The following is a 230,686-nucleotide window of genomic DNA, read 5'->3' as shown; positions in this document are numbered from 1 at the left end:
CCTTGCCCATGAGAACCTTGTCCTTGGCTTCTTCAAAATCCTCCATACTGACCTGTTCCTTGTCCAGTTTAGCTGCATGCAGGGCAGCCTCATTGACCAGGTTCTCCAGGTCAGCCCCGGAAAATCCCGGTGTTCCCTTGGCTATGACCTCCATATCCACACCCGGGGCCAGCGGAGTCCTTCGGCTGTGGACATCCAGAATCCTCTTTCTGCCCGCCACGTCCGGATTGGGCACCACCACCTGGCGGTCGAACCGGCCCGGTCTGAGCAAAGCTGGATCAAGAACATCCGGCCTGTTGGTGGCAGCAATCAGGATGACGCCTTCGTTGGATTCAAACCCGTCCATCTCCACCAGGAGCTGGTTCAGGGTCTGCTCCCTTTCATCATGTCCGCCTCCCAGGCCTGCCCCTCTCTGCCGTCCCACTGCATCGATCTCATCAATAAATATGAGACAAGGAGCGTTTTTCTTGCCCTGGACAAAAAGATCCCGGACCCTGGAGGCACCAACACCCACAAACATTTCCACAAAGTCCGAACCTGAGATGGAAAAGAAAGGCACCCCGGCCTCCCCGGCCACGGCCCTGGCCAGCAGGGTCTTTCCTGTTCCTGGAGACCCGACCAGCAGAACCCCCTTGGGTATCCGTCCTCCCAGCCGGGTGAACTTCTTGGGATTGCTCAGAAAGTCAACCACCTCGCTCAATTCGTCTTTGGCCTCATCCACTCCGGCCACATCAGCAAAAGTGACCTTGCTGTCCTCCTGGGAAATCATTTTGGCCTTTGACCTGCCAAAAGACATGGCCTTGCCTCCCCCCCCCTGCATCTGGCGCATGAAAAAAATCCAGACACCTATAAGCAGGAGCATGGGGAACCAGGAAATAAAGATCGTGGCCAGCCATGATCCCTGCTCCTCAGGTTCGGCCTCCACCTGGACATTGTTCTTGACCAGCAGATCCACAAAGCCCGGATCATCAGGGATGAAAGAAGTGAACCTGCGATCATCAATGAGCACTCCAGTGACCTTCTGGCCCTGAATCTTGACCGCCATTACTTCGCCCTGGTTGACCTTGGTAAGCAGCTCAGTGTATGTCAACTTGTACTGGGGTACCTGCGGCTGATTGAACAGGTTGAACAGGATGATCATCACCAGGGATATGGTTGCCCAGAGCAACAGGTTTCTAGAAAAATTATTCAAATCCTTACCTCCAGCCGAAACCGACCTTGATTTCAGAAAAAATCAGTTTCCTTTATTATGTTTGATTAAGCAAGACCCCTTATCCGTCGGGACAATATGTCTTGCCTTGTCTTATTGTTACTGCTAATAGACGTTCTCTGCGGAAGCGTTTCGTCACCGGTGTGGCGCCTGGACTTCAAATCCAGTGGAACGGTTAACCCCGTTCGGTAGGTTCGACTCCTATACGCTTCCGCCACTTCTGCCTGGTGCTGGTTTCCAGAATCCAACTGACAATCAGTGTTTCCAGGGCCTTCTTAACCCCCTGTTCAGGCACTTTCATTCAGCCAGGAGCTGATCCCGGCCATCTGGACGGAGACCGATTCCGGACCGGTTCCGCCAGGGGTGTTTCTTCGCTTTACAGCCTGCCCATAATCCAGAACATCATAAATATCTTTGTCCACCAGATCAGAAAAACTCTTCAGGTCTTCCAGAGCCAGATCCTCCAGACCAACTCCTTTTTTCTCGGCAAAGGCCACAGCTTCTCCGGTCACGTGGTGGGCCTGTCTGAAGGGCATCCCCCTGGAAGTCAGATAGTCAGCCATCTCAGTGGCATTCAAAAAACCTTTTTTCAAGGCCTTAACCATGGCCTTTTTATCAAACTCCATAGCTTCCACCATGCCCGACATCACCCGGAGACTCGAAACCACTGTATCATGGGCCTCAAAATACGGCCCCTTGTCCTCCTGCATATCCCTGTTATAGGTCAGGGGCAGGGCCTTCATGGTGGTCAGAAGAGATACAAGCCTTCCAAAGACCGATCCGGTCTTGCCCCTGACCAGCTCGGCAACGTCGGGATTCTTCTTCTGGGGCATGATGGATGATCCTGTGGAGTATGCATCAGGAAGCAATATAAAACCGAAACCCGGGTTTGACCAGATAATAATTTCTTCACTCAGCCGACTTAAATGGGTCATGATCAAAGAGGATACAAACAGTCCTTCCAGGGCAAAATCTCTGTCGCTAACAGCGTCCATGCTGTTGGCAAAGACTTTTTCCAGCCCCAGTTCCCCGGCTACTGTCCCTGGATCCAAAGGGTAGGTTGTTCCAGCCAGGGCCGCTGCCCCCAGTGGCGAAACAGAAACTCTTTTCAAGGCGTCTTCAGCCCGTTCATGATCTCTTTTGAGCATCTGGGCATAGGCCAGGAGATGCTGGGCCAGACTTACTGGCTGGGCCGGCTGGAGATGGGTGTACCCCGGGAGGATGGCCTCTCTGTTCTTTTGAGCCTGTCCCAGTATGGCCTGCACAAGTACTTTAATTTCTTTCTGCCACAATAAAAGACTTTCCCGGACAAAAAGACGAAAATCCAGAGCCACCTGATCATTACGGCTTCGCCCTGTGTGCAGCTTCTGACCCACCGGCCCCACTATCTCGGTCAGACGCTTTTCAATATTCATATGCACGTCTTCAAGTTCAGGACTCCAAACAAAAATCCCGGACTCGATCTCCATACGGATCTGCTCTAAACCACTGATGATGACCCCGGCCTCCTCAGCGGTCAGCACCCCCTGTCGACCCAGCATGGCAGCATGGGCCTTGGAGCCTGCAATATCCTGGGCATAAAGTCTGCGGTCATGATCCAGGGACTGGGTGAACTGTTCAACAAGGGAAGATGTTTTCTCCTTGAACCGGCCTCCCCAGAGCTTGGAACTTTCCTGCTCTCTTTGTTTCATTGATCTTGTACTGTCCTGCAGGATGATCCTGAAAAAGGGTTATTTTCGTCCTGACCCCAAATTTAGAGACATGAGCCTTAATCCGTTCAGCCTGATGAATCCGGCTGCATCCTGCTGATCATAGACCTCGTCCTTTTCAAAGGTGGCCAGGTCCGGATTATACAGGGAATAGGGTGACCTTCTGGCCAGAGGATATACTCCCCCCTTATACAGCTTCAGCCTGACTTCACCGGTGACCCTTTCCTGAGTCTTATCCACCAAGGCCTGCAGAGCCTCCCTTTCAGGAGAATACCAGAAGCCGTTGTAAACCATGGCCGAGTACTTTGGAACCAGCTCGTCTTTGAGGAGCATGCTTTCCCTGTCCAGGCAGAGCCCCTCCAGATCCCTGTGAGCTGCATAAAGAATGGTCCCGCCGGGTGTCTCATATACACCCCTGGACTTCATGCCCACGAACCTGTTTTCCACCATGTCCAGACGGCCAACACCATGTCGTCCGCCCAGGGAGTTGAGCTTCTTGATCAGCCGGGCCGGACTCATGCTTTCCCCGTTAATTCTGACCGGATCGCCTTGTTCAAATTCAATGCTGATGATTTCCGGATCATCCGGGGCCAGCTCCGGGGGCACAGACAGCTGATAACTGCCTGGTCCGGGTTCAGCCCAGGGATCTTCCAGTTCTCCGCCCTCAAAAGACAGGTGCAGAAGATTTCGGTCCGAACTGTAAGGCTTTTCTTTGGTCACCGGAACCGGGATATTGTTGGCCTTGGCAAAGGCCACCAGCTCAGTTCTGGAATGCAGATCCCACTCTCTCCAGGGAGCAATGGTCTTCAGGCCCGGGTTCAGGGCCATTACTGTCAGCTCGAACCTGACCTGGTCATTACCCTTGCCGGTTGCACCATGGGCTACTGCCTGGGCTCCTTCTTGGGCTGCTATCTCCACCATTCTCTTGGCAATCAGAGGTCTGGCTATGGACGTTCCCAACAGGTAGCGGCCCTCGTAAATAGCTCCAGCCCTGAACATGGGGAAGACAAAATCTCTGGCAAACTCTTCCTGAAGATCCTCTATGTATGCCTTGGCAGCCCCGGTGGACAGAGCTTTTTCCTCAAGACCGGCCAGTTCTTCTTCCTGGCCCAGATCAGCCGTAAAAGCAATCACCTCACAGGAATAGGTCTGTTGAATCCACTTGAGGATGACAGACGTGTCCAGACCACCTGAATAAGCCAGCACAACCTTCTTGATATCCGCCATCATTGCTCTCCGTATTAGCCACAGCACATCAAGGTGCCGGGATTATTTTTAATCAGGGGCAACAACCCATTCCAGAATGGCCTTCTGCATGTGCAGTCTGTTCTCAGCCTGATCCCAGATGATGGACCTGGACCCTTCCATGATCTCTTGGGAAATCTCCTCACCTCTGTGGGCAGGCAGGCAATGAAGAACCTTGACCTCTTTGTCCGCTGAGCTGAGAAGATCCTCATTCACAGAAAACCCCTTGAATGCTACAGCCCTCTTATCCTGTTCCTGTTCCTGTCCCATGGAAGCCCAGACATCGGTATTGACATAATGAGCCCCGCTGACGGCCAGGGCCGGATCATGGGTAACAAATATCCTTGCTCCCATATGCAGAGCCCGCTCCAGTATGTCTCCCCCGGGCTCATAACCCTTGGGTACGGCCAAATTCAGCTGAAAAGGAAAGTAAACCGCCGCATTTATCCATGAATGGGCCATGTTGTTCCCATCCCCCACCCAGGCAATGGTCAGGTCCTCAAAATTTGGAGTACGTTCGTAAATGGTCAGCAGATCGCTCATGACCTGGCAGGGATGATAATCATCGGATAATGCGTTGATTATGGGAATCGAGCTGTACCGGGCCAATTCCTCAAGCTTTTCCTGGCCATAGGTCCTGACGATGAGCCCGTCAGCATAGCGGGAAAGAACCCTGGCCGTGTCTTTCAGGGGTTCACTCCTTCCAAGCTGGGATTCCCTGGAGGTCATAAACACGTAGTGTCCACCCAGATGGGAGATCCCCACCTCAAAGGATACCTTGGTTCTGGTGGAAGCCTTTTCAAAGATCAGGATAAAGGTCCTGCCTCTGAGCACCTCTGACCTGTGGCTGGTGCGCTTCATTTCCCCGGCCCTGCGGACCATTTCATGGGCTTGATTATGGGACAGATCCAAAATGGTTAAAAAATCTTTTTTCATATGCACTCCAAGGTGGGCCAGTTGCAAAAGCAATTATATTGCCCCATGATGCAGGAGTTGTAAAGATTCAAAACCCTGACCCGGCAGAGGAAGTGTTTATTATTGCAAAAAAACACAATGCTTGCTATATTTAGTTGAGTATCAAGCCCGTGTCTGAACGGGCTGTCCAGGCATGATCCTGATTCCGTCCCAGCTTGTTCAAGTAACCAAATGGAGTAATATTTTATGGTCAATAACCTGTATAACCTCATCATAAGCGACACAACCAGACTCTGTTATCATAACTGCCTCAGGCTTTATCCTGAAAACTCCTCCATCCTTGATGTGGGCATTGGAAATGGAATCATGATCAAGAAAAACCATAGTCTCATCAAAGGAAAAAATCTCAGTATCACCGGGCTGGACATCAATAAACACTACCTTGAACACTGCAAGAAGATGATTCGGGTCTTTGATCTGGAAAGCCAGGTCAAGGTTCACCATCAATCGGTACTGACCTTTAACCCTCCTGAAAAATTCTGCTTTGACTATATTTTTTTCGGAATGAGCTTCATGCTCATGAAGGATCAGAAAAAAGTTCTGGACAGGACCAAAGAATGGCTGAAGCCTGCGGGCAAAGTCATCTTTTTTCAGACAATGTTCAAAAACAAGTCCAAACTCATGGAATTTGTCAAACCAAGGTTGAAATTCCTGACAACAGTTGATTTCGGCCAGGTTACTTATGAAAAGGATTTCTACGAACTTCTGGACCAGGAAAATTTCTGCCCCTGCGAAGACAAGCTTCTCAAGAAAAATGTATTCAACGGAGAATACCGGCTCATCATCACCAGACCTGAGAGCGCAGCCTGAGTACTGGAAATCCGGCCTCGGTCTGCTGTGATTATTGCCAGGGTCTTGATGAATATTTCTGCAAAAGCAGCCAGGAGGTCAGCCCCAGACCGGCGCAAAGAACCGCCAGCAGACCCAGCACCTCTATTTTGTCCTGCCACTCAAGGGAAATGAACCCCATGGCAGCGGCTCCGGATGTCATCAAAGAAAACATCAGAAAAGAGGACGCAGCTCCTGCTCCCCTGCCTGCCTGTTTCAAGACCAGGTTATGACTGGGCGGCCGGCTCAGGCCCAGGGAAAAGGACATGACAAACATTGGCAGGGCAAGATCCCAGGGACTCTGACCCTGTCCCAGAAGAAGCCAGATACCGCCTCCTGCCACTCCAGCAAAACCCAGGCTCAGAATATTCCGGGACAGGATATGCCTGGTCAGCCTGATGCAGGTAAAAGCTCCAGCCATCACAGCCAGGGCGTTGAATCCGAAAAAGTACCCGTAAACCTGTTCACTCAGACCGAATCCGGAAATGTATATGTCCGAAGACGCAGCAATAAAGGCAAAAAGGGGCATGGAACCAATGGAAACCACCAGCGCCAGGCTGATATAGCGCCGGTTTTTCAAAAGCAAGGCATACCCGGTCAAAAGACCTGCATCTCGGGTCCGCTCTTGAGGACAGAGGGTTTCTTCCATCCTGACCACCCCTGCCAGGGCGATCAGGCCCAGTCCGGCAAGTACAGCAAATATCCAGTTCCAGGGCAAAAAAGCCAGTATCCAACCTCCAATAATAGGAGCCAGCATGGGTGCCAGGGCCACCACCATTGAAATATAGGCCAGAGCCCGCTCCCGGCTTGTTTCTTCAAAAACATCCCGGACAACGGCCAGAGCCAGGGAAGCAGCCGAAGCAGCCCCTGCCGCCTGCAGCATGCGGGACATGATCAGCCCGGTGGAACTGGAGGAAAGAGCGCACATCATGCTGGCCAGGACATAGATCAAAATGCCTGCCTTCAGGACCGGTTTGCGGCCAAACCTGTCAGACAATGGACCATAGATCAGCAAAAAAATGCTGTAGGTCACAAAAAATCCTACCAGAGTCAGGTTGATGACCCACAGGGGTTCCTGCCACATCTCTGCCAGGGACGGGATGGCCGGCAGATACATATCCGTGGAAAGGGGAGGAAAGGCTGCAAGAAGGGCCAGCAGCGCTATCCACTTTTTCACCGGCAGCCCCTGTTAATCCTTGACAGCTGAGGAAACCTCATACCTTTCAATGGAGTCCGGGTCCCATCCGCCGCCCAGGGCCTTGGACAGGGTGGCCACTGCAACCAGTCGGTCCCTGACTGCATTATTCAGGTCCTGTCTGGCAGCAAAAAGGTCCTGCTCTGCTTCCAGGAATTCCAGGAAACTGATCATCCCTTCCTGGTAACGCACTTTGGCCAGGTTTCTAGTCCGTTCCACTGATCCAACCAGCCTCAGAACTGCCTCCTCCCGGTTTTGGGCAGACTGATAAATGGCCAGGGCGTCGCGGACCTCGTTAAAGGCCGTGCTCACTACTGCTTCATACTGGATCTCAGCCTGGACATACTGGGCCTGGGCCGCTTCTACCCCGGCCCGGGTCCGCCCGAAATCAAGCAGAGGACCGGCTGCCTGGGCACCCATGCTCCAGTTCCTGGCCGAAGAGGTGAACAGGTCCCTGGTTTCCGGAGCCAGGGTTCCCAACAGGCCGGACAGATTCAGCCTGGGCAGCCGCTCGGCCCTGGCAATGCCAATGGCTGTTCCTGTGGCCCTGGCCCTGGCCTCGGCTGAACGGATGTCCGACCTGCGGTTCAAAAGCTCAGAAGGCAGGACCAAGGGAACTGCACCCGGATTAAAGACTGACCTGGCCAGCCCGTATCTGACCCGATCATCATCAAAAAGCTCCAGAGGACTCAGCCCGGTCAGGACACCCAGAGCTCCTTCCAGGATCCTGACCTGTCTTTTCAGATCCGGAACCAGAGCCCTGACCTTTTCCAGGGCTGACTCAGCCTGACCAAGGACAAGCTCATCCACCTGGCCTGCTTCAAACCTGATCCTCTCAAGTTCATAAGTCTGCTTCCTGAGTTCCAGGGTCTGCCTGGTTATTTCCAGTTCCTCTCTGGCTGCCACCAGATTGAAATAAGTGACCACCACGTCCGAAATCACGCCCTGGCGGACAGCTTCCTGGGTATACTGACTTTCCAGGAGAACAGCCTGGGCTGCCTCCCGCTCCATGGCCAGTCTGCCCCAGATGTCCAGCTCAAATTCCAGAAGCCCGGCCAGGGAAAACAGGTTGCCCCTGGATCCACCAGGAATGCCTGTAACAGCTTCAGGCTGTCTCTGCCTTACTGCTTCAGCCTGGACTCCCACCGTGGGGAGCTGCTCCGCCCTGGCAAAGCCGAGTCTGGCCCTGGCCTCCCAGACCCTGGCCGCCTGAACGCGGATGTCCGGATTGTCCTGAACAGCCTTGGCCACCAGCTGGTTCAACATTGGATCCTCAAATCTGGTCCACCACTCCAGCAGATAATCCTGTCCATCCCTGGTCAGGGCCTCGGTTTCCGGCCAGGTCCCGGGAAGATCCGGTTTCCTGAGTTTGTGATCAGAACCCATGGCACATCCGCCCAGAAAAAGGACCACTAAAAACAGCAGTCCAGGGCAAAAATGTCCTTTCCAGCCCGCGCTGTTATTCATCATTCTTTCCTTTGCAAGGCTTGAGCATCTTGCGGTTGTGAAACCAGAAGGTGGAGTCATCCATCAGTTTGAAAAACAGCGGCACAAAGAGCAGGGCCAGAGAACTGGCCAGAACCATTCCTCCCACCACCACTGTACCGATTTCCTGGCGGCTGGCTGCGCCTGCCCCAGAAGCAAACACCAGGGGTAAAGTACCTATGATAAAGGTCATGGCAGTCATGGTGATGGCCCGAAAACGCTGTCTGGCAGCTTCCATGGCCGCTTCAGATGAGCACAGCCCCTGTTCCCGGTTCTGGGCTGCAAATTCCACTATCAGGATGGCGTTTTTGGCTGCCAGCCCAATCAGGACCAGCAACCCTACCTGAAAATAGATGTCATTGGGAAAACCCCGGAGCATGGCAGCCAGGGAAGCCCCAAGTACAGCAAAAGGCACTGCCGAGGCCACGGCCAGGGGCATGGCCCACCGCTCGTACTGGGCTGCCAGAATCAGAAGAACCATGACCATGCCCATGGCAAAAGCCAGGCCGCCTGTGCCGGCAGCTGCGTCAAGCTGAAAAGCCTCTCCGATCCAGCCTATGGACGCATTGGAACCCTGCAGGACCTGGGCCGCCACCTGCTCCAGGGCTTCCTTGGCCTGCCCGGTGGTGTATCCAGGGCCAGCATCAGCCATCAGCCTGGCTGCACTGTTCATATTGTACCGGTTTATTACATCCGGACCGGAAATCCGTTCCAGAGTGACCAGCGAACTCAGCGGCAGCATCTGTCCGGATTGGGAGCGGACAAAGACTTTATTCAGATCTTCAGGCCGGCTTCTGAAGTCTTTTTCTGACTGCAGGTTGACCTGCCAGTTACGGTCAAGCATGGTAAAATCATTGACGTAAAGTGATCCAAAGGTACTCTGCATGGTCTCAAAGACCTGGTTGACAGGAACTCCCATCTCCCTGGCCTTTTCCCGGTCCACCACAGCCTGATATTTGGGGATATTCATATCCATGGTGGCCCTGGCATTGGTCAGCTCCGGACGTTCATTGGCTGCAGCAGTCAGTCTTGAGGCTATATCCTGGACCTGCTGCAGGGTCGGACCGCCCCGGACCTCCAGATAGCCTTCAACTCCGCCGGTTATGGAAAGCCCCACTATGGGCGGAGGAACAAAAGCCAGGACATTGGCCTCAGGAATCCCCAGACCCATGCCCATTATCCGGCCGGCCAGGGACTGGGCATCCTGACCAGGGCCCTGGCGGGCATCCCAGTCAGTCAGATTGATGAACCCGACCCCCATGTTGGTCCGCAGGGCCATGTCAAAAATATCTACCCCGGCTACTGTGGTGAATCCCTGGACCTGGTCCATTTCCACCAGCATGCCTGAGAGAGTGTTTCTGACCTCTTCGGTTCTGGACAAAGCTGAAGCCGGGGGAAGCTGGTAGACCGCCAGGGCCAGCCCCTGGTCCTCCTGAGGAACCAGCCCCGGGGCCATCCGGCTCACCATCAGGACCGTCCCTCCGATTATTCCGATAAAAATCAGGGTACTGACGATGGAATGCCGCAAAATCTTCTCAACCAGCCAGACAAAAGAACTGGTCAGTTTATCAAAAAACCGGTTAAAAAGGACAAAGGGCTTGGGCACGGTCTTCTTCTGCCTGTCCAGGAGCAGGGAACACATGGCCGGGGTCAGGGTCAGAGCAACCACCCCTGACACCACAACCGCAACAGCAATGGTCACAGCAAATTGACGATACAGCTCACCGGTCATTCCGCCCAGAAACGTCACTGGTGCAAACACCGCCACCAGGACAAGGGTGGAAGCCACAACCGCTCCAGCCACCTGCTTCATGGTTGCAATGGAAGCCTCCCTGGCCTTGAGGTTTTCCTCCCGCATCAGCCGGTCAACGTTTTCCATGACAATGATGGCGTTATCCACAACAATGCCGATGGCCAGGACCAGCCCGAACAGGGTCAAAAGGTTTACTGAAAACCCGAAAGCCAGCATTCCGGCAAAGGTCCCGATCAGGGAGACCGGAATGGCAGCCACTGGAATCAAAGTGGCCCGAAAGCGCTGCAGGAACAAAAAAGTCACCAGGATCACCAGGATCACGGCCACTATCAAGGTCTTGACCACTTCTCGAATGGAGATATCTATGAATTCAGTAATATCATACCCGATGGTGTATGCTGTTCCAGCTGGGAAATTTTCAGACATCCGGTCCAGGGCTGAATGAACGATTTCAGCTGTATCCAGGGCATTGGCCCCGGGCTGAAGATAGATGGCAAAGGCAACTGCGGGCTGACCATTATAGGTGGCTGATGTGCCGTATGCCTCCGAGCCCAGCTCCACTCTGGCCACATCGCCAAGACGCAGGGCGCCAGAGTCCCTTCCTGACCTGAGAATTATCCGCTCATACTCCTCTGGTTCAACCAGCATCTCAGCCGTAGTCACGGTATATGTAAAGATCTGCCCATCCGGGGCCGGCTCAGCCCCGAGTCGGCCTGCGGCAAAGTGATCACTCTGCTCCCGCAGGGCAGCGGCCAGATCAGACGGAGTCAGCTCATGCTTGGCCAGCTTGTCCGGGTCCATCCAGACCCGCATTGCATAGTCTTCTGATCCGAACAATGAGGCATTTCCCACCCCTGGCAACCGGTTCAGCTCCTCCAGGACATTCAGGATCAGATAATTGGCCAGAAACAGAGTATCCCTGGTTCCGTCCGGGGAATACATCACCGGAACCATGAGCATGTTGGTGGACCTGGATTCAGCCCGCACTCCCATGTCCCTCACTGTCTGAGGAAGCTTGGGCAGGGCCGCCTCAATCCGGTTGTTGACATTAACCGCAGCCATGTCCGGATCAGTGCCCATTTCAAAGGATATGGTGATCTGGAGAGTTCCAGCGTCAGTGGAAACCGATTCCATGTACAGCATATTGTCTACGCCGTTGATCTCCTGTTCCAGAGGAGCGGCCACAGCCTCGGCCACCACCCTGGCGCTGGCCCCTGGATAAACAGCACTGACCACCACTTCCGGAGGAACCACATCAGGATATTGTTCCACAGGCAGGATCCTCAAGGCTGCTGCACCAGCCAGAACGATCAATATTGAAATAACCGAGGCAAAAATAGGCCGGTCAATAAAAAACCTGAACATTATTCAGCCTCCCTGGACCCAGTCTGCTCAACTCTGACTGCCATCCCCTCCCTCAGGGCCACCTGGCCATTCACCACCACCAGGTCACCCTGATCCAGGCCTTCCCAGATCACCTGTCCAGCCTTGACAACCGGGCCAAGGCTGACCCGGCGGGTCCGGGCCGAAGAATCCTCATCAATGATAAAAACTTCCGGTCCTTCAGGTCCCTGGTTCACAGCCTGTTCCGGAATCAGGGCAACGCCTTGAAGATTCTGCACCAGCACCCTGACCCGCACAAACTGGCCAGGCATGAGTTCATGCCCGGGATTTGGAAAGACCGCCCTGGCACTGACCATGCCGGTGGCAGTATCAATGGTGCTGGCCATGAAATCTATCTGCCCCTTGTGGGCGTATTCTTGACCATCGGAAAAATGGATTTCCACCCAGGCCCTGCTTTCTTTAGCAGAAGCCGGTTCTGCCCGGTCAGATCCTCTTTTAGCCAGGGCGTCTTTTTCCGGCAGAGAAAAGCGAACATGGACCGGGTCATTCTGAGTCATGGTGGTCAGGAGTCCACCCCAGCTGATGAGATTTCCTTCTGAAACATCTTCCATCCCGGTCACTCCGGCCACAGGGGAACGTACCTCTGTATAGCCCAGACTGCGACGGGCATCGTCCAGAGCAGCCTGGGCAATACCCAGCCTGGCTCTGGCCAGTTCAAATTCGGTCAGGGCCTGGTCCTTTTCCCGCTCACTCACAGCGCTTTGTTCATAAAGCCTGGAATGGCGCAGCCACTCTCTTTGGGCATGATCATGAGCCGCCCTGGCATCAGCCAGCTCGGCCCTGGCCCGGCGATGGGCAATCTCGTAAGGTTCGGGATCAATGATGAACAGGACCTGATTTTTTTCTACAGCTTCACCCTCGTGGTAAAGCTTTTTCTTGAGGATGCCCTCCACCCTTGATCTGACCTCAACCTGTCTTGAACCATGAACCCTGGCCGGATAGTTTGCAAAAACTTCCACGTCAGTCATTTCCACTTCCTGTACGGCAACAACAGGCAGCGGCCTTTGCCCGGTGTCTTCCTGAACCGGGTCCTGCCCGCACCCGGCCAGGCCCGGAACAAGGATTAAAACCGGCAAAATGACCTTAAGCATTTTCAGACGCCATATTTCAAACAGTCCCATGGAAACCTCCGTGTTCAGTAAATTTTATTGTCCATACCGGTTCCAGCCTGGTTTCAAGCCGGTTTCAGGCAGCAGAGAATACCTTCAAGTATAAACAAATCTGCCCCGGACAACAACAGGAAAGCCCGGGGCAGATCTTTCATTTCTTTTTGGAAAAGGGGAGTAGACCCGCACGCAACAACGGAGATGGCAGGGCCATGCCGGAGCAGGAGCTATAGAAGATGCAGCTTGTCAAGTGCTCCAGTCGCTCAGAATCAGTTCAAGATTGCTGTTCAGCTTTTTATTCACCTTGTCCAGTCGCCAGCTGGAATGGGTCAGCCAGCCGAACCTGGAAAAGGATTCTGCAATACCCAGTCCCTCCTCAGAGAAAGACTGGGTTCCTGACTCTTCCTGCCGGCTGAGTATGACCACGATATCGGTCTCCCAGTCGTTGCGGATCAGGACGTTGATGGAGTCCAATCCCTCGTGATCACCAAGGCTGAGCATCCTGGCCTCGGCCAGGGCTTCCTGCCTGGATGATTCATTAAAAGCCCGCACCTGGATCATTTCAAAAACGCCGTACATGGCAACCTCGCTGGTTTTTCTGACCAAATCCATCATAATCTCTTCTCTGGATACCTGCCGGAACTTCATGATTGCGCCCTTTAACCGGTCCGGACCGGACCGGCCAGCCACCTGGCAGGCCGATTCACCTCCAGCCAGGCAATCACGGCTGGGCTCAAATTCCTTAAGCATTAATGGTGCCACAGATTTAAACATAAACAAAACAGCATTTTACCAAAGAAGGCTAGCTCTTTAGTCATATCTGACAAGCTCTTGTGGTCATATTTGACCTGGAGAGCCCGGGTAGTCATATTTGACAAACTGCCGGATCTCAAAATAAACTCCAGCTCAGACCAAAACCGTAACCAAGGAAGGACCATGGATCTGAATATTTTTTTCCGCGAAGCCACCATGCGGATATGCAGCAGCCTGAACCTGGAAAAGGCCATGCAGAGCACCCTGGAATACTTTGGCCGGTACATGCCTGCTGACTCCCTGCTCATAGGAATCATTAACCCCCATCTGGGAGTATCAAGAATCATTGCCCACATAGGGCCTGACGACTGGCCCAAAAGACTTGGGACTGTCCCTCTGCCCCAGATCATCATGGCCAGGCTGGTTCAGGAATGGAAATCCGAGCCCAAGTTCGGCATCTTGAATGACCCGTTGCAGGACGAGCCCGACTTTGCAGAGCTGCATCATCTATTCTGGCCTGACCAGGTCTCTCTGCTGCACACCGACCTTGCCCTTGAATCCAAACGGATCGGCATTCTCATGCTGGCAGCCAGAGGGACACACAGATACCGGGAAGAGCACGCCAGGATGATGAACAGCCTGAATGAACCCTTTTCCATAGCCATGGCCAATGCCCTGCAATATGAAGAGGCTGTCAGACTCAAAGAAATGCTGGAAGACGACAATAAATACCTGCACAGTGAGCTGCGCAGCATGTCCGGGGACAGGATCATCGGGGCGGATTTCGGACTCATGCAGGTCATGCGCATGGTCCGGCAGGTGGCTCCTCTGGAAAGCCCGGTCCTGCTCCTGGGTGAAACCGGGACCGGCAAAGAACTTCTGGCCAATGCCCTGCACTCGGCTTCTTCCAGAAGCTCAGGCCCGTTCATTAAAGTCAATTGTGGAGGACTGCCCGAATCCCTGGTGGACAGCGAACTTTTCGGACATGAAAAAGGAGCATTTACAGGGGCCATTTCCCAGAACAGGGGGAGATTTGAAAGGGCTCACAACGGAACCATCTTTCTTGACGAAATTGGAGAGCTTCCCCTCAATGTCCAGACCAAGCTCTTAAGGGTCCTGCAGCACAGGGAGATCGAACGGGTGGGCGGCAACAAAACCGTTCCTGTGGACGTCCGGATCATCAGCGCCACTCATCAGAACCTTGAACTGATGGTCGGCCAGGGCAAATTCAGGGAAGACCTGTGGTACAGGCTCAATGTCTTTCCCATAATGATCCCGCCCCTGCGCCAGCGGCCCCAGGACATCCCTGCCCTGCTGGATCATCTCATCTCCAGAAAATGCCGGGACCTGAAGATCACCAGCAGGGTCCGGCTGGTGCCTGGAACGGTTCAAAAACTTCGAAGCCATCATTGGCCCGGAAATGTCCGGGAGCTGGAAAACCTGGTGGAGAGGACCTTGATCCAGGCCCGGGCTGCCAGTCCTGGATCGGAAGTCCTGACCATAAACCTTGATCCAGGAGCAAAACAGGACCTGAGGATAAACCCGGTCCATGCAGCTGATAAATCTCTTGTTTCCTTTGATGAGGCAGCATCCCTGCACATCAGAAAAGCCCTGGACCTGGCTGATGGCAAGATCACAGGGCAAGGCGGTGCAGCGGAGCTGCTCAGGCTGAACCCCAGCACCCTCAGGGGAAAGATGCGTAAACTTGGCATCTCTCCCCTGGGCAGGTCAAACCAGGGTCATGTCTGAACCTCCTGCATACAGCCTGCGTCTATAAGCCAAACATCACCCGGTCCTGGTATTCGGCCTGCTTGCCCTTATTCCACATCTTTACCGGACGATAGTATCCCACAACCCTGGTGTAGACCTCGGCCTCCTGTCCGCAGCTGGGGCAGGCCGGATGTTCGCCCACCAGGTATCCGTGCTCCTTGCACACTGAAAAGGTCGGGGTAATGGAAATATAGGGCAGCTTGGTCATGGACATGGCCTTGACCATGAAACTCCTTAACGAATCGCAATCAGTGACAGATTCCCCTAAAAAGGTGTGAAAGACTGTACCCCCGGTATACAGAGGCTGGAGCTTGTTCTGGTGCTCCAGGGCCTGGAACACGTCAGTGGTGGCTCCCACAGGCATGGCCGTGGAATTGGTATAATACGGGACTCCATTTCCTGAGGCGTATATCGAACTGTAAAGGGCCTTGTCGATCTTGGCCAGGCGATAACTGGTCCCCTCAGCCGGGGTGGCTTCCAGATTGTACAGGCTTCCGGTGCTCTCCTGAAATCCAATGGTCAGCTCCCGCAGGTGGTTGAGAACCCTTTGCATGAGCCTGGTTCCGGCCTCGGTTTCAATTCCTTTGCCCAGCAGATTCATGCAGGCCTCGTGACCGCCGATGAGTCCGATGGTGCTGAAGTGATTTTTGAGCCCGTTTTTCAGATACCTTTTGGAAAAGGGAAAAAGGCCGCGCTCCATATTATCAGTGATGAATTTACGCTTGAATTCCAGGGAATCCCTGGCCAGAGCAGCGTATTCAGTAATGATGTCCAGAAAATCCTGCTCTCCCTGGGCCAGAAAGGCCAGCTTGGGCAGGTTCAGGGTGACCACCCCGATGGAACCGGTCAGGTCACCAGCCCCGAAAAGCCCGCCAGTCCTTTTCCTGAGTTCGCGCAGATCCATCTGCAGACGGCAGCACATGGACCGGACATCCTCTGGGCTTAAATCCGAGTTGATGAAATTCTGAAAATACGGAACCCCGTACTTGGCTGTCAGTTCCAGCAGCAGCCTGCCCACTTCTCCTTCCCAGGGGAAGTCCTTGGTCACGTTATAGGTGGGGATGGGAAAGGAAAATATCCTGCCATGATAGTCACCTTCCAGCATCACCTCCAAAAAAGCCCTGTTAATCATCTCCATTTCAGGGACAAACTCCCCGTATGTCTGATCCTGGAGTTTGCCACCCAGGATGATCCCCTCCTGGGCAATATGCTTGGGCGGAACCAGGTCAAAGGTCAGGTTGGTGAATGGACTCTGGCCTCCCCACCTGGAAGTGGTGTTCAAATTGAATACAAACTTCTGAATAGCCTGTTTGACCTCGGAATAGTCCAGCCCGTCATGACGGATAAAAGGGGCCAGGTAGGTGTCCACGTTATTGAAGGCCTGGGCCCCGGCCCATTCATTCTGAAGAGTGCCCAGAAAATTAACCATCTGACCCATGGCCGAATCAAAATGCTTGGCCGGCCCTGAAGAGCATTTTCCTTCCAGATTGAATCCTTCCAGCAGGAGGTCGCGCAGACTCCATCCTGCGCAGTAACCTGCCAGACCAAAAGAAAGATCATGAATGTGAAAGTAACCGTGCTCATGGGCCAGACGGACTTCCTCAGGATATTTTTCCAGGGAATACCTGGCCTGGACCGAGCCGGACAGGTGCAGCATCAGACCCTGGAATGAATGTCCCATGTTGGCATTTTCATTGACCCGCCAGTCTGATTTGTTCACGTAACTGTCAATGGTCTCCCTTATATTCAGAAAGGCCTCATGCTGGGACCGGAGTTCCCTTCTTTTCTCCCGGTAGATGATGTATTTCTTGGCCACATCAAACAGTCTGGATTCCATCAGGACCATCTCCACCATGTCCTGGACCAGCTCCTGATCCGGAACTTCCAGTTCCTCCAGCTTGACCTCCACCCTTTTGGCCAGGCGGTTCCCCAGAAGGGGGTCCTTGATCCCGCTGGCTTTCAAAGCCTTAAGAATGGCCAGCCCGATACGCTCGGTGGACCAGGATTCCAGCCTTCCATCTCTTTTTCTTATCTGTTTGGGCATTTTTTCTCCTCATTACATACTGTTAAGGTCACAACTACAACAACCCGGGCAAAAGGCCCTGTCCGGACCTGCCTGGCAGAAGGCCCGCCCGGGAAAAAAACATCCAGGTCAAAATCAAAGAAAAAGCCGGGGCCTGGATCGCAGGCAAACCAGCTGTTTAAACATGATCCAGGCCAGTGCCTCCCAAAAACAGGCTAAGGACGAATATATTTCTGCACGTTCAACTCAAACCCGCCAGGCAGGTATGAACTGACGGTTCGAATATCGTCTTCAGTCAGGCCCGGAACCCTGGTGCAGCGGAACATAAACCTTTCCGGGCAAGCCTGGGCCATGCGGAACACCCGACTGGCACATCCCCTGGCCCTGCCAGAGCTGATAGCTCCGCCGCACAGATTGGGATACTTGTCCCAGGGTCCTTTGACATCTACGGCTATCTTATGGATGCAGTCATATTTAAGGGCCAGACTTATGGCCTCGGGTTTTAGTCCATTGGTATCGATTTTGACAGGCAGGCCCAGCAGGGAGATAGTCTGGAGCAGATCCTCAAATCCGGGAAGAATGGTCACTTCTCCGCCGCTCAATACCAGACCGTCCAGCCATTTCCTGTTTTTCCCGATACGCTTCAAAAGGCTCTGGTGATCCAGAATCGGAGTGTTTGAAGGATTCCAGGCAATGGAAGAATTATGGCAGGTGGGGCAGCGCAGGTTGCATCCGCCAAAAAAAAGGACTGCGCTGACCTTGCCCGGCCAGTCGCAAAGGCTGGCCGGCTCAAAACCGCGCAAAAAATCCCAGGCCTTCCCTGTGCTGTCTGATTCAAACATGCGTATCCACCCCCCAGAAAAATGGGGCAACCGGAGCTCTTTCCGGATGTCCTCGCACCGGAAACAGGTTAATGACAAGACTCTGGGCAGGTCTTCTGACTCGTCCTTCTTTTCCGGCCTTCCCATGTGGCACTCACTTTAAATTCGTTAATGCTTGGGCTGATCACTGCCATTTAGCTTACATGTATGGAGTTGATCATCATCTTACGAACTTAAAGCGAGTGTCACACAGTGACCCTCTGCAGAAAAGAAACAATTCGGACTCACAGCGGCGGGACCGCCCCGGACTTGCACCGGAGTTCCCTATTAAGGCCTGGCAGCCACCCTGAGCAAAAAATCAACAAGAACAACCGGTTATCCTGAATTGATAACCAGAGTTTTTATACTTTTTTTTAAAAATAATATCAACCAAGATTTCTTTTTCACATGGACTAATCAACCCTGAAAAAGGCTTTCTGGGCTGCATTACAGACCGGACACTTGCCCGGAGCTTCCCCGGCCACAGTATAACCGCAAACCGAACACACATGGTAGTCCACATCCGGAAGATCATCGAGGTTGTCCAGAACATCCTGATAAAGCCCGGCATGAATCTCTTCCACAGCATTGGCAAACTCAAAGGACCTCTTGACCGCATTTTTGCCTTCCTGGGCTGCTTCCTCAATCATCCCCGGATACATTTTCTTGAATTCATGGGTTTCACCGGCAATGGCTTCCAGAAGATTTTCCCTGGTGGACTTTATGCCATCCATGTGCTTCAGGTGGGTCAGGGCATGGACGGTTTCAGCCTCGGCCACGGCCCGGAAAAGCTTGGCCACCCTTGGATAGCCCTCTTTTTCCGCCTGCCGGGCATAGCCCAGATATTTCCTGTTGGCCTGGGATTCACCGGCAAAGGCCTCTTCCAGGTTCTTGAATGTCTTGGACATGTTTTCTCCTTTTTATCTTGCTTGGATAGTAAGTATTAAGAATAATCCGAAACCTTGAGCCCCCAGGACTCCCGGAACTATTCAGGCTTCAGGAGGCACTGGTCTAAAAAAGTACCGTACTGGCTGGGTTATCAGCCTGCTATGGGAATCACGTAAAAAAGCACGGCAAAAAAGTGGAACATGCTGCCCAGAAGGACCATGACATGCCACAGGGCGTGATGATACCTGAGCCTTTTCCAGCCGTAGAAAGCCAGACCCGATGTATAGAAGATCCCACCGGTCAGAAGCAGGACCAGTCCGCCCGGCTGTACCGAACTGAGCAAAGGTTTGAAGGCCACCACCACTACCCAGCCCATGCCCACATAGAGAATTATGGACAGGGTCCTGCACCTGCACCTTGATACTGCACTAAGGATTATTCCCAGCACGGCCAGGCCCCAGATCAGACCGAAAAGGGTCCATCCCCAGGGTCCTCGAAGATTGACCAGGGTAAAGGGAGTATAGGTCCCGGCAATCAGGATAAAGATGGCTGAATGGTCAAATATCCTGCAGATCTGTTTTTTGCGGGGCTCCTGCACACTGTGGTAAAGGGTGGAAGCAGTGTAGAGGATGATCAGGGTGGATCCGTAAATACTGCAGCTGACCACATGCCATGCAGTTCCGAATATTCCTGAAAAGGCAGTCAGCACGGCCAGGCCGACCACGGAAAAGACAATACCCAGGCCGTGGGTGATACTATTGGCTATTTCTTCATTTCTGGAATAACGGGGCAGTAGGCTGTCGGTCATGGCATTTAGCTTCCTGGGAAAAATTTTCAGAAAGGACAAATAAACAGGGTTTCAGGACCCATGTCAAGACAGACTTCCCTTGGACCTGATGCTGGAAAAATCCCTGCCAAACATGCCTGGACATCCATTTAGCCCTGGATTATTAGTTATTCTTTAAGAAATTCTATCCATAAAAGGAGAAGTCATGTCATTGTACCGGCTAGCCATTATCTTATTATTTTCTCTGACAGCATTTGCCTGCGGTGGTTCGGACCAGGGAAACCAGGCTGCTGACCAGCCTGTAAGTCTGGAAACCTCCAAGGACAGATCCAGCTATGCCCTGGGCCTGGATATCGGCAACAACATTGCCATGGGAGAGATGGACATCAATGTGGAAAATCTGATTCAGGGACTGCGCCACGGCCTGGAAGGAGTCCAGCCCCTCATGACCGAAGACGAACAGTTTGAGGCCCTCATGGCCCTGCAGCAGGAATTCATGCAGGCCCAGATGGACAAGGTCCAGAAGCAGGCCCAGACAAACCTGGACCAGGGCTTGACCTTTATGGAGGAATTCGCCGAACTGGAAGGAGTCATGGAAACGGAAAACGGCGTCCTTTACCGTGAATTAGTCCAGGGCACTGGTGAACGTCCAGGACCCAGGGATGTGGTTACTGTCCATTACCATGGGACTCTGGTGGATGGCACGGTTTTCGACAGCTCAATAGAGCGCGGCGAGCCTGCCACCTTTCCTCTGGACCAGGTCATTTCCGGCTGGACCGAGGTGCTTCAGCTCATGCCTCAGGGAGCAAAGTGGGAAGTAGTCATTCCGCCGGATCAGGCTTATGGCGACCAGCAGGCCGGACCGGTCATCGGACCCAACTCAACCCTGGTCTTTGAAATCGAACTCCTTGAAACCATGAAACCGGAATAGTTGGCCAGCTCTTACATCTCTGGGAAAACCCCCAGACTGCAAAGGACTGAACCTTTATACCAGCCGGGAAGGATGCTTTCCAGAGCCCCGAGGTCCTTCCCGGCTCAAAATTCGCTGGGCATTTCAGTCAGCTTTTTTTCGAAGCTCGGTTACAGCTTCGCCCCCAATTCCCCAATTGTCAGTATCCACCTCGTCGATTATCACAAAGGTTGATCCAGGATTCTTACCCAGGACGTCCTGCAGAAGTTTGGTCACTCCCCTGATGAGTTCCTTTTTCTGCTCAGCCGTAGCCCCTTCCCTGGTTATTCTGATGTTGACATAAGGCATCCACTCCCTCCTTTTTCTTCAGACTGTCAAATTTTATTACCTCTCCCTGCTGACCAGGAAAACTTTTCCGGAACAATGCTTGCTTGCCATGAAAAAAACTAAAGGAGGCAACCCATGCATTGCTCTCAGATCAAGGAAGCCTGTCCAGATCAAAGTATCATAAACACCAGCCAGGTTGATAACCGGAAAAATAATTCCCATCAAGCTGGGAGCCATCAGGGGGGATTGTCCTCTGACAGGGTCAGTTTTTCTGAGGAAGCAATGGCCCTGGCCAGGGAATCCTCCCCGACCCCAGAGCCCGGAAAAACCGATGCACAAACTGCAGCCAGACAGGACCTGCCCCTGGATTACTATTCTGTACCCGGCTGGCTGGCTGACCTTTCTCCGGTAGTCCTTCAGCACGTTGATCTGTCCAATGGTCCGGTCCCATATGAAAATTTGTTCAAAAGAGGATACGGCATAAGAGAAAAACACCCGGATGAACTCAAGGAGTACAACCAGCTGATCAGGGAATACTATCAGGAAGTTCTCCAGGAAGAAGGCATCAGTGGTACACAGGACCACTATCAATCCCTGATTGTAAACCAGGAGAGCAGTGAGATGCTTCGGCAGAAAATGCACCAAAAGATTCTGGACGACCCCAGGGCAGTGGAACTGGCCCAGCTGTTTCAAATAAACCTGGGTTAACGGCTGAAGTTCAATTCTGCCATACTCGGTCCATAATGCATCTATCTGGCTGGATCAGGCTCCAGCCAGAGCTCCTAAGCCTGTCCTATCCGCCCATGGAACCGGGCTGGACAATACATCTTCTTATCTCCAGTTTCCAGTTCGATATCTTGACTTTACATCCCCAGAAAAATGTATAAAAGTTAATCTGCTACAGCATGATTGGATTTGAGACCATTCTTTGGATGCCTTGTACCGGCTTCTAAGCCGCCAGCCCGATGGATTCCTCGACCCCATAGCCGACAATTTCCACTGCCCTTCTTAATAGGGTACGCAGCTTGCGATCATGCCCTGCTGCAGATCTGTACATATTTTTCAGGAGTTATTTTATGAATTTTGAATCCTTTGATCTGGACAGGCGCATCCTGGACGGCATACGTCTGGCTGGATATGTGTCTCCAACCCCTATCCAAACCCGGGCCATTCCACCACTGCTGGCTGGCCGGGACGTCCTCGGTCTGGCCCAGACCGGCACCGGCAAAACTGCAGCCTTTGTGCTTCCCATTCTCCAGAAACTGCTTGCCCACGAGACCTCATTAAACAGAGGGGCTCAGGTACTGGTTCTGGCCCCGACCAGGGAACTGGCCCTGCAGATCCATGAAAATTTTACCGAGCTGGGTGCAAAGACCAGGATCAAAAGCGTTGCCGTGTTTGGCGGAGTGAGCCAGACCCCGCAGGTCAGGGGGCTGGACCGGGCCCAGGTCATAGTTGCCTGCCCGGGACGGCTTTTGGATCTCATGAACCAGGGCCTGGCCGACCTTTCCCAAGTCAACACCCTGGTCCTGGACGAGGCCGACCGGATGCTGGACATGGGCTTTGCCCCTGACATCCGAAGAATTATCAGCCGCCTGCCATCCCAGCGCCAGACCATGCTCTTTTCAGCCACCATGCCCCAGGCCATCCGCAGCCTGACCAGAGAATATCTGCACAACCCCGAGGAGATAAAGGCTGGAGCGTCAGCACCGGTTGCAGCCATCTCTCATGCCTTTTATCCGGTTCCGGCCCATCTCAAGGCAGGGCTACTGGAAGAACTGCTTCGAGTCACCGACCACCAAAGCCTGCTCATCTTTACCCGGACCAAGCACCGGGCCAAATCCCTGGCCAGGAAACTGGAAAGCAGGGGATGGGCGTCAACCTTCCTCCAGGGCAATATGTCCCAGAACCGGCGTCAGGAATCCATGACTGGCTTTCGCACTGGAAAATACAAAATCATGGTGGCTACAGATATTGCTTCCAGGGGAATTGACTGTGACCTGATCTCCCATGTAATCAACTTTGACCTCCCTGATACAGCGGAAAGCTATACCCATCGCATCGGCCGCACCGGCCGGGCAGAGCGTTCCGGCAAGGCCCTTTCTCTTGTCACCAGTGAGGATGCTGATCAGGTCCGGGTCATTGAAAGGGCTTTGGGCCAGGCTGTTGAGCGCATCCAGCTGGATGGATTTGATTACAGCAAAGCAGGGAATCCCGGACCCAGGCAGAAGAAACCGGCCCGAACAGCACCCCGCAGATCCGGACGGACTGGCAAGGGTATTTTCATGGACAGGCCTTAAACCTGGTCCAATCCAAGACACTTCAGACCTTTTAATCGAGTAGCCGGGGCAACAGACAGCCCCGGCTTTTTAAATCATTCCCCTACGCCCTTTATTAATCCATTATTATCTGCCAGCAGCGCCCACACCCTCTTTCCAGCCGCAAACACCAATTGGCAGCAATGCTGCCTCGAGTTTCCATTATTTTAATATTCTTAGCACTACCACACCACCTCTCTACATTAATGCCCTAATATAATTAATAATATTTTTCAATAAAACTCGATTAACTCCTTTGCGAATATGGCACATTGATTGCTTAATAATTACTCAATAAATAGTATTTAATATTGTAAAGGCTCCAGCTTACTCTTCATTAACCAAAACCAAAGTCGGACTGACGAGGAGATCAAAATGACTGTAATCAGCAGAAGAAGTTTGATGAGTGCCCTGGGAGGGGCTGTAATCGGCGGCGCATTGGGAGTGACAGGAAGGACTGCCCAGGCATTCGAACTGGAAAGATTTGAACAGCAGGGGGGACTATTCTCCTGGAAGCCATGTATTCTTGATCCTGATCAGTGTGCTCCGGTGGCCTATGATGGGTACTGGCATGACGGCCTGGGCTGCGGATATGGTGCCTTCTATGCCATTGTTGGCACTATGGGAGAAAAATTCGGAGCACCCTACAATACATTTCCGTTCAGCATGCTCGAAGTTGGCAAAGGAGGGACTTCCGATTTTGGAACTTTGTGTGGTGCATTACTGGGAGCGGCAAGTGCCATGGCGCTATTCTGGGGGCGAAGGGAACGGGACCCTATGGTAACAGAACTGTTTCGATGGTATGAACAGACCCCGCATCCGGAGTATGATCCAGGAGCTGGAGCAAAAGGCGTGGCCGGGAAAATCCCCACCAGTATAAGCGATTCGGTCCTATGCCACGTTTCAGTCAGCAGATGGTGTTATCAAACTGGATTTGCAGAGAAAAGCAAGGAACGAGGCGAACGTTGCGCCCGGATTACTGCTGATGTCGCAATCAAGGCAATAGAAATAATGAACGCCAAGCAGAGACAAGATTTTCTCCCAGCATACAGCCAGCCTGAATCAGTGGCCTACTGCAACAGCTGCCATGGTCCAGGAAAAGAATCACCGATTTACAAAGGGGTGATGGAATGCACTCCATGCCATTCAGGAAGTGAGCACACAGCCAATAAGTTTGTTAAGCATCCATAAATTCATGCCCCTCTCTTCAACAGAACCGTGCAACCTGAGACTGCGCTGCCCCTGGCTGACACTTTGCTGTTAAGCCGGGCAGCGCACCGTGTAAAAGTAAAAGGCCCAGAGTGGTCCTAGAAAATGATCATAAATTCCAACCAACTGCTAACCTTCAGTTTGACGCATCCATAAGGAAAGGCTTTCAATGGACGGAAACAAAAAAAGAGTAAGACCCTTTCGTAAAATCAACACTTCCTCAAGGAGGCTGCCTGTTTACCTCCGAACTCTGGAGTATCTCAAAGAAAACAATGTTAAATTCACTTCTTCGCTGGAAATCGGAAATATCCAGGGATTGACCCCGGCTCTGGTAAGAAAGGATCTAAGTCAGTTTGGCTTATTCGGAGTGAAAGGAAAAGGATATCCGGTTGATTATCTGAAAAAACAACTCGCAACTACTCTGGGATTCAATCGATCTTGGAAAATAATACTGGTAGGAGCTGCCAGCTTAAGCAGAGTCTTTATGCATTCCACGACCTTCAACAAAAGAAAAATGGAGATAGTCAGCATATTTGACAATACACCTGCTTTGGCAGGACACAATGTTGACGGAATACCTATTTATTCCGTGTCTAATCTTGAACAGGAGTTGACTTCTTCGGACATTGACCTGGCAATTATTGCAGTCCCACCACCAGAGGTACAGCAGATTATTAATCGACTGAGTAGAATCGGGATCAAAGGAGCCCTTTACTTTGCGTCCCGCTCAGTGGTTGTACCAGAAAACATGGTTATTTTGAATAAGGACATCAGCGTGGAGCTGGCGATTTTAACGTACCACCTTTCTCCTCACCGATTGGTGAGAAATCAAACTTAAAATGACACATCAAAAAATACTGGTTACCAAAAGAAGCCGGGGGAAGATCGCTACCGCCACAACACATTAAAAAACAATCAACAACAGCCACTTCAAAAGCCTGTACCGACTGCCAGGCTGATCAAAATCCCTTGTCCAGGCCAGGGCTGACCAGGGCAGTCTCCTGTCCACCTCCTGCAAGCAGCGGCTGAGGTGCGCCTTCAATCTCCACCCTGCGCCCGCTTACCTTCAGCCGGTCCTGGGCCAGCCACTGGATGGCCTGGGGCAGAATGCGGTGTTCAAGGGCCAGTATCCTGGAGCCCAGGGATTTGGCATCATCGTCTGCCAAGCCGGGTACTGCAGCCTGAATAATAATGGGTCCGTGATCCATTTTTTCATCCACAAAGTGCACTGTACACCCGGATATCTTAACTCCATGCTCGGCAGCCTGTTTCTGGCCGTCCACCCCTGGAAATGCGGGCAGGATGGCTGGATGAATGTTCAGAATCCGGTTGGGAAAGCTGTTTATGAAAAAAGGACTCAGGATACGCATGAATCCGGCCAGGACCACTGCCTGGGCCTGGGAGGCTCTGATCTCTTGGACCACGGCCCGGTCAAATTCTTCCCTTGATGCGTAAGAACCGTGTTCAACCACCCTGGTGGCCAGTCCGTGCTGGCTGGCCCTCTTTAATCCGTAAGCGTCCGGCTTGTTGCTCAGGACCAGGGTGATCCTGGCATCCAGAATTCCCTGCTCAATACGGTCGATAATGGATTGCAAATTTGACCCGCTGCCTGAAATCAAAACCGCTATCTTAAGGGGCATGGGGTTTCCTCCCGGCGCTATAGTACACTTCTCTTGCCCTGCAAAAAAACTCACCACAATCAAGACTCCGATTTTTAAGGTTAACGAGGCTCTGGCTGGCCCGTTGCTGTCATGTCCGACCGTGACGATCAGCTGTCAGCCACCAACATAAGCCTGAGCTAAGCAACTCTTGCTGTCATTGCCAGCAAAAGAATCTCATCAAAGTCTGGCAAATATTTCTGTATGCACTGTATTCTTTATGAGCTGCCGCTACTATCTTCCAGCAGAACTCTGACCACTCCGGGAATAGTGTAATCCCGGGGCATCAGGTCAGCCTTGAACCCGGATCTTTCCAGAGTTTTTGCGGTAACCGGACCAATACAGACCAGTTTCAGTCCTTTGTCTACATACGGCTTTAGTTTTTCAGCTGAAATCAGGGAAAAGAAATTCTCCACTGTAGATGAACTGGTAAAGGTTACATAGTGGATAGTCCTGTTTTCCAGACCAGCCAGGATCTCCTGTCCATCCTCCTGGGCCAGGCCGGTTTCATAGACCGGCAGAATCTCCACGTGAGCCCCGGCCTTTTCCAGCTCCATTGGCAGTACTTCCCTAGCAACCCTGGCCCTGGGAATCAGAACCTTTTTGCCCTGGACACCCAGTTTGAGCAGTCCGTCCACTACCGACTCAGCCACATACTTGTCCGGAACAAAATCAGGAAAAACTCCTCTTTGCTCTAAGGCTGCAGCAGTTGCAGGACCTATGGCCGCAACCCTGTTCCGGCCCAGAGCGCGGGCGTCCAGGCCCATTTTTCTCAGCTCCTGCCAGAAATAGATTACCCCGTTGACCGAGGTAAAGATCAGCCAGTCATAACTGCTCAAGCTGTTGATGGCCCGGTGCAGGGGCTGGTAATCAGACAAAGGCTTGATCTCAATGGTTGGAAATTCAAAACAGCACGCCCCCAGATCGGACAAATCCTTTAAAAGTCCACTGGCCTGCTCCCTGGCCCTGGTCACTACCACGCCTTTACCCAGCAGAGGCAGCCTTTCAAACCAGTTCAGTTCATCACGAAGCTGGACCACCTCCCCCACCACCAGAAGTGATGGCGGTTTGAATCCCTCCTGCACTGCCTTCTGAGGTATATCTTTGATGGTTGAAACCATGGACCTGTGTCTGCAGGTGGTGCCCCAGCGGACCAGGGCTGCAGGCATGTCCGGACGCATGCCGTTTTCCATGAGCATCCTGCTGATATGGGGAAGATTTTTAACCCCCATGAAAAAGACCAGAGTGCTGGTGCCTGAAGCCAGGGACTTCCAGTTGTGGGCGCTTTCAGGTTTATTGGGGTCTTCATGCCCGGTGATAAAGGACACTGATGAAGCATATTTTCTGTGGGTCAGGGGAATACCGGCATAAGCCGGGGCAGCCACAGCCGAAGTTACCCCGGGAACAACTTCAAAATCAGCACCAGCCTCCAGGAGCTCCTGGGCCTCCTCAGCCCCGCGCCCGAAAATATAGGGATCACCGCCTTTAAGCCGGGCCACCATCTTGCCCTGCAGGGCCTTTTCCACCAGCAGATCATTGATCTTGTCCTGGGGCAGAGTATGGTCGCCGCCTTTTTTGCCCACATAGATGATCTGGGCGTCTTTTCGGCAGTATTTCAGAAACACTTCATTGGCCAGGTAGTCATAGACCACCACATCGGCTCTTTCCAGGATCTCTCTGGCCTTGATGGTCAGAAGCCCTGGATCACCCGGTCCGGCCCCGATAAGATATACTTTGGACATTTATTCCCCTTAGCAGCCTTTATTATGGCTGTCATTTCGGTCACAAGATATGGCCCAGGACAGCTGACAACGACTTGCCCTGTCTGAGCTTTAAAAAACCTTATCCAGCAGTCTGTTCAAAAACCCCAAGTGCAAGAAGCAAAAAAAGTTCAAGGTCGAAGCGTATTCATTCATACGTGAGAGTTTGAACTTTTTGCAGCGACGCAGCAATTGGGAGTTTTTCAACGGACTGTTAAACCCGGTCCAGACAGGACATAACAAATGCTCAGATCAAATCAGCCCATATCAGCCAGTTTCTGGCGCAGTCCAGCCAGTTTTTCCTTTTTCTCTCCCATTTCCGCGGCCTTGGCCTGTTCCTTGGCCACCACTTCTTCCGGGGCATTGTTCAAAAAGCCTGGATTGTCCAGCTTCTTGGAGACTATGCCCAGCTCTTTGTCCAGCTTGGCCAGTTCCTTATCCAGTCGCTTGAGTTCGCCTTCAATATCCACCACTCCCATCAAAGGCACAAAAAGCTCGTACCCCTTGACCACTGAAGAACCGCAGCCCTTGGGGGGCTTAATGTCCGGTCCGGCTTCAAGACTGTCCAGTCCGGCCAGATTCCTGATCAGTCCGGCATGGTCCTGAAGAAATTCCTGATCCCGGCCTGTGGCCCGAACCAGCAGGCTGAGTTTTCTGGATGGTGCAATATTCAGCTCTGAACGGATATTCCTGGCTGCTGTGACCACCTGCTGGAGAAAATCCATATCCTGTGCAGCCTCTGGAAATCTGCACTGATCCTGGAAGTCCGGAAACAAAACCCTGCTCAGGTCCTCCTCCTGCCTGCCCGGCAGGACCGACCATATTTCCTGGGTAACAAAGGGTGTAATGGGGTGGAGCAGAATCAGGGTCTCTGAGAGCACCTGAAGAAGATTTTTTTGAGCTGCCTTCCTGAGTTCCTGATCGTCCCCGTACAGTTCGGGCTTGATCAGCTCCAGATACCAGTCGCAAAAGGAGTGCCAGACAAACTGGTACAAAGTCTGGGCAGCATCATTGAATCTGTACTCCTCAACCGCCCTGGCTGTTTCAGCCTTGACCTCTTCCAGCCGGTGCAGAATCCATTGATGAGCCAGTCCCTGGACATTGTCCGGCTTGAAATCCTGGACCTCATCATCCAGGTTCATCAGACTGAATCTGGCTGCGTTCCAGATCTTGTTGATAAAATGCCGATAGCCTTCAACCCGGTCTTCACTCATCTTGATGTCCCGGCCCATGGCAGCAAAGGCAGTCAGGGTGAAGCGGAAGGCATCAGTGCCATATTTATCCATAACCACCAGAGGGTCAATGACATTGCCCTTGGACTTGCTCATCTTCTGTCCCTGGGCATCCCGGACCAGGGCATGGATATAAACATGATGAAAAGGAACATCCTGCATAAAGTGAATACCCATCATCATCATCCTGGCCACCCAGAAAAAAAGGATGTCAAATCCCGTCACCAGGACCGAGGTGGGATAGAACTTTTCCAGTTCCGGGGTCCTGTCCGGCCAGCCCAGGGTGGAAAAGGGCCACAGGGCCGAAGAAAACCAGGTGTCCAGGACATCCTCATCCTGGATCAGCTGTGCACCCGAACACTTGGGGCAGTCTGCAGGATCCTGTCTGGCTACAATGAGTTCGCCGCAATCCTGACAGATCCAGGCTGGAATGCGGTGGCCCCACCAGATCTGGCGGGAAATGCACCAGTCCCGGATGTTGTCCATCCATTCAAAATAGGTTTTTTCCCAATGGGATGGAAAGATCTCTGTTTTTTTCCTGGCCACTGCATCCCTGGCCTTTGCAGCCAAAGGTTTGACCTTGACGAACCACTGCCTGGACACATACGGCTCAACAACGGAATTACACCTGTAGCAATGGCCAACGCTGTGCTTATGCCCGGTAATACTTTCCAGGGCACCCTCTTGCTCCAGGACCTGTAAAATCTTTTTCCGGCATTCCATCCGGTCCAGGCCCTTGAACAGGTCCCCGGCCTCTGATGTCATCCTGCCCAGGTCATCAATGACCTGGACCGCGTCCAGGCCATGTTTGCGGCCAAGGTCAAAGTCATTGGGATCATGGGCTGGAGTCACTTTGAGACATCCGGTGCCGAATTCAAGGTCCACGTATTCATCCCCGATAACCGGAATCTTCCGGCCTAAAATGGGCAGAATCACCTTTTTGCCTATCAGGTGGCTGAAGCGCTCATCCTTGGGATTCACGGCAACAGCAGTATCTCCGAGCATGGTTTCCGGCCTGGTGGTGGCCACAACCACCCGGCCTGATCCGTCTTCCAGGGGATAGGCCAGATGATGGAGATGCCCGTCCACTTCAGCGTGCTCCACCTCCAGGTCAGACAGGGCAGTATGACAGCGCACGCACCAGTTGATGATATAATCACCCTGGTAGATCAGGCCCTGTTCATAGAGGCGGACAAACACTTCGCGCACTGCCCTGGACAGGCCTTCATCCATGGTGAATCTGAGCCTGGTCCAGTCCACTGAAGCGCCAATGCGTTTGACCTGGTTCAGGATCTTGTCCCCGTATTCCTGCTTCCATTCCCAGACCCGTTCCACAAATTTTTCCCGGCCCAGATCCTCTCTGGATTTACCTTCTGCTGCCAATGCCTTTTCCACCACGTTCTGGGTGGCAATGCCGGCATGGTCTGTCCCCGGAACCCAGAGCACGTCATGCCCCTGCTGACGATGAAAACGGCACAGGATGTCCTGCAGGGTCAGATTCAAAGCATGCCCCATATGCAGGGTCCCGGTTACATTGGGCGGGGGAATGACAATGGAGTAGGTTTTACCATGCTTTTCCAGACCCGGGGTAAAGCTCTTGTTCTGGTCCCAGAAATCTATCCATTTCTTTTCAACATCCTGTGGTTCATATCCCTTGGCAAGTTCTTGAACAGCCATCTATAAGACTCCATTGGTTCATGAGTATTTGATATCTCTGCTGCGTATTCCGGAACAGTGCAGAACCTGAATTCTTGAAGCCTGCAAGCATATTGATCAAAAAAACAATTATTCGGATTCAGAGCAGAGTATGGAAAAAGCAGCAAATCAGACTAAATATCCGCAATGGCCCTGTCAGTCAAATGCCCGGGCCTGCAAAAAATAAATCCCCGCCTTAAACAGCGGGGATTCTTCTTTTGCTCCGGCCAGAAACCAAGGAAGTCTATTTTTTATCCAAGGAAGGGACGAACGATCCCGGATCCTTGCCAAACCGAATGTTAATTTCACTTAATCCATCCTTCAGTTCAGCAATGCTTGAAGCCGAAGGGATAATAAACCCGCCACCTTGCTCACTGTCTGCTGCAAAGCCGACTTTGAGCTTGACCTCACCTTCCCTGATCTCCACTCCCTTCATCCCAGCCTGCAGACTTTCCTGAAGTTCATTGAGCATTATACTGACCCTTTGCGGACTCAGTACTGGTACCAACTTTTTCTGCTGCATCTGGTCAATGAGCGAACCGTTTTCTCTGTTCAAAGCCGCAATGGTCTGCTGCAGCTTCTTGACCTGGCTATTGGCCGCCTCCAGTTCCTGTCTGGCCTTGGAAACTGCTTCAGACTGGACATCCTTGATCCGGACCTGGAGCAAACCCTGACTCTGGAGAACATTGTCCAGCTCGTCCTGAAGAGAACGATTCAGCTCAATGAGCCCACTGATCCGGCTGTCAAGCCCTTCTGCCTCAGCCAGCTTTATCTGGTCATCTTCCAGTTCAGCCTCAAGCTGGGCAATACGCTGCATCTGTCGCTGAAACATGGCTGCATGGTCCTGGACAGCCTTGACAAACCCCTGGCTTCCCGGTGGATGGTCTGTCAGTTCAGGAATAGCTTTTCCCAGAACCTTAAGGGTTGAAGTCAGGCCCTCTGCCTTTTGCAGTTCTTCCTGATGCCTTTTAACCAGTTCCTGATTTTCCTTTTTCTGGACACTCAGGGCTTTGGCAAGCTTTTCCTGTTCTTTAAGCCATTGCTTTTTCTCACTGGCAAGCCTTTGATGCAGCTCCTCTGCTTTGCTCTGGGCTGCTGCCAGATTTTCTTCAAGTTCGGTTTTCTGAGCTAAAAACTGAAGTTGCTCTGCCTGATGACGCTGGCCTGTCTTTTGGAGTTCTTTTTGAACTTCACCAAGTTCCTTTTTGGCACTGGCCAGTTCCTGGTCCGTCTTGACCATTTGCTGTTCCATCTTTTGCAGACCCTGCTCTAATTCTCCAGCCCTCTGGCGGTTTTTTTGGAGCTCCTCCTGGGCAAGGGCAAGTTCTTTATTGACGGAATCAAGCTCCTTTTGCCACTTGGCCAGATCCTGGCCGGCAGCATCCAGTTCCTTACGGTTTCTGGCCAGCTCCTGCTTTATGGTTTTATTTTCCGTTTGCAGAGTTTCAAGCCTGCGAAGCTGTGCAGCAGTCAAGTTTTGCGGATTTCTTCTTTCAGGCATGACTTTACCACGTTAACCTTGTTGTTTCTCGTCGTTGATTACAAGCAGCCGCAAGGTGCGGTCTTTGTCATCTGCCACTCTGGCTGTCCAGGCCCTGATCTCAGGCTGGTATTTTGCCTGAAATGACAAATCTCCAAGAATGCTCCCAAGAAGCTGTACGTCTTTGCGTTTTGCAACCTCATCTAGCACTTCTTCCTGGCTTTTCTCTGGTGACTTCATTTTGGAAGAATCAGGGCGGGTTGCCACATAGTGGACCTTTATAGTTGACACTGCCTCTGCAGGCGCTCCGATGCCGGCCAAACTGCTGAGGCTTACCGGAGAAAAAACCAGCCGCTTGTTTGCATCCATGCCCAGACCTTGAACCTTGATTTCGAATTCTGCATCCTCAAACATGAACCTGGCCTGCATCTCCTCATCCAGCCCAAGTCCCTCCTGGGCTGACTCAAGAGATTTTCCTGTTGCTCCGAGCAAATCTTCCAAACTGACATGTTGCCTGCTCATAGTTTAATCTTCCTTGCTATAGGGGCTGGCTGCATAGGTGCTGATCATTAATACAGGCTTTACTGATCTTGCTCAGTATCTTCTGTGTTTCCAGCATCAGCAACCTTTGTACTCCTGACCGGTTCCATGCGCAAAGGCATGGGCACTGGAACCAGGGTAGTCTTCACCCTGGAACAGACGCTGACATCCCTGTTCAATTTGCGTTCAAACCGAATTCCAGCCGTATCAGCCTGAAGAAACATTTTTCTGGATGATTTTTCAGGTGGTTTAGTACCGCTTTCATCTACACTTTCAACAACCTTCAGGTCCATCTGGATCTCGATGACTGTCTGAGCGAACTGGTAGAAGGTGGGCAAAATCCCCAGCTCCAGAAGAGAGACAGAACGAGGTTTATCCTGGGTGTAACTGATATTGCCGTCGCTGTTGATAGACTCCTTGATGGAGGAAACCACTTCAACCTTTGCATCTGCCAGCTCCTGGACCATTTCAGCTGAGGAGGCATCAAGGGCCTTCTGAGCATCTGCGATGCTTAATGCCACCTCCCGAATAAGATCCCCCAGATAAACCCTGTCGGTTTCAGTGACCGGCTGTTCAAGAGGTATCAGCGGTGAATGCATTTTCCTTGTCAGTGGCACTGGGAACCTCCTTGAAAGTCATAGATTATTCAGTCGGTTGAGGCCTGTTGTCTACCACGCTCAGAACCGGCTCAATACGGGGAGGGGGCGGAACAGGAACCATGCGGGTTACCAGACGGCTGGTACCATGAACCTCCTTGCCGAACTTGCGATTATGGGAAACATCTGTTTTGACCGAAGCACTCCACATGGAAAAACCAACTTTGGCTTTGGCGCTAACCTTGACATTGGTCTCCCTGGAGGTAGTGGTCTTGATGTCCATGGTCACCTCTATAGTAGCTTCGGCAAACTGATAAAAGGTAGGCATCAGACCGATCTGCAGCAATGAAACATCTACTGGGTCCTGGTTATTATAACTCACTGAACCATCTTCAGCTATGTTCTGGGTTATGGACAGGACCAGCGGAACCTTGGCATCTGCCAGCATCTTGGCCGTTTCTACCGAATTTTCATCCAGAGCCCGCTGGGCTTCGGCTACACCCAGCCCCAGTTTCATCACCATTTCCGGCAATGGAACATCCAGCAATTCTTGACCTACACTTGCCATGACTGTTCTCCTTTCTGGTTAAGGTTTAATCAATGCAATAAATCCCTGATGGCCAGGGATATTAGCCCTGAAAGGTTACTGGCTGTTCATTCACTTTTATTCAGTCTTGCTTGTGCAGCAACAAATCTATTGTAGCGCTCCAAATCTAAATGCACTCCTCCAACCTTGCTGATTTCCGGCTTCTTGATCAAATCCAGAGCCCTGGCCAGGGCCATGCGAGCCAGAAGCTTGGCCCCACTCAGACGCATCACCACCTGACCTCCATGGGCTCTCACCAGTGACTCTGGGTCACCGGATTTTGAAACCACCAGAAAAAGGCCTTCCCCTCCCTGGGCCAGACTGACCCTGGCTCCAAATCTCTCATGGAATCCGGCAGGCAAAATACACTCCTTATTTTAGTACCACTATACCCCGCTGCATGGAATGTGTCAACAGGGAATACGCATTTTAGTATCTACAACTCAATTTAATTTTCATATGAACCCTGGACAGCCCAGACCAGGGCAAGCCAGGAACAAATCAAGACGTTGTCTGTTCAGACAGCTTTCTCTGCATCCATTCTGGATACAGACTGATCAGTGGTTTGGTGGTCTGCGGGATTATAGGATGTGAAAGCAGAATGGAACCGGTTCAGAACAAACCGCCAGCAGCAGGCCCAGACATAGGCCCAGCTTAAGCGGAGCAGGAAGGGATCAGCGGATCTGTTTCACCTCTGCTGGATAGTTTTGACCACAAACTGCATCCAGCAGAGGTAGTATTATCTACAGCTTATTTATTGGCTGAGGCATTATTCAACCCAGTCATCATCCTCAGCAATGGGTGCGAAGCCTCTGCGCATGGTGTTTTCAGTGACGCACCTGGGATCCAGGAACTGCATCAGGTAATCAGGTCCGCCGGCCTTGGAGCCCACTCCGGACATCTTGAACCCGCCAAAGGGCTGACGTTCCACCAAAGCCCCGGTGCTGCCCCGGTTCAGGTACAGGTTGCCCACCCGGAACTCTGTCCTGGCCTTGTCCAGGTTTTTTGGGCTGCGGCTGAACACCGCCCCGGTCAGGGCAAACCGGGTTGAATTGGCCCATTCAATGGCCTGATCAAAATCCCTGGCCTTCATAACAGCCAGGACCGGACCAAAGATCTCTTCCTGGGCAATCCTGTGCTCTGGAGTAATGGAATCCACAATAGTCAGGGGGACATAACAGCCCTTTTCCGGAACATCGGACCTATACAGGATATTGCCCTCCTGACCGGCCAGGTCCACATACTCGTTAATCTTTTCCTGGGCTGACCTGTCCACCACCGGCCCCATATAGTTGCCCGGATCTTCAGCCGGGCCAATCTTCAGGGATCTGGCCGCTTCCACCAGCCTGGTAATGAACTTGTCATAGATATTCTCCAGAACAATCACCCTGGAGCAGGCCGAGCACTTCTGACCCTGGAAGCCATAGGCCGAATAGACCACTTCCAGGACCGCCTCATCCAGGTCAGCGTCATCGTCAATGATGATGGCATTTTTTCCGCCCATCTCAGCAATAACCCTTTTGACCTGCTGCTGGCCGGTCTGCACCACTGAAGCCTTGTTCACAATCCTCAGACCCACTTCCATGGACCCGGTAAAGGCGATCAGGCTGATGTCCGGATGCTCGACAATATAGTCCCCGATGATCCGGCCCCGGCCGGGAATAAAATGGAACACTCCGTCCGGAATGCCGGCCTTGCGGTAAATATCAGCCAGGCCGTACCCAATAACCGAGGCTACACCGGCTGGTTTGTACAAAACGCAGTTTCCTGTGACTAAGGCGGCCGAGGTCATGCCGCAGCTGATGGCCAGGGGGAAATTCCAGGGTGAAATGACTGCAGCAATCCCTTTGGACTGGTAAAACAGATGGTTGACCTCGCCTGGAGCCCGGCCCATGCGCCTTGGCTGACCAAGCCTGAGCATATCCCTGGCATAGTATTCCATGAAATCAATGGCCTCACCCACGTCAGCATGAGCCTGACTCCACTGCTTGCCCACCTCCAGGACCTGCCAGGCCGAGAGCTTGAAGATGTCTTTACGGGCGATGTCTGCTGCCTTGAACAGATAATTGGCCCGGTCCTGGGGGCCAAGGTCACGCCACATGGGCAGGGCCTGTCTGGCTCCTTCCAGGGCCAGATCCACTTCCTGCCTGGAAGCCTGGCAGACCTGACCGATGATTTCATCCGGGTCAGCCGGATTGTAGGATGGGATTTTATCTTCTGTGACTACTTCCCTGTTGTTGATAATCAAGGGGTAGATGCCGCCCATTTCCTGGCGGACCTGGTCAATGGCCTGGGGAAAGGCCTTTCTTTCTGATTCAAGGGTGAAATCGGCAAAACTCTCATTAACAAAAGGAGGTATTGCCTTGCTGGGCTGGTCCTGCTTCTGCCTGGCCTCCCTTTCCTCTTCAGCCAGAACAGCCGGGTCTTCCAGCAGACGATCCATTTCAGCCCCTTCCACAAAACTCTGACGCAGGAAGGATTCATTGGCTGTATTTTCCAGCAGCCTGCGGACCAGATAGGCCATGCCAGGCAGAATCTCCCCGTACGGGGAGTAAAGCCTGACCCTTTTGGCTACATTAAGCAGCCCTTTGCGCACTGGCTCAGCCATACCGTAAAGGACCTGGAATTCGTACCTTTCCTCAGGAACTCCCAGCTCCAGAGCCGTTTCCATAACCGCAGCAATAGACCGGATATTGTGGGATCCGCAGGCAAAATAACAGATATCACTGTTTTCCAGAATCTTTCTGGACTGGCGTTCAAAGGCTGCATCAGTGTCGGCCTTGATGGTATAGACCGGGACCCTCCACCCGCTCTGTTTGGCAATAACTGTCTCATAATCCCAGTACGCTCCCTTGACCAGCCTGATGGCAATGGGCAAATCCTCTTCCCTGGACCAGGCCAAAAGATGGGCCAGATCATGGTCGGTATCCACCAGATAGGACTGCAGGACAATGGCCAGCTGGTCAAAATCCACCAGGTCGGAATCAGACCGGAGCTTTTTATAGACTTCAATGGTGATATCCTTGAACTTGTACTGTTCCATGTCAATGCACAGATGGGCTCCCATTTCTTTGGCCTTGAGGGCCACCGGTTTGAGCCGCTGGCAGATGGCAGCCACAGAACCGGCAAAATCAGAAGGTCTGGCCTGGGAGTAAAGGGCTGAAGGCTTGATGGAAATATTGATCTTGGGCGCGTAACCCCAGTCCTGGCCTTCTCCTCCACCCAGGGCCTTCCAGGATGAAGCGCCTTTGGCCAGGCCGTCCAGGAGTTCCAGATAGCTCTGCTGGTACTGAATGCCTTCCTCTTCACTGACTGTAGCCTCTCCCAGGATGTCCACGGTAAATGCGAAATCATCCTTGCGCAGCCTGTTCAAGGTCTTCAGTCCCTGTTTGATGTTCTCACCGATAATGAACTGTTTGGCCATACTTTCGATATTGGAGCGGATGGATTTGGCCATGATCTTTCCAGCCAGGCCTCCTCCCCAGCCGGTTCCCTTGGCCCCCCACTTGAGCACTGACGGAATTTCCTGGTCATCACCCCCGAAATATTCCTGGATGTGCCTGGTCAGGGAATCAGAGGTGTTCAGATAGGGCAGGACATCCACAAACCGGAACAGCTGGACCTTGAAATCTTCGTTGCGCATGGCCCAGTCCATGACCTTGCCCGTCCACCAGCCTTTGTTAAAGATGGACGGGGCTTCGCCTTTTATGCTTTCAAAAAACTCCCGGCCCCTGGCTCTGATTCTGGTATTCAAAACATCATTGCTGTTGGACATGCTCTCCTCCTGCTGATTATTCATTAATTCATTCTGCGGGCTGCAGCCCTGATCCCTCAAGGTCCGGGCCTGCCTCTTCCTTGATCGTGTCCAGGACAAATGTGGTTCTGGTATCCCTGATTCCCGGAACCTCCCCCATCTGCTGCAGAAGCCCGGTCAGGGCGTCAGTGTCCGCCACCCTGGCCTTGACCATGTACGAATATTCTCCAGCAATAAAGTATACTTCCTGGATGTCAGAAATCATGGCCAGCTCCTGCCCGATCCTGGTTGATCCCACGTCCTCCTGGGTCCTGACCATGGTGATGACCGTCAGGGACAGACCCAAGGCTTTGGGGTCGATGCGCAGTTCATAACCCTTGATGATCCCCTTTTTCTCAAGTTTTCGAATCCGCTCCAGAATGGCTGAAGGCGCCATATTCATCCTCCTGGCGATTTCAGCATTGGAAATCCGACTGTTTTTCTGGAGCAACTTCAGTATTCTTTTATCTTTTTCGTCGATCATTCTTTGTTCAGCCTTTTTTATATACTTTTATTCTAAAATATGGCCTCCGTCAAGAATGATCCAGATAAAGCACAACTCCTTGTCCTTTAAGCCGGAGCCCGATTGGAATTGCTTGATTGGCTGATGGCCAGAAAAAAAGGGGTGAGGAGAAGATCCAGGCTGGTGGAATACGATGCAGAAAAACTAGAACCCGGCCATCAGAGCGGCCAGGGCTACAAAGGCTGATCCATACAGGAAAGAGGCGGTCAGGATTAGGCTCACCAGTTGATCTATCTTTGCTGAAGAATAATTTTCCAGACCCGGGCCAAGCAGGGGCTTTTCTCTGGCAAGGCCGAAATATGACGCCCGGCCTCCCATCCTGGTCCCGAGCAGGTGGGCTGTCCCGGCCATGGTCCAGCCGGCATTGGGACTCTCGGTTCGGCGGGCATCCCGGACCATGGCTGAAAAAGCGGTTTTTTTCCCCAGGCCCAGGATGAATCCGGCCCCCACCAGGGAGAGAAAACCCAGCCGGGCAGGCAGATAAGCCAGGATATCGTCGGCCCTGGCCCCGGCCAGACCGAGATCCTTCCATTTCTCATTCTTGTAGCCCCACATGGAGTCCATGGTGCTCACCAGCTTGTATACCCAGACAAAAGGAACGCCCAGCAGGCTCAAGTAGAAAAATGGGGCACAAAAAGCGTCATTATAGTTTTCTGCAGCTGTTTCAGCCAGGGCCTGATACAGCCCCTGCTCATCCAGTTCCTGAGTGTCCCTGCTCACCAGCAGACCCAGAGACTTTCTGGCCCGGGGCAGGTCCCCGGAAATAATGATCTTCTGGACCTTCCTGGTTTCTCTGATCAGACAGCCCAGGGCCAGGGAGGCATAACCAAGATAAAGGGCCGCCACTAAGCCCAGAATGGGAATGGATATGATCAGGCTGGTCAGCCAGTAGACCAGAAAAGATCCCAGAATCAGGACCACAAAACCGCAAACCTTGAGGTTCTGACCTGAATTTCTGGCTCCTGACTCGGCCTGCCCCAGGAAAGTTCCCAAAAGCCTGACCGGGTGAGGCCACCGGTCCGGGTCGCCCAGGAAGAGGTCAGCCAGGTAGCAGACCAGTAGAAGCAGGGCTAGATTTTCCGGCACACCAGATCAGACCCGGACAAACTTGACCAGTTTCCGGGCCGGGGTTCCAGAAACATCAAGGAGATGGGTGGAGCAGGAAATACAGGGATCATATCCCCGGACCAGCATGCTCAGCTTGAGTTCGATAGCCTCAGGCTCAAGCCCGGACAGCATGGGTTTTAAAGCGTCCATGTCCATCTGAATATTGCCGTGATTCTGGTTGGTGGGAATAACGCAGTCCGCAGAGATGATCCGGCCTTCATCACTGTATTCGTAGCTGTGGATGAGAATTCCCCTTGGAACCTCCACTGCCCCCACTCCTTTTCCTGCCTTGACCCTGATGGTGGGAGGGGTTTCATGTTTCAGCCCCCTGGCCAGAAGTCCGGCAATGATTTCCAGGGAGTCCTCGGTCGAATGCACGCATTCCACTAACTGAGCTACGGTATTCAGATAGGGATTATGTTCAGGGGCCTTGAGCCCCAGCTTCTGGGCAGCCTGCCGGGCACCCGGTTTGAGCAGTCTGTGGTTGAGGTTGAATCTGGCCAGGGCTCCCACCATATAGGACTCACCGGTATTCTTGGCCCATTTGGCTGTGGACTGGGGTACGCAGTACTCATTGGTCACCTGCCGGTACAGGGAGGCCGGCCTGTTGATATCACTGGAACTGCCTATTTCTCCGGAATACAGGGCGTATTCCGAAGGTGAAACCAGGGCCACATATTCTGTGGGACGTTTAAAATCCGGCCATTTGTCTGCCAGGGCCGCAAACAAGTCAACAATCCTGTCCATCCGGCTCAGGCTGCCCTCCAGTTTGGACTGCAGTTCCTGCAGTTCAGCCCTGGTGGGAATTTTTTCCATGCCGCCGGGTATGAGTCTTTGAGGATGAGTGGTCCGGCCACAGATGAGCCTGCTGAATTCATTGGCCACCCTTCTGCAGGCCACCAGGTTCAGCAGTTCTTCCCTGTGGGTCTGGGCCAGGGGCAGGACAGAGTCCACGCCCAGAAGATCAGGCAGGACCAGGTAGCCGATATGCAGCAGATGACTCTGCAGATTTTCTGCATGCAGGGCAAGTTTTCTGAGTTCCAGGGTCTGTTCCGAAGCATTGAACCCGAAAGCGTCTTCTGTGGCCTGGATGGAGCAGAGCTGATGACCTATGGAACAGATTCCGCATATTCTGGAAACAATATGATGAATATCTTCATAAGGCCTGCCCTGGACCATGGCTTCAAAAAACCTGGGGGCTTCCACAATTTCCCATCTGCAATCCTGGACGTGGTTCTTTGCATCCAGCTTGACAATGATGTTTCCGTGACCTTCCACCCTGGTCAGATGCTTGACCTCAAGCTTCCTGGGTCCGGCTGCAGCCGGGCTGCCAGATTTTTTTTCCTTTTTTTCCTTTGCTGCTGCTTTGGTCATATCTTCTCCGCCAGGCTCAAGTACTTACAGCCTGCTGTTAAAGCCAAAATAAAGCCTCAAGTGGTCCTGGGCATCCAGCCAGGAAAAGCCATGGCTGTCCATGATCTGACCGGCTGCGTCCATATTGGCGTCAGGAGCCGGCCCCCGGCATCCCCAGCAAACACTGCCTTCGCTGACGCAACAGGCCTTGCACCCAGCCCTGGTCACGATACCCAGACAGAGTTTGCCCTGTTCGTATCTGCAGATGTTACCGGCCATCTTGCATTCAACACAGACCGGATAGTCAGGAGGTGAGTAAATCTTGCCCAGCAGCAGCTCTTTAACAGCCCGGGCAAACTCGTCCCTGTCCACCGGGCAGCCGTGAATGTCCATGTCCACCCTGACCACTGCGGACAAAGGCCTGGCTGCATAAGTTGAGTACCACCTGCTGAACTGACCGTATACAGTAGCCCTGTATTCGGATTCACTGAGAAAATTCTTCAGACAGTTGATCCCGCCGATGGTGGCGCAAGCCCCCAGGGCAACCAGGATCGTGGCCCTGTCCCTGATCTCCCTGATCCTGGGCTCATCTTCAGGCCTGGTAATGGAACCCTCCACAAAGGCTATATCATAGTTGTCCTGCTTAATGCTCTTTATTTCCCGGAACCTGACAATATCAATATGGGATGCCAGATCAAGGAGCCTTTCCTCCAGGTTGGCCACCTGGAGCTGGTCCCCTTCACATCCTGCAAAATCAAAAAATGCTACTTTGGGCTTTGCCGGCATAAACGCCTCCTTGTAAAATCCCTGAGGAACTGATCCAAAACAGGTTTTCTGCCCGTTTTTTCCGGTCGTTGCTACAATGCTTCACCCAGCCCGGCGATCTCGGTGTAACAGAACACCGGGCCGTCCAGACAGCAGTTCAGCCCGTTTATCTGGCAATGCCCGCATTTGCCCAGGCCGCACTTCATTCTTCTTTCCAGGGATACATAGATCCGGTCCTGAGGGATCCCCAGTTTGCTGCACTCCTGGATGACGAACCGGTACATGACCGGCGGGCCTATGGTGGCCACGTAGGTTGTCTCGGGATTGATCCTGATCTTGGGAAAAAGGGTGGTAATGACTCCGACATTTCCCTGCCATTCTTCATCCGGTGCATCCACGGTCTCCAGAACATCCAGATCGCTTCTTTTGCTGATCTCAGCCAGCTGATCCGTAAATATCCTCTCCCCGGGATTTCTGGTCCCTACCAGGAGGGTCAGCTTTCCAAACTCATCCCGGTGTCTTAACATGTAATGCAGTACGCTGCGCAGGGGTATGTAGCCAAGACCTCCGGCCACAAAAAGAAAATCCTGGCCCACGAACTTCTGCATGGGAAAATACGAACCATAGGGACCCCTGATCCCTATTTTTGCTCCAACTTCCAGACCGTGCAGGGCATTGGTGACCGAACCCACTCTGCGCACAGCTATCTCAAAATGGTGGTGGTCGGTGCGGGGGGGAGAACTTACTGAAAACGGGGCTTCGCCAACTCCGTAGACTGAGACCTGGATAAACTGACCCGGCCTGTGGGCCAGGGGCTTTCCACTGTCCTGGGCGAATTCAAACAGGGTGACGTACTCATTGAGTTCTTTTTTGGCCACCAGGGTGGCCGGCCTGGGCACATAGGGGGAAAAATCAGATTTCATTCTTTATGGCCTCCCAGATATCATTGTAAACTTCCCTGGGATTGGCTATCCGGGCAGTACAGGCCCTGACGCACCGTCCACAGCCCACGCATCCGAGCTCACCAAGCTTGTCAAAAATATACTTTCCCTTACGCATATATCTATGCCGATATCTTTCCCAGGCAGAAGCCCGGAAATTATGTCCCCCGGCTATCTCGGCAAACCCGGTCAGCATGCATCCGTCCCACTGGCGGTATCTTTTGCCCTGCTTGAGCAGGTCATCGGCTTCCTCCTGGATATCAAAGCAGTAACAGGTGGGACAGACCAGGTTGCATGACCCGCACGAAAGGCAGGTCTTGGCCCTTTCCATCCAGAAGGTCCGGTTGCTGAAAAACTTATTGACCTGATCCGGAACCCGGTTCCAGTCATATTTCAAAGTTCTTTTTTCGGCCTGGGCAAGGATCTTCAGATGGGCCCTCCTGGCCGCCTCCTTCTGGGCCACGCTGGATTTTTCAATGGGTCCGTCCAGCTTGATCATTTCCTCGCCCTTGGCTGAACCAACCTGGACAAAAAAGGCCCCGGGACTGATCCGGGTCCAGTAGAGGTCAAACCCGAAATCCACCCTGGCTGCTCCCATGCTGGACCAGAAAGCCGTGTCTGCAACATTGGCCGGTTCAAGTCCGAAGATCAGAGTGTTGTCCCTTCTGGCCCTGTAATTGACATCAGGGCTGTCCATATCCATAAGCTGATCCAGCTGATTCACAGCCTTGATATCGTAAGGATGGACCCCCAGCAGGAGCTGCCTGGGAGCGTTGATCACCGGGTTGGCCGAATAGTCCTTCATGTTGAAACAAAGGATATCTTCCTTTGGCGGCAGAAAAAACTTCTTCAAGGTCGTATAAGCCAGATCATAATCCCAGGCTATTTCCACCTCTTGGGTCCAGGGTCTGAATTCAAAAAAATCCCCTTCCGCCCTGGTGGGCACATGGATCTCAAACTCCTGGCTCCACTTCCTCAGCAAGCCTTTGATCTGGGGCAAATAAATGGTATAGGCAATCATACCTGCTCCGGTGGGTTATCTGGACAACTGAACCGATCCAGGCCGGTTAAAGGCCCGGAATGGACATCCGGGTCCGGCAGCACTAACCGGGCCCAGCCGCGGCTGGATTTTAACATGCAGCATCTCAGAACCTTCAGACCGGGTCTGAAGTACAGCTTATTTAACTCCTAAAACAACTTTTTGTAAAGGCCGGGCCTTGTCCGAACGCTCCCTGTATCTGGCAGTGTCCGGCCAGGCCCGGCTTCTTTTTTCAGGAAGCTGCAAAAGGTGCGATTTTCTGCAGATCCCTCTTGTTTTTCCTGTACTGGTTCAGAATGACCAGGCTGACCAGGGAAATACCCACTATGTCTTTGACCAGATCCGGGCTGAAGCACAGATAGGTGCCCACCCCGAAAATTATCCATTCCATGATGGTTGTCTTGCGCAACAGATAGAACATGGACCAGGCTGAAAAAGCTATGGTCCCGATGGTGGCGGCGAAATAGACCATGGCGATCTCCTGGAAGGAGCCGTCCAGAACCATGGCCGGTTCATAGGCAAACAAAAAGGGAACTACGTAGATCAGCTTAGAGAATTTGAGGGCTGTCCACCCGGTCTTCCACGGATCAGATCCGGCAATGGCCGCTCCAGCATAGGCTGCAACACATACCGGCGGAGTGACGTTGGAATTCTGGCTGAACCAGTAAACGATCATATGGGCGGCAATGAGACTTACCCCCAGCTCATGCAGGGCTGGAACAGCCAGAACTGCTACAATAAGATAAGATGCTGTGACCGGCACTCCCATGCCCAGGACCAGGGAGGCAAAGGCAATGAGGATGATGGCTATGAGCAGGTTTCCACCGGACAGGGAGATGATCAGGTCGGAAAACTTAAGCCCGATTCCGCTCAGGGATATGGTGCCCACGATTATCCCGATAACCCCCACGGTGGCCCCGATGACCATGGTGTTTCTTGAACCCACCACCATGGCCCTCCAGATCTCCTTGGGCCCCATGCGGTATTCCTTGTCCACCCAGCTGATCACAATACAGGACAGGGTTGCCCAGAAAGCGGCCATTCCAGGAGAATATCCGAAAAGCATTAAAATAACGATGATCACCAGGGGCATGGCCTTGAACCAGTGCTGCTTGAATACCTCCATGGCCCTGGGCTGGTCTTCCAGGTCCATTCCCCGGATATTCAGCTTCTTGGCCTCAAAGTGGATCATGACGAAAACAGACAGAAAATACAGCAGAGCCGGAAAAATGGCTATGGCCATGATGGTCACATACGGGGTATTGGTCATTTCTGCCATCAAGAATCCGCCGGCCCCCATGATGGGGGGCATGAACATGCCGCCGATGGAGGCAGCGGGTTCAATGGCCCCGGCCACATGAGGCCGGAACCCGGCCCTTTTCATAAGCGGAATGGTGAATGACCCCGTGGATACGGTATTGGCAATGGCTGAGCCGGAAACCGACCCAAAAAAGCCTGAGGCCACAACAGAAACCTTGGCCGGACCGCCGATGCTCTTCCCGGCCAGGGCCAGGGGCCAGTCAATAAAGAACCTGCCCACACCGGACTGCTGAAGAAAGGCCCCGAAAAAAATAAAGATAATAACGTAGGTGACCAGAACATTACACATGATTCCGAACACGCCGTCCTGAGTCAGGTAGAGAAAGGTGGCCAGCCTTTCAATGTCAAATCCCCTGTGGGCAATGATGCCGGGCATGTAAGGACCAAAATATCCGTAGACAAGAAAGAGCAGCCCACCAATGGTAATGGACCAGCCCAGCACTCTGCGGCTCACCTCCAGCGAGATGGCAATGCCCACCATACTCACCCAGATGTCCATCTGGTTTTCAGCCCCCATGCGGTAAGCCAGGTTTTCAAACTCCAGTATCCAGTAGCCCACAACAAAGACCGAGGTCAAAGCCAGACCAACATCGACCACAGTGGGTCGGCTATGATTGGACCTGGACCAGAAGGGAAAAGAGATGAAGATCATCACATAGGTCAGCAGCACGTAGACGCCGCGGTGATATTGATCACTGAAGGGCTGAACCCCGGCCGAATACATGTAAAAAAGGACCATGGCCACGCCCAGGATGGAGACAAAAGTAAACCAGAAAGGCGAAAGCCTCCGGCCGAATTTGGAGTCCTTGGCCTGGATTTTTTTCAGCTCTTCATTTTTTTCAATATCAACTTCTTTCACAACGGACATCTGTGCCACCGCCTTTTTTTATTAAAAAAATTTCCAGATAATTTTAAATTTCAGAGTCAGCGACCAAAAAAAAGTAATTTTTCCTCGTAAAATTTTCGATTTTTCTCATGCCCTAAGCATAAAAAATGGCCTGAAGACAAAGCAATAATGTCCTGGCCAACCCAAAAAATTACGGGAAAAAATTAAATTCAGGTTCCAAAAATTGAGTTACATTATAAAAAAAGGAGAACCGGATCAAGAATTCCGGTTCTCCTTTTTTAGAATTTACGGTTTAAGATCATCAGGGATTTCCAGCCCCTGCTCCTTCCAGAAACGGTAGGCCCCGGGATGGAGGGGAACTGATGCCCCCATGATTCCGTTTTCAATGCTCATCTCCCTGGCAGCGCCGTGCGCAGTGCGCATGTGCTGTAGGCCGGCCTCAGAATAGATGGTCTTGACCGACTGGTATACGATTTCCTCGTCAACACCGGCTGAAGCACACCAGAAAGTTGAATCCTGGAAAGTATCCACCTCCTGCTCCATGCCCCGATAGGTCCCGCCTGGGATGGTCACCTTGGTGTAAAAGGGATATTCATCGTAAAATCCGGTCTCAAGAGCATCCTTATGCAGGTTGACCAGATTGATATTTGTCTGGGTGGCTGCCTCGATTACCGATGCATTGGGGTAGCCCACCAGGACCCAGAACGCATCAATGTTGCCATCTCTAAAAGCTGATGCCGCTGGAGAATAACCAAGAAACTGGGGACGGATGTCATCCCAGATCCCAATGTGCCGGAAAAATCTTTCAGCCGAAAGGGCAGCCCCTGACCCGACATTGCCCACCGCAATTCTCTTGCCTACCAGATCCTTGGCTGAACCGATCTCATCCCTGGCCCGGACCACCAGCTGGGCCGGTGCTCCGTAAAGATAGCCCACACTCCTGACATTCTCATACTTCCGGTCATCATTGGGAAGCAGGCCCAGCCTTCCGAGAAAGGCATCCCCGGAATAGACAATACCGTAATCAATCTGACCGGCATTGAGCCTTCTCAGGTTCTCACCTGAACCGCCGGAACCTTCAGAGGACATCTCAAGGTTGGGAATATGCCTGCCCAGATAGATGGCCATGCCATTGGCAAAATAATTAAACGTGCCGCCTGTGGGGCCTCCTCCAAAGGCCAGAAATGCCCGGCGCTGGGCATCGGCCTCATCATCAAAACTCAGGCAGAAAAACACGGCCAGAAATCCGGCCAGCAAAAAAATTACACTCCCTCTCTTCATGTTGACCTCCTCAAGTCAGATTGAATTAAGTGTCCAAGCCTTATATTGTCCGAATATTTAAACCCTGAAAAACAGGTTTAAGTCAAGATATTTTTCATATTTATATAAGGCTAGAGAGATAGGGATAAAAGTCCAACTTCTTCTGGTGAGCGGAATAATAACTCAGGTAAATGCAAACCTGCAGCCATAATCCAGAATGGTTCCGGCAAAAATTCCTGACATATGACCCGGTAAAGGCTTGTTCAGCCAGAGCCTGAAATTGATAAAAGGCCCTTCCCTGGCTTTATAAAAAATACCCGGGAAGGGCCTTGAAGTTTCAGACCGTCATCCAGTACCGGACCGAGGGCCGCCAGGAACAAAGCCGAGACTAAAGGTCTGTCCTGACCTTGTCCAGAAGTCTGAGAAGCTGGTTGCAGAATCCAGCCTCGTTGTCATACCAGACTATGAGCTTGACCATTGTCCCGCCCATGACCGAAGTGGACAGAGCGTCCACCACGCCTCCGTGTATACTGCCGTTAAAATCCACAGAAACCAGAGGCCTTTCGGTATACCCCAAGGGGCCTTTCATGACCCCTTCAGCCGCAGCCTTCAGGGATGCATTGACTTCTTCCGGACTGGTGGCCTTTTCCACTTCCACCACCAGATCCACCAGGGACACATTGGGGGTGGGGACCCGGACGGCCATGCCATCCAGCTTTCCTTCAAGCTCCGGAATGACCTGAGTCACTGCCTTGGCTGCTCCGGTGGTGGTGGGAATCATGGACATGGCTGCAGCCCTGGCCCTGCGGATGTCTTTGTGGGTCCCGTCCAGAATCCTCTGGCTCATGGTGTAGGCATGAATGGTGGTCATGAGACCGTGCTTGAAGCCGAAATTATCAAAAATCACCCTGGCCACCGGGGCCAGGCAGTTGGTGGTGCAGGAAGCATTGGAGACTATTTTGTGCTCCGGCTTAAGGCTTGAGTCATTGACGCCCATGACAATGGTGGCATCCGGATTCTTGCCCGGAGCACTGATAAGCACCTTTTTAGCTCCGCACTGGAGGTGCTTTTCACAGCTCTGGCGATCAGTGAACTTGCCTGTAGTCTCCAGGACCAGATCCACGCCATGATCAGCCCATGTCCACTCGCCCGGAGCCTTTCTAGTGACAGTAACCTGCTGGCCGTTGACCCTGAAACCCTGGTCATGGGGCTCCACCTCACCGGGAAAGACCCCGTGCACTGAATCGTATTGCAGAAGATGGGCCAGCTGCTCATTGTCAGCCCGGGCATTGACCACAACCAGATCAATGTCCTGGCGCCCGGCCAGGAGCCTGGCCATATATCTGCCGATCCTGCCAAAACCATTCATTCCAACCTTAACGGCCATTTATATCTCCTTATCTTGCAGGTCTAAATTAGATTCTGTTTGAAGAGCCCAGGACATTCTTGATCTTGTGCTGAACCATGTCTTTGACCGCCTGCCGGGCCGGGCCAAGGTACTTGCGCGGGTCAAACTCCTGGGGATTTTCCTGGAAAAACTTGCGGATGACTGCAGTCATGGCCAGCCGGATGTCCGTGTCAATATTGATCTTGCAGACTCCGGACTTGGCAGCCTTACGCAGAAAGTCCTCGGGAACTCCCTTGGCATCGGCCACCTTTCCTCCGTACTGATTGGCCATGTCCACGAACTCGGGCAAAACCGACGAAGCTCCGTGCAGTACCAGGGGAAAATTGGGGAGCATGGCAGTAATCTTGTCCAGGCGTTCAAAGTCCAGCTTTGGTTCGCCCTTGAATTTGTAAGCGCCATGGCTGGTTCCAATGGCAATGGCCAGGGAATCGCACCCGGTCCGCTCCACAAACTCCACAGCCTCGTCCGGTTCAGTGTAGACGTTCTCTTCAGAACTTACCTCGTCCTCCACTCCGGCCAGCCGGCCCAGTTCAGCCTCCACCCAGACTCCCCGGTCATGGGCGTACTCCACCACCTGTTTGGTCAGGGCGATGTTCTCTTCAAAGGGAAGATGGGAGCCGTCGATCATAACCGAGGTGAACCCTCCCTCAATCACGTCCCGGCATATCTCAAAGGTCTGACCGTGATCCAGGTGCAGGACCATGGGCAAATCCGCCTCTTCCAGGGCAGCCTCCATCAGCTTGTAGATATAGTTCTGGCCTGCGTATTTCCGGGCTCCGGCCGACACCTGCAGGATAAGGGGGGATTTTTCCGCCTCGCCGGCCTGGATTATACCCTGGATGATTTCCATGTTGTTGACGTTGAAGGCGCCTATGGCGTATCCGCCATGATACGCCGCATTAAACATCTCTTTGGGTGAAGTTAAAGGCATATGTCCTCCTTGCAGGTCTTTCAGAAAACTGTTTATTACTTATCTTGCATCTTAGCTGATTGCACAATCTCTTGCAACTCATTCAGAACATTAAAGTTGGTCAATTCAAACTTCAAAGGGGTCAGGGTTACATAGTTCCTGCTCAAAAGAGCTCTGTCCGCCTCAGGATCAACCAGCTGCATGGGGATTTCCCCCCCCAGCCAGTAGTAGTCTCCGCCCCTGGGGTCTTTCCGGCAGTGATACCTGTCCTGATACACCACATTGGTCTGGGAGCAGACCCTGACTCCCTGGATCCGGTCCATGGAACAGGCCGGAAAATTCAGGTTAAGGACATTCTGCTCCGGAAGCCTGTCCCAGGGAAATCTCTCAATAAGCCCGGCTGTCCATTGGGCCTGGCCCCTCAGGTCCTGGGGGTTGAAGTCATCAATGGACACGGCCAGGGCCGGCACTCCGGCCAGGGCTCCCTCGGTGGCAGCTGAGACCGTGCCGGAATAAAGCACATCAATCCCCACATTGGCCCCGTTGTTAATCCCTGAAACCACCAGATCCGGCCTGGTGCCCAGAAGAAAATTCATGGCCCATTTGACGCAGTCCACTGGCGTGCCTGAAAGGGCGTGGCCGGTCAGCCCCTGCTCCTGGATCTCCCTGACCCGGATGGGGGAGAAGATGGTCACTGAATGGCCCACTGCACTCTGCTCGGTCAGCGGAGCCACGACCCGGACCCTGTGACCGGCCGTGATCAGGGCCTGGTAGAGGCTCTTGATGCCCGGCGCATGAATGCCGTCGTCATTGGTCAGGAGGATTTCCATTTTTCCGGAGCAGTGGGGTAGTCTTTTTTGGCCCTGTTGAATCCAGCGTTAAAGGCCTTGATATTGATGTCGATTATCTTGGACGGCAGGACGCTTTTCAGGCTCTTGCGCACGGCAGTGGCCCGCATAAAAGGCAGAAAATGGGTCAATGCCCCCAGGGTAACGATGTTGGTGGTCTGGACCAGTCCCACTTTCCGGGCCATATCTGTAAAGGGAAGGCCCCAGAAGATATTGGTCGGGGTCTGAGGCACCAGGGAGGTATCCACCACCAGAACTCCGCCAGGCTTGAGATTGGAAAAGAACTTATTGCAGGCCTCCTGACTCAGGGCCACCAGCAGATCCAGGCTGATGGTCTTAGGGTAGCTGATGGGTTTGGAACTGATGACCAGATCCGACCTGCTGGCTCCGCCCCTGGCCTCCGGGCCGTAGCTCTGGGTCTGGGTGACAAAATATCCATGATCCAGGGCCAGGGCCTGGCCCATGATCTTGCCCAGGGTCAGGATTCCCTGGCCTCCCAGGCCTGAAAGCCTGATTTCAAACCGGTCCAGCTTGGTGTCCTTGTTCATTTGGCCTCCCCTATGATCTTTTGCCGGATTTCAGAATATCTCTGTTCAAGGCCCATGCAATCCTTTTGCACAAAAATGCCGGTGGCGATCTTTTCCTTTTGTTTTTCCGGGCTCAGGTCCTGATACTTTTCAACAGGCACAGCGTTTTTCTTCAGCCACTTGTACATGTCCACAGTGCTTTTGTACTTGTTCTTGCGGCCGAACTGGGTATGGCAGGGGGTGATGAGTTCCACCAGGTTGAAGCCGGGATGCTCCAGGGCAGTGGAGATCATCCTGTCCATGAGGTTGGCCTGCATGACCGTGGCCCTGGCCACAAAATTGGCTCCGCAGGCCTTGGTCACCTCAGCAATGTCAAATTCCTTTTCCATCTGGCCAAAAGGAGTGGTGGTGGAATAGCAGCCAAAAGGAGTGGTGGACGAACTCTGACCTCCGGTCATGCCGTAGATATGGTTGTTCAGGACCAGAGTGGTCAGTCCGATATTGCGTCTGGCCGCATGGATGAGGTGATTTCCGCCGATGGACAGGGCATCTCCGTCCCCCATGACCACGATGACCTTGAGCCGGGGATTGGCCAGCTTTATGCCTGTGGCAAAGGTCAGGGCCCGGCCGTGGGTGGTGTGGACCGTATTAAAGTCCACATAGACCGGAATCCGGCCGGAGCAGCCGATGCCGGCCACCAGAACGATGTCGTCCTTGGGTATGCCCAGGGAATGGACGCTCCGGATCAGGGAGCCGAGCACTATTCCGTGCCCGCATCCCGGACAGAAGACATGGGGAAACTTCTTGGAATGCCTCAAATAATCATGGATGAGCTGGGTTACTTGTGCCATAACTTAACCTTTCTGGATTTTTTTGAGTATTTCGCCCGGAGTGATGATCTGGCCGTCGATGCGGTTCAGGGTGTTGACCTTGGTCAAGCCGTTATTGACCCTTTTCACTTCCCGGGAGATCTGCCCCATGTTCATTTCCGGAACCAGGACCGAAGAACACTGTCTGAGCATCTTTTCAACTATGGGCCTGGGAAACGGAAAAAGGGTCTTGAGCTTTAACAGGCCCACCTTTTCCCCCTGCTCCCTGGCCATGTCCACGGCCAGTTCAGCAGACCTGGCCACGCAGCCGTAGGCAATGATACACACCTCAGCATCATCGCACCTGATTTCATCCACTATCTGGATATCATAAAAAAACTGGTCTATCTTCCGGAACAGCCGGTTCATGAAGTGTTCAACTTCCTTGGGTTTGGAAGTGGGATAACCGTGATCATCGTGGGTCAGCCCGGTTACATGATACCGGTAGCCCGAACCCAGGGGAGGCATGGCCGAAACCCCTCGCATGTTGTCCTCAAAGGGCATGTACCATTCAGGAGGCATGCTGGGCAGCATCCTGGAATAGACATAAAGCTCTTCAGGATCAGGCAGAGTGATCTTTTCCCGGGTGTGAGCAGTAACTTCATCCAAAAGCAGGATCACCGGGGTCCGGTACTTTTCTGAAAAGTTAAAGGCCGTAACCGTCATCTCCAGGCACTCCTGAACGTCTCCGGCCGAGAGCACGATAATGGGGTGGTCGCCGTGGGTCCCCCATCTGGCCTGCTGGACATCTCCCTGGGCCGGGCTGGTGGGCATGCCCGTACTTGGACCGGCCCGCATCACATTGACCAGCACCAGAGGCACCTCAGTGATGCAGGCATAGCCGATATGCTCCTGCATCAGGGAAAACCCGGGGCCGGATGTGGCGGTCATGGCCTTGCGACCGGCCAGGGAAGCCCCGATGACCGCTCCCAGGCCTGCAATTTCATCCTCCATCTGGATAAATACCCCGTCTTCCATGGGTGGAAGCCTTCGGGCCATTTCTTCTGCGATCTCTGTGGACGGGGTAATGGGATATCCGGCATAAAAATTACATCCGGCCAGCAAAGCCCCTTCAACCACGGCTTCGTTACCCAGAGCGAATTTTTCCGTCTGTTTCTTCTTTTTTGATTTAGTTGCCATATCTCATCCTGGTGGTTGTTGATTTCAACGGATAACTGCCAGTGAACTGCAGGTTATTTTTCCGGACCGGCTGGTTCCTGGACTGCATCTGCCCCGGAAACTCCGGCGTCAGGCTTTTGATCAGCCCTGGACCGGCTGTTCCTGGGATAGACCATGATGGCGAAATCCGGACAGTGGACCTCACAAAAGCCGCAGTTGATACACTCGTCTTCATTGACCACCTCTGCCTTGCCCCGGCTGCTCAACCGCAGCACCTTGGCCGGACAGAAAGCCACGCAGATTCCGCATCCCTTGCACCAGTCCTGATAGATTTTTACGCTGCTCTCTCCCTTTTTTTTAGCCATAGCCCTTCCTTTGACATATGAGTATTGTTCAGTATCTGGAAAAAACTGCCCGGCAAGGCAAGTCCCTGGCAGGAGCCTTGTCTTGCCCGATATGATGAAAATTCAACTTGCACAGACCCATGAGCTTTATTATTGCAGGGGTCAATCCTCGGTGACTGTCCTGCCCGGCTGAACCCTGTGAAAATCACGGACAGCATCACCAGATCATATTTTGAGCTGTCCAGGCAAGAGCGGGAAAAAATTCCCAAGGCCCGCCGGAAAAAACTATGGATTCCCTGGAACTTAACCCGAAACAGAACACCTCGCTGCATGAAGGCAATACTTTATGACGGCGCAATTGACAACATCATGAAGCACAAAAAAACTTATATTCAGGACATCAGCCAGGGCATGCAGGTCAATGACATGTTCATTGTCACCCAGAGCCGCCTGGATCAGGCCAAGAACGGACCCTACTGGCAGCTGACCCTCCAGGACAGGACCGGGACCATCCCGGCCAGGATCTGGAGTCCGGCAAGCCAGGGATTTGAAAAAATCAGTCCTGAGCAGATCGTTAATGTCCGGGCCACGGCCCAGAGCTTCCGCGATCAGCTCCAGTTAAACATCGATGACCTGGAGTTTGTCCCGGCTGACGAGACCAGCCTGGCCTTTTTCCTGCCAGTGTCTGCCACTCCTCCGGAAGAACTTCACCGGCAGCTCCTGGACCTGCTTCACCGCAACATTGCCTTTCCGCCCTGGGCCAAGCTGGCCAAAAACATCCTGGGCCAGGACGAGATCAGGACCAGTCTGATCAATGCTCCGGGCGGCAAGTCCATCCATCACGCCTATATCGGCGGCCTGCTGGAACATACTCTGGACGTCTGCAGGATATGTCTGGCCATAAGCGAACTTTATCCGGATCTGGACCAGGATGTCCTTCTGGTAGGGGCAGCCCTGCATGATCTGGGCAAATCCAGGGAGATCTCGTCCTCCATCAGCCGGGACTACTCGGATCAGGGCAAGCTCCTGGGACATATCTTCCTGGGTCTGGAAATGATCCAGCCCTTTGTGGACAAGGCCAGAAACCTTTCCCCGGAGCTGATCCTGCATCTGAAGCATATCATCCTCAGCCATCACGGGGAACTGGAATTCGGCTCTCCCAAACGGCCCAAGACCAAAGAGGCCTTTGTCCTGCATTTTGCCGACAATCTGGACGCCAAGATGAACACCCTGGACCAGGCCCTGAAAGGACAGGATGCCAAGGATGACCAAGGCCCCTACTGGTCTGAATACCAGAGGTCCCTGGCCAGGTTCCTGTACAGTCCTGCCAGGACCCCCCGGCCTGAGATGAAAAAGAAAGGACCAGCCACAAAGGAGGCCCGGTGTTTATTACCTTTGAAGGGATAGAAGGATGCGGCAAGTCAACCCAGTGCCGGCGGCTCAAGTCCTGGCTGGAAGAAAAAGGCAGTCAGGTGGTACTGACCCTGGAGCCGGGCGGGAGCAGGCTTGGTCTGGATCTTCGGCGGATACTTCTATCCATGGACAACACTGACTTGTCCATGGAGGCTGAGCTTTTTCTGTACCTGGCTGACCGGTCCCAGCACGTGCATACTGTCATCAGACCGGCCCTGGAAGCCGGCAGCACCGTCATCTCTGACCGGTTTGCCGATTCAACCATTGTTTACCAGGGCTATGCCCGGGGAATGGACCCCGGAACCCTGGACCACCTCAACCAGATCGCCACAACCGGGATCTGGCCCGACTTGACCGTTCTTCTGGATCTGCCCGCTGAAATCGGTCTTAAACGGGCCCTGGACCGGAACATCCAGCAAAACCTGACCAGGTCCGAGGGCCGGTTTGAAGCTGAAAGCCTTGATTTTCACAACAGGGTCAGGCAGGGCTACCTGGCCTGGGCCGGCCGGAACCCGGACAGATTTCTCATTGTGGATGCCACCGGCAGTGTGGAAGATATCTTTGAAACCATCAGGTCCAGGCTGGAGTCTGATTTTTTGAAAAAATCATAAAAACATATTGACAACCCCAGGGACAATCTTTAAATGTCTATCTCTCACACAGTGGGGCGGGTAGCTCAGCTGGGAGAGCATCGGCCTTACAAGCCGAGGGTCACAGGTTCGAGCCCTGTTCCGCCCACCATGTGATTATATAATGCGGGGCCGTAGTTAAGTCGGTTATAACGCCGGCCTGTCACGCCGGAGGCCGCGAGTTCGAGTCTCGTCGGCCCCGCCACAGCAAAATCAAAGCCCGGATGCATATGCATCCGGGCTTTTTTGTGGCAAACAATCCAGGCCGATGCATCAGGGAAAAATGCCGGCCCCCATGGGACATTCCTCAGGCCTGTCCAGGCCCTGGCTTTCAGCTTCCAGTACCTTGAGCAGGCATTGGAATTGGGGTGATGCCTGCAAAAGCCTGGGACCGATGTTGACCAGCTTTTCCACCTGCTGGGTACTGAGCTTGAATGAAGTGGGCAGATCAAGATAGTAGCGCGGATCTTCGTCCGGAAGCAGGTCTGCAGCCTCAAAATTGATCTCAATAACATACGGGTCCACCTCTGCAGCCAGGGCAAAGGGTCTGGGCGCGTCCGGACAGTGCTCAGCCAGCAGGTCAATACAGGCCTGCTCATCCTTCTGGGTCTGGACCCGGGCATACAGTTCCTCCCGCAGACTGGCCACACTTTCATGGCTGTAATTGTCCATGGCCACTGTGGCGGTCTTGGCTGCTACCGTAAAAAGACCAGGCGGCTTGGGTCTGGTGCTCAAAGTGTCCTCTCCCTTGGTCCGGGCATTGACCACGATCAGGACCAGCTGATCAATCCGGCCCTGGTTGATCCGGGTCCGGATAAAACCCCGGTCATATGCGTCCAGGACCGCCCTGGCCCCGACATTGTCGGACAGGCCGCCGTCCATGAGATGGACGTATTTGTTGTCTTCATCCAGATATACCCCCAGATTCCGGGCGGCATTATACCGGCTGGAAGTCCAGTTTTCCGGGTCCAGAGCTCCCTGGTACCACCAGGGTTCAGTATAGTTTGCAGCCACCGGGTAGTTCTTCAGACTGATGGGGGTCAGAAGATAAGGAAAGGCTGAAGAAGCAGCCACAGCCCTGGATACAGGATAGGAGTCCAGGCGCGAGCCCATGGCATCAAAGTATTCCTGGGTGAATTCAAAGCGGCGTTCACTGCCAAGATTGGTGGCATTGAGAATAATCAAAGGCCGGCCATTGTCCTTTAGGCTGCTGAACCGGGCATCTTTGAATATCTCCCGGTTATAGAGTTCTGCAGCCATGTCAATCCGGCTGAAATAGGGTGAAGCCAGTCTGAACCAGTTGACCGGATTAAACAGCCCGGCAGCCAGATTGGCCTGGATGTTCCGCTCCAGAAACTGAGGCCGGAAGTCCTGAAACAGATCCTCCCTGAACAGGCCGTAATAAGCAGCTGTAAAAGACCCCCCAGACACCGAGGAAATACAGTCCACCTCATCCAGAAGACTCTTTTCCCGGCCGTCAACAACGATCCGGGTCTCATGCAAGGCCTGCATCACTCCGTAGGACAGGGCTGCAGCCCTGGTCCCGCCTCCAGAGAACATCAAGCAGACAAACAAAGAATCAGTATTGTCCGGACCGGACTCTAAGGCATCAAACCTGTAGCCTGATTCCTGGTCAAACTCCCTGCTCTGCTCATTTACCTGGTAATGGGCGCACCCGCTGGACAGGACCAGGACCAGCAGGCAGGCAAAGCTCAGCAAAATGGATCTGTTCATTGCTCCACCTTTTTAAATTCTATGGTCATGGGTTGCAGGGAAGCGGTCTGTTTCAGGTCGATGGCCTGGGCCTCAGGACTGAAGTTGGCAGGCGGACCAAGGGTGACCTCATATCTGCCCCCTTCCAGTTCAAGTTTGGTATTGGTATACCCCATGAACTGACCATTGATCTTGACCCGCCGTTTACTGGAAAACAAAACCACCAGATACTCCCTGGCCATGACAACCTCCTTTGGTGTTCGGTTCAACCCTGGGAATTATATTACCGGCCTGACAAAACTATGCCCGGCTGCCTGGCAGGGATCTGGCTTTCATCCACTTCGATCCTGCGCCGGATGCGGTGGACGGGTTGGAGACCCCGCCGGACCAGCACTTGTTCCAGAGCTGGTCGATCTTGCCTTTGAGTTCGGGGTTGTTCTGCAGCATTGCTATTTTCCTTCCAACTGCTCGATCTTTCTGTCAGCAAGCAGAAGCTTCATTTGATGAATGGCGGTCTGATTCAAAATCTTCAGCCGCTCGGCCTGGGGCAGACCCTGATGAATGAAGTGGGCGTTCAGGGTTTCGAGATTGGCCAGGCAGACAAGCTGAGAGACATTGGCTTGGTCGCGAATATTGCCTTTGTGGTCAGGATACTCGTCCCGCCACTGTTTAGCGGTTTTTCCAAACAAGGCCATGTTCAGCAGGTCTGCTTCGCTGGCGTAGATGAAATTGATTTGTTGGGGCGACAGCTCGGGCGGGATCAGGTTCGTCTTGATGGCGTCGGTGTGGATGCGGTAATTGATTTTGGCCAGGTTGCGGCGGATATCCCAGCCGAGCTGCTGGAATTCCTGCTCTTTGAGGCGCTGGAACTCCTTGATCAGGTAGAGCTTGAACTCTACCGACACCCAGGAGGCGAACTCAAAGGCGATGTCTTTGTGGGCGTAGGTTCCCCCATAGCGCCCTGATTTGGAGATAACGCCTATGGCTCCGGTGAGGCTGACCCACTTGGTTGGTGTCATGACAAAGGCGTTGCTGCCGGACTCATTTTTAACCGCCTCGAATTCGACACGGTTAAAATCAGGGTTGTTCAGCTGCTCCCAAATTCCCAAAAATTCCAGGGTAAAACGGGTACGCATCCAGTTCTGAATGACAAACCGGGGATCGTCGGCATTTCGGTATCTGGCGATATCCGTCAATGAGATGTAATCATCCTGCTGGACGCGCACAGTCTCAGTGAGGACGACAATTTCCTTGCCGGTTGTCATGATTGGACCATCCTGCTTATTGTGGCACTTTCGCCATAATTGGAACCTGAGGGTTCATTCTGGCGTTCGTTTTCAAAAGGGTCGATCTCGACCCCTTTCGCCAACCTAAACCCATCGAATTCGATGGGTTTAAACTTCAGAATCATTTTCGTGACGCCACAAAAATGATCATCTTTCCTTTGTCATGTCTTTCGCGGTTCATATCATCAAACCGCCAACCGTTCAATGAGCTGTAAGATTTCGTTGATCTCCGCCGGGCTGAACACACCGCAAATCCCTTGTGGGTGGCTGAAATTGAAAAATCTTTCCAGCAGCAGGATGCTTGTTGTTCATACCTGCCGGCTGGGTGGGTATTATGCCTCTCTTTTAAATTTGGGCCATTGGTTATAACCGGTTTCAGGATTATTAGCTCCGAATTGCAGAATGAACTCAATTTCTTTCTGGGTTACCTCGGAACGGTTGCTGATTCAGCTTCCCAAAGAATTTCCTTTCGAATTGAAAAATCTCGCTTCTGCTCACGGGTGAAATCTTTTTCAATGAGTTCATTGTTTGCACTGCCAAAATAATTAATGCTGTCTGTCCTGTCCTGGCCGATATAAATTTTCCCATTCGGATATGTAATCTTGTAGATAACGTTCATCTTTCTTACTGCATGAGGCCTGATTTAAGCTGCGCAGCACAGCGGGAAATCACTGCCCAGATTCCTGAAGGCATGCCAGAGGAACCCAGCCTGACTCTGAACGGCCGGATCTGTTACACCAGACCCAGCCGTTTAGAATTTTTGAGCCAACAAGCAAGTCCCCCTGGCGGACATTCAGTTCTTTTGCTGTATAGCTTTGACTAGCCCGGGCAGTCTTGTCCTTAAGGGTCTCAATAATCTGGGCTGGAACCCAGCCCCCTTTTTGTCCGGGTGTTTCACAGAAAAACCAGTTATCCCAGTCTTCCGGACCTTCATATTTCTCCCCCACAGTCAAAGGAGCGCCTTTTTCAAAGGTGATGGGTTCAGGATACTCACTGGTGTGGTCTTGAATTACAAGGTACTGCCTGGGTTCTATGTTTGCATCCATATAAAATTCCTTTGAAAATATTGATTGTTCTTACGCCTGCAGGGCTTGCCTGACACCCAGGCTCTGCAGCGCACAGCAGCACGAACAAAGCAGGCTGTTGTTCGCCCCCTATTTCAATTTTCTTGCAAGATACATTCCATAGCTGATGTGGTTTTTGTATCTTTCGTAGAGGTCAATTTCCTGCTGCTCTGCGTCCACAATCTCACGTGCTTCTTCGCTGTTTTTGTTTCGGTTCAGGAAGTCATCAAATCTCGCCTGCATAGGCCGGTAGTATTCGTCCAGCCAGCAATGCTCCGGCAAAACAAAGTACCCGATGGGCGAATAGCCTTGTTTCTCCAAAACCCTGATCTTGGCCGAAGCCAGATTGATCTCGGGATACTCACTATCCCAGTGTTCCTGGAGTTCCGCTGGTCGAGAATCCGTCAGCCATGTGACCTCAGAGACAACCAGCAGACCACCCGGTTTAAGGAAGCGCCGCCACTCGGCCAGGCCTTTTTCAAACCCGATGTTGTAGATAGCCCCCTCGGACCAGATGACGTCCAATTCCTCATCAGCGAATGGCAGGTCGTCCATGGAGCATGCAAGGGTAGATATCCGGTCTGCAACCCCTGCGTTTTCGGCTTTTTGATTCAGAAGGTCCAAGAAATCCTGAAGGAAGTCCACCGCCGTGATCTGGGCATTCAAGAGCCTGGCAAGCACGAGGGTGGATGCACCAGTACCGCATCCGATATCAGCAATCTTCAGAGGTGCGGTCTGGTCAATCATGGCAAGTTTTATGGCAAATTCGGTCTGGGCATCTCCACCGGGTGCCTGCCGATAACCTTGTTTGTGCAGGTCGATCAAAAGTTTGTAGTCATCCATTGGGTCATTTCCTTTCTTGGCGCCGCGCCAACATTACGGCTGACCGGCGAACTTCTGCGAGTCCGCCAGCAGGCGCCTGCTCACTCAGCGATATACATTTTTGCGATGGCCGACCTTAACCACCCATACCGTAAGCTCGTTATCCTGAATCGAATACACGATCCGATAATTCCCTTGACGAATTCTGTACAGTTCATGGCCTGTGAGTTTTTCGCACCCCATAGGCCGAGGATCATTTCCAAGTTGCTCAATTCGGGAAAGGATTTTTTTCAGATCGGATTTGGGTATCTTTTTGAGTTCTTTCCAAACCGATTCCCTGAAAAATAGTTCATATGCTCCCATCTTTTTTCAGCCTTTTAAGCATTTCGGAAAAACTGATCAACGGCTCATTCGCCCTTTCCTCGAATGCAGCTACATCCTCAGCATCCTCTGCAAGTGCCGCCTTGACTGCCTCATTGACAAGTTCTGAAATTGATTTCGATGTTTCTATTGATTTTAATTTCAGGGCTTTGTGTATGGAAGGATCGAAATACACGGTCGCTCTTTTTGCTGGTGTTGCCATGATGTCACCTCCAATGGTTGTGACGTTATAGATCCAAAACGTTATGACGTCAATAGTGATTTCAGCAAGCGCACAATGTTATTATCCGGAATTCAAAAAAACACTTCTCATATTTCCCAAAAAATTGAGTAGCAATTCCTTGAATTTACTGTCAACTCAGCACCTTAATGAAATCATATGTTTCCAACATATTAGAATGGCTGAGCCATTTATCCTTCAGCCGGGTCAGCTTTTTGCTTAGTATCGAAGTCAGTTCTACACAGCAGTCCCAGGACAGATCCATGCTTCCGACCCAGCCAAGGTCAGAGCGGATCTGGTCCGGCAACTTCAGGAAAAGTGCCTGACCTTAAACAGCAAAAAAGCATATCTGCCCCGGTGCAGGCTGTTCCCCGGACCACCTCTCCTGCTGTCAGGACTTCTAATCCGGACAAAGCCTGACTTGTTTTCAGCACTGATCTCAATTATATTGTCCTGAAATTATCTGGCTTGGGGCCTTCCAGGCTGCAGCCAGGGCCTGTTCAGCCAAATATTCTTTCCAACCCAGAACCCCTTTGAATCCATGAAAAATCTGATGAACCTCAGGCAGCACAACAAAATAGCTGTAACCGGCATTGCTGGAGGCGGAAAGACCGTGTTTCTGACTTCCCTTCTTTCCCATCTGGCTGAATTCGGCCAGGGCGGATTTCATATTGGCAAAGGGGCTGACATAACCGGCTTTAGAAGACTGCCGGACCGGGGCTCATGGCCTGCTCCCTTTTTATTTTCCAATCACCGCCAGGACCTGGCCAGGGGGAGATGGCCGGAAAAGACCACTGATTGTTCACAGTATGTCTGCCAGTTCCAGCGGTCCGACTGGAAACTCTTTTCCCAGAAAATGACCTTTTTTGATTTTCCAGGAGAACGAGTGGCAGACGCAGCCATTGCCGCCTTCAGCAGTTTTGCAGACTGGTCCGAGCACATCCTGGCTCACTTTGCCCGGCACCATGACTATGCCCGGGCTGCACGGTCCTATCTGGAACAGGTCCAGCAGGACAGCATCTCCCGGGACACCCTTCTGACCAGCTACCGGGAGACCCTGGCCCGGCTGATCCTGGCCTACAAACCCCTGATTTCACCGTCCACCTTTCTCCTGGACAGAAAGGGCCGGGCTGCTTCTCCGGGCTCTGCCAGGGAAATTGCCCAGGCCCGGGTATCAGGGCTGTCCAGGGCCAGCCAGTTTGCTCCCCTGCCTGCCAGGCTCCGCCGGAAGAACCCCGGGCTGGTTCAGGAAATGGCCTCTGCCTATACCAGGTACAGAAAGGAAGTAGCCCTGCCTGTCTTTGAAAGGATATCCCGGACCGGGACCCTGGTGGTGCTGGTGGACATCCCGTCTCTTTTGGCCGGAGGCGTGGGCCGGTATAATGACAACCGCCAGATCCTCATTGACCTTTTTGAAATGCTCAGGCCCGGTTCAAGCATTGGTTCCCAGCTTTTGAAACACTTGAGATTCTGGGAAAAAAGCCTTGACCGGGTGGCCTTTGTGGCAGCCAAGGCAGACCTGGTTCACCCCATGGACATTGAAAACAAGAGACTGGTGTCCCTGCTTAAACTGCTGGCTGACCGGGCCAGAAGGATGCTGCCCGGAATTGAACATGAATGGTTTGTGTGCAGTGCATGCCGGTCCACCTTTCCGGTCCAGGGGGTCCGTCGGCTCAAAGGCAGGCTGGTTTACAACAATCCGGAAAAGGAATTCAGGGAGTTTGACGTGCCTGAGCTGCCCCCGGCCTGGCCGGAAACCTGGAAACCCGGTGAATTCCCTTTTTACAGGGTCTACCCGGATGCTCCGGAAAACCATCTCATCCCGCCCAGACACCTTGGTCTTGACCGGATCTTTGAATTCATCTCCAGATAACCCATTGTTGAGCGAGGTTTCAGGTGAGCGAAAAAAAAGAATACCCCCCTGCCCTGGGAGACCCTTTTGACCATCCAGGTCCGGACTCCGGGCTGGAACATGCCCGGGATCATCCGGAAGAAGCTTTGGACAGCAACCAGGCCTCAGACAAACCTTTGCAAGATAAGGAAAGAAGAAATGATTCCGGCCTGGGCAGTCCGGACTTTGAGCCGGATTCTGAACAGGTCAAAAGGATTGACCCGGTTTCCAGGGAGGAAATAAACCAGCTCCGCCAGGAGCAGGAAGAATTTCAGAGACAGTTTGAAGAAAAGATCCTGGAACTGGAAAAGACCGGCATCAGGATTCCCAGGTTCTTTTACAGCTTTATGCTCTGGAGCCTGATTTTTGCTGGCTCCCTTATCGGCCTCTTGCTGCTCAGTCAGGGCATCAGGCTGGCCTCCCAGATCTCAGTCCTTGCCTTTCCCTGGAACTTGCTGACAGCTCTGGGGGCTCTTTTTTTCTTATCCCTGATAATCATGGCTGGGGCCAAGGCCTTGAAAGGCTTTCTGGTTCTGAAAAAACACTCGAAAATAGACCTGAAGACCCTGAATGCCCTGGCCAGAAGAAGGAGATTCAGGTATCTGGCTGAAAAGAAAAAGGAAGAGGCCAGGGAGGTATTAAAAGAATATCTCAGGGAATACCCGGCAGACGATGTTCAGAAGACCATTCCCGGCCTGGACCGGGAAGCAGTAGACAGGCTCAGGGCCCATAAAAAACAGCTCCTGGAGGACCAGGGCTGGATGGAGGCCGACCAATGGCTGAAAAAAATGGATGAAACCTTTGCCCGAATCCTGGATAACGCAGCCCGGAAAAGGACCAGGACCTATATCCGGACCGTTGGGCTGGGCACTGCTGCCTCTCCGGTCAAGTTCATTGACCAGTTCATTGTCCTTTACGCCTCTTTAAGACTTATAAGTGAACTCATGGTCATCTACAATCTCAAACCAGCCCCTGGTCAGTCAGCCACCATCCTGGCCCGGGCCATCATCCAGGCCTACCTGGGCGGGGTCATTGGAGAACAGGCTGAAGCCGGATTTGAAGCCTTTTCTGATTATTACGAAGAGATTTACGGAGAAGTGACCACTGTATCCGGAATCTCAGCTGCATCCGAAGCAGCCCGCAAGATCATGCCCAAGATGGGGGAAGGGGCCCTGAACAGTTTTCTGATCTGGCGACTGGCCCGGCAGGCCCGAAAAATGCTGCGCCCCCTTTAGCTGTCCCGGATTTCAGCACTCTCCTGCCCGGGCTTTTATCCATCCCCGAGCCAGGTAAGTTCAACCGGCTGGAGGATGCTTTTGGACAGTAAATCAGCCCTTGGACCTGAAAACCCGGGAATATTTCCAGCCGGATCCGTCCAGACAAAAGCCCCGGCCTGATTGATCTCAGGCCGGGGCTTTTTGGTTCGGCTAGGTGGACCGGATCTGTCAGGCAGAAGATGCATCAGCCTTGGCTGATGCGGCTAAATCGTGCTTCTGCTCGGTGGAGTCCACAAATGCTGCAGCTGCAGCGTCACCGGTAATGTTCAGGGTGGTCCTGGCCATGTCCAGAATCCGGTCAATACCTGCAATCAGGGCTATGCCCTCCATGGGCAGGCCTACTGAGGTCAGGACCATGGTCAGGATGATCAGACCGGCTCCAGGTACTCCGGCCGCACCAATGGAGGCCAGGGTTCCGGTCAGGACAACGGTCAGCTGCTGTCCCAGGGTCAGATCCAGGGCATAGACCTGGGCCACGAACAGGGCTGCAACGCCCTGGTAGATGGCTGAGCCGTCCATATTGATGGTGGCGCCCAGGGGAAGGACAAAGCTGGCCGTGCCTCTGGAAACGCCCAGGTTTTCCTGGGTACACTTGATGGTTGCCGGCAGGGTGGCTCCGCTGCTGCAGGTGGAAAAGGCAATGAGCTGGGCCGGCAGTATGCCCTTGTAGAACTCAGGCAGGGTGATCTTGGTAAACCCTTTTATGACCAGGGTGTAAACGATCAGGGCATGGATGATGACCGCCAGATACATGACTCCGATGACCTTGCCCAGGGGCAGAAGTACGGCCGGGCCATTGGTGGCCACCACAGGCACGATAAGGGCAAAGACACCGTAGGGAGCGACCTGCATCACTATTCCGGTGATCTTATACATGACCTCGGCAAAGCCGTCAAAAAAGTTCTTGACCGGCTCGGCCTTTTTGCCCACCAGGGAGATGGCCACTCCCAAAAACAGGGCAAAGACAATTATCTGGAGCATGGCTCCGTCGGACATGGCCTGGATCGGGTTTCTGGGAATAACATTGATGATCACATCAATAAGGGGCGGTGCTTCCCGGCCTGCGTACTGGGCGTCCACCGGAAGGTCCAGACCCCGGCCCGGCCTGAAAATATTGGCCAGAAGAATGCCTATGGACACGGCAAAGGCTGTAGTGGCCAGGTAAAAAGCCACTGTCTTGCCGCCCATTCTGCCCAGCTTGCGCACATCACCGGTGGTGGCCGCACCCACCACCAGGGTGGACAGAACCAAAGGAACAATGATCATCATAATCAAACGGATGAACATGTCCCCAAAGGGCCGGATGTAATTGACTGCAAAGTCCTGCATGCCCTGCATGAGCAGGCCGACAATAATACCTGCAACCAGACCGATCAAAATTTTTGTAGCTAACCGCACACTCCCTACCTCCTGTTGTTTAAGCGGGAACAGCAATGACTGCCGGAATCAGCAGTCTTCTGGTCCCAATTAGTGATAATCCCTTATTATGCAGGGCGTTGAAAAAACCCGGTACACCCATCAGCCGGGGGATTTCAATGTCCTGTTAACGGGCCTCCTTGACTATGGTTTCAGCCAGGATCTGGGCTGCGTCAAAGACCGGGATCCGGGCCCGGATATCCCTGCTGATGATGGAAAGTTCAGTGCAGGCTATGAGCAGGGCCTGGGCTCCGTTTTTTTCCAGATTCTCCCCGGCCCTCTGGGTGGCCTGGATAACCTCAGAACCGTGCTTGCCGGTCTTGATGGTCCGGATGGCCGCCATGAGTCCGTTCTGAAACTCAGCCTCAGGCACGACCTGGGCAACCCCTTTCCGGGCAAAGGCATTCTCGTAAATTTTCAGATTGACCACTGCTGTGGATGCAACAAGGCCGAACCTGTCTATTCCCGGTACAGCCCTGGTCACGGCTTCAACACTCAGGCTGATCATGTCCAGGACCGGGATGGAAACTGCCTCCTGGACTTCCCTGTGGTAAAAATGAGCGGTATTGCAGGGCATGGCCAGAAAGTCCACTCCCCACTGCTCGAGCTTGCGGGCCATCTCCTGCAGGCAGGGACCAGGACTGGGACCGGTGCCTTCAATCAGGGCCTTGATCCGGGAGGGGACCTTGGGATTATTGTCCACCACCATCCGGATGTGATCCAGATCATCTTTGGCCGGGGTGGCCCGGATGACCCTGTTCATCAGATCCACGGTGGCCTCAGGACCCATTCCGCCCAGGATTCCAACCACTTTTTCAATCATCATAAGTCCTTGTGTGCAAAAAATCCAAAAAAAACCGTTGCCCTGGATCCTGGTCCAGGGCAACGGCCCTAATCAGCAACTTCCTCCCGGCCCAGCACCGGCCCCATATAGGCATAAAGGGCTGGAGAACCTCCGGTGTGCACGTAGAGGATCTTTTCCCCTTTTTTAAAGTACCCCTTGCGGCACAGGTCAATGAGCCCGGCCACAGCCTTGCCGGTATAAACCGGGTCCAAAAGGATTCCTTCTGTTTTGGCCAGGAGATTCACCGCTTCCACCATCTTTTTGTTGGGGACTGAATACTTGGGCCGCCAGTAATCCCCAAAGGTCACCACTGCCTCCCCGGGAATGTCCTGACTGATCCCCACCCTGGCAGCGGTCTTGACCGCCAGCTCATGGACCAGGGGGTCCTGATCTTCCGGATCCCTGCTCACCCCGATGCCCACCACCGGGATATTCATATTGCATCCAATAAAACCGGTAACCAGACCGGCATGGGTACCGGCCGAGCCCGAGGCCACGCAAAGCCTGTCTATGACCAATGCCCTTTCAAACAGCTGGTCCTGAATCTCCTGGGCGCAGGCCACATAACCGGTAGCGCCGATGGGATTGGAACCTCCGCCTGGAATGACATAGCCCTGCCTGCCTTCTGCAGCCAGTTCATCAGCCACTTTGGCCATTTCTCCGGCCATGTCCGAACCAGCCGGAACAACGGTAATTTTTTCCACGCCCAACAGGTTGAACAGAAAGTTGTTACCTGAAGCATCCTGCTTGTAGCTCCCTGGGACCCTCTCTTCCAGGACCAGCCTGCACTTGAGTCCTTCCTTGACCGCAGCAGCCAGGGTCAGACGGCAATGGTTGGACTGGACCGCTCCGCAGGTAATCAGGGTGTCCGCACCCTGCTCCAGGGCATCGGCCACGAGAAACTCCAGCTTCCTGGTCTTGTTCCCTCCTGCTGTAAGACCCAGCAGATCGTCCCTTTTGATATAGATGTCCGGTCCGCCGACAGCTGAAGTAAACCTGGGCAGAAACTCAATGGGGGTCCGGCCCTCAGTGTACCTGCGCCGGGGAAACCTGGCTAAATTCATCACTACCTCCTCAAGAAAATTATTATTGGCAGAAAAATTAAAGGGCCAGCACAGCTTCCATTTCTATGGCTGCATTTTTGGGCAGGGCCGAGACCTGGAATGCGGATCTGGCAGGAAATATGTCCTGGAAATAACTGGCGTAAACTTCATTGACTGCTGCAAAGTCAGCCATGTCCGTTAAAAAGATGGAAAATTTCACAGCCCGGTTCAGATCAGTTCCAGCTTCAGCAGCAATGGCTGAGACATTATCCAGACATTGTGCGGCCTGGGCTGCGATGTCTCCCTTTACAAGGTCGCCTGTTGCCGGGTCAATAGGCAGCTGGCCGGACACAAAAAGCAGATCTCCAGCCACCACACCCTGGGAATAAGGGCCTATGGCTGATGGGGCCTGATCTGTTGCCACAGGAATCAGGGACTTGACACTCTTCATTTTCTTTTCTCCTCAGCCGGACAGGACTGTTAAATCCGACCAGCCATTTGATCAGTTTCTATTTTTTTCAAATAATTATATATGGTACACTTGGAAACGCCCAGGCGCAGGGCCACCAGATCAATACCCCCCTTGATCTTGAACACCCCGCTGTTGCCCAGTTCAGCCACGGTCCTGATCCGCTCGTCCATGGACATGGTGGATGGTTCCCGGCCTGTCTTGGCCACAGCCTGGTCTATCAGGGATTCTATGGTTTCAGAGATGGAACTGGAAAAGGTCTCCACCCGGCCCTGGCCATTGAAGTCAGAGGTCACGGCAGTAAACATTTCCAGGGCCCTGGAGGCATTAAGATAGTCGGTCAGGTCCAGGTTGATGCAGAATACCGCAAAAACCTCTCCCTCCCTGTCCCGGATAAAGACCGTGCTGGACTTAAGGGCCCGGCCGTCACTGCTGGTGGTCCTGTAATTGTGACTATCCCTGCATTTGTTTCCTTCCACATGCAGAGACCTGACCACCAGATCAGTCACCGGCCCCCCTTTGCTGCGGCCGGTGACATTGCCTGAAATATGCCGGATGGAACTGTTGGGCCGGGATACGTCGTGCACCACCACTTCCATATTTTTGGGAAACATGGCTGACAAGGCCTGAGCCACCTGCTCCAGCAGCCTGAAGATATGCTCTTTCTCATCCATCATATTCATACCCTGCTTAATTAACTGACAGTTTTTTATTATAAGAAAATTTGTATAACCTGTCGATATTTTTTTTAATGGCAGCCTGTCCCGGCCTGCAAAATGACCAGGAATGGTGCAGGCTTTTTTGGTCCGGGCAATAACTGAATTTGAACTCTGAAAGCAGGACAGACCGGGCCTGAGGAGAAAAAACGGTTTTTTTAAATAGATGGGCAGTGCCTGGGGATGATGCCTGTCAAAGGACCGGACCAGGGCAGGAACTGATGATCAGAAACTGCCCAGGGTCTTTAATGATAGTAAAGTGGGGTCTAGTTTGCTGATCAATCCCGGCGGTCCCGGGTCAGGATGGTCAGCTTTTCATCCAGGCTGTCCAGGCGCTTTTCCAGTCGGCCAAGGACCACAGCCGGGTCCTGCTTTGTGCCGTCTTCAATGGATCTCTCTTCCATGGCGCTGACAATAATACCTACAACCAGGTTGATGACCGTGTAGGTGGTGACCAGGATAAAGGGGACAAAAAAGAGCCAGGCCTGGGGATGGGTCTCCATGACCGGACGGACTATGCCCATGGACCAGCTCTCCAGGGTCATGATCTGAAACAGGGTGTAAAGAGAGGCCCCCACAGAGCCGAACCATTCCGGATGGGCCTGGCCAAAGAGCTTGGTGCAGATCACCGAACCCACGTAAAACAGGATTCCCACAATCCCGGCTACAGAACCGACTCCGGGCAGGGCGTGCAGCATGGCTGCCACCACCCTGCGCATGGTGGGGAGGATTGAAATCATGCGCATCACCCGCAGCACCCTGAGGGAACGCAAGACTGAAAGACCGGCCTGATGGGGAACCAGGGAGATGCCCACCACCAGGAAATCAAATATGTTCCACCCATCCCGGAAAAAACGGCTGCGCAGGGCATATATCTTCAGCAAAATCTCAATGATGAAAAAACTCAGGCACAGGGAATCAATCTTCAGCAAAGCAGGCCCGGCCAGCTCCATGGCCGCTTCAGACGTTTCAAGACCCAGCACCACGCCATTGATTATGATTACAGCCATAACCAGATTCTGAAACCGGCGTCCCTCCACCAGACTCCTGACCCTGGCCCTGACCGGCGACACCGTGCCCATAGATTCTTCCATAATGATCACCCTGCTGCTGGTTGCGCGTTGTTCCCGGTTCTTGTCCTGCTCACTGATCCACAAGAATGCCCGGAGTCCGCCTGACTGCAGTCAGACAGGTCGTAAAAAGCAGCATCTCTGGTGGTTGTGGTCCTGGATAACGGGAATCCCCATCAGGACAATAATGGGCAGGAAATAAAGGAAAAGATGGTCCGGCCGCATGGGAGCAGGTGGCGGAGGGAGAGAGATTCGAACTCCCGGACCCGCGAGGGTCAACGGTTTTCAAGACCGCCGCCTTAAACCACTCGGCCATCCCTCCACACAATACCTGGTGTCGCAAGGCTGTCCTCAAAAGGACTGGCCCGTTGCGGCCCAAACTTTACTTTTTACAGCATGCCAAATATATCTGTCAAGAAACGATGCAGTTAATTCTGCATGGAAAAATCAGGATTTTAAACAATGAAAAAGAACTCTACCAGCAGCTATGACGGGCTGGCCCTGTTTTCAGGCGGGCTGGACTCCATCCTGGCGGCCAGAATAATCCAGGAGCAGGGGCTGCGGGTCCTGGGGCTCCACTTTGTCTCCCCCTTTTTCGGTCATCCCGGAAAAATCAGGGAATGGGAGGATCTTTATCAAATCCCGCTGAAGATGGTGGATGTCTCCAGTGAGTTTGTGAACATGCTCTGCCAGGGTCCGGCCCATGGCCTGGGCAAAACCCTGAATCCCTGCATTGACTGCAAGATCCTCATGCTCACCAGGGCCAGACAGCTGCTCAAGGATTTCGGGGCTGACTTCATTATTTCCGGCGAGGTCATTGGTCAGCGGCCCATGTCCCAGCGCAGGGACGCCCTGGATATAATCAAGCGGGATGCTGATGTTAAGGATGTCCTTGTCCGGGCCCTTTCAGCCAGACTCCTTCCTCCGACAGGACCAGAGCAGTCCGGGCTCATTGACCGGGAAAAACTCGGAGCCGTCTCTGGCCGGGGAAGAAAGGAACAGCTCCGTATGGCCCGGAAATTCGGGATATCTCCCATCCCAACACCGGCCGGGGGCTGTCTGCTGACTGAAAAAGAGTCAGCCAAGCGCTACCTTCCTGTTCTCATATCCAAAAAAATGCCCGGACCAGCTGATCTGCACCTGGCTAATACTGGAAGACAGCTCTGGCATAAAAACCACTGGCTCTGCATCGGCCGCAACCAGGATGACAACGCCCGCCTTGCCAGCCTGGCAGACCAGAGCGACTACCTGATAAAGCTTAAATCTTTTCCCGGCCCCCTTGGCCTGGCCAGGCCCCTGGACAGCACTCCCTGGCCGGAACAGGTCCTGGAAAGTGCCTGCCGGTTAATGAGCGGTTTTTCCCCCAAGGCCAGGCAGTCAGGCCTGCCGGTTCAGGTCCTGATCAGGCAGGGTGACCAGACCCGGGAAATCCAGGTTGGGCCGGACCAGCCAGATCCTGATCTGGTGTGGACTGAACCGATCTGGGACCAGGACCTGGTCCAAACCTTCAAAACAATCCAGGAGAAATCGCCCCCAGCGGACACCCAAGATGGAACTGATCATTAACCTGGCATACATCCTGGCCAGTGCCGGACTGCTCTGGTTCGGGGCGGTCTGGATAGTGGACAGCGCCTCAGCCATAGCCAGAAGGTTCAGGCTCTCAGAGCTGACCATCGGGCTGACCATTGTGGCCCTGGGAACCTCCCTGCCCGAATTCCTGGTCACAGTCACAGCCGCCTTCAGGGGTTTGGGCGACATCTCCCTTTCCAACATCATCGGCTCCAACATCTTCAACCTGGGCATCATCCTGGGAATCGCCGCCCTTATCGGTCCCATAACTGCCAGTAAAACCCTGATCCGCCGGGATGCACTGTTTTTGCTCTTTCTGACTATTTCTGTTTTGATCATGATGCTCGACCTTCGCCTGGGCAGGTGGGCCGGATTCTTTCTGATTTTTGTCTTTGTCTCCTACAACGCCCTGATCTTTTTCCGGGGAGCCAGACTGGGCATGGATCTGGAAGTCCCGGGACAGAGAAAGGCTGCGGCCCGGGATTACTGGAAAATATGTCTTGGGTTCGCCATGATTGCGGCTGGAGGGCATTTCATGGTTGAAGGGGCCTCCAGCCTGGCCGGTCTCATGGGAATAAGCCAGTGGGCCATCGGAGCGACCATTGTGGCTGCCGGCACTTCCCTGCCTGAGCTTGTCACCTGCCTGGTTGCGGCCATCCGGGGCAAAAACGACATGCTTCTAGGCAACCTGATCGGCAGCGATATTTTCAATTTTGCCGGGGTCCTGGGCTTGACCTGTCTTTTGAATCCCATCACCATGTCCGCTTCAGCCATTCCCAGCATGCTGACCCTCCTGGGAATGGTGGTCCTGGTGATGTTTTTCATGCGGACCGGGTTCAGGATAACCCGCATGGAAGGAGCAGTGCTGGTTCTCATCAGCCTGGCCCGCTGGACCCTGGATTTCCGGATCTTCTGAGCCAGGACTTGAAAAGGACCGTGCAATAAAACAAAAAAAGCCGGTCCGGGCTGCCCGGGACCGGCTGAACAGCAGAGATCAAACAGCTGATGGAGCTGTCAGCATTAGCGGCATACTTTTCAGGCAGCGGTTCCTGCCTGGAAACAGGAATCAGCCGACCCTTTTATCAGGGGCATTTTTTATTAACCCGTGAACCAGGATTGGAGAACCCGTATGAAAGTACCCCAGGGGCCATATTATTACCCCAACCCCAAGAACAAGAAAGAGCGGATGTATGTCCGGGAAAACGATGGATCCATCGAGTTCAGGCTCTGGCATCAGGATCATCCCCAGATCTGGGATAAGCACGGCTGGCTGGATATGGATATTGTTAAAAGGGCGGCTGGAATGTACGAAAAAAAGGGTCAGAACCCCTTGGAGCTCTATGACCAGGATATTGCCAGGGCTTTGTTGAAACAAAAATGAGCCACAGCCCGGCTGACTTACTGCCAGGTCAGATCCTGGAGTACATAAAGACCTTGTTTCTGCCCAGCTCCTTGGCCCGGTACATGGCCTTGTCCGCCGCACTGATCAGACCGCCCGGGTCCTGCCCGGGCATCAGCCTGGCCACCCCGATGCTTATGGTGAAATGGATGGCCTCACCCAGACTTCCGGACTTATCCCTGGGCACAAAATTGTATCGGGCTACGTCTTTTCTCAATTCCTCAGCCCTGACTCCGGCCAGCTCTTCATCACTGCCTTCAAAGATCACGCACAATTCCTCTCCACCGTAACGGCAGGGAATTCCACCTCCTGCATCAGAATGAATCCGGACCAGCTTGGCCAGGGCCTTGAGCACATCATCGCCAATGACATGTCCCCATACATCATTGATCTTTTTAAAATGGTCAACATCAATCATGAGCAGGGACAGGGGCTGTTCCTTGGCGTGGCACCTTTGAACAGCCGAGGTCAGATAATCGTCCAGGAACCCTCTGTTATGCAGATTCTTCAATAAATTGTCATACTGGGCCATTTTTTCCAGGGACCTGGCTCTGGCTTCCCAGTTCAGGGCCTCTTTTCTGGACTGGACCACAATCCTTTCTATGGTGTTTTTGATATAACCGGTTATCTGGGCGGGGTCCTTTTTCAATTCAATGGCCGAGATGGTCTTTTCCCCGAACTCATTCAGCTCTGAACTCTGCCGGGAGACCGAATCCTTAAACTCTCCGGCCAGGGACTGGATCTGAGTTATCAAATTGGTGGTAAAGTCCTTTTCCGTACTCAGTTCGTGCTTCATCTTCTCCAGATCGGCCCGGCTCCGGTCCACGAGGCTATCCTGGATCATCCTGATAATCCTGTCCAGGCTCTCCCCGGAAAAATCCTTTTTCTCCAGAGCCCTGATCACAGCCTGCTGCAGGCTGAATTTCTGATCTTCGCCCACCTGGTCCATCCTGGCCAGAAGATTCCGCACAAACAGAATCACTCCCAGCCATTCCGGGTGCTCCCCGATCCCCAGGCGCTTCAGGGTTTCATTCAACTGTTCATAGGTCAAAGGAGAGATGTTATTCTTCATCAGACCTGTTACCTTGGATTTGGCAGTTTCTGGCATTCAGGACAAAAGCATGTTGTCCTGCCCGCAACCTTGCGGGTTTCAATTCCGGTCTTGCATCTGGGGCATGAACATCCTTTTTTACCGTAAACAAGGAATTTTTCCTGAAACATCCCTGCATAGCCAAGGGCGTTTTTGTAATCCCGGAAAGAACTCCCTCCAGCATCTATGGCCTGGCAAAGAACCTCCTGCAGACAGCTGTGCAGCCGGGCCAGTTCCTGTCTGCCCAGGCTCCAGCCCGGGGTTTCCGGGTGGATCCCGGCCATGAACAGTGATTCATCAGCATAGATATTGCCGATTCCGGCAATATTCTTCTGATCCAGAAGAAGGGCCTTGATCCTGCCTTTTTTCTGCTGAAAGATCTCAATGAAGTCGGCTGTCGGCATCTCCAGGGGCTCCGGCCCGAGATCGGCAAAAAAACTCCAGTTCTTCAAACCTGGTTCATCAAAAAGGGCACAGTACCCGAACTTGCGCTGATCCTGAAAAAAAATCCTGAATCCGTCATTCAGGTCAAAGATGAGGTGGGTGTGCTTGTCCGGCTGGATCCCCTGCCCCGGGACCCAGACCTTACCGGTCATTTTCAGGTGGAAAACCAGATGAAAGTCAACTCCCAGATCCAGGATAAGCAGCTTGGCTCTTCTCCAGACCCTGGTGATGACATGGCCAGGGACCTTCCTGGCAAACCTGTCCGGATCATCCTTGACAATGGGGGTATAGCGCAGGTCAAGGCTGGCAATGGTCCGGTGGACCACCAGAGGAGCCAGGCCCCTGGCAATGGTTTCCACTTCAGGCAGTTCGGGCACGCCTGATCTCCTTTTCAAGTCACAAGGGTCCAAAGCGGACTGACTCGGATGGACATTCCCACCCGGCAGCCCTCTAAAATGAAATAAGAAAAATCTCGGTTTCCTGGTCCCTGAGTATCTCCAGCTCCAGCTCCCCATTGCTGCTTACCGCCTCCACAGCTGCAGCATGGAGGTCAGCCAGGGAAGTCACTGTCTGTGCTCCGGCCCTGACTATCCTGTCTCCGGACTGGATTCCGGCCTCATCAGCCAGGCTTTCCCTGATCACCGCCCTGACCATAACCATTTCATCCTCAACCCTGGCAACAATTCCCAGCCGCATCCGCTCCTGGACAGGAGGGCAGAAGTAATAAAACGGGTTGTCCTTGGTCATCCCCTCCAAGGACCTGGCCGGGACAAAGCTGGTAATTCTGGCTCCCGGGCTGAGCAGTTCCAGCCGGTGCTCAATCCCGTACCCGCGATTAACATGACCGGTCCCGGCCAGGATCAGCACAGGCCTGCCCAGCTCTTCTCTTATCCTGACGGCTTCCTCAGCCATCTTGGTGTCCCAGACCGACTGGGCCGTGACAAAACGCTGCAAAACAGCCTCATCAGCCTGAATCATGTCCTGGTGCAGGCTGAACTGTTTCTTGAGCATTTCCATCTGACCCTCTGGAGGCTCAATGATGCTGGAGGGCAGAAAACTTTTTTCGTCCAGGGACAGGGCATCCAGGCCTTCCCGGCTTATGGTCCTGGTGATGGATCCAGGCAGGTTTAGGGCAAAAACAGGAATGGAGTAGCGGAAGGTCTGGTCAAATATGGGCCTGTACAGCTCAAAATCATAGCCCCAGGTACCGGCCCAGTCCAGCTTCTCAGGAAGCTGGTCCACCCCGGTCCGGCGGGCATTGAACTCGTCCAGGACATGCTGACGTTCCACGCTGATCATTTCCAGGCCTACTGCAAATTCGTGACCTGCAGCAGCCAGGGTTTTGATCAGCCCGGACTGGGCCAGGTGGTCGCAGGCATTGTTGTGGGACTCCCCCACCAGGATAAAATCCTTGGCCCTGAGGACAGCTGCCAAATCTTCATCCTCAAGGATCTTTTTTTTATCCGTAAAAAATGAACCCGGCAAGGGTTCTTCCAAAGGAACCATTACCGGGTGTTTGGGTGCGCAGCCGGTTAAAACAAGGACAGTAAGAATCAGGAGCAGTCCCTTGATCATTCCCAGGTCCGCTTGTCTTCAATGGGCCTGATCTGGGGAGGCAGAGTGCCTGGAGCCAGGACCTTGAGTACAGGCCTGATTTTGATCTTCTCCCTGAAGGAGTGCAGAAGCTCTGACTCCCGCTTGAAGCTGGAGGCCTCAACATAAAGAATCATCTCATCAATGCCTCCGGGGTTGGTCACCTCTATCTGCCACCTCTTGACCTCCTCAAAACCGCTCATGACCTGCTCCACCTGGTGGGGATAGACAAACATGCCCTTGATCCTGGCTGTGGTGTCCACTCTGCCGACTATGTTTCCAAGCCTAGGAGAGGTCCGTCCGCAGGAGCAGGGGGAATAATCAATATAGGAAAGATCACCGGTGGCCAGCCTGATCAAAGGATAGGTCTTGTTAAAGGTGGTGACCACGATTTCACCAACTTCCCCCTCTTTGAGGGATATCCCGGTATCTGGATGGCAGATCTCCACAAAGGCCCTGTTGGCCACGTGCAGTCCGTTTTTATGGAAGCATTCGTATCCGATACAACCCACATCAGCCGTTCCATAACCCTGGCGCATGATCAAATCGAACTTCTTTTCCAGGGTGGAGCGCATTTTTTCGGAAAATTTCTCGCCGGTTACAAAGGCCACTTCCAGAAAAAGATCCTTGCGCAGATTCAGACCCTTTTCCTCACCCTTCTGGGCCAGATGCATCAGATAGCTGGGAGTGCCCACAAAACCGGTCACCCTGAGCTTCTGCATGATCTCCAGCTGGGTGTTGGTATTGCCCGGACCAGCCGGAACAACCGAACACCCTATGTTCCTGAGGGGTTCTTCAAACATCAGCCCGGCCGGAGTCAGGTGATAGTTAAAGGTGACCTGGACAATGTCCCCGGTCCTGTAGCCTGCTGCGTAAAAACCTTCGGTCCAGCCCCAGTAGTCATCGCTCTTGTCCTCTGGGTCAAATATGGGACCCGGAGACAAAAAGATGCGCCGCAGCTCGCCCAGGTCCTTGGTCAGTAGACCTCCCAGCCTGGGGCCCATGGACTGAAGAAAAATCAACTCTTTCTTTTTTAAGATGGGGATGTGTTTCAGATCATTCAGGGTCTTGAACTTGTCCACATTGAACTGGGCCCGGTCAAAACGTTTTTTCACGTCCTCGGAATATCTGTAGGCATATGTCAAAAGATCTTTAAGCTGTATCTGATAAAACTTCTGTCTTTCTGACTGGTCCAGAACTTCCTTGCGGGTCAGAATGCCCTCGGTGCGGTCCTTTCTGGTCATTATGTAAATCCTCCTTTCAGGATACTTTCACCATATATAAAAATTATATTTTTAAACAGCTTTCACATGAAAATCAAGCATAAATAAACACCTCCCCAGCCCTGACATGTATTGACTTTAGGCCCTGATACCAGATAACCACAGAAGCACCGGCCGAGCAGGCTGCTGTTTGATCAAATCCGTGGCCAGTGCGGAACCAGGACTGTCCGCATTAAACCTGCCTGAGTAAATGCCTTTTTCAAAACCTTAATCTGAAAAAAGGCTTTTTCAACCTGAAACAGTAAAGCCCCCTGGAAGACCAGCTCATGGAAACATTCTTCAGCCTTTTTTATCTGGCTGCCCTGATCCTGGGCCTCTGTCTGGGAAGCTTCTATAATGTCTGCATCCACCGTTACCTGACTGGAGAATCCATTGTCTGGCCCGGCTCCCATTGTCCCGGATGCAGGACCCCCCTGTCCTGGCGGGAAAACATCCCCCTTATCAGCTACATTATCCTAAGGGGCAAATGCAGATCATGTTCCAGCCCCATCAGCTTCAGATATCCCCTGGTGGAGGCCATCTCCGGAATCCTGGCCCTGCTTCTGGCCATCCGTTTCGGCCCTGGGCCGGACTTTTTCATTTTCCTGTTTTTTTTCGGCCTGCTGACCATTGCCTCATTCATTGACCTGGAGAGCTTCATCCTTCCGGACATCATCACCATCCCAGGTGCCCTGCTGGCTTTTGGAGCATCATTTATCCTGCCCATCCCCTGGCAGGACGCCCTGGCCGGGGGACTGCTGGGTGCCGGGCTTTTCCTTTTGATCCAGTGGTCCTACCGGGTCATCAAAAAACAGGAGGGACTGGGAACCGGCGATATCAAGCTCATGCTCATGCTGGGTGCCCTGACCGGCTGGCAGGGCCTGCCCATAGTGGTCTTTTCCTCGGCCGTCCTGGGACTTGGAGCCTCCCTGTTCTTCATGGGCAGGGCCAAAGACTCCAAAGCCCTGCAGACACCAATCCCTTTTGGACCATTTCTGGCAATGGGCGGAATCATCTATATCCTGTGGGGAGAGACCATCTGGATGTGGTATCTTGGTTAACAGCCCTGTTTCCCCGGCGGATTTAATGTTGCCTTTCCCGGGCTTTATATTTATCACTCACCAAAAAGAAACCCTGCAAAAAGCCAAAGGAAAGAGACATGTATCAAAACCCTGACAAATCACTGGTCCTGATGGAAAAAAGAAAAAAAGTCCTCCAGGGACAAAACATTCTCCCCCTGGAACTCATTGAACTGATCAGCACGGTTTTTCAGGAACAGCTCAGGACTTATGAGGGCCTGGAATCATCACTGAAACCGGGCACATCCCTGACCCCGGTCAGTCAGGTGGCTTCAGGAAAACCCCTTTTGGCCAGGGAATCTTTTGAATATGACTTTGAGGCTTCCAAAAGTCTGTTCAACTTTCTGCTGGATCACCTCATAAACTCTTCCAGCCACCTTAGTCAGGCTGCCAGGATCATCGCTGACCAGGTGTCATCCGATCCAGATCTCATTAAAACGGCTTTCCTGAACCACCTTAAAGGTGATGACCTTTTTTTCAGAACCTTTGGAGAAAAAACCCCCTCCGGACCCAGGGCCCTGAACTTTCTGGTCCAGACATCCATGACTCCGTCCATAGCCAGAACCGCCCGGGATGTCTCGCTGGCCCTCCCCAAAGACCAGACCTGGACCTCTGGCCACTGTCCGGTCTGCGGCAGCCTGCCCTTTATCTCGGTACTCAGGGGCAAACAGGGATCCCGGCACATGCACTGCAGTTTCTGTCACACTGACTACCGCTTCAAACGAATGATCTGCCCTTTCTGCCACGAAAACAAGAGCGAAAACTTTGAGTACTTCACAGTCAAAGAGCATCCCGGATTCAGGGTGGATGTCTGCAAAAGCTGCAAGATGTACATCAAGACCTGCGACTTCAGGGACATGGACCGGAAGGAACTGCCGGTCCTGGACGACCTTGAATCCCTTCCCCTGGACATCATGGCCCGGAACCAGGGCTATATGCGCCCGACCCTGTCAGCCTGGGGCTTTTAGCAGATTTTTTAAGACATGCCCCAAGATCAAGATAGAGACCGTAACCATCTCTGCGGAGTAGTCCTGGCCGGAGGCAGGAGCACCAGGCTGGGCCGGGACAAGGCCAGGGTCCTGGTCCAGGGCAGGACTCTTCTCCAGAAAATGCTGGACCTGGCCGGGGAATTCTGCTCCAGGACCTTTGTGGTGGGCCGGAATCCTGGACTACACGGCCTGAAAGCGGAATGGATGCTTGATAAAACCCCTGGCATCGGCCCCATGGGAGGTATCATCACTGCCCTTGAAAACCTTGACAAACCCTGTCTGGTCCTGGCCTGTGATCTGCCTTTGATGAAAAGGGACATCATTGCCAGACTGGTGCTGGAGAGGAGCTCAAGGGGGCCTGGCAAGTGCATGACAACATATCTTCAGAAAGAAACCGGATATATCGAATCCCTGGTGTCCATATATGAGCCCTCATGCCGGGACTTGCTCCTTGCCTCTTTAAAACAGGGGTGCTACAAGCTGAGTCAGGCAATCCCGCCGGAGCTGCGTCGGCACATCCCTTACGGAGCCGACCAAAGAGAGTTCTTTTTCAATGTCAACTATCCCCATGACCTTGAAAAACTGAACATAACAGACGATTAACCTGCTGATTGCCAGTGGACATGTCTAACCCGTTTTAAGGGCCCTGCTTTGAGGATTTCAGGCAATGAAACCTTTATTGATTCAGGTTCTGGCATGGTTGTTCATGCTCTTTGGAATGACTGGTGGTCCAGCTCAGGTCCAGGCAGGATCAGGGACCATATATTTTTATCAGGACGACAGGGGAACCTTTCATTTTACGGATCTGCCCACATCTGATATGTACCGTCCGTTTGAAACATTCAGGTCCAGAGAGATCCATTCTGAGAACCTGAGCCAGCTCATTCACCATTACGGAGAAAGGTATTCGGTTGACCCGGGACTCATTCTGGCTATGATTCAGGTTGAGTCCGGCTTTGACCCCAATGCCGTATCCCCGGTCGGAGCCCAGGGACTGATGCAGATCATGCCCCAGACCCAGAAGGAACTGGGGTTGACCGAACCCTTTGTGCCGGGTTCAAACATCGAGGCCGGAACCAGGTATTTCAGATACCTGCTGGACAGGTTTGACGACCTGCCCCTGGCCCTGGCCGCATACAATGCCGGTCCTTCCAGGGTGGAACGCTATCAGGGCGTGCCTCCTTTTCCCGAGACCCGGGAGTATGTTCGGAAGGTTCTGGAATTATTTGAAAACAATCAACAAATCCAATAAGACATGTTTAATCTGCCCAACAGTCTGACCTTTGCCCGCATTGCCAGCATCCCTCTTATCGTTGTGCTGCTCTATTTTCCGGGTAAGCTCACTTCAGCCCTGGCCATGCTCGTGTTTATTGCTGCCTCCCTGACCGACCTGGTGGACGGAATGGTGGCCAGAAAGTACAATATGGTCACCAATATGGGAAAGTTCCTTGATCCTCTGGCCGACAAACTGCTCATCACTTCGGTCATGATCATGCTGGTGGCCAATGGATGGCTCCAGGCCTGGATAGCCATAGTCATCATCGGCCGGGAAATTACGGTTACCGGCCTGCGGGCCATAGCCGCCGACCAGAATATCGTCATTGCTGCTGACAGTTACGGCAAGCTCAAGACCATTTTTCAGGTGGTGGCCCTGTGCCCTCTGATACTTCACTATCCATGGTGGGGGTTTGATCCCAACCTCATGGGGCAGATACTCATCCACATCGCCCTGGTCCTGGCTGTTTTTTCAGGAGTAAACTACTTGCGGAGATTTTACTCCCAGGCCAGAGAAAACTAAGCCGATCCCCAGCCAAAGAAACCAAGGAGGTTTGAGTGGCCCAAATCGACGCCTTTTTCAAAATGATGCACGAACTGGGTGCGTCGGACCTCCACCTTTCCACTGGATCACAGCCGATTATCAGGCTTCACGGCGACCTGCAGAGGATCAAGTTCAAGTCTCTGGAACACGAAGAACTGAAAAAAATGCTCTACGAGATCACCCCGGAAAGCAAGGTCAAGGTCTTTGAAGAATCCGGGGATGTGGATTTTTCCTATGAAGTTCCCAACCTGGCCAGGTACCGGGTAAATTTTTTCCTGCAAAGACGTGGTGTAGCCGCAGTTTTCAGGGAAATCCCCCAGAAAATCATGAGCATTGACGACCTGGGGCTTCCGTCCATAATGAAACGCCTGGCCATGCTCCCCAAAGGCCTGGTCCTGGTCACCGGACCCACTGGAAGCGGAAAATCCACCACCCTGGCCGCCATCATCGACTATGCCAACAGGACCCGCAAAGACCACATTCTGACCATTGAAGACCCTATAGAATTCGTGCACGAGCCTGTGCACTGCCTCATCAACCAGCGTGAAGTGGGCCGGGATACAGCAAGCTTTAAAGCCGCCCTGCGGGGAGCCCTGCGCGAAGATCCCGACATAATCCTAGTGGGTGAGCTAAGGGATCTGGAAACAATAGAGCTGGCCCTGGAGGCTGCTGAAACCGGACATCTGGTATTTGGCACTCTGCATACCATATCCGCATCCAAGACCATAGACAGGATCATCGAGGTTTTTCCCGGGGAGACCCAGGGTCAGATCAGATCCAGCCTGTCTGAATCCCTGCGGGCCATCATCGCCCAGACCCTGTTCAAACGGACGGACAAACCAGGCCGGGTAGCAGCCCTGGAAGTGCTCATAGCCACCCCGGCCGTGCGCAACCTGATCCGGGAGAACAAAAACTTCCAGATCAATTCAGTAATTGAAACCGGCAAGAAGTACGGTATGCAGCCTCTGGACGACGCCATTCTCCAGTTCCTCAAGCAGAGGATCATCGATCCTGAGGATGCTTATAACAAGGCGGTTAACAAGGCCAAATTCCGGGACTTCCTGTCCGAACCTCCCCAGGATTTCACCGAGGTTTAGGAGTTTTGATGATGTTGCGCTCTCAACTGGATGACCTGATCAGACAGATAATCGCGGCCAAACCGGATCTGTCCGATATAATCCTGACTGTGGGCAAGCCCATCCAGGCCGAAGTCCACGGGACCCTGGTGGATGTACAGACCGATCCGGCCCTGGGATCTCTTCTGCCCTTCCAGGTGGAGGCTGCGGCCATGTCCATGATGGGATCAAACATGAGGCTTTACCGGGACCAGGTCCTGACCGGATCCTGCGACCTGTCCTTTGAGCTGCCCGGTCAGGCCAGATTCCGGGTGAACATATTCGGCCAAAAAGGCTCTCTGGCCATTGTCATGCGCAAGCTATCCATGGAAGTACCCACCCTGGACCAGTTAAAGCTGCCTGAGGTTTTTCATGAAATGGCCAGGGAAAAATACGGGCTCATTCTGGTCACCGGAGGAACGGGCACAGGAAAATCCACCTCCCTGGCCGCCCTTATCAATGAAATAAACGAACTTGAATCCAAACACATCGTCACCCTTGAAGATCCAGTTGAATTCAGGCACAGCCACAAGAAATCCGTCATCAACCAGAGGGAGATGGGGATTGATTTCAACACCTTCGCCTCCGGGCTCAGGGCTGCCCTGCGCCAGGCCCCCAAGGTCATCCTGGTAGGCGAAATCCGGGACAGGGAAACCATCACCATTGCTCTGGAAGCCGCTGAAACCGGCCACCTGGTCCTGGGCACCCTGCATACCAGCGATGCCGGCCAGACTGTAAACAGGATCATTGGCATGTTTGAACTGAGCGAAGAGAGGCTGATCCGGGCCAGACTCTCGGAAAGCCTGAAATACGTTGTTTCCCAGAGGCTGATGCCCAGGATCGGCCAGGGCATGGTGGCTGCCTTTGAAATCATGCGCAACAACCTCCGGATCAAGGACCTGATCATCAATGGAGAAACCGGGGACAAAACTTTTTACAACATCATATCTCAGGGCCAGGCCTTCCAAATGACCACATTTGACCAGAGCCTGCTAAAGCTTTATCAGGATGAAGTCATCACCGAAGAAATGGCCATGCTCAACGCCTCTGACAAATCCAGTCTCAAGCAGATGGTTGACCGGATAAAAACCCTGCGCGGGGAAAAGGTCACCGATATCAGCGGGCTTGAACTGGATGCTGACTACGGACGTAAGGTCTGAGCCCGGGTCAGACCGATCTTGGTGCCACAGAAAAGGTTAGCCATGAAACATGACCACGACCAGCCCGTAAGCCCTGAGGTTGAACCGGATTATTACCCGCCGGGTTCAAAGGTCTCTTTTTTATGCCTGGAGGACCAGGTCCTTTTCCAGTCCTTCCAGGACCTGTTTGAGCAGGCCGGCTACCTGGTCACAGGCAGCAGCAATGTCCAGGTGGCTGTTCAGAGACTCAGGCTCAATCGGTACCAGGTAGTGGTCATTGAAGATCAGGCCCGGTTCAGACCGGTCTTTCAGGAGACAGGCCGATGGTCCGGCCGGGACAGGAGGGATGTCAATCTCATAGCCCTGGGAGACCGGTCTGCCAGCCTGCATCAGCAAATGGCCTTTGTCCTGGGCGTGAATTACTATCTGAACAAAAAAGACATGCCCAGAATGCAGGACTTGATCAAACAGGTCATTGCGGGGTATGATGAATATTATCAGCCATGGAAACTGGCCAGGGAGGCCACAAATGGAAACTGAATCCAACATCCTCCAGGCAAGACTCAAAAACTGCCTGTTGACCATTGTCGAGCTGGAACCTCTTTTGAGCAAGCTGACCATTCACTCAGAGCTTCTCAGCGAATTCAAACACCTCAAAGAAATAATTTCCAAGGTATCCCAGCTTGAATTGTCCACTGACGAAGTTGACCGGATTGAGAACGCAACAACCCTGTTTCTCAAAGAACTGGAGCTCCCCCTGTCCTCTCTCCGGGGCAAAGATGACCGGAGCCTCCAGTAGTCCGGACTGTTAAGCAGCCGGACCAGGATCTTAAATCATGCTCAGATTTGCCATTGTTCTTCTGCTCCTGCTCAACGCCTTCATGGTCCATAGTCTGTTCTGGACTGACAGCGGACTGTTTCACCTTCAGGAAATAAGAGCTGTCCATGAAGAACTGGAAAGGGAAAATCAGAAGCTGGTGGAAGAGAACAAAAGACTGAGCCGGGAGATCATGGCCCTTAGAAATGATGAGGAATATATCCTGGAAGCGATCCGCAGGGAAATGCGCTATGTTAAAGAAAACGAAGTGATCTACTTTTTTTCCCAGGACCAGACCCCCTGATCCGGGTGGACCGTGGGCAAAGCATACCGGAGCTGAACATGAGTGAAGACAAGATAGCCTTTTACCGGCAGGTACTGGAACTGGAGCCCGGGTCAAAACTTTTTTTCCCCCTGGCCCGCCTGTACCATGACAATAATGACCTGGAAAATGCCCGGAGAGTTCTGGAGAGCGGCCTGGAAAGACATCCGGAACATTTTGAAGCCAGGCTGCTGCTGGCCACCATCCTGAAAAGAAAGGGCAAGGAAGAGCAGGCCTGGGATATCTGCAGGGATATTTTTGACCTGCTTAAGGAAAACAAGGACTTCTGGCAGTGTGTGTCCAGGTCCCTGTCCCGGAATGGACAAAAGGATCTGGCCCTGGCTGCGGATTTTTTTGTCTTTGCAGGTTCCGGCAAGCCCCTTGCCTGGGTTGATGTTCTGCAATCCGGGATGGACCAGCTTCAATCCGGACCGGCCCGCGACCAGGATGAATCGCGGTCAGCAACTGATGAACTCCCGATAAAAACCCTGGATAATGACCCGGGCCCCCAAAACCAGTCAGATCCATCAGAGTCCCGGGAATTTCAGGCCGGGGCTGAACAGCCCTGGGACAGCCCTCACCAGGGTCCAGGATCAGTTCAGACAGAACAGGGAAAAAAGGTCCAAGCCCCGGGCAGGGATCAGGCAGACAAGGGATCAGACCTGGTCCTGGAAGAATCTGCTCCAGAGGATCAAGGCCCGGAGGAATTCGAAGAACCTGAAGAACTCAATGATTTTGACATTGACGGTGAGGCCAGGACCAGATCCATGGCCGATATTCTGTTCAGCCAGGAAGAATATGCCAAGGCCCTGGAAATCTATGAGGAGCTGTGGAGAAAATCACTGCCTGGTGCGGAAAGAAAAGAACTTGAGGAAGTCATGGCCAAGACCAGGTCCGCCCTGGAAGAAAAAAGCCCGGATGAACCTGAAACCATCTCTGACTCGAACACCCAGCAGGATCAGGATAATATCGACCGTAAACAAGATTCCATCAGTTTCCTGAACACGCTGGCTGACAGGCTGGAAGCCAGATCCGGCTGAAGATAGAGTCAACCGCAGCAAGTGTCCAGAAACCAACAACGTCTTGGGCCCGCTGTTCAGCAGGGGGCCGGATCCTGGCGAATTCAGAAATATCCCTGATCCTCAGGCTGTGTCCTCCAGCTTGTTCCGTGTTTCATCCATTTCCTGGATGAGTTCCTGAATCTTCTCGTCAAGCTTGGCTTTCTCCCGTTCCAGACCTGCAATCTGGTGCTTAAGCTTGGTCCTGGTCATGGAGACCTTGTGTTCCTTGGCCGCAATGTCCCCGCAAAGCTTCACATACACGTATCCGAGAACCCAGAAAGACAAAATGATCAGCAGGGCTGCCCACAAAAGAAGATTCATCTCTGTCCTCCGGATTCCTGCCTGGCTTTTTTTAGTTGCTCACAGCTGACAAGCCCCAGCAGAACCAGGGCGTCCTCAAGAGTCAGTCCGGGATTATCGCTCCTTTCAACATAATTACGAGCCTTGGCCACTTTTTCCCGGGTCAGTACCCCTTTTTCTTCCAGAAGCTGGACAGGGTTTTTAAAGTCTGTCTGTTTGGATGAAGAGCTTTCTTTTTTCCTGGACTCACTTCTGGCCACGGTTTTTTTCAGCTCAGCCAGTTCGCCCCTGAGCCTGGCTTCGCCTGCCCGGGCTTCCTTGACCTGGACCATAAGTTCCTTATACTTTTCTTCGGTGTCTGCCAGTTTCTGATCCAGCTCCTTATCCCTGCGGGCCTTCCACTCCTTAAGACGGGTATATGCCAGGGCGTTTCCCACGGATATGAGCAGAAAGATCAGCAGGTACCCCAGCAGACTCATAGAATCCATGCAAAAATCCTTTCCGGTCCTTTTTCCGGGTGTTTTTGGAGGCATCCCTGTCCAGGAAAAACAAGGCCAGGACTCCGGTTCCAGCATCCAGATTCAACCCCCATAAATCCAGCAGGTCGAACAAGGCAAGTCCGGAAAAGTCATGAGTCCACAAGGACTGCTGTCTGCTCCGGGCTGATGTGCAGGAAGATGAACTTTAACATTGCTTCCTTGGACACATTTATTTATAGAAAAAAAGAAATAATATCAAACACTGAGACATGCCCTCTGTAAAAAACTATTGTTTTGCCAGACCCGGCAAGGTCGCAGAATCATCCCGCACATCAGCTTCAGACCGGACCATGGAGGAAAAATGCCCTTGAACAATCTTGTTTTTCTTATTCTCATCACCATACTTATCACTGGATGTCAGAACATCACCGCCTTTAAGGACAGGGTGGTGGACGGCAGGAACACTGAATATGAAATCAGGATGGACAGATCAGACATCAATTCTCTGGAACGCAGTCTGGCCGCCAATATCTATCCCATGGACACCAGACTGAGCAGGATTCTGCGCTCACTGTCCGTCCGGGACTCATACCCTCCAGTGGAGTGGTCCCAGAGGATCATGACTGAATTTCCCTGGCTCAACGGGATTACCGTCATGGATAAAGACGGGCAGATTCTGTCCATGTACCCTGAAACCGGAATCAAACAACTCAGTTATGAACCAATCTTTCCCCAGGCCACATCCCTGGGCCAGGGCAGAGTCATGCTGGCCATTGAACACTCGCCCCTGGGCAGTGAAATCCTGCTGGTCAGCTCGGTTTATGAAGATTTCAATCTTACCGGCATGATAGTGGTTAATTTTGATCCCAGGACATTCATTTCCCACAGTACAGATCCTGATGAAATCATCCTGATCAGTGATCAGGAAGTGGTCTGGACAGGAAAGTATCAGGATGTGACCCCGTATCTGGAAGAAATAGACTGGGACCAAATGGTTTCCAGGAGGGTCAGTGGCAAGGTCAAGCTTGGCCCGGACAGCTTTTTCTGGTTTGCCCGGGCAGTGGGTGAAGACTGGCTGATTTATCTTACCCAAGACAGATAAGGAGGTTTCAATGCCCCAGGTTACAGTCACGGAACAACTGCTGATCCATCAAAAGGCCAGCCCCATGGCTACAGGCCGCTTTACCAGGCTGTTGAACGAACTTATCCTGGCGGCCAAAATAATCTCCAGAGAGGTGAACAAGGCCGGGCTGGTCAATGTTCTGGGCTTCACCGGCGAAACCAATATCCAGGGGGAAAAGGTCAAAAAACTGGACGAATTCGCCAACAGCGTCCTGATCCACAGACTCCAGAGGTCCGGACTGCTCTGCGCCATGTCTTCAGAAGAAAATGCCGACCTCATTGAAATTCCGGACAACCTCAAACAAGGGGACTATATCCTTATTTTTGATCCCCTGGACGGATCATCCAACATTGATGTCAACGTCAGTATCGGGACCATCTTTTCCATTCTGCGCCGAACCGGAGAAAACGGCCCGGTCACTCTGGACGAAGTACTCCAGAAAGGCTCGGAGCAGGTGGCTGCGGGATACTTTTTGTACGGAACATCCACCATGATGGTCTACTCGACAGGTGACGGGGTCCACGGATTCACCCTTGATCCCAGCGTGGGTGAATTCCTGCTGTCCCATCCGGACATAAAAATTCCGGAACAGGGCAAAATATATTCAGTTAATGAAGGTTACTGGGACTACTGGGACAAGCCCACCAGGGAGATTGTATCCTATTTCAAGTCCCCGGCCAATCAGAGAAAAAAACCCTATTCCATGCGCTATATCGGATCCCTGGTTTCTGATTTTCACCGCAATCTTTTTTACGGTGGTATATTTCTCTATCCCAGAGACACCAGAGATCCCAGGCTTGCTTCCGGCAAGTTGAGGCTTTTATGCGAGGCCAATCCTCTGGCCTTTATTGTGGAGCAGGCCGGAGGTCTGGCCATAGACGGGAAAAACCGGATCCTGGACATCGAGCCCCATGAGCTGCACCAGAGGGTACCCCTGTTTATCGGCTCCAAAAATGATGTCCAGAAGGTCAGGGAAATTTACGGTGGCGACTGATGCTTTGTCTTGGAATTGAAACATCCTGCGATGAAACTTCCCTGGCCCTGGTCCGGGACAACATCCTTGTGGATCAGGTCACCTTTTCCCAGGTGGATATCCATTCAGTTTTCGGCGGAGTTGTGCCGGAAATGGCTTCCAGAGAACATCTGAACAGAGTGGGCGTGCTTTATAATGAGCTTCTGGACCGGACCAGGACCGACCCTCAAGAGATCCAGGCCATTGCCGTAACCAGGGGGCCTGGACTGCTGGGGTGCCTTCTGGTGGGACTGGGTTTTGCCAAAGGTCTCTGTCTGGCCCTGGACATCCCCCTGGTGGGAGTGAATCATCTTCATGCCCACCTCATGGCCCCGGGCCTGGAAGGGAAGATAAAGTTTCCAGCCCTGGGCCTTCTGGTGTCCGGAGGACATACCAGTATCTACCTCATCAATTCTCCCCTGGATTTCCAGCTGTTGGGCAAAACACTGGACGATGCAGCTGGTGAGGCCTTTGACAAGGCAGCCAAGACCCTGAATATCCCCTATCCCGGAGGAGCCCATATTGACCGGTTCGCCGGATTTGCCGAGCCTGATCAGAAGATGTTTCCCCGCCCCTATCTGGACAATACCAACCTGGACTTCAGCTTCAGCGGCATCAAGACAGCCGTGGTCTACCATGTACGGGACAATCCCCGCCTGGTGCTGGCCGACCCGGAAATGGTGGACCAGGACTTTATCCCGCCTCCTGAACTGGCCACGGTCTGTGCATCCTTTAACTGGGCAGTGGCCGGGGCTCTAAAGGTCAAGCTGGCCAGGGCCCTGGCCAGGTACAAGGTCCAGAGCGTTGTTCTGGCCGGGGGGGTGGCGGCCAATACCATGATCAGAAAGACCCTGACTGACCTGGTCCGGGAACAGGGCCTTGAAATGGTCATGCCCAGCCTGTCCCTCTGCACTGACAATGCAGCCATGGTGGCCTGGCATGGAAGTTTACTGATCAGAAACGGATATTTTCATCCCCTGGACCTTGAGGCCATCCCCAGGGGCAGGAAGATTCCCATGGACTACCACCGGGTGAACTGAAAAGCCTGCTTTGCCCGGGCCGATCCATGCCAGCTGTCCATTGTCCGGGTCAAAACCCGGGCCTGTGAAAAATAATTGGATTCATAATACAATAAAAAAAGAGGTTCACATGCGAAGCCACAAAATGACCAAGGGACTGGAAAAATCTCCCCACCGATCTCTTATGCACGCTCTGGGCTTGACCCGCGAAGAAATTAACAGGCCCCTGATCGGGGTGGTCAATTCAGCCAATGAAATTGTGCCCGGGCACATAAATCTTGATAAGATATCAGCTGCAGTCAAGGCCGGAGTAAGAATGGCCGGTGGAACACCTCTGGAGTTTTCAACCATTGGAGTCTGTGACGGTCTGGCCATGAATCACCAGGGGATGCGCTTCAGCCTGCCCAGCCGGGAACTCATTGCTGACTCCATTGAAATCATGGCTACAGCTCACCCCTTTGACGGCCTGGTATTAATACCCAACTGCGACAAGGTAGTCCCGGGAATGCTCATGGCCATGCTCAGGATCAACGTGCCGGCCCTGGTCATCAGCGGCGGGCCCATGCTTGCCGGTGAATTCAGAGGGGAAAAGGTGGACCTGATATCGGTTTTCGAAGCCGTGGGAAAGGTCAGAAGCGGACAGATGGACCCTGAAGACCTGGCTGAGCTGGAAGAAAACGCCTGTCCGGGATGCGGATCATGTTCAGGCATGTTCACTGCAAATTCCATGAACTGCCTTTCTGAAGCCATTGGCCTGGCTCTGCCTGGAAACGGAACCATCCCGGCTGTAACCAGTGCCAGGATCCGTCTGGCCAAAACTGCAGGTATGCGGGTCATGGATCTGGTAAAAAAAGACATCAAACCCAGGGACATCATTAATCCCAAAAGTGTTGCCAATGCTGTGGCCGTGGATATGGCCCTGGGCTGTTCCACCAATACTGTCCTCCATCTTCCGGCCATTTTTGCCGAGGCTGGTCTGGACCTGAACCTGGACATATTCGACGTCATGAGCAAGAAAACCCCGAACCTGTGCAGACTCTCTCCTGCCGGGACCCACCACCTCCAGGACCTGCACAGGGCCGGCGGCATTCCAGCCATAGTGTCCGAACTGGCCAAAGAAGAAATCTTTGACCTAAACGCTGTAACAGTCACTGGCCGGTCCTGGGGTGAAAACCTGGAGCAGCTCAAGGCCGGGGTCAAAGACTATCAGGTCATCAGGCCTATTAATGACCCTTACAGCAGGGAGGGTGGCATAGCCATCCTCAAGGGCAACCTTGCTCCCCAGGGTGCTGTGGTCAAACAATCGGCCGTGGCCCCGGAAATGATGGTCCGGTCCGGTCCGGCCAGGGTGTTTGAAAACGAGGAAGACGCTGTGCAGGCCATCCTGTCCGGTCAGATCAACAAGGGAGACGTAATTGTCATCCGCAATGAAGGCCCAAAAGGGGGACCTGGCATGAGGGAGATGCTCACTCCCACCTCGGCCATTGCCGGCATGGGCCTGGACAGGCATGTTGCTCTCATCACTGACGGCCGGTTCAGCGGAGGGACCAGGGGCGCGGCCATCGGGCATGTTTCCCCTGAGGCTGCTGAAGGAGGAATGATCGCCCTGGTCAGGGAGGGTGATGAGATCAATATCGACATCTTTAAGGGCGACCTGAACCTTAATGTTCCTGACGATGAAATAGAAAAGAGAAAAAAAGAGTTCAAGCCCCGTGATCAGAAGATCGACTCACCCTTTTTGCGGCGGTACAGCCGGCAGGCCGGATCTGCCGCCAACGGGGCAGCCTACAGATCATAGCCATGTTTCACTGGGAAAAACACGCTCAGGAGTACGATGCCTGGTTTTCCACCCATCCAGGAAAATTCGCCCTGGAACAGGAAAAAAGACTTGTTCAGCATCTGGTTTCATCCTGGCCCAGGCGCAAGCAGAGTCTTCTGGACATAGGCTGCGGTACCGGAGCCTTTCTGGAGCTGTTCTGGGAGTCAGGTTTTGATGTCTATGGTATTGATGCCTCCCCTGGAATGCTGGCCAGGGCCAGGGAGAAGATGGGCAACCGGGCGGACCTCCACCTGGGTAAGGCCCAGCACCTGCCTTTTGATGACAATGAGTTTGATTTTTCCGCCATCATCACCTTGCTGGAGTTTTGTCATGAACCGGAAAAGGTCATCAGAGAAGCGGCCAGGGTGACCAAAAAGGGCATCCTGCTCTGCTTTCTCAACAAAAAATCCCTGTATTGTCTGGGCAAAAAAATGACCACCCGCAACAATACAGGGTTTTTTAAACAGGCCAGGCTGTTTTCAGTCAAGGAAGTAAAAAAACTGCTCTTTGATGTGCTGGGACCCAGGGTGATATCCGCAAGATCGGTCCTTCCCGGGCCTGAGTCCACCTGGACCTGCCCCTGGCCTCTGAAGATGGTCAACAGGCTCTTCCTCCCTGCCGGGATAGGGGCTTTTTCCGGCATGCGCGTGGACCTGATTGAAAGGACCCCTTTGAAGACCCCACTGATGGCCGTGAAGAAAGAGGCCGGAGCCAGTTAAAACTGGTGAGGACTCGACTCTGCGGCCCTATCCCCTCCAGACACCCCTGGAAGTACTGCTGAAACGCAAGATCATATCAGCCTGACCATGACCTGGTCGCCCTGGGACAGTCCTTCGCAGTTTTCAGGTATCCTGATCAACCCGTCAGCCCCAAGCATGGTCTTCAGAAGACCTGACTTGCCGGTTACAGGGACTGCTATCACCCCCTGCTCTCTGCTTTCCAGCTTGACCCGGACATAATCAGCCCGTCCGTATTTAGAGGCCAGATTCCTGGACAGGGCTGCCCGGATCATGAATTTTTCATCCCAAGTAAATGGATCCGGATCTCCCTGAAGATGCCTGAGAAAAGGAAGCACCAGGACCAGCATGACCACCTGGGCAGAGGTGACCTGGCCGGGCAATCCCCAGATACATTTGCTGTTCAACCGGCCGAATATGGTGGGTTTTCCCGGACTCAGGGCCAGGCCGTGGGCCAGGATCTCAATTCCGTCCAAGTCGGACATGGCCTTGATGGTGAAGTCCCTGTTGCCGACCGAACTTCCTCCGGAAACAAGGACAATATCATTATCCTCCATGGCCCTGGCCAGAACTTTAGCCAGGGAGTCCCTGGCATCAGGCACTATGCCGTATGTCCGGGCCGGACAACCAGCCTCCCTGACCATCTGGACCAGGGCATGGGTGTTTACATCCCTTATCCGGCCAGGGCCAGGATCCTGGTTTATCTCCACCAGCTCATCGCCAGTGGAAATTATTCCCACCTCAGGTCTTTTATAAACCTGAACCCTTCCAATCCCCAAAGCAGCCAGCAGCCCGGTCCTTGGCCCGGTTATGACCTGCCCCTGTCTGAGGATCAGTTCCCCTTTACCAACGTCCTCCCCCTTGAGCATGACATTTTCCCAGGGTGCCACAGGTCTCCTGATTTCAACTGTACCCTGGCCCATTTCATGGACATGCTCCACCATGACTACGCTGTCAGCCCCTGGGGGAAGGGTCCCGCCAGTGACGATCCCAACACATTGCCCGGACTCCAGCTCGATTTCAGGGACATCCTCAATGGCCAGGTCAACAATTTTTTCCAGGTAGACCGGATTGGACTCGCCAGCCCCGAAGGTGTCCCTGGCCAGAACAGCGTATCCGTCCATGGCCGATCTGTGGCTTCCGGGCAGATCTTCAGGTGAATAAACATCCTCAGCCGCCAGCCTTGATCCGGCCAGTTCAAGATCCACCCTTTGGGACTCAAGAAGAGGAGTCTGGCGGATGATGGAAAAAAATTCACCCAGCTTTAAGGCATCAAAAAAATCCTGCATACTGATCACCCGGTCCCAGCTTCATTACATCCCTGTCCTGAAATGGTATTCCAGAGTTGATCCAGGGCTTCCATGGGCCTGGGATGCTGAAATATATTTCTGCCAATACTAATTCCTGCAGCTCCGCAGTCCATGGCAGACCTGATCATGGCCAGAAATCCCTGGAAGTCATCCTGTTTTGGACCTCCAGCCACTACTACCGGAACAGGGCAGGACTTCAGGGCCCTGGAAAAGATCTTCTGCTCAGGACTGAAGGGAACCTTGACCAGGTCTGCCCCTACCTCGGCTCCCAGGCGCAGACAATGGGCTATGAGATGCGGATCAAGCTCATTGATTATCTGACCGCCCCTGGCATAAATCATGGCCATAACCGGCAATCCAAGCTGGTGGGCCTCATCCACTACCATACCCAGATCTGAAAGCATCCGGTCCTCAAGATCATTGCCTATATTGATATGCACTGACACAGCATCCGCTCCCAGACGCAGGGCCTCCTGGATGGAACAGACCAGGGTCTTGCCGTAGGAAGGAAGACCGTGTTTGGTTCCGGCTGACAGATGGACCACCAGGTTCTGGTCCGGCCTCAACAGTCCGCCAAGCTCCAAGGCCATGCCCTTGTGCAGAACAACACCCCGGACCCTGGTCTCTGCAAGCTGTCTTATCAGCCCGGGCATATCGTCAAGTCCAGCAACCAGGCCGTCACTGACCCCGTGATCCATGGGCAGAATCATGGTCCTGTTGCACTGGTGGTCAAAAAAACGGCCCAGCCTGCGTTTAAATCCCATCATATCATACCTGCCTGTTGGTTATAATGATTTGCCCACTGCCTTGTGTCCGGCTGACAGGCCAGGTCATCTGTCCGACCACAGCAGCCGGCGTCCTTTAATCTTCAGCCATCCAAGCCCCAGCCCGTTCCAGTAAAATCCCTGAAGGCCACCCTGAACAGAGCCGGACACAGCCTGGCTCTGCCCGTTGATCAGCCTTCTTACCAGACCGGGGTCAGAAGTACAGAAACCGGTTTTTATCCCATCTGAGGGGAGAAATATCCTCATTCTGGGAGACAGGGCATAACCCTTGCCCTTTTTCCTGCCCACGTGGGTGCCCTGCACCTTCAAGCCGGCCTTGATAAAAGACCAGGCCCGGTCCGGGACAAAATAGACATTGCCTGAAAAATCGTAAAAATTTCCAGAGCCAGGGTGCCGCATATCCAGATCAAAAGCAACCGGCTGCCGGGACAGGGCCTGCTGGGGGACCTGGTCTGAACAGGATCCGGAACTTCTGTCCGAAGTAAGAAGGGCCATAAAAAAATCCTGTCCCCCGGTCCGGCTTCCCCTGACCCTGATCATGCCCGGACCGGTCCTCTGGACCTCCAGTCCCAGGGCTGAACCTGAAAACGGGACCTCCTGGTCCACCGCCTTCAGGGGCAGGTCATCCAGCGCCAGGAGAACCTGTTCTTCATTTTCCTGCTCATTGGTGGTGCAGGTTGAGTAGACCAGTCTTCCGCCCGGAGCCAGAAGCCGGGAGGCAGACGTTATAAGGGACTTCTGAAGAGCCTTTAATGCCCCCAGCCTGTCCTGGGTCCAGATGTCCAGCACCCTTGGATTCTTCAGAACCGTGCCCCACCCGCTGCACGGGGCATCCAGAAGAATATAGTCAAAACTTGCTTTGCTGCAAGGAAAGTCCTGACCCTGATAGCCTGAAGTAATCACATTCACCAGGTTGAGCCGCCTGAGATTGGACCGTAAAGTGGCCAGCCTGGACGGATTGGGTTCATTGGCCACAATCAGGCCTCCAGGGCCGACAAGGTTTGCCAGCTGGCTGGTTTTGCTCCCGGGGCTGGCACAGAGATCCAGCACAGTGGAACCAGCATCCGGAGCCAGGAGCATCACCGGCAGCATGGATGAAATATCCTGGATATAAATATATCCGAAATAGTTGGCCAGGCTGTTGCCCATGGAAAAAGGGCTGGTCTTGAGAGTCTTTATGTCCTGGCGCCCTGGAATCCCTTGAAACTCGAACCCTTCCTCCTGAACCAGGGACAGGACCAGTTCCTGGTCCTGCTGGGAACAGTTCAGCCTGAAAAAACGGGTTACACTGCTTGGAATGGTTTGTTCCATCATCTTTATAAGGTCCCGGTGTAATTTCCGGTTATCGCTGGAAGTCGGGCCGCCTGCAGTTCCAGACATCTTGATCCGCCATCAGATGGCTGCCCAGTGGTTTTGTTTGCCCAAAATGTTTTGCCTAGTAAAGAAATAATTGATACCATGGATAATTATGTTGACAAACATGGTCTTGACCTTGAAAATTATCAATAAAAGCAATGCGGCTGGAGGAAATATAATGCGCTTTAAACCACTTTTGTTTTTCATTACTTTTCTGCTTTTCCTGTGCCCCCAGGCCAAGGCCCAATCCACCAAGACCTTTGCGGTCCTCCCTTTTGAGGTCCATGGCCCCCAGGAATATCAGTATCTGTCCCAGGGGATCCAGTCCATGCTCAGCTCCAGGCTGACCAGGGCCGGTCAGACTTCTTCCATTCCTCCCGGAGAGGTGAACCGCAGGGTCACCCAGTTGCCCGAGTCCACTGATCAGGCCCGGGACATCCGCTCCGAACTGGGAGCGGACTTTCTGGTCTACGGCACTGTCACGGTCATGGACCGGGAGACCAGCCTGGATGTATATACTATTGCAGCGGACAGGTCCTTTGACCCGGTTCTCAAACAGCCTTCCCTTGCAGCCCTGATTCCTTCCCTGGAACAGGTGGCTGCCGATCTCCTGACCCAGGCTGTTCCCGGGAGTGCGCCAGCCCCTGAAACTGAGCAGGTGATTCAACAGGAAGTGACTGCTGCCCAGGCCCCAACAGGGGCAGATGTTTTTGTCAGTCCCCACTTCAGGTTTGAGGACGATCCTTACGCAGCCGGCAGGTGGCGCAGTCAGACCCTTTCCTTTGCCAGCGTAGGCATAGCCCTGGGCAAGTCAGCTCAGGACAACGGACAGACCATTTTCATCCTGGGCGACCGAGCGGTTCACGCCTATCGGCTGGACCAGGGCCGGATGCTGCCGGTGGCAACCTATGAAGCCCCCCTCACTTACCAGTGCCTGAACATCAATACCTATGACCTCAACCGGGACGGCAACGATGAGATAATCGTCTCTGCGGTGCAGGATGAACGGGCCAGGACCTTTATCCTCAGCTTTGAAGACAATCAGTTCAAGACCCTTTATGAACGGATTCCTTTTTTCATGAATGTGGTCAACCTTCCCCCTAACTACAGACCAGCCCTGGTCGGTCAGAGGCTGGCCACAGGAACCAGGCTGTTCAATCCCGGTTCAGTCCAGGAAGTGATGATGACCAGCCAGGGTCCTGAGCTGGGTCCGGGTCTGTCCCTGCCGCCCAATGCCAACATCTTCAACTTCGCCTATCTGCCCGAAGGTGACAGCCACCTGGTGGTGATAGCTGAAAACGACGTCCTCAAGGTCTACTCTGCCGGCCATAATCTGCGTTACACAACCTCTGACGAGTACGCAGGCTCAGGTCTTGGCCTGGAAGTTTACGGAACCATGCCCGGCCTGGCCAGGGGCAGCGATCACGACCCGGACTATTACTATATCCCCACCAGACTTTTGCCCTACCGGTTCGCTGGAGGCACCAGATACCATCTTCTGGCTCACAAACATCATGCCGGCCTGTCCAGAATATTCGCCCGATACCGGAACTTTCCCGAAGGCGAGATCAGGGCTCTGTTCTGGGATGATATTGGACTCAACGTCCACTGGAACACCAGAAAAATCAGGGCCAGCATCGTTGACTTTGGAATATACGACTTTGACGGAGACGGGCAAAAAGAACTGGTGGTTCTGCTGAACACCCACCCCGGTATAACCGGGCTTCAGGACAAAAGCACCATTGTCCTGGCCTATAAAATGGACCAGGCAGGAATGGGAGGGACCAACTGACCTGGTTTTTTGTAAAACATGGCATTAAGAGTAGAGCATTGCCGGGTAACCCCCCAGGAGTCCGGACAGAAGCTCCTCTCCTACCTCAAAAGAAAAATGGGCCGGGACTTTCCAGATCCCGGCCTGATGCGTTTGATCCGGACCGGCCAGGTCCGGATCAATAAACGCCGCTGCAAACCCTTTGACCGGGTCCTGGCCGGCGATATCATCCGTATTCCTCCCCACACCAATTCTGAACCGGCTTTGCCCGCCCCTGGCGGTCCAGTGGATATCCACTTTTCCCACCCGGATTTTCTGGTCTTAAACAAACCCGGTAATCTTCCTGTCCATTCAGGCACAGGTCACTCAGACAGCCTGGTGGCCAGGGTCCGCCAGGCCTTTTCTGACCAAAGCTTTCCGCCAACCCCGGCCCACCGCCTGGACAAGGCCACCACTGGCCTGGTTCTTTTTGCCAGGTCATTTCAGTGGCTTGAGTACATCCACTCCATCTGGACCACTGCTGACATGCACAAGACTTATCTGGCCTGGGTCAGAGGGGTGGTGGATGGAGGATGGACCAGAATGGAGGACAACCTGACCCGGACAGCCCACCGGGTAAAACCGGACACTCATGGAAAAGAGGCCAGGTCAAAGTTCAGACCCATTGTCCAGCGCAGAAAAATGACCCTTCTGGCCATCTCTCTGCAAACAGGACGGACTCATCAGATCAGAGTGCAGCTTGCCCAGAGGGGCATGCCGGTCATGGGCGATGTCCGCTACGGCGGACCCAGGAACCAGGAAGGGGTGATGTATCTGCACTGCTTTCACCTGGCCTGGCCCGGGCATGAATTCAGGCTTCCTCCGGGGTGGACAGGCAGGTTCGGTACCAGCGGGATAAAAGAAATCAGCCCAAACCGGGCATCCCTTTAAGATTCTCAAAATCTTTTTTCTTCAGTCCCAGCAGGGTGAACCAGTATTGATGGCTGATCATAAAATCCAGCGACTGGAAAAAATCCTGGGTGGTGTGGGGCTCCAGGGTAAAGGTGGGGGATATATCCATAAACTCCAGACCGGCAAAGAGCTCCACAAAAGGGATCTCCCCGGCACCCATGCCCAGGTGCTGATCAAAGGAACCGTCATTGTCGTGAAGGTGGAGGTGTTTCAGATAAGGGGCCAGGGTCTGAAGCCAGATGTTGAGGTCCTGATCCTTCTTGCCCCTGCCAAAGCTGAACCAATGTCCCAAATCAAGGCAAAAACCCATTCTGCCGCCCAGCTCAGTCAGGACATCCTTGATATGGGTGGGGTCCTGTTCATGAACATTTTCCAGATAAACCGGGACATCACCAGCCGCATCCAGGACTTTTTCCCAGGTGGATACTGAATTGTCCAGCCATCTGGAATAATCATCATCATACACTCCCGGCTGGTAGCCTGAATGGACTATCATATGGTCAGGGCTGTACCGGGCTGCCTGCTCAGCAGCCATGACCAGCCTTCTGGCGCTTGCCCCGCAGATGAAACTGTCCAGGCTTCCCGGCTTCAGATCCAGAAAAGGCAAGTGAAAAGCGACCCTCAGGTCCTTGGACTTAAAAAAATCAAGCCTTTTAGAGTTATCCTGTTTCTCCCAGGAATCAATGCAGTCCGCATCCAGACCCAGCTCCGGACAGATCCGGCTCTCCAGGAAATACTCCGAGTATTCAGGAAACTTGTCAAAATAGGTCAGCGGGAGATTAACAAAAAAACCTGTCATTTATCATCCAGTGGCTACAAAAGGATATGGGACATGGGAAATGTTTCACTGTAAAGGGTGTTTCCCTGGTCATCATTGGCCTTGACCCGCAGGGCAAAGATGGAATCCTGATCCAGGATGTCGGGCAGGTCAAAGGTGGTGTCCACCCTTTTGAACCTGGCAATGGCAAAATCCAGATCACTGTCCTGGAGATTGAGATCAACCATAAGACCGTCCCGTCTGACCAGAAAAAGATACACCCTGCCGGAAACAGTCTGATCGCTGACCAGGTTGTTGACCTCCAGCTGGACCCGCATCCTTCCCCGGACGAACCTGGCCTGGACATTTGAAACTCCGACGATGTTCCTGTCCTGAAATTCAAAGACATCGGTCAGATCCACCGTGGGCGAAGGACTCTGCCGCTGCTGCTGGTTGCCGGTCAAAAACGAGCGCAGCTCCTCTTCATTGTAACCATCCAGGATTTCCTTGACATTCCGCAGCCTTTTCAGCTCCCTCTGGGCGTCATCAAGCAGCTGGACCTGATGCTGGTAAAGACCTGCTGTCTCCTTTTTTTCCTGAAAAAAGACAAAACTCAGATACCCTCCGGCTCCTGATCCAATAAACAGAAGAACAAACAACAATATCATAAACTTAAGCCAGAATGGTCTGAGCCGGTATCGCCGGACCGAGGTATCATCCCGCATCAGAATGATATTGTACTTGTTGTCCTTCACCTGATTTCGCTCCAGGTTTCAGATGTAATGAGCCATTCATCCTTGAATGGGGCCATGACCAGGGTTTTGCGGCCAAAGTCGGAGTATCCTTCCACGCTTGCATAACTCTGGATGAATTGAACCTGGAATCCATGGTCAAGAAGGGAAACTTCAATGTCCTTGAACTGAATTGTTTCCGGGACATTGCCCCTGCCCCACAGGTCCTGCTTGTGATTAATGATGCTTCTGATTCCCCGAAGGTTGTTCTGAACTGCCCGGGCATGGTAAAATGATCCGTACCTGTCCAGGTCGGCATCCAGCCAGGCTTTGCGCCACTCTTCCAGGACCAGGACCAGCTCCCCTTCCCGGCTGAGCAGATACTGCTGCTCAAGATAAGGCTCAGGATAGGGCCGCCACTCTTCGCCCACTATTCTGAAGTCTCTGGCCTCGTCTTGTTTCCAGTAAAGCCTTTTTATGCCGGTTGAATAAAATCCCGGGGCCTTGAAGACCTGGCCAAAATAACTGACCCAATATCCCGGCCCTTTGACCACTTTAGGGTCTTCAATATACACATCCATCCATGGATACTGTCTGAAAAGCCTTTGCTTGTGATTTCTGAACCGGCTGAAGCTCTGGCCGGTGCTCCTGGGGAAGAGCCTGGAATCGTAGTGTTCAAAATAATTGTCAGACTTCATCTGCCAGTTTCTGGCCCATTCCCGGCTCAGATCAGCAATCTTCCTGGAGGATTCAGGAATTGTCTCTGCAGGTTCCCAGGAAACTGCCTCAGTGATTATCACCGGGGTCCTGCGCAGCTGGACCAGATCTTCCAGGGCCAGCATGTACACCATGTCCATGGCCACACAACCCTCAGTATCATAGGGAACCACTTCTTTTCCCCGGCCATGGATCCAGATGCTGTGGCCCGTCTTATTCTTGATCCGGTCTATGGGATTGGGATAATTAAGGGTAAAGGCCAGTTCGCCGTAGAGCTCATACGGGAGGTTGTTGGCCAGTCTCCGCTCAAGAAAATATATACCTTCCGGGGTCTTGAGATCGCCTTCAACCATTTTGTCCCCATGGGCCTGACCAGTGGTACACTGCCAGGCCTCTTCCTTGCGCAGGGGACTCTTGTTGGAAAACACCAGAAAGCTCTGATTAGTCTTGTCCACCACCAGCAGGGTTTCCGGGGCAAAGGCGTCTGCTGTCAGATGCGGGCTCCAGGCCAGGGCAGGAGGTGCTGCCATCAGGGAAAATATCAGGACAAGAAATATGCGCAACTTACTTAACCTCACCATTCAAGTTCAATCCTGCCCAGGGGGCCGGCCATGATCATCTGCAGAGAATCCGATGCAGGAGCAGGGAATCTGAGGACATAGCTCTGGTGCCACTGATGGACATAGGGATAAAAGGTTCTGAGTCTGGCCAGGGGTTTTCGCACCGGTCTGATTTCCAGGGGATAAATTTTCTGATCATTACTCAGTATAAAGACCGACCACAGGGGGTCGTTGAATCTGAGTCTGCTCTGCTCCATTCTGGGGCTGTAAATGGACAGAAATATCGCCAGCTCCGTGTCCAGAGAACGGACCATGTTTTCCAGCAATTCTTCCTGCTCTGCCTGGTTCAGGGCAAAAACTTCGCCCCTTTTCAGGACATAGGCATCCATCCACTCCCTGCTCTTAAGGGTGGCGTGGACAATAATTTCAGTTTCAATCCCCGAATAGATGGACCCGGTTCTGGTCCACTGATGGGTGGCGGCAATATAGGGATCATCCAGGTCAGGCCATAAAAAACGGACTGCCTGGTGCTCCCGGCATCCCATCAGGAAGACCGTTGCCAGAGTGATAACCAGAATAGTCAAAAAACTAATTTTTTGCCGCATGAACCAGTTCTTTCCTGGTGAAAATTGAGATCAGATCATACCCGGCCCGGGCCAGGTTTTCCCTGCCCCCTTCCTCCCTGTCCAGAACGCAGATCACCCCCCGGATGTCAAGGCCTGCATCCCTGACCCTCTCACAGGCCGTAATCAGGGTTCCTCCGGTAGTTACCACATCCTCCAGCAGACAGACCCTGAATCCCGGCTCAAAGTTGGCCATGCCCTCCAGATAGGCGTTGGTGCCATGGCCCTTGGCCTTCTTGCGGATAATGAAGCCCGGCAGGGGCGTCTGATCCAGATGAGAAAGCACAGTAACAGCGGACACCAGGGGGTCCGCACCCAGGGTCATGCCCCCCACACCCTGGATGTCCAGGGAGGAATCCTTGATCATATCCAGGAAGATCCTGCCTATGAGGTAGCCGCCTTCAGGGTGCAGTGCAGTCTGCTTGCAGTCAAAATAATAATCGCTTTTCTTGCCTGAGGTCAGGGTGAAGTCACCTTCCCGGTAGGATTTGGCATACAGGAGGCTGGCCAGCTTTTTCTTGAGTCGGTTCAGATCGGTCATCCAAGCACCCTGGTCATGATAAGTTCCTCGTGTTTTAAATAATAACCTGAATCAAAAAGTTTTTCCAGTTCTTCCGGACTGAAAAATTCGCTGATTTGGGCATTCTGCCTGATTCTCTCGGGAAACTGGGTCCTGTTTTCCCAGCAGTACATGGCCTCTTTCTGGACCAGTTCATAAGCCTTCTGCCGCTGCATGCCCTTTTCTATGAGCCCCAGCAGAACCCTCTGGGAAAAAAACAGCCCCATGGACAGATTCAGGTTCCGGTCCATGTTCTGGTCATTCACCCTTAAATTGGCCAGAACACTATTCAGTCTGGAAAGCATATAATGGATAAGAATGGTGGAATCAGGCATAATGACCCGTTCCACTGAAGAGTGGCTGATGTCCCGTTCATGCCAGAGGGCCATGTTTTCCATGGCAGCCAAGGAATTGGTACGGACCAGCCTGGACAGGCCGGTCAAGTTCTCGGCTGAAATGGGATTCTTCTTGTGGGGCATGGCAGACGAACCCTTCTGCCCCTTGGAGAACCCCTCTTCCACCTCCAGAACCTCTGTGCGCTGCAGGTGTCTAAGTTCCACGCAGATCCTTTCAATGCCCCCGGCCATAATGGCCAGGCTGGTAAAGTACTCGGCATAACGGTCCCGCTGGATGATCTGGGTGGAGACCGGGTCCGGCTCAAGCCCCAGGATCTGGCAGGTAATCCGTTCCACTTCAGGCTCCAGATGGGCATAGGTGCCCACTGCCCCGGAAATTTTTCCGATCCTTATATTTTCCAGGGCCCTTTGCCACCTCTGGCGATGCCTCTGGAATTCAGCGTAAAAACCGGTCATTTTCAGGCCAAAGCTGGTGGGTTCTGCATGGATGCCGTGGGTCCGGCCCATCATGAGCCGGCCTTTGAATTTTGCGGCCAGTCCGGCCAGGGTCTGGAGAAGATCGTCCAGGCCCCTGGAGATCATGGTCCCGGCCCGGAACAAAAGAAGGGCATTGGATGTGTCCACAATATCCGACGAGGTACATCCCAGGTGGATATATCTGGATGACGGGCCAACCTTTTCCTCCACTGCAGTAAGGAAAGCTATGACATCGTGCTTGGTCTGCTCCTCGATCTCCAGGATTCGCTCCAGATCAAAGTCAGCCCTGGATCTGATGTTCTCCATGTCTTTCCCGGGGATTATCCCCAGGCGATGCCAGGCCTCGCAAACGGCCAGCTCAACTTCCAGCCAGGCCCTGAACCTGTTTTCCAGGCTCCACATCTCACCCATTTCTTTTCTAGTGTATCTTTCAATCATTGAAGAATTCTCGGTGTGTTTGGGAAAAGGTGAAGGTATAAGACTGATACGAAAAAGGCAGCTTTTAGAGCTGCCTTTCCGGGATTAATCCGCGCTTGAATCTGTTGTGGCTCCAGAACCGCCGGACCCGGAACCCGAAGCAGTGTCCGGACCGGATGAGGCCTCCTGGGCCTTGGGCTGGCCATTGCCATTGCCGGCTGAGGACTGGCGGTTACAGTAGTCTGTCACATACCAGCCACTGCCCTTGAGGACAAAGGCTGAGTTGGAAATAAGCCTGGATGAGGCCCCTCCACATACTGGACAGACCATATCCCTGTCCTCAAAGCCTTTCTGCCATTCCTCAAATACCTGCTGGCAATCGCTGCACCTGTACTCGTAGATGGGCATGTTGGTTTCCTCCTTACAGGCTCCATTGAGAAACTGGAAAAATTCTATCTAATACCGCATCCGGCTGTGTCAACAACCCTTTCCGGCCCCAAAAGGCCTTGAGGACCCGGCCTGTTCCGGCCAAAACCAGTCCCAGACCGGCCAGCTGCAGCCAACAATCGGCTATTCCTTGCCTGCAGCCTTTTTGGCTTCCTTGATCCTCTGCTTCATTCTCTTTTTGCGGCGCCTTCTGCGACGGTCAATCTCCTTGTGGCGCTCAATCTTTTTATGGCTTCCCATATATCCTCCTTGATATGTCTTAACTCAAAATAAAAATATTAGTCCCAAAGATTATTCTTTGTCCAGAAATTTATTGGCCTGAATCAGCCGGCCCGGTTCAGATCATGACCAGTTCATAATGCCTTGTGCCAAGGCCCAGTTCTTCTGCATATTCCAGGGCATACCCGCCATCGGTCCGGGGATGAATGAGTCCGAACTTGTCATCTCCAGGTCTGGTCTCTTGAGGAAGCTTGCTGGGAAAAAGGGGCTGGGCCTCATTGACCAGATCCAGACAGGCCTGGTCCAGGGCAACTGGATCCTGGGAGGCCAGAACCCCGATGTCTGCGCAGACCGGTGCATCACTGAAGCCCGGACAGTCGCAGTCCGGAGTGACATTGAATATAAAATTGATATGGACAGCCAGACCTCTTTTCAGGCTGAGTACGGCTGCTGCATACTCCATCATCCGCTCCAGAAAATCCCGGACATCGGTCTGCCAGTTGATCTGCAGGGCTCCGGTTTTGCAGACCAGAAAACAGGAGGCACAGCCAACGCATTTTTCCAGATCCAGCCCAAGGACATTATTCTCCAGGGTCAGGGCCTTAGGAGCACAGACCTCCACACAGGCTCCGCAGGCCTGGCAGTGCTTTTCCTCCACCTTGGGTCCCAGACCGCAGTGCTGGTGCATCTTGCCCTGCCTGGTGGCACAGCCCATGGCCAGATTCTTCAGGGCCCCGCCAAACCCGGCCAGTTCATGTCCCTTAAAGTGGCTGACATTGACCAGAAAATCGCTGTCCACAATGTCCCCGGCCAGGTAAAACTCCTTAAGCTTTTTGCCATTATAGTCAGTCCTGCGCTCATTACTGCTTTTAAGACCGTCAGCTATGATCACCGGGGCTCCCAGCACAGCCGGGTCAAATCCATGGGCAACAGCCTGCATGTGGTGGGATACGGCCTCTCCCCGGTTGCCGATATACAGGGTATTGGTATCGGTCAGAAAGGGCCTGGCCCCTGCCTTTTTGATGAATTCAACCACCGGCTTGATCCACAAGGGGGAAACAAAGCCTGTGGTCCCTCCCTCGCCAAAGTGGACCTTGATGGCTGTGAGCATGCCCGGTTCAAGCATGGCTCCCAGTTCCAGCTTTTTAAGAAGCTTTTTCAGCCGCAGATCATAGGGCATTTTGCGTGACGCCCTCAGATTCCAGAAATACACCTTGCTCATACCGGCTCCTTAAAAGGTTTTGCAAAATAAAAAGGGAACAGCCCCCTGGGCCTGTTCCCTTTTTATATAGGCAAATATGCCGGAAAAGACTAGAACCTGTAACTGAAGCTAATACCCATGAGATGGGTCCGACCGTCTTTGAATTTACTGTCCAGGACATCATCATCAGCCCTGCCATCTATCTTTCTGTTTGCAAACCACAGGTATGAATATGAAAGATCCAGGCTGGCCTTGTCCCAATTGAATCCAACACCAGTGGTGATGATATGCCGGTCATTGGTTGGAGTCATGTAATCAGCATACTTGTCCCGGTCCGGGATCTGGTCGTAAACATAACCCAGCCGAAGATCTATCAGCTCGTTCAGGTTGTACTCAGCACCCAGCTGAAACCGCCACACATCCTTCCACTTCTTGTCTGTTGATACTGTTTTTCTTTCATTCGACTGTCCAGGGGTCAAGGGCTTTCCATAATCAATTTTCAATTTATCGTATGTGCTCCAGAGAGTATAAATGGCATTCCCTTCCAGACTCAATCTTTCATGAGGCCTGAACAATATGCCAAGTCCAAATGAATCAGGTAACGTAATATCTCCTTTGGCGGATGTGTTTTCGAACTGGCCAAGCATATTGGCAAAAGGAGTCTGATTAAACTTTGCATCTCCCTTAATTGTCTGCTTGACCCTGCTTTTGTAAGTCAAACCAAAGGCCCACATATCATTGGGTTTATAATGAATTGCAATGTTTCCGCCAACCCCGTAACTGTCTCCATCCAACCTTGCCCTTATATCTCCATCAATAAAAGGCACATCTTTTTTCTGATAAAAATCAAACCACATCACCTCAGCGCCCAATGCAATGGACAGGGTATCAGTCACTTTATAGGCAATATTGGGATTAAAGGAAAAGGACCTGACCCGGGTGAATATATTGTTGTACCGGCCTTCCCAGTCATCTGGAAACTCAGTTCCCAGGCCGAACCGGGTGTACAGACCCAGGCCCAGCCAGGCCTGATCTGTCAGCTGGTGGGTCAGAAAGGCGTGGGGCGGAATCCAGTAGTTACTTTTGATTTTGGTTGTCTCACCAGGAGTATCAATCTTGCCCTGGGGTGCCACCACTGAAAACCCGACCATGGTCTGGGTCCCTTCCAGCTGAGTTATGCCGGCTGGGTTATAAGCCACAGCCGAGGGATCGTCAGCCCGGCCGATCATGGTTCCGCCCATGGCCGTGCCCCTGGCCCCCCATTCATAAAGGGCAAAGCCTGCTGCATTTACACTCTCCACCTGAACAAAGACAACCAGTACCAATGCCAGCGCTAAGGTCTTGAAATTCATGCCGCCTCCTGAATAATTAGAAATCCAATAATTTCAGCCCAGATGAACTGCATATTTTAATATCACACAAAATTCTGCAGTCCATAGTATCTTTCCAGAATTTTGGCAATAAATTTTAAAAAATTAAATAGTAACTATAACTTAATCATTAAATCAGGCTGCCAGGAGAAAATCAATCCCTTCAACATATCCCCTGGCTTGTAAAAAGGCCCTGATCTCCTGCCTGGCATTTCTCTTGCGCACATAGGCCAGCATAAAGCACTCACCCTTTGCAGGCAGATCCAGGTAGTGCCTGATGGGCCGGCCTTGGATGAAATTTCCAGCCAGACTCTCCCTGATATCTATGTACCCGGCAATGCAGCAGCCGTGCCCGCTCAAATGCTCAGCCCGCTGTCTGGCCTGCCGGCCTGCGCCCCAGATCCAGATCCGGGGATGAAACGGGTTGTACTTGGCCAGCCATCTGGCCAGATATCCGGCCTTGAGCCGGAAAAATGCCTCAATGGAGTAATTCGGATGGGTCCTGGAAAGCCGGGTCTCGTGATCCTGCCAGTCAAGGACCCGGCAGGGTATCTTGGCCATTTTAACTCCCTGATCCAGCCATCTGAGCCAGAGTTCATAGTCTTCAGGAAAGGGGCCGTCAGCATACCCGCCCAGGTCTGTGGCCAGGGATGTTCTGAACATAACTGAAGGGTGAGCCAGGGGGGATTCTACAAAACGGTTCAGGCTGATGTCCTGATGGGTGCTTAGAGTGTTGAGCCACCGGACATAAAGATAGTAGCCGTAGCTCTTTTTTTTATCCCCCAGAAAACCCACCTGTCCTGAAACCAGGCCGTATTCAGGATTATCCCGGAGAAAGGAGAACTGTTTTTCCAGCCGGTCCGGCCTGGACAGGTCATCCCCATCCATCCTGGCCACAAAAGGGGCCCGGCAGAGCCTGAGACCAGTGTTCAGGGCTTTTACCAGTCCCCTGTCCAAAGTGGTGATCAGTCTGATCCTGGGGTCAAGTCCGGCAGCCCTGGCCAGAATGGCAGGAGTGTCATCGGTTGATCCGTCATCCACAACAACCAGTTCAAAATCGGCCAGGGTCTGGTCAAGGATGCTCTGCACAGCCCGGCTGACCGTGGAGCCGGCATTTCGAACCGGCATAAGCACAGAAACCGCAGGCCTGCTGGATATGACCGACAAGGTTATTCCCAGCGATCCCGGCGTTTTTTCAGTTCAATGTACTCGATCCGCCCCCGGTCGCTGATAAAGGCCAGGGTAAGCCAGCTTATCAGGCCGATGATCAGGGCTCCGCCCAGGGCTGACCAGAATCCCCGGATCTCCAGGCCGGTAACCACCCCGGACACCATGAGCAGCAGAACTGCATTGATGACAAAGGTGAAAAGACCCAGGGTCAGGATATTGATGGGCAGGGTCAAAAGGATGAGGACCGGGCGTAGAAGCGCATTCAGGATGCCCAGAAAGGCTGCCGCCACAAAGGCTGAAAAAAAGCCGCTGACATGGATCCCGTCGATGACATAGGCACAGATAAGGATGGCCGCGGTCAGGATCAGCCAGCGAATCAACAGTCCATGCATGTTGCACCTCTCTTACATATTATGTTTCCTGGATGTCCGGCCCGGGTTATGCCACTGGCTGATTTTCTCAGGGCCAAAACCTCCCGGTCCTATTTTTTCCAGGTTAAGGCTCAATTCCCAGAAAGCCCTGAATCCCGGTCATTATCATCTGTGCGGCCAGGGCGGCCAGGACCAGACCGGTCAGTTTGCTCAAGATTGATATGCCCCTGGTCCCCAGTCGTTCCTGAATGGCCGAACCCATGAGCAGTACCCCTGCAATGGATGCCACAGCAAAAAGCAGGGCCAGACAGCCCAGAAGCCTTGAGCCCAGATCAACCAGCTCAGCCCCAAGGACCAGGAGGGTGCCCATGGTGGCCGGTCCCACAATGATGGGTATGGCCAGGGGAACCACACTCACATCTCCGCTGGCAGCTGATGCTGAACCTCCGGCATTTCCCTGGACCAGGGCTATGCCGGAAAGAAAAAGCAGGACCCCTGCACCAATGCGAAAGGAGTCCAACGTAATGCCAAACAGAGAAAAAATCTGATTTCCTGCAAAAAAGAGCACCAGACAGATCAACAGCACAGCCACTGAAGTGGTCAGGGCAATATTTCTCCGCCGGGGCTCTTCAAACCCATCGGTCATGGTCAGAAACATGGTCAATCCGAAAAAAGGGGTGAACACAAAAAAGAGCTTGAGCCAGAGACTGAAAAATAAACCCATTCAAAAAACCTTTTCCCTTTTCCTAGGGCCTTAGACCAAAGGACCAGTAAAAAACGCTGCTGTTCCAGGGCCCTTAGCTGCTCAGGATTATTTACCTGAATCAAGCAGGGCCGTGTACAGGGCATGGGTCCCGCTGCACCCGTGCCCTGCAGCTGAAGCCTTTTTGTAAAGCTCTTCAACCAGGCTCAGACCCGGCAGACAGATGCCCAGGCGCCTGGATTCCTCCAGGGCGATGCCCATGTCCTTGATAAAGTGGTCGATCATAAAACCCGGGGCATAGTCACTTTTAAGGATCCGCGGGGCAAGGTTGTTCAATGTCCAGCAGCCTGCAGCCCCTTTGCTCACTGAACCCAGGACCCTGTCCGGATCAAGCCCGGCTGCTGCGGCATACACCAGACTCTCGCACACCCCGATCATGGTCCCGGCAATAATGATCTGGTTGCACATCTTGGCGTTCTGCCCTGACCCGGCAGGCCCATGGTGCAGGATATTCTCCCCCATCAGTCTGAACAGGGGAAATATGGCTTCAAAGACAGGCCAATCTCCCCCCACCATGATGGACAATTTGCCATTTCTGGCACCCACGTCTCCCCCGGAAACCGGTGCGTCCAGAGCAAAGGCCTTTTTCTCCGCCGCCCTCTGACTTATCTCTCTGGACAGATCAGGGCTGGTGGTGGTCATGTCCACACAGATGCCTCCAGGCCTGATACCTTCCAGCAGCCCGTCTTCCCCAAAATAAACCTGGCGGACATCCCTGGGAAACCCAACCATGGTCAAGACCACGTCTGCCTCCTGGGCAGCCTGCCCGGGCGATTCAACCCATACAGCCCCCTTGTCCAGCAAAGGACGGGCCTTTTCCCTGGTCCGGTTGAACACCCGGACATCATAACCGGCATCCAGCAGATGGCTGCACATGGACACCCCCATGACCCCGGTGCCGACCCAGCCGATGCAGGTGTTCTCCGGAGAAGGCTTCTGACAAACCCTGGTCAATGTCATGCAGGATCACCTCTTAACTTAAGGAAATTTTAAACCATTTTTTCATTGCTCAAAGGAACAAAAGCTTCACCTTTGCCAGCCAAATGTCAAGCCTGGACCTGGCTGAACCGGACAAATGGCACTGCTCTGCAAATGCATCCTGGCCGGATGAGGTCCGGGCTGCCAACAAAAATAGTGTCCAACAGCTACACAAAAAACAGGCCGGTTCAGGTTCAAAATGTTTTTTCCTGGCGCTAATTTCTTGCCATCCCGTGTCCACAGAGCTAAGCTGCAATCATGGAAACCCTGCGCATCGTAAAACCCAATTGACCCAGGCTCTTCCAGGAGAACCCATGCCCCAGAAAAAAAAGGAAAAAATCAATTTTGACGTGATCATCATCGGATGCGGCCCAGCCGGCCTTTTTGCCGCCTATCACCTGGGAGAGTACACCGGCCTTGATGTTCTGGTTATTGAGAAAGGCAGACAGTCCCGGAAACGGGCCTGCCCCATCAGCGGTACCCAGGAGTGTATCCGCTGCAAGCCCTGCAATATCCTGTCCGGCGTGGGCGGAGCCGGTCTCTTTTCCGATGGCAAGCTGAACTTCATTCACAAACTGGGCAAAACCGACTTGACCCAGTTCATGCCCCTCTCCGAGGCCAAACAGCTCATTGAGGAGACTGAAAAGATATTTAACCGGTTCAACATGGACGGCAAGGTATTTCCCACTGACATGGCCAAGGCCAGAGACATCCGCAAAAACGCCCTCAAGCATGGCCTGGACCTGCTCTTGATCAAACAGAAACACCTGGGCAGTGACAACCTTCCCGGACATATCGCGTCCATGGCCGAATACGTCAAGGACCAGGGAGTGACCTTTCATACCTCTGAAGAGGTTAAAGACATCACCGTGGATAACAGGGAAGTAACCGGGGTGACCACCAGCCGGGGTACCTACCACGCTCCCTGCGTCATCATGGCTCCGGGCCGGGTCGGAGCTGAATGGGTGGGTTCCCTGGCTCAGCGGCATGGCTTGAACGTCTCCCAGCGGGGAATAGAAGTGGGGGTCAGGGTTGAGGTCCATGCCGATATAATGCGCGACCTGTGCCAGGTTATATATGATCCCACTTTTTTCATCCGCACCAACAAGTACGATGATCAGACCCGGACCTTCTGCACCAACCAGGGAGGATTCGTGGCTTTGGAGAACTACCAGAATTTTGTCTGCGTCAACGGCCATGCCTATATGGACAGAAAATCAGAAAATACCAATTTCGCCTTTCTGTCCAAAGTGGTCCTGGAAGAGCCTGTCACCGACAACCATGCTTACGGCGAATCCATTGGACGCCTGGCCACCATCATTGGTGGAGGCAGGCCCATCCTTCAACGCTTCGGGGACCTCAAACGCGGCCGACGCTCCACCTGGAACCGGATCCGGAACAGCTTTGTGGAGCCCACCATGAAAAACGTGACATGCGGAGATGTTGCCATGGCCCTGCCGGGCCGCATTGTCTGCAATATCATTGAAGGCCTTGAAAAGCTGAATAATGTTGTACCCGGCGTCTCCAACGAGGAGACCCTGATCTATGCCCCGGAAATCAAATTCTTCGCCACCCAGATCGAAACCAGCAATGTCCTGGAAACCGCCATCAAAGGACTTTTTGTAGCTGGAGACGGTCCGGGTGTGGCCGGAAACATTGTTTCAGCCTCGGCCACCGGCCTTATCCCGGCCATGGAAATCGCCAGAAGGCATGCACAGGTCCGGACCGGCACTTCCAGCCGGAAAAAATCAAATCACCTGCCTGGTCCGGTCCAGGGCTGACAGTTTGTGCATGGGCAACAGTCCAGCCCCCAGAATCATGAACCATGTCTGTTATTCAGGCTTTCTGGCCAGGCCGTTGAATCCGGCGATATGAGTCCAGGCTTCCTGAGCGGTCTCCACATATGAAAAAAGATCCAGATCCTCAGGAGAGATGGTCCCCTCCTCTACCAGACTTTCAAAATTAACCACTCTCTGCCAGAACTCCCGGCCAAAAAGAAGCACTGGCATGGACTTGATGCGCATGGTCTGGATCAGGGTCAGGGCTTCAAAAAGCTCATCCAGGGTGCCGAACCCTCCGGGAAAGGCCACCAGAGCCCTGGCCCTGATCAAAAAGTGCATCTTGCGGATGGCAAAATAATGGAACTGAAAGCAGAGTTCCGGGGTTATATACTCATTGGGAGCCTGCTCATGGGGCAGGACTATGTTCAGGCCGATACTTTTGGCCCCGGCCTCGTGGGCTCCCCGGTTGGCTGCCTCCATGATTCCGGGTCCGCCGCCGGTGATGACCACATGGGTATTTCTGCCCTCACACTGGCAGTTTTCTGAAATAATGGCTGCCAGCTGCCGGGCTTCCTCATAATACCGACTGTTGACCACAGCCCTCTCTGCTGCTGCCAGTCTTTTCTGCAAAGCTGAAGAAGGATCTTCCCTGACCTGTTTTTTGATCCTGTTCAGCTCGTTCTGAGCTGATTCCCGGTCTTTGAGGCGGGCACTGCCAAAAATAACCACTGTGGACTCTATGGCGTTTTCCTGCATCAACAGTTCCGGCTTGAGCAGCTCCAATTGAAGCCTGATCGGACGGAGCTCATCCTGAAGAATGAATTCATCATCCAGAAATGCCAGGCGATAGGCCGGGGACTCAGTCTGTCTGGTGGGTACGATTCTCCTGGAGGCAGCTGCATCTTCATGGGCTGAAGGGAACAACTTTTTATCACCGCTTTTTGACATGCAATACTCCTTGCTCTGTTCCATTAATAGCGTCTGAACATTGCACCATCATTGACCTTTTCAGCCTGAAATTCAAGCAGATTATCCATGTATTGCCCGGGATGTCCTTTGTCCGGGACAGAATCAAAAAGTCTGCTGTTCTTTGCTGTCCAGAACATCCCGGAGCATTACAGCCAGCTCAGTGAGCCGGTAAGGTTTGGCTATGAAGCCCTTGGCCCCGGAGGCCAAAGCCTGGCTTCCATGGCCCCTGGCTGAATAGCCGCTGGCAATAACCACCCTGACCCCAGGATCATGTCTGATCAATTCAAGCAGGCAATTATGCCCGCCCATGCCGGGCATATTCAGATCCAGAAGAACCAGGTCAATAGCCTGACCATGTTCCCTGTAGATTTTCAGGGCCTGTTCCCCGTTAACTGCGCTGATCACAGTGTAACCCAAAGATTCTAGAGCTTCCCCGGTCAGTTCGAGAATCTCCGGCTCATCATCCACCATCAGGATTGTTTCATTTCCACCCTGGACAATATCCTGCTTGTGCAGATCCACTTCCAGAATTTCCGGCTGTCCGCCAGCAGGCAAGTAAACCTTGACCCTGGTCCCCCTGTCCGGCTCGCTGTCAATCTGAATAAACCCGCCGTGATTCCGGACAATGCCGTAGGCTGAGGCCAATCCCAGGCCGGTACCCTTGCCCACCTCTTTAGTGGTGAAAAAGGGATCAAAAACATGTTCAAGAACCTCCTGGCTCATGCCGGACCCGGTGTCTGATACTGTTAAAAGGACATAGGGACCCGAAGCTGCGTCAGGATAAAGACTGGCCACACCTTGGTCCAGGACCGTGTTCTTTGTTTCAATCCTGACCGTGCCACCGTTTGGCATGGCATCAGCTGCATTACTCACCAGGTTGAGCAGAATCTGCTCCATCTGGACCGGATCAGCCATCAGGGGCTGAACAGCTTGATCCAGGTCCAACTCCATGGAAACCATCTTGGGGATGGTCCGCTCCAGGATTCTGACGGTTTTTTTCACTTCCAGGTTCAGGTCTACCCGTGTCTTGTTTGATTCGGCCCTGCGTCCAAAGACCAGGAGCTGTTTAACCAGCATGGAGGCCCTGTCCATGGAGTCAGCCACGGCTTTCAGCCTGACCAGGTCTGGATGCCCTTTATCTTTGCCTCCCATTAAAAGCTCGACATTGACACTCATGGCATGGAGCAGGTTGTTGAAGTCATGGGCTACCCCTGCTGCCAGGATACCCACTGACTCCATTTTCTGGGCCTGAAGCAGTTGAGCATGCAGCCTTTCCCGCTCCTGCTCCAGGTGTTTACGTCGAGTTACATCCCGGCAGATGCAAAGCACTGAATCAATGTTTCCCTGCCGGGCCTGCACCGGCAGAAAACGGCAATTGTGAATGGACGGCCCTTGCCTGCTGACAAAGGTAAACTCCGTTTCCAGAGAAGTGCCGGCATTGAAGACCTGGCTTATGGAATCCTCCCAGAAATGAATCTCCTCTGCGGAAAAACCAAGTTCACTGTGTTTTTTGCCCAGCAGTCCGGCTACCTCAATATCGAGCACAGCACCGATGTTTTCCGAAACAAACAAATGCCGGCCATGGCGGTCAAAAAGCATTATAATGTCCGGCAGACCGTTCACCAGAGTTCTGTAGTTTTCCTCACTCACCCGCAGCTCTGCCTGGGCCTTTTCCCGCTTGTCCATGTCCCGGGTCAGCTGCTCAGCCATGGAATCAAAAGACCGGGCCAGCCGTCCCATCTCCCCGTCTCCGTAAGCCAGACCGGTTCTCACCCCCAGATTTCCCCGGGCCAGCTCATCCGATGCCTCCTGAAGCCGCATGAATTTCTTGACTATAGTCAGGTCCCCCACCAGCCAGGCCAGGACAAAAGCCATGACTGAAGCCCCCAGCAGCAAAGTCAAATCCCTGAACAGCTTGGAACTGGTCAAGGCCAGCACCTCGGATCTGGGCATGCCCACCACCATGTACATGTATGGAGGAAGGTCCTGACGCAGTTGAAGATTTTGATAGGCTATGATCTGCAGACTCCTGTCAGATATCTGTTCAACAAAAGTCTGCTGAACCATCTGGCCGGAGAGAGTCATCCAGACCTGTAAATTGATGGGCTGGCCCAGAGGAAAAACATCTTCATCTGCAGGCTCCCGAAAAAGACGGACCCCCTGATGGTCAGTGATTCCGATAAATGAACCAGAGGGGAGAGAAACACTTTGGAAAAAATCTTGATATCCACTCAGGCTGATGACTGCAGTCAGCACTCCCCTGAAATAGCCATTCTCATCCAGCACTGGATAGGCATACGGAAAAGCCGGGATTGGGGCGATCCTGGTTTCAATGAATTCACCGGCTGCAAAATCAAAGAAAGCCCTAGCCTCTTTAAAATGCTTCCGGTCCGAAAGATTAGCCTGCTCAAAGGGCAGGGCTGCCGCCAGAACATCTCCAGAGGCATCAGTGATGGCAATATTGTATATGCTGGGATTCAGGCTGAGCATATCCTGGAAAAGCCGGGAGCAGGCTTCCAGATCCTGGCTCAGCACTTCCTGGGTGTGGGCCAGAGCAATCAACAGCTGCCTGACTGAAAGGGCGGTTCGATTCTGGATCTCGGCAGCACTCTCAGCGATCCTTCTGACCTCAAGCCCGGCCTGCTCAATCTGGAGGCTGCGCCGTTCCAGCCCGGAATAAACGATTATTCCCAGTGCCGGAAGTATGGCAATGAAGACAAGAAGGATCAGCTTCCTGCGAATGGTCGCGTGGAACACGGAAAACATTAATTCTCCATCTTTGTTTGATCCTTAAATCCATGCCGTTAAGCCCTGACTCAGCCAGTCCACAAAAATAGAAGAAAATGATGATTAGAACCTACCACCTGGATTTATCTACTGCAATAAAAAAGACAAATATCGGTCAGAAAGGTGCCGCATAAAGAAATAAAAAAAGCCCGAACCAGATTGGTCCAGGCTTTTGATTATTTTGTGGTGCCGAAGGGGGGACTCGAACCCCCACGGGCGTGGCCCACTACCCCCTCAAGATAGCGTGTCTACCAGTTCCACCACTTCGGCATTACAGCTTCGTTAACAGGAATGAGTCTGATATGCTTTATTGGTCCTTTTGTCCAGAGTTTTATTCTGCGGAATCCCTGGCATTGTCTTCAGCCTGCCTAGGACCCTGGATGGGCAGGCCAGCCGCAGGATCATCTCTTCTGGTCTCATCCAGAATGATGGAACTGGGCTGAGTGGAATGCTTTTTGGCGCTCATATAGGTAAAAGTGATTGAGGTGCAGAAAAAAACTGCAGCCACACCCACAGTCAGCTTGGCTAAGATCCCTCCGGCACCGCTGCTGCCGAAAAGGCTGCCGCCGCCACCGCCGAAGATGACGCCCATGCCCTGCTGGCCGGACTGAAGCAGGACCAGGACCACCAGGGAAATGCATGAAATTATGTGGATGGTTACGATCAGGGTTTGCAAAAGACTACCTCCAAAATTACGTTATCAGGCCAGGACTATCTGAGAAAAAGAATCCGCCTTTAAACTTGCTCCACCTACCAGCACCCCGTCAACATTGTCAAGTCCAATAATGGATTGACAGTTATCCGGTTTGACGCTGCCCCCATACAGGATTCGGACCTGATCCCCCTGACTGAGCATTTCCTTGAGCCTGGACCGGATAAAACCGTGGGCATGGGAAATGTCCTCCAGCTCTGCGGTTTCGCCAGTTCCAATGGCCCAGACCGGTTCGTAAGCAACAACCAGATCCATGGCCGGGACATCTTTATCTGTTTTTTCCAGGCCCATTTCAAGTTGACGGGTAAGAACCTCCTGGATCCGTCCCTCCTTGCGTTCCTCGATTTTCTCTCCGATGCACAGGATGATCTTGAGTCCCTTTTCCAGTCCAAAAACAACCTTGCGGGCCAGGAAATCGTCCTTTTCGCCCAGGACATGTCTTCTTTCCGAGTGCCCGACCAGGGCATAGGTGCAACCAGCGTCCAAAAGCTGATCCGGGCTGATTTCTCCGGTAAAGGCCCCCTGGACTTCAGGATAAAAATTCTGCCCTCCCAGAAAATAACCATCTTCTCCGGCCAGCATCTCAACCACGCCCCGCAAAGCAGTAAATGGCGGAATGAGCAGCACCTCCCTGTCCCCGGGCAGACTGCTCCCTACAGCCACCACCAGTTCCCTGGCGGTTTGTCTGGCTTCTTCCCAAGTTTTAAACATTTTCCAGTTGGCAGCCATCAATTTCTTGATCATTATCTTCTCCCGGCTATAGATGCCTTTTCCAGAAATCCCGCGTGCACCCTTGATTTCATCGTCCTTATCCGTCACTTTTTTCCAGAGCTTTGAATCCCGGCAGGACCTTGCCTTCCAGGAACTCCATGAACGATCCTCCACCTGTGGATATAAAGCTGAACTTGTCCTGAATGCCCAGTTTGTGAATAAGGGCGTCGGTATCTCCCCCGCCCACTATGGTTTCAGCTTCAAGGCCACCCACCAGGTCGGCAATATTGTATGAACCCTGGGCAAAAACCCGATTTTCAAAAGCACCCATGGGCCCGTTCCAGACAATGGTCCCGGACTTGTGCAGGACTTCGGCGAACATGGTGCATGTGGCCGGGCCGATGTCCAGGGCCATCTTGTCATCAGGAATATCCTGGAAAGGGACCACCTCTACCCCGTCCTGGCTGTCGGGTCCCTGGCCTACTATAAAATCCACAGGCAGATAAAAACCGACTTTTCTGTCCCTTGCCTTGTGCATGATGTCCCTGGCTTCTTCCACCAGGTCTTCTTCCACCAGGGAACGGCCCGTGGAATGCCCCATGGCCAGGATAAAGGTATTGGCCATGGCTCCTCCGATGACCATGGCATCCACCTTGTCCAGAAGGTTGTTGAGTACTCCCAGTTTGGAAGAGACCTTTGCCCCTCCGGAAATGAGCACAAAAGGACGCTGGGGATCAACAATCCTGGAAAGGTATTTCCACTCCTTTTCCAGGAGCAGGCCACCCATGCAGAAATCAAAATATTCAGTCACCCCCACCACAGAGGCATGGGCCCTGTGGGCCACTCCAAAGGCATCATTGACATAGGCTTCACCCATGGCTGCCAGCTCCCGGCTGAAGGCCGGATCATTCTTTTCTTCTCCCTTATGAAATCTCAGGTTCTCAAGCATGACAACCTGACCGGGCTTCAATGCTCCGGACGCCTCCAGGGCCTTCTGCCCCACGCAGTCATCAATAAATTCAACCCTGGTTTCCAGGAGCTGTTCAAGCCTTTCTGCCACTGGCCTAAGAGAAAGTTCAGGCTTGATCTGCCCCTTGGGCTTGCCCAGGTGGGAGCAAATCACCAGGCTGGCTCCTTTTTCCAGGGCCAGCCTCAAGGTCGGCAGACTGGCTTTTATCCTGTTATCGTCCTGAATCTCTCCGTTTTTAAGGGGAACATTGTAATCCACCCTGATAAGCAGTCTTTTTCCGGTTATATCCTGACTATCAATAAACTTCATTCAACAGCTCCTTGCTGATTGTTTGAAAAAAGCACTCTTGCCTGTTATTCTTGCAAGGCTCAATGCCAAGCTCAACGATTCTTAAATCAATACAAATGAAATTTCAATGGATTGCAGAAAAAGAAGTCTGGTGGGGTTTATGTTTTATCGGATGATACAGCAGGCTGGCCTGATCAGGGCTGGTTCAGGCCAGCTTTCAGGAAGCCATGAGTAGAAACTCCGGCTGAACAGGCTGGAAGTCATGACTGAAAAGTCACCAGGTCCTCAGATCCTCGATGCCTGAGCCTGCATCAGAAAAATCAGCTTTGTTGTCAGATATCACGATTTCCGCCCGGAGCTTGATTTTGTCCTGGAAAGCCCTGGAAACCGGGATGGTGTCCATTTCCCTGGAGGCCAGAATGTTCAGGCTCAACCGGTCCCTACCCCCAGGATTGGTGGCCACCAGTTTCCAGGCCCTGATTCCGGGGAAACCGGCCATTGCCTCGGCCACCTGGGCTGGATATACAAATTGTCCCTTGATCTTGATGATATCGTCCACCCTGCCCAGGATTCCCTGGAGCAAGGGGGCAGTGCGGCCACAGGGACATTGCTGGGTGGAAAAAGCGGATAAATCACCAGTGGCCAGACGAATGAGGGGATAATCCGGATTAAAAGGCGTGACCACCACTTCTCCGGTTTGTCCTGCAGGAAGAGGCTTCTTGGTTTCCGGATCACAGATCTCCACATAACACCTGCTGGACAAATGCATCCCCTTCTTTTCAGGACATTCATAGGCAATACAGCCCAGATCCGCTGTTCCATAGCCCTGACGGATCTGCATTGAAAAGCGGTCTTCCAGCTCAGTCCTTAACGATTCGGCAAGCCTCTCAGCAGCCACAAAAGCCACATCAAGCCTGAAGTCCTTCCTGAGATCCAGCCCCTTTTTCTCAGCCCTGTCCGCTATAATTTTCAAAAAGCTGGCCATGCCCACGTAACCGGTAACCCCCAGCCTGGTCATGGCTTCAATCTGGCCTTCAGTATTTCCAGGGCCTGCAGGGAACACTGCACATCCGATCTCATGCAGGGGCTCCTCCATCATCAATCCGGCCGGAGTGAAGTGATAACTGAAGGTCATCTGGACAATATCGCTTTTCCGGAATCCAGCTGCATAAAAGGCCTCGGCAAACCCCCAGTAGTCCCTTTGCCTGGCCTCGGGATCAACTATGGGCCCTGGAGACATGTAGATATGACGCAGCCTGCCCGTGGGGCAGGTCAAGAGTCCGCCCAGGTCAGGACCGGCAGTCTGGAGATGGACCAGATCCTTCTTGGGCAGGGCCGGAATCAGATGCCAGTCATCAAGACTCTTTATCTGTCCGGGCTCAAGACCTGCCTTCTCCATCCTCTGCCTGAAGGCCCCGGACTTATCACCAGCCACATTAAGGATGTGTCTGGCCTTGTCCCACAGATAGGCCCTCCTCTGATCAGGGTCCATGGTCTCAACTTCATGAAAGAAACCCTTTTTCCTGTTTCCTGACTCACTCATGAAAAACCCCTTCAGCCTATTATCGATTCTGGAAAAAACTTGGTTCTATCCACCAGATGTCAGTTATCCCAGCCACCTTTTCCGTCTGCGGTAGTGTTTAACATCCCTGTAACTCCGCTTTTCCCCGGTCTTGCCGATGCCCAGGTAAAATTCCTGCACATCAGGATTATTCAGAAGGCTTTCAGCCCGGCCGTCAAGCACAATACGGCCGTTTTCCAGGATATAGCCGTGACTGGAAATGCTCAGGGCTGCCCTGGCGTTCTGCTCTACAAGCAGGATGGTCACTCCTTCTTCCCTGTTGACTCTTTTGATGATTTCAAAAATCTCTTCCACCAGCAAAGGAGCCAGACCCAGAGAAGGCTCATCCAGCAGAAGCAGCTTGGGTTTGGCCATAAGTGCCCGGCCAATGGCCAGCATCTGCTGCTCTCCGCCGGAAAGATAACCGGCCAGCTGTTTCCTCCGCTCCCTGAGCCTTGGAAAATATTCATAAACCAGCTCTCTGGAAGGGATATATTCGGACCTGGGCCTGATAAACCCGCCACACTTGAGGTTTTCCTCTACGCTCAGGTCCTCGAATATCCTTCTGCCTTCCATGACCTGGAAAATGCCCAGTCGAACTATCTTCTCCGGCCAGAGCCTGTGAATGGGCTGGCCATTGAAAAAAACCGAACCTTCAGTGACCTCGCCGTCCTCAGTGGACAAAAGACCGGAAATAGACTTTAGGGTGGTGGACTTGCCAGCTCCGTTGGAGCCCAGCAGAGCGGTTATGGAGCCCTGCTCCACCTTGATGGATAGACCCTTGAGGACCAAAACCACGTCATTATAGACCACTTCGAGGTTCTCAACGCTGAGAATATTCAAGCCTTACTCCCAAGTTAGTGAGTTTCATCAACAGATCTGTCACAAACGCATCCTCATAGTCATTCAGGAGGCAGGCCCCTGAACCGGATGCGCCGGCTCCCGGCTTACTTGCCAAGCCAGTCCATTCTTCTCTCCAGGGTCTCAGTGGCCAGAAACTCCATGCCATCCTGACTCAGACGATAGATGTTCACCGACATGTTGGGCCGGTGGTCGTCCGGGAAAAAGCTTATGGGCGGAGTCAGACCCATGGGATCAAAATCGCGCAGGGTCCGGGCTGCATCCCTTATCCCTGGACCATTGAGTTCCCCTTTTTCCGAAGCGATCCTGATGGCTTCGGCCATTACGTACATTGAGGCAAATCCCCGGATATAGTGGGTCATCTGATGCCTTCCGCCGGTCAGATCTCTGATCACTTCCATGCCCGGAACATCCTCGCCGTAAACCACGGCGGACTGGAGGCCCAGGTGGCCGTTGACCGCAGAACCGGCCAAAGACAGGAGCTGTTCGTCACTTCCCCAGATGTTGGTGATGAATGTGGCGCCCATATTCAGCCTTTGAGCGTCTTTCAGGATAACGGCTGTGGAGGAAATGGTTCCCCCGACCCAGACAAAATCAGGCTGCTGACGGTTCAGACGGATAAGCTGGGAGGTTGAATCCATATCTCCCAGGCCGACATTCTCTTCGCCCACGATTTCAAAGCCCAGCTCCCTGGCATATTCCCTCCCGGCAGGAACAGGAGCCAGGCCATAAGGCACGTTGGGATATACCAGGCCCAGCCTCGGAGCCCTGTCTTTTTCCCAGCTGTTGTAAAGGTAGCTCAGGGCTGCCCGGAACTGGGTGGAATAATCCGCTGCAATGAAAAAATTGTACGGGGCAATGTTGGGATCGGTCAGGTGGGCTGAATAAGAAGCGGAAAAAGTTGGAATACGATCCCTGGCCACCTGCCGGACAAGGGCCTCGGTATCAGCCGTGCCCCAGCCCTGAAGGGCCACTATGCCCTGGCTCTTGAACCTGTTATAGGCGGCCAGGGCCTGTTGAACATTGTAGGCGTAATCTACCTGCAGCAGCTCAATTTTTTGTCCGTTTACCCCGCCCTGGTCATTGATATACTTGACGCAGTCCTTGACCCCTTCGGCATAAGGCCTGCCCACATCAGATGTTGCCCCGCTCAAGTCTGAAATGAGTCCGATTCTGATCTGGGCCTGGGCTGTACTGACCAGGAACAAAGTCACCAATGTCAGTAAAGTTACCTGCAGTATTCTTTTCATGTCCATACCCCCCTCTGAAGCCTGTGTCAGGCTGTTGTTAAGCCCTTAATGGGCAAAAGGATGCAGTTTGAAATAGGATTTGGCCAGTTGCCAGCGCCGGGCCAGGCCGTCAGGCTCGAATATAAGAAATAAAACCAGGATCAAGCCGAAAATGCCGTCGCGCATGGCCAGGAAATATGTACTGATATTAGGGAAAAATCCGCTCAGGTGATCGGCCACAATTCCCAGCCCCTCAGGAAGCAGGGTCAGAAAAACCGCCCCGAACACGCTGCCCAGAACGCTGCCCAGGCCTCCAATGATGATCATGGCCAGATAATGGATGGAAAGTCCGATCTCAAACTGCTCCGGAGTAATGTACATGGTGTAGTGCGCCCAGAGCCCCCCGGCTATCCCGGCCAAAAAGGAACTCACCCCAAAGGCCTGCAGCTTGTATCGGAACAGATTGATCCCCACTGATTCAGCAGAAAGATGGAAATCCCTGATAGCCACAAAGGCCCGGCCGGACTTTGTCCGCAGGATGTTCTTGACCATAAGCACCGCCAGAACTGCAAAGAACAGGGTCAGATAGAACATCTTCAGATCCGTATCAAAACTGAAGCCGAAAATCACAGGTGAATCCAGACCCATCCCGATGGCCCCGCCAGTCACACTGGACCAGTGCAAAAAGATATAGACCAGAATGAGCTGGGCCGCCAGGGTGGCTATGGCCAGATAGATCCCTTTGAGCCGCAGGGAAGGAATCCCGAAGATCATGCCCACCAGGGCTGTTACTGATCCCCCAAAAAGCAGGGCTGGTAGAAATGGCCACCCATTAAGGGTACATACCCCTGTGGCATATGCTCCAACGCCGATAAAAGCCCCGTGTCCCAGGGAGATCTGACCGCATGAGCCTGTGAGCAGGTTCAGGGAGACCGCTCCGATCACCGCTATATTGATCAGATTGAGCAGGGAAACCTGGTAAGAATTCAGAAAAAACGGAACCACCAGCAGAATCAGGAAAAAAAGGGCCACGCTGGTTTTTTGAAAGCCGGTGTGAAAAACCTGACTTTCCTTGGCATAGGTGGTGAAAAAAAGACCGCATTTTCCCTGCATGGCTTATACTCTCTCTATCTCGTGGGTTCCGAAAAGACCATAGGGCCTGATCATGAGGATGATGACCAGAATGACATAAGCGGCAACCTCCCTGAATCCGGCCAGACCGAAAAACTGCTGGGCCACTCCGTCAGATACATTCTCCAGAATGCCGATGATCAGCCCGCCGATGGCTGCTCCCAAAAGGCTGTCCAGTCCTCCCAGGATGACCGCTGGAAAGACCTTAAGGCCCAGGTGTCCCAGCTGGGGGTTTATCCCGTTGATATTGCCCAGGATGATACCTCCTATGCTGGAAACCACCGCTGCAATGCACCAGGACATGGCAAATATATTCTTGACCCCGATACCCATGGACTGGGCTGCCTGCTGATCAAAAGCAGTGGCCCGCATGGCAATGCCCATGGTGGAGTATTTGAAAAACAGGGAAAAAATGACAAAAAGAATCACTGACAGACCAAAGGCGGCTATGTACACCGGAGCCACTGGCAAACCCAGGATCCAGACCGGCTCAGTGGGCAGGACCTGGGGATAGACCCGGATCTGGGTCCCCCAGAAAAGCTGGATCACAGCCTTGAGTACCGTGGAAAGCCCTACCGTGACCATGATCACGCTGATTATCGGTTCCCCGATCATGGGCCGAAGCACTACCCTTTCCAGACACAGGCCCAGGATTACGGAAAAAATCAGGGTCATGAAAAATGAGACCAGAAAGGGAAGCCCAAGCTGAACCGTCAGGGCGAAACATACATAGGCTCCGAACATGACCAGTTCGCCCTGGGCAAAGTTCACCACCTTGGTAGCTTTGTAGATTATAACGAATCCCAGGGCCACCAGACTGTAGATGCTGCCGATGACCAGTCCGTTCAGGACCAGGTGCAGATAATATTCCATTGGTTACTCTTTTGGGGTCTTTTGGGTTGTCTTCAGATAAACAGCATCAAACTTCATCAGATACGTCCATTATCCTGATCCGGCCCTTCATTTCCCGGATGCTTCCGTCCTGGTACTGGATCCTGGCAACCAGGTCCACTTCCGGGACCTGGGAATAAAGGGCACCGATCAGGGCCTCGTATCTCTCCCCGACCACCTTGCGCCGGATCTTCCTGGTCCTGGTCAGTTCTCCGTCGTCAGCATCCAATTCCTTGAACAGCAGGGCAAAACGCCTGATCCTGGTTTCGTCGGGCAGGGTCTGGTTGATCTTCTGGATTTCTTCTGCCACCAGATCGTAAACTTCCTTTTTAGAGGCCAGATCCTGGTAGGTGGTGTAGGTCAGCAGTTTGCTTTCACTCCACCTGCCCACTATCTCCTCGTCTATGCAGACAATGGCCGCAATATGATCCCTGGCCTGGCCCAAAACAACGGCCTCCCGGATATAGGGCGAGAACTTGAGCTTGTTTTCCATGAACTGGGGAGAAAACCTGGTCTTGTCAGCCAGTTCCATGACATCCTTGAGCCGGTCAATGACCACCAGCTGCCCGTTATCCTTGAAATAACCGGCATCCCCGGAAAGCAGCCAGCCATCCTGGGTAAGGGTTTCCCTGGTGGCCTTGTCGTCCCTGAAATATCCCTTGAAAACTGCTGCCGACCTGGAAAGGATCTCCCCCTCAGGAGAGATGGAGATCTCGGTCTCGGGAATGGGCTCACCCACGGTATCAAAATCAATCTGACCATCCCTGTGGATACAGGATATACCGGCTATTTCGGTTTGACCGTAAATCTGCTTGAGATTGACTCCCATGGCATGAAAAAATTTAAAGGTGTCCGGCCCCAAGGCTGCTCCGCCAGTAGTGGCCGACCTGATCCTGGAAAAGCCGAGCCTGTCCCTTAAGGATCTGAACAGGAAAAACTGAGACAGGAAAAACATCAGCCTGAGCACTCCTCCCACCGGCTTTTTATTCAGCCTGAGGTCGGCCACTCTGATCCCTATGGTCATGCACCTGTTGTAAATGAAGCGTTTGAGCCTGGTGGTCTCCATAATTCTGACCCTTATCCTGGCTGCCAGATTTTCCCAGACCCTGGGCGGAGAAAACATGATATGCGGCCCGATTTCCCGGATATCAGACTGCACAGTCTCCTGCTCCTCAGGAAAATTGACGCAGAAGCCGTATAAAAGAGCCGAGGCAACAGCCATCATCTGTTCACCTACCCAGGCCAGGGGCAGGAAGGATACAAATTCGTCAGACTGGTTTTTGGGATCCACCTTGCCCAGATTTCTGGCCATGGACAGAAGATTCTTGTGGGAAAGCATGGCCAGCTTGGGCCTGCCAGTGGTCCCCGAAGTAGTGGCTATGAGACATGTATCATCCTCTGAAAGCTCCTGAACCCAGCTTTCAAAGAGATGCTTTCCAGTTGTCCCTTTTTCCCTGACCTGGTCAAAGTGCAGGAGTCCCTGGTCCTGATACTGGGAAAGACCTTTGGAATCGTGGTAGATAATGTACTCCAGGTGGGAAACCTTGTCCCGCAGGGAGAGCATTTTGTCCACCTGTTCCTGGTCCTCGGCAATGACCAGTCTGCACCGGGTCAGCTCAAAAATGTATTCGATCTCGCTGGCCTGGACATCCTGATACACCCCAAGAGCTACACCTCCCAGAGCCTGGATGGCTATTTCAGCCCACAACCATTCCGGACGGTTGTCTCCGATAAGGACAATAACATCTCCCCTGCCCAGGCCCAGCTCCCTGAGCCCGGCTGCGAATTCAGCCGTAACATCTAAATAATCCTGCCAGGAGTAGGTCTGCCAGATGCCCCATTCTTTTTCCCGCAAAGCAGTTGCAGAGCCGAATTTCCGGGCGTTATTCATCAGCAGGCCGGGCAGGGTGGTACTATTATCTGTCATAATACTCACAGGTAAAAGTTGAAGGTGAGGTGGGATATCCGGCTGCAGAAACCAGCCGGCTGAACATCAGAAACATGCCCATTCTAGCGTCCCAGAAAGGAGGCGTTGTCACCCCCCAGATAGGCTGCCACTACGTCCGGATTGGACTGGACTTCCAGGGGCGAGCCTTGAGCCAGGACCTGGCCGAAATCCAGAACTACAACTTTCTCAGAAATGTCCATAACCACTCCCATGTCGTGCTCAACCAGAAGAACGGTTATTTTCCATTCCTCGTTAATATCCAGGATATACCTGGCCATCTCCTCGGTTTCCTCCAGGTTCATCCCGGCCATGGGTTCATCCAGGAGCAGGAGCCTGGGATCAGCGGCAAGAGCCCGGCCCAGTTCCACCCTCTTCTGAACTCCGTAAGGCAGGCTTCCCGCCACTTTGTGCCTGTGGGACGACAGACCCAGAAAATCAATGACCTCTTCCACCTTTTTCCTGTGCCGGTCTTCCTCTTTCCTGGCCCGGCCAAAATAAAAGATTGAAGACAGCAGTCCGTAATTCATCCGGCTGTGCCTGCCCACCATCAGATTGTCCAGCACACTCATTCCCTTGAACAAAGCTATGTTCTGAAAGGTCCGGGACAGGCCGGCCTCCATCCTGGAGTGAGCGGGCCTGGCCAAAATATCCTTGCCGTCCATAGCTATACTTCCGCTGTCCGGATGATAGCGCCCGCTGATGCAGTTCAGCATACTGGTCTTTCCGGCCCCATTGGGGCCGATGAGGGACACGATCTGCCCCTTTTCAACTGTAAAGCTTACATCCATTAGAGCGGCAATGCCCTTGAAAGTCAGGGTAACTTCTTTAGCTTCAAGCAGGGGCATGCTCACGAACTCCATTCCAGCCTGAAGTCTTCAGGCCCCACCACTTTATAGCCCAGGCTGACCAGTTCCTTGACAATGGGCCCCTGGTCATCGGTCTGAACCCTGAACACCACCATCCGGCTCTGCTTGTGAAAAAAGGTGGCCGTGGAAATGATGCTGATTCCCATATTGAAGATAAGTCCGGACACTTCAGCAATTACTCCTTTTCTGTCTTCGATTTCAAAGGCTATGCGGACCCCTCCCTGTTCAAGGCCCATCTCCTCCACCAGGACATCAAGCATGATGTTCCGATTGATGTAACCCACCAGCCTGTCCCTGGCGTCAAGAACGGGAAGACCAGCCAGGTTGTGATCGTGCATGATCTTGGCCGCAACCTCAATTTCGGCTTCCGGCAGAACTGTCGGGATATCCTTTTTGATGATTTTCTGCACGGTCATCTTGTTCAAAAGATAGTTGAGTTCATGTCTGCTGAGGGTCGTAGCCGGAGAAGGCAGAGTGCTGCGCACGTCCTCCTTGAGGACTGCCCCCACAAACCTGTTTTCATCGACCACCATCAGCATCCACAAGTTGTTCTCACTCATGAGCCGGTCAGCCTCCAGCATGAGGGTGTCCGGGGTGATTGTGGCAAACTTCTTGAGCATCTTCAGGCCAACAAACATCTTCCTATCCTCCTGAACAGTCTGATAAAATTAAACAAAAAAACTACCATGCTCACTGTTTCTTCTGTTAACGGCAAATAATGAAGGTAAGTGGAGCAATATGCCCTGCAAACTCATGTGTCACTAAAAACTGATTTTCAGAATCATGCCCTGAACCAGGCCTGAACTCAAGCTCAAAGTATGATCCAGGATGGTCCGGCCAGCAGGAGAGTTGCCTGCAGGCGGATTCTTGAAAACGCCGAGAATATGGTCTAAAATATAGAAATAGTGGTTGTCACAGACCTGACCACACTGGAGAGCTTAATGAAGCCCGGATATCTTGTGGCATACGAAAACAATGTCCTCAGCCAGAGGATAGCCATGGCCCGGAAACTGGCCGGACCATGCCTGCTCTGCCCCAGGAAGTGCATGGTCAACAGGCTTGGACAGGAAACCGGTTTCTGCAATACAGGCAGGCAGGCCCAGGTGGCTGCCTGGAACCTGCATTTTGGCGAGGAAGCGCCTCTGGTGGGCCGGGGAGGCTCAGGTACGGTCTTTTTTGCCCATTGCAACCTGGGCTGCGTGTTCTGCCAAAACCACGACATCAGCGACAACCTGTCCAACCATGAGGAGTTAAACAGCCGGGAGCTGGCTGAAGTATACTTGTCTCTCCAGGCCGGAGGAGCCGAAAACATCAACCTGGTTACTCCATCCCATGTTGTCCTGCAGATCCTGGAAAGCCTGAACCATGCAGCAGGTAAAGGACTCCGGATCCCACTGGTTTACAATACCAGCTCCTATGACCGGCTGGCGACCCTGGAACTGCTGGACGGGATAGTTGACATCTACCTGGCTGACACAAAATTTTTCCAGGCCCAGCCTGCCCGGAAATATGCTGAGGCACCGGATTATCCGGAACGGGCCAAAAAAGCATTGTTGGAGATGAATAGACAGGTGGGCTCTCTGGTTATTGAGGAGGGGGTGGCCCGGAAAGGACTCATGATCAGACACCTGGTAATGCCGGAGGATATCGCCGGAAGTGATCAGTGGCTTCAGTTCTTTGCAGACCATTTGCCCGCAGATACCTATATAAACATAATGGGGCAGTATCACCCCTGTGGCCGGGCTGCCAGCCATCCCGAGCTCCTGACCGGAGTGCCGGGATCAAGGATTGCCCAGCTGAGGAAAAAGGCCCGGGATCTCGGCCTTGAACGCCTGGATCAGCCAGGCGGTGGAATTTTCAGGCTTCTGGGCTAACCAGGCAGCTGGGTTATCTCAAGGCCAAGGATCAGGGCATCCTCATGGTTGTCCGGATAGTAGGCTTTCCTCCTGCCCACCACCCTGAATCCCAGGCCGGTATAAAGTCCCAGGGCAGGGCCATTGGAGGGTCTGACTTCCAGGAATATCTGTCCTATGCCCTGGAGACTGCAGGCCTGGATGGCCTCGGAAACAAGCTTTTTACCCAGACCTTTTCTTCTGGACTGAGGACTTACGGCCAGGTTGAGGATTTCAGCCTCGTCTCCAACCATGACCAATGAAAGGTAGGCCGTGAGGTTTTGTCCACGGAATATGCCCAGCACCTTAAAACCCTGATGATCAAGAAACTTTTCATATTGTTCCCTAGTCCAGGGCTGGGCAAAGCATGAACGCTCCAGAAGGAGCAGGTCCAGAAGGTGGGTTTTGTTTACATCCAGTACTGGACTGTACTGATCATTCATATTTAATCCCGGATCAATAACACCGGATCTGGCCCTGGAAATTCCGGCCGGTCCGGATGCTGGCAGCAAGGAAAAAGCACTGCAACCATGGCTGGAAGTATCAAAAAAAACTCCAAGGTTCACCAGGAATACATTGAAGCTGTGGACTCCAGCAACAGGCCCTTGGCTGTCCTGCCCCGGGCCGAAGTTCATCGCCAGGGACTTTTTCACCGGACAGTCATTGTCCTGGTCTATGACCGGGATCATCGTCTTCTCATTCAGAAGAGACACCGGAGCAAATCACTGTACCCCGGACGGTGGGACCTGTCAGCCACCGGCCACCTGAAAGCCGGAGAATCAGCTACAGACGGAGCCATGCGCGAACTGAGGGAAGAAGTGGGGGTCGCTCCCAAAGCCCTAAGACTGGCCACCATAATCAACGGCAGCAGTGAAACAAACTTTGAGTTCATCTATCTCTTCAATGCCGGCAGGGTAAAATTCAGTCCATCGCCCAATCCGGAAGAGGTTGAAGAAACCATGTTTATAGATCGGGATGATATGGAATCCCTGGTCAGTGAGTTCCCGGACATTCTTACGCCCGGCCTGGTTTACTTCTGGAGAAGACAGCTTCTCTTCCCCAGACTGTGAACCAGTTGTAACGGCTAGTTTATATAAACATAGCTGTATTTCTTTTCATTGGACAGGGTCAGCCCGGCGCCCCTGACCACGGTAGTCAGAGGGTCGTCATCGATGTGGACGTCCACCTGGACCTCCCTGCTGATGAGCTTGTCCAGTCCCTTGAGCAAGGCCCCTCCGCCGGCTAAAAGCAGGCCATTGTCCGCAATATCCGCCACCAGCTCAGGCGGAGTTTTTTCCAGCGCCCTCCTGACAGCCTGGACTATGGAATCCACAGGCTCGCGGATCGCTTCCCTGATCTGTCCGTCACTGACCTGGACAGCCTTGGGGTTGCCGTTGACAATGTTTTTACCCATGACGTTGAAGGTCAGGGGTTCAGTCATGGGGCAGGCCGTTCCAATGGCCATCTTGACCTTCTCAGCCATGTTCTCGCCAACCAGAAGCTGAAACTGGTCCTGCATGTAGCGCTGGATGGCCTCATTCATCTCATCGCCGGCAATGCGGACCGATTCTGAATAGGCCACTGCAGACAAAGATATCACGGCAACTTCAGTGGTTCCGCCTCCGATATCAACCACCAGGTTGCCCATGGGTTCTTCAATGGGCATTCCAGCTCCAATGGCCGCACTCATGGGCTCCTCCACCAGCCTGACCTCCCTGGCTCCAGACTGGATTCCAGACTCAATTACCGCCCTTTTCTCCACCTGGGTGATCCCGGTGGGCACACAGATCACGATTTTTGGTTTGACCAGGCTCATGCCCTTGATGACCTTTTTAATAAAGAAGGTTATCATGGCGTTGGTGACCTCGAAATCGGCAATAACCCCGTCCTTCATGGGCCTGATGGCCACGATCTTCTGAGGAGTCCTGCCCAGAAATTCCTTGGCCTCCCGGCCCACGGCCAGAACCTTGCCATCCCTTGAATCCAGGGCCACCACCGATGGCTCGTTAAGCACTATGCCGTTTTTTGGGGTGTAAAGCAGGGTATTGGCAGTACCCAGATCCATGGCCAGGCTTTTGCCCATGAAGCCGAACAATTTTTTCAAAAACATGTTTTGCCCCGTTGATGTAGGCCGAAAGCAGGCTGGCTGCCAGCGGCGGTTCAGAGTTGGCAATCAGAATATTGAGAACATTAGAATCTAGTTGACCCGACTTTTCAAGTACAGATTTTCCAGGAAAAGAGCCAGATAGTCGCCAACCATTTGAACAAATGCCCGCATTTCACTGTTTATGTATATGGAATCTGGATCAGCCAGAACAAGGACCCCCCTGGTTTTTTTATGGACCACCAAGGGCAGACAAATAACTGATCTGAAATTCTGAGACGAAAACTCCTTGCCGAACAAGGACAGTCCTGCCGGACCTTCTTCCTGGCCGGAGAAAATCGGGCTTCCGTGCTTGAACACCCATCCCAGCAGCCCTGCATCCATATTGAACTTATGGACTGAAAGATCCACCCCGGACACCAGTTCTCTGCTCAGTCCCTCAACAAAATATCCCTGACCCACCTCATCCCTGGCAGCCATGAAACAATACCTGAAACCAGTGGAACCGGTCAGGACTTCCAGCAGTTTTTCGAGAAAGATCCGCCACTTGGGATATTTGACCCTCAGCCCGTGAACCACGGTGAGATAACGGTAGTAATCAATGCTCTGGGCAGTCTGGTCGGCCTGGCACAGCCCGGAGCGGACATCTTCGATAAGCTGGGCGAACTGGTAGAGGATCTTCTGGTCTTTGTCACTGAAAGAATAGGTCTTTTTGCTGTCAATACACAACACTCCGCCCTCTCCGGGCAGATGAGTACCCATAAAGGCCTTGATCTTGGACTCGCCCTCGGCCGGGTAGTATCCCAGACAACCTACATTGCGGTCAAATCTGTTGATGAGCAGCGGTTTCTTGTTTTTGATGATCCAGCCCACAAGACCTGCACCCGGCCGGATCAGAGTATGGGGATCGATGCTGTCTCCAAGGCTGAAGCTGGAAGCCAGATGATATTCCTCTCTGCCGTCCCTCAGAAAAAGGACCGCTGAATACCCGTCAAACACGCTGCAGACAAGGCCAAGTATTCTGTCCAGCCAGTTAGTTACATGCATTTTTTTCCAAGGCCAATCCAAGGCCGGGCAGGTGATTTTGGCAGAGCCCGGCTAACTTGAAATTATGCCTACTTGTTTCTGCGTTGACAATAAAATTCTATGGATCTGTTGTAAGTCCTTTCTTCATCAGGGGTAAAATAACAGGCAGGGATCTCTCCACGCTGGCGATGGTAGTGAAGACATTCACAGCACAGGGCGTGTCTGGGGCAGGAGGAGTAAGTACATGTACAGTGCTGGGCGTTGATTTTGGCTTTGGGACATTTGTCGATTTTTTGCATGGCAGGAGTCCTTTTTTCAGGTAGATTGGAATTGTCTTTGGAGCAGGACTTACGGCCTGATTCACTAATCCGGTCCAGAATTGTCTCTATTTTAGGAATTGACTTTCCTGGTGTCAATTGGGCCTTTTTATTGATGTTTTTATAAAATGGTGTTATAAGGTTAATAATTGGAAATGAGACAAAAAACTGAACATGACTAAAAGGGATATTTAATGTGAAAAAATGGGATGAATTTTTTACAGAATCCCAATCCTACGACTGGATTGATAAAAGGTTACCTATTCCAAAATTCAAAATCAACAATATATTCGGACTAAAAAAATATCTGGACACCATCCACATCAGACAGTGTCTGCTCAGGCCTTTTTTCCAGACCAAAAACTACCCCCTGGTGGAAGCCAGGGAGCTTCTGCCCTCCTTTGAGTCAGACCTGTTTGAATATGAGAATCTTCCAGGATTCAGCCTGGTGGCCTTTGCCAGGCCAATTGAGTATTTCAACGAAATATTTCAGTTTGATATCATCCATAACTGCTGGGAGGAAATCATCAGGCACGAAGGAGAATCCTGCCCTCTTTTTGATGCCACCCATCAGAACAACCTGGCCGTCTTTCAGAGCCGGCTTCCCAAAATCCTTCAGGATGACTTTAAAGAAAATTTTTCTCAAAAGGACCTTTCTGAGCTGACCAATTATCCCCTGATCCTTGATTACATCCTGAACATGGACCGGGGACATGTTCTGGGGATGAACGCCAGAAGCGATTTTTATCTGGCTGGAGTCTATGCTTCATTTCCTTCTGACCTGGACCCTGAACTCAAGAGGTTCGGCCTGAGGATCAAAAAATTCAAGCCCAACGATAATCTGACTTATGAATTAAACAGAACTTTTGTATACCAGTTTCTCATGGAGCTTTACGGATATCCAGTAGTCTCTGAAAGAAGGACTTCAGCCGCCCTCTTTGCCAGACGCCTGTTCAAGATAGGTGAACATTTCCTCATCCGGGCCCTGGGTCAGACCGATCGAACCATCACCACACTCTATTCCACAGGAGAGCAGAAATTCTATCCTGCTCTGGAAAAGCTGGCGCTGGTCAGGGTGGAAACCAAAAAAAAGGATACCCTAAAATTCCTCAGGGAAAACAACTTCTATGTGGATGAGAGAAAAAAGGCCGTGATTTTAAGGGTCAAGTACCGGCAGCACAGATACGATCCCAATAATGTCCGGGAGGAAAGAGCCCTTTCCATTCACCGTCAGGAGGTGATCCACCCCCTCACCGGTGAGGTGTGCACCGCCCTGAACATTATCAGCGATACCTCCTACATGACCCTGAAACTCAACGATATTGTCAAGGGTGAATACAGCGGGAGAATTAAGTACAAGCGGGAGATCATCGAAAACACCGACACCCACGAAAAAAGACTCAAATTCCTGTTTGCCTGGCTGGGAAAGCACCAGAGACGGATCATCGGATATTCCGACGAATTTTATGCCGGCGTGACCAGGGTCCTGGACAACTATCTCCTGGAGCCGAATAATTACGACCACTTCAATGACCTGTACAGGCTTTACCAGGAAGTCTGGAATAAATACAGCTATATCAGACAGGCCCGGAAAATACGCATTCTTCAGGACCTGATGGATAAAAGATATGCCGGGAAAAAGATCAACTATCTTTCCATGCTGGAACACACCAATGAAATCCTGACCGACCTCAAGTTTGAACTTGTCAACTATTTTGACGAAATAGTTGCCAGGACCATCTATCTTGCTGAAAAAATTTCCAACGACAGATACCTGATCAAGAATTACATTAAGGAAAAACAGGAAGAAGACTTGACTGACTATGGTCTTGAAGTAAGAAAGCATTACGGACGGATGGTTTCCCTGCTGGACGAACTGAAATCAATTAGAAAAGTCAAGCTGGAAAGACACTTCTCCAGTTAAGCGGGCTGAAAGACCCAATTTTTGAATCAGCCGGCTGAAGGAAAAATTCATGGCCCATATCCACCACACTCCTATTTTTGAAATCCATCAGCAGCTTGGCGCCAGAACCGCCCCCTTTGCAGGGTGGGAAATGCCCATTCAGTATCAGGGAATAATTGCTGAACATCAGCATACAAGGACCCTGGCCGGGCTGTTCGACACCTGCCACATGGGCGAATTCATGGTCTCCGGCCCGGGTGCCAGGGAGGAACTGGGCAGGCTGGTCACCCATGACCTGGAAAACACTCCTCCTGGAAGATGCGTTTACGGCTTCATCTTGTCAGGCCAGGGGACCATCCAGGACGATCTGATCATCTATCCCCTTGAACAGGACAAGTTCATGCTGGTGGTCAATGCCTCCCGCAAACAGAACGACTTTGTCCACCTCAAAAGCAATTTGTCTTCAGCAGTCAGAATAACCGACCTGACCATGCAGACCGGCAAGCTTGACCTGCAGGGACCTGCCTCTTTGAATGTCCTTGAAAAGGCAACCGGACAGAACTGGAAAGACCTCAGGTTCTTTTGCTTTCGAAAGACCATGATGGCTGGAATGGAAATCCTGGTAAGCCGGACCGGTTATACCGGAGAGCTGGGATATGAACTCTACATACCCTGGGAGGGCACTGCCGGGATATGGGATCTGCTTTTAAAAATTGAATCAGTCAAGCCAGCCGGGCTGGGAGCCAGGGACACCCTGCGCCTTGAAGCCGGACTGCCTCTTTACGGACAAGATCTGGACCAGCAGCACACCCCTGCTGAAGCCGGATACGAGTCCGTCCTCAAGTCCCAGTCCAGATATCTGGGCAGGGAAAAGGCTCATCATGTCCAGGAAAGACTGACCGGGCTGGTCATCCAGGGACGCAGAACCCCCAGAAAAGGGGATCTGGTTCTGGCGGACGGTCAGCAGGCCGGCATCATCACCAGCGGCTCTTTTGCCCCTTCCCTTGGCCACTGCATCGCCCTGGCCTACATCAGCAAAGAATATGTCTCCAGGGACAGGTTCTTCATCCAAAAGGACAGGATCTGCCTGGAGGCTGAAAAATCAGCCCTGCCTTTTTACAAGGGTACAGCCAGGATAAAGACGGACCAGTAACCCATGTTCAACCCGCCTACCTTTTTTCTGGGTCCTGAAAAATGGCAGGAGCCATACAGACTTGAGCAAGGCGAAGCCCACCACCTGTCCAGGGTCCTGAGGATCGAGGCCGGCCGGAAAATCAGACTTATTGATGGCCAGGGACGGGAAGGGATGTTTCGGGTCAGGAAAGTCGCTAAAAACCATGTCCTCCTGGATTTGGAACATACCAGAACCTGGGCCGAGCCCCAAAGCAAGATTCACCTTGCCCTGGCCTGGAACAAGGGCTTCAGGCGCTCCTGGCTTCTGGAAAAGGCAGTGGAACTGGGGGTGTGGAGGATAATCCTCTGGCAGGCCAGACGCAGCCAGGGCAGGACCAGAGAGGCGAGTCAGGACAACTGGCAAGGAAAAATCATTGCTGCAGCCAAGCAGAGTCAGAACCCCTGGATTCCGGAAACAACGTTTTTTCACCACGGGGTTGACGAACTGATCAATCATTCCCGTAAGATAGAGTCCAAACTTCTGTTATGGGAAGAAGAAAAACAAAAATCCCTGATGAATTACTATCTTGAACAAAAGCCTGAAGAGAAAATAGTAGTGGTCGGTCCAGAAGGAGGACTGGACAATGCAGAGGTGGAAGCCCTGGTTGATGCCGGCTTTACATGTCTGACTCTGGGGCCCAAGGTCCTGCGCTGGGAAACAGCAGCCCTGGCCCCCCTTTACCTGGATATGCTCTTCAGATCCGGCATCGGCCTTGACTGATCTTCAATCAGCCATGGCGGTCTGGTTTTCAAAACAAATCACCATTTATCATAATGAACCCTGGCAGGGTCAAAACGGTCAGCCCGTCCCCAGGGCTGGTCAGGATAGCCAATGGATACCAGAGATAAAGGCATGATCGTGTCCGGCAGATTAAGAAGACGGCGCATTCCGTTTATTCTGATCTTTTCCGGATAAATACCCAGCCAGACCGCGCCCAGTTCCAGATCATGGGCTGCCAGAAGGATATTCTGAGTGGCAGCTGAACAGTCCTGCACCCAATAGCCCTTGAATTTCTCCCGTTCCAGGTCTCCGCATACCAGGATGGCCAAAGGGGCCTGCAAAAGCATCCGTGAGTATTGATGAAAGGATGGAATGGCATCCAGGGTATCCCGGCTGGTGATGACCACAAACTGCCAGGGCTGGGCGTTCCCAGCTGACGGGGCGCTCATGGCTGCCTCCAGAAGGACCTGGACATCCTGGGGAGAAACCGGCTGGTCTTTGTATTTGCGGATGCTCCTGCGGGTCAGGATGGCTTCAATGGTTTCCATGCACAACTCCTTTCTTTTTGGGCAAACATCACTATGTTTGCCTGAATCTAACTGACCTTGTTTCCAGGCAAAGTTTCAGGATCAGCCTTGAGCAGGGCCATCTCCCGGCCGTGCCGCACAGCCAGGACCATACCCCTGGACTTGACCCCGCGGATCTTTTTAGGGGCCAGGTTGGCCAGGACAACCACCTGTCTGTTTTCCAGATCCTGGGGTGAATAAAAATCCGCCAGCCCGGCCACTATCTGCCTGGGCCTGTCCTCCCCGATATCCACTAGGAGGAGATAAAGCTTGTCAGCCCCCTTGACTTTGTCAGCCTTGACAACCCTGCCGGTAACCAGCTTCAGTCTTTGAAAGTCTTCAAAACTTACTTCCGGCTCTCTGGCCTGTTCTCCTTGCTGGCTATCTTTCAGGTCCTTTTCAGCCCCCTGGTCCAGGTCCACCCGGGGAAACAGATTGGATTTCCTGGCCACCAGGGTTCCAGGGACCAGACCCTGCCAATGGCTTGTTTCTGCGCCCAGATCGGCAACCTGCAGATCAAAGGGCTGGCCAAGCTGCTCCATAATTTGCTCTGATGCTCCAGGCATGACAGGCCATAAATGCAATGCTATCTTGCGAAGGCCTTCCAGAAGTACGTACATTACTGTCTGCAACCGGACCGTTTCCTTTTCTTTGAACAGAGCCCAGGGAGCACTCTGGTCCACGTACTTGTTCAGATGACTCACAAAGACCCACAGCCTGGACAGGGCCTTGGCAAACTCAAAGTTCTCAAAGAGCCGGACATAGTCACCAAAGCACTCGACTCCCAGATCCATGGTCTCCCGGTCCCTGGAGTCTGGCTCCACTGCTTCAGGAACCTGACCCTTAAAATACTTGTGGGTCATGGCCAGGACCCGGTTGGTCAGATTGCCCAGGTCATTGGCCAGGTCGGCATTAAGCCTGCCAACCAGGGCCTCTTCGGAAAATGAGGCATCCAGTCCGAACTGCATCTCCCTCAGGAGAAAATACCTGAATGCTGACAGGCCGTATTTCTCCTTCATGGCCATGGGTTCCACAACATTGCCCAGACTCTTGGACATCTTGGTCTCTCTGATGGTCCAGTAGCCGTGGACCCTGAGGCTCTTGTACAGAGGAATTCCGGCAGACATGAGCATGGTGGGCCAGAAAACAGCGTGAGGCTTTAAGATATCCTTGGCCACCAGATGGTGGGCTCCGCTCCAGTAATTTTTAAAGTCATCACCGTCAGGCCAGTCAAGGGCCGAAACATAGTTAATCAAGGCGTCAAACCAGACATAGGTGACATAATCCTGATCAAAGGGCAGTTCAATGCCCCAAGTCAGCCTGGTCTTGGGCCTTGATATGCAAAGGTCGCTGAGCTCTTCGCCCAGCATGCCCAGGACTTCATTGCGATATCTTTCCGGACGGATAAAGTCCGGGTTGTTCTGGATGTGCTCCCTTAAAGGCTCCAGATACTTTTTCATCCGGAAGAAATAATTTTTTTCCTGGATAAACTTGGGTTTTTCCAGGTGATCCGGACACAGCCCGTCCTTGAGTTCCTTGTCTGTGTAGAAGCGTTCGCATCCAAAGCAGTAATGGCCGCCGTATTCACCAAAGTAGATATCTCCATTGTCATAGACCTTCTGCAGAATATCCTGGACGCACTTCTTATGTTTTGGATCAGTGGTCCTGATGAACCTGTCCGGCTGGATTTCAAGTCCTGGCCAGGTCTCCCTGAAAAGGGCGCTTATCCTGTCCACATATTCTTCTGGAGTCTGGTTGTTCTTGGCTGCAGCCTCAACGATCTTATCCCCGTGCTCGTCTGTGCCTGTAAGGAAAAAGGTCGGTTTGTTCTGGAGCTTATGGATCCTATTTACGCTGTCAGCCACAATGGTGGTATAGGCGTGACCCAGATGAGGCTTGGCATTGACGTAGTAAATTGGCGTTGAAATAAAAAACGGATTCAATTAGATAAGCCTCCTGCTTCTAGTCATCCCTGTTTCTGTGCTGTCTCTTGATCAATTCATGCCACTCGGTCAGGGGAATCTCCTTTTCTGCCCCGTCTTCATTGAGAACAGTAAGGGAGTCTCGGAAAAGATTGGCCCGGATTACCCTTAAATAGCCCTGGTCTGTTTTGTACCGTTTGCCCAGTTTGGGAATCTTTTTCTGAAACCGGGCATAGTTTTCCTGTTCAAAATTCAGGCAGCACAAAAGGCGCCCGCAGACCCCGGAGATTTTAGCCGGATTGAGGAACAGGTTCTGATCCTTGGCCATCTTGATGGTCACCGGCTCAAAATGACGCATGAACCTCCGGCAGCAGCATACCTGACCGCAATTGCCCAGGCCACCCACCATCTGAGTTTCATGGCGCACCCCTATCTGGCGGAGTTCGATCCTGGTCTTGTAAACCCTGACCAGATCCTTTACCAACTCCCTGAAATCCACCCGGCCAGGGGCAGTAAAATAAAAAAGGATCTTGCTCCGGTCAAAATAGACCTCCACATCCACCAGCTTCATATCCAGCTTCCTGGACCTTATGCACTCCCTGCAGTAGCTGAATGCCTCTCTGGCCAGTTTCTGATTGTCCTGCTGGCTTTTGACATCATCTTCATTGGCCAGCCTGAAGATGGGCTTGAGCTGGTCCGGTGTAAAACCTTCAGGAAGGGTGTCCCTGACCAGCACCACTTTAGCCAGACCCAGTCCCTCTTCGGTCTTGACAATGACCGAATCACCCCTGGCCACAACAAAGGGACTGGCCTGAAAATAATATACCTGACCCTGATCCCTGAATTTTACGCCGATAACCTGTGTCATATAAATGTCGATACCAAGAATTTAAGGGTTGAAAAACAGTGGATAAGCAGTTGTCCAGCTCTTTGCCCGCATTGACCAAGCCCCCTTGCCTGGACTTCAGTCAATCTGGCTGCACTGATTTGCTGCCTGTTGAATTAACAGACAGAAAAGAACTTGGTTTTCAAGAAACAGCCTATCCGTCAGGACTATTTAAGCCTTTTCAGGATTTCCCTGGCTGCAGTCCTGCCTGCTCCCATGGCCTCCACCACTGTGGCCGCTCCAGTAACAATGTCCCCCCCGGCAAAGACCATGGGCATATTGGTTTCGCCTGTGGAAGGGTTGACTTCAATGTTGCCCCATTTGTTAAGCTTCAGACCTGGAGTGGTCTGGGTCAGAACCCTGTTGGCCCCGGTACCCACAGCTATAATCGCCAGATCGGTTTCCAGCTCCAACTCCTGCCCTTTCAAGGGCACAGGCCGTCGGCGTCCACTCTGGTCTGCTTCTCCCAGTTCCATCTTCTGAAGGAGAACTTTTTGCAGGCTGCCCGCTTCATCTCCATGAAAAGACAGGGGTGAAGCCAGGATTTCCAGCTCAATCCCTTCATCCAGAGCATGCTCCAGCTCTTCCCGGCGGACCGGCATTTCTCCTTTGGTCCGGCGGTAAACCACCTTTACACTGGAAGCTCCTAGTCGATAAGCGGTCCTGGCTGCATCCATGGCCACATTGCCTCCTCCGAACACTGTGACCCTCTTGCCCTTGGGAACTGGAGTATCGTATTCAGGAAATTTATACCCGTGCATAAGGTTGACCCTGGTCAGATACTCATTGGCCGAATAGACCCCCACCAGGTTTTCTCCGGGCAGGCTCAAAAATCTGGGCAGACCTGCTCCCACCCCAATAAAAACCGCCTTGCAACCCTGGGAAAACAGCTCCTCCATGGTTATACTCATGCCACCCACAAAATTGCATTTAAATTCGACCCCCAGGTGCTCCAGGGATTCCACTTCCCGCTGGACCACTGATTTCGGCAGCCTGAACTCAGGGATTCCATAGGTCAGGACACCACCAGGCTGGTGCAGGGCCTCAAAAATGGTCACTTTGACTCCCCTGGCCGCCAGAAAACCGGCCAGGGTCAGGCTGCTGGGACCGGATCCGAAAGCCGCTACTTTGAGATTGTCATCAGGCATGACGCATTCCAGAAAACCTGTTTCCTGTTCACATGAATTCCGGGCGTAAAAGTTATCCGCCACAAACCGCTCCAGCCGCCCGATGGCAATAGGATGACCAGTTGGTCGCAGCTTGCAGGTCCCTTCACACTGGTTTTCCTGGGGACAAACCCGGCCGCAGATAGCAGGAAGACTGTTGGTGTCTTTGATCACCCTGAAAGCCTGGTCAAAATTCTCTTCAGCCACCAAGCGGATGAAAGATTTGCAGTCAACCTCCACCGGACAGCCGTTGCGGCAGGTGTCCTTTTTACACTGCAGGCACCTTCTGGCCTCGTTCACAGCCATTTCACGCTCATAACCCAGGGCCACCTCGGTGAAATTCCTGCCCCTTTTGGCCGGATCCTGCATCGGCATCTTCACCCTTGGACTGATCTTGGCTTTTTTCTTCTTGGTCATTTGACGTTGCTCTTCTTAAACAGTTTCATGGACAACTCTTCCTGAGATCTAAAGGCGTTGAGCCGGTTCATCAGTTCATCGAAATCAACCTGGGAAGCATCAAACTCCGGTCCATCCACACATGCAAACCTGGTTTCTCCGGCCACGCTCACCCTGCAGGCCCCGCACATCCCAACGCCATCCACCATGATGGAATTAAGGCTGACCACTGTTTTGACCTCAAAGGCACTGGTCACCTTGGCCACGGCCTTCATCATGGGCACCGGTCCCACTGCCACCACTTCCCTAGTCCCGGGGTTTTCCTTGAGGAACATCTCCAGGACCTGGGTCACAAAGCCCTTATGTCCAAGGCTGCCGTCATCCGTTGAAATCAGCACTTTTGATGAAATCTTTTCCAGCTCCGGCTTGAAAAGCAGTAAGTCCCTGCTTCTGGCCCCTATCACCGAAACCACGCTGTTACCGGCTTCATAATTGCCCTTGGCAATATGGTGCATGGCTGCTATGCCAGTTCCTCCCCCCACGCAGACCACCTGGCCCTGCCTGCTTATCTCGGTGGGCCTTCCCAAAGGTCCGCACAGATCCAGGATGATATCCCCTTCCTGAAAGGTGTCCAGAAGAGCTGTTGACTTGCCAAGGACCAGATAAACAATGACTATTGTCCCGTTATCAGGATCTCTGTCCGCTATGGTCAGAGGAATACGCTCACCAGTGGGGGTAAGCCGAAGGACCACGAAATTACCCGGCCGGGCATTTCTGGCAATATGCGGGGCATGAATAGTCAGTTCACTGACCCGGTCCGGAATCAGAATTCTTTTCTTAAGTATCTTGTTAATCATCGTTTCAAGCTATTTCCGGTCCGCTCCAGGAAAAAGAACTTGCCTGAAGCAGCCAAAGAGTTATATGTTAAATAAAGTATTGCACAGAAAAATAACCTTGAGCTTATGAGCCTGATAACCAGCACTACCTCTCAAAACCCGGTTGGACAGTACGCCTTGGTGGACCGGAAGACCTCGGGCCGAAGAACCAGCTTAGTCCAGCAGGCCGGTTCCGTCCAAAAGAGCCTGGGATTTCAGTGGAAAAACCTGAAAATAGAATATCAGTCTCAGGACGTTACGGTTTCTCCAGCTCCGAAACTGACCAGACAGTTCAGCCAGGTGCTCCAACAGGCCAGGGAAGTTGCCTCCTTTCAGGAGGTTGCCGCCAACTCCCCCTCAGGAACAGCCCTGCCCAGATGGGCTGCAGAGGCCTACGAGAAACAGCTTCATGCCCTGTTGGCCCACTCCAGCCCCATGATCAGCTTTTCTGTCTGATCTCCAGCCGCCTCTGATTATACTGACAGCCTGAAAGGCGGGAACCCATGGCATCCCCCTGCCCGTTTCCGTATTTTCCGAAAATTAATCCTTGAGCAGAACTTCCTCCAGCCTGGCAAGCGCTCTGTCCAGTCCGTCCGGGTCGGCCCCTCCGGCCTGAGCCAGGTCTGGCCGGCCTCCACCACTGCCCTTGATTTCTGCAGCCACCTCTTTGATGAGTTGTGGGGCAGTGAATCTCTGATGCAGGTCTTTACTCACAAAAAGCAGCAGGCTGGGTTTGCTGTTATTGACCGAACCCAGGAGAACAACCCCAGACTCCATTTTGGAGCGGGTGTCATCCATGATCTTTCTAAGCCCGTTCATGTCCGTGTCTTCAATTTTCCGGGCAATAAACCTGATCCCGGCCACTTCTCTGGCTGAAGAGGCCAGCTCGCTGCTTGCTCCGGAAGAAAGCTTTTCCTTCAAGGCCTTGTTTTCCTTTGAAACCTGCCGTAACTGTTCCTGCAATGAACTCACCTTGTCAGTCACCTGGTCAGGTCCGGCCTTGAGCAGTTCCTGAAGCGACTCCAGTCTGGACCGCCTGCTCTGCCAGTATTTCAGGGCATCCCAGCCGGTTATGGCCTCGATCCTGCGCACCCCGGCCGCAACCGCTCCCTCGCTGATGATGCAGAAACTTCCAGCCTGGGCGGTTGACCTCAGATGAGTTCCCCCGCACAGTTCCATGGACACGTCGCCCAGGGAAACCACTCTGACCCTGCTGGAGTATTTTTCACCAAAAAGGGCCAGAGCCCCCTTTTCAACAGCCTGTTCATGCTCCATTTCCACGGTCTCCACCGGGATGTCGGCCAGGATGGATCGGTTTACGTCCTCCTCGATCCGGGCCAGTTCATCTTTTTCCAGGGCCTTGATATGGGTGAAGTCAAACCTGAGCCTTTTATCTTCAACCAGGGATCCGGCCTGCTTGACATGATCCCCCAGGACCCGGCGCAGGGCAGAATGCAAAAGGTGGGTGGCAGTGTGATTCCTGGCCGTGGAGATTCTTTGCCCGTCATCCACCACCAGATCAATTTCCTGATCCCGGCTCAAGGTTCCGGATGTAACCACGATCTTATGAACTGTTATCCCTGGATAAGGCTTTCTGGCGTCCTCCACCCTGGCCTGGCCGGTTCCCGAGGAAATTCTCCCTCTGTCTCCGGCCTGTCCTCCGGACTCCCCATAAAACGGGGTAATGGTGGAAACCAGCCAGCCTTGCAGACCCTCAGGAAGTTCATCCTTGAGCTCGCCGTTGCTGTCCAGCAAAAAGGCGACCCTTCCCAAGGACCGTAGCCGGTCGTATCCGACAAACTCCACTTCAAATCCATCTCCAGCCTCCCTGCCCAGAGCAGCAAAGAGTTCACCTCCCTCAGCTCCTTTCCAGGCCGCCTTGGCCCGGCTCTTCTGCTGGTCCATGTACGAGTTGAATCCCTGTTCATCGACTTTAAGGCCTTTTTTTTCAGCAATGTCATTAACGATATCCAGGGGAAACCCGTAAGTATCGTAAAGCTTGAACGCAACTTCTCCGGGGATTGTGCCCTGACCTTTGACCTCAAGATCTGCGATTTCATCTTCCAGGATAATCAGACCCTTTTCCAGGGTACCGGCGAATCTTTCCTCTTCCTGTCTGATAACCCGGCCCATGAAGTCCAGAGACCGGCCAAGCTCAGGGTAGGCCTTGTCCATGGCCTTGACAACCCTGGCAGAAACCTTGTGCAGGAATGGCTCCTCCATGCCCAGGCTTCGGCCAAACCGGTAGGCCCTTCGGATCAGCCTTCGCAGAATATAGCCCCTTCCTTCGTTGGACGGAAGCATGCCGTCAGCAATCATGAAGGCAGCAGCTCTGGAGTGGTCAGAAATGACCCTCAGGGCCACATCATGTTCCTCATTTCTGCCGTAGGTCACTTTGGCCAGATTAGCCATGAAATCAATAAGCTGCCTGAACAGATCAGTATCGTAGTTGGAAAATACACCCTGGCTTACTGCGCTTATTCTCTCCAGCCCCATGCCAGTGTCTATGCTGGGCCTGGGCAGAGGATTCAGATTACCCTGCTCATCCCGGTCATACTGCATGAATACCAGGTTCCAGATCTCCAGATAGCGGTCGCAGTCACATACCCCTATACCGCAATCAGGGCCGCAGGACACCTTTTCTCCCTGATCGTAAAGGATTTCTGAGCAGGGGCCGCAGGGTCCGGTATCCCCCATGGACCAGAAGTTGTCCTTTTCATCCAGCCGAAAGATCCTGTCCCCACTTACCCCGGCTATTTTTTTCCAAAGATCCATGGCCTCATCGTCATCCCTGAAAATGGTGATATAGAGGCGGTCCGGGTCCAGGCCCATCTCCCGGGTCAAAAACTTCCAGGCCAGATCAATGGCCTGATCCTTGAAGTAGTCTCCAAAAGAGAAATTTCCCAGCATTTCAAAAAAAGTATGGTGCCTGGCTGTCCTGCCCACGTTCTCCAAATCATTGTGCTTGCCCCCAACCCGGAGACACTTCTGGGCAGTAACAGCTCTGGAGTATTCTCTTTTTTCCTGGCCCAGAAAGACCTTTTTGAACTGGACCATGCCAGCATTGGTGAACAAAAGGGTGGGATCATTTCCAGGGACCAGGGAGGAGCTGGAAACCAGGGTATGCCCGTTGTTCTGGAAGAAATTCAAGAATCTGTCTCTGATATCGGATGAGGTAAACACCTGATTCTCCTAAAATTATTTTGAGCCCTGGTCACTTTCGGACTTGGCTGGCTGGTCCGGCTCCATGACTCCCATATGGACCAGCAGTTCTTTTTCAATGGTCTTAGCCAATTCCTGATTATCAAGAAGAAAGGCCCTGACGTTTTCCTTGCCCTGGCCCAGCCTCTCCGAGCCATAAGCATACCAGGCCCCGCTCTTGTCCAGGATACCGTGTTCAACCCCCAGATCCAGCAATTCACCAATCCTGGATATGCCCAGACCGTAGAGGATATCGAACTGAGTCTCCCGGAAAGGTGGAGCAACCTTGTTCTTGACGACCCTGACCTTGACCCTGTTGCCCACCATTTCCTCTTTATCCTTAAGGGACTGGATCTTTCTGATGTCCATGCGGATGGAGGAGTAGAACTTAAGAGCATTGCCACCGGAAGTGGTCTCAGGGTTACCGTAACCCATGGTCCCGATCTTCATCCGGATCTGATTGATAAAAACCAGGGCAGTCTTGGACTTATGAATGGTCCCGGTAAGCTTGCGCATGGCGTGGGACATGAGCCTGGCCTGTCCTCCCACCTGAGTCTCGCCCATGCTTCCTTCCAGCTCAGCCTGGGGGATCAGGGCCGCCACCGAGTCGACAACGATTACGTCCACACCGCCTGAACGGACCAGGAGATCGGCAATCTCCAGAGCCTGCTCTCCGTAATCAGGCTGGGAAATCAAAAGCTCTTCGGTGTTGACCCCGAGCCTTCGAGCATAGGTCACGTCCAAAGCGTGCTCAGCATCGATAAATGCGGCCACACCGCCCTTTTTCTGGGCTTCAGCTATGATATGCAGGGCCAGGGTGGTTTTGCCCGAAGACTCAGGCCCGTAAATTTCAGTGACCCTGCCCCTGGGTATCCCCCCAAGTCCCAGAGCCAGGTCCAGCCCAATGGATCCAGTGGGGATAAAAGGGATGCTCTGGTGGGCATCGTCAGACAGACGCATGACAGATCCCTGACCATATTTTCTCTCAATGGTGGTAATCGCTGTTTCCAGGGCTTCTCTTCGAAGTTCCTCCGGGGACAAACCTTTCTTGGCCATAAAAATACTCCCGTGTTCAGCCTTGGCAGGCATCAGATTTGGAAAAAAAGGCGTGACTTCTAAAATCCAAAGTCAGACAGAATAACTGCAAAGGCAAAGAAAATCAAATCCGCCAACTCTGCTCAGTGTCTGGAAATAATGGCGTAAGCACTGTGGTTGTGAATGGATTCAAAACTCTCCACCTCCACCTCGTACCAGTTGATCATCCGGTGCTGATCCAGACTCTGGGCTGCCCTGCGCACCACGTCCTCCACAAAGGATGGTCTGGAAAAGGCCTGGTCAGTGACGAACTTTTCATCTTCTCTTTTCAAAAGAGGGTAAACAGGGGATGAACCCGATTCTGAAGCAGTGTCAATAAGCTCCTCCAGCCAGAGAAGGCCTTTAAAACCGCATTTGATCCGTACCAGAGCCCTCTGACTGTGGGCCCCTTTTTCGCTTATGGCCAGAGAACAGGGGCAGACCGTCATCACCGGGACCTCCACCCCCAGAGTCATTTTTATTTCCTGTCCAACCAGCTCACCGCTCAAAAACGAACTGAAGTCCATAACAAACTCATGCCCGCTTTCCGGTGCCTTGCGTCTGTAAAAATAAGGAAAATCAAAACGGAGCCTTGCCCTTTGAGCTTCGAGCCTTGATCTGACATTGGTCAGCAGCTCCCTGAAACTCTCATAATTAAGGACCTGGGACCAATGGCTTAAAGCCTCCAGAAATCGGCTCATATGGGTTCCCTTGAACTTGGCCGGAAGATCAACGCAAAGGTCAACTGCTGCTGTTGTATGCTGGCTTCCCATGGAACGGTCCTGAACCAGGAGAGGGATCTTCAGGTTTTTCACCCCGACCCTGTCTATGGGCATGGGCACTTCGGACGGACCGTTCTGAATATCCTGCATCAAATGATTTCCTTTCCAGTGGTGGTCAAACTCAGTCTGCCATGCTTGACCCCCTTGGTGGAGGTCAGTTTCTGGGAAGTATCTTTGATGTCTTTTCCAGGACCGCGCAGAATGAGTACCTCCAGGCAGTTGTGGTGATCCAGGTGGATGTGCATTGAGGTGACAATGGCGTCCAGGGCCTGGTGCTGAATCTCGGTCAGCTTCTGAGAAAGATCGCTCTGGTGGTGGTCATAAACCAGAGACAGGACCCCGATGGTTTCCAGGCCTTCGTCTTCCCATTCTTTCTGGACCAGAGCGTTTCGGATCAGGTCCCTGATGGCCTCGGACCTGGTCTGATAGCTTCTTTCCTCGCATAAATCATCGAATTTGGTTAATAAATCCAGATCCAGTGACACGCCGAAACGAATTGTTTTGCCCATGCCGTTCCTCCAGGTTTTAATAATTTCAATAGTTATTGGTCAAAATTGGTCAAAGACAAGTTCCATCAGCCTGACTTCGGCCCGGTGCGGACCGATGCCGACCCGGTCTTTTCTGATCTCTTTAAGCTTAAACCCGCTGTTAATAAAAATGGACCAGACAGCTTTGGAAATGTTTCGTTGGGGATCCGCTATCCATATCCTGCCATCTTTTTTCAGACAAAGGGTCAGAAGGCGGACCAGGGGCTGGGCAAATCTTGACTCGTAAAGAACATCAGCAGCCCAGATATAATCGAATCCACCGGCTTTGAATGGAGGCTGCCTCCAGTCCGCCTGGATCAGATCCAGTTCCTGGACACCGTTAATCCGACCGTTCTGCCGGGCAAAACCCAGAGCCTCGTACTCCAGGTCCATGGCCATGACCCGGGCGCCAGCCCTCTTTCCCACCAGGGCGGTCAAACCCAGACCACATCCCACATCAAGACACCAGGTTCCGGCCAGGGCCTTTTTCTGGGAAGAAATATGCTCCATTAAAAGCATGGACGCAGGCCAGACCTCTGTCCAATATGGGATGTGGTCTTCATCATCAGGATTATTTCCGGTCATCCCATTCCAAAGCTCTTCAAGATCTCCGGCCCTTTTGATCTGCCACTTCTCGCCAGCCGCTTCAATTACCAAGCTCTGGGGACCGGCGGACAGGCTGTTCATTTTTGGCCACCTTTTCGATTCTGCCCGGCCAGAAAGCTGCTCATGATCCCCACTCCAGTCAATACAGCCAGAAAGGATATCACATAAACCGGGGGAAAGAATTCAATCCTGATCCATACCGGCGGAAAGTAGAGCAGGTCCTTGGCCATCAGGTGAATGGCCTTGAGCAGAACAACAGCCAGGGTGCCCCCGCCCAGACCCTGCAAAGCCCCGGTGATGAGCAGCGGAAACTGGATATAGCCTGTACTGGCACCCACAAGGGAAAGAATTTCTATCTCCTCCTTGCGGTTGATCTGGTTGAGTTTGAGGGTGTTGGCCACAACCAGTCCAGTGATAAGCAGCATAAGACCTATCAGCGGCCAGAAAACTCCCGAGGTCACCCTGAGCCAGGTTTTAGCCAGATCCATCTGCATGGGATTGTAGCTGACCCTCTCAACACCGGGAAACTGTTCAATCCTTTTAAGGATTTCGCCGGCCCGGTCATCCGCCTGCTCCCCTGTCAGAGAGAACTCAACCAGGGCCGTGAACGGCAGAGGGTTCACCCCGGCCATGCCAGCTGGGTCAAAACCTCCTGGCATGGAATCCATCAGGGCCTCCAGGGCCTGCTCCGGGGTAAAGGTCTTAACAGAAATAACATCCCATGAATTGATTTCAGACCACTGCTCCCGGACCTGCTCTGGATCAGTTCCCTTGCTCCAGTAAACCTGGTATTGAAGAGAATCCTGAGTGGCCTGTACAGTCAGGTTGAAATTAAACAGAATAAGCAGAAAAAGACCAGCCAGAAAAGAAACAAAGGTCACGGCACTCATGGTAAATACCTGGGCCCACTTATTTCTCCCCAGGTTAAGCAGACCTTCAACAGCAAGCTGCCGGAACACCCTCATATCTCAACTCCCTCCAGGGGCCAGTTGGAATCAACAATTCCCCCGTCTTTCAAACAAAGGATCTTGGCCTGGGGCTGACTCTTAATGAGTTCCTCGTTATGAGTTGCAAAAATAATCGTAGTTCCATGGATGTGAAACTGCCTGAATACCTCCAGGAGCTGCAGGGCGAGCTTCCGGTCCAGATTGCCGGTGGGCTCGTCTGCCAGAAGTACTTTTGGATTGACCACAACAGCCCTGGCAACTGCCACCCTTTGCTGCTCACCTCCGGATATTTCCCGGCACAGACACCATGATTTCTTGTCCAGCCGCAGGCTCCTCAGCACAGCCCTGACTCTTTTCTGTATCTGGCTTTTGACCATACCCCTGACCAGAAGCGGGAGGGCCACATTGTCCCAGACCGTCCGATCAGGCAGAATCCGAAAATCCTGGAATACTATGGACACCTGCCGTCTGAGCAGATGCAGCTTTCTTAAGGGCATGGACTTGAGATCAAAGCCTGCAATGCTGACCATCCCCCTTTGCAGGGGCAGACTTCCGTGCAAAAGCCGCATCAATGTAGTCTTGCCGGCCCCTGACGGTCCTGTGAGAAACAGAAAGTCCCCCTTGTCCAGGGAGAAGCTGATGTTTTTCAAGGCCCAGTAACGGCCAAAGGAGTGGGAAAGATATTTAATATTGATCATTTACCTTCTGATCCGCCGTATTCACTGTTAATCGTGCTCATCAACTCCCTGGCCTCGGTAAAGTCAGGCCTGACCTCCAGGGCCTTTTGCAGATATCTTTCAGCAACATCTGAACTTCCTGCCTTAAGCTGGGCAACTGCAGCGTTGTAAAGTATCTTGGGATTGTTCTTTTCCTTTCTAAGGGCCTGCTTGTAAACCAAAATGGCCTCTTTGTTCAGCCCCCCCTTTCTTAGAGCCACGGCCAGGTTATTCAGGGTATCTGCAGTCAGAGATTCATACAGGACCGCGCCCAGGTCCTTCTGGACCTGATCTACGTAACCATGACTCAGATAGGTATTCCAGATGGTCTGCTTGAGTTCATCATCCTTGGGCGCATTGTTCAGGGCCGTAATATAGCTTGCCTTGGCTTTGGCAAAATCCTTGAGCTTGAGAAATGCTTCCCCCCTGAACAGAAGATATTCGTTGTTATGAGGACTGATGCGGACCGCCTTTTCAATCCAGCCCAGGGCCTCCTTCCAGTTATTGCGTCTGCCCAGTATTCTGGCCTTTAAGAACCAGGCCCTGGACATGTCCGGGTTAAGGGATATGGCCCTGTCAGCATATTCTTCAGCTTCTTTGTCCTTGCCCTGCATTTCATTAACCTGGCCCAGCTCATACAACACCCTGGACTCCAGTACAGGCTGCTTTTTCAGAAGGTCGGTCAGAAGCTCTTCTGCCTGGTCAAAATGTCCCTGATAGTACTTTTCCCGACACTGACTCAAAACCTGATTCAAAATCCGGCCCGGGGTATCTTCGGCCAGGCTTTCCAGCTTTTCTCTGAGGACAGCCAGGCTCAAAGGCTTGACCATGTAGCCGTTCACCCCCCAGTCCGATGCCAGAGCAACATCTTCGGACTCATTCTTGGAAGTTACCAGGAAAAAGGGAAGATTCTTGGTCTGCTGGTTCTCCCGCACTCTGATCAGCAAATCTATCCCGTTCATCCTGGGCATTTTCCAGTCCGATATCACCAGACCGATATCATTTCTCTGGCTCAGGATTTCCCAAGCCTCATGACCGTTTCCAGCTTCCACTGTATTTTTACAGCCCAGGACACGGAGGATATTGACCACGGTCTGTCTAGCCGGCCCGATGTCGTCCACCACCAGGACATGAAGATCACCATTAAGCACAGCCGTCCTCCGGTGCAAACATGGTCACACAAAATCTGCTGCCTCCGGACAGGACATCCTCGACCCATATTTTCCCGCCCATGATGGTGGCTATACGGTTGCAGATGAACAGACCCACGCCTGACCCCTGAATATGCCGGTCCCTTTTCACCCTGGTGAACCGGTCAAATATGCTTTTTTTCATCTCTTCAGGCACTCCAGGACCGCTGTCTTCTACACACAAGGTAACCAGCCTGGTGCACCTGTCCGTCAACCTCCTGGCCTTTTTCACCGTCCAGTAGATGCGGACTGCTCCATTGTCCGGAGTATACTTGACAGCATTGGACAGAAGATTCTTCACCAGATGCTGCAACAGGTTTTCATGAGCGTGGACAACAACGTCTTCAACTTCAGCCACCTCCAGAAAAATTTTCTTTTTCCTGGCCACTGGAAAGACTTCTTCCAACTCTTCCTTGACCACTCCCATCAGAGATATATCCTTGAGTTCACCGGTTTCCTGCCAGTGATCAAGCCTGGCCACGTCAAGAAACTCGTTGATCATCTCCAGAAGTTTTTTAGAGCCGTCCACAGCTGTTTTGACCACTGGCTGCTGTTCCTGGCTTAACCCCATATAGGACAGGAGATCCAGGTTGGATATTACCGCTGACAAGGGACTCTTGAAATCATGGACCACCATCTGAATGAGTTCCGACCGTTCTGAAGTGGAGATCATGAGTTCCTTCTGTTTGATTTCCAGTTCGTAACTCAGGCGTTTGTACCTTTCCTTTTCCCTGGCCAGATCCTCAACCAGGAAGGTATTCTCCAGAAGAGGAGAAATCCAGGCCGCATAGTCCATGAGCAGGGCAAAATCCTGACTGCTGAACCAGGTACTGTCGTTACGGTCTGAAACATTGATCACCCCGAACGGCTTATCTTCACCTGTTGTTGCAAGGGGTACGCAGATGAGAGAACTGGTCCGGTAGTTGTCGGGCCTTGCTTTGGGAGCAAAGTCAGGATGTTTGTTTATGTCTCTAATAAAGATCGGTTCATTTCTCAAAAAAACGCAGCCTGAAATGGACTCCTCGCTGACCGGCTGTTTCTTGCAAATAATGTCCTTGTTTGTGGCAGCCCAGACCTTCAGCTTGGCCTCAGTCTGGTCAATGATCATAATGGACCCGTTCAAAGCCCCGATTCCCTCAAGAATCATCTTGAGGCTCATGTCGAGCTTCTGCTGCAAGGTCATGCCCCTGTCAGCCAGCAAGTTGATAACCCTGACCACCAGCTGCATGTCCCGGGATGCCCAAGAATCGTTATTGTGTATCATCCGCATCTTGCCAGGCACTATCCGCATTTGGTGTAGCCGCAGGAAGAACAGACAAAACATCCTTCCTGAAAGACCAGCTCGCTGCCGCAGTCAGGGCAGGAAGGACGGCTCAGCCCTGCATGGCTGCCGACGGTTTTGGTTCCCTGCATATACCTGTTTTCCAAAACCCAGCCCACTGCATCGGGTATGGACAGCAGCAGTCCTTTTTTCTGGAAGACCGGATGCTCTCCTCCTATTCCCTTGATCTGCTTGACAACATCCTCTACTGCTATGCCCGACCTGAGGGCCAAGGAGACCAGCCTGCCAATGGCTTCAGCCTTGGCAGTAATGGATCGGCCTGACCTGCCTATGGTAGCGAACACCTCAAAAGGCCTGCCATCAACCTCGTTGACAGTCAGGTAAAGCTCTCCAAGACCAGTCCTGACCTTCTGGGTAAAGCCGTAAACCACCTCCGGCCGCTCCTGAACACTCAGCCGGCCTTCCTTTTTCTCCTGGCTGGCCTTTTCACCGTCGCCGGTACACAGGACCTGGGAGCTTTTGCACCCGTCACGATAGACCGTTACTCCCTTGCATCCCAGCTCATAGGCCATCCAGTAGATATCCCAGATGTCCTCCTTGGTTGCCTCATGGGGCAGATTGACTGTCTTGGATACAGCGTTGTCCGTGTACCTCTGAAATGCAGCCTGCATTTTAAGGTGATATTCCGGCTCAATATCCATGGCAGTAACATACACTTCCCGCAGATTCTCATTCAGAAAGTCCATCCTGCTGATGCTGCCTTTCTGACTGATCTCCTCCATAAGCTTGGGGCTGTGACTCCGGCTCTTTTTCAGGGCCTCCTCCAGGTGGGGATTAACTTCTGCAAGCCTTTCCCCGTCCATGACCTGGCGAACAAAGCTCAGGGCAAAGAGTGGTTCAACTCCGGAAGAACACCCGGCTATAATGGACAGGGTCCCGGTGGGAGCAATAGTGGTGGTGGTGGCATTCCGGAAAGGCCCGAGATTCTGCCTGGCATAGACCGACTCGTTGTAGGCCGGAAAGGGCCCTCTTTCCTCGGCCAGGAGCTTGGAAGCCGACTTGGACTCATTCTGGATAAAGCCCATGACTTTTTCCGCCAGCTTCAAAGCCTTGTGACTGTTGTATGGTATCTCCAGCTGAAACAATAGGTCAGCCCAGCCCATGACTCCCAGGCCAATCTTCCGGTTCTTGTTCACCATCTGGGTGATCTTGTCCAAGGGATACCTTGATGCATCAATGACATTGTCCAGGAATCGGACACTCAGATGTACCGTATCCCTGAGTGCTTCCCAGTCGATGCCGTCATCAGAGTCAGGGGCGTAAAACCTGTCCAGATTGATGGAGCCCAGGTTACAGGCCTCATAAGGCAGCAAGGGCTGTTCTCCGCACGGATTTGTGCTTTCAATCTCGCCCTGGGCTGGGGTGGGATTGTCGCGGTTGATCCGGTCCAGAAATATTATCCCTGGATCACCGCTCTCCCAGGCCTTCTGGACCAGCAGAGAAAATACTTCAACTGCTTTGAGCCTTCCCTTCTCTTTTTTGGTATGCGGAGCGATCAGTACATATTCCTCATTATTCTCCACTGCCTGCATAAACTCTTCAGTCAGGGCGATGGACAGGTTGAAGTTGTTCAGCTCTCCATCCCTTTCCTTGGCCCGGATAAAATCGATGATATCCGGATGATCCACCCTCATTATTCCCATGTTGGCTCCGCGACGGGTGCCTCCCTGCTTGACCTGCTCAGTGGCGGTGTTGAAGATCCTTAAAAAAGAGATGGGACCTGAGGCAATTCCCCCGGTGGAGCCCACCCGGCTGTCCTTGGGCCGCAGCCTGGAAAAGGAAAAGCCTGTCCCGCCTCCAGATTTATGAATAAGGGCTGCATGCTTTATGGCATCGAAAATTTCCTCCATGGAGTCCCCCACCGGAAGGACAAAACAAGCGGCCAGCTGGCCCAGGTCTGTTCCGGCGTTCATCAGGGTCGGGGAATTGGGCAGAAAGCGGTACTCGGTCATGAGGGTATAAAAAATTCCAGCCAGCTCATCTGCCTTATATCTTGATTTTTTATATTTTTTTTCCTCATTGGCAATGCTGGAAGCAACTCTCCAGAACATGGCCCTGAAATCCTCGACAGGCTGTCCGTCCTCTCCTTTCCGCAGATATCGTTTGGTCAAGACAGTTCTGGCATTGTCGCTTATAACAGGTTCAACCGTATCCTGGGGCATCTTGCTGGGTTTCATGTACATCCTCTTAAAAGGGCTATGGCTGATTGTCCCTTATCCAGACTGGACCAGCCGATGACTGTTATTAATTCCATCTACCGTAACAGTGCTCGAAAAAAACCTGAAATCAAAAAAACAGATTGATTTGATTTTTGGCAGGAATGTTTTAGTTATATAAAAATGTCTGATAATTCCAGGGAAAAAATCAGGGTAACTTCTAAAAGAAATTCAACTACTCCGAAAAAATCACCTTTGAGCCAGGCTGTGATCCAGGCCTTAATGTTGATTTTTTAAGTGGCGACCCGTTCCCAAGTCAAGACAATACCCCTGAACCATGGACAGCACAAGGCACGGCCATGTAGCTGCAGTGATTATGAATAGCAAGAACTATACAGGCCACAAGTGGCTGAACCTGTTTCACTCCGTCCTGATCATATCCGTTATGGCCGGTCTGCTTATTCTCCTGGGCTGGCTCATGGCCGGAAGGACTGGGATCTTATGGGCCCTGGCAGCAGGAGGCGTTCTGTCCGCCGGCTCATGGATGTTCTCTCCATGGCCGGCATTGGTGCTGCACGCATACAAGGCCGGCCGGCTGAAGCCGGAACAAATCCCGGCCCTTTATGAAATCCTTGGAAAAATCAGTCATAAAGCCGGCCTGATCCGGACCCCGGATCTCTATTATGTGCCGAGCCCGGCCATAAACGCCTTTTCCCTGGGCAACAGAAAAAGGCCTGTCATTGCTGTGACCGGCGGTTTACTTGAAGCCCTGGACTTGAGGGAACTCCAGGCAGTTCTGGCCCATGAAATCAGCCACATCAGAAACAACGACACCCGGATTATGAACATGGCCGATGCAGTCAGCCGTCTGACAGGATTCATGGCTCTGGGTGGCCAGATCCTTTTGTTGATCAACCTTCCCCTGATCCTGATGGAGGGTTACCGGATTTCCTGGTGGGCAATAGCAGTGCTCATCCTGGCCCCTACTGTCAGCGCCATCATGCAGCTGGCCCTGTCCAGGACCAGGGAGTGGGATGCGGACCTGGATGCGGCACTGCTCACCAATGATCCACTGGGGCTGGCCAGGGCCCTGGCCAGGCTAGAATATAAGGTCCCGGTCTGGTGGAGCGGCTTTCTGTTCCCGGGCAGAAAATCCGACCTGCCATCCATTCTCAGAACTCATCCCAGAACAGAGGACAGAATTAAACGGTTGATTAGTCTGGCCCAAGATAATAAAAAACAGACCAGAAACCCTGGCTATGGATACCTGGCTCTACCGGATGATTTGCTTCCAGATCAACAAAGACTTTGGAGGAGTCCTGGACGAAACAGGTGGTTTTAAGTCTTTCAACCGGCAGAAAACATTATGTTTAAAGTAATTGCTTCCCTTTCTGGCATTTTTTTCTTTTTTTACCTGGTTTTTCTGGGATATGCCTATTTTTTTCAGCATCGTCTGGTTTATGTGCCCTATTCCAGCCTGCAGGGAGATCCGGCCCAGATCGGACTGGGTTTCCAGGAGGTATACATTGACTCCAGAAACGGAAACAGGGTTCATGCCTGGTTCATCCCTGCAGCCCAGGAACGGGCAGTGGTCCTGTTCTGCCATGGAAATGCCGGCAACATATCCCACCGCTTGCAGACCATCAGCTACCTGCATTCCCTGGACGTGTCTGTTCTGATCTTTGATTATCAGGGTTATGGACGGAGTTCCGGAAAACCCAGCGAGATTAATACCTACGCTGATGCCCGGGCTGCCTGGGACTATCTGGTGGGAACCAGGAGAATTGATCCGGACAGAATTTTCATCTTCGGCAGATCCCTGGGTGGAGCTGTGGCTGCCGACCTTGCCGCAAAGACCGATCCGGCCGGAGTCATTCTGGAATCAACCTTCACCAGTGTCATTGACCTTGGCTCGGAGCTGTTCAGGTTTCTGCCGGTGCGGCTTCTGTCCCGTTTTGAATATAATACCCTGGATAAACTGAGAAATATATCCGCACCCACCCTCATCATTCACAGTCCGGACGACGAGATAATTCCCCACTCCCACGGGCAGCGCCTCTACGAATCTGCAACCGAGCCCAAACATTTTCAGGAAATAAGGGGCGGGCACAACACCGGGTTTATGGAGAGCGAGGTCAGCTACCTGGAATCCCTTGATGATTTTTTTTCCAGATACTCACCAGATGGAGGGCCTTAAAGGCCCTGTCAAAAGGGCAGATTGTCTGGACCAGGAGCTAGCCAGGCACTTCAATCTGCTGCTTCCGGAGTTTCCTGGGATCCGATCCTGCATGACTGGGCTTCGGGCTCCTGAGCCGAGGCCAGGGGCTGCTCAGTAAAACCATTAATGGGACCCAGATATCTGCGATCCCTCTCTGTCACCGGAGGGCTCTGCATATAAACGGTCAACAGGTGGGTCAGGGATTCCAGGGAACCCAGATGAGTCCGTTCATGGCCGTGGGAGGCATCCACTCCAAAGCAGGCCAGGGCGGTACGGAGGTCATTGCCGGCTTCAATGGCTGAAGCGGCATCACACCGATAGTACCGGAACACATCCCGCTGGTGCAGAATCTTATGTCTTTGACAAAGCTCAATCAAAAGATGGGTCAGGTGATAATCAAAAGGACCGCTGGAGTCCTTGATGCAAAGGGTGACCCCTTTTTCAAAACGGTTGCGGCCCTCAATGATAGGAGCGTTGTCAATACTGACCATTTCAGCCACGTCCCCGTGCAGCACAGCTGATGCACCAGATCCCACCTCTTCGGAAATGGTGAACAGGAGATGACAGTCAATGGGCAGCTTGGTTCCGGTCTCAACCACTGCCTTTGCAGCAGCCAGAAGAACAGCCACCCCTGCCTTGTTGTCCAGGTGCCGGGCATTGACGTATCCCCCTGGACTTATTTCCAGAGGAGAATCAACAGCCACCCAGTCACCCACATTAATCCCCAAATTTTCCAGATCTTCCCGGCACAGAGCGTCTTCATCCACCCGGACCTCTACATTATCCCAGGAAACAGGCTGGGAGTCTATTTCCGTGTCATAGGCATGACCTGAAGCCTTAAGGGGCAGGATGGTACCCCTTCTGGCTCCAAAATCAGTGAAAATGCTCACCCTGGCCCCTTCAGCAAACCGGCTGGACCAGGTCCCTATTGAGGTCAGGCTCAGCCTGCCATTGGGCTTTAGCTTGGTGACCATGGCCCCCAAGGTGTCCAGGTGGGCCACAACAGCCCGGTCTGGAGAAGATCTGGCCCCCTTGATGTCCGCCCTGATGGCCCCCCTCCTGGTCAGCTCATGGGACAGGCCCAGTTTATCCAGCTCATTACAGGTAAAGTGAACCACTTTGTCGGTATACCCGGTGGGACTGGGAATGTTCAGCAGATCACTCATGATCCTTTTCAGATAGTGCATATCAATGGATAGTTTTTTTTCCATAAGCTTTTTTTTGCCAAATTTAGTTAAACAACTGTCTGGGGGAAGAGGAAGTCCACATATCTCTGGGCCGTGGGCTGGGGCTCATGATTGGCCAGTCCCGGACGTTCATTGGCTTCAATGATCACATATTCCGGCCCGGTCACATCACTGACCAGGAAATCAAGACCCACCACAGGTATATTAATGGCCCGGGCCGCATGCTCAGCTGCCCGGACAAGCTCGGGATGAAGCTTTTCTGTAACATCGTGGATGGTTCCTCCGGTATGGAGGTTGGCTGTCTTGCGGACCTCAAGGCGTTCTTCAGCCGGAAGGATACTCTCCAGGTCATATCCGGACTGGGCCACACAACGTTTGGTTTCACCATCCAGAGGTATTTTACTTTCCCCTCCAGTAGCTGCCCTTCTTCGCCTGCTCTGCTTCTGGATAAGCTCTTTGATGGTGTGTCTGCCTGTTCCCACGATCTCTGCAGGCTTGCGAACAGCTCCGGCAACCACTTTGAAATCAATGACAATTATCCGGAGATCCTGCCCCTGAACATAATTTTCAAGCAAAACAGTAGAGCAGACTCTGGAAGCGGCCCTGCAGGCCTTGTCCAGACCATCAGGACCACGGACATCAACACTGATGCCCGCACCCTGCTCCCCCCTGGCCGGTTTGACAACCAGGGAACCATGTTTCTGCAGAAAAACATGATTCTCTTCCCTGTTTCCAGCCTTGATCTGTTCAGGCACATTCAGTCCGGCCCTGCGCAGAATCCTTCTGGTGAGGGACTTGTCATCGCACCGGCACAGGGCAATGGCACTGGTCATCTCACTTAAGGATTCCCAGCAGACAACTGTTCTTCCGCCCAGGGTCAGGGCGAAATGACCCGACTCCTGGTCCAGGACCTCCACGCTGATCCCCCTTCTTCTGGCCTCTTTGATGATAATGGTGGAGTAGGGGTTTAGTTGACTGGTTTCAGGGGTGGATGTGAACAAGGGCTCGTTTATGGGATTTTTTCTCTTTATACAAAAGACCGGAACCCTCTGAAAACCGAGTTTCTCATACAGGGCAATGGCCTGTTTATTGTCGTGCATAACTGAAAGATCAAGATATGACCGGCCCTTGGCCATGAAGTTTTCAGCCAGATGCCGGACCATTGCCTCTCCAACCCCAGGGTGAGGGGCCTGGGCATCCACAGCCAGACACCACAAACTTGAACCATTTTCCGGATCACTGTAGGCGGCCTTGTGGTCCACACCGGTCACAGTACCGATGATCTGCCTGCGGTCCACATCTTCAGCTACAAGAATCACGATCTTCCTTGATTTGCGGTTTTTCCACATAAAATCTTCACTGGAATTGACCATGCCCCAGGTGGAATAGATCCGGTTCACTGCCCGGCAATCCTCCAGGGAACTTATCCTGCGGATCACAAACCGCTTGGGCAGGGCCTTGCCCGGCAGGTAATTATCAAGCCACAGCCGGTAGGTGTGTGAAGGATCCATGAACAGGTCCTGAGGGGCCAGAGACAGGACAACGTGGGGATCCCGGAGATAGATGGCGATATCTCTTTTGCCGGGCGTCTCCTTAAGAATAGCCTGCACCAGTTTTTCCTGATCCTTGAAGGTGTGTCCAAAAATCAGTCTTCCCCAACCGCAATCCAAAACCACGTCATCTTCGGCCTTGATCCCGGGTGCTAGGTTTTTGCTTTCCCAGCTGCGCAGGGAAGGAACATTGCTGCGGTCAAACCGATGGTCTTTCTTGTACTTGTGCGCCATGTCCAGCCTTCCTTTCCTCAGATGTCATGGGTTTGAAACCACAGTTCCAGGAGTGCAGCCTGCCAGAGCCTGGATGATCCAAGGGGGGTTATCTCTTCCTGGGGATTATCCAAAAGCCTGTCCAGATGCTTCTGCTGGAAAATCCTTCTGTTTCTGGCTCCGGGATCAGCCAGGACATCCCGGACAAAATCCAGAAAATCACCCTTGAGATATTTGAGGGCCGGAACCGGGAAATATCCCTTGGGCCGGTCAATGACCTCAGCAGGAATCACTTTTCTGGAGGCCTCCTTAAGGACAAACTTTCCTCCCTGGCCCACCTTGTATTCAGGTGGAATCCGGGCTGCCAGCTCCACCAGCTCGTGGTCAAGAAAAGGTACCCTGGCCTCCAGGCCCCAGGCCATGGTCATGTTATCCACCCGTTTTACCGGGTCATCCACCAGCATGATCAGAGAATCCAGCCGCATGGCCATATCTATGGTCCGATCCGCCCCCTCCTTTTCAAAATGGTCCCGGACAAACCGGCTGCTGAAATCTTCCAGCACCAGCTCCGGGTTAACTGTCTGGGCATAGGTTTTATGATCAAGATCAAAGAACACCTTGGAGTAGTCCTGGACTGGGTCAAGGCTGTCCATAAGAGGCGGATACCAGTGATAGCCACCGAAAATCTCGTCTGCCCCCTGTCCGCTCTGGACCACCTTGACCTTTTTGGAGACCTCTCTAGAAAGGAGATAGAAACCGATATTGTCATGGCTGACCATGGGTTCAGACATGGCCCGGACACAATTCTGGATATTGGCCAGGGCCTCTCCTGATCTGACCCTGATCTTATGATGGTCAGTGCTGAAATGTCTGGCTATAACGTCCGAATACCTGAACTCGTCTCCCTGTTCCCCGCCCACTGACTCAAAACCAATGGAAAATGTCTTGAGGTCCCTGACTCCGGCCTCAGCCAGAAGGCCCACCACCAGGCTGGAATCCAGCCCGCCGGACAAAAGAACTCCAACCGGCACGTCAGCCACCATTCTCCTTTGAACAGCCTTGCGCAGGGAGTCCATAACCAGATCCTGCCACTCTTCAAAAGACCTCTGCTGGTCCTGGGAACTTCTTCTGTAATCCGGCCTCCAATAGACCGTCTCTTTTTTTTCCCCATCCGGTTCAATGGTCATCAGGGTTGCCGGACCCAGCTTGCGCACATCCAGAAGCATGGTATGCGGGGCTGGCACCACCGCATGAAAGCTCATATAGTAATGCAGAGCAACCGGATCTATTTCCGGACCTGCCGCTCCAGTGGCCAGAATGGCCGGAAGAGAAGAAGCAAACAAAAGACTGCTGTTTTTTTCGGCATAATAAAGGGGCTTGATGCCCAGGCGGTCCCGGCCAAGAACAACCCGGCCTGAATCGCGCTCGACTATTGCAAAGGCAAACATGCCCATGAACCGGTCCACGCACTCCATGCCCCAGTGATGGTAGGCCTTGATAACTACCTCTGTATCCCCATCGGAAAAAAACCTGTAACCCTGGGCAGCAAGCTCTTCCCGGATCTCCTTGAAATTATAGATCATCCCGTTGAACACACATGACAGCCCCAGCTCAGAATCGATCATGGGCTGTCTGGACTTTTCGCTCAGATCCACAATCTTGAGTCTTCGATGACCCAGGCACTGTCTGCCCAGCTGAACCAGGCCCGACCCGTCCGGCCCCCTGGGAACCATGGCCCTGGACATCCTGTAAACTGCATCAGGCGTAATTTCCTTGTTATCAAACCGGATTTCTCCACAAATACCACACATGCTAATACCCCTTGCTCATAACCCGGGCAAAAGCTGCATGCCGGATGTACAAAAAGAGGACCAGAGGGTCGTGACCGGTTGCCTGTCCCCTGGATCCTTTATTGCAGACAGTCAGAAATGCAGCATGCCTGGATCAACAATGATTAAACCTGTACTGGACTAATCAAATATATTTATTTGAATATCCAGATCACTTTTATACGCAAAAAAAACGCTTTATCCTGATTATAAACCGTAATTAATATGTCCTGAATTGTCAAACAAACTAAAAAACCGGCTCGCAAAAGCTGCAAGCCGGTTTTTTAGTTACTGACCAGGAGATACACCGGTCTTTTCAATTCATCCCTGGGAACGGGTCAGCAGGTCAGGGACAGGACCACCCTGTCCCTGACAAAAAATATTAATCACACTTTTATTACCAGGGGTATTACAATAGGATCCCTTTCCAGGATTTTCCGAAAAAATCTGCGCAGGGTGGAACGGGTCTTTTCCTCAAGTTTTTTTGTTGCACCGGGCGGAATATCTTCAAATATATCCAGCACAAGACATTTGGCATCTTCAAGAACATGGGCATACTGCTGTTCAAAAATAAACCCTCTGGACAAAATTCTGGGCCCCATGAGCATTTCCCCGGTTTCCTGGCTGACCACCATTATTGCTATAACCAGTCCTTCTCCGCCCAGGATATGCCTCTCCTTAAGCACAGTATGGCCTACGTCTCCTACACCCTTTCCGTCCACCAGGATGGATTCGGAAAAAATCTCCTCCTCAAACCGGACCCCTTTGGCAGTAAAGGTCAAAGGCTGCCCGTCCTCCAGAACGATGCTTCTTTCCGGAGCAACCCCGCATTCCTTGGCCAGCTGGACATGCTTGAACAGGTGCCTGTATTCTCCATGGACCGGAATGAAAAACCTGGGGGATACCGTTTCCAGCATCACCTTCAGTTCTTCCCTATGGGCATGGCCTGAGGCGTGAATGGCCCGGACCTTTTCATAAACCACTTCCGCACCCAGCCGGTAAAGGTTATTGATGACCCTGGTTATGGCCTTGGTATTGCCCGGAATTATCCTGGAAGACATGAGCACCAGATCGCCCTTATTGATCTGCAGCTGCTTGTGTTCGCCCAGGGCGAGCCTGGTCAGGGCGGAGAGAGGTTCGCCCTGAGATCCGGTCAATAAAAGGACCATTTCTGAATCATCGTAACCAGGCAAATCCTCCAGCGGACAATAAACATCATGATCCACCCTCAGAAAGCCCTCTTCCATGGCCATGTCAATATTCTTGGCAAGACTCCGGCCACTGATGGCTACCTTGCGTCCAAATTCCCGGGCCAGATCGAATATCTCCTGCATCCGCTGGATATGGCTGGAAAACAGGGTCACCAGTATCCGACCCTTGGCCTTGGCAAAATACCCCCTGAGAGATGACATGATCTCCCTTTCAGTCAGGGCATAACCCTCCCTTTCAACATTGGTGGAGTCGGACAGAAGAAGCATCACCCCTGGTTCAGCAAAGGCCCTGAAGGCATCAAGGTCAGTCAGGTGGCCCCCCATTGGTTCACGGTCCAGCTTAAAATCTCCGGTATGGACCATCCTGCCCATGGGAGTTTCAATGCCCAGGCCAAACCCCTCTATAATGGAATGGCAAACCCGGAAAAAATTAAAGGTGAAATCACCCAGTTCAAGAACGCTGTTCTGATCCACCACCTCGGTCTGCACATAGTCCATGAGGTTGAATTCAGAAAGCTTGTTGGAAACAAGCTGCAACGTGAACCTGGAACCGTAAATGGGAACATCCACATAAGGCATGAGCCAGGGCAGGGCCCCGATATGGTCTTCATGTCCATGGGTCAGGACAATTCCCTTAAGCTTGTCCTTGTTTTTTATGACATAGTCAAACCTGGGTATGACCACGTCCACCCCCAGAAGAAAGTCCTCAGGAAACATGAGACCGCAATCAATGACCACCATGGAATCCCTGCTCTCCAGGACCATGCAGTTCTGACCGATTTCACCCAGTCCTCCCAACGGGATCAATTTAACATAATTTTCACCTGAATCCATGACTGACACTCCCAAAAGCTTGGCCAGGGCATTGCCCTGCAATGAAAAAACTTATATCCGCCCCGATCTATCCCTGCTGGTAGATCATGTACTCCAATCAATCCAGGACCATTAGATTCTGAATCAATGGTCCTTTGGCCCAGGGTCAGAGCATTCCTGCCCGACAGTCATCCTGGTCTGTCAACTCATCGTTACCTAATGGGGAACTATCTCATAACCCTGCAAAATACAACTCAAACAATCCAGGGAAAACATCCCTGGCCCTCAAGTTTTTATTCAAACAAGGTCAGTTCCAGCTCAAGGCCATAAAAACATGAAAGCCCGGCCCGCTCATGTTTTTTTGAGCGGACCGGGCTTTGATATTTCAGGATACTGTCCGGGTTACCCGATGCCGGGAATCAGCCCTCTCTGGCTTCCTTGCTTTCAGCAATTATCTTTTCTGCAATAGGTGCCGGGCACTCCTCATAGTGATCGAACTCCATGGTAAAGGTGCCCTGACCGCCGGTCATGGAACGCAGATCCTGGGCATACTGAAGGATTTCAGACATGGGCACATGAGCTCTGACTTCAGTGATCCCCTTGTCTGAATCAGAACCCAGAACTTTGCCCCGCTTGCTGGACAAATCTCCGATGACGTCCCCCATATACTCGTCAGGCACATAGACCTGGACCAGGACTATGGGCTCCAGCAGAATCGGCTTGCACTGTTCCACGGCCTTTTTAAAGGCCATGGAACCAGCCACCTTGAAGGCCATTTCTGATGAGTCCACGCTGTGATAAGAACCATCATACAGGGTGACTTTGAAATCTACCACCGGATAGCCGGCCACCACTCCCTTGGCTGCTGTTTCCTGAATTCCTTTGTCAACTGCCGGAATATACTGCCTGGGGATGGCCCCGCCCACAATAGCATCTTCAAATTCGTAGCCTTCTCCCCGCTGCCTTGGTTCAAGCCTGATCCAGCAGTCACCGAACTGTCCTCTGCCTCCGGTCTGTTTTTTGTACCTTCCCTGGACTTCAGCCCGGCCCTTGATGGTTTCCCGGTAGGGAATCTTGGGGGTCTTGAGGACGATATTGGCTTTATACCTTCTTCTGGCCTTTTCCACTGCAGTTTCAATGTGCAGCTGGCCCATTCCGGAAAGCAGCATATCCCCTGTCTCCTCGTTTCTGGCCAGCCTGAGATTGATATCCTCATCCAGGAGTCTCTGGACAGCTGAGAAGACCTTGTCTTCTTCACCCTTTTCTTCGGCCGCCAGGGCGTAGGACAGGATGCAAGGAGGCAGGTCTTCGACTTGAAGCACAAAAAGCCTTCCTTCAGCGCACAAGGTGTCTCCAGTGGTGGTTTTCTTGAGCTTGGGCGCGGCAACAATGGCCCCGGGGCCCAACTCCTCCTTGGCCGGAGTCTGTTTTTTGCCTTCCAGATACAAAAGCTGGCCCAGTTTTTCCTTTTCATCCTTCAAGGGGTTGAAAAGAGTCATATCAGCGGACAGTTTTCCGGACATGACCCTCATGACACTTAAATGGCCGGCAAAGGGATCAGTAATGGTCTTAAAGACAAAGGCCGAAAAATGCTCATCCGGACTGGCCTCCCTGACTTCTCCATCTTTGCCCTGCCATGCGGGATGTTCAAGGGGAGATGGCAGGAGCTGCTGGACCGCATCAAGAAGATTTGCCCCGCCTTTGTTTTCAAGGGCAGAGCCAACGCAGATGGGCACTATTTCACCGGAAAGCACACCTGCCCTTAGACCCTGCTGCATCTCTTCAGGAGTAAGGCTTCCTTCTTCCAGATACTTTTCCATGAGCACTTCATCACTTTCAGCGATATTCTCAATGGCCGCCTCCCTGGCTTCCTCCACAATGTCGGCCATCTCAGCCGGCACTTCTCCGGGAGTCAGGACCCCGTCCCCGGAAAACAGGTAAGCCTTATTCTCAAGGACATCCACCATCCCTCTGAAATCTGATTCAGCCCCTATGGGCAGGTAAAGAGGGACTGGTTTAATACCCAGGGTATTGACCAGACTCTGGTAGGCCATGTCAAAGTCAGCCCTTTCCCTGTCCATCTTGTTGATAAAAAAGATTGCAGGAAGGCCCTGTTTTTTGGCTTCGGACCAGATCTTCTTGGTCAGGGGCTTGGCCCCGTCAATGGCGTCAACCACAAACACCACCCCGTCAACGCCATGCAAAAGATAGCTGATGTCGCCGATAAAATTATTGTCTCCGGGGATATCAATGAGATAATGCCGGTTCTTGTTCCAGCTGAAGGCTGAAAACCCGGGCTGGACACTGCCTCTTCTCTTTATCTCTTCAGGTTCAAAATCAAGGCAAGTGGTCCCTTCTTCAATCTTGCCCAGTCGCTGTATGGCCTTGCTGTTATAAAGAATCATCTCAGCCACAGAGGTCTTTCCAGCTCCTCCGTGTCCGATCAAGGCATAGGTCCTCTGCTTTTCCAACTTATCCAGCATTGATTTTGCCCCCTTTAATAATTTGTATTTGCATGTTCAGCCCTGCCTTGCCTTGGGGGTTGATCTTTTTTGATCGGCCAGGGACCGCAGTATCCTGGAGAACCGATGCCCCACACTACCCAAAGAAAGGCATGGATTTTCAAAGAATCCCATCCAGTCCGCCAAGGTATCTGAACAGGAAAACCAGCGATCCAGTTCAGCAACTCTGGACATCGCCAAGGCCTACAGGTAAACCCACTGCATGTTTTGTTCATATCACTGCAAGCCGTTTGATTATGTCCTATTGAAAGATGAATTAAAAGTTGTCAAGTTGCTCCTGACCCCATAATCAACATAACATGCTGAGATTAAAATATAAAAAATATTATGAATAATCTTCCTTCATTACTTCATTTAAGCCCCGCAGAAATCGATCCAACAGATCCCTGCCTTTTCTGGGCCAGAGAACCGGACCGGATTTTTATCCAGAACATAAAAGACCTTGGCCAGTTGAATCCTGTCCTTGTCATGCCGGCTGGGCAGAGATGGATCCTGATTTCAGGATACAGGCGATATATGGCCCAGAAAGCCCTGAACCAGGCCGTGCTGGCCCTGGAGATCCCTGAAGCAGGGCCTGAGCACCGGGGGCTTTTATATCTCAGCTCCAACTTCACCCGGAACCTGACGGTCGGCAGGGTCATCTCTGCCCTGCGTTTCTTTGCCGACCATCACGGACCAGGACCTGAATCCTGGCTGCTCCTTGGCATTGATCCAGGCACCAGACTCCACTCATTGTGGACAGCCTGGCTCAGCCTCCCAAGGTCCTGGGACCAGCCATTGAGCCGTGGCAATATCTGTCTGGAATGCGCTGAACTCCTCTTGGCCCTGGAGGAGAAAAACGATCTGGAACCACTTTTTCCATTTTTCCAGGACCTGGGCTGGTCCAAAAACAACAGCCTGAACTTCATCACCTGGATCTCTGAACAGGCATCCAATAATGGCCAAAGCCTCAGGACAACCATTGATCGCCTGAGTCTTGACCAAATCCTCCAGTCAAATCAGTCTCCGGCTGACAAGACCAAAAAGATCCTCAAGAAGGTCTTTGAGGCCAGATACCCGGTCTTTTCCCGCCTGAAAAACCGGACCAGGCAAAGTCTCAGACAGCTGGAGCAGCGGAGTCTCTGGCAGGTTCGGCACAGGGATGACTTTGAATCCACTGACTTGATCTTTTCCGCCAGAATCAGAAACCAGCAGGACCTGCACAGGGCTCTGGGGGAGCTTCAGGAAATCAGCTCTTCCAGCATCCTGGATCAGTGGCCGGTCAGCATCCATGAATAATTCTTCTTTGCCAGCCACCCCATTTGGCTTTGCACCCTTTGAAAAGATCATCGTGGACAGGGAAGTCCACGACTCTCCCCTGACCAGAAAAATACTCCAAAAGCTGCCCCGCATTCCTGTGGTCTTACTTGATCCGGATCAGACAGAAAAAGAGAGTGCAGAGCCTGGAAATTCTCTGGTCATTTACCTGAAGCATTATAAGGGCAGGTTTCTCCGCCCCTGTCCAGGCACTAAACATTACAGGTGCTGCGCATACCAGATTATCCATACCGGAGAAAACTGCCCCCTTGGCTGCAGCTATTGTATCCTGCAGGCCTACTTTCAGGACAGGGTCATCAAGGTCTGGGCCAACCAGAATGACTTGTGGAAGGAACTGGACCAGACCTTTGGCAGGGACAGAGGCCGGCTTTTCCGGGTGGGAACCGGAGAATTCAATGACTCCCTGGCCCTGGAATACTTGACTGGATACGCTGCCGACCTGGTGACATTCCTGAATGATCACCCCAATGTCTGCCTGGAATTAAAATCCAAGATCATTGACCTGACCTGGATGAAGCAGGTCAAAAGGCCGGACAGGGTGTTGCCGGCCTGGTCAGTGAACAGTCCGGAAATCATTGCCAGGGAGGAGCACGGAGCCTCCTGTCTGGAAGATCGACTCCAGGCCGCCCGCAAATGTGCTCAGGCCGGCTTTCGGGCTTGCCTGCACTTTGACCCGGTCATTCACTACCCGGGATGGGAAAAGGGCTATGCCCGGGCCGTTGAAATGATCTTCAGCTACCTGAACCCCAAAGACATAGCTTATATCAGTATGGGATCATTCAGGTTCATGCCGGCACTGAAAAAAATCATCAAGGACAATCATCCGGAATCCAAATATATTTTCAATGAATTCATAACCGGGCTGGACAATAAATCAAGGCTTGTGCTTCCCCTCAGGCTCGAGCAGTTCCGGTTCATCACAGGCCTGCTCAGGCAGGGTGGAATATCCCGGCAGCTTTATTTCTGCATGGAGTCGGACATGGTCTGGAAACAGGTCCTGGGATACACTCCCTCTGACCTGGGCGGTTTGGGCAGCCACCTGTTAAAACTTGGTTTTAATGATCTGAAACAGGCAATTTGATCTCCAGCCAGGGTCTGTTGCCAGCCAGGACATTATAACCACATGCAGCCTGGAAAGATGATCTGATTTTATTTGACTATCCTTTCTGGGTAAGATAATTTTTAATATTTAGCTTTTGGCGAGAGTGGCGGAATTGGCAGACGCACTGGACTTAGGATCCAGCGGTTTTACCGTGGGGGTTCAACTCCCCCCTCTCGCACCATAGAAGGTCCATGTCTGCAGGGCAAAGGGCTTTCACTTGCAGTTCCGGTCAGGGCAGAACCGGATGCATTCAAATACACCAAGGGAGGATGGATTTTTATGGATTATAATGTACAAGATGTTTCCCCGGTAAAAAAAGAGATCAAGATCGAGGTTCCGGCTGAAGAAGTTCATGCAGCCCTGGCCGCCACCACGGCCCTGTACCGCAGGGATGTTGACATAAAAGGATTCCGCAAGGGCAAGGTCCCTTCTTCTGTTATTGAGGGTAAGTTCAAAAAGCAGATTTATGGAGAGGCAACCACTGAGCTGATCAACCTGCATATCAATCAGATCTTAAGCGAACTCAAAATCAATCCGGTCTCCCGCATTGATGTGGACGCCGGTGAACTGGTCCGGGGTGAAGACTTCAAGTACTCCATCAGTTTTGAAGTCGCCCCTGAGTTTGAACTTCCCGAATACACCGGAATAACCATTGAAGAAGAGGAAGTGGTCGTCAACCCTCAGGAAGTAGAGCAGGTCATTGAGCGTATCCGGAACAACCTGGCCGAACTGGTTGTTATTGAAGAAGAAAGATCTCCTCAGGACGGCGAAGCCGTGGTCATCGATTTTGAAGCCTTTAAAGACGGCCAGCCAGTGGAGGGAGTAAAGGCCCAGAATTTTCAGATGACCCTTGGCGAAGGGAATGCCCTGGAAGCATTTGAAGATCTGGTAAAAAAACTTGTTCCTGGAAGCACTGACCAGGCTGAGATCACCCTTCCGGATGACTTTCTCAACAAGGACCTGGCTGGGCAGAAAGTGCTGATGAAGGTCACCCTGCACTCCATCAAGGAGAAAAAGCTGCCTGATGTTGACGATGAACTGGCTCAAAAGGCGGGCGGGTTTGAAAGTGTGGACAAGCTCAAGGAAGTCATTGAAAAATCATACATTGGCTCCAGAAAGCAGCTCAACAAAAGCACAGCCCAGAAAAAGGCCCTGGATGAACTCAAGGCCAGAGTGGAGTTTGAACTTCCCCAGTCTCTGGTCCAGGGAAGGATCGAGCAGAAGATTGCTGAACTGAAAAGCAGTCTTGAGAAAAAAGGCAAAAACTTCGAGTCCCTGGGCCAGACCCATGCACAGCTCCAGGAACAGTTCAAGCCTGACGCTGAAGACATGGTCAAATCCCAGCTCTTCTTGCTGGCTGTAGCTGCCAAAGAAGAACTCACTGTTGAACAGCAGGAGATGGACTCATACATTCAGAACATGGCCAGTTCCAGTGGGCAGGACTATGAGAAACTGAAAAGCTTCTACGAGCAGAACAACCTCATGTTCGCCCTCAAAGACAGTCTCCTGGCTGACAAGGCCATGGAGCTGATCTACAAGAACGCGGAAGTCAAAATAATTCCACCGGCCGAAACTGAAACTCAGGTCCAGGATGAACCGACACAGGAAAAGGCCTGATCATGCATTTGTTCAAAGCCGGTGATCAGGCCTTTTGCCGAATCACCGGCTTTACTGGAAAAAGCCCGGACCCGCCATTGACTTTCCTGCTGAATTCTTATTCATTATAATCCAAGTTCCGTTGCTTTCTTTGAACTTCACGGAACCACTCAAAATTAATCAAGGAGCAAATATGAGCTATAATGTTCCCATTGTCATAGAAAGTACAGGCCGTGGCGAGCGGGCTTATGACATTTATTCAAGGCTGCTCAAGGACAGGATCATCCTTCTGGGGACCCCCATTGATGATCACATCGCCAACCTCATCTGCGCCCAGCTCTTATTTCTGGAGTCGGAGAATCCGGAAAAGGAGATCAATTTCTACATTAATTCACCTGGTGGCTCAGTTACTGCAGGCATGGCCATTTATGACACCATGCAGTATATCTCTGCACCAGTGGCTACTCTCTGCCTGGGCCAGGCCGCCAGCATGGGAGCCCTGCTTCTGGCAGCCGGCCAGAAGGGAATGCGCTATTCTCTGCCCCACAGCAGGATATTGATACATCAACCAATGGGAGGATTCCAGGGTCAGGCCACTGACATCGACATCCAGGCCAAGGAAATCATCCGGCTCAAGGCCAAGCTCAATGAAATCCTGGCTAAACATACCGGAGCCAAGCTCTCTAAAATCGAGCACGATACTGACCGGGACTATTACATGAGTGCAGATGAAGCCAGAAAGTACGGCCTCATTGACAATGTACTCACTTCCAGGGCTGAAATTGATAAAATGAGCTGATGATTCAGCCGGAACCGTAAAAATAAACAGCAATCCGAGGTGCAAAATGGCTGACAAGAAAAAGCCTTACGTCTATGACCTGTGCTGCTCATTCTGCGGGAAGACTCAGGATGAAGTGGACAGGCTCATAGCTGGTCCTGATGTTTATATCTGCAATGAATGCGTAGCCCTTTGCGACGAAATCATTGCCCAGGACCATGTTGAAGAAGGCTTTGAAGGGGAGGTCCTGCTTCCCCCTGCAGAAATCAAAAAAGCCCTTGACGACTATGTCATAGGTCAGGATGAAACCAAGAAGATCCTGGCTGTAGCAGTATATAATCACTACAAAAGGATCCGCTACACCAGGAAAAAAGACGAGGTGGAGCTGGACAAGAGCAATATCTTGCTCATAGGCCCCACTGGATCGGGCAAGACCCTCATGGCCCAGACCCTGGCCAGGATACTCAAGGTCCCTTTTGCCATAGCCGATGCAACCACCCTGACTGAAGCCGGTTATGTTGGCGAAGACGTGGAAAACATCCTTGTTCAGCTGGTGCAGAATGCAGATTACAATCTGGAAGCAGCAGCCAGGGGGATAATCTACATTGACGAGATCGACAAGATAGCCCGCAAGAGCGACAGCCCTTCCATCACCAGGGATGTCTCAGGAGAAGGGGTCCAGCAGGCTCTGCTCAAGATAATTGAAGGTACTGAAGCCAATATTCCCCCCAAAGGAGGCCGCAAGCATCCCCAGCAGGAATTCATCCGTCTGGACACCTCCAACATCCTGTTCATTGCAGGTGGAGCCTTTATCGGTCTGGATAATATCGTCAGACAGAGGATAAGTAAAAGCAGTATGGGATTTGGCGCCGATCTGAACAAGCAGCAAAAGGATACTACTGACTCCCTGGTTCGGCAGGCTCATCCGGCAGACTTGATCAAATTCGGGCTGATTCCCGAGTTCGTTGGTCGCATCCCGATTGTTTCCTCTTTAAATGAGCTGACAGAAGGCGATCTGATCAAGATCCTGAGCGAGCCCAAAAATGCTTTGGTCAAACAGTACCAGAAGATGCTCGACCTGGATCACATCAAGCTCAAATTCACTCAGAACGCCCTCAAGGCCATTGCCCGCAAGGCTTTGGAGAGAAAAACCGGTGCCAGGGGACTCAGGAATGTCATGGAATCCATCATGCTGGAAGTGATGTACAAACTCCCTTCACTGACCGGAGTCAGAGAGTGCCTCATAAACAAGGCAGTGGTGGAAAACGGTATTGAGCCTCTGCTCATTTACGAACAGGAAGCCAAATCAGCCTGATCCGGTACTCTGACCAGATTCCATCAATGATTTCCAGCAGTTTTTAAGGCCGGACCTTAGGAGGTCCGGCCTTTTTTCATGGCTTTTGGGCCAGATAGTCATGCACAGCCTCTTCCAGGGCTCTGGCAGCTAGAAAGGCGCAATGTTTCTTGTCTTCAGGCAAACCCTTGAGCACTTCCAGAATATCCTGCCCAGTTACCGATGCTGCATCCTCCAGGTCTTTGCCCAGGGCCAGCTCGCAGGCTACAGAGCCGCAAACAACGCTCGGGCCGCACCCATCACTGAAAAACATGGCTTTGGAGATACGCTGATCTTCCACTTTTAAATAGATCTCCACAGTATCCCCACATGATCCGGTCAAACGCGAGCTTCCGTGGGGACCTTCCATCCGGCCCATGTAGGCAGGATTCCTCCAGCGCTCATAAACCTCCGACCCGTAGGCCTCAAGAGTTTGATCAAAAATCTTCTGCTGCAGCTCATCAAGATGGCTGTTCAAGTCCTTGGTCAAGGCTATTACCTCCGGTGAAATGTGAATATAATTCAGTCCCTGGTCAAAGCCAGGCTCATGTCTGCCTCAGTCTCGATTCCAGGTCAGGGTCTAGCTTGACCTGAACAGTCCTGAGCATCCTGTCCACATGGACCATCCCCTGCTCAAGTCCTTTGACCTTGCGCACGTCCCTGACTCTGGCGCAATAAACCCCGGCTTTGGCATCGTCTTTTTTATAGCTGGCCAGGGCAGCCAGTCCGGCAGCCTCTTCAATGGCGCGTTCGGACACCTGAACAAGGTCGTGATCCCGTTTCAAAATAACGTGTGCACCTGGCCCGCCCTGGACATGAAACCACAGGTCGTGCCGGGCTGCGCCGGTACTCAAAAGCCTGTGCCCTGCCTTTCTGTTTCTGGCCCGTAAAATGAGAAAACCGTCGCTGGACCGGTAATAATGAACTTCTGATCCTGATTTTGCCTTTTTTCCTGCGGTCCCGGCCTTCCTGGAACTGACCCCGTCCTTCTTGACTGTGGATTCATGTTCATAGGGGCTGCTCAGACTTTTCTGAAGTTCTTTTTCCCTTTTCCTGACAAAGTCAAGCCCCCGCCTGCCCTTGGCAGCCCTCTTAAAAAACCGCTCCATGTTCTCCCGGACGGTCAGCTCAGGTCGAAGGGACAAGGTCCGAGCCGTTCCATCAGGCTCAACCAAAGATATCTCCTTTTGCCTGGAATCCGGGTTCAGTCGATACAGGTTGGACTTGATGAATTCGCCGTCCCGGGAAAGTTCGATCATCCGGGCCAGCCTCTCTTTGTCCTGTTCAATTTTTTCCAGATTCTTCCGGATTCTCCTGACCCGGACCTGGTCGGCCCGGTTTTTATCCGCTGTCCGGTCAACCATGGCCTGAACCCTGGGAAGACCGAACTCCAAAGCTGCACTCAGGGCGCTGTCAAAGGTCCGGCGAACCAGCCACGGGCTGGCCTGAAAACAGCTCAGACTCTCTTTTTTCCCGGGTTTGGTCAGGATGTAAAACCCCCTGGGCTTGGCTTGCGACAGGTCCTCCAGAAGCTTTCGGGCATCTTCAGAGTCAAGCTGCCCAAGGGCGGACCTCAGTGGGGGAGTGATATGGGGGTACATTTTCCAAATATCCTGATCTGCCACAATCTGTCTGAGATCAGGCCAGTCCACTGGGGTGGGGGGAGATGGAGCAGTATGCTCAAGACTAAGGCCCTGTTTCAGATCCAGGGCCAGGAAAACCCGGCTAGGTGAAAGCTCAAAAACCATCCTGCGCTGAGGCCAGAAGTTCATCAGCCCGGTAATCCGGAGATTCTTTATTCTCTTTCGCAGCCACATGACCCGGGCTGAAGGACTCGGAGGATTAATCGGTTTTTCCGGGGAGAGAAAAAAAAAGCCGTTTCTGGGTGATGGGTGAAAAATCAGATTTCCGGCCCGGCCAAATGAAAAGACCCACAGGTCAGAACCGGGCATGTAGACATTTTCCATCCGCAGCCCCTTGATTAGCAAAAAAAGCTCCTGGGCTGCAAACCGAAAAAAATTGGCTTCCATAGTCCTTGCAGATTCAGATCAAAACAGTGTTGCTTTTTGACTGTGGCCAGACATAAAGAGACAAAAAAAGGCTGGGGGCTGACAAGCCCTGGTCATTGGACGGCTGAGATGTCTTCCGTCAGGGGACCGGCTGCAGAGCCGTGATCCTGCTTAATCGCCCTGCATTGCTTCCTGCTGTTCCTGCCTGCTTTTGCACTTGATGCAAAGGGTGGTCACCGGCCTGGCCTTGAGCCTGGGGATGGATATGTCTTCCCCGCACTCATCGCAGATCCCGAAACTGCCTTCATCAATGCGATCCAGAGCCTGATCAATCTTATAAATGAGCTTGCGGTCCCTGTCCCTCAAGCGGAGGATAAAGGCCCGGTCAGACTCAGCCGAGGCCCGGTCTGCCGGATCAGCATACATTTCCCGGTCCTCGGTCATGTCTTCAATGGTATTCTCACCTTTTTGCTGAATTTCCTCACGCATGTTCCTGAGCAGGTTCCGGAAATATTCAAAGTCGGAATTCTTCATGGGCAATTTCCTCCTCTTTATTAAAATTAATTATACTAAACCAAATCCAGACAAATGTAAAGATATCCCCAAACTTTTATATTGTATAACACCAGGATTGAGCATACCATGTCTAGTGTTGAGAGCCGGTATAACAGTTTCGTGTTACTTTATGATCACAACCCAGCGTCATATTCTTGATTGCCTGATCCAGGAAGCCGGATCAAAAGCTGATCTACCCAGCATTGGATCCTTTGCCGGTGCCCATATGGTGGCTGTTCAGAATCAAAAGGGAACCGGACTCTGCTCAAGACTTCCGGGCGGCTGTCCGGAAGTGATGGCCAAAGAGTCCTTTAACTTGTCCTGCCACGGCTTGGCTGGCCTGCTCAGACAGCAAAACACGGGCCATGCCTGCTGGGGCCTGGCTGCAGTCAATTCTCTGCTCAATCCCGGAGTCAGAGGACAGGCGGTTAAAATCCAGGACCTCCTGCAGAGCCTGGGTGCCGGAAAAAACGTAGCTGTTGTCGGGCACTTCCCTTTTGTGGACAGGATCAGGGGTGTTTTCAAGAACCTCTGGGTTCTTGAAAAAAAGCCTCAGAGCTCCGACTTCCCGGAAAGCATGAAATCTTACTTCCTGCCCAGGGCCGACCTGGTTGCCATCACTGCCACCACCCTCCTCAATAGCTCCCTGGCCGAGATTCTGGCCTTGGCCGATAAAAAGGCCATCAAATTCATGCTGGGCCCCAGCACCCCCATGGGAGACAGCCTGCTGGACCTTGGTCTGGACTACCTGGGCGGCATTGTAGTCCAGGATGTTGACAGGGTTGTCCAGGGAATCCGGCATGGAACTGCCTTCAGAAACCTTGAAGGGATAAGTTTCATGGTCAGGACCAGGTCAAGGATCATGACCTGAAGTATTTGTACTTTCATCCAGCCGGCCAGACAGCTCAGGTCCAGCAGGTTTATTCCGCCTGAGTTACAGGTAAATTATCCTTGACACTTTTTCAGCTCTGCCTTATCAAACTTTTTCTCCTAAGCGGGAGTAACTCAGTGGTAGAGTGCAACCTTGCCAAGGTTGAAGTCGCGGGTTCAAATCCCGTCTCCCGCTCCAGAGCAAAGGCGGCATAGCCAAGTGGTAAGGCAGCGGTCTGCAAAACCGCCATTCTCCGGTTCAAATCCGGATGCCGCCTCCATTTTCCTGCGGGAGTAACTCAGTGGTAGAGTGCAACCTTGCCAAGGTTGAAGTCGCGGGTTCAAATCCCGTCTCCCGCTCCAAACATTACGTTATGTACGGAGCAATCCGACTGACACCCATTTTCCAGCAGCCAAGCATCATATCATACAGGATCTTGCAATCCAGGGCCCTGGGACACATCGTGCCCGGCCTACAGGGGAGGACACCTTGCAATCTTCTAGATTATATCTTGAAAACGACCTGGACGCTCTTATGGAAGCGGCTTCTCAGAAATTCGACCTTGTTTTTGAGGATGTAACTGTAGGAGACTACAGCCTCAAAATCCTGCAAATAGCCGATCTTGAAAAATATGTAGACCTGCTGGCCGAAGGCCCGGCCGACAAAATCGAACTTCCTTTCTGGGCCAAGATCTGGCCGGCATCAATCCTTTTAAGCTACTATCTTGTTTCCCTTTCTCCTGATCCACACCCCCAAAAAATGCTGGAGCTAGGCAGCGGTATAGGCCTGGCAGGGCTATTTGCTGCAGCAAGGGGTTTTGAGGTTGTCCTGTCCGACAACAGTCCCGAAGCTCTCCTGTTCGCCAAAATCAATATCCTCAAAAACAACCTCCAGCACAGGGCCAGGGTGGCCCTGGTTGATTTCACTGCCGACCGTCTGGATGAACGTTTCCAGTACATTATTGGATCTGAAATATTTTACAAAGAAAGCGGGTACAGAGGGCTGGTCAAATTTCTTTTGGCCCACCTGGAATCAGATCCCCAAGCCCAGGTGGTCCTGGCTGCAGATTACCGCAGGCAAGCCAAGAAGTTCTTTCAACCGGCTGCCAGGGAATTTCATATTGACCAGAAAAACATCGGATATAAAAGCGGACAGTCTGATTCCGGCCCAGCGGAAAAATTCCTGTGCGCCATTTACCGGATGAAGGCCAAAAAGTCATGATCACCATTCAGAACTCCTTGAAAAAATACACGGCTGACGCGGACAAGGCTGTGACTCCCCAGGTAACCGTGGATAGAGCCACCGCCGCCTTTGCCGAACAGGGCCGGGAAATCCTCTCTCAGCTGCGCAGGATTGACACTGGAAGGCTGGACATCCCGGTGTATTTAAGTATCTGCGGCGAAAAGGCCAGAGAGGTCATGCCCACCCGAAAACAGATGGGCAAAGGTTCATCTCCTGTCCAGGCCAAAGCTTCAGCCCTGATGGAACTGGCTGAGAGGTTTTCCTACTTCAGCTTCATCAGCAATCCAGCCAACTTCCATTCCATGACCTGGAATGAGGCCAGTTCAGCCTGGCCCCATGAACTCATTCCCATTACCGAGATCATCAAATCAGTAAACGAGGATATTAGCCCTTCCCAGGCAGAACAGGTCCTTTCTCTGGTAACCTGGCAATTCACCAGAGCCACCTGTATGGGCCGCGACCAGGAATTCTACATTCCTTACACCTGGTTCAAAAAACTTAATGAATTCAATGGGTGCAGTGCTGGAAATACCTTTGAAGAATCCATCCTGCAGGGTGGATGCGAGCTGATTGAAAGGCATTGCTGTGCCTTGATCGACTCAAGGCAGGACCCTGTCCCCACCATTGACCTTCAATCAGCAGCAGACCCGGTTCTCAAGGAACTGCTGGACAAGTTCGCCAAAAACAACATCAAGGTCTGGCTCAAGGATTTCACTCTGGACATGCCAGCCCCCACTGTAGGGGCCCTGGCCTATGATCCAGCCAATTTTCCAGGGCTGAGTGAAATTGTATATACTGCAGGAACCGCCACTTCGCCGACCAAGGCTGCTGTCCGGGCCTTGACCGAAATCGCCCAGCTGGCCGGCGACTTTCACAGCGGCAGCAATTACGAAGCCTCAGGGCTGCCCAAGTACACATCCCTGGACCAGATCAAATGGCTGACCCGGGGGCCGGCGGTATCCCTGGACTCCCTGCCGGATATCTCCCATCCGGATATGGGGGTGGAGCTGAAGAAACTGTGCAGTGGCCTCAATTCACTGGGCTTTGAACTGTTTTCCCTTTCCACCATGCATGCTGACCTGAAAATTCCTGCCAACTATAATTTTGTGCCCGGATTCCAATTCCGGGAGCGCACCCGTCATGCAAGTCTAGGTATGATTACCGGCAGAATTCTGGCTGAAGAGACTGATCCTGACCAGGCTGTCACCAGCCTGGGAATGCTGGAAAAAATTTATCCGGATTCTTTTTTCATCCCTTTTTACAAAGGGATAGCATTCATGCGCAGGCATGAATCCCAAAAAGCCCTGGATCTTTTCAGGCAGGCCCAGGATATTCAGCCCGACAACGAATCCCGGGCTCTTTGCTCCTTTTACAGTGCATACACTCTTTCCCATAGCCAAAAATGGGAGAAATCTGTTCCATTCCTGAATACAGCCATCGAGCTTGATCCCCTGGTCAAGGAATATTTCAATCTCAGGGGGGTGGCTCTTTTCAAGCTGGACAAGTTTGAAACTGCAGCCTCTGACTTTCAAAAAGCCCTGGAACTGGACAGTGGTTCAGCAACGGATATGGCCAACCTGGGAATATGCTATCACCGGACAGGACGAAGCAGAGCTGCCGCGGACATGCTCACCAGGGCCCTGGAACTAGATCCTGATCTTTCCTACGCAAGAAAAACCCTTGATGAAATAAGATTGTGAGGATATAGTAATTTTTTAGAGATAAAGGCATTGACAAAAAAGTGTTCTGGATTTTACATTAAGTATGTTTTGTTAAACAGGTTTTTTAATATTGCTTTTTTTACGATTCAAGTGCGGCATGCGTTTGACACTGGCTTGGTCAGTGCTCTTATTGTAAAAATTAATTAAGGAGGTATTAGCATGGCAGTTGTTGAATTTAAGGGAAATCAGTTTGAGGTTGATGAAGATGGTTTCCTGCAAAGGTTTGAGGACTGGAACCCTGAATGGGTTGAATATGTAAAGGAAAGCGAAGGCATCAAGGAACTCACTGACGAGCACAAAAAGGTCATCGAGTTCCTGCAGGACTACTACAAGAAAAACGGTATCGCACCCATGGTTCGCATCCTGTCCAAGGTTACCGGATTCAAACTCAAACACATCTACGAACTCTTCCCCTCCGGACCTGGAAAGGGAGCTTGTAAGATGGCCGGGCTGCCCAAGCCTACAGGATGTGTATAAACACAGCCTGCTTTTCAATGTTTCAAAGGCGGACTCTTTAGAGTCCGCCTTTTTTATTCGCGATAGCTCAAATATCTGGCCTTCTTTTTTTCAAAGCCAAGCACCGTCAGAATGGCAGCCAGGCCAAGAGAAAATATGCCCACAATGACCATTCCCAGCTGAAAGACTATCCCGACTTGGTCCACCATGGAATAGGCCCATCCCATTCCATGGCGCATCCCAAGGTATGCTGCTCCAGGCACAGCAAGCAGAGAAAGCCCCAGTACGATCACAATGGTCCACAAAAAAGTCTTGAACATGATCAGGATAAAGAGCAGTCCATCCCTCACAGTTTTCAGGTAAGACAGTTTTTTCGCCAGAATCCCGATCTTCTCCCTGGCCGAACGGATGAGTTCATGTCCTTTCCTGAATCCTGAGGCCGTACCCAGGTCTGTTTCGCTGACTTTCTTCAAATCTGCAAATGCTTGACCAGCTACCCGGTTGAACCTGGCCAGGAGCAGGCCGGCCAGAGGGAACCAGGACACCTCGCTTTTTATCTCCCTAAGCCTTTTGACTAGGCTGTGCTGGTCTTTTTTAAGCAGGATAACCTCTTCTTCAATCTTTTTGGCAATGTCATCAAAAAGTTTTCTGGATCCTTCAACAATCCTGGCCCTGGCAACGTAATTATCAATGCCTGAATACTGGCGCAAAAAATCCAGACGCTGGTTGAACTGGTTCTGGGAAGGATGATCAGCATCAAACCAGTCCGATATCTTTTTTTCGAGCTTGGGAAAAAGATCCTCAGCTGAACCAGCCTCCCTGACCGCGGATTTCCAAATGGGGTAAAGGCTGGACATGAAATGGACATGGCCATCCTTAAGCTCCGGATCAATCAGGATATAATTGAAGAATACAGGGTCATTTTTGATCAGGTTCCAGAAAAGACCCAGGGCCTGATCGATATGCCCTGACTTGACCATACAGACTCCCTGCCTGTAACGGGCTTCATACATCCTGGGGGCAATCCTTTCTGCATCCTGGTAATGACTCTGGGCCTGGACATAATCTCTGGCTGTTTCCTTCATCCGGCCTTTAAGATAGTGATGATAAGCCTTTTGCAGGGAAGTATAGCCTAAGTCTATGGCCTCATCAAAGTACTTCTGGGCTTCCCTGGGGTTACCTTTTTCCAGGGCTATGAACCCCAGCAGGGTTTTAGGCTGATAATCCTTGGGGTGCCTCAGACATAATTTCTTGGCACTGGATTCGGCAAAACCCGACTGGCGCATCCGGAAGTTTTCCAGGGCACTCCAGACCTGGACCTCTTCAAAGGATGACAGTTGACGCAAACCATCCGGCCAGTCATTCCCCCTGCTTCTCCAGACCAGCCTGATGGTCCGGTGCTGGGCCGGATGATTGATTGAAAATACGGCCCGCAATATGGTTCCGGACAAGGTACTTTGCTGCAGTATGTCTTCCACACCGGTTCCAGATGAAAGCTCCTGGTCAAGCTTTTCCAGTCCCTGGGATATCTCCTCCAGACCTGTTTTTTCCAGCTGTCCCCAGACAGGGTCAAGGCTGAACATGTTCCGGGACGGACACCCCTCAATCCGGTGCGATTTAAGACCGCAGTAAAAGCAGGGATCGTACTTACCTTGGGTAAGACTTTTGGGCAGAAAAACATTCAGCCTCTGGTCCATTTCACCAAACATCTTGGTATTGACCCTGATCCCCACCAGATCGGAAATACTTTTTTCCCTGGACTGAGGGTCTGGATCAGCCGGTTCAAAACCCGGTCCCAATTGAAATACATTCTTCAGCGGAAGATAGAGGACATCCGGCTTGAACTGGCTCCAATCCGGATCAGGCAAATCCAGGTCCAGGGACCCTGGTCTGCTTTCATTTCGCTCCAGGCAGACCATGAGGCAGGACAATTTCTTTCCTTCCTTCAGTCCCTGAAAAACCGTAAGCATCTCCAGAGCCCAGCTCCTGAGCTGCCTGATCCCGTCTATCTGGATCCTCAGGCTTTCATCTGATTCTTTAAATGTGAATCCCAGCCGGGTGGAAATATCCTTGACAAGCCTTTTTTGCTGTTCCCATTTTTGGCTGATCTTGGAATCTTTAGACGCTTGGGCCGGTCCCATGATGAACAACCAGGAAAACTTGCTGAAAAAAGAAGCCTTTTCTCCAGCCCTGAAAACATACCATTGATCTGAATAGGGCAGGTAGGAAGAAGCCGGAAGCTCAAATTTGAGGGTGTGCACCCCTGCCACAGCCTCCCTGAGTCTGAGGTGCATCCATACTTCAAAGTCACTTGGCCGGTCCGCAGCCATTTCCAGGATCCGATCTTCAATGCCCAGGGAATGCTCAAGGCCTTTTCCGATATTGATCCTGACCGGAAAGACCCTGATGGTCAGTCTTGTATCACTGCTCTTCAACCATTTAAAGACCTGGGCACAGGCAAAAACCACCTCTTTTGATGGAAAAACCCAGAGGCTCTGCTGGTCAGTGGAGGCCACCTCCCATCCTCCAAAACTGAAAAAGGTTTCAGGAACTGACTCTGGCAGCTGGTCCCCCCAGACCATCCAGACACAATAACCCTGGCTCACCATTTCCGGAAATTCTACCTTGGGCAGTTGATCAACTAGAGATGATAGATTATGCATGGGGCACCGGATATCAGTTAAACATTTTGATTTGGGAAGGATTCACAATGGACATATCCAAGACCATAGCAGACCTGAAAAAAGAACCGGGGTTTTCCCAGAATGTTGGTATGCTCCTGGTTCACAACGGAGTGGTCAGGGCCTGGTCCAGAAAGGACCGGTCCAGGGTTTCAGCAATTGAAGTCACTCCTGATTATCAGGCCCTGGAAGAAATCAGAAAGCGCTTTGAAAAACGGCCCGGCATCTTCAGGATAGTTGTCAAGGCCGCCCGGGGTTTACTTAAACCCGGCGATGATCTGCTCTTCATAATAGTGGCCGGAGACATCCGGGAGAACGTCAAGCCTGTCCTGGCAGATATACTGGACACCATAAAAAGAGATGCCGTGGTCAAAAGAGAGATCCCCTGAAAAGCCAAAAAAACCCATTTATATATAACGGCTGGTTCAGGCAAAACCTTAGTCCGCCTTGCCCGCCCTGCCAAAAACCGGCTCAGCCCTTCCCGGGTCTTGATTTCAACAGCTCTTTTATGCGCAAAGCTTCCTGAAACCTGGCCCGTTTCAGACATCCCTTCAGATAGATTTGAGCCTTTTTCAAAAGCACCCTGTCCAGGGCGGACGCCTGCTCAGAATTTAACCCACCGCCCTTCTCAATACCAAGCATGGAGTAAATCCGATACAGATCCAGGCCGATTATCCTGCCTGAAAGCTGGCCAGCATGACCTCCCAGCCTGACAGTAAGGGCCTCGGGCAGTAAACCCACTCTGCAAACACTGCTGATTTTCAGCCACAAATCAAAGTCCTCGCATGCCGGAAGAGACTCATCAAAACGATATCCCTGGCGGACAAGCCCCATATCCATGACCACGCAGGAAGGGCTTATCAGACAAAGCTCCAGGGATTTTTCAAAAATCCATCCGCAAGGCTGCCGATGCCTGGCCATGGGATTGACCCTTGTACCGTTTCTGATCCAGATCTCCTGGGTCTGGGAAATCCTGAATCCGGACTGGGCCATGAACCTGGTCTGGAGTTCAAGTTTTTTGGGAAGCCAGTAGTCATCAGAGTCCAAAAAAGCGGCATACTTTCCCCTGGCCTTGTCCAGGCCCAGGTTTCTGGCTGCAGAGACCCCTCGGTTTTCTTGATAATAGTACCTTAATCTCTTATCATTGAATGAGTTCAGAACCTGGCGGGTGGCATCTTCAGATCCGTCATCCACCACGATCAGCTCAAGATCGGCCAGAGTCTGCCCAAGCACCGAATCCACGGCTTTTTTCAAAAAACCGGCCCGGTTGAATGTTGGTATAATAACCGATACCTTCAAAGCAAACAACCTGTTAACCCTTAAAAAAAAACGGAATGATCAGCCTTGCACAAAACACCCGGTTCTGACCAGCCCCTCCTGGAAAGTTCCCTTGATTCATCCGAACAGCTGTTCAGATTGAATCCTTTAAGTCCCCTGATGTCAACATGGTCTGCCCATGCTGGCAAACCCAAAACTGCCCTGGTACAGTTTGAATCAGGAGCCAGGCAATGACCCGCCAGGATCATATCCGGTCCTACCGCAAGCGGTGCAGGCCGGGCTCAGGAGAAACCAGTTGCCAGGTGGTCATTGAACAGAGCGATCTGTTCATCATCAGCACAACCGATGTCAGGTCAAGGGCTCTGGAACGGCTGAACATGATCCGCAGCCAAATCAAAAACTATATTTTTCTTCACCCTGAGTTTGGCGCATCTCTGAGCCCTGTCCAGGTCAGGGCCACTGCCCCGGATATAATCCGGAATATGGCCCAGGCAGCAGAGCTGTTCAATGTTGGGCCCATGGCTGCAGTGGCCGGGGCAGTGGCCCAGGATATTGCTGATTATCTGGCCCGGGAAAACCAGGAGGTCCTGGTGGAAAACGGTGGTGATATCTTCATCCGCTCCCAAAAAGACCGGGTGGTAGGCCTTCTCCCTCATCCCCATGAGCCCCTGAACCTGGGGCTTGCAGTCAGAAAAGACCAGACCCCTTGCTCAGTATGTTCTTCATCAGCCAGCATAGGACACTCCCTGAGCCTGGGCAAAGGAGACCTGGTGGCGGTCATGGCAAACTCTGGAGCTGTGGCTGACGCAGCTGCAACTGCCATCTGCAACCTGCTCCAGACCAGAAAATCCATGGCTGAAATCAGCAGGGATAAAAACAGCCTGTTTAAAAAAGGGATAACCGGAATCCTGGCTCAGATGGGAGAAGACCTGCTGGTGGTAGGAGACATGGAACTGACTTTTATCTGATTTGAGTCTAAAAGGATGCCATCATCCTTTTAGGAAGGGTTAAAATATTTTTTCGTGGGGACTTTGACTGTCCGGGACAGCTGGCCCAGGACCCTGCCTACAAAAAAATCAGACAACCACCTGGTTGATGGTCTGCTGAAGCTGTCTGCCCTGGGGAGAATTGCGGGAGATTTCCTTTTCCACGTTGGTAATCCCCTTGATTACCGTTGAGTGGCGTCGATTAAGGTGACCGCCGATCTCTTTGAGGGAGAAATCAGTGTATCTCCGGGCAACATAAAAGGCCACATTCCTGGCCAGGACATACTGCTTTTTCCTGCTCTTGGAACAGATTGCATCCAGGGATACGTCAAACAGGCCGCAGACCTGCTTAAGGATCTGCTCCATATCCAGTTTGTGATCCTGGATATCATAATTTTTGATCACCTCCATGGCCAGCTCCAGGCTGATGCTTTCTTTGAGCATTCTGGCCTTGAAAACCAGGTTGTGCAGGCAGCTTTCCAGCTGGCGAATGTCTTTCTGAATCCTGCCGGCCAGAAAATCAGCAACATCTTCAGGCAGATCTGCCTTGAGGGAGTCAGCCTTGTTCTGGATTATCTTGCGCCTGGTTCCCATATCCGGCTTGTCAATGACCGCCAGAAAACCCCGGCATAGTCTGGAAACAAGGTTGGAATCCACGTCATTGAGTTCCTTGGGCAGAAAGGTGCTGGTCAGTACAACCTTTTTTCCCTGGCACTGCAGGGAATTAATGGTGGACAGAAACTCATTCTGGATCTTTTCCTTACCCTGAAAAAAATGGATATCCTCCAGCATGAGCACGTCAATTTCCTGTCTGAACCTGGCCTTGAACTCTTCCATGCGTTTTGATTTTATGGCCATGACCAGCTGGCTGGCAAATTCCTCGGCAGTCAGGTAAGCCAGACGGATACTTTTCTTGTTGGATAATCCGGCCAGGTGACTGCCCATGGACTGGGCCAGGTGAGTTTTGCCAAGACCTGTGGAAGAACATAAAAAAAGCTGATCCGATGAAACATTCTGCCTGCAGAAACTCTTTGAGGCCACATAGGCCAGCTCATTACAAGGACCGACCACAAAATCTTCAAAATTAAAGCGAAAACCAGTGGTGGTCTTCAGGGCGGCCTTGACCGGAAGTGCCAGCTGATCTTCCCTGGCAATGGACTTCCCGGCCCCGATGGGCAGACCTCTGGGTGCGGCCTTGGCGCAGGTGACTGTCAGCTCCGGCGTGGTTCCCAGGACATCCCGACAGGATTCAAGAATCAGATCCTTGAGCTTCTCCCTGACCCAGGAGGCAATAAACTCATTGGGAGCCTCAAGCTTCAGAGCCGAAGACTCTGAGTCAAAGTCCCCCTTAAGGGGCTTTATCCATAGCTGAAAAAGGCCTGGTTTCAAGGATTTTTCGAGGATTAGACGGATTCTTTCCCATGCGTTCATCATGGGTGCAATCATTACCCAAAATCTTCCCTGCCATGCAACCTGGAAAAAGCTGCTATTTTCGCCCTAGCCTCCCTTTAATTCTTTACAAGATAACACCTTGCCATGACTACCTTTTTTAGAGACAACCCCTCTAGCTGGCCAATTTACCGGTATTTCCGGCCCACCCCAATAACCCTAGATGAAATGGGGAAAAATCACTTTGTTTTAACAGCAATAGTTTTTTATTCAACAGTATATAACTCGATTTTCTTTAAATTTCTTCTATTTTCTCTCAAAAATACAATTTGTTACTTTTTCAAATAACCAAAAAGTTATTCCGGTACAGTCCGGCCCGATCCGGGATCTGCGCTGTCATACTTCTGCCGGCCAAAAAATGACTCTCTTTTCAAGCATCATCCGTGGACTTTGATAAAGGTTTCAGGCATAATCTCAATTATCCTGCGTTAAAGGGGGAATTTGTGATCAATAAAGACAAGATTATCAATAAAAAAAGATGGCATGCCGTACCAGCCAAGGAAGCCATGCACATTCTCGGCTCATCCCCGGACGGACTGAGCAGAGATGAAGCCCGGGAACGGATGAACATTTTCGGGCCAAACATGCTGGATCAGGCTGTCCGGCGGGGTCCCCTGACCCGCTTCCTGCTTCAGTTTCACAATGTACTGATCTATGTCCTGCTGGCTGCTGCTGTAATCACGGCCCTGCTTCAGGAATGGGTGGACTCCATGGTCATCTTTGGGGTGACCATAGTCAACGCCCTTATCGGGTTCATCCAGGAGGGAAAAGCTGAAAAATCACTGGACAGTATAAAAAACATGCTGGCCCCCAAGGCCGTGGTCTTAAGGGACAAAGAGAGACAGAACATCCCGGCCCAGGACCTGATCCCGGGCGATGTGGTCCTGCTCAAGGCAGGAGACAAGGTCCCAGCCGACCTCAGACTGTTTGAATCCAAAGATCTTCAGATCGATGAATCAGCCCTTACCGGTGAATCGGTCCCTGTAAGCAAGAACATCTATGAGGTGGATGATGAGACTTCCCTGGGCGACCGGGCGGGGATGGCCTTTTCTGGCACCCTGGTCACCTATGGTCAGGCCAGGGGAGTAGTGGTGGCAACTGGCCAGCTGACCCAGATCGGCAGGATCAGTTCCCTCTTGAGCCAGGTTGATACCCTGACAACCCCGCTTCTGAGGCAGGTGGCCAAATTCGGACATTTTCTGACCATTGCCATCCTGGCCTTAGCCGGGCTGACCTTTTTCTTCGGCATAGTAATCAGGGATTACGGTGCCGGCGAAATGTTCCTGGCTGCGGTCGGACTGGCCGTGGCGGCCATACCAGAGGGACTTCCAGCCATCATGACCATTACCCTGGCCATAGGAGTACAGCGAATGGCCAGACGCAACGCCATCATCCGCCGACTGCCTGCTGTAGAAACCCTGGGCTCGGTGACCATAATCTGCTCGGACAAGACCGGGACCCTGACTAAAAACGAGATGACGGTTCAAAACATTCAGACCGCTGACCGTCTTTACGGAGTTACTGGAGCCGGCTATTCTCCCCAGGGAGAATTCACCCTTGATGAAAACAGCATTGATCCCCAGGACCACCCCATTTTAATGGATGTCCTGACCTCAGCCCTTCTCTGCAACGATGCCCTGGTCAGACAGGAGCAAGAGCTCTGGAAGCTGGACGGAGCCCCCACCGAAGGAGCCCTGGTCACGGCTGCCATGAAGGCTGGGCTCAACCATGACCGGACCAGTAAGGAAAGACCCAGACTGGATATTGTTCCTTTCAGCTCGGAAAAAAAATTCATGGCCACCCTTAATCAGTGGGATGATGGCCAGAACCTGATCATCCTAAAAGGAGCCCCGGAAAGGGTTATGGAAAAGTGCTCCCAGCAGCGCCATCAGGACAAGGACCAGGATCTGGACCGGGATTTCTGGCATCAGCAGGGGGAGAGGATCGCATCCAGAGGTCAAAGGCTCCTGGCCCTGGCAGTCAAGGAGGTACAGGCGGATCAGAAAGAACTGGGAGATAAAGATCTTGAACAGGACTTTGTTTTTCTGGGCATCTTCGGGATCATTGACCCGCCCAGACAAGAGGCCATTGAGGCTGCTGCCAGGCTCATCGGCGAATGCGTGTCCGTAGATGAATGTCATTCTGCCGGCATAAGGGTCAAGATGATCACTGGTGACCATGTGCTGACCGCCCTGTCCATTGCGGAGAAGCTGGGCATCGGCGACGGAAAAACAGCCCTGACCGGACAGGAACTGGAAAAAAAGACCGACGAGGAACTCAGGCAGGTTGTCCCGGATGTGGACGTATTTGCCCGGACCAGTCCTGAACATAAACTCAGGCTGGTCAAGGCCCTCCAGGCCGAGAACCATATCGTGGCCATGACCGGTGACGGTGTAAATGATGCACCTGCCCTGAAAAGGGCCGACGTTGGAGTGGCCATGGGCAAGAATGGTACAGAAGCTGCCAAAGAGGCATCGGACATGGTCCTGGCCGACGATAACTTTGCCTCCATAGCCAATGCAGTGGAAGAAGGAAGGACTGTTTACGACAACCTGAAAAAAGCCATCCTGTTCATCCTGCCCACCAACGGCGGACAGGCTCTGGTGGTGATAGCCTCCATCATCCTGGGAATCGGGCTCATGGACGGCACCGGACATTTCAGCCTGCCCATAACTCCCCCTCAGATCCTGTGGATAAATATGGTCACTGCAGTCAGTCTGGCCCTTGCCCTGGCCTTTGAGCCTTCCGAGGCCAATGTCATGAAAAGACCGCCAAGGTCCCCGGATGAAAACCTTGTATCCGGCTTTTTACTCTGGCGGGTAGGATTCGTCTCGGTCCTGCTGGTCATCGGGGCTTTGGGGCATTACAAACTCATGCTCCTGGACGGGGCCTCCCAGAACCTGGCAGGCACAGCTGCCATCAACACCCTGGTCATGGGACAGGTCTTCTACCTTTTTAACAGCCGGTTTATTTTTGAACCGTCATGGACCATCAGGGGAATCATGGGCAGCCGTCCGGTCCTCATATCCATAGCTGTGCTGGCAGTGCTTCAATTGAGCTTCACCTACCTGCCGCCCATGCAGTATCTCTTCCAGACTGAAGGCCTTGATCCGGCGGCCTGGGTCAGGATACTGATCTTTGGAATCCTGGTGTTCATCCTGGTGGAAATGGAAAAGGCCGTATTCCGTAAAAGGAGATAATCAGCCAGAGTTGACCTGCTGCATCAGTTTCAGCCGGGAACTCTGTTAGGCCCGGCACAGCCCAAAACCGGGAGTCTTTCAGGAGAGGGCGATGAGAAACACCCCGGCCAGCATGACTGTGGCCGCCCATATCCTGGTCTTGAGGTCCTGCTCCAGGAAATAAAGACCTCCGATAAGCACTCCCAGTATGATGCTCGTCCGCTTGATGGCAATGACATAAGGCACCAGGCCGATTTTTATGGCCCACATCTGAAATACAAAACCAGCTCCAGTAACCAGTCCAATGAGCAGCAGCACAGGCATGTTGCTCCGGATCCTGCCTTTAAGAGACGACCTGTTCATAAGCAGGATCAGGGTCAGACCCAGGGAGATAAATCCCTGAACGCACACTGCCCAGAAAAACGGACTGGTGGCCGTGACCCCGATCTTGTCCATATTGGCTGCTACACTCCAGATCAAGGCTACTCCCAGCATCAGTCTGGCCCCGGGCTCTTTGACTATGGCCAGCAATGGACTGAACAGGCTTGACCTGTCTTTGATCCCCAGAAGATATGAACCGCAAAAGATGAAAAAGACCCCTGCATATCCCTGGGCCGAAGGCACATCCCCCACCATCAATGGGGAAGTGAAGAGCAGAAAAACCGGCGTGAAGCTGAGCAGAGGCAGAGTGATGGACAGATCCGACAGATTAATGGCCCTGATGTATAAAAGAGTGGCCAGGATATTCAACCCCCCTCCCACCACTAAGGCTACCCAGAACTCTTTTGGAAGGTGCTCCGGAACAGGGGCCAGGATAATCAGGGGCACAATAAATGGAAGGCTGAAGACCTTCCAGACCCAGGAAATAGTAAATACATCCAAGTCTCTGAGGGATTTTTTGCAAAGACCGTCTTTGGCCGCTTCACAAACGGCTGTAAGAAAGGAAAGAATTATCCACATGAGACTGGCTACCGGCCCGGGTAGGTCCTTTGGTTTTTACCCAGCACACACAAGACTTCGTAGGAAACAGTATTCCACCATCCAGCCAGCTGATAAATGCTTATGCCTGACCCCGTCTCCCGGCCCAGGATCAGCACTTCATTCCCGGGCCTTATTTCCGGGGCCTGAGAGGCATCCACTGCTGTGAGCTGCATGCAGACCCGGCCCAGGACCGGAAGTCTGCTGCCCTTGAAACTCATCCAGGCCCTGTTGGACAGGGATCTTGAATAACCATCTGCATAGCCGCACCCGATTATGGCCACCAGCATGTCTCTTGGCGCAGTAAAACTCAAACCGTAACTGACTCCCTGATTTTTTTTCAAGGCCTTGACAGCCAGGACTGGTGCAGACACCTCCATGGCCGGCTTCAGCCCGGCCCCTTTAGACTGAAATGCAGTTCCCTGAAACGGGTTAACCCCGTACAGAGCTATGCCGGGCCGGACCAGGTCGGCAGGGGTCATGGACTCTTCTAGGGTTGCGGCTGAATTACCCATGGATTTCATGCAATCCAGACCCTGCTTCTGAAATATCTCCTGAACCCTGTGCAACCTCTCATGCTGACTGCTGGTTACAGCCCTCATTGCCGGATCATCAGCACAGGCCAGGTGAGATGAAACCGCTTCCAGCATCAAATCCGGCCTTTTCTTGAGAAAAAGACACAGCTGTTCAGCGTCCTGAGGTTTGAAACCCAGTCTGGTCATGCCAGTGTCGAACTTCAGAACAATGCTTTGCCTCTGGCCGGTTGAAGTCAAGGACACCAGGCTTTTAAGCTGGCTCCAGGAATGGATGAAAGGAACTATTTTAAAAAGGGCCAGCTTTTGGGCATCGTTATGGTCTGCCGGACCTAGAAGAGAATAGACCTTTTTCCCGGGAACCTCCTTTTTGAGCAGACAGGCCTCATCCACTGTACCCACCGCAAACATGTCCGCACCCTCTGAACCAAGGGCAGCAGCCACGGGCAAAAGTCCGTGGCCATAGGCATCAGCCTTGATTACAGGCAGGATTCTGGCCCGGGTCATGCCGGCCAGGCATCGGTAGTTATGCCTGATGGCTGTTAAATCGATCTCAACTTTCAACATTTTTTGTCCTGAAAAATCAACCACCTATGGAGGACATGACCCGCTGACAAAGGCTTTTCTCCGGACCCCTGTCCCGGGCCGCAAGCTCATTACCCATAGGCTTGTTCAGTCCGGCCCTCTCCAGGACGGTCTTCAGTCTTTCCGGGCTGATCTTTGATGAGCGAATCAGGGGAAGGAGCCTGTAGTCCCTGTCAGAAAACAGACAGGTGCGCAGCCTGCCGTCAGCCGTAATCCTCAGCCTGTTACAGGTCTCGCAGAAATGGTTGCTCAACGGGGAAATAATTCCCAGCCTTCCTGCACCTTCTGGCAGGGCATAGATCCTGGCCGGTCCATGGTTTTTTCCTTCATGGCTCAAGGGCTCCAGCCTGGTTACCTTTTCAGCTGCACTGACTATTGCATCTCCAGGCCAGAAGTGCTGCTTGCGCCACAGGGTTTTCTGTCCAATGGGCATGAATTCAATGAACCTGACATCAACGGGCTTGCTCAGGGCCAGCCCGACAAAATTTTCCAGCTCATCGTCATTGACCCCTTTCAAGGCCACCACATTGATCTTGACCCGGATCCCATGTTCCAGGCACCTCTCAATGCTGGTCAGGACATTCTTCAAAAAATCCCGGCCAGTGATCTTTTGGTATTTATCCCTGTCCAGGGTGTCCAGGGAGATGTTCAGGGCTTCAATCCCCACATCCTTCAAGGCCTTGATCTTTCCTGCAATCAGGGTTGCGTTGGTGGTCAGCCTGAGGTCCATCCCGGGGATACCCGACTTGATCCGGCTCAAGAAATAAAGAATATCCCGCCTGGCAAAAGGTTCTCCTCCGGTCAGCCTGACCTTTTGCACGTCCATCTTGGCCGCGGTTTCAAGAAGATGGTACATGTCCTCATAAGTCAGGATATTGTTGTGGGGAATGAAACTGGTGACCTTGCACGGACGACAGTAGAAACAGTTCAGATTGCACCTGTCTGTTATGCTGAGCCTTAAATAGCTGATGGTTCTGCCGTAATTATCCCTGATCATCTCTTGATCCCTGTCTGACCGGGTCCGGCTCTATCCTGGAAAAAGACCAGATTGACCCGGGACCCGACATTGCTGGCCTGAGTTGCATCAATAACTAAGCATCAGTCACCCGGCCGGAAACCCCGGTCAGCTGATGAATCAATCCCTTTCAGGGAAAGACCGCTGTGCTCCAGCATCCATTGTGATTCATGAAAAAAGGCCCCGGCCACCTCTTGAGGAACTTCCAGAGCCTGACCTGAAAGTCCCAAATGTCTTCGGAGCAGTTCCCTCAAAGCCTTTCTGTGGTCTGCATGTTCATCTACCCCCTGGACAAGGCAGTAGTCCACCCCCAGTTCATCAACCAGGGCACTGAACATCCCGGTTTCCTCCAGATTTTCCCGGCCCTTGCCCATCATGGCCCTGAAAATGCCTCGCTGCTTCAAAAGATGGTGGCAGACCAGATCAAAGCTGCATTTTCTGGATTCCATACATGGTGCACAGGCAGGCATGGCCTGGAAAACAGTGTGTCCCTGACCATAAGGGCCTGTTTCAAAGCAGTGGGCCGAGGAGATGAAAAAGGCCAGGACCCTGGTTCCCAGGTGGGCGGCCAGGTGCATGGTCCCGGTATCCGGTGTGACTACCAGTTCCAGGGAAGATACTGTATCAGTCAGTTCTTTCCATCCGGTCTTGCCGGTCAGATCAATGATGTCCCTGGTCAGGCCGGGCCCGGCCAGGTCCTTGAACTTCCTGGCCAGGCCCTGTTCTGCTCGGCTGCCCAGCAGAAACAACCTGGAAGACCTGGCCCCTGACCTGGCCGCCCTGGCCAGGGAGACAAGAAGCTCCAGGTCAAGGGATCGTCTGGAATTCCTGCCGGCCAGGACAATGCCGACCCCCTGGCCAGAGGATGATGCCGGGGGATTGACCTGGGCCGGGGAGATCGGGGCAGGAGCAAAAAAACCCCAGAAATCCACAAGGTTCAAGGGGCTGAGCTTTCGGTGCCCGGCCAGCCTGAAGAACAGCTTGGTCCAGGGGTGCCTTTGTTCCTGTCCGTTCATACAGGAATAACCTTTGACCACTCCAGGATCAAACAGTCTGGACAGGGCAAAATTAAGGCCGGAAAAATTCAGATTAACCACCAGATCAGGGCTGATCCCGGACAGTTCCTGCATGGACCTGGTGTTGGCAGAAAAGATATTCATTGGATCTCCAGGTCCTGAAAAATGGGCCTTGATCCCATGCACAACAGAACCCGGATAGACCAGTTCAGCCAGATCCACCAGGGAATGGTCAACCACCAGGTGGACCCTGGAATGGGACTGCAAAGACTTTACAAGCCTCTTGGTCTGCAATAAATCTCCAAAACGGGCCAGCTGGATTATTAGGGTTTCTGAACTCAAGTTTTCCTCCTGGTCGGACCTCAGCTTATACCAAGACCCGACCGCGGGCAACCTCCGGTGCTGTCCGGTCAGGGTCTGGAAAGGATTGGTTCCATTTATGCGTTATTACCCCCTGTTTCTTGACCTGACCTGTAAAACCTGCCTGGTGGTGGGGGCTGGGAAAGTGGGGCTCAGAAAGATCAGGACCCTGATGGAGGCTGAACCCAAAAGAATAGTGGTCGTGGACCCATATTCTCGGGCTCCGGAAATTGATGATCCCAATGGGATCATTTACTTTATTGACCAATGCTTTTCCAGGGAACACCTTGCCGGCTGCCACCTGGCCTTTGCCTGCACCTCTGACCCGGCAACCAATGACCAGGTCCTTGAGGCCTGCAGACAGGAAAACATCTGGTGCAATGTGTCTGAAAGACCGGACAAGGGCGATTTTATCCTGCCCGGGGTCTTTTCCAGACAGGATCTGATCATGGCTGTATCCACCTGTGGTTCCAGTCCGGCCCTTACTGCCAGGATCAAAAAAGAACTCATGAACCTTTATGGACCTGAATACGCAACCTTGACCGAGCTCTTGGCAGGAGTTAGAAAAATACTTCTTTCCCTGGGCCTGGATCAGGAAGAAAACAGGGATTACTTCAGGGCTGTTGTGGACTCTGAAGCATTAATGCTCATCAGGTCCGGACAACGGAAGGAACTCCTTGACCTATTGTGTGAAATTCTGCCGGCAAAGGCCCACAACCGGTTACAAGGGATAATCGATGCTCTCCTTTAGGATTCTGGATTTTTTCATTGCCGTCCTTTACTTATCCGGGGCTTTGTCTTTTTTGCTGGGTCTCATCTATTCCAGCAAAAAAACCCAGGACAAATCAGTGCTTCTGACCATCATCGGCTTTGGCCTGCACAGCCTGGATCTCATTCTCAAATATGCCCTGGGTATCGGTGAGATCCTGACCCAGAGTCAGTTTTACATCAGCCTGCTGGCCTGGTCTTTTCTGCTTATCTACTTCTTCTTGTGGTGGAGGCTTAAGTTAAAATTTCTGTCCATTACAGCAGCCCCCCTGGCCCTGCTGATCTTCAGCGGTTCCCTGGCCATTTCCCCCACCACTCTGCCGGTGCCTGGCTTTTTGCAGGGACTCTGGTTCGGGCTGCACATCGGAACTCTGTTCATCACCATGGCCCTGCTGGCCATGGGCTTCGGGGCCGGTCTTGCCTATCTGCACCTTGACCGGAAAATCAAGTTCAAGGCCAAGCTGAGCAACGTGTCCAGAGACCTGCCCTCCCTGCATACCTTTGACCGGGCCAACCACCTGGCCGTAATCATCGGCTTTCCTCTTTATACCGTGGGGGTTTTGTCCGGTTTTATCTGGGCTGCATTTACCTGGAAAACCATCTTCACCTGGGATCCCAAGGAAGTAGCAACTGTTTTCATCTGGTTCATCTTTGCCTGGCTGTTTCACAGGCGGGTGTCCGGGGCCTGGAAAGGGAAAAAACCGGCCAAGATGGTCATTCTGCTTTTCATACTGTCCCTTGCTTCCTTCATCGGCATCAACTTTTTCATTGAAACCCACCACAGCTTAAGGCCGTAATGGAACAGCAAATATATCTTTTCGGACTCAGCCACAAAACCGCCGCCATAGAAATCAGAGAAAAATTCGCCCTGAACGGATTTGAGCCCCTGAGTCACGGCCTTATGGAGGACCAGGGCCCTGTACAGGAAGCCCTGGTCCTTTCCACCTGCAACCGGGTGGAGATCCTTTGTGTCAGCAGCGAGGTCAAGGAGGCCGTCCAGGACAAGGCCCTGACCGCCTGGGCTGAATTCTGCGGCCAGGACAGGGATACCCTTGAAAAACACGTCTATTTCTATTCCGGCCTGGAAGCAGTGAAACACCTCTTTTCAGTAGCTGCCAGCCTGGATTCCATGGTCCTGGGAGAACCTCAGATCCTGGGTCAGCTCAAGGACGCCTACCGCAAGGCTGTGCAGGAGAAAACCGCCGGGGTCATCATCAATCGGCTGCTCCACAAATCTTTCTCAGCTGCCAAGAGGATCCGGACAGAAACCGCTGTTTCATCCAGCGCTGTTTCCATCAGCTATGCAGCTGTCGAACTGGCCAAAAAAATATTTGGCGAGCTGAGCGACCAGAAAGCCATGCTCATTGGAGCCGGAGAAATGGCTGAGCTGGCTGCCCTGCACCTCTTGAACAGCGGTCTCAAGGATATCATGGTGGCCAACAGGACTCCGGCCCGGGCCCAGGAGTTGGCCCAGAGGTTCAACGGCCAGGCCATGTGTATGGAAAAGATGCTGGAAAACCTCCCCCAAGCCGACATAGTCATAAGCTCCACAGGCGCATCAGGCATTATCATCAGCGCAGCCCAGGTCCGGGAAATCCTGAAGAAAAGAAAACACCGGCCCATTTTTTTCATTGATATTGCCGTTCCCAGGGATATTGATGCCAGGGTCAACATGCTGGACAATGTCTATCTGTACGATATTGACGATCTCAAGGAGGTTGTGGAGGAAAACCTGGCCGGGCGCAGAGAGGAGGCAGCCAGGGCAGCGGAGATCGTGGATATTGAAGTTGAAAAGTTTTCCGACTGGCTCAGGGCCCTGGATCTCAGCCCGACCATTGTGGACCTTTTGAACAGGGGCGAAATTCTGGCCCGCAGGGAATTAAGGAAGTCGCTGCGGAGCCTGGGCCCTGATGTCAGCGCGGACACCACCAGGGTGGTGGAACAGATGGCCCTGTCCCTGGTCCGCAAGCTCTATCATGAACCCATTGTCTTTTTAAAGCGCAGAGCCAGGGAAGAAGGGTCAGCCCAGAAATTTATTGATCTAGCCCGGAGGATCTTCAACCTGGACGACGAACAGGTTCCTCCAGATGCCCACCAGAACAGAAAAAGGAATAACCCATGAGATCTTACCTTATCCAGGAAATAAACAACCAGGACATGCCCAGAATCCTGGAGAAAATCAAACAGGAAGCCTTTGAAAGCCCAGTGGAAGGACTTTTTTGGCTGGCTCTGCCCGGTCATCTGCTTTCCTCGGAGCAGTCCTCCCATTCGGCAGACTGCGGTCCGCACTACATGGCCCTGGAAACAGGCCCTGACTGGATCAAACTGGAGCTTTTGATCCGCTGCAAACAGAAAATCCGCTGTGACTGCATCTGCTACGCCCTGCCTGAGCAGCGGGAACACATGATCAATTTTCTGGATCAGCTGATCCGCAACCAGGACGTCAGAGTCTGATCAGCCCTTTTCTGTCCTTTGGCAGGCAAAAAGGCCCGGCTGTCCAGCAGGAAAAACCGGGCCTGTAACTGTCCCTGGATCCAGTAATCAAAGTCAATCCAGGGATTCAAATCTCGATTTTTTACTGTTTTTTCATGGGCTCACCACAGCAAACCAGTTCTCCATCACCGGCTTCCTTGACTTCAACCACATTTCCGCAGAGTTCACATTTGTAGACTTCTCCTACCTTGGGCATGACTATCCTCCATTTTTCCTAGGGGTTAAGGGTTGATGCACGGACCCGGGGCATTCTTGTGAAGCCGCACCCGGATCTTGTCCTCTGAAAACTTTTTCATAACAATTATAACCATATTTTTCCATGAATACAAACATTGATTTAATAATCCGGATAAACAAGGATACTACTGGGATGGCATCCTGGACCTGATTCTTGATCTCCTGTTCACTAAACCCAGTCAAAATCAGCAGATCAGGTATTTACCCACGACCTTTTGCATGGTAACCACCTGAAAAAAGACGAATGAACATCTTTTATTGATATCTCGGTGATCTGCTTTGCCGATCCTTTCCAATGAGTTCTATAGTTTTCCATAAGGGGAAATCGACATGTCAGAAAACAAACCGGCCCTGCCAAGAAATGACATCGCCGGTCAGGCCATGTCCCTTGATTACCGCAAGCTTTTCACCAATGCGCCGGTAGGCATCTTCATCACTACCCCCGGGGGTGAGTATGTATCGGTCAATCCTGCTCTGGCCAGAATGTACGGTTACCAGACCCCTCAGGAACTCATGGAGGCGGTGACTGATATTGCCAGTCAGGCCTACGCCAACCCAGCAGACAGGGAAGTATACAAGAAGCTCCTGGAACATGACGGCCAGGTTATCAACTACGAAAGTCCCAGGCTGCGCCGGGACGGTACCCTGTTCTGGGTCTCCCTGAACACTTGGGCTGTCCGCAATGACCAGGGAGAAATAACCCATTACCAGGGTTTTACTACGGATATTACTGAACGCAAGAAAGCCGAGGATGCTCTGCGCAGGAGTGAAAAACGGCTGACCAAGATTAACCAATGTCTGCTCAGTCTGGGTCCGGACTACAATGCCAATGTCCAGCGCCTGACCGAACTCTGCGGCCAGCTCCTGGGGGCGACCTGTGCCCTGTACAGCCGGCTGGACAACGGACTGCTCTGTTCGGTCGGCCAATGGCGCACCCCCGGGGACTACAACCCCCAGGACCAGCCCCAGGGGCACATCTGCTATGATCTAATCAGGCAGGATGCCTTTGAAACAGTGGTGATCAGAAACCTCCAGCAGACAGTTTACGCCAAAACCGACCCCAATGTATCCAGGTTTTCCCTGAACACATACATTGGTCATCCGGTCAAAGCCGACGGCCAAAACGTCGGGGCCATCTGCGCCGTATTCCAGACGGATTTCGAACCCTGTGAAGACGATAAAAAGATCATGGGCATCATCAGCTCAGCCCTGGGCTCTGAGGAAGAACGGCACCAGTCCCGGTTAGCCCTGCACGAAAAAAACCAGGAAAGTCTGCTTAATTATCAGAGGACTCAGGCCCTGCTCCAGCTGGGCCAGATGTCTTCAGACAGGGACTTGAAAAAACTCACTGACTTTGTCCTGGAAAAGGCAGTGGAGCTGACCAGGAGCAAAATCGGTTATCTGGCTTTTTTGAATGAGGATGAAACCAGACTTAGAATGCATTCCTGGTCTAGATCCGCCCTTGAGGAGTGTGCTGTCCACCAGCAGACCCTTGATTATGCAGTGGAAGAGACCGGACTCTGGGGCGAGGCCGTCCGGCAGCGAAAGCCCATAATCACCAATGACTACTCCTTGTCATCGAAGCTGAAAAAGGGACTCCCTCCCGGGCATGTCAGGGTGATCAGACATATGAATGTCCCGGTCTTTGACAGCAGCAGGATCGTGATCCTGGCCGGGGTGGGCAACAAACAGACTGATTATGATGAGAACGACGTGCATCAGCTGACCTTGTTGATGCAGGGGCTGTGGCGCCAGATGGAACGCAGGCGGGCAAAAGAAAACCAGAAAAAGCTGCAGGACCGGCTGCACCAGGCCCAGAAAATGGAATCCATCGGCGTGCTGGCCGGTGGCATAGCCCACGACTTCAACAATCTGCTTCAGGTCATCAGCGGCAATGTCCAGCTCCTTGCCCTGGATATGCCCCAGGACCATCCGGACAAAAAACGGCTCCAGGCCATTGAACGTTCTGTCAACCGGTCAGCCCAGTTGATCCAGCAGATCCTTCTGTTCAGCCGGAAAGCGGAAATCAAGCGGCAGCCCCTGGACCTGAACAGAGAGATCATGGATGGAGCAGACATCCTGGAAAGGACCATTCCCAAAATGATCAGTATCGAGCTCAGCCTGGATCAGGACCTCTGGTCTGTTCACGCAGATCCGATCCAGGTGGAACAGGTGATCATGAATCTTGGCTCAAATGCTGCCGATGCCATGCCGGACGGAGGAACTCTGTCCTTTGAAACCAGAAACATGGTTGTGGCCGAGAACACCTTTTCTGAACTGGAACCTGGCAGTTACGTGCTGATGGCCGTATCTGACACCGGGCTTGGAATGGATAAAGACAGTCTCAACCATGTCTTTGAACCCTTCTTCACCACCAAGGATACCGGTAGAGGCACTGGGCTGGGGCTGTCTTCAGTCTATGGGATAGTCAAGGCCCACCATGGTCATATTTCCTGCTACAGCATCCCGGACCAGGGCACCACCTTTAAAATCTACTGGCCTGCCCTGCCTGGAAAAGAACCGGAAAAAAACGGTTCCCCTGCCAGTAAAACCCTGCAGCAGGGTACGGGAACCATCCTGGTTGTTGACGATGAAGCTGATATCAGGGAACTGAGCAAAGAAATCCTTGAATCCAGAGGATATCAGGTCTTAAGTGCTGAAAACGGTGAACAGGCTATTGAACTGCTCAGCCAAAGCAAGGAAACGGTTGACCTGGTGGTCCTGGATCTGAACATGCCTGGCATGGGAGGATACAAATGCCTCCAGAAACTTGTCCAGTTAAAGCCTGGATTGCCCGTTATAATCGCCAGTGGCTATTCCCCCAACGGCCAGACCCAGAAGACTCTTACATCTAAGGCAGCCGGATTTGTCGGCAAGCCGTATCAGACATCTGAACTGCTGGAGGCCATCAACAAGGCCCTGTCGGCTAAAAAGAAATAAGCCCCTATACAGGCCCAGGATCTGATTCCGGCGAATCTGAAAAACGAATCAGAATACCCAGGGGATAAAGGAGCAGCAATGACCAGAAACCAGCCCGTTGTGACCAGTTTTGACCAGTGCCATGAAGTCCGCAGAAATCAGACCTGGGGACATGTCCGCTGGCAGACCCTTTTCAGCCGAAAAAAGACTTCCACCTTGGGCCTTACAGCAGGAGTAGCTGAAATCCCTCCTGGCAGGAAATTTAATATTCACTCCCATCCTCCTGCTGAAATATATTACATCCTGGAGGGCACCGGCATCCTGAGACTCGGCCGGAAGCAGCATGCTGTTTCGCCGGGCACTGCAGTATTTATTCCAGGAAACACCCTTCACGGTCTGCAGAACACCGGCTGCTCGGTCTTGAGATTTTTTTATGTATTTCCCGAGGACTCCATAGAGGATTCAGCCTACTGCTTTCCGGACAGGACAGCTGATCAGCCAGGCTCGGACAGAGAACTGCCATCTATTTAATGAACCATACCTCATTCGCCTCCGGGGTCGAGCTTTCAGGCTGAGGGATTTTGCTTGACCCGAGCTGAAACCCGTACTAAAGGCCTGCCATACCTTTCATTATGCAGACGGGGAACAGATGCAGAAAAACACCCATTCCAAAAAAAGAAAAAAGCCTCCCCATGTGTTTTGCGCTTCCATCTCCTTTACCCTGATTTACTTTGTCCAACACTATTTTTGAGGTGATGAAAAATGCAAGAATGGATCAGACAGCTCCAGGACATGGTCAACACCCTGGAACGGCTTGAAAAATATATTAACGTTACACCAGAAGAAAAAGAGGCTGTGACCTCCATGCGGACCAGATGGGGGACCACTCCTTATTTTGCCTCCCTGATGGATCCAGATGACCCGGACTGTCCCATCAGAAAACAGATCATTCCATCCAGACTGGAGCAGGAAAACTGTTATGGACTTCAGGACTACCTGATTTTCAAGGAAAACCGGGCAGTGGGAGAAAAAAGACCGGACTGCATTGCCAGGCAGTATCAGGACAGGATCGCCTTCACTGTAACCGACATCTGTGCCAACTACTGCAGACACTGCTTTCGCAAGGAACTGGTGGTGGACCAGGATCTGAGCCTCAGGTTCGACCTCAACGAAGGGCTGGACTGGATCAGAGAGCATTCCGAAGTCCGGGATGTCCTCATAACCGGGGGTGATCCCTTTATCCTGTCAGATGACAAACTGGACCGGATCATCACTGAACTGCGCCGCATTCCCCATATCCAGATGATCCGCTTCGGTACCAGAACCCCCATTGTCCTTCCCCAGCGGATAACTCCGGAGCTGATGGAAATCCTGGGCGACTTTCACCGGGTTCCCATCTGGATCAACACCCAGTGCAACCACCCCAGAGAATTGACCGATCAGACAGCCGAAGCAGTCTTTAATCTGCTCAAATGCGGAATCAATGTCGGCAACCAGGCAGTGCTCATGAAGGGCATAAATGATGATGTTGACACCTTCAGGGAGTTGCACCAGAAACTGCTTTCCGTTAGGATCCGGCCATACTATGTGTTCTATTGTGAACCAGCCCCGGGGATTGATCACTTCAGGACTCCGGTAGAAAAAGGTGCCCAGCTCATCAGGGACGCCCTGCGCGGCCATACCACAGGCCTGGCACAACCCATGTACGTCATCGCCACCAATATCGGGAAAATCCCTCTGATGCCGGACTATTACATCCAGGAAAAAACCGACAAGGAATATATCCTTAAAAACTATAAAGGGCAGACCACCACTCTGCCTGTTATTGCTGAATGAATACTGCTGGTCCGGATCATTTCATGATCCGGACCAGCTTCAACCACGACCAGAATCCAAATCTTTCATGAACAATTGGGACAAGATAGACAGCCATCCAGCCCACCTGGCAACTGCCTTTACCCGGTCTGTCCCAGGACCGGTTCCCTATCCTGACCTTACCCTCTCCGCAATGGACATTCAGAGCTTTTATGGTGCTTTCCAGGCAAATGTCCCGGACAGACCATTTATTACTATACTTCCCAACCTTTGAATTTAAAGGAGAAGATCAAGTGCAACTGGATGAAATCAAGGAGCTTATCAAAAAGTCAGATTCCACGGAAATCGTCTTTACCGATCTCAACGGCCGAGTCAGGCGGCTGCCTGTGAATCCCAAAAACATCCAGGCCATTGTCAGGGACGGGATCGGATTTGACGGCAGTTCGGTGGCTGGAATTGCCACTGTGGACAAAAGCGACCGGATGCTCGTCCCTGTGCTGGACAGCCTGAAAAAAATCAGCTTCAGGGATAAAAGAACCTCTCTGTTTGTGGGGACAATCCATAATGAGCAGGGGCAAAGGGCCAGAACCGACCCCCGCTATGTCCTGGAAAAAGCCGTCAGTGAAGCCTATGACGAGTTTGGATTCCAGTTCCTGGCCAGCCCAGAATATGAGTTTTTTTTATTTAAAAACGACAGCTACACCAAAGATCTGAACACGGACAACGCCGGTTACTGTGATGCTGATCCCAGAGACCGGGGGGAAAACGTCCGCAACCATATCATTGACATCCTGACCGACTGCGACATCCCCTTTGAAAAGGCCCACCACGAGGTCAGTCCTTCTCAGCACGAAATCAATTTTGAATGCTCCTCGCCCATTGTGGCTTCAGACAGAACCCTGCTGTTCAACTATGTGTCCCATATGGTGGCTTCAGAGCACGGATTCCACGCCAGCTTCATGCCCAAGCCCTTTGACGGTCAGAACAGGAACGCCCTGCATATCCATCTTTCCATGCAGGACAAAAACGGTAAGAATATTTTCTATGACAAAGAAAACGAGTTCGGCATAAGCCTCCTGGCCCGGAGATTCATTGCTGGAATACTCAAATATGCCAGACAGACTTCCATTATCATGGCCTCTACCTTCAATTCCTACAAGGCCTATGTCATTGAAAAGGAGGCCCCGGTGGTGGTGGGGTGGGGTCCCAGAAATAGGACCTCCATGGTCCGCATTCCTTACGCCACCAGCCCTGACGGAACCAGACTGGAGCTTAGAAGTCCGGATCCGGCCGGTAACATATACCTGCAGATGGCCGCCCTGATCAAGATGGGCCTGCAGGGAGTCAGGGAAAACTTAGAGTGCAACAGCCCGGACGCGGGCAAGGCATATTTCCAGTCTTTGCAGAAAAAAATCTGGGATGACCGCTTTCTGCCCAAGTCCATGTTTGAGGCCTTGGTGGAGGCCGAACGCAGCACTTTTTTAAAGGAAATGCTTGGCCAGCGTCTTTACGACAATCTCATGAACCTCAAGACCAATGAATGGGAGGAGCATAGAACCCATGTCACCCAGAGGGAATTTGAAAGGTATCTGCCCATCTAGCACAACCCGTGACCTTTCATGATCCATACTGACAGCTCCAGGAGGCATCCAAAAATCAAACTTGCATTTTGTGGCCTTATGGCCGAGTATATGGTTCATGACGCTTGTTCCAATTGAAAACATCCGGCCAGGCATGATCTTGGACCAGGACATCAGAGACCATAACGGCCGTTTTCTTCTGGGAAAAGGCCTGACCATCCAGGACAAGCACCTCAGAATCTTCAAAATCTGGGGTATAAGCCAGGTGGATGTTCAGGGGCTGGGTCAGGACCACCAAGATGGTTCACCAGGATACGATTCCAAGGTATGGCAGAAGACCATGGAGTCGGTCCTGGAGAGGTTCCCGGGCCATGACCCTGAAAACCAGGCCAGTGACACCCTTCTGAATATATTCACCCAGCATGCCTGTCATGCCCAGCAGCCGGGCTGCCCTGCCCAGGACTTGACCCAGCCAGATGCTGACCCTGGCCCACCAGCGACCCCTGCAGACCCTGAAGCTGATATTTCCAGGGACTTAAAGCTTGCTTCACTGCCCAGGATCTTCATGCTCATCCAGGAGGCCATCCAGGACCCCAGGACTTCTTCCAGACACCTGGCCGATATCATCAGCAAGGATCAGGGACTGGCTGCCAAGCTGCTCAAACTGGTCAACAGTGCCTTTTATGGATTTCCATCCAGAATCGACACCATCAGCAGAGCTGTGACCATCATCGGCACCAGACAGTTGAGTGTCCTGGCCCTGGGTGTTTGCGCAGTCTCCAGATTCAGGAACATTTCTCCTGATATCCTGAGCATGGAGGAATTTTGGAAACACAGCATTGCCTGTGCCATAGGTGCCAAGACCCTGGCCGGCTTCAGAAACCTTCCCAATACAGAAAGCTTTTTTGTCTGCGGTCTGCTCCACGACATAGGCAAACTGATAATGCTTGACTATTACCCGGACCACTATCTGCGGACCATGATCAGGGCCAGAAAAACGAACACCAGTCTGATCATGGAGGAAAAGACCTTTTTCAGGCGGGACCATGCTGCCCTGGGAGCCAGAATGGTCAGGAGATGGAAGCTGCCCCTGAAAATTGAACAGGCCATCAGACACCACGAAAATCCTTCAGCCTCTCGCTTTCACATGGAAACCACGATGGTCCATATGGCCAACATCCTGGCCATTGGCTGCTGCATCGGTTCAGGCGGAGAAACTAGTGTTCATTCTCCGGATCTCGCTTCCTGGGCCAATGTCAACCTTGAGCACTCAGTGCTCATCCAGACCGCCAAGCTGATGCAGTCCCAGGTGGATAACATCTATCGATTACTGTTCGACGGGACGTAAACAGGATATGTTCAAGACAGCCGACTCAAACAACAGGGACAGGCAGAGCTTAAAAGACCTCAAACAGAGGATCCGGCACCTGGAGGAGATCAACAGATTCACTCTGGACGCCCTTGAGCTGGCTGCATCCCTCATGGATTTTCAGCCCAACATCAGCAAGCTGGAAAGCCCGTCCCTGATCCTGGAGGAAACCTGCGCCAGGATCTGCAGGCTGATCCGGTTTCACAACATGGCCATCTACCTGGTGGATGAAAACGACAGTGACTTTTTCCCGGCCCACTGGGAACCCTCCAACTCCAAAAACAGGATCGCCCAAGAGATCTCCAGGCTGATTGAACAGGGTTTTTTCAGCTGGGTAATGAAGGAAAAAAGGCCCCTGATACTTGCTTCTTCGGTTCCCGGCCAGAGCGTGGTCCTCCATGTCATGTCCACCAGCTCCAGAATCAGGGGGATGTTTGTGGGTCTCATCAAGGGTGAGTCTTCCACAATCCCCGATGTCTCATGGTCTCTTCTGAGCATCGTCCTGTCCGGAAGCGCCAATGCCCTGGAAAGCTTTGAACTTTACAGGATCTTCAGGGAAGCCAATGTCAAGCTCAAAAGGTCTGTTCTAAACAGGACCAGACAGCTGGAGATCCAGGCCAGCTACGACCAGCTGACCCACCTTCCTAACCGGGACATGATTTTCAAAAAACTGGAAAAGGAAATCAGGACCTGCGAGGGAGAAGACCAGGATCACCAGGTGGCCTTCATCCTCATTGATCTGGACATGTTCAAGGAGGTCAATGAAAGTCTGGGGCATGACATGGGTGACAAGCTCCTGGTTCAGGTGGGCTTCAGGCTTCAGGAGATCATGGACGACCAGGAATGTCTGGCCAGGCTGGGAGGAGATGAATTTGCAGTCATATTATCCGGGCCTGACGCTGAATCCAGGGCCAGACAGACCGCATCCGAAATCATCAGGATCATGGCTGAACCATTTGAAATGGATAGGCAGAGCCTGGTCCTTGATGTGAGCATCGGCATTGCCGTCTACCCCAGGGACGGAAAAAATCTGGGCCAGATTTTAAGCAAGGCTGATGTGGCAATGTACGCATCCAAACGCAAAAAAACCGGATACACCATTTACGAATCCCACCTTGACTCTTCCGGTCTCAACCGTCTGAGCCTCATGGGTGAACTCAAACAGGGTCTGGACAGAAATGAACTGGTCCTTTTTTATCAGCCCAAGATCAGCCTGTCCAATCAGGAACCCTGCGGTGCCGAAGCCCTGGTCCGATGGCTCCATCCCACCAGGGGACTCATCCTGCCTGATGAATTCATACCTCTGGCCGAACAGGGGGGCATCATCAAGGAACTGACCCACAGGGTTATGCTCATGGCTGCCAAACAGATAAGCCATTGGAGAAATTTGGGAGTCAATCTGCCCCTCAGCATCAACCTGTCTGCCAGGGACATCCAGGACTCCGGACTTCCTGAACAGGTCTTCCAGATCCTGGATCTGGAAAAAATACCACCAGCCATGCTTGAAATGGAAATTACAGAAAGTGCCTTCATGACCTCCCCGGGCAAGGGGCTGAGGGTGTTGAACGCCCTGAACCGGATGGGGGTGGGACTTAGTATTGACGATTTTGGGACCGGCTACTCTTCCATTGCCTATCTTAAGGAGCTGCCGGTCAAAGTGCTCAAGATCGACCGGAGTTTTGTCAAATCCATGGACAAGGATGAGAATGACCGGAAGATCGTCAAGTCCATCATAGACCTGGCCCATAACCTGGACCTCAGGATAGTGGCTGAAGGGGTTGAGAACAAATCTATTCTCCACTCCCTCAGTCAGATGGGATGCGACATGGCCCAGGGCTTTCATATTATGAAGCCCGGACCAGCGGATGAATTCGTGCAGTGGTTCAGGACCTGGAATAAGGCCTGATCAATCCATGTTTTTTAAGTTTATACTGAAGAGACCTCCTGCTGATACCCAGGGCTTTGGCTGTTTTTTCCCGGTGTCCATTATTGACCTCCAGGGCCCTGACCAGGGCTTTTTTTTCAGCTTTATCCACTGACTCCAGCATAGGGCCCGGCCCGGACTCTCTGCCCGGTTTTTCCGGCCCGGCTTCCAGGATCGGGGATGGAAGGTCGGAGATCTCAAGAACATCCGACCTGCTCAGGATGATGGCCCGTTCCACAACATTCTCCAGCTCCCGGACATTCCCTGGCCAGTGGTAACCATAAAGGGCTTCCAAAAAGCCACGGTCCACCCCCCGGACCTGCTTGCGATTCTTTTCTCCCAGAACCCTGACAAAGTGGTTGACCAGCAGGGGCAGATCATCCAGACGGTCCCGCAGGGGCGGTATCCTGATCTCCAGGACATTGAGCCGGAAATAGAGATCCTGTCTGAACCTGTTCTCCCTGACCTCTGCAGCCAGGTCCTTGTTGGTGGCGGCCAGCAGCCTGACATCCACCTGTTCTTCGCCCACTGAACCCAGGGGCTCGACAACCCGTTCCTGTAGGGCCCGCAAAAGCTTGGCCTGGAGCTGGACAGGCAGATCTCCAATTTCGTCCAGAAAAAGGGTCCCTTTTTCTGCCAGCTGAAATCGGCCTGGTTTGTCCCGCAAGGCACCGGTAAAGGCCCCCTTGCGGTGACCGAAAAGCTCGGATTCCAGAAGTTCACTGGGGAGGGCTGCGCAATTGACCTTGACCATCGGCCCCTCCTTCCTGGCACTGGCCTCATGCAGGGCCTTGGCAATAAGCTCCTTGCCGGTTCCAGACTCGCCCAGGATGAGGACATTGGCCTCGGTCGGTCCGACCTGCTCCACCAGCTCCATGACCCGGTTCATGGCCCTGCTTTGACCAATGATATTGACCTTTTTTCTGAGGCTGGCAATCTTGTCCTTGAGGACCGCGTTTTCCCTGGTCAGCATTCTGTAGTCATAGGCCTTGCTGACCACGACCTTCAGTTCGTCAATGTCCGCCGGTTTGGTCAGGTAGTCAAAGGCTCCGGATTTCATGGCTTCAACAGCAGAGCCTACACTGCCAAAGGCAGTCAGCATGATCACCGGGAGGGGGTCTTTTAGTTTTCTGATCTCTTCAAGGGTATCCATCCCGTCCAGGACCGGCATCTTCATGTCCAGCATGACCACGTCCACATTTCTTTCTGCCAGGACTTCAAGGCATCCCCGACCATTTTCTGCTTCCAGGACCAAATATCCCTCGTCTTCCATCACCGCCCTGATCATCTGCCTGTGTCCGGATTCGTCATCAACCACCAGCAACCTGGGCCTGTCCGTCATGTTCATGCTCACTCCTGCCTTTCCCTGAAATACAGACTGACTCTGGCCCCAAGTCCTGGAGAGGAATCAATCCTGATACTGCCCCCATGATCTCTGACAATCCTCTCCACTATGGCCAGTCCCAGTCCGGTTCCATTGGTCCTGGTGGAAAAAAACGGTTCCATGGCCCTGTTCCGGGTTTCAGCATCCATACCCGGCCCATTGTCGGAAACTGATATTTCCACCATGTTCCCGGATTGCCGGGCCTTGAGGGTTATCAGCCCGGCCTGGCCGTCCAAGGCACTCAGACTGTTCAGGACAAGATTGATCAAAGCCTGCTTGAGCAGATCCCGGTCAGCAAAAACCATGGGCGCTTCCGGCCTGGTTTCCAGTCTGCACCCCTTGGCAGCCAGATCAGACCGCAGAAGACCGCCGACTTCCTCAAAGACCTCTGCCGTATGAAGCATGGACGGATCAACCGGCCTGGGTCTGGCCAGATAGAGCAGGTCGCTCACCACCCTGTTCAGTCGGTCTGACTCCCGGACCATGGTTTGGGCATAAGAATGGGCAGGATCATCTTTTTTAAATTTCTGAAGGAAATACTGGGCAAATCCCTTGAGAGAACTCAGGGGATTTCTGATCTCATGGGCCAGACCGGCTGCAAACCTGCCCAGGGTGGCCAGGTCCCTGGACCGCTCCAGATCCTTTTCCAGCTCTTTCATCCTGGTCCGGTCCCGAAGCAGAACCAGGGACTGCTGCTCCTCCTTGATGGGCAGAACAAGTATTTCCAGGGACTTGTCATCCAGGTCAGCCTGAATCCAGCCGATGCCGGGGTTAATTTCAAGCCCTGGGGCCATGACCGTGGACAGTTTTTCTCCAACCATCTCTGCCCCTGAGCCCAGGATCTCCCTGGCTGCCGGATTGGCCGCAGTTATGATCCCGGCCTGATCCATACTCAGCAGTCCGTCAGGCATATTGTCCAGCAGTCTGGAGTGGAAAGTCTTGAGACTGACAAGTTTTCGGTCCTGATCCTTTTTGCGCAGATAGGCCAGGAGCAGGAACCAGAACACCAGGACAGCCCCCAGAGTGAAAAGGGTCTGAAAGATGATCGTCCTTTTGTACCCGGAATAAAGCTCCAGATGTCCGGCCATGTCCAGGGCTATGAAAACCACTCCGCCCTGGTCCAGCTCCGGATCTCCTCCTGGAACGTGCCTGCCCCGGATCAGAAATTCGGACCTCCTGGTGGGGATGCCCATGATGAACACTTCTTTATCCATGAACCTGGTTATCCCGGTCCACGTTCCGGACCTGGCCTGTTCCATCATCTGGGGGCTTGGCCGGAACAGCTCAGGGTCAGCCCCGTCTCTGGAAATAAAGAGCCTGCCCATGGGTCCGGACATATCCAGAAAGACCACATCCCCATCCGCCACCAGTTCTTCCAGAATGTCCCTGGCCAGATCGGTGAAATCTCCATTTTCTGCCCACCTTCTGGGCCCCATGCCCCGGAAAAAGGACCGGTACAGGTTGGCTTCCACACTTCTGATGATGGCCCGGCCGGTCACCTCCAGCTGTTCCCGGACGTGATCCTGCTGCTGCCTGAGGTTCTGCCAGGTCAGAAGGATCAGGGCCAGACCCAGGATAAGCAACCCAACAGCCAGAAAGACCATGGTGCCTGCGTATTTTCTACTTATCCCGATATCCAATCAATTACTCCTGATGCTGGCTGAGATCCCCTGTACCCGGTACTGGATGCTGGCCTTAACAGGTTCGGACCAGGGCGTGGTCACCCGGATTCAGCCAGGAGAGTGTAATCCATTCTTCTTCTGCGGGGTATGAATCCCGCCCTTTGAATCAGCTCCCGCATTTCTGGTTCCGGCATTTTAAAACACACCCCTGCCGCTGCTACCACGTTTTCTTCAATCATGGTCGAACCGAAATCATTGGCCCCCCATAAAAGGGCTGCCTGCCCAACTCTGGCCCCCTGGGTGACCCATGAGGCCTGGATGTTGGGCACATTATCCAGAAAAAGCCTGCTCAGGGCCAGAAACTTGAGATATTCAGCCGAAGAGGCCTCCTGAACCTCCAGCAGGGTATTGCCGGGCTGAAAAGTCCAGGGAATAAAGGCGGTAAAGCCTCGGGTCTCATCCTGCAGGGATCTTATCTTGTCCAGGTGGCTGATTCTTTCAGCCAGACTCTCCACATGACCGAACATCATGGTGGCCGAGGTTTTCAGACCCTGCTTGTGGGCCTCTCTCATCACCTCCAGCCATTTTCCAGTCATGCACTTGCGCGGAGAAAGCTCTGTCCTGACCCGGTCCACCAGAATCTCGGCTCCCCCCCCTGGGATGGAATCAAGTCCGCTCTTCTTTAATCTGGAAATGACCTCGGCTATGGCAAGTCCGGCCTCTCCAGCCAGAAAACAGATCTCCGGAGGTGAGAAGCCGTGGACGGCCAGCTGGGGAAACCTGTCCTTGATGAATTCCAGCATCTTCTGGTAATATACAAGATCCAGGTCCGGGTTCATTCCCCCCTGCAAAAGTATCTGTCCTCCACCCAGCTCAAGGGTTTCGGATATTTTGCGGCCCAGTTCGGCAAAGCTCAGGACATAACCATCCTCATGTCCGGGTGGCTTGAAAAATGCGCAGAATTTGCAGGCTGAAACACAGACATTGGTATAGTTGATATTCCGGTCCACAATGTATGTGACCATGTTTTCGGGATGAAGTTTCAGTCTGGTCTGGTGGGCCATCCGGCCCAGGGTAAATAAATTCTCCTCTTGCCAAAGCTTTTCCGCCTGTTCTATGTCCAGTCTCTGCATGATGATCGCCTTTTTTTGAATTTCATTTAGCAGCCGGGATGTGATGTTATGCTGGAACCTGTCAGGGATCAAGACCTGAAAAATCTTTTTCAAAAAGCCAGAACCATTGCTGTTGTCGGGGCCAAGGACAAGGCCGGCCAGCCCGTGGACATGGTTGGCCGCTACCTGATTGCTGCCGGTTACCAGGTGGTTCCGGTTCACCCGGTCAGGCAGAATGTGTGGGGCCTGGAAACCTGGAAATCCATTTTGGACATACCCTTTGCCGTGGACATTGTTGATCTTTTCCGGGCAGCCCGCTATTGTCCAGAGCATGCCAGGGAGGTCATGGCCCTTTCCTGCCGCCCCAGCGCCTTCTGGATGCAGTCGGGCATCAGATCCCTGGAAGCAGAAATCATTTTGAAAAAGGCACAGGTCCTGGTAGTCCAGGATATGTGCATCAAAACTCAACACTTAAGACTCATGGGGAGTCAGACTTGAAAGAAGCTTTCACCTGCACCATGTGCGGCCAGTGCTGCCGGGGATCGGGCGGAATAGTGGCCACCATTGAAGACCAAAAGGCCATGGCCTTGTTTCTCCACCTTGACCTGCTGGATTTCCAGGCCAGGTATGTGGGAAGCTCGGGCCATAAATCATTTATCCGGGCCGGGCAGGACGGCCTGTGCCTTTTTTTCATCTCTGGCCAAGGATGCATGGTTCACCCGGTCAAGCCCGGACCCTGCCGGGCCTGGCCTTTTTTCCGGGGCAACCTGCTGGATGAGTCCAGCTTTGAAATGGCCAGACAGTACTGTTCAGGCATCAGCCAGGACATATCCTTTGCTGATTTTGTCCGGCAAGGCCTGGACTATCTTGATCAGCAGGGACTTTCAGCTGAAAACCAGACCAGCCCGGCCAATGCCCTGAACCTGACCGGAATCAAAAAACACTGAATCACCTATGAACATCCGGGAATGCTTCGATATACTGGGTGTCAGCCCGGACTCGGACCTGGACGCCGTAAAAAAGGCCTACCGGGAACTGGCTTTCAAGTATCATCCCGACCTCAACCCTGACGATCCCCAGGCAGGGTCCAAGTTTCACCGGATCAACACTGCTTATGTGGCCCTTAGAAAAGACCTGGCCGACAATGACTCCTCAGACAGGGCAGGGACCGGAGCCTTTGCCAGAAAGGCTGCCTCCAAAACTTACCAGCAGCAGGCTTACCAAGCCAGAAAAAAGGAAACCTTCAAACCCGGGACTGATTCGGATCAGGGCGACAGACGCAGAAAATTCTTTTATCGGCAGGAAGAGGTGCTCAAGGATATCCTCAATGATCCTTTTGCCAAGCAGGTCTTTGAAGATATTTTCAAGAAGATCAAAAGGACAGGTAAAGAGACCAGTCCCAGCGTGGTCAAGACAAGACGCCTTAAACTGGAATGGGGTCGCCACAAACTGGACATCGACCTGTCCAGGGGTCTGTTGCATGGAGTAAAAAGATGGTTCTCATCCCAGCTGGACGATGAACAGACCGTTTACTTAAGCCCGCTCAAGCTCAGACCCGGGTCCAGCATCCGCATCAATGTCCAGCGTAAATGGTCGGGTCCGGCCCAGAGCATAAACATCACCTTGCCTGAAGACTATGTTGTCGGCCGGCCAGTCCGGCTCAGGGGGCTGGGCCGCAAGATCGGCCCCTGGAAGGGTGATCTTTACCTGAGGCTTCTGGCCAAATGAGCACCCTGGTCAGACTGAACAAAGTTCTGGCCGGGGCAGGCATCTGTTCCAGGCGCAAGGCAGACCTGCTCATTTCCCAGGGGCTGGTGGCAGTCAACAACCAGACCGTGACTGAACTGGGGATGATGGTCGAACCGCAAAAGGACCGGATAACCGTCCGGGGAAAGGTCATTCAGCCAGAATCACCAGCCAGAAAAGATTTCACCTATATCATCATGAACAAACCGGTCCAGGTGGTCACCACGGTCTCTGATCCCCAGGGACGCACAACTGTCATGGACCTGCTGCCGCCGAATCTTGCTTCCAGGCGTCTCTTTCCTGTGGGCAGGCTGGACTTTTTTTCCCAGGGCCTTATCTTGTTGACCAACGACGGAGAACTGACTCACCGCCTGACCCACCCGTCCTGGAAACACCCCAAGGTTTACCGGGTTCAGGTCAGGGAAAATGTTACACCGGAACAGCTCAGGATCATGGCCAGGGGCATGATTCTCCGGGACGGGCAGGAGCTGGCTCCGGTCCAGGCTGATATTGTTTCGTCCAGACCTGGATCCACCATCCTGGAAATGACCCTGATCCAGGGACTAAACCGTCAGATCAGGCGGATGTGTTCAGATCTGGGCCTGACCATCCTTAGCCTGACCAGGATCAGGCAGGGGCCTTTGAGTATTCAGGGGCTGAAAACCGGAAAGTGCAGGAGGCTGACTGCCCGTGAGGTTTATTCCCTGGGGAAGAGTGTCGGGCTCAGCCGGCAGTACTGACTGCCCGGTCTGTGATCCGGTTGACTGCTGCCCTTCTGAAACTTATCAAAAAAGACTAAATTGATTTTATCCAGGAGTATCCATGAAATACTGCACTTTGTTTTTTCTCTGCCTGATGACTGTGGGGCTGACCAGTACCTGGGCTTTTTCTGAAACCGCAGACCTGGTTCAGGAGCGCTATGAAGCCATTGATTCCTTTGAAGCCGACTATGTCCAGATCCTGACCAATGCAGCCACCCGGGAGCAGGAGGAATTGACCGGAAAGATCTTTTTTCAAAAGCCCCTGATGGTCCGCTGGGAATCCCGGACCCCTGAGGAGGAACTTCTTATTGTCAACCAGGACACAGTGTGGAATTATTTCCCCCAGGAAGAAACCGTCTACAGATACCAGGCGGATGAAGTGCTCACTTCCAGGACCATGCTCAGGTTTATTTCAGGTCAGGCCGAACTCAGGCAGGATTTCAGGATTGAAGACCAGGGCCTGGAGGATGGATTTTCCAAGATCAAGCTGATCCCCAAAAACCCCGAACCCAGCCTGGTCCTGGCTTATATCTGGGCTGACCAGGAAGGGCTCATGCACCGGATTCTTCTGGTGGACTTTTTCGGCAACGGCAATGAGCTGCGTCTGGAGAACATAAATCTGGACCCTGAACTGGAGCCGGACCTATTCACCTTTGTCCCTCCTTCAGGGGCTGAAGTCATTCAGGAATAACTATTCAGGAGAACAACATGATATTCGTGGTCAAAAAATGTCTGGACTGTCCATTCTGCAACACCCTGGAAAACAGGGACATGCAGTGTAATGTGTCCACCCCGCCCAAAAGGGCCATCCCGGCCGAGACTAAGCTCACCCCTTCATTCTGTCCGTTGCGGCGCGAACAGGCCATTGTCCGGAGCTTTGAAGAATAGCCCGGCCCTGGCAGCCCTGTTACTGTTTATCCGCCTATGGACCTGATCCCTCCCATGTAGGGCCTTAAAACTTCCGGGATCAGTATTGTGCCGTCCTCCTGCTGATAATTTTCCAGGATAGCCACCATGGTTCTGCCCACAGCCAGACCTGAACCGTTAAGGGTGTGGACAAACCTGGTTTTTTTCTCATTTTCCGGCCTGAATCTGATATCAGCCCGTCTGGCCTGAAAATCCTCGAAATTGGAGCAGGATGAAATCTCCCGGTATTTCCCCTGACCAGGGAGCCAGACCTCCACGTCATAGGTCTTGGCCGATCCGAACCCAAGATCCCCGGTACAAAGGGTCACTACCCGGTAATGCAGTCCCAGGAGCTGAAGGATCCTTTCAGCATGGGACAAGAGGATCTCCAGCTGGTCATAGGATTTTTCCGGATGGGCCAGCCAGACCAGTTCCACCTTGTTGAACTGATGCTGTCTGATGATTCCCTTGGTATCCTTGCCGTGAGACCCGGCTTCAGAACGGAAGCACCCTGTAACAGCGGCAAACCCCTTGGGAAGCTCATCCTCGGACAGGATCTCTCCCCGGTGGATATTGGTCAGGGGCACCTCAGCCGTTGGAATCAGAAAGTAGTCCCAGTTCTCCAGCTTGAACAGATCGGATTCAAACTTGGGCAGCTGTCCAGTGGCGGTCATGCTGGTCCGGTTAACCATCATGGGCGGCAGGGTTTCAATATAGCCATGCTCACCAGTCTGCACATCCAGCATGAAGTTGATAAGGGCCCTTTCCATGCGGGCGGCCCAGCCAAAATAAAACACGAACCTGGAGCCGGTCACACTGGCTGCTCTTTCAAAATCCAGCCCCTTGAGGTCTGTGCCTATTTCCCAGTGCTCCCTGGGAGAAAAGGAGAATTCAGGCGGCTGGCCCCATTTTTTCAACTCCTCATTATCTTCCTCTGTCCTGCCTGCAGGTACGTCCTGATGAACAATATTCGGCACGGACAAAAGCCAGTCCCGGACCTGTTCGTCCAGCTTTTTCAGATCAGAATCAAGATCCTTGATCCTGGAAGACAGCTCTCCAAGCCCCTGGAGCAGCCGGCCGGGGTCCTGTCCTTCCTGCTTGGCCCTGGCTACCCTGGCTGAGGCCTGATTTCGCTCCATCTTCAGCTGCTCGGTTTCCTGGATGATCTGTCTGCGCTGTTCATCAAGCCTGAGAAAGTTCTCCATTTCCAGGTCAGATCCTCTTTTTTCCAGACTCCGGGCCACAAGATCCGGATTTTTTCGAATAAATTTAATGTCCAGCATGACGTGCCTTCCGCAAGGTTGTGATCAGCCTGACCAGGTCCTGCCATGACTTTTTATGGGGACCGGATCTGGACTGTCTGTTAACGGCAAAAAAATTATGACTCATTGATCCGGATATTTGCCTGCCCAAAAACAGGACTTTTGTCAAAACAAACCCTTGGCTTGAGAATTTTAAAAAAATCCTGGCACTCACCCTTGACGAGTGCTAGCAGTGTGTTTATACATCACAAAGTTTTGTTTGACCCAGAAAATATCAAAAATTTTTATGGAGGTAATTGTTATGAATTTGAAGCCGTTGCACGACAGAGTGCTGGTCAAACGTCTTGAGGAAGAAGAAGTGACCAAAGGCGGGATCATTATCCCGGACACTGCCAAGGAAAAGCCCATCAAGGGTGAAGTAGTGGCTGCCGGACCTGGAAAAACTACTGACGAAGGCAAGAGCGTAGCCATGTCCGTCAAGGCCGGAGACAAGGTTCTCTTCAACAAGTACGCTGGCACTGAGGTCAAGATCGACGGTGTGGAACACCTGGTCATGCGCGAAGACGACATCCTGGCCATCATCGAGTAACAAACCGGTTTTATTCATTTAAGGAGGAAATAATATGGCTGCTAAGCAGATACTGTTTGATGTAAAAGCCCGCGAAAAGCTTCAGAAGGGCGTGGACAAACTGGCCGAGGCTGTCAAGGTCACCCTGGGACCCAAGGGAAGAAATGTTGTAATCGAGAAATCCTTTGGCTCCCCCACCATCACCAAGGACGGAGTAACCGTTGCCAAGGAAATCGAACTTGAAGACAAATTTGAGAACATGGGCGCTCAGATGGTCAAGGAAGTTGCTTCCAAGACCAGTGATGTAGCCGGTGACGGAACCACTACTGCCACAGTGCTGGCCCAGGCCATCTTCAACGAAGGCGTAAAGCTTGTGGCTGCCGGACGCAACCCCATGGCCATCAAGCGGGGCGTTGAAAAGGCTGTTGAAGCGGTTGTGGCAGAGCTGGACAAGGTGGCCAAGCCCACCAGAGATCAAAAGGAAATCGCCCAGGTAGGAACCATTTCCGCCAACAACGACGCCACCATCGGGAATATCATTGCTGAAGCCATGAACAAGGTGGGCAAGGAAGGGGTCATTACTGTTGAAGAAGCCAAGGGTCTGGAAACTACCCTGGACGTTGTGGAAGGCATGCAGTTTGACCGCGGATACCTCTCCCCCTATTTCGTGACAGATGCTGAAAAAATGGTCTGCGAAATGGACGAACCCCTGATCCTTTTGTGCGAAAAAAAGATCTCGGCCATGAAGGACCTGCTGCCTGTCCTGGAACAGGTTGCCAAAATGAGCAAGCCCCTGGTCATCATCTCCGAGGACATCGAAGGCGAAGCCCTGGCCACCCTGGTGGTCAACAAGCTGCGCGGCACCCTGCAGGTTACTGCAGTCAAGGCTCCTGGATTCGGTGAAAGACGCAAGGCTATGCTCCAGGATATCGCCATTCTGACCGGCGGTCAGGTAGTATCTGAAGACCTGGGCATCAAGCTGGAGAACGTGACTGCCAATGACCTGGGAAGCGCCAAGCGGGTAGTCATTGACAAAGAGAACACTACCATTGTTGACGGTGCCGGCAAAAGTGAAGACATCAAGGCCAGGGTCAAGCAGATCCGGGCTGAAATCGAAGAGACCTCTTCTGATTATGACCGGGAAAAGCTCCAGGAAAGACTGGCCAAGATCGTGGGCGGCGTGGCCGTTATCAATGTCGGCGCAGCCACTGAGACCGAAATGAAGGAGAAAAAGGCCAGGGTTGAAGATGCCCTCAACGCCACCAGAGCTGCTGTTGAGGAAGGGATTGTACCCGGAGGAGGCGTGGCCTTCATCCGTGCCCTGCCCGCCCTGGACAAGGTCAAGCCTGCTGACGACGATGAAAAGGCCGGAGTCGAAATCATCCGGCATGCCATTGTTTCTCCCCTGCGCCAGATCTGCATGAACGCAGGTTTTGAAGGTGCCCTGATCATTGAAAAGGTCAAGTCCTCCAAAGAAGGCAACGGCTTCAATGCTGCTACAGGCGAGTACGAAGACCTGATCAAGGCCGGGGTCATCGATCCCAAGAAGGTATCGCGCATTGCCCTGCAGAATGCTTCCTCTGTGGCCTCTCTGCTTATGACCACTGAAGCAGCCATTGCTGAAAAGCCTGACGACAAAAAGGATGCCCCAGCCATGCCCGGCGGAATGGGTGGAATGGGTGGAATGGGCGGAATGTATTAATTCGCCTGTTTATTACATATACTGTCAGAAAGGCCGGGCTCTTGCCCGGCCTTTCTGTTTTTACCGGTTGTGTTTAAAGGATTTTCCAGGTAATTCCAGTTCCTCCTATGGCTGAGCAGACCAACCATCCTTTCAGGGATCCACATGGCGGAAATATCTATGCTGCTGCCCGGGCTGCCGGATGCAGTCCGGACAGGATCATTGACTTTTCAGCCAGCATCAACCCCCTGGGGCCTCCGACCGGAACAGGCAAAGTATTGGCCCAGAACTTCTGGAAAATTTCCCATTATCCTGGCCCAGGCAGCCCCGGCCTTGTCAGGGCAGCTTCCAGGCGCTTCAATCTCCCCAGAAACATGATCCTGGCCGGAAACGGTGCCACAGAAATCATCGACGCCGCCCCCAGGGCCTTTGGGGCGGGCCGGGTTGTTATCCCTGTTCCGGCTTACAGCGGCTATGCAGAATCAGCCCGGCGAAACAGCCTGGAGATAGTACAGGTTTTTCCTTCTGCCCGGAAAAATGACCTCTTTCCCCAACTGGAGGATTTGGCTGCCCATCTGTCCGCTGCCTCCCTGGTCTATCTGGGCAGGCCCAGCAATCCCACCGGGCATGTCATGGAGAAAAAAGAACTTGAAAAATTCATCTCCAGCCACCCCCAGGCCTTTTTCATCATAGACGAGTCCTTTATTGATTTCACCTCCAGTCCAACCATGGCCGGGTCCGGGCTGGACAATATGGTGGTGGTTTATTCCCTGACCAAGTTTTACGCCCTTCCAGGCTTAAGACTGGGCCTGGCCATGGGCAGTCCGGAGAACATCCGGAAGCTGGCTCGGTTCATATCGCCCTGGTCGGTCAATGTCCTGGCCCAGGAAGCCGGCAGGGTCTGTCTGGAGGATGATGATTTTGCCTCCAGGTCCAGGGTAGAGCTGGCCCGGATCAAGGATGAATTCATCCAGAATCTGGAACAGATTCCCTGGCTCAGACTTTATCCGGGCAAGGCCAACTTCATCCTCTGCCAGGCAGTCAGCAGCCCCCTGCAAATTCCAGAACTGGCAGCCAGGCTTCTGGAAAAAGGGATCCTCATCAGGCAGGCTGAAAATTTTCCAGGCCTGGACAGCACCTTTTTTCGCCTGGCCGTTAAAACTCCGGAACAAAACCTCCGGCTCTGCTCCATCCTTGAGGGTCTGGCCGGGAAACCCCGATCCAAGGCATTAAAGCCCCGGAAAACCCCGGCCCTGATGGTCCAGGGAACGTCGTCCGGAGCCGGAAAAAGCCTGCTCACGGCTGCTTTGGGCCGGCTCCTTGTCCGCCAGGGGGTCAAAGTTGCCCCCTTCAAATCCCAGAACATGTCCCTTAATTCATATGTCACCATCCAGGGCCTGGAAATGGGCCGGGCCCAGGTGGTTCAGGCCAGGGCCTGCTGCCTGGAGCCGGATGTGCGCATGAACCCGGTCCTTCTTAAGCCCAATTCAGACACCGGTTCCCAGGTCATTGTCCTGGGAAAGCCGGTGGGCAACATGAATGTGGATGGGTATATCAGGTACAAGGCCGGACTGTTTGACCAAATCAAGGATGTCTACGACGAACTGGCAGCTGAATATGATGTGATGATCCTGGAGGGTGCCGGCAGCCCGGCTGAAATCAACCTGAAAAGACACGACCTGGTCAACATGAACATGGCCCTTTATGCCCGGGCCCGGGTGATCCTGGTGGGAGACATAGACCGGGGCGGGGTGTTTGCTTCATTTGTAGGCACCATGGAACTCCTGGAACCCTGGGAGAGAGAACTGGTGACCGGACTTGTCATTAACAGATTCAGGGGGCAGAAAGACCTTCTGCAAAGCGCCATCAGCTACACAGAAACTGCTGTGAATTGCCCGGTTCTGGGTACCATCCCCTATATTCAGGATCTGGGACTTCCTGAAGAGGATTCAGTTGCCTTTAAAAACAACCGGTCCGGAAAATCATCAGCCAGACCCGATTGGGTCAGCATCGGCATTATTGACCTGCCCCATATTTCCAATTTTACTGACTTCGACCCCCTGTACCTGGAACCAGACACAGAGATCACTGTAATCCGCAGGCCGGAAGACTTCAGGGATGACCTGGATGCCGTTATCCTGCCCGGTACCAAGAATGTGGCTTCAGATATCAGGGCCCTGGTCTCATCCGGACTGGCCGGCATGATTTCGGACTCAGCCCTGCACAAAAACAGGGAAGTGGTCGGGATCTGCGGAGGGCTGCAGATCCTGGGGCTGAACATAAATGACCCCCAGGGACTGGAGTCCGACCACAAGACCACCCAGGGTCTGGGGCTCCTGGGTGTTGAAACCCGGGTCATGCCCCAAAAGGTCCTGCGCCAGGTCTGCACCCACTGGACCCAAGGCCCGGTCTTTCCTGTCCAGGGCTATGAAATTCATCATGGCCGGACCCGGATCTGCAGTCCGGTGCTTGAACCAATCAGGCGGACCCACGGGGACCTGCTGGGTGTAAGCCATCCCCATCTGAACATCTGGGCGACTTACCTCCACGGGATATTTGATAATGATGAATTCAGAAGATTCTGGCTGGACCGGATCAGAAAAAGAAAAGGGCTCAAACCCCTGGAGCGGATCCAGGTCCACTACCAGATAGATGTCTGTCTGGACAGGCTGGCCTCCATTGTTGAGGAAAATATGGACCTGCATCAAATTTACCGGATTCTTGGCATCTAGATCCTGATCCGTTCCCAGACCGGTCCTTCCTCCGGACTGGTCCGGAAGCCTGGCTCTGTCCCTTTTCAGCACCCCCCATCCAAGCCGCAGTCACAGTTCTCCGGGCACTATCCAGCCCTGTTTCCTTCTGCAAAGGCCTGTTCCCTGGAATTGACGCCTTTTTCAGCCATGGTGTACAAGTTTTGTCAGGCAGGTCTCGCAGACCTGACCAGCATTCAAGCTCCACCCGTGGCCGGACAGCAAACCAATGAACCGGACAGTATCTCTGCACATTCTGGCAGTGCTCATGCTGGGCATTGTCTCCCAGACCGCTCAGGTCCTGATCCTGAGGGAACTGCTCATGGTCTTCCATGGCAATGAACTGTCCATGGGCATCATCCTCTGCGCCTGGCTGAGCTGGGTCGGGGCAGGGAGCTTTCTTGGCGCCAGGCTGACCAGACCCGGCAGCAGCATCACCTCCCTTTTCCGGGCAAGCACGGCCGGGGTGGTCATGATTCTGCCCCTGACCATCCTGCTCATCCGCATCCTGCGGGGCATGTTCAATATCCCTCCAGGAGCATATTTATCAGTATGGGACATGTTTGTGTCCTGCTTTGTGCTCATGGGGCCGGTCTGCCTGCTGCTGGGGGCCCAGTTCGTCATCCTGGCCAGGATCTGGCGGGAAAAAGACGCTGCACCAGACACCTCAGGAGCGGCCAAGACATATGTGGTTGAAGCTGCAGGCAACATGCTGGGCGGTCTGTTATTCACCCTGGTCATGGTCCGCTACTTCAACTCCTTTCAAACCGGACTGATCATCACCTTATGCATGCTGCTGCCAGCCCTTTTTCTGGCCGGACCCACCAGAGAAAAAACCAGCCTGACCATTCAGCGGGCCGGTGTCTGGGCTGTCTGCACTTTCCTGGTGAGTGTGCCTCTTTTTTTCCTCCTGGAAAAAATGGACAGCCTGGCCTGGACAGTTCAGTGGCAGCACATGACCCCTCAACATGAACTGGCCGGCACCTACCAGTCCAAGCATGGCAATATAACCGTCCTTAAGCGGCACGATCAGTACAGTTTTTTCCAGAGTGGTCATCTGGTCTTCAGTACTGCCGGACCTGAGACAATGCTTCCCGGACTTGAACAGCAGGAAGCAGTGGTGTTTGCCCACCTGGCCATGGTCCAGCATCCTGAGCCAAAATCAGTCCTGCTCATTGGAGGCGGCCTGCGCGGGGTCCTGGCTGAAACAGCCAGGCATCCGGTCCGCAAAATCGACTATATAGAGCTTGACCCGGTCCTGACCAGGGCTGTCCTGGATCATGCTGGAACAGACATCCTGAAGGTCCTGCAGGACCCCAGGATTACTCTGATTCATACCGATGCCAGACTGTACGTCAAAAAAGCCAGAAAAAAATACGACATGATTATTATTGATGTCCCGGACCCGGCCACAGCAGTCCTCAACCGGTACTACACCCGGGAATTCTTCCAGGAAGCCCGGCAATTACTCAACCCCGGCGGAGTGCTGGCCACCGGCCTGGTATCCACACCTGACCTGCGGACAAAGGGAGTAGCCCATCGCAATGCAGCCACCTATCACACCCTGGCTTCGGTCTTTGCCAGGGTCCTGCCTGTGGGCGACAGATTCTTATTCTACTTTGCCACAGACACCCCGGAACATATTTCCCCTGACCCGGACCTCCTGGCCAAAAGATACCTTGAACGGAACATAAATGCCCAAGGTTTTTCAGCCCTGCACTTTCATGTTCTTCTGGAGGATGCGCAGCTCAGACGGGTCAACTGGATCATCCGCAATCACGGCCGGAACCCTCTGGATCACATCCACGGCCCCGGCCTGGCCCCCATCAGCCCTGAGCCGGTCAGCAGACAGGAACTGGCTGAAAAAGATTTACCCCCGGTCCAGAGCCGGTACTTCATCAATTCCGACCTCAAGCCCATTGGCTATTTCTATACCCTCATGTTCTGGAACGAACTGACCGGATCCGGACAGAACAATATCCTGGAGACCTTTCTCAAGGTCAGACCCTGGTGGGCTCTGCCCCTGACAATTCTGCCCCTGGCAGCAATCTGGAGCTTCAGATTGCTGGCTCCAAGATTACCTGCCCGCTTAGACACCCTGGCTGCTGTCCTGTTCACAGCCTTTACCACTGGATTTTCCACCATGGCTCTGCAGATGGCCTTGCTTTTTTCCTTTCAGAGCATATATGGTTTTATATATGAAACCGTTGGGCTGATCATGGGCCTGTTTATGCTGGGTCTGGCCCTGGGTGCGTGGACTACCCAGTCCCTGGCCGGCAGCAGGGCTGATTTGAGTACCCTGGCCCTGGTCCAGGTGCTCATGGCAGCTTGCGCAGGAGCTATGGCCCTAGTACTGCCCCAGGTTGCAGCCCTTGAGTTCCCGGTTCTGATTTTTGTTTTGTTCTCAGGCCTGACTTTTACTGCCGGGTTTATCAACGGGATCGACTTTCCATTAACTATGGCCTGCTACCAAAAACTGGGCCCAGGGGCTGAAAAATCAGCCGGTGCAGTTTATGGAACCGAACTGATGGGGGCCTGTACCGGGGCTGTCCTGGCCGGTGCAATTGTCATCCCTGTGCTGGGAGTTACTGCCTGTTGCCTGATGGCAGCTCTGGCAGGAGCTGCAGCATTTACCGCTCTTAAAATCTGCAGGAGGCCGGATGTCTGATTCTAACCAGAATCCTTCTCATATCACCAGAAAGGAATTCATCCAGGCCGGGGTGGCTGGTCTATGCGGCCTGGGACTGGCTGGTTGGCCCTCATGGTCCGGGACCGTCCTGGCAGCCCAGCCAGGTCCGGCCCAGACTGCTGCAAAAGGCCTGGTCAGTCCGACTCCATCCCCGTGGTTCAAGCCTGCAGGCAACAACCGGATCCAATGCCGGCTCTGCCCCAACCAGTGCACCCTGGCAAACAACCAGAGGTCGCGCTGTCAGGTCCGGGAAAACAGAAATGGCCGGGGATATACCCTGGCTTTTGGCAATCCGGCCCTGATCCAGGAAGACCCGGTGGAACGAAAGCCGTTTTTTCATGTCCTGCCGGGAACCAGAGCCCTGTCTGTTTCAACTGCCGGCTGCAACCTGCACTGCAAATTTTGTCAGGTCTGGGACATGGCCCTGGTCAGACCGGAACAGATCCACGCCTATGACCTGCCCCCGGAAGCTGTTGTTGACCATGCCCTTTCTGCCGGGGTTGACTCCTTGAGCTATGCCTTTGGCGAGCCTGTGGTCTTTTTTGAATACATGACCAGAACAGCCGAGCTGGCCAGACAGGCTGGTCTGCTCAATCTTGTCCACACTGCAGGCTATATCCGGGTAGAGCCCCTGGAAAAGATGTGTAGTCTGGTTGATGCCGCCAACATCGATCTCAAGGGTTTTGATCCTGATTTTTACCGGGAATATGTGGGCGGTGAGCTGGACACTGTCCTTAACACCCTGGTCACCCTAAAAAAGGCAGGAGTCCATGTGGAAATCACCTGCATCATAATTCCCACCATTAATGACGACCCGGGCCGGATAAGCCGGATGTGCTCCTGGATATCCAGGGAACTGGGTCCGGACACCCCGGTTCATTTTGCCAGGTTCTATCCCCTGTACAAGCTGTCCGGGCTTCCCAGGACCCCGGTATCCACCCTGGATATGGCCGTGGACAAAGCTGGTGAAGCTGGTCTGAAATACGTCTATGTGGCCAAGGTTACCGGGCATGAAAAAGAAAGCACCTTTTGTCCGGAATGCAGGGAGAAAATCATCAGCCGGCTGGGATTCTTCATTGACCAGATCAAGGTGACCCGCGGCCAGTGTTCATTCTGCAGCACTGAGATACCAGGGATCTGGGCCGGACAGGGCTGAACATATCCAACAGGCAGGACCTTATCAGGCCGATCTTCCCAGTCCCAGGGGCCCTGATCAGGAGGCCAGCTGCCTGTGGATCTCCAGCTGGGACAGCGATCTCCTGTCCAGGTTAGTCAGGCCGGCCTCAAAGGCCCATTCCATGGCCTGCACATATTCCCGGGAAGTTATGGCCCGGGCTATCTCCTCATATTCAAAGGCCATGTGTTCCACCCGGTACTGGGACATGATGTTCACATAGGTTGCAGGAGAAAGGTTTTCAGCCACCCAGCCTGTAAATTCCCTGGTTCCGGCTACATGGTTGGGCATGACCAGATGCCTGATCATGACCCCATGCCGGGCTATACCCCCATCATCCAGGACCAGGTCCCCGACCTGGGCATGCATTTCAATGATGGCCTCTCTGGCCCGGGCCGGATAGTCGCCCCGGCCCTTGATGACATACCTGGCTGACTCAGCACTGCCCATGAACTTCAGATCAGGCAGGTAAATGTCCACAATCCCGTCCAGAAGCCGGATATTTTCAACCAGTTCATATCCGCCGGTATTGTAACACAGGGGCAGCTTGAGCCCCTGGCGGCAGGCTATGCGGACCGCCTTCAGGATATTGGGCAGGACATGGGTCGGGGTGACCAGGTTGATGTTGTGACAACCTCTTTTCTGCAGGTCAAGCATCATCCCGGCCAGCTGCTGGTCATCCACCACCCGGCCCCGGCCCAGATGGGCTATGGGCCAGTTCTGGCAGAATACACAGCGCAGGCTGCAATTGGAAAAAAAGATGGTTCCTGAACCGCCCCGGCCCACCAGAGGCAGTTCTTCGCCATAGTGGGGTGCATGGCTGTAAACCACGGCCTTGTCCGGGGCGTTGCAAAAGCCCTTTTCTCCAGCCAGACGGTTCACTTTGCACCGGTGGGGACAGAGCTGGCAACTCTCCAGCCTGGCCATGGCCTGCTCAACCCTGGCCATCAGCCTGCCCTGCTCTTCCAGTTCAATATAAGCCGGTCTCCAGCCCTGATATTCAGGACCATGATCAGCCTGGGCACATCCCTTGAAAAACAGGGAACCCCCGGCCAGGCAGGCACTCTTGATAAAATTCCGTCGGGTCAGGGTCATGATCATTCCTCCAAAAACCGGACCTGGGACCATTATGACCTGAAGACATCAGTCCTGTGCCTTTCCAGGGTCCATCATCCTGCAGTCTGTTGCAGGCCAGGACATGAAACAGCCGGACCCGGAATCAGGCACCACTATTCAGGAGGGCATAATATGTATTGTATAAATTCCGGACCTGATTCTGTCCAGATCCAGACAGGAGAAATACCCGGGGTCAAAAGGGGATGGTCATGAAGCTTAAATGGCTGTCCATCAGGACAGTTGTTTCCGGACATAAAGCATTCTCTGGACCGCTGTGATCCAGCTCAGCACCGCCAGCTAACAGGCCAGATCAAGGAAAAGATGCCGCCAAAAGCAATGCCCGGCAGCCTGTTCTTCCGGTGTCAGCCTGGGACAGGGATTGTCAGACAAGGGCCCTGATCAGCGGCCAAAGACCCTGCGCAGAATGTCTGTGGTCTGTTTGGCTGGATTGTTTCGTATGGCTGCTTCTTCCAGGGCCAGGTATTCAAATATGGCTGATATGGCATGGTCCACTACATGCTGGGTCAGATCGGCCCTGACTTCAGGAACAAAAGACAGCTCATTATATCTGGCCATCACTTCTTGGTATGCCTGGACAGCTCCGGATTCAGCCAGGCTTTGCCGGACTGCAGGGGTGAATTCGCTGCTCAGGGGATCCGACATCCTGGCCTGGAAATACCTGGTGGCGGAGTCATCAGGACCATAAAAAATACCCCGGGCATCTTCCAGGGTCATTTCCGAGGCTGCATCTGCAAAGATCTGTCCGGCCCCGGGCGCAGCATCTTCAGCAGCCCGGTTCATGCGCAGCTCAAGATCATCCAGCATCCGCCCCATTCCGGCCCGGTTCATGATGTGCTGGACCTGCTGCAGGCCGTCAGGCAGGGATATATGGGCCCTGGGGTCCAGGTAGAAACCGCCCTCTCTGCCCAGATAGTTTACAACATTTTCACTGCCCACTTTCAGGGCCTCTTTAAGGCCCAGGGCAATATCCTGGTCAGACAGCTGGTCTGCCCTGGAAACCCCGGGCTGCTCCCGGAATACCTCCAGGCCGCGCTGCAGCCAGCCTTCAGCCCAGGCCCCTGTAGACCACAGGACAATCATCCCGGCACACAATATCCCTCTTAAAAAACTGCCCATAAATTCACTCCGGATGGCCACCAATGGTATTTTCTGATCCTTTGGCCGACACCATAAGGAGTCCCAGGGGGTTTGTCATCCTTGAATTTCATGGGCCTGGACCTGAAACTGAACCACTGGAGTGGACCTGACCAGAGTAATTTTTTCACTGTCATTGCCAGGCCCGGAGCCGGCTGAAGCAATCTTTGTCAGTTATTCATGAACTTGCCCGGCACCCTCGGGGTGCTGGCAATGACAGTGAGGCCAGGCTGTTAATTTAAAATCACTCAGTTCAGATTTCAGTTTTGCCCAATGCCCGGAAAAGGGCGGGCACGACAAAGTCCATGCCTGCCCCAGCATTTCCGGATTATTCAGTCAGACCGAGTTTTTTACGCTTGGCCTTGATCCGCTCATCCACCAGCTGGGCAGCTGCAAAAGGGTCCGGCTCCACAGCAAAGGCTGCTCCAAAGGCATCTTCCAGGCCTCTGGTGGCCAGGTCGGTCACAAACTTGCTGCCCAGGATGGGAGGAGCCACTCCAAGTACTGTAAATATCCCGCTGGCCACTGCGTACAGCCCAATGGTAGCTGCCTTTTCCGAATACCATTCAGGCGCAGCTGCAGCCACTGGAAGATCGGAAATATCAACCCCAAGCTCATTGGCCAGAAGGGCGCAAAGCTGCATAATCCTGGAGTTGTCTACACAGCTGCCCACGTGCAGCACCGGGGGGATGCCCAGGGCCTGGCACACTTCAGCCAGACCAGGGCCGGCCTGACCGGCTGCCTCGGGCATGAGCAGTCCCTGTTTGCCGGTGGAAATGGTGGCGCAGCCAGTGACCAGGACCAGGATATCTCGCTTGATGCACTCCCGGGCCAGGTTAAAGGTACCGTAGTCCTGTTTTATCTTGGGGTTGTTGCATCCAACAATACCGATGACCCCCCTTATCTTGCCGGCCTTGACAGCCTCTAAAAGGGGCCCGGGGGTCCCGCCCAGGGCATCCAGGACCGCCTCGTTGGAAAACCCGGTCATGAGTTCCACCGGCTCCACCGGTATTCTGACCCTGGACTTGTCCCGGTTCCTGAATGTTTCAATGGCCAGGGCAACAACTTCCCGGCCCTTTTCCCTGGCATTTTCTACATTCATCTCAATATGCACTGCCCCGGTGAACCTGGCCTTGGAAGAGGTACTGACAATCTTGGAATGATAACAGCCTGCAATATTAACCAGGCTGGGCATGATGCACTGGTAATCAGCCACAATTACCTCAACCGCCCCTGTAACCAGGACCAGCTCGGTCATAAGGTGGTTTCCAGCCATGGGCACGCCCTGGCGCATCAGCAGTTCATTGCCTGTACAGCAGAGACCGGCCACGTTTATCCCTGCAGCCCCGGCCTCTTGAGCCTTTGCCACAAACTCACTGTCCCTGGCCGCAGCCAGGACCATCTCCGAAACAACCGGACTGTGGCCATGGACCAGGATATTGACATGGTCCTCCTTGAGAACCCCCAGGTTGACCTTGGACGTGAGCGGGGAAGGCGTACCAAAGATGATGTCTGAAAGCTCAGTAGCCACCATTGATCCGGCCCAGCCGTCGGAAAGGGATACCCGGGCCGAATGCAGGCAGAGGTTCAGGGCGTCATTGTCCACTCCCATATGGGTCCTGTGCATCATCTCCACCACTTCCCGGTCAATGCCCCGGGGCACTACGCCCAGCTTTTCCCAGATTTTGATTCTTTTTTCCGGCACCCGGCTAAGAAAAGTAAGGGAGCTCTTTCTGGATCCAAAATCCTCAAACAGGATATGAGCCAGTTCTCTGGCCACTTCCAGATCATCCTTGCCTTCCACAGCAACCCCGGCCTCCAGGGCGATCCGTTTCAGCTTGGCCGGGTCAGCAAGGCCATAGTCAGGTGTCCTGCCCTGGGCCACTGCCTCCAGGACCTCCAGAAGATCCCGGCCATGATCCGAATGGGAAGCTGCTCCGGCCGCAATCATCCGACCGAAATTCCTGGCCACCACAACATCTGCATCTGCCCCGCAGACCCCTTTTTGCGGTCCATATTCAAAGGGATCTATTCTGCACGGACCCATTACACAGTTCGTGCAGGAAAGTCCCAGCTCACAGAATCCGCAATGGGGCTGCTGCTGCTTGAGCCGGTCCCATACGGTTTCAATATTTTCTTCACCGGCCTTGTTGATCATCTCCCGGGCATCCTGACAGATGCTCAATTCGTCTGTTTTTTTCCCCATCATGATCAGTCTCCTTGCATCGTTACATGGTTTTTCTCTGGGGTTGCTGGCAAAAATATCCGTGTCTGATCCTTCAGGGCTTGACCTGGTAAGAACTCCCGGCAAATTCAGCTGAAGCCCTTTCCCAGAAACGGTTCTCCTCATCCCAGATAATGGCCCCGGTCTTACATGCTTCAGCGCAGGCCGGAACCTTTCCTCTCTCCAGTCTCTGGTAGCAGCCGTCACACTTGATGGCTGTCTTGAATTTTTCCGGATTCGACCAGTGGGGGAAAAACCGGATCACATGATACGGACAGGTCATGGCGCACATGGTACAGCCAATGCACAGCCCATAGTCCACAATCTTCAGACCGGAATAGATGTCGGTCCTGATGGCCCCGGGTACGCAGACCTGTTCACACGGAGCAGGATCACACTGCCGGCACTTGTTGGGAAAGGGTTTGCCCTCCGGGCCTGGCCCCACAAATATCCGGGGTTTAGCCAGGGGGGTTTCCCGGATGGCCTCAGCCAGGGTCAGGCATCCTGAATGGGCTTCTGCGCAGCGGATCATGCACTGCCTGCAGCCCACACACAATTGGGGCCGGACAATAATGTTAAAGTCTTTCATATTGCTCTCCTTGGGTTGAGAAGGTTGAACCATGCCTGAATCAGCCGGGACCAGCGGCCAGAAAGATCCTGTCCATGGCCTTATGGATCAGGTCTTGTTCAGCCAGGTCAGTGACCTGAGGCGAATACAGCTGTTTCTGTCTCAGGGACGGAATCTCCGGAATAAAGATGGCCGGATCTGGCAGATCAGGACTATCCGGCAGGGTTATGTGGCTGGCTGCCCGGTTCACCACATGGATCAGCCTGTCCACTCCCAGGTCCCGGGCCATCCGGGCTATCCCGGCTGAGGCCTCAAGACTTCTGCAGCTTGGTTCGCTTACCACCACCAGGACGTCCACCCCGGCTGCAGTTCCCCGGCCCAGATGTTCCACCCCGGCCTCCAGATCCACCACCACCCATTCATTGCGCTCCAGAATCAGATGGGACAGCAGGGCCTTGAGCACTGAATTGGCTGTACAGGCGCAGCCTTCTCCTGCCCCGGCCAAAGAACCCATGACCAGCAGGTTGATATTGCCCAGGCTGACCCTCAACCGGTCCGGCAGATCCCTGACGTCCGGGCTGAGGCTTATAAGTCCGCCCCTGCCGGTTCTGGCCATAATCAGATCCTTTTCAGCCACCAGGGGTGCGGGCAGATCCCGGGACTCCACACCCAGGGCCGCTCCCAGGGAATGGGTGGTGTCAGCATCCACCATCCAGACCTGATGATTTTTTTGGGCCAGATATTCACCCATCCAGGCGGACAAGGTGGTCTTGCCCACCCCGCCTTTTCCAGCCACAGCCATTTTCAGACCGCTATTCAGGTTATTCTTCATAATTCATGATTGGTTAAAGTTTTTTGTTTCCCATTACCCCTGTTCAGCCTTCATGGCAAGATATGCGGTTTTTTTCCAGGTCCTTTCCCGGCCATGGCTTCTAAACAGACCCCGGATCACGGACTGGATAAGGATTTACATCCCGGCCTGATATCCAGACAGACCTTGAAACAGTACCATCTTCCAGGAATAACGTCTGTCGGCAACCCGACAAAATAAGGATGATTGTATCATGACCAAGGACATACTCTGGGCAGGGCCGGGCATAAAGGACAAAAGGCAGGCCTGAGAAATGATCAGAAATGCATACCAGGTCCGGGTCTGGTTATTCCATGCCCGTGGCTGCGAAATCTTCCAGACCCTTGAGGTCGGGCAGAAGATAAGCTCCCCGACCCTGGCGGATCACCAGGCCCAGATTTTCCAGTCTGGTCAGGGCTTCAGACACGGTCTGCCTGGTGGAGCCCACGATCTTGGCGATCTGCTCCGTGGTCAGGGAAAAGGTAATCATGCATCCCTGAGGTGTTTTCCGACCGTACTCCCCGGCAGCAGCAAGAAAGAACTCTGCCACCCGGCATGGTATGCCTTTGAAGACCAGGGAGTGGATAATGGAAAAACAGCTTTGCAAGATGTCCCCGAGAACCGGGATCATGGTCCGCATCAGTTCCGGGTGGTCCTGGACAAAGGCTGCAAAACCCTCAGTGGGCATGGACAGGATGGATACATCTTCCAGGGCCTGGATATAGGCCCTGGTATGGGTGGAATAAATATCCCCGGGGGACAGGATGGAAAGGGTGAACTCTTTTTCCTGACAGGCCAGGTAAAGCCGGGCTGTACCAGTGGCCATGATAAAGACCTGGTTGGCCGGACTGTTGGGTTCAAAGATCACTGAACCCCTTCCATAACTGCGGGTCCTGAACTCAGACCTGAGTGCAGCCAGCTCGGGCCGCTCCAGGGCTTTGAGCAGGTTGATGCCCATCAGTTTTGTGTTCACGCTCTGCTCCTGATGATTGAGAGGTATTTAAGCGGATTAAAGCATAGCAGATCTGCAGGGTAAAGACCAGGTCATATCCAGGGCAAGAAGACCCAAAGCTTCAAACTGAAAAAGTCATTGAAAAGCAGAAAAATAGCCAGATATTCAGAGCGGTACTGAACGCCCTGAATATATAAGCATCTCCGTGTCAACTCCCTATCCGGTTCATCCCCACAGGCGTGGGGAATACTATGCTGATGGGGCGACGCGCGAAAAAACGAAACTGCGATTTCTAAGCCGCCTATGCGGCGGTTCACTCTTCGGCTCCGGAGTTGAGATCCGGGACGAATTTCTAAGCCGCCTATGCGGCGGTTCACTCAGGGTCAACACCGGGATCAGGGTATTCTGATTTCTAAGCCGCCTATGCGGCGGTTCACTATGAGCAAGATATTGAATATTACGACGGTGATTTCTAAGCCGCCTATGCGGCGGTTCACGTTATATCCTGCCTCGGTCTTTCCTGTCTGTGTTTCTAAGCCGCCTATGCGGCGGTTCACGCCTTGGATGTATTCCGGAAAAGGGCATTAATTTTCTAAGCCGCCTATGCGGCGGTTCACAGATTCCGGGGAAAGCTCCTGGCCCACAGCCATTTCTAAGCCGCCTATGCGGCGGTTCACTAT

At 52.7% G+C, this 230,686-nt stretch carries 206 protein-coding genes, 9 tRNA genes, 1 pseudogene, 1 CRISPR repeat array and 1 riboswitch (1 of these 218 cut by a window edge); of the genes and pseudogenes, 81 read left to right on the top strand and 135 right to left on the bottom strand.

From position 1 onward, the window contains the following. Positions 1–1,192: the 5' portion of an ATP-dependent zinc metalloprotease FtsH gene (gene ftsH, locus P771_RS0111885; RefSeq protein ID WP_028575310.1), read on the bottom strand. Its footprint begins 716 nt before the window's first position; 1,192 of the gene's 1,908 nt are visible here — the first part of the coding sequence; its start codon is at positions 1,190–1,192; its stop codon lies off the left edge, out of view. 141 nt (positions 1,193–1,333) lie between these two features. On the opposite strand from ftsH, the gene P771_RS0111880 reads away from it, so the two are divergent. Continuing rightward, positions 1,334–1,427, top strand: a tRNA-Sec gene (locus tag P771_RS0111880). Positions 1,428–1,497: 70 nt separating this feature from the next. On the opposite strand, the gene argH is transcribed toward P771_RS0111880, so the two are convergent. From argH to argF, 3 genes are read right to left on the bottom strand one after another with little or no spacing between them, the layout of a single operon-like run. Then, positions 1,498–2,901 (bottom strand): argininosuccinate lyase, encoded by a 1,404-nt coding sequence (gene argH, locus P771_RS0111875; RefSeq protein WP_028575309.1) that lies wholly within the window; start codon positions 2,899–2,901, stop codon positions 1,498–1,500. Positions 2,902–2,940: 39 nt separating this feature from the next. Further along, complete coding sequence (locus P771_RS0111870; RefSeq protein ID WP_028575308.1) at positions 2,941–4,146, bottom strand: argininosuccinate synthase; 1,206 nt, start codon at positions 4,144–4,146, stop codon at positions 2,941–2,943. A gap of 48 nt (positions 4,147–4,194) precedes the next feature. Beyond that, on the bottom strand, positions 4,195–5,100 hold the full coding sequence (gene argF, locus P771_RS0111865; RefSeq protein WP_028575307.1) for an ornithine carbamoyltransferase: 906 nt from the start codon (positions 5,098–5,100) through the stop codon (positions 4,195–4,197). Between the two features lie 225 nt (positions 5,101–5,325). On the opposite strand from argF, the gene P771_RS0111860 reads away from it, so the two are divergent. Then, positions 5,326–5,949 carry a class I SAM-dependent methyltransferase gene (locus P771_RS0111860; protein ID WP_028575306.1) on the top strand — a complete coding sequence of 208 codons (624 nt, stop codon included), beginning with the start codon at positions 5,326–5,328 and terminating at the stop codon, positions 5,947–5,949. 31 nt (positions 5,950–5,980) lie between these two features. Here the strand turns inward: P771_RS0111860 and P771_RS0111855 are convergent, their stop codons facing one another. The 5 genes from P771_RS0111855 to P771_RS0111835 form a co-directional block, all read right to left on the bottom strand. After that, positions 5,981–7,144 carry a multidrug effflux MFS transporter gene (locus tag P771_RS0111855; protein WP_028575305.1) on the bottom strand — a complete coding sequence of 388 codons (1,164 nt, stop codon included), beginning with the start codon at positions 7,142–7,144 and terminating at the stop codon, positions 5,981–5,983. Positions 7,145–7,156: 12 nt separating this feature from the next. After that, on the bottom strand, positions 7,157–8,629 hold the full coding sequence (locus P771_RS17440) for an efflux transporter outer membrane subunit (RefSeq protein WP_084301877.1): 1,473 nt from the start codon (positions 8,627–8,629) through the stop codon (positions 7,157–7,159). Next, positions 8,622–11,765 carry an efflux RND transporter permease subunit gene (locus tag P771_RS0111845; protein ID WP_028575304.1) on the bottom strand — a complete coding sequence of 1,048 codons (3,144 nt, stop codon included), beginning with the start codon at positions 11,763–11,765 and terminating at the stop codon, positions 8,622–8,624. The genes P771_RS17440 and P771_RS0111845 overlap by 8 nt, the downstream gene beginning before the upstream one ends. Further along, on the bottom strand, positions 11,765–12,925 hold the full coding sequence (locus P771_RS17435; RefSeq protein ID WP_035244408.1) for an efflux RND transporter periplasmic adaptor subunit: 1,161 nt from the start codon (positions 12,923–12,925) through the stop codon (positions 11,765–11,767). The genes P771_RS0111845 and P771_RS17435 overlap by 1 nt, the downstream gene beginning before the upstream one ends. A 231-nt stretch (positions 12,926–13,156) precedes the next feature. After that, a complete protein-coding gene (locus tag P771_RS0111835) occupies positions 13,157–13,660 on the bottom strand; it encodes a hypothetical protein (RefSeq protein ID WP_028575303.1) in 504 nt (167 codons plus the stop codon). Positions 13,661–13,846: 186 nt separating this feature from the next. On the opposite strand from P771_RS0111835, the gene P771_RS17430 reads away from it, so the two are divergent. Continuing rightward, positions 13,847–15,412, top strand: coding sequence for a sigma-54 interaction domain-containing protein (locus tag P771_RS17430; RefSeq protein ID WP_035244481.1), 1,566 nt, complete (start codon positions 13,847–13,849; stop codon positions 15,410–15,412). A 22-nt stretch (positions 15,413–15,434) separates the two neighbouring features. Here P771_RS17430 and P771_RS0111825 read toward each other — a convergent pair whose 3' ends face one another. From P771_RS0111825 to trhA, 4 genes are all read right to left on the bottom strand, one after another. Next, positions 15,435–17,477 carry a ribonucleoside triphosphate reductase gene (locus P771_RS0111825; RefSeq protein ID WP_028575302.1) on the bottom strand — a complete coding sequence of 681 codons (2,043 nt, stop codon included), beginning with the start codon at positions 17,475–17,477 and terminating at the stop codon, positions 15,435–15,437. Between the two features lie 194 nt (positions 17,478–17,671). Beyond that, positions 17,672–18,298: a radical SAM protein gene (locus P771_RS0111815; RefSeq protein ID WP_028575301.1), complete on the bottom strand. Its 627-nt coding sequence runs from the start codon at positions 18,296–18,298 to the stop codon at positions 17,672–17,674. A gap of 68 nt (positions 18,299–18,366) precedes the next feature. After that, a riboswitch (cobalamin riboswitch) is annotated at positions 18,367–18,641 on the bottom strand. A gap of 88 nt (positions 18,642–18,729) precedes the next feature. Next, positions 18,730–19,224, bottom strand: coding sequence for a rubrerythrin family protein (locus P771_RS0111810; protein ID WP_028575300.1), 495 nt, complete (start codon positions 19,222–19,224; stop codon positions 18,730–18,732). A 131-nt stretch (positions 19,225–19,355) separates the two neighbouring features. Beyond that, positions 19,356–20,012 carry a PAQR family membrane homeostasis protein TrhA gene (gene trhA / locus P771_RS0111805; RefSeq protein ID WP_028575299.1) on the bottom strand — a complete coding sequence of 219 codons (657 nt, stop codon included), beginning with the start codon at positions 20,010–20,012 and terminating at the stop codon, positions 19,356–19,358. A 184-nt stretch (positions 20,013–20,196) separates the two neighbouring features. Between trhA and bamJ the strand changes: the two genes are divergently transcribed. Beyond that, entirely contained in the window at positions 20,197–20,922 is a 726-nt protein-coding gene (gene bamJ, locus P771_RS0111795) for a BamJ family beta-barrel-assembly machinery protein (protein ID WP_028575298.1), read from the top strand. Between the two features lie 123 nt (positions 20,923–21,045). Here bamJ and P771_RS0111790 read toward each other — a convergent pair whose 3' ends face one another. Beyond that, the gene (locus P771_RS0111790; RefSeq protein WP_028575297.1) at positions 21,046–21,249 is read right to left on the bottom strand and encodes a 2-hydroxymuconate tautomerase family protein; all 204 of its coding nucleotides are present in this window, start codon (positions 21,247–21,249) and stop codon (positions 21,046–21,048) included. A 114-nt stretch (positions 21,250–21,363) separates the two neighbouring features. Between P771_RS0111790 and P771_RS0111785 the strand changes: the two genes are divergently transcribed. The 4 genes from P771_RS0111785 (at position 21,364) to P771_RS0111770 (ending at position 25,593) form a co-directional block, all read left to right on the top strand. Next, positions 21,364–21,936: a hypothetical protein gene (locus tag P771_RS0111785; RefSeq protein WP_028575296.1), complete on the top strand. Its 573-nt coding sequence runs from the start codon at positions 21,364–21,366 to the stop codon at positions 21,934–21,936. Positions 21,937–22,304: 368 nt separating this feature from the next. Then, positions 22,305–23,528 (top strand): DEAD/DEAH box helicase, encoded by a 1,224-nt coding sequence (locus P771_RS17425; protein WP_084301875.1) that lies wholly within the window; start codon positions 22,305–22,307, stop codon positions 23,526–23,528. Positions 23,529–23,921: 393 nt separating this feature from the next. Beyond that, entirely contained in the window at positions 23,922–24,737 is an 816-nt protein-coding gene (locus tag P771_RS0111775; protein ID WP_028575295.1) for a split-Soret cytochrome c, read from the top strand. A gap of 187 nt (positions 24,738–24,924) precedes the next feature. Next, on the top strand, positions 24,925–25,593 hold the full coding sequence (locus P771_RS0111770; protein WP_028575294.1) for a redox-sensing transcriptional repressor Rex: 669 nt from the start codon (positions 24,925–24,927) through the stop codon (positions 25,591–25,593). Between the two features lie 121 nt (positions 25,594–25,714). On the opposite strand, the gene purN is transcribed toward P771_RS0111770, so the two are convergent. The 24 genes from purN to P771_RS17400 all read right to left on the bottom strand — a co-directional run bounded on the left by purN (position 25,715) and on the right by P771_RS17400 (position 53,296). Then, on the bottom strand, positions 25,715–26,395 hold the full coding sequence (purN, locus tag P771_RS0111765) for a phosphoribosylglycinamide formyltransferase (RefSeq protein WP_028575293.1): 681 nt from the start codon (positions 26,393–26,395) through the stop codon (positions 25,715–25,717). A gap of 236 nt (positions 26,396–26,631) precedes the next feature. Further along, the gene (cobA, locus tag P771_RS0111760; RefSeq protein WP_028575292.1) at positions 26,632–28,155 is read right to left on the bottom strand and encodes a uroporphyrinogen-III C-methyltransferase; all 1,524 of its coding nucleotides are present in this window, start codon (positions 28,153–28,155) and stop codon (positions 26,632–26,634) included. Positions 28,156–28,430: 275 nt separating this feature from the next. Then, positions 28,431–31,082, bottom strand: coding sequence for a valine--tRNA ligase (locus P771_RS0111755; RefSeq protein WP_028575291.1), 2,652 nt, complete (start codon positions 31,080–31,082; stop codon positions 28,431–28,433). 262 nt (positions 31,083–31,344) lie between these two features. Next, on the bottom strand, positions 31,345–32,601 hold the full coding sequence (locus tag P771_RS0111750) for a coiled-coil domain-containing protein (RefSeq protein ID WP_028575290.1): 1,257 nt from the start codon (positions 32,599–32,601) through the stop codon (positions 31,345–31,347). A gap of 12 nt (positions 32,602–32,613) precedes the next feature. Beyond that, the gene (locus P771_RS0111745) at positions 32,614–33,102 is read right to left on the bottom strand and encodes a hypothetical protein (RefSeq protein WP_028575289.1); all 489 of its coding nucleotides are present in this window, start codon (positions 33,100–33,102) and stop codon (positions 32,614–32,616) included. A gap of 59 nt (positions 33,103–33,161) precedes the next feature. Further along, positions 33,162–33,737 (bottom strand): hypothetical protein, encoded by a 576-nt coding sequence (locus P771_RS17420; RefSeq protein WP_208595967.1) that lies wholly within the window; start codon positions 33,735–33,737, stop codon positions 33,162–33,164. A 25-nt stretch (positions 33,738–33,762) separates the two neighbouring features. After that, positions 33,763–34,284 carry a hypothetical protein gene (locus P771_RS0111735; RefSeq protein WP_028575288.1) on the bottom strand — a complete coding sequence of 174 codons (522 nt, stop codon included), beginning with the start codon at positions 34,282–34,284 and terminating at the stop codon, positions 33,763–33,765. Between the two features lie 86 nt (positions 34,285–34,370). After that, entirely contained in the window at positions 34,371–34,664 is a 294-nt protein-coding gene (locus P771_RS0111730; protein ID WP_028575287.1) for a hypothetical protein, read from the bottom strand. 407 nt (positions 34,665–35,071) lie between these two features. Continuing rightward, the gene (pruA, locus tag P771_RS0111725) at positions 35,072–38,077 is read right to left on the bottom strand and encodes an L-glutamate gamma-semialdehyde dehydrogenase (protein ID WP_028575286.1); all 3,006 of its coding nucleotides are present in this window, start codon (positions 38,075–38,077) and stop codon (positions 35,072–35,074) included. A 28-nt stretch (positions 38,078–38,105) separates the two neighbouring features. Next, entirely contained in the window at positions 38,106–38,579 is a 474-nt protein-coding gene (locus P771_RS0111720) for an Lrp/AsnC family transcriptional regulator (protein ID WP_028575285.1), read from the bottom strand. Between the two features lie 183 nt (positions 38,580–38,762). After that, entirely contained in the window at positions 38,763–39,704 is a 942-nt protein-coding gene (cbiB, locus tag P771_RS0111715) for an adenosylcobinamide-phosphate synthase CbiB (RefSeq protein WP_028575284.1), read from the bottom strand. A gap of 6 nt (positions 39,705–39,710) precedes the next feature. Further along, positions 39,711–41,099, bottom strand: coding sequence for a Ni/Fe hydrogenase subunit alpha (locus tag P771_RS17415; protein ID WP_084301873.1), 1,389 nt, complete (start codon positions 41,097–41,099; stop codon positions 39,711–39,713). A gap of 24 nt (positions 41,100–41,123) precedes the next feature. After that, on the bottom strand, positions 41,124–41,864 hold the full coding sequence (locus P771_RS17410; RefSeq protein WP_035244406.1) for an NADH-quinone oxidoreductase subunit B family protein: 741 nt from the start codon (positions 41,862–41,864) through the stop codon (positions 41,124–41,126). 71 nt (positions 41,865–41,935) lie between these two features. Then, a complete protein-coding gene (locus tag P771_RS0111700) occupies positions 41,936–42,766 on the bottom strand; it encodes an FAD/NAD(P)-binding protein (RefSeq protein ID WP_028575283.1) in 831 nt (276 codons plus the stop codon). After that, on the bottom strand, positions 42,756–43,805 hold the full coding sequence (locus P771_RS0111695) for a 4Fe-4S dicluster domain-containing protein (RefSeq protein ID WP_028575282.1): 1,050 nt from the start codon (positions 43,803–43,805) through the stop codon (positions 42,756–42,758). The genes P771_RS0111700 and P771_RS0111695 overlap by 11 nt, the downstream gene beginning before the upstream one ends. A 250-nt stretch (positions 43,806–44,055) precedes the next feature. Further along, a complete protein-coding gene (locus P771_RS17405; protein WP_035244403.1) occupies positions 44,056–46,011 on the bottom strand; it encodes a TRAP transporter permease in 1,956 nt (651 codons plus the stop codon). A 264-nt stretch (positions 46,012–46,275) separates the two neighbouring features. Next, positions 46,276–47,271, bottom strand: coding sequence for a TAXI family TRAP transporter solute-binding subunit (locus P771_RS0111680; protein ID WP_028575281.1), 996 nt, complete (start codon positions 47,269–47,271; stop codon positions 46,276–46,278). Positions 47,272–47,638: 367 nt separating this feature from the next. Continuing rightward, positions 47,639–48,637, bottom strand: coding sequence for a type I glyceraldehyde-3-phosphate dehydrogenase (gap, locus tag P771_RS0111670; protein ID WP_028575280.1), 999 nt, complete (start codon positions 48,635–48,637; stop codon positions 47,639–47,641). A 28-nt stretch (positions 48,638–48,665) separates the two neighbouring features. Beyond that, a complete protein-coding gene (gene fba, locus P771_RS0111665) occupies positions 48,666–49,589 on the bottom strand; it encodes a class II fructose-1,6-bisphosphate aldolase (protein WP_028575279.1) in 924 nt (307 codons plus the stop codon). A gap of 35 nt (positions 49,590–49,624) precedes the next feature. Further along, positions 49,625–50,398 (bottom strand): 5'/3'-nucleotidase SurE, encoded by a 774-nt coding sequence (gene surE, locus P771_RS0111660; protein WP_028575278.1) that lies wholly within the window; start codon positions 50,396–50,398, stop codon positions 49,625–49,627. Next, a complete protein-coding gene (locus P771_RS0111655) occupies positions 50,383–50,964 on the bottom strand; it encodes a 2-oxoacid:acceptor oxidoreductase family protein (RefSeq protein WP_028575277.1) in 582 nt (193 codons plus the stop codon). The genes surE and P771_RS0111655 overlap by 16 nt, the downstream gene beginning before the upstream one ends. Next, the gene (locus tag P771_RS0111650) at positions 50,961–51,794 is read right to left on the bottom strand and encodes a 2-oxoacid:ferredoxin oxidoreductase subunit beta (protein ID WP_028575276.1); all 834 of its coding nucleotides are present in this window, start codon (positions 51,792–51,794) and stop codon (positions 50,961–50,963) included. Before P771_RS0111650 ends, P771_RS0111655 begins: the two co-directional genes overlap by 4 nt. A gap of 3 nt (positions 51,795–51,797) precedes the next feature. Next, the gene (locus P771_RS0111645) at positions 51,798–52,952 is read right to left on the bottom strand and encodes a 2-oxoacid:acceptor oxidoreductase subunit alpha (RefSeq protein WP_028575275.1); all 1,155 of its coding nucleotides are present in this window, start codon (positions 52,950–52,952) and stop codon (positions 51,798–51,800) included. 53 nt (positions 52,953–53,005) lie between these two features. Then, positions 53,006–53,296, bottom strand: a complete 291-nt coding sequence (locus P771_RS17400; RefSeq protein WP_035244400.1) for a 4Fe-4S dicluster domain-containing protein — start codon at positions 53,294–53,296, stop codon at positions 53,006–53,008. Between the two features lie 177 nt (positions 53,297–53,473). On the opposite strand from P771_RS17400, the gene P771_RS0111635 reads away from it, so the two are divergent. The 4 genes from P771_RS0111635 to P771_RS0111620 all read left to right on the top strand — a co-directional run bounded on the left by P771_RS0111635 (position 53,474) and on the right by P771_RS0111620 (position 55,522). Continuing rightward, complete coding sequence (locus P771_RS0111635) at positions 53,474–54,682, top strand: 3'-5' exoribonuclease YhaM family protein (RefSeq protein WP_337833575.1); 1,209 nt, start codon at positions 53,474–53,476, stop codon at positions 54,680–54,682. Continuing rightward, entirely contained in the window at positions 54,658–55,299 is a 642-nt protein-coding gene (gene tmk / locus P771_RS0111630; RefSeq protein ID WP_028575273.1) for a dTMP kinase, read from the top strand. The genes P771_RS0111635 and tmk overlap by 25 nt, the downstream gene beginning before the upstream one ends. A gap of 54 nt (positions 55,300–55,353) precedes the next feature. Further along, positions 55,354–55,429, top strand: a tRNA-Val gene (locus P771_RS0111625). Between the two features lie 16 nt (positions 55,430–55,445). Further along, positions 55,446–55,522, top strand: a tRNA-Asp gene (locus tag P771_RS0111620). A 68-nt stretch (positions 55,523–55,590) separates the two neighbouring features. Here the strand turns inward: P771_RS0111620 and P771_RS0111615 are convergent. From P771_RS0111615 to P771_RS0111570, 9 genes are all read right to left on the bottom strand, one after another. After that, positions 55,591–57,051, bottom strand: a complete 1,461-nt coding sequence (locus tag P771_RS0111615; RefSeq protein WP_035244399.1) for a patatin-like phospholipase family protein — start codon at positions 57,049–57,051, stop codon at positions 55,591–55,593. Continuing rightward, positions 57,048–57,272 (bottom strand): PEGA domain-containing protein, encoded by a 225-nt coding sequence (locus tag P771_RS0111610; RefSeq protein WP_035244397.1) that lies wholly within the window; start codon positions 57,270–57,272, stop codon positions 57,048–57,050. Before P771_RS0111610 ends, P771_RS0111615 begins: the two co-directional genes overlap by 4 nt. A 58-nt stretch (positions 57,273–57,330) precedes the next feature. Then, positions 57,331–57,477 carry a hypothetical protein gene (locus tag P771_RS18975; RefSeq protein ID WP_153304080.1) on the bottom strand — a complete coding sequence of 49 codons (147 nt, stop codon included), beginning with the start codon at positions 57,475–57,477 and terminating at the stop codon, positions 57,331–57,333. A gap of 2 nt (positions 57,478–57,479) precedes the next feature. Then, entirely contained in the window at positions 57,480–58,295 is an 816-nt protein-coding gene (locus P771_RS0111600; RefSeq protein WP_028575270.1) for a KilA-N domain-containing protein, read from the bottom strand. Positions 58,296–58,740: 445 nt separating this feature from the next. Beyond that, on the bottom strand, positions 58,741–58,935 hold the full coding sequence (locus P771_RS17395; RefSeq protein ID WP_208595966.1) for a GIY-YIG nuclease family protein: 195 nt from the start codon (positions 58,933–58,935) through the stop codon (positions 58,741–58,743). Between the two features lie 49 nt (positions 58,936–58,984). Then, positions 58,985–59,362: an SH3 domain-containing protein gene (locus P771_RS0111585; RefSeq protein ID WP_028575269.1), complete on the bottom strand. Its 378-nt coding sequence runs from the start codon at positions 59,360–59,362 to the stop codon at positions 58,985–58,987. A 108-nt stretch (positions 59,363–59,470) separates the two neighbouring features. Continuing rightward, entirely contained in the window at positions 59,471–60,223 is a 753-nt protein-coding gene (locus tag P771_RS0111580; RefSeq protein ID WP_028575268.1) for a class I SAM-dependent methyltransferase, read from the bottom strand. Positions 60,224–60,307: 84 nt separating this feature from the next. After that, positions 60,308–60,565, bottom strand: a complete 258-nt coding sequence (locus tag P771_RS0111575; RefSeq protein WP_028575267.1) for a type II toxin-antitoxin system RelE family toxin — start codon at positions 60,563–60,565, stop codon at positions 60,308–60,310. Further along, a complete protein-coding gene (locus P771_RS0111570; protein WP_028575266.1) occupies positions 60,552–60,785 on the bottom strand; it encodes a CopG family transcriptional regulator in 234 nt (77 codons plus the stop codon). The genes P771_RS0111575 and P771_RS0111570 overlap by 14 nt, the downstream gene beginning before the upstream one ends. Before the next feature lie 571 nt (positions 60,786–61,356). Here P771_RS0111570 and P771_RS0111550 point away from each other — a divergent pair. Beyond that, positions 61,357–62,676, top strand: coding sequence for a YcjX family protein (locus P771_RS0111550; RefSeq protein ID WP_161635969.1), 1,320 nt, complete (start codon positions 61,357–61,359; stop codon positions 62,674–62,676). A gap of 23 nt (positions 62,677–62,699) precedes the next feature. Beyond that, on the top strand, positions 62,700–63,929 hold the full coding sequence (locus P771_RS0111545; RefSeq protein WP_028575263.1) for a DUF697 domain-containing protein: 1,230 nt from the start codon (positions 62,700–62,702) through the stop codon (positions 63,927–63,929). A gap of 210 nt (positions 63,930–64,139) precedes the next feature. On the opposite strand, the gene P771_RS0111535 is transcribed toward P771_RS0111545, so the two are convergent. The 7 genes from P771_RS0111535 to P771_RS0111495 all read right to left on the bottom strand — a co-directional run bounded on the left by P771_RS0111535 (position 64,140) and on the right by P771_RS0111495 (position 69,851). Next, complete coding sequence (locus tag P771_RS0111535) at positions 64,140–65,369, bottom strand: dicarboxylate/amino acid:cation symporter (protein WP_028575261.1); 1,230 nt, start codon at positions 65,367–65,369, stop codon at positions 64,140–64,142. A gap of 145 nt (positions 65,370–65,514) precedes the next feature. Continuing rightward, complete coding sequence (gene cuyB / locus P771_RS0111525) at positions 65,515–66,213, bottom strand: cysteate racemase (protein ID WP_028575260.1); 699 nt, start codon at positions 66,211–66,213, stop codon at positions 65,515–65,517. Between the two features lie 65 nt (positions 66,214–66,278). Beyond that, positions 66,279–67,295 carry a D-cysteate sulfo-lyase gene (gene cuyA, locus P771_RS0111520; protein WP_028575259.1) on the bottom strand — a complete coding sequence of 339 codons (1,017 nt, stop codon included), beginning with the start codon at positions 67,293–67,295 and terminating at the stop codon, positions 66,279–66,281. 37 nt (positions 67,296–67,332) lie between these two features. Further along, positions 67,333–67,725: a RidA family protein gene (locus P771_RS0111515; protein WP_028575258.1), complete on the bottom strand. Its 393-nt coding sequence runs from the start codon at positions 67,723–67,725 to the stop codon at positions 67,333–67,335. A 29-nt stretch (positions 67,726–67,754) separates the two neighbouring features. Next, positions 67,755–68,420 carry a helix-turn-helix transcriptional regulator gene (locus P771_RS0111510; RefSeq protein WP_051617293.1) on the bottom strand — a complete coding sequence of 222 codons (666 nt, stop codon included), beginning with the start codon at positions 68,418–68,420 and terminating at the stop codon, positions 67,755–67,757. Between the two features lie 317 nt (positions 68,421–68,737). Continuing rightward, positions 68,738–69,616, bottom strand: a complete 879-nt coding sequence (locus tag P771_RS0111505) for an ion transporter (RefSeq protein WP_244147325.1) — start codon at positions 69,614–69,616, stop codon at positions 68,738–68,740. Between the two features lie 147 nt (positions 69,617–69,763). Next, a tRNA-Ser gene (locus P771_RS0111495) sits at positions 69,764–69,851 on the bottom strand. Between the two features lie 140 nt (positions 69,852–69,991). Here P771_RS0111495 and P771_RS0111490 point away from each other — a divergent pair. The 3 genes from P771_RS0111490 (at position 69,992) to P771_RS0111480 (ending at position 72,479) form a co-directional block, all read left to right on the top strand. Beyond that, entirely contained in the window at positions 69,992–71,095 is a 1,104-nt protein-coding gene (locus P771_RS0111490; RefSeq protein ID WP_028575255.1) for an adenine nucleotide alpha hydrolase family protein, read from the top strand. Next, positions 71,079–72,014, top strand: coding sequence for a calcium/sodium antiporter (locus P771_RS0111485; protein WP_084301867.1), 936 nt, complete (start codon positions 71,079–71,081; stop codon positions 72,012–72,014). The genes P771_RS0111490 and P771_RS0111485 overlap by 17 nt, the downstream gene beginning before the upstream one ends. Before the next feature lie 213 nt (positions 72,015–72,227). Next, entirely contained in the window at positions 72,228–72,479 is a 252-nt protein-coding gene (locus P771_RS0111480) for a hypothetical protein (RefSeq protein ID WP_028575253.1), read from the top strand. 28 nt (positions 72,480–72,507) lie between these two features. Here P771_RS0111480 and P771_RS0111475 read toward each other — a convergent pair whose 3' ends face one another. From P771_RS0111475 to P771_RS0111460, 4 genes are all read right to left on the bottom strand, one after another. Further along, positions 72,508–73,569 carry a GGDEF domain-containing protein gene (locus P771_RS0111475; RefSeq protein WP_161635968.1) on the bottom strand — a complete coding sequence of 354 codons (1,062 nt, stop codon included), beginning with the start codon at positions 73,567–73,569 and terminating at the stop codon, positions 72,508–72,510. Positions 73,570–73,577: 8 nt separating this feature from the next. Beyond that, positions 73,578–74,408 carry a bifunctional DNA-formamidopyrimidine glycosylase/DNA-(apurinic or apyrimidinic site) lyase gene (gene mutM / locus P771_RS0111470; RefSeq protein ID WP_028575251.1) on the bottom strand — a complete coding sequence of 277 codons (831 nt, stop codon included), beginning with the start codon at positions 74,406–74,408 and terminating at the stop codon, positions 73,578–73,580. A 73-nt stretch (positions 74,409–74,481) separates the two neighbouring features. Then, positions 74,482–75,606 (bottom strand): ChaN family lipoprotein, encoded by a 1,125-nt coding sequence (locus P771_RS17390; RefSeq protein WP_051617292.1) that lies wholly within the window; start codon positions 75,604–75,606, stop codon positions 74,482–74,484. After that, positions 75,603–76,868 carry a phenylacetate--CoA ligase family protein gene (locus tag P771_RS0111460; protein WP_028575250.1) on the bottom strand — a complete coding sequence of 422 codons (1,266 nt, stop codon included), beginning with the start codon at positions 76,866–76,868 and terminating at the stop codon, positions 75,603–75,605. The genes P771_RS17390 and P771_RS0111460 overlap by 4 nt, the downstream gene beginning before the upstream one ends. A gap of 305 nt (positions 76,869–77,173) precedes the next feature. Here P771_RS0111460 and P771_RS0111455 point away from each other — a divergent pair, with 305 nt between their 5' ends. The 11 genes from P771_RS0111455 to P771_RS0111405 all read left to right on the top strand — a co-directional run bounded on the left by P771_RS0111455 (position 77,174) and on the right by P771_RS0111405 (position 85,206). Further along, on the top strand, positions 77,174–77,947 hold the full coding sequence (locus P771_RS0111455; protein WP_028575249.1) for a prepilin peptidase: 774 nt from the start codon (positions 77,174–77,176) through the stop codon (positions 77,945–77,947). Positions 77,948–78,045: 98 nt separating this feature from the next. After that, a complete protein-coding gene (locus tag P771_RS0111450; RefSeq protein ID WP_028575248.1) occupies positions 78,046–78,933 on the top strand; it encodes a formate dehydrogenase accessory protein FdhE in 888 nt (295 codons plus the stop codon). 15 nt (positions 78,934–78,948) lie between these two features. Next, the gene (locus tag P771_RS17385) at positions 78,949–79,557 is read left to right on the top strand and encodes a molybdenum cofactor guanylyltransferase (protein WP_035244395.1); all 609 of its coding nucleotides are present in this window, start codon (positions 78,949–78,951) and stop codon (positions 79,555–79,557) included. Between the two features lie 64 nt (positions 79,558–79,621). Next, positions 79,622–80,206, top strand: a complete 585-nt coding sequence (locus P771_RS0111440; RefSeq protein ID WP_028575247.1) for a lytic transglycosylase domain-containing protein — start codon at positions 79,622–79,624, stop codon at positions 80,204–80,206. Between the two features lie 3 nt (positions 80,207–80,209). Then, the gene (gene pgsA / locus P771_RS0111435; RefSeq protein ID WP_028575246.1) at positions 80,210–80,752 is read left to right on the top strand and encodes a CDP-diacylglycerol--glycerol-3-phosphate 3-phosphatidyltransferase; all 543 of its coding nucleotides are present in this window, start codon (positions 80,210–80,212) and stop codon (positions 80,750–80,752) included. A gap of 35 nt (positions 80,753–80,787) precedes the next feature. After that, positions 80,788–81,870, top strand: a complete 1,083-nt coding sequence (locus P771_RS0111430) for a type IV pilus twitching motility protein PilT (protein WP_028575245.1) — start codon at positions 80,788–80,790, stop codon at positions 81,868–81,870. Positions 81,871–81,878: 8 nt separating this feature from the next. After that, positions 81,879–83,048 (top strand): type IV pilus twitching motility protein PilT, encoded by a 1,170-nt coding sequence (locus tag P771_RS0111425; protein ID WP_244147324.1) that lies wholly within the window; start codon positions 81,879–81,881, stop codon positions 83,046–83,048. A 42-nt stretch (positions 83,049–83,090) separates the two neighbouring features. Beyond that, positions 83,091–83,567, top strand: coding sequence for a hypothetical protein (locus P771_RS0111420; protein ID WP_028575243.1), 477 nt, complete (start codon positions 83,091–83,093; stop codon positions 83,565–83,567). Next, positions 83,557–83,826: a hypothetical protein gene (locus tag P771_RS0111415; RefSeq protein WP_028575242.1), complete on the top strand. Its 270-nt coding sequence runs from the start codon at positions 83,557–83,559 to the stop codon at positions 83,824–83,826. The genes P771_RS0111420 and P771_RS0111415 overlap by 11 nt, the downstream gene beginning before the upstream one ends. 37 nt (positions 83,827–83,863) lie before the next feature. Further along, positions 83,864–84,148: an FtsB family cell division protein gene (locus tag P771_RS0111410; RefSeq protein ID WP_028575241.1), complete on the top strand. Its 285-nt coding sequence runs from the start codon at positions 83,864–83,866 to the stop codon at positions 84,146–84,148. Positions 84,149–84,186: 38 nt separating this feature from the next. After that, positions 84,187–85,206, top strand: a complete 1,020-nt coding sequence (locus tag P771_RS0111405) for a tetratricopeptide repeat protein (protein WP_028575240.1) — start codon at positions 84,187–84,189, stop codon at positions 85,204–85,206. Between the two features lie 102 nt (positions 85,207–85,308). Here P771_RS0111405 and P771_RS0111400 read toward each other — a convergent pair whose 3' ends face one another. Together P771_RS0111400 and P771_RS0111395 are read right to left on the bottom strand one after the other, a co-directional pair. After that, on the bottom strand, positions 85,309–85,548 hold the full coding sequence (locus P771_RS0111400) for a hypothetical protein (protein ID WP_028575239.1): 240 nt from the start codon (positions 85,546–85,548) through the stop codon (positions 85,309–85,311). After that, positions 85,545–86,015, bottom strand: coding sequence for a hypothetical protein (locus tag P771_RS0111395; protein WP_028575238.1), 471 nt, complete (start codon positions 86,013–86,015; stop codon positions 85,545–85,547). Before P771_RS0111395 ends, P771_RS0111400 begins: the two co-directional genes overlap by 4 nt. Before the next feature lie 352 nt (positions 86,016–86,367). Here P771_RS0111395 and P771_RS0111385 point away from each other — a divergent pair, with 352 nt between their 5' ends. The 5 genes from P771_RS0111385 to P771_RS0111365 all read left to right on the top strand — a co-directional run bounded on the left by P771_RS0111385 (position 86,368) and on the right by P771_RS0111365 (position 91,698). Beyond that, positions 86,368–87,108: a hypothetical protein gene (locus tag P771_RS0111385; protein WP_028575237.1), complete on the top strand. Its 741-nt coding sequence runs from the start codon at positions 86,368–86,370 to the stop codon at positions 87,106–87,108. 10 nt (positions 87,109–87,118) lie between these two features. Next, positions 87,119–88,123: a class 1 fructose-bisphosphatase gene (fbp, locus tag P771_RS0111380; protein ID WP_028575236.1), complete on the top strand. Its 1,005-nt coding sequence runs from the start codon at positions 87,119–87,121 to the stop codon at positions 88,121–88,123. Further along, positions 88,123–89,181: a tRNA (adenosine(37)-N6)-threonylcarbamoyltransferase complex transferase subunit TsaD gene (tsaD, locus tag P771_RS0111375; protein WP_028575235.1), complete on the top strand. Its 1,059-nt coding sequence runs from the start codon at positions 88,123–88,125 to the stop codon at positions 89,179–89,181. The genes fbp and tsaD overlap by 1 nt, the downstream gene beginning before the upstream one ends. A gap of 109 nt (positions 89,182–89,290) precedes the next feature. Next, entirely contained in the window at positions 89,291–90,958 is a 1,668-nt protein-coding gene (gene ilvD / locus P771_RS0111370; RefSeq protein ID WP_028575234.1) for a dihydroxy-acid dehydratase, read from the top strand. A 2-nt stretch (positions 90,959–90,960) separates the two neighbouring features. After that, complete coding sequence (locus tag P771_RS0111365; protein ID WP_028575233.1) at positions 90,961–91,698, top strand: class I SAM-dependent methyltransferase; 738 nt, start codon at positions 90,961–90,963, stop codon at positions 91,696–91,698. Positions 91,699–91,769: 71 nt separating this feature from the next. On the opposite strand, the gene P771_RS0111360 is transcribed toward P771_RS0111365, so the two are convergent. The 3 genes from P771_RS0111360 to P771_RS0111350 all read right to left on the bottom strand — a co-directional run bounded on the left by P771_RS0111360 (position 91,770) and on the right by P771_RS0111350 (position 95,125). Beyond that, positions 91,770–93,005: a molybdopterin molybdotransferase MoeA gene (locus tag P771_RS0111360; RefSeq protein ID WP_028575232.1), complete on the bottom strand. Its 1,236-nt coding sequence runs from the start codon at positions 93,003–93,005 to the stop codon at positions 91,770–91,772. A 5-nt stretch (positions 93,006–93,010) separates the two neighbouring features. Further along, the gene (locus P771_RS0111355; protein WP_028575231.1) at positions 93,011–93,793 is read right to left on the bottom strand and encodes a class I fructose-bisphosphate aldolase; all 783 of its coding nucleotides are present in this window, start codon (positions 93,791–93,793) and stop codon (positions 93,011–93,013) included. 63 nt (positions 93,794–93,856) lie between these two features. Then, a complete protein-coding gene (locus tag P771_RS0111350) occupies positions 93,857–95,125 on the bottom strand; it encodes an RsmB/NOP family class I SAM-dependent RNA methyltransferase (RefSeq protein ID WP_028575230.1) in 1,269 nt (422 codons plus the stop codon). Between the two features lie 220 nt (positions 95,126–95,345). Between P771_RS0111350 and P771_RS0111345 the strand changes: the two genes are divergently transcribed. Together P771_RS0111345 and P771_RS17380 are read left to right on the top strand one after the other, a co-directional pair. Further along, positions 95,346–96,959 (top strand): VCBS repeat-containing protein, encoded by a 1,614-nt coding sequence (locus P771_RS0111345; protein WP_150112186.1) that lies wholly within the window; start codon positions 95,346–95,348, stop codon positions 96,957–96,959. Between the two features lie 18 nt (positions 96,960–96,977). Next, entirely contained in the window at positions 96,978–97,868 is an 891-nt protein-coding gene (locus P771_RS17380; RefSeq protein WP_051617290.1) for an RluA family pseudouridine synthase, read from the top strand. Here P771_RS17380 and P771_RS17375 read toward each other — a convergent pair. The 13 genes from P771_RS17375 to P771_RS0111260 form a co-directional block, all read right to left on the bottom strand. Beyond that, on the bottom strand, positions 97,843–98,688 hold the full coding sequence (locus P771_RS17375; protein ID WP_051617289.1) for a sugar phosphate isomerase/epimerase family protein: 846 nt from the start codon (positions 98,686–98,688) through the stop codon (positions 97,843–97,845). The genes P771_RS17380 and P771_RS17375 overlap by 26 nt on opposite strands. Positions 98,689–98,702: 14 nt before the next feature. Further along, positions 98,703–99,401, bottom strand: a complete 699-nt coding sequence (locus P771_RS0111330) for a hypothetical protein (protein ID WP_028575228.1) — start codon at positions 99,399–99,401, stop codon at positions 98,703–98,705. After that, positions 99,398–100,657: a L,D-transpeptidase family protein gene (locus P771_RS0111325; protein WP_028575227.1), complete on the bottom strand. Its 1,260-nt coding sequence runs from the start codon at positions 100,655–100,657 to the stop codon at positions 99,398–99,400. Before P771_RS0111325 ends, P771_RS0111330 begins: the two co-directional genes overlap by 4 nt. Before the next feature lie 11 nt (positions 100,658–100,668). Then, a complete protein-coding gene (locus P771_RS0111320) occupies positions 100,669–101,259 on the bottom strand; it encodes a hypothetical protein (protein WP_028575226.1) in 591 nt (196 codons plus the stop codon). Next, entirely contained in the window at positions 101,243–101,818 is a 576-nt protein-coding gene (pyrE, locus tag P771_RS0111315) for an orotate phosphoribosyltransferase (protein WP_035244391.1), read from the bottom strand. Before pyrE ends, P771_RS0111320 begins: the two co-directional genes overlap by 17 nt. Further along, positions 101,815–103,107: an adenylosuccinate lyase gene (purB, locus tag P771_RS0111310; protein ID WP_028575224.1), complete on the bottom strand. Its 1,293-nt coding sequence runs from the start codon at positions 103,105–103,107 to the stop codon at positions 101,815–101,817. Before purB ends, pyrE begins: the two co-directional genes overlap by 4 nt. An 84-nt stretch (positions 103,108–103,191) precedes the next feature. Further along, the gene (locus tag P771_RS0111305) at positions 103,192–103,494 is read right to left on the bottom strand and encodes an FmdB family zinc ribbon protein (RefSeq protein WP_028575223.1); all 303 of its coding nucleotides are present in this window, start codon (positions 103,492–103,494) and stop codon (positions 103,192–103,194) included. 376 nt (positions 103,495–103,870) lie between these two features. After that, a complete protein-coding gene (locus P771_RS0111290; RefSeq protein WP_028575222.1) occupies positions 103,871–104,974 on the bottom strand; it encodes a DUF362 domain-containing protein in 1,104 nt (367 codons plus the stop codon). A gap of 89 nt (positions 104,975–105,063) precedes the next feature. Then, complete coding sequence (locus tag P771_RS0111285) at positions 105,064–106,305, bottom strand: OmpP1/FadL family transporter (RefSeq protein WP_028575221.1); 1,242 nt, start codon at positions 106,303–106,305, stop codon at positions 105,064–105,066. Between the two features lie 153 nt (positions 106,306–106,458). Beyond that, positions 106,459–107,490, bottom strand: coding sequence for a glycosyltransferase (locus tag P771_RS0111280; protein WP_244147323.1), 1,032 nt, complete (start codon positions 107,488–107,490; stop codon positions 106,459–106,461). 2 nt (positions 107,491–107,492) lie between these two features. Then, complete coding sequence (locus P771_RS0111275) at positions 107,493–107,885, bottom strand: phage holin family protein (RefSeq protein WP_028575219.1); 393 nt, start codon at positions 107,883–107,885, stop codon at positions 107,493–107,495. A gap of 103 nt (positions 107,886–107,988) precedes the next feature. Further along, a complete protein-coding gene (locus P771_RS0111265; protein ID WP_028575218.1) occupies positions 107,989–108,588 on the bottom strand; it encodes a MarC family protein in 600 nt (199 codons plus the stop codon). A gap of 87 nt (positions 108,589–108,675) precedes the next feature. Then, the gene (locus P771_RS0111260) at positions 108,676–109,587 is read right to left on the bottom strand and encodes an NAD(P)-dependent oxidoreductase (RefSeq protein WP_035244388.1); all 912 of its coding nucleotides are present in this window, start codon (positions 109,585–109,587) and stop codon (positions 108,676–108,678) included. A gap of 332 nt (positions 109,588–109,919) precedes the next feature. On the opposite strand from P771_RS0111260, the gene P771_RS17370 reads away from it, so the two are divergent. Then, the gene (locus tag P771_RS17370) at positions 109,920–111,386 is read left to right on the top strand and encodes an NAD(P)/FAD-dependent oxidoreductase (RefSeq protein WP_051617287.1); all 1,467 of its coding nucleotides are present in this window, start codon (positions 109,920–109,922) and stop codon (positions 111,384–111,386) included. A 51-nt stretch (positions 111,387–111,437) separates the two neighbouring features. Here P771_RS17370 and P771_RS0111245 read toward each other — a convergent pair whose 3' ends face one another. From P771_RS0111245 to P771_RS0111165, 14 genes are all read right to left on the bottom strand, one after another. Continuing rightward, complete coding sequence (locus P771_RS0111245; protein WP_028575216.1) at positions 111,438–112,334, bottom strand: LOG family protein; 897 nt, start codon at positions 112,332–112,334, stop codon at positions 111,438–111,440. A 123-nt stretch (positions 112,335–112,457) separates the two neighbouring features. Beyond that, the gene (locus P771_RS18390) at positions 112,458–115,121 is read right to left on the bottom strand and encodes an ATP-binding protein (RefSeq protein ID WP_051617286.1); all 2,664 of its coding nucleotides are present in this window, start codon (positions 115,119–115,121) and stop codon (positions 112,458–112,460) included. Between the two features lie 205 nt (positions 115,122–115,326). Further along, positions 115,327–115,412 (bottom strand) — tRNA-Leu (locus tag P771_RS0111230). Between the two features lie 61 nt (positions 115,413–115,473). Continuing rightward, entirely contained in the window at positions 115,474–115,818 is a 345-nt protein-coding gene (gene secG / locus P771_RS0111225) for a preprotein translocase subunit SecG (RefSeq protein ID WP_028575215.1), read from the bottom strand. Between the two features lie 24 nt (positions 115,819–115,842). Beyond that, positions 115,843–116,595, bottom strand: a complete 753-nt coding sequence (tpiA, locus tag P771_RS0111220; RefSeq protein WP_028575214.1) for a triose-phosphate isomerase — start codon at positions 116,593–116,595, stop codon at positions 115,843–115,845. Between the two features lie 67 nt (positions 116,596–116,662). After that, positions 116,663–117,844, bottom strand: coding sequence for a phosphoglycerate kinase (locus P771_RS0111215; RefSeq protein WP_028575213.1), 1,182 nt, complete (start codon positions 117,842–117,844; stop codon positions 116,663–116,665). Positions 117,845–118,097: 253 nt separating this feature from the next. Beyond that, entirely contained in the window at positions 118,098–119,366 is a 1,269-nt protein-coding gene (locus P771_RS17360; protein ID WP_035244385.1) for a phenylacetate--CoA ligase family protein, read from the bottom strand. Between the two features lie 63 nt (positions 119,367–119,429). Beyond that, the gene (locus tag P771_RS0111200; protein ID WP_028575212.1) at positions 119,430–120,227 is read right to left on the bottom strand and encodes an ABC transporter ATP-binding protein; all 798 of its coding nucleotides are present in this window, start codon (positions 120,225–120,227) and stop codon (positions 119,430–119,432) included. 104 nt (positions 120,228–120,331) lie between these two features. Next, positions 120,332–121,495, bottom strand: coding sequence for an ABC transporter substrate-binding protein (locus tag P771_RS0111195; RefSeq protein ID WP_028575211.1), 1,164 nt, complete (start codon positions 121,493–121,495; stop codon positions 120,332–120,334). A 45-nt stretch (positions 121,496–121,540) separates the two neighbouring features. Further along, positions 121,541–122,587, bottom strand: coding sequence for a branched-chain amino acid ABC transporter permease (locus P771_RS0111190; RefSeq protein WP_028575210.1), 1,047 nt, complete (start codon positions 122,585–122,587; stop codon positions 121,541–121,543). Positions 122,588–122,590: 3 nt separating this feature from the next. Then, positions 122,591–123,478 (bottom strand): branched-chain amino acid ABC transporter permease, encoded by an 888-nt coding sequence (locus P771_RS0111185; RefSeq protein WP_028575209.1) that lies wholly within the window; start codon positions 123,476–123,478, stop codon positions 122,591–122,593. Positions 123,479–123,524: 46 nt separating this feature from the next. Continuing rightward, a complete protein-coding gene (locus P771_RS0111180) occupies positions 123,525–125,423 on the bottom strand; it encodes an AMP-binding protein (RefSeq protein ID WP_028575208.1) in 1,899 nt (632 codons plus the stop codon). 83 nt (positions 125,424–125,506) lie between these two features. Continuing rightward, the gene (locus P771_RS0111170) at positions 125,507–126,289 is read right to left on the bottom strand and encodes an ABC transporter ATP-binding protein (RefSeq protein WP_028575207.1); all 783 of its coding nucleotides are present in this window, start codon (positions 126,287–126,289) and stop codon (positions 125,507–125,509) included. 2 nt (positions 126,290–126,291) lie between these two features. Continuing rightward, entirely contained in the window at positions 126,292–126,948 is a 657-nt protein-coding gene (locus tag P771_RS0111165) for a CBS domain-containing protein (RefSeq protein ID WP_028575206.1), read from the bottom strand. A 303-nt stretch (positions 126,949–127,251) separates the two neighbouring features. Here P771_RS0111165 and P771_RS0111160 point away from each other — a divergent pair, with 303 nt between their 5' ends. Next, the gene (locus tag P771_RS0111160; RefSeq protein ID WP_028575205.1) at positions 127,252–128,184 is read left to right on the top strand and encodes a radical SAM protein; all 933 of its coding nucleotides are present in this window, start codon (positions 127,252–127,254) and stop codon (positions 128,182–128,184) included. Here P771_RS0111160 and rimI read toward each other — a convergent pair. After that, positions 128,181–128,645 carry a ribosomal protein S18-alanine N-acetyltransferase gene (gene rimI, locus P771_RS0111155; protein WP_028575204.1) on the bottom strand — a complete coding sequence of 155 codons (465 nt, stop codon included), beginning with the start codon at positions 128,643–128,645 and terminating at the stop codon, positions 128,181–128,183. The two genes, P771_RS0111160 and rimI, sit on opposite strands and share 4 nt — an antisense overlap. An 87-nt stretch (positions 128,646–128,732) precedes the next feature. Here rimI and P771_RS0111150 point away from each other — a divergent pair, with 87 nt between their 5' ends. Beyond that, a complete protein-coding gene (locus P771_RS0111150) occupies positions 128,733–129,272 on the top strand; it encodes an NUDIX hydrolase (protein WP_051617284.1) in 540 nt (179 codons plus the stop codon). A gap of 14 nt (positions 129,273–129,286) precedes the next feature. Here P771_RS0111150 and P771_RS0111145 read toward each other — a convergent pair whose 3' ends face one another. From P771_RS0111145 to P771_RS0111135, 3 genes are all read right to left on the bottom strand, one after another. Then, positions 129,287–130,312 (bottom strand): rod shape-determining protein, encoded by a 1,026-nt coding sequence (locus tag P771_RS0111145; protein WP_028575202.1) that lies wholly within the window; start codon positions 130,310–130,312, stop codon positions 129,287–129,289. A gap of 87 nt (positions 130,313–130,399) precedes the next feature. Beyond that, positions 130,400–131,353 carry a GAF domain-containing protein gene (locus P771_RS0111140; RefSeq protein WP_028575201.1) on the bottom strand — a complete coding sequence of 318 codons (954 nt, stop codon included), beginning with the start codon at positions 131,351–131,353 and terminating at the stop codon, positions 130,400–130,402. Between the two features lie 68 nt (positions 131,354–131,421). Continuing rightward, positions 131,422–131,631 (bottom strand): DUF6485 family protein, encoded by a 210-nt coding sequence (locus P771_RS0111135; protein WP_028575200.1) that lies wholly within the window; start codon positions 131,629–131,631, stop codon positions 131,422–131,424. Positions 131,632–131,845: 214 nt separating this feature from the next. Here P771_RS0111135 and P771_RS17355 point away from each other — a divergent pair, with 214 nt between their 5' ends. The 3 genes from P771_RS17355 to P771_RS17350 are packed head-to-tail and all read left to right on the top strand — an operon-like array spanning position 131,846 to position 135,446. Beyond that, complete coding sequence (locus P771_RS17355) at positions 131,846–133,573, top strand: hypothetical protein (RefSeq protein ID WP_035244383.1); 1,728 nt, start codon at positions 131,846–131,848, stop codon at positions 133,571–133,573. A 49-nt stretch (positions 133,574–133,622) separates the two neighbouring features. Beyond that, positions 133,623–134,705: a glycine cleavage system aminomethyltransferase GcvT gene (gene gcvT / locus P771_RS0111125; protein WP_028575199.1), complete on the top strand. Its 1,083-nt coding sequence runs from the start codon at positions 133,623–133,625 to the stop codon at positions 134,703–134,705. A gap of 3 nt (positions 134,706–134,708) precedes the next feature. Next, positions 134,709–135,446: a 16S rRNA (uracil(1498)-N(3))-methyltransferase gene (locus P771_RS17350; RefSeq protein ID WP_051617283.1), complete on the top strand. Its 738-nt coding sequence runs from the start codon at positions 134,709–134,711 to the stop codon at positions 135,444–135,446. 38 nt (positions 135,447–135,484) lie between these two features. On the opposite strand, the gene P771_RS0111115 is transcribed toward P771_RS17350, so the two are convergent. The 5 genes from P771_RS0111115 to P771_RS0111095 all read right to left on the bottom strand — a co-directional run bounded on the left by P771_RS0111115 (position 135,485) and on the right by P771_RS0111095 (position 141,239). Then, positions 135,485–135,994 (bottom strand): nitroreductase family protein, encoded by a 510-nt coding sequence (locus tag P771_RS0111115; RefSeq protein ID WP_028575198.1) that lies wholly within the window; start codon positions 135,992–135,994, stop codon positions 135,485–135,487. 47 nt (positions 135,995–136,041) lie between these two features. Further along, positions 136,042–137,955 carry a methionine--tRNA ligase gene (gene metG / locus P771_RS0111110; protein ID WP_028575197.1) on the bottom strand — a complete coding sequence of 638 codons (1,914 nt, stop codon included), beginning with the start codon at positions 137,953–137,955 and terminating at the stop codon, positions 136,042–136,044. 19 nt (positions 137,956–137,974) lie between these two features. Continuing rightward, the gene (locus P771_RS0111105; protein WP_028575196.1) at positions 137,975–138,802 is read right to left on the bottom strand and encodes a regulatory iron-sulfur-containing complex subunit RicT; all 828 of its coding nucleotides are present in this window, start codon (positions 138,800–138,802) and stop codon (positions 137,975–137,977) included. Positions 138,803–138,987: 185 nt separating this feature from the next. Beyond that, complete coding sequence (gene gltA / locus P771_RS0111100) at positions 138,988–140,403, bottom strand: NADPH-dependent glutamate synthase (protein WP_028575195.1); 1,416 nt, start codon at positions 140,401–140,403, stop codon at positions 138,988–138,990. Beyond that, positions 140,400–141,239 carry a sulfide/dihydroorotate dehydrogenase-like FAD/NAD-binding protein gene (locus tag P771_RS0111095; protein WP_028575194.1) on the bottom strand — a complete coding sequence of 280 codons (840 nt, stop codon included), beginning with the start codon at positions 141,237–141,239 and terminating at the stop codon, positions 140,400–140,402. Before P771_RS0111095 ends, gltA begins: the two co-directional genes overlap by 4 nt. Positions 141,240–141,344: 105 nt before the next feature. On the opposite strand from P771_RS0111095, the gene P771_RS0111090 reads away from it, so the two are divergent. Next, positions 141,345–141,713, top strand: a complete 369-nt coding sequence (locus tag P771_RS0111090) for a hypothetical protein (protein ID WP_028575193.1) — start codon at positions 141,345–141,347, stop codon at positions 141,711–141,713. 84 nt (positions 141,714–141,797) lie between these two features. On the opposite strand, the gene alaS is transcribed toward P771_RS0111090, so the two are convergent. The 10 genes from alaS to P771_RS0111040 form a co-directional block, all read right to left on the bottom strand. After that, positions 141,798–144,440: an alanine--tRNA ligase gene (alaS, locus tag P771_RS0111085; RefSeq protein WP_028575192.1), complete on the bottom strand. Its 2,643-nt coding sequence runs from the start codon at positions 144,438–144,440 to the stop codon at positions 141,798–141,800. 15 nt (positions 144,441–144,455) lie between these two features. Further along, positions 144,456–145,514: a recombinase RecA gene (gene recA, locus P771_RS0111080; protein ID WP_028575191.1), complete on the bottom strand. Its 1,059-nt coding sequence runs from the start codon at positions 145,512–145,514 to the stop codon at positions 144,456–144,458. Between the two features lie 122 nt (positions 145,515–145,636). Then, on the bottom strand, positions 145,637–146,404 hold the full coding sequence (gene folE2 / locus P771_RS0111075) for a GTP cyclohydrolase FolE2 (RefSeq protein ID WP_028575190.1): 768 nt from the start codon (positions 146,402–146,404) through the stop codon (positions 145,637–145,639). Then, positions 146,404–146,823: a nickel-responsive transcriptional regulator NikR gene (gene nikR / locus P771_RS0111070; protein WP_028575189.1), complete on the bottom strand. Its 420-nt coding sequence runs from the start codon at positions 146,821–146,823 to the stop codon at positions 146,404–146,406. Before nikR ends, folE2 begins: the two co-directional genes overlap by 1 nt. A gap of 39 nt (positions 146,824–146,862) precedes the next feature. Continuing rightward, positions 146,863–147,528, bottom strand: coding sequence for a class I SAM-dependent methyltransferase (locus P771_RS17345; protein WP_051617282.1), 666 nt, complete (start codon positions 147,526–147,528; stop codon positions 146,863–146,865). Then, positions 147,525–148,412 carry a cell division protein FtsX gene (locus tag P771_RS0111060; RefSeq protein ID WP_028575188.1) on the bottom strand — a complete coding sequence of 296 codons (888 nt, stop codon included), beginning with the start codon at positions 148,410–148,412 and terminating at the stop codon, positions 147,525–147,527. The genes P771_RS17345 and P771_RS0111060 overlap by 4 nt, the downstream gene beginning before the upstream one ends. Further along, the gene (ftsE, locus tag P771_RS0111055; protein ID WP_028575187.1) at positions 148,409–149,092 is read right to left on the bottom strand and encodes a cell division ATP-binding protein FtsE; all 684 of its coding nucleotides are present in this window, start codon (positions 149,090–149,092) and stop codon (positions 148,409–148,411) included. The genes P771_RS0111060 and ftsE overlap by 4 nt, the downstream gene beginning before the upstream one ends. Then, positions 149,089–150,261, bottom strand: a complete 1,173-nt coding sequence (locus P771_RS18385; RefSeq protein ID WP_051617281.1) for a tetratricopeptide repeat protein — start codon at positions 150,259–150,261, stop codon at positions 149,089–149,091. Before P771_RS18385 ends, ftsE begins: the two co-directional genes overlap by 4 nt. Beyond that, complete coding sequence (locus P771_RS0111045; RefSeq protein ID WP_161635967.1) at positions 150,254–151,564, bottom strand: GAF domain-containing sensor histidine kinase; 1,311 nt, start codon at positions 151,562–151,564, stop codon at positions 150,254–150,256. The genes P771_RS18385 and P771_RS0111045 overlap by 8 nt, the downstream gene beginning before the upstream one ends. Positions 151,565–151,581: 17 nt before the next feature. After that, the gene (locus tag P771_RS0111040; RefSeq protein ID WP_028575185.1) at positions 151,582–153,819 is read right to left on the bottom strand and encodes a vitamin B12-dependent ribonucleotide reductase; all 2,238 of its coding nucleotides are present in this window, start codon (positions 153,817–153,819) and stop codon (positions 151,582–151,584) included. 355 nt (positions 153,820–154,174) lie between these two features. Between P771_RS0111040 and P771_RS17335 the strand changes: the two genes are divergently transcribed. Together P771_RS17335 and P771_RS0111025 are read left to right on the top strand one after the other, a co-directional pair. Next, complete coding sequence (locus P771_RS17335; RefSeq protein WP_051617280.1) at positions 154,175–155,140, top strand: zinc metalloprotease HtpX; 966 nt, start codon at positions 154,175–154,177, stop codon at positions 155,138–155,140. Between the two features lie 24 nt (positions 155,141–155,164). Next, complete coding sequence (locus P771_RS0111025; protein WP_028575184.1) at positions 155,165–155,995, top strand: alpha/beta hydrolase; 831 nt, start codon at positions 155,165–155,167, stop codon at positions 155,993–155,995. 50 nt (positions 155,996–156,045) lie between these two features. On the opposite strand, the gene P771_RS17330 is transcribed toward P771_RS0111025, so the two are convergent. From P771_RS17330 to fusA, 5 genes are all read right to left on the bottom strand, one after another. Then, positions 156,046–157,227, bottom strand: a complete 1,182-nt coding sequence (locus P771_RS17330; RefSeq protein ID WP_051617279.1) for an osmoprotectant NAGGN system M42 family peptidase — start codon at positions 157,225–157,227, stop codon at positions 156,046–156,048. A gap of 23 nt (positions 157,228–157,250) precedes the next feature. After that, entirely contained in the window at positions 157,251–158,987 is a 1,737-nt protein-coding gene (gene ngg, locus P771_RS0111015) for an N-acetylglutaminylglutamine synthetase (protein ID WP_028575183.1), read from the bottom strand. A gap of 17 nt (positions 158,988–159,004) precedes the next feature. Then, on the bottom strand, positions 159,005–160,777 hold the full coding sequence (locus P771_RS0111010; protein WP_028575182.1) for an N-acetylglutaminylglutamine amidotransferase: 1,773 nt from the start codon (positions 160,775–160,777) through the stop codon (positions 159,005–159,007). 404 nt (positions 160,778–161,181) lie between these two features. Next, on the bottom strand, positions 161,182–162,840 hold the full coding sequence (locus P771_RS0111000) for a ribonuclease J (RefSeq protein ID WP_028575181.1): 1,659 nt from the start codon (positions 162,838–162,840) through the stop codon (positions 161,182–161,184). Positions 162,841–163,238: 398 nt separating this feature from the next. Beyond that, entirely contained in the window at positions 163,239–165,302 is a 2,064-nt protein-coding gene (fusA, locus tag P771_RS0110995; RefSeq protein WP_028575180.1) for an elongation factor G, read from the bottom strand. 555 nt (positions 165,303–165,857) lie between these two features. Between fusA and P771_RS0110985 the strand changes: the two genes are divergently transcribed. The 6 genes from P771_RS0110985 (at position 165,858) to clpX (ending at position 171,449) form a co-directional block, all read left to right on the top strand. Beyond that, complete coding sequence (locus P771_RS0110985) at positions 165,858–166,619, top strand: hypothetical protein (RefSeq protein WP_244147322.1); 762 nt, start codon at positions 165,858–165,860, stop codon at positions 166,617–166,619. Then, positions 166,612–167,739 carry an SPL family radical SAM protein gene (locus tag P771_RS0110980; RefSeq protein ID WP_051617278.1) on the top strand — a complete coding sequence of 376 codons (1,128 nt, stop codon included), beginning with the start codon at positions 166,612–166,614 and terminating at the stop codon, positions 167,737–167,739. Before P771_RS0110985 ends, P771_RS0110980 begins: the two co-directional genes overlap by 8 nt. 118 nt (positions 167,740–167,857) lie before the next feature. After that, positions 167,858–167,941: transfer RNA gene (locus P771_RS0110975), tRNA-Leu, on the top strand. Between the two features lie 98 nt (positions 167,942–168,039). Next, on the top strand, positions 168,040–169,377 hold the full coding sequence (tig, locus tag P771_RS0110970; protein WP_028575177.1) for a trigger factor: 1,338 nt from the start codon (positions 168,040–168,042) through the stop codon (positions 169,375–169,377). A gap of 172 nt (positions 169,378–169,549) precedes the next feature. Continuing rightward, on the top strand, positions 169,550–170,155 hold the full coding sequence (gene clpP, locus P771_RS0110960) for an ATP-dependent Clp endopeptidase proteolytic subunit ClpP (protein ID WP_028575176.1): 606 nt from the start codon (positions 169,550–169,552) through the stop codon (positions 170,153–170,155). Positions 170,156–170,201: 46 nt separating this feature from the next. Further along, positions 170,202–171,449 (top strand): ATP-dependent Clp protease ATP-binding subunit ClpX, encoded by a 1,248-nt coding sequence (gene clpX / locus P771_RS0110955; protein ID WP_028575175.1) that lies wholly within the window; start codon positions 170,202–170,204, stop codon positions 171,447–171,449. Between the two features lie 76 nt (positions 171,450–171,525). Here clpX and P771_RS0110950 read toward each other — a convergent pair whose 3' ends face one another. The 3 genes from P771_RS0110950 to dksA all read right to left on the bottom strand — a co-directional run bounded on the left by P771_RS0110950 (position 171,526) and on the right by dksA (position 174,010). Next, positions 171,526–171,957, bottom strand: coding sequence for an iron-sulfur cluster assembly scaffold protein (locus P771_RS0110950; RefSeq protein ID WP_028575174.1), 432 nt, complete (start codon positions 171,955–171,957; stop codon positions 171,526–171,528). 55 nt (positions 171,958–172,012) lie between these two features. After that, entirely contained in the window at positions 172,013–173,497 is a 1,485-nt protein-coding gene (locus P771_RS0110945; protein ID WP_028575173.1) for an NFACT RNA binding domain-containing protein, read from the bottom strand. A gap of 150 nt (positions 173,498–173,647) precedes the next feature. Beyond that, the gene (dksA, locus tag P771_RS0110940) at positions 173,648–174,010 is read right to left on the bottom strand and encodes an RNA polymerase-binding protein DksA (RefSeq protein ID WP_028575172.1); all 363 of its coding nucleotides are present in this window, start codon (positions 174,008–174,010) and stop codon (positions 173,648–173,650) included. Between the two features lie 151 nt (positions 174,011–174,161). Between dksA and P771_RS17325 the strand changes: the two genes are divergently transcribed. From P771_RS17325 to P771_RS0110905, 7 genes are all read left to right on the top strand, one after another. Continuing rightward, positions 174,162–174,902 carry a Rossmann-like domain-containing protein gene (locus tag P771_RS17325; protein ID WP_051617277.1) on the top strand — a complete coding sequence of 247 codons (741 nt, stop codon included), beginning with the start codon at positions 174,162–174,164 and terminating at the stop codon, positions 174,900–174,902. Positions 174,903–175,025: 123 nt separating this feature from the next. Then, positions 175,026–175,100: transfer RNA gene (locus P771_RS0110930), tRNA-Gly, on the top strand. 7 nt (positions 175,101–175,107) lie between these two features. After that, positions 175,108–175,182, top strand: a tRNA-Cys gene (locus P771_RS0110925). Positions 175,183–175,189: 7 nt separating this feature from the next. Further along, positions 175,190–175,264, top strand: a tRNA-Gly gene (locus tag P771_RS0110920). A gap of 127 nt (positions 175,265–175,391) precedes the next feature. Further along, positions 175,392–176,123: a class I SAM-dependent methyltransferase gene (locus tag P771_RS0110915; protein ID WP_028575171.1), complete on the top strand. Its 732-nt coding sequence runs from the start codon at positions 175,392–175,394 to the stop codon at positions 176,121–176,123. After that, positions 176,120–177,844, top strand: a complete 1,725-nt coding sequence (locus P771_RS0110910) for a YcaO-like family protein (RefSeq protein ID WP_028575170.1) — start codon at positions 176,120–176,122, stop codon at positions 177,842–177,844. Before P771_RS0110915 ends, P771_RS0110910 begins: the two co-directional genes overlap by 4 nt. A gap of 180 nt (positions 177,845–178,024) precedes the next feature. Continuing rightward, a complete protein-coding gene (locus P771_RS0110905) occupies positions 178,025–178,342 on the top strand; it encodes a TusE/DsrC/DsvC family sulfur relay protein (protein WP_028575169.1) in 318 nt (105 codons plus the stop codon). Positions 178,343–178,395: 53 nt separating this feature from the next. Here P771_RS0110905 and P771_RS0110900 read toward each other — a convergent pair whose 3' ends face one another. Then, on the bottom strand, positions 178,396–180,984 hold the full coding sequence (locus P771_RS0110900; protein ID WP_150112184.1) for a tetratricopeptide repeat protein: 2,589 nt from the start codon (positions 180,982–180,984) through the stop codon (positions 178,396–178,398). Between the two features lie 47 nt (positions 180,985–181,031). Here P771_RS0110900 and P771_RS0110895 point away from each other — a divergent pair, with 47 nt between their 5' ends. Next, positions 181,032–181,391, top strand: a complete 360-nt coding sequence (locus tag P771_RS0110895) for a molybdenum cofactor biosynthesis protein MoaE (RefSeq protein ID WP_028575167.1) — start codon at positions 181,032–181,034, stop codon at positions 181,389–181,391. 82 nt (positions 181,392–181,473) lie between these two features. On the opposite strand, the gene P771_RS0110890 is transcribed toward P771_RS0110895, so the two are convergent. Continuing rightward, complete coding sequence (locus P771_RS0110890) at positions 181,474–182,301, bottom strand: glycosyltransferase family 2 protein (protein WP_028575166.1); 828 nt, start codon at positions 182,299–182,301, stop codon at positions 181,474–181,476. Between the two features lie 209 nt (positions 182,302–182,510). Here P771_RS0110890 and P771_RS0110880 point away from each other — a divergent pair, with 209 nt between their 5' ends. Then, the gene (locus P771_RS0110880) at positions 182,511–183,248 is read left to right on the top strand and encodes a UPF0280 family protein (protein WP_028575164.1); all 738 of its coding nucleotides are present in this window, start codon (positions 182,511–182,513) and stop codon (positions 183,246–183,248) included. Positions 183,249–183,356: 108 nt separating this feature from the next. Here the strand turns inward: P771_RS0110880 and dnaA are convergent, their stop codons facing one another. Beyond that, positions 183,357–184,712 (bottom strand): chromosomal replication initiator protein DnaA, encoded by a 1,356-nt coding sequence (gene dnaA, locus P771_RS0110870; protein ID WP_244147321.1) that lies wholly within the window; start codon positions 184,710–184,712, stop codon positions 183,357–183,359. A gap of 446 nt (positions 184,713–185,158) precedes the next feature. On the opposite strand from dnaA, the gene P771_RS0110865 reads away from it, so the two are divergent. After that, entirely contained in the window at positions 185,159–187,915 is a 2,757-nt protein-coding gene (locus P771_RS0110865) for a cation-transporting P-type ATPase (RefSeq protein WP_051617296.1), read from the top strand. Between the two features lie 78 nt (positions 187,916–187,993). Here the strand turns inward: P771_RS0110865 and P771_RS0110860 are convergent, their stop codons facing one another. The 4 genes from P771_RS0110860 to P771_RS17320 all read right to left on the bottom strand — a co-directional run bounded on the left by P771_RS0110860 (position 187,994) and on the right by P771_RS17320 (position 192,363). After that, positions 187,994–188,854 (bottom strand): EamA family transporter, encoded by an 861-nt coding sequence (locus P771_RS0110860; RefSeq protein ID WP_028575161.1) that lies wholly within the window; start codon positions 188,852–188,854, stop codon positions 187,994–187,996. 8 nt (positions 188,855–188,862) lie between these two features. Beyond that, on the bottom strand, positions 188,863–189,972 hold the full coding sequence (gene alr / locus P771_RS0110855; protein WP_035244438.1) for an alanine racemase: 1,110 nt from the start codon (positions 189,970–189,972) through the stop codon (positions 188,863–188,865). Between the two features lie 16 nt (positions 189,973–189,988). Next, a complete protein-coding gene (gene moaA / locus P771_RS0110850; RefSeq protein WP_028575159.1) occupies positions 189,989–190,987 on the bottom strand; it encodes a GTP 3',8-cyclase MoaA in 999 nt (332 codons plus the stop codon). A gap of 101 nt (positions 190,988–191,088) precedes the next feature. Next, entirely contained in the window at positions 191,089–192,363 is a 1,275-nt protein-coding gene (locus tag P771_RS17320; protein ID WP_051617276.1) for a glycosyltransferase family 9 protein, read from the bottom strand. A gap of 97 nt (positions 192,364–192,460) precedes the next feature. Between P771_RS17320 and P771_RS0110840 the strand changes: the two genes are divergently transcribed. Genes P771_RS0110840 through P771_RS0110825 form a run of 4 tightly spaced genes read left to right on the top strand, consistent with a single transcriptional unit; the run spans position 192,461 to position 195,603 of the window. Further along, positions 192,461–193,132 (top strand): precorrin-2 dehydrogenase/sirohydrochlorin ferrochelatase family protein, encoded by a 672-nt coding sequence (locus tag P771_RS0110840; RefSeq protein WP_028575158.1) that lies wholly within the window; start codon positions 192,461–192,463, stop codon positions 193,130–193,132. Continuing rightward, positions 193,119–193,946: a cytochrome c biogenesis protein CcsA gene (gene ccsA, locus P771_RS0110835; protein ID WP_028575157.1), complete on the top strand. Its 828-nt coding sequence runs from the start codon at positions 193,119–193,121 to the stop codon at positions 193,944–193,946. The genes P771_RS0110840 and ccsA overlap by 14 nt, the downstream gene beginning before the upstream one ends. Further along, positions 193,946–195,271, top strand: a complete 1,326-nt coding sequence (gene hemA / locus P771_RS0110830; protein ID WP_028575156.1) for a glutamyl-tRNA reductase — start codon at positions 193,946–193,948, stop codon at positions 195,269–195,271. The genes ccsA and hemA overlap by 1 nt, the downstream gene beginning before the upstream one ends. Then, on the top strand, positions 195,268–195,603 hold the full coding sequence (locus P771_RS0110825) for a hypothetical protein (RefSeq protein ID WP_028575155.1): 336 nt from the start codon (positions 195,268–195,270) through the stop codon (positions 195,601–195,603). Before hemA ends, P771_RS0110825 begins: the two co-directional genes overlap by 4 nt. Before the next feature lie 130 nt (positions 195,604–195,733). Here P771_RS0110825 and P771_RS18720 read toward each other — a convergent pair. Further along, positions 195,734–195,838, bottom strand: a pseudogene (locus P771_RS18720) (desulfoferrodoxin FeS4 iron-binding domain-containing protein); the annotation flags it as partial. Between the two features lie 371 nt (positions 195,839–196,209). Here P771_RS18720 and P771_RS18380 point away from each other — a divergent pair. The 6 genes from P771_RS18380 to P771_RS17300 all read left to right on the top strand — a co-directional run bounded on the left by P771_RS18380 (position 196,210) and on the right by P771_RS17300 (position 205,468). Then, positions 196,210–198,819 (top strand): GAF domain-containing protein, encoded by a 2,610-nt coding sequence (locus P771_RS18380; protein ID WP_051617275.1) that lies wholly within the window; start codon positions 196,210–196,212, stop codon positions 198,817–198,819. Positions 198,820–198,897: 78 nt separating this feature from the next. Next, the gene (locus P771_RS17310) at positions 198,898–199,329 is read left to right on the top strand and encodes a cupin domain-containing protein (protein ID WP_051617274.1); all 432 of its coding nucleotides are present in this window, start codon (positions 198,898–198,900) and stop codon (positions 199,327–199,329) included. A gap of 231 nt (positions 199,330–199,560) precedes the next feature. Further along, entirely contained in the window at positions 199,561–200,634 is a 1,074-nt protein-coding gene (locus P771_RS0110790) for a KamA family radical SAM protein (RefSeq protein WP_028575154.1), read from the top strand. A gap of 272 nt (positions 200,635–200,906) precedes the next feature. Next, complete coding sequence (locus P771_RS0110780; protein ID WP_028575152.1) at positions 200,907–202,214, top strand: glutamine synthetase family protein; 1,308 nt, start codon at positions 200,907–200,909, stop codon at positions 202,212–202,214. A gap of 97 nt (positions 202,215–202,311) precedes the next feature. Beyond that, entirely contained in the window at positions 202,312–203,541 is a 1,230-nt protein-coding gene (locus tag P771_RS18375) for an HDOD domain-containing protein (protein WP_150112183.1), read from the top strand. A gap of 7 nt (positions 203,542–203,548) precedes the next feature. Then, the gene (locus tag P771_RS17300) at positions 203,549–205,468 is read left to right on the top strand and encodes a bifunctional diguanylate cyclase/phosphodiesterase (protein ID WP_051617272.1); all 1,920 of its coding nucleotides are present in this window, start codon (positions 203,549–203,551) and stop codon (positions 205,466–205,468) included. On the opposite strand, the gene P771_RS0110765 is transcribed toward P771_RS17300, so the two are convergent. The 3 genes from P771_RS0110765 to mqnC form a co-directional block, all read right to left on the bottom strand. Further along, entirely contained in the window at positions 205,446–206,828 is a 1,383-nt protein-coding gene (locus P771_RS0110765; protein ID WP_028575151.1) for a sigma-54-dependent transcriptional regulator, read from the bottom strand. The genes P771_RS17300 and P771_RS0110765 overlap by 23 nt on opposite strands. An 8-nt stretch (positions 206,829–206,836) precedes the next feature. After that, positions 206,837–208,510 (bottom strand): two-component system sensor histidine kinase NtrB, encoded by a 1,674-nt coding sequence (locus P771_RS17295; protein WP_028575150.1) that lies wholly within the window; start codon positions 208,508–208,510, stop codon positions 206,837–206,839. 80 nt (positions 208,511–208,590) lie between these two features. Beyond that, positions 208,591–209,625, bottom strand: a complete 1,035-nt coding sequence (gene mqnC / locus P771_RS0110755) for a cyclic dehypoxanthinyl futalosine synthase (protein ID WP_035244421.1) — start codon at positions 209,623–209,625, stop codon at positions 208,591–208,593. Positions 209,626–209,673: 48 nt separating this feature from the next. On the opposite strand from mqnC, the gene P771_RS0110750 reads away from it, so the two are divergent. The 6 genes from P771_RS0110750 to P771_RS0110725 all read left to right on the top strand — a co-directional run bounded on the left by P771_RS0110750 (position 209,674) and on the right by P771_RS0110725 (position 212,999). Then, a complete protein-coding gene (locus P771_RS0110750) occupies positions 209,674–210,102 on the top strand; it encodes a CoA-binding protein (protein ID WP_028575148.1) in 429 nt (142 codons plus the stop codon). Next, complete coding sequence (locus P771_RS0110745; RefSeq protein WP_028575147.1) at positions 210,099–210,551, top strand: YkgJ family cysteine cluster protein; 453 nt, start codon at positions 210,099–210,101, stop codon at positions 210,549–210,551. The genes P771_RS0110750 and P771_RS0110745 overlap by 4 nt, the downstream gene beginning before the upstream one ends. A 7-nt stretch (positions 210,552–210,558) precedes the next feature. Further along, the gene (locus P771_RS0110740; RefSeq protein WP_028575146.1) at positions 210,559–211,332 is read left to right on the top strand and encodes a DnaJ domain-containing protein; all 774 of its coding nucleotides are present in this window, start codon (positions 210,559–210,561) and stop codon (positions 211,330–211,332) included. After that, positions 211,329–212,090 carry a pseudouridine synthase gene (locus P771_RS0110735; protein WP_028575145.1) on the top strand — a complete coding sequence of 254 codons (762 nt, stop codon included), beginning with the start codon at positions 211,329–211,331 and terminating at the stop codon, positions 212,088–212,090. Before P771_RS0110740 ends, P771_RS0110735 begins: the two co-directional genes overlap by 4 nt. 82 nt (positions 212,091–212,172) lie before the next feature. Next, entirely contained in the window at positions 212,173–212,802 is a 630-nt protein-coding gene (gene lolA, locus P771_RS0110730) for an outer membrane lipoprotein periplasmic chaperone LolA (protein WP_028575144.1), read from the top strand. 17 nt (positions 212,803–212,819) lie between these two features. After that, positions 212,820–212,999 (top strand): hypothetical protein, encoded by a 180-nt coding sequence (locus P771_RS0110725; protein ID WP_028575143.1) that lies wholly within the window; start codon positions 212,820–212,822, stop codon positions 212,997–212,999. 26 nt (positions 213,000–213,025) lie between these two features. On the opposite strand, the gene serS is transcribed toward P771_RS0110725, so the two are convergent. Next, the gene (serS, locus tag P771_RS0110720; protein ID WP_028575142.1) at positions 213,026–214,300 is read right to left on the bottom strand and encodes a serine--tRNA ligase; all 1,275 of its coding nucleotides are present in this window, start codon (positions 214,298–214,300) and stop codon (positions 213,026–213,028) included. A 280-nt stretch (positions 214,301–214,580) separates the two neighbouring features. Between serS and groES the strand changes: the two genes are divergently transcribed. The 5 genes from groES to amrS all read left to right on the top strand — a co-directional run bounded on the left by groES (position 214,581) and on the right by amrS (position 223,123). Beyond that, entirely contained in the window at positions 214,581–214,868 is a 288-nt protein-coding gene (groES, locus tag P771_RS0110710) for a co-chaperone GroES (RefSeq protein WP_028575141.1), read from the top strand. Positions 214,869–214,902: 34 nt separating this feature from the next. Then, the gene (groL, locus tag P771_RS0110705; RefSeq protein ID WP_028575140.1) at positions 214,903–216,549 is read left to right on the top strand and encodes a chaperonin GroEL; all 1,647 of its coding nucleotides are present in this window, start codon (positions 214,903–214,905) and stop codon (positions 216,547–216,549) included. Between the two features lie 107 nt (positions 216,550–216,656). Continuing rightward, a complete protein-coding gene (locus P771_RS0110700; RefSeq protein WP_035244374.1) occupies positions 216,657–219,260 on the top strand; it encodes a cobyric acid synthase in 2,604 nt (867 codons plus the stop codon). A 247-nt stretch (positions 219,261–219,507) separates the two neighbouring features. Next, positions 219,508–221,946, top strand: a complete 2,439-nt coding sequence (locus P771_RS0110695) for a spermine/spermidine synthase domain-containing protein (protein ID WP_244147320.1) — start codon at positions 219,508–219,510, stop codon at positions 221,944–221,946. Further along, a complete protein-coding gene (gene amrS, locus P771_RS0110690; RefSeq protein ID WP_028575137.1) occupies positions 221,939–223,123 on the top strand; it encodes an AmmeMemoRadiSam system radical SAM enzyme in 1,185 nt (394 codons plus the stop codon). Before P771_RS0110695 ends, amrS begins: the two co-directional genes overlap by 8 nt. Positions 223,124–223,180: 57 nt before the next feature. Here the strand turns inward: amrS and P771_RS0110685 are convergent, their stop codons facing one another. The 6 genes from P771_RS0110685 to P771_RS0110635 form a co-directional block, all read right to left on the bottom strand. Next, the gene (locus P771_RS0110685) at positions 223,181–224,236 is read right to left on the bottom strand and encodes a radical SAM protein (protein WP_028575136.1); all 1,056 of its coding nucleotides are present in this window, start codon (positions 224,234–224,236) and stop codon (positions 223,181–223,183) included. Between the two features lie 420 nt (positions 224,237–224,656). Next, complete coding sequence (locus tag P771_RS0110665) at positions 224,657–225,394, bottom strand: DUF4197 domain-containing protein (RefSeq protein ID WP_028575135.1); 738 nt, start codon at positions 225,392–225,394, stop codon at positions 224,657–224,659. Positions 225,395–225,740: 346 nt separating this feature from the next. Further along, complete coding sequence (cooS, locus tag P771_RS0110655) at positions 225,741–227,621, bottom strand: anaerobic carbon-monoxide dehydrogenase catalytic subunit (protein ID WP_422614949.1); 1,881 nt, start codon at positions 227,619–227,621, stop codon at positions 225,741–225,743. 70 nt (positions 227,622–227,691) lie between these two features. Further along, the gene (locus tag P771_RS17290; RefSeq protein WP_051617271.1) at positions 227,692–228,225 is read right to left on the bottom strand and encodes a 4Fe-4S dicluster domain-containing protein; all 534 of its coding nucleotides are present in this window, start codon (positions 228,223–228,225) and stop codon (positions 227,692–227,694) included. A 40-nt stretch (positions 228,226–228,265) separates the two neighbouring features. After that, positions 228,266–229,036 carry an ATP-binding protein gene (locus P771_RS0110645; protein ID WP_244147319.1) on the bottom strand — a complete coding sequence of 257 codons (771 nt, stop codon included), beginning with the start codon at positions 229,034–229,036 and terminating at the stop codon, positions 228,266–228,268. A 325-nt stretch (positions 229,037–229,361) separates the two neighbouring features. Continuing rightward, positions 229,362–230,027, bottom strand: a complete 666-nt coding sequence (locus P771_RS0110635; protein WP_028575132.1) for a Crp/Fnr family transcriptional regulator — start codon at positions 230,025–230,027, stop codon at positions 229,362–229,364. Positions 230,028–230,295: 268 nt separating this feature from the next. Further along, a CRISPR array of direct repeats spans positions 230,296–230,683; the repeat unit is 28 nt; unit sequence TTTCTAAGCCGCCTATGCGGCGGTTCAC. Positions 230,684–230,686: the final 3 nt, after the last annotated feature.

This window comes from Desulfonatronovibrio hydrogenovorans DSM 9292, assembly GCF_000686525.1.
GTDB lineage: Bacteria > Desulfobacterota > Desulfovibrionia > Desulfovibrionales > Desulfonatronovibrionaceae > Desulfonatronovibrio > Desulfonatronovibrio hydrogenovorans.
The sequence above is the reverse complement of the archived record's forward strand: the minus strand, read 5'-3'. Positions and strand labels throughout refer to the sequence as shown.

Excerpts from the sequence above, each read along its gene's own strand:
- argH (WP_028575309.1), bottom strand. The coding sequence starts at position 2,901 with ATGAAACAAAGAGAGCAGGAAAGTTCCAAGCTCTGGGGAGGCCGGTTC.
- P771_RS0111870 (WP_028575308.1), bottom strand. The coding sequence starts at position 4,146 with ATGGCGGATATCAAGAAGGTTGTGCTGGCTTATTCAGGTGGTCTGGAC.
- argF (WP_028575307.1), bottom strand. The coding sequence starts at position 5,100 with ATGAAAAAAGATTTTTTAACCATTTTGGATCTGTCCCATAATCAAGCC.
- P771_RS0111860 (WP_028575306.1), top strand. The coding sequence starts at position 5,326 with ATGGTCAATAACCTGTATAACCTCATCATAAGCGACACAACCAGACTC.
- P771_RS17440 (WP_084301877.1), bottom strand. The coding sequence starts at position 8,629 with ATGAATAACAGCGCGGGCTGGAAAGGACATTTTTGCCCTGGACTGCTG.
- P771_RS0111845 (WP_028575304.1), bottom strand. The coding sequence starts at position 11,765 with ATGTTCAGGTTTTTTATTGACCGGCCTATTTTTGCCTCGGTTATTTCA.
- P771_RS17435 (WP_035244408.1), bottom strand. The coding sequence starts at position 12,925 with ATGGGACTGTTTGAAATATGGCGTCTGAAAATGCTTAAGGTCATTTTG.
- P771_RS0111835 (WP_028575303.1), bottom strand. The coding sequence starts at position 13,660 with ATGCTTAAGGAATTTGAGCCCAGCCGTGATTGCCTGGCTGGAGGTGAA.
- P771_RS17430 (WP_035244481.1), top strand. The coding sequence starts at position 13,847 with ATGGATCTGAATATTTTTTTCCGCGAAGCCACCATGCGGATATGCAGC.
- P771_RS0111825 (WP_028575302.1), bottom strand. The coding sequence starts at position 17,477 with ATGCCCAAACAGATAAGAAAAAGAGATGGAAGGCTGGAATCCTGGTCC.
- P771_RS0111815 (WP_028575301.1), bottom strand. The coding sequence starts at position 18,298 with ATGTTTGAATCAGACAGCACAGGGAAGGCCTGGGATTTTTTGCGCGGT.
- P771_RS0111810 (WP_028575300.1), bottom strand. The coding sequence starts at position 19,224 with ATGTCCAAGACATTCAAGAACCTGGAAGAGGCCTTTGCCGGTGAATCC.
- trhA (WP_028575299.1), bottom strand. The coding sequence starts at position 20,012 with ATGACCGACAGCCTACTGCCCCGTTATTCCAGAAATGAAGAAATAGCC.
- bamJ (WP_028575298.1), top strand. The coding sequence starts at position 20,197 with ATGTCATTGTACCGGCTAGCCATTATCTTATTATTTTCTCTGACAGCA.
- P771_RS0111790 (WP_028575297.1), bottom strand. The coding sequence starts at position 21,249 with ATGCCTTATGTCAACATCAGAATAACCAGGGAAGGGGCTACGGCTGAG.
- P771_RS0111785 (WP_028575296.1), top strand. The coding sequence starts at position 21,364 with ATGCATTGCTCTCAGATCAAGGAAGCCTGTCCAGATCAAAGTATCATA.
- P771_RS17425 (WP_084301875.1), top strand. The coding sequence starts at position 22,305 with ATGAATTTTGAATCCTTTGATCTGGACAGGCGCATCCTGGACGGCATA.
- P771_RS0111775 (WP_028575295.1), top strand. The coding sequence starts at position 23,922 with ATGACTGTAATCAGCAGAAGAAGTTTGATGAGTGCCCTGGGAGGGGCT.
- P771_RS0111770 (WP_028575294.1), top strand. The coding sequence starts at position 24,925 with ATGGACGGAAACAAAAAAAGAGTAAGACCCTTTCGTAAAATCAACACT.
- purN (WP_028575293.1), bottom strand. The coding sequence starts at position 26,395 with ATGCCCCTTAAGATAGCGGTTTTGATTTCAGGCAGCGGGTCAAATTTG.
- cobA (WP_028575292.1), bottom strand. The coding sequence starts at position 28,155 with ATGTCCAAAGTATATCTTATCGGGGCCGGACCGGGTGATCCAGGGCTT.
- P771_RS0111755 (WP_028575291.1), bottom strand. The coding sequence starts at position 31,082 with ATGGCTGTTCAAGAACTTGCCAAGGGATATGAACCACAGGATGTTGAA.
- P771_RS0111750 (WP_028575290.1), bottom strand. The coding sequence starts at position 32,601 with ATGCCTGAAAGAAGAAATCCGCAAAACTTGACTGCTGCACAGCTTCGC.
- P771_RS0111745 (WP_028575289.1), bottom strand. The coding sequence starts at position 33,102 with ATGAGCAGGCAACATGTCAGTTTGGAAGATTTGCTCGGAGCAACAGGA.
- P771_RS0111735 (WP_028575288.1), bottom strand. The coding sequence starts at position 34,284 with ATGGCAAGTGTAGGTCAAGAATTGCTGGATGTTCCATTGCCGGAAATG.
- pruA (WP_028575286.1), bottom strand. The coding sequence starts at position 38,077 with ATGTCCAACAGCAATGATGTTTTGAATACCAGAATCAGAGCCAGGGGC.
- P771_RS0111720 (WP_028575285.1), bottom strand. The coding sequence starts at position 38,579 with ATGATCGACGAAAAAGATAAAAGAATACTGAAGTTGCTCCAGAAAAAC.
- P771_RS17415 (WP_084301873.1), bottom strand. The coding sequence starts at position 41,099 with ATGACCAAAGCAGCAGCAAAGGAAAAAAAGGAAAAAAAATCTGGCAGC.
- P771_RS17410 (WP_035244406.1), bottom strand. The coding sequence starts at position 41,864 with ATGCCGGCAAAGCCCAAAGTAGCATTTTTTGATTTTGCAGGATGTGAA.
- P771_RS0111700 (WP_028575283.1), bottom strand. The coding sequence starts at position 42,766 with ATGAAATCTGATTTTTCCCCCTATGTGCCCAGGCCGGCCACCCTGGTG.
- P771_RS0111695 (WP_028575282.1), bottom strand. The coding sequence starts at position 43,805 with ATGATTGCCTATACCATTTATTTGCCCCAGATCAAAGGCTTGCTGAGG.
- P771_RS17405 (WP_035244403.1), bottom strand. The coding sequence starts at position 46,011 with ATGTCCGTTGTGAAAGAAGTTGATATTGAAAAAAATGAAGAGCTGAAA.
- P771_RS0111680 (WP_028575281.1), bottom strand. The coding sequence starts at position 47,271 with ATGAAGAGAGGGAGTGTAATTTTTTTGCTGGCCGGATTTCTGGCCGTG.
- gap (WP_028575280.1), bottom strand. The coding sequence starts at position 48,637 with ATGGCCGTTAAGGTTGGAATGAATGGTTTTGGCAGGATCGGCAGATAT.
- fba (WP_028575279.1), bottom strand. The coding sequence starts at position 49,589 with ATGCCTTTAACTTCACCCAAAGAGATGTTTAATGCGGCGTATCATGGC.
- surE (WP_028575278.1), bottom strand. The coding sequence starts at position 50,398 with ATGGAAATCCTCCTGACCAATGACGACGGCATTCATGCGCCGGGCATC.
- P771_RS0111655 (WP_028575277.1), bottom strand. The coding sequence starts at position 50,964 with ATGAACAAGGACACCAAGCTGGACCGGTTTGAAATCAGGCTTTCAGGC.
- P771_RS0111650 (WP_028575276.1), bottom strand. The coding sequence starts at position 51,794 with ATGGCACAAGTAACCCAGCTCATCCATGATTATTTGAGGCATTCCAAG.
- P771_RS0111645 (WP_028575275.1), bottom strand. The coding sequence starts at position 52,952 with ATGGCAACTAAATCAAAAAAGAAGAAACAGACGGAAAAATTCGCTCTG.
- P771_RS17400 (WP_035244400.1), bottom strand. The coding sequence starts at position 53,296 with ATGGCTAAAAAAAAGGGAGAGAGCAGCGTAAAAATCTATCAGGACTGG.
- P771_RS0111615 (WP_035244399.1), bottom strand. The coding sequence starts at position 57,051 with ATGAACAGATCCATTTTGCTGAGCTTTGCCTGCCTGCTGGTCCTGGTC.
- P771_RS0111610 (WP_035244397.1), bottom strand. The coding sequence starts at position 57,272 with ATGGCCAGGGAGTATCTGGTGGTTTTGTTTTCCAGTAAACGGCGGGTC.
- P771_RS18975 (WP_153304080.1), bottom strand. The coding sequence starts at position 57,477 with ATGCTGCAGAACAACCCCGAACTCAAAGGCAAGATCGACCAGCTCTGG.
- P771_RS0111600 (WP_028575270.1), bottom strand. The coding sequence starts at position 58,295 with ATGACAACCGGCAAGGAAATTGTCGTCCTCACTGAGACTGTGCGCGTC.
- P771_RS17395 (WP_208595966.1), bottom strand. The coding sequence starts at position 58,935 with ATGAACGTTATCTACAAGATTACATATCCGAATGGGAAAATTTATATC.
- P771_RS0111585 (WP_028575269.1), bottom strand. The coding sequence starts at position 59,362 with ATGGATGCAAACATAGAACCCAGGCAGTACCTTGTAATTCAAGACCAC.
- P771_RS0111580 (WP_028575268.1), bottom strand. The coding sequence starts at position 60,223 with ATGGATGACTACAAACTTTTGATCGACCTGCACAAACAAGGTTATCGG.
- P771_RS0111575 (WP_028575267.1), bottom strand. The coding sequence starts at position 60,565 with ATGGGAGCATATGAACTATTTTTCAGGGAATCGGTTTGGAAAGAACTC.
- P771_RS0111570 (WP_028575266.1), bottom strand. The coding sequence starts at position 60,785 with ATGGCAACACCAGCAAAAAGAGCGACCGTGTATTTCGATCCTTCCATA.
- P771_RS0111550 (WP_161635969.1), top strand. The coding sequence starts at position 61,357 with ATGAACCTCAGGCAGCACAACAAAATAGCTGTAACCGGCATTGCTGGA.
- cuyB (WP_028575260.1), bottom strand. The coding sequence starts at position 66,213 with ATGATGATTGAAAAAGTGGTTGGAATCCTGGGCGGAATGGGTCCTGAG.
- cuyA (WP_028575259.1), bottom strand. The coding sequence starts at position 67,295 with ATGAATTTAGCCAGGTTTCCCCGGCGCAGGTACACTGAGGGCCGGACC.
- P771_RS0111515 (WP_028575258.1), bottom strand. The coding sequence starts at position 67,725 with ATGAAGAGTGTCAAGTCCCTGATTCCTGTGGCAACAGATCAGGCCCCA.
- P771_RS0111510 (WP_051617293.1), bottom strand. The coding sequence starts at position 68,420 with ATGATGGATGAGAAAGAGCATATCTTCAGGCTGCTGGAGCAGGTGGCT.
- P771_RS0111490 (WP_028575255.1), top strand. The coding sequence starts at position 69,992 with ATGAAAAAGAACTCTACCAGCAGCTATGACGGGCTGGCCCTGTTTTCA.
- P771_RS0111485 (WP_084301867.1), top strand. The coding sequence starts at position 71,079 with ATGGAACTGATCATTAACCTGGCATACATCCTGGCCAGTGCCGGACTG.
- P771_RS0111480 (WP_028575253.1), top strand. The coding sequence starts at position 72,228 with ATGAAAGTACCCCAGGGGCCATATTATTACCCCAACCCCAAGAACAAG.
- P771_RS0111475 (WP_161635968.1), bottom strand. The coding sequence starts at position 73,569 with ATGAAGAATAACATCTCTCCTTTGACCTATGAACAGTTGAATGAAACC.
- P771_RS17390 (WP_051617292.1), bottom strand. The coding sequence starts at position 75,606 with ATGATCAAGGGACTGCTCCTGATTCTTACTGTCCTTGTTTTAACCGGC.
- P771_RS0111460 (WP_028575250.1), bottom strand. The coding sequence starts at position 76,868 with ATGACCAGAAAGGACCGCACCGAGGGCATTCTGACCCGCAAGGAAGTT.
- P771_RS0111455 (WP_028575249.1), top strand. The coding sequence starts at position 77,174 with ATGGAAACATTCTTCAGCCTTTTTTATCTGGCTGCCCTGATCCTGGGC.
- P771_RS0111450 (WP_028575248.1), top strand. The coding sequence starts at position 78,046 with ATGTATCAAAACCCTGACAAATCACTGGTCCTGATGGAAAAAAGAAAA.
- P771_RS17385 (WP_035244395.1), top strand. The coding sequence starts at position 78,949 with ATGCCCCAAGATCAAGATAGAGACCGTAACCATCTCTGCGGAGTAGTC.
- P771_RS0111440 (WP_028575247.1), top strand. The coding sequence starts at position 79,622 with ATGAAACCTTTATTGATTCAGGTTCTGGCATGGTTGTTCATGCTCTTT.
- pgsA (WP_028575246.1), top strand. The coding sequence starts at position 80,210 with ATGTTTAATCTGCCCAACAGTCTGACCTTTGCCCGCATTGCCAGCATC.
- P771_RS0111425 (WP_244147324.1), top strand. The coding sequence starts at position 81,879 with ATGATGTTGCGCTCTCAACTGGATGACCTGATCAGACAGATAATCGCG.
- P771_RS0111420 (WP_028575243.1), top strand. The coding sequence starts at position 83,091 with ATGAAACATGACCACGACCAGCCCGTAAGCCCTGAGGTTGAACCGGAT.
- P771_RS0111415 (WP_028575242.1), top strand. The coding sequence starts at position 83,557 with ATGGAAACTGAATCCAACATCCTCCAGGCAAGACTCAAAAACTGCCTG.
- P771_RS0111410 (WP_028575241.1), top strand. The coding sequence starts at position 83,864 with ATGCTCAGATTTGCCATTGTTCTTCTGCTCCTGCTCAACGCCTTCATG.
- P771_RS0111405 (WP_028575240.1), top strand. The coding sequence starts at position 84,187 with ATGAGTGAAGACAAGATAGCCTTTTACCGGCAGGTACTGGAACTGGAG.
- P771_RS0111400 (WP_028575239.1), bottom strand. The coding sequence starts at position 85,548 with ATGAATCTTCTTTTGTGGGCAGCCCTGCTGATCATTTTGTCTTTCTGG.
- P771_RS0111395 (WP_028575238.1), bottom strand. The coding sequence starts at position 86,015 with ATGGATTCTATGAGTCTGCTGGGGTACCTGCTGATCTTTCTGCTCATA.
- P771_RS0111385 (WP_028575237.1), top strand. The coding sequence starts at position 86,368 with ATGCCCTTGAACAATCTTGTTTTTCTTATTCTCATCACCATACTTATC.
- fbp (WP_028575236.1), top strand. The coding sequence starts at position 87,119 with ATGCCCCAGGTTACAGTCACGGAACAACTGCTGATCCATCAAAAGGCC.
- tsaD (WP_028575235.1), top strand. The coding sequence starts at position 88,123 with ATGCTTTGTCTTGGAATTGAAACATCCTGCGATGAAACTTCCCTGGCC.
- ilvD (WP_028575234.1), top strand. The coding sequence starts at position 89,291 with ATGCGAAGCCACAAAATGACCAAGGGACTGGAAAAATCTCCCCACCGA.
- P771_RS0111365 (WP_028575233.1), top strand. The coding sequence starts at position 90,961 with ATGTTTCACTGGGAAAAACACGCTCAGGAGTACGATGCCTGGTTTTCC.
- P771_RS0111360 (WP_028575232.1), bottom strand. The coding sequence starts at position 93,005 with ATGCAGGATTTTTTTGATGCCTTAAAGCTGGGTGAATTTTTTTCCATC.
- P771_RS0111355 (WP_028575231.1), bottom strand. The coding sequence starts at position 93,793 with ATGATGGGATTTAAACGCAGGCTGGGCCGTTTTTTTGACCACCAGTGC.
- P771_RS0111350 (WP_028575230.1), bottom strand. The coding sequence starts at position 95,125 with ATGATGGAACAAACCATTCCAAGCAGTGTAACCCGTTTTTTCAGGCTG.
- P771_RS0111345 (WP_150112186.1), top strand. The coding sequence starts at position 95,346 with ATGCGCTTTAAACCACTTTTGTTTTTCATTACTTTTCTGCTTTTCCTG.
- P771_RS17380 (WP_051617290.1), top strand. The coding sequence starts at position 96,978 with ATGGCATTAAGAGTAGAGCATTGCCGGGTAACCCCCCAGGAGTCCGGA.
- P771_RS17375 (WP_051617289.1), bottom strand. The coding sequence starts at position 98,688 with ATGACAGGTTTTTTTGTTAATCTCCCGCTGACCTATTTTGACAAGTTT.
- P771_RS0111320 (WP_028575226.1), bottom strand. The coding sequence starts at position 101,259 with ATGCGGCAAAAAATTAGTTTTTTGACTATTCTGGTTATCACTCTGGCA.
- pyrE (WP_035244391.1), bottom strand. The coding sequence starts at position 101,818 with ATGACCGATCTGAACCGACTCAAGAAAAAGCTGGCCAGCCTCCTGTAT.
- purB (WP_028575224.1), bottom strand. The coding sequence starts at position 103,107 with ATGATTGAAAGATACACTAGAAAAGAAATGGGTGAGATGTGGAGCCTG.
- P771_RS0111305 (WP_028575223.1), bottom strand. The coding sequence starts at position 103,494 with ATGCCCATCTACGAGTACAGGTGCAGCGATTGCCAGCAGGTATTTGAG.
- P771_RS0111290 (WP_028575222.1), bottom strand. The coding sequence starts at position 104,974 with ATGAGCAAGGTGTATTTCTGGAATCTGAGGGCGTCACGCAAAATGCCC.
- P771_RS0111285 (WP_028575221.1), bottom strand. The coding sequence starts at position 106,305 with ATGAATTTCAAGACCTTAGCGCTGGCATTGGTACTGGTTGTCTTTGTT.
- P771_RS0111275 (WP_028575219.1), bottom strand. The coding sequence starts at position 107,885 with ATGCATGGACTGTTGATTCGCTGGCTGATCCTGACCGCGGCCATCCTT.
- P771_RS0111265 (WP_028575218.1), bottom strand. The coding sequence starts at position 108,588 with ATGGGTTTATTTTTCAGTCTCTGGCTCAAGCTCTTTTTTGTGTTCACC.
- P771_RS0111260 (WP_035244388.1), bottom strand. The coding sequence starts at position 109,587 with ATGACATTGACCAGGGTTTGTCAGAAGCCTTCTCCGGAGAACACCTGC.
- P771_RS17370 (WP_051617287.1), top strand. The coding sequence starts at position 109,920 with ATGCCCCAGAAAAAAAAGGAAAAAATCAATTTTGACGTGATCATCATC.
- P771_RS0111245 (WP_028575216.1), bottom strand. The coding sequence starts at position 112,334 with ATGTCAAAAAGCGGTGATAAAAAGTTGTTCCCTTCAGCCCATGAAGAT.
- P771_RS18390 (WP_051617286.1), bottom strand. The coding sequence starts at position 115,121 with ATGTTTTCCGTGTTCCACGCGACCATTCGCAGGAAGCTGATCCTTCTT.
- P771_RS0111215 (WP_028575213.1), bottom strand. The coding sequence starts at position 117,844 with ATGAAGTTTATTGATAGTCAGGATATAACCGGAAAAAGACTGCTTATC.
- P771_RS17360 (WP_035244385.1), bottom strand. The coding sequence starts at position 119,366 with ATGAGTGAGTCAGGAAACAGGAAAAAGGGTTTCTTTCATGAAGTTGAG.
- P771_RS0111195 (WP_028575211.1), bottom strand. The coding sequence starts at position 121,495 with ATGAAAAGAATACTGCAGGTAACTTTACTGACATTGGTGACTTTGTTC.
- P771_RS0111190 (WP_028575210.1), bottom strand. The coding sequence starts at position 122,587 with ATGCAGGGAAAATGCGGTCTTTTTTTCACCACCTATGCCAAGGAAAGT.
- P771_RS0111185 (WP_028575209.1), bottom strand. The coding sequence starts at position 123,478 with ATGGAATATTATCTGCACCTGGTCCTGAACGGACTGGTCATCGGCAGC.
- P771_RS0111180 (WP_028575208.1), bottom strand. The coding sequence starts at position 125,423 with ATGACAGATAATAGTACCACCCTGCCCGGCCTGCTGATGAATAACGCC.
- P771_RS0111170 (WP_028575207.1), bottom strand. The coding sequence starts at position 126,289 with ATGCCCCTGCTTGAAGCTAAAGAAGTTACCCTGACTTTCAAGGGCATT.
- P771_RS0111165 (WP_028575206.1), bottom strand. The coding sequence starts at position 126,948 with ATGTTTGTTGGCCTGAAGATGCTCAAGAAGTTTGCCACAATCACCCCG.
- P771_RS0111160 (WP_028575205.1), top strand. The coding sequence starts at position 127,252 with ATGAAGCCCGGATATCTTGTGGCATACGAAAACAATGTCCTCAGCCAG.
- rimI (WP_028575204.1), bottom strand. The coding sequence starts at position 128,645 with ATGAATGATCAGTACAGTCCAGTACTGGATGTAAACAAAACCCACCTT.
- P771_RS0111150 (WP_051617284.1), top strand. The coding sequence starts at position 128,733 with ATGGCTGGAAGTATCAAAAAAAACTCCAAGGTTCACCAGGAATACATT.
- P771_RS0111145 (WP_028575202.1), bottom strand. The coding sequence starts at position 130,312 with ATGTTTTTGAAAAAATTGTTCGGCTTCATGGGCAAAAGCCTGGCCATG.
- P771_RS0111140 (WP_028575201.1), bottom strand. The coding sequence starts at position 131,353 with ATGCATGTAACTAACTGGCTGGACAGAATACTTGGCCTTGTCTGCAGC.
- P771_RS0111135 (WP_028575200.1), bottom strand. The coding sequence starts at position 131,631 with ATGCAAAAAATCGACAAATGTCCCAAAGCCAAAATCAACGCCCAGCAC.
- gcvT (WP_028575199.1), top strand. The coding sequence starts at position 133,623 with ATGGCCCATATCCACCACACTCCTATTTTTGAAATCCATCAGCAGCTT.
- P771_RS17350 (WP_051617283.1), top strand. The coding sequence starts at position 134,709 with ATGTTCAACCCGCCTACCTTTTTTCTGGGTCCTGAAAAATGGCAGGAG.
- P771_RS0111115 (WP_028575198.1), bottom strand. The coding sequence starts at position 135,994 with ATGGAAACCATTGAAGCCATCCTGACCCGCAGGAGCATCCGCAAATAC.
- P771_RS0111105 (WP_028575196.1), bottom strand. The coding sequence starts at position 138,802 with ATGACACAGGTTATCGGCGTAAAATTCAGGGATCAGGGTCAGGTATAT.
- gltA (WP_028575195.1), bottom strand. The coding sequence starts at position 140,403 with ATGACCAAGAAGAAAAAAGCCAAGATCAGTCCAAGGGTGAAGATGCCG.
- P771_RS0111095 (WP_028575194.1), bottom strand. The coding sequence starts at position 141,239 with ATGATTAACAAGATACTTAAGAAAAGAATTCTGATTCCGGACCGGGTC.
- P771_RS0111090 (WP_028575193.1), top strand. The coding sequence starts at position 141,345 with ATGAGCCTGATAACCAGCACTACCTCTCAAAACCCGGTTGGACAGTAC.
- recA (WP_028575191.1), bottom strand. The coding sequence starts at position 145,514 with ATGGCCAAGAAAGGTTTGTCCCCGGAGGAACTTCGAAGAGAAGCCCTG.
- folE2 (WP_028575190.1), bottom strand. The coding sequence starts at position 146,404 with ATGCAGGATATTCAGAACGGTCCGTCCGAAGTGCCCATGCCCATAGAC.
- nikR (WP_028575189.1), bottom strand. The coding sequence starts at position 146,823 with ATGGGCAAAACAATTCGTTTCGGCGTGTCACTGGATCTGGATTTATTA.
- P771_RS17345 (WP_051617282.1), bottom strand. The coding sequence starts at position 147,528 with ATGAACAGCCTGTCCGCCGGTCCCCAGAGCTTGGTAATTGAAGCGGCT.
- P771_RS0111060 (WP_028575188.1), bottom strand. The coding sequence starts at position 148,412 with ATGAGGGTGTTCCGGCAGCTTGCTGTTGAAGGTCTGCTTAACCTGGGG.
- ftsE (WP_028575187.1), bottom strand. The coding sequence starts at position 149,092 with ATGATCAATATTAAATATCTTTCCCACTCCTTTGGCCGTTACTGGGCC.
- P771_RS0111045 (WP_161635967.1), bottom strand. The coding sequence starts at position 151,564 with ATGATACACAATAACGATTCTTGGGCATCCCGGGACATGCAGCTGGTG.
- P771_RS0111040 (WP_028575185.1), bottom strand. The coding sequence starts at position 153,819 with ATGAAACCCAGCAAGATGCCCCAGGATACGGTTGAACCTGTTATAAGC.
- P771_RS17335 (WP_051617280.1), top strand. The coding sequence starts at position 154,175 with ATGAATAGCAAGAACTATACAGGCCACAAGTGGCTGAACCTGTTTCAC.
- P771_RS0111025 (WP_028575184.1), top strand. The coding sequence starts at position 155,165 with ATGTTTAAAGTAATTGCTTCCCTTTCTGGCATTTTTTTCTTTTTTTAC.
- P771_RS17330 (WP_051617279.1), bottom strand. The coding sequence starts at position 157,227 with ATGGAAAAAAAACTATCCATTGATATGCACTATCTGAAAAGGATCATG.
- ngg (WP_028575183.1), bottom strand. The coding sequence starts at position 158,987 with ATGGCGCACAAGTACAAGAAAGACCATCGGTTTGACCGCAGCAATGTT.
- P771_RS0111010 (WP_028575182.1), bottom strand. The coding sequence starts at position 160,777 with ATGTGTGGTATTTGTGGAGAAATCCGGTTTGATAACAAGGAAATTACG.
- P771_RS0111000 (WP_028575181.1), bottom strand. The coding sequence starts at position 162,840 with ATGGATTCAGGTGAAAATTATGTTAAATTGATCCCGTTGGGAGGACTG.
- fusA (WP_028575180.1), bottom strand. The coding sequence starts at position 165,302 with ATGCTGGATAAGTTGGAAAAGCAGAGGACCTATGCCTTGATCGGACAC.
- P771_RS0110985 (WP_244147322.1), top strand. The coding sequence starts at position 165,858 with ATGGCCCAGAAAGCCCTGAACCAGGCCGTGCTGGCCCTGGAGATCCCT.
- P771_RS0110980 (WP_051617278.1), top strand. The coding sequence starts at position 166,612 with ATGAATAATTCTTCTTTGCCAGCCACCCCATTTGGCTTTGCACCCTTT.
- tig (WP_028575177.1), top strand. The coding sequence starts at position 168,040 with ATGGATTATAATGTACAAGATGTTTCCCCGGTAAAAAAAGAGATCAAG.
- clpP (WP_028575176.1), top strand. The coding sequence starts at position 169,550 with ATGAGCTATAATGTTCCCATTGTCATAGAAAGTACAGGCCGTGGCGAG.
- clpX (WP_028575175.1), top strand. The coding sequence starts at position 170,202 with ATGGCTGACAAGAAAAAGCCTTACGTCTATGACCTGTGCTGCTCATTC.
- P771_RS0110945 (WP_028575173.1), bottom strand. The coding sequence starts at position 173,497 with ATGGAAGCCAATTTTTTTCGGTTTGCAGCCCAGGAGCTTTTTTTGCTA.
- dksA (WP_028575172.1), bottom strand. The coding sequence starts at position 174,010 with ATGAAGAATTCCGACTTTGAATATTTCCGGAACCTGCTCAGGAACATG.
- P771_RS17325 (WP_051617277.1), top strand. The coding sequence starts at position 174,162 with ATGATCACAACCCAGCGTCATATTCTTGATTGCCTGATCCAGGAAGCC.
- P771_RS0110910 (WP_028575170.1), top strand. The coding sequence starts at position 176,120 with ATGATCACCATTCAGAACTCCTTGAAAAAATACACGGCTGACGCGGAC.
- P771_RS0110905 (WP_028575169.1), top strand. The coding sequence starts at position 178,025 with ATGGCAGTTGTTGAATTTAAGGGAAATCAGTTTGAGGTTGATGAAGAT.
- P771_RS0110900 (WP_150112184.1), bottom strand. The coding sequence starts at position 180,984 with ATGCATAATCTATCATCTCTAGTTGATCAACTGCCCAAGGTAGAATTT.
- P771_RS0110895 (WP_028575167.1), top strand. The coding sequence starts at position 181,032 with ATGGACATATCCAAGACCATAGCAGACCTGAAAAAAGAACCGGGGTTT.
- P771_RS0110880 (WP_028575164.1), top strand. The coding sequence starts at position 182,511 with ATGACCCGCCAGGATCATATCCGGTCCTACCGCAAGCGGTGCAGGCCG.
- dnaA (WP_244147321.1), bottom strand. The coding sequence starts at position 184,712 with ATGATTGCACCCATGATGAACGCATGGGAAAGAATCCGTCTAATCCTC.
- P771_RS0110860 (WP_028575161.1), bottom strand. The coding sequence starts at position 188,854 with ATGTGGATAATTCTTTCCTTTCTTACAGCCGTTTGTGAAGCGGCCAAA.
- alr (WP_035244438.1), bottom strand. The coding sequence starts at position 189,972 with ATGTTGAAAGTTGAGATCGATTTAACAGCCATCAGGCATAACTACCGA.
- moaA (WP_028575159.1), bottom strand. The coding sequence starts at position 190,987 with ATGATCAGGGATAATTACGGCAGAACCATCAGCTATTTAAGGCTCAGC.
- P771_RS0110840 (WP_028575158.1), top strand. The coding sequence starts at position 192,461 with ATGCGTTATTACCCCCTGTTTCTTGACCTGACCTGTAAAACCTGCCTG.
- ccsA (WP_028575157.1), top strand. The coding sequence starts at position 193,119 with ATGCTCTCCTTTAGGATTCTGGATTTTTTCATTGCCGTCCTTTACTTA.
- hemA (WP_028575156.1), top strand. The coding sequence starts at position 193,946 with ATGGAACAGCAAATATATCTTTTCGGACTCAGCCACAAAACCGCCGCC.
- P771_RS0110825 (WP_028575155.1), top strand. The coding sequence starts at position 195,268 with ATGAGATCTTACCTTATCCAGGAAATAAACAACCAGGACATGCCCAGA.
- P771_RS18380 (WP_051617275.1), top strand. The coding sequence starts at position 196,210 with ATGTCAGAAAACAAACCGGCCCTGCCAAGAAATGACATCGCCGGTCAG.
- P771_RS17310 (WP_051617274.1), top strand. The coding sequence starts at position 198,898 with ATGACCAGAAACCAGCCCGTTGTGACCAGTTTTGACCAGTGCCATGAA.
- P771_RS0110790 (WP_028575154.1), top strand. The coding sequence starts at position 199,561 with ATGCAAGAATGGATCAGACAGCTCCAGGACATGGTCAACACCCTGGAA.
- P771_RS18375 (WP_150112183.1), top strand. The coding sequence starts at position 202,312 with ATGACGCTTGTTCCAATTGAAAACATCCGGCCAGGCATGATCTTGGAC.
- P771_RS17300 (WP_051617272.1), top strand. The coding sequence starts at position 203,549 with ATGTTCAAGACAGCCGACTCAAACAACAGGGACAGGCAGAGCTTAAAA.
- P771_RS0110765 (WP_028575151.1), bottom strand. The coding sequence starts at position 206,828 with ATGACGGACAGGCCCAGGTTGCTGGTGGTTGATGACGAATCCGGACAC.
- mqnC (WP_035244421.1), bottom strand. The coding sequence starts at position 209,625 with ATGCAGAGACTGGACATAGAACAGGCGGAAAAGCTTTGGCAAGAGGAG.
- P771_RS0110750 (WP_028575148.1), top strand. The coding sequence starts at position 209,674 with ATGCTGGAACCTGTCAGGGATCAAGACCTGAAAAATCTTTTTCAAAAA.
- P771_RS0110740 (WP_028575146.1), top strand. The coding sequence starts at position 210,559 with ATGAACATCCGGGAATGCTTCGATATACTGGGTGTCAGCCCGGACTCG.
- P771_RS0110735 (WP_028575145.1), top strand. The coding sequence starts at position 211,329 with ATGAGCACCCTGGTCAGACTGAACAAAGTTCTGGCCGGGGCAGGCATC.
- lolA (WP_028575144.1), top strand. The coding sequence starts at position 212,173 with ATGAAATACTGCACTTTGTTTTTTCTCTGCCTGATGACTGTGGGGCTG.
- P771_RS0110725 (WP_028575143.1), top strand. The coding sequence starts at position 212,820 with ATGATATTCGTGGTCAAAAAATGTCTGGACTGTCCATTCTGCAACACC.
- serS (WP_028575142.1), bottom strand. The coding sequence starts at position 214,300 with ATGCTGGACATTAAATTTATTCGAAAAAATCCGGATCTTGTGGCCCGG.
- groES (WP_028575141.1), top strand. The coding sequence starts at position 214,581 with ATGAATTTGAAGCCGTTGCACGACAGAGTGCTGGTCAAACGTCTTGAG.
- groL (WP_028575140.1), top strand. The coding sequence starts at position 214,903 with ATGGCTGCTAAGCAGATACTGTTTGATGTAAAAGCCCGCGAAAAGCTT.
- P771_RS0110700 (WP_035244374.1), top strand. The coding sequence starts at position 216,657 with ATGGCTGAGCAGACCAACCATCCTTTCAGGGATCCACATGGCGGAAAT.
- P771_RS0110695 (WP_244147320.1), top strand. The coding sequence starts at position 219,508 with ATGAACCGGACAGTATCTCTGCACATTCTGGCAGTGCTCATGCTGGGC.
- amrS (WP_028575137.1), top strand. The coding sequence starts at position 221,939 with ATGTCTGATTCTAACCAGAATCCTTCTCATATCACCAGAAAGGAATTC.
- P771_RS0110685 (WP_028575136.1), bottom strand. The coding sequence starts at position 224,236 with ATGACCCTGACCCGACGGAATTTTATCAAGAGTGCCTGCCTGGCCGGG.
- P771_RS0110665 (WP_028575135.1), bottom strand. The coding sequence starts at position 225,394 with ATGGGCAGTTTTTTAAGAGGGATATTGTGTGCCGGGATGATTGTCCTG.
- cooS (WP_422614949.1), bottom strand. The coding sequence starts at position 227,621 with ATGATGGGGAAAAAAACAGACGAATTGAGCATCTGTCAGGATGCCCGG.
- P771_RS17290 (WP_051617271.1), bottom strand. The coding sequence starts at position 228,225 with ATGAAAGACTTTAACATTATTGTCCGGCCCCAATTGTGTGTGGGCTGC.
- P771_RS0110645 (WP_244147319.1), bottom strand. The coding sequence starts at position 229,036 with ATGAAGAATAACCTGAATAGCGGTCTGAAAATGGCTGTGGCTGGAAAA.